This window comes from Aeromonas simiae (genome assembly GCF_014892695.1).
GTDB classification, from domain to species: Bacteria; Pseudomonadota; Gammaproteobacteria; order Enterobacterales; family Aeromonadaceae; genus Aeromonas; species Aeromonas simiae.
In genome coordinates this window covers 3,680,001-3,865,000 of sequence record NZ_CP040449.1, presented here as the reverse complement: position 1 = coordinate 3,865,000, position 185,000 = coordinate 3,680,001, and the positions used below count along the sequence as shown (strand labels likewise).

Genomic DNA, 185,000 nt, shown 5'->3' with positions numbered 1-185,000 from the left:
AGGCGCCAATCAAGACTTTGCTGTACTTACTGAGGTTACATTTGGGCATGGCATGCAGATCCATCGTCACCACCTCATACCCCTGCATCTCTGCGGCCATCACATCGACAATCTTCTTGGTTTGACCGTCACGGGAAGAATAAAGCACCAAAACCTTGTCCATCAGCTACCTCAAGTACGCCAGAATGCAGGGGTAAACAGTACCAAAAGAGTGAAGATTTCCAAACGACCGAACAGCATGGCGGCAACCAGCACCCACTTGGCCGCCGGTGTGGTACCACTGAAGTTGGAGGCCACATCTCCCAGACCCGGCCCCACGTTAGTGAGCGTCGCCGCCACCGCCGAGAAGGCCGTCACCTCGTTCATACCGGTCATCAGCAGGGCCAGCATGAACAGGAAGAACAGGATGATATAGGTAGCAAAGAAGCCCCACACCGCCTCGACGATGCGCTCGGAGATCGCCTTGCGCCCGAGCTTGAGGGTGTAGACCGCGCGTGGGTGCACCAGTCGCTTGAGTTCGCGCATTCCCTGCATGAACAGGATCATCACCCGCATCACCTTCATGCCCCCCCCGGTGCTGCCGGCGCAGCAACCGATGAAGGAGGAGATCATCAGCAACATGGGCAAAAAGGAGGGCCAGTCCGCATAGGAGGTGGTGCTATACCCCGTGGTCGTACCCAGCGACACCGCCTGGAAGACGGCGTGGTTGAGCGCCTCCTTCCAGTTGGCGTAGTGGCCGTGGGAGACCAACACCACAGAGCAGATCAGGATGAGAGAGCCCTGAATGCAGAGGAACACTTTCAACTCGGAGTCACGCAGATAATCTTGCAGCCGAATGGGGTGGTGGGCGAACACCATGAAGTGCAGGGCAAAGTTGATGCTCGCCAGCAGCAAAAACACAACGGTGATGAGATTGATGGCTGGGCTGTCGAAGAAGCCGATGCTGGCGTCATGCGTCGAGAACCCACCGATGGACAGGGTCGAGAAGGAGTGACAGACCGCATCAAACAGGCTCATCCCCGCCAGCCAGTATGCCAGGGCGCACAGTACGGTGAGCAGCAGGTAAATGATCCATAGCGCCTTGGCCGTTTCGGCAATCCGTGGCGTCACCTTGTTGTCCTTGACCGGCCCAGGGATCTCAGCACGATAGAGCTGCATACCACCGATCCCGAGGATCGGCAGCACCGCCACCGCCAGCACGATGATCCCCATGCCTCCCAACCATTGCAGCAGTTGCCGATAAAGAAGAAAGGCCTTGGGCAGGGCATCGAGTCCGGTCAGCACGGTCGCCCCCGTGGTGGTCAGACCGGAGAAGGCCTCAAAGAAGGACTCCGACACCGACATGCGCGGCATCTCGGCCAGCATAAAGGGCAAGGCCCCCACACTGCCGATCACCACCCAGAACAGCACCACGATGAGGAACCCCTCACGGGCGCGCAGCTCCTTCTTATGGCGGCGGTTGGGTAGCCAAAGTGTCGCCCCGATGGCCAGACAGATGAAGAAAGACTCGACAAACTCGGAGCCCCCCCCATCACGGGCAAAGTAGGCCACTGCGGCGGGGATGAGCAGGGTCGAGCTAAACAGCCCGACCAGCAAGCCGACGATGCGAATAAGACTCCGAAACTGCATTCCGGCTTACATCCTCCAGAGAGTTAGGCGTCGGTAGGGCGCAACATGATGCGGCCCTGACTGCGTTCACAGGCAAGGGCCTGTACGGAAGCGAGGTGCTCCTTGGGCCAGCGGATCCGCAGGCCAACCCGGGCGCCATACTCCGCCGCCTCGGTGACGCCCTCATAGAGCCCTTGCAGGTGCTCTATGGTGCCAAGATCCCCATAGTCGCACTCAAGAAAGGTCGAGACCATATAGCGCTTGGTCGCCACTGGCAAGAGCTTGAGCGCCGCGCCAACCCCACCGCCATAGGCCTTGACCAGCCCACCGGTGCCCAGCAGCACGCCACCATAGTAACGCACCACCACGGCGCCAATCTCGCCGATCCCCGACCCCATCAACTGGGCCAGCATCGGCTTGCCGGCGGTGCCGGAGGGCTCGCCATCGTCACTGAAGCCATAGGCCTGGCTGTCATCCGGCGCCCCGGCCACAAAAGCCCAGCAGTGATGGCGCGCCGTCGGATGGGCGGCGCGCACCTCGGCGATCCAGGCCTTGGCCTGTTCGGGAGAGGCGACCTGCCGCAGCAGGGTGATGAAGCGGCTTTTCTTGATCTCCTCGCTCCACTCCACCGCCTCGGCCGGGATGGGATAACCGCTCACAGGCCGGCCTGACGGGTCAGATTCTCCACCCCGTTGGCATGCAGCACCACGTTATCCTCGATGCGGATGCCGCCGCACGAACGCAAGGCATCGACCAGCGCCCAGTTCACCTGCTTGCCATGTTCACCCGCCTGTAGCGTCTGCAACAGGCTGTCGATGAAATAGAGGCCGGGCTCGATAGTGAACACCTGGCGCGGCTCCATGATGCGGGTACAGCGCAGGAAGGGGTGCGCCTCGGGCGCCGCCAGCGGGGTACCGCGTTCATCCTGCATGAAACCGCCGGCATCATGTACCTGCAGCCCCAGCAGATGGCCCAGGCCATGAGGGAAGAAGCTGCCGGTCACCCCGCTCTCCACCATGCCGTCGACCGACATATCGACCAGTCCGAACTGTTGCAGCAGGCGAGCGATTCGCCCATGCATCTGCAAGTGCAGCTCGGTGTAGCGCAGGCCAGCCCGCATCGTCGCGATGATCTCCTGCTGCTGCACCTCAAGGGCGGCGATGAGATCGGCAAACAGACCACGCCGCCATGCCCAGGTACGGGTGATATCGGAGGCATAGCCGTGGAAGTCGACTCCCGCGTCGATGAGGAAGGAGTGGCGATCCACATCGGCGATACGCTGATGGGAGAGGTGGGTGTAGTGCAGCACCGCCGCGTTTTCATTGATGGCCACTATGTTGCCGTAGGGGGCCTGTTCGCTCCCCTGCCCGACCGCCTTCATGTAGGCAAGGTTGATCTCGAACTCACTGGCGCCGGCCAGGAAGGCATCCCGGGCCGCCAGATGGCCCCGTACCCCGATGCGATTGGCCTCGCGCAGGCACTCCAGCTCATAGTCGGTCTTGTAGGCACGGTGATAGTGCAGGTAGTTGAGCACCGCCTCCGGGTTGGGCTGGCTGAAACCGAGCAGCTCGGCCACCTCGAGATGCCCCCCCAGGTAGGCCCACTCACCGCGCTGCGCCGGCAGGTGCTCCGCTACCTGCTCAGGGCGGGTGAGAAAACGGACATCAAACTGCTCGACCCAGAACGCACTCGGCAGATCCGGCACCTTGTGCCAGAAGTCGGTCGGGCGGTAAAACAGCAACACCGGCTTGCGATGACCATCCACCAGCAGCCAGCAATGAGGGTTATCCAACACCGGCAGCCAGGCCTTGAAGTGCGGATTGACCTTGAACGGGTAATCCTGATCGTCGAGGAACACCCGCAAACTCTGGCCGGAGTGGATCGCCAACCCAGCCAGCCCCTGCTGATTCAGGATGTCGCGAGTTCGCTGCTGGAGGGTCTCTATATGTCGGGCAAACAGTTGGCTGTAGCTGCTCATGATCGGGCTCCGGCTGTCACAATGTTCCCAGCATAACATCTTGGTTTCCCCGGCTCGACCATGGCAGAGGCTTTGCGATCGCGCACGCCCACCCAACCAAAGCGTTAACAAACACAAAACAAATCGATAAACTAGCCGCAGACCTGTCGATCAAGGGATCACCATGAACAGCGCCTGCCTGTGGCAACCGAGTCCGGAGTCCCTCCGCCACTCCAACATGTATCACTTCATGCAACAGGTGAACCGCTTCCACGGCCTGCAATTGCAGGACTATTCAGAGCTGTGGCAATGGTCGGTGGAGAAGACCACCCGCTTCTGGCCTCTGGTATGGCAGCACTGCGGCGTGGTCGGGCGCCTCGGCGACATCGTCGCGGAGAACCGCCAGGAGATGGCCCGCACCCGCTGGTTCCCCGACAGCCGGCTCAACTTTGCCGAAAACCTGCTGCGTCGCGACGACGAAGCCCTGGCCATCATCAGCCGCCTCGAGGATGGCTCGCGCCGCACCCTGACCTGGCATCAGCTCACCCGTCAGGTGGCCCACGTCGCCCATTGGTTGCAGAGCGTCGGAGTCGAGCCGGGGGATGTGGTCGCCGGCTATCTGCCCAACGTGCCGGAGGCGGTGATCGCCATGCTGGCCACCACCAGTTTGGGGGCGGTCTGGACCTCCACCAGCCCCGACTTTGGCGCCGCCAGCGTGATCGAGCGTTTCGGCCAGACCCGGCCCGTGGTGCTGTTTGCCTGTGACGGTTATCGCTATGGTGGCAAGGCCATCCCCATTCGCGACAAGGTGGCCGAGGTGGCCGACGCCATCGACAGCGTGCGCCAGGTGGTAGAGATCCCGCAGCTCGGCCTTGCCGGCCCTCCTGCCAGCGGGATCGGCTGGCACAGCCTGCTGCAAGGCGAGGCGCCCCCACTGCGCTTTGTGGAGCGCGCCTTCAACGATCCGCTCTACATCCTCTACTCCTCCGGCACCACGGGGCAGCCCAAGTGCATCGTGCACGGCATCGGCGGCACCCTGTTGCAACACCTCAAGGAGCACCAGCTGCACTGCGACATCAAGCCGGGTGAGCGGGTCTTCTACTTCACCACCTGCGGCTGGATGATGTGGCACTGGCTGGTGAGCGCGCTAGCCTCCGGCGCCACCCTGGTGCTCTACGACGGCTCCCCCTTCCATGGCGATGGCAAGGTGCTGTGGGATCTGGCCCGCGACGAGCAGGTCGCCCTGTTCGGCACCTCGGCCAAATACCTCGATGCCCTGCACAAGCAGGGTTATGCCCCCATCAAGACCCACTCACTGCCCCAGCTGCGCCTCATTTGCAGCACCGGCTCCGTGCTCTCGCCCGAGGGGTTTGACTACGTCTATCAGCAGATCAAGGCCGATGTGCAGCTCGCCTCCATCTCGGGGGGCACCGACATCTGCTCTTGCTTCGTGCTCGGCAACCCCATGAGTCCCGTCTATCGGGGTGAGAGCCAAGGACGCGGGCTCGGCCTCGCGGTGCAGGTGTTCAACGAAGCGGGGCAGCCGGTACAGGGGGAGAAGGGGGAGCTGGTCTGCACCAAGCCCTTCCCGGCCCAGCCCATCGGCTTCTGGGGCGATGAGAGCGGCGAGAAGTACCACGCGGCCTACTTCGAGCGCTTTGACAACGTCTGGTGCCATGGCGACTGGATCGAACTGACCGAGCACGGTGGCATCCGCTTCTACGGCCGCTCCGATGCCACCCTCAACCCGGGCGGCGTGCGCATCGGCACCAGCGAGATCTACCGCTACGTGGAGCAGCTGGATGAGGTGGAAGAGAGCATCGTCATCGGCCAGCAGTGGCAGCAGGACGAGCGGGTGGTGCTGTTCGTGCGCCTGCGCGATGGCCTGACGCTGGATGACCCCCTGCGCGAGCGGATCTGCCAGCAGGTGCGGCACCACTGCACGCCGCGCCACGTGCCGGCGCGCATCGTTCAGGTGAGCGCCATCCCGCGCACCAAGTCCGGCAAGATTGTCGAACTGGCGGTGCGCGAGGTGGTGCACCACCGCCCGGTGAAGAACACCCATGCCCTCGCCAACCCCGAAGTGCTCGAGGAGTTTCGCGATCGGGATGAGCTGGCCAGTTGATCCCGGTCACAACTTTGCAACGGCGCCTTTTGGCGCCGTTTTCATACAGGGCGCGCCACTAGAGCCTTTACACCAATTTGGTGTTAAACGAATGTTTAAAATAGGTGTTGAATTTGTCTCTGGTCGGATCAATATTTGGCACGTCCCCTCAGGGGGAGAACAAGGAGCCACCCCCGCTATCCGCTGGGAACAAGGAGACCCTCATGATCTACCAAGGCGATACCCTGTCAGTCCGCTACCTGGAAGACGGCATTGCCGAGCTCAGGTTCGACGCACCGGGTTCAGTCAACAAGCTTGATCGCGCCACCCTGCTCTCCCTGAGCGAAGCGATCGCCGCATTACAACAAGAACGTGACCTAAAAGGCCTGATCCTCACCTCCGGCAAAGACGCCTTCATCGTCGGCGCCGACATCACCGAATTCCTCGAGCTGTTCGCCCTGCCCGATGCCGAACTGCTCGGCTGGCTGAAAAAGGCCAACGACATCTTCAGCGCCATCGAAGATCTGCCGGTGCCGACCCTGTCCGCCATCAAGGGCCACGCCCTGGGCGGTGGCTGCGAAACCATCCTCGCCACCGACCTGCGTCTGGCCGACAGCAGCGCCAAGATCGGCCTGCCCGAGACCAAACTCGGCATCATGCCGGGCTTTGGTGGCACAGTCCGCCTGCCGCGCCTTATCGGCGCCGACAACGCGCTGGAGTGGATCACCACCGGCAAGGAGTACCGTGCCGCTGACGCCCTCAAGGTGGGCGCCGTGGATGCCGTGGTCGCCCCCGAGGCACTGCATAGTGCCGCCGTGCAGATGATGAAAGACGCCATCGCGGGCAAGCTGGACTGGCCAGGCCGCCGCGCCGCCAAAAAGGGAGCGCTGCGCCTCTCCAAGCTGGAAGCCATGATGAGCTTCACCACCGCCGCCGGCATGGTCGCTGCCGTGGCCGGCAAGCACTATCCGGCCCCGATGACGGCGGTGAAAACCGTCGAGGCCGCCGCCGGTATGGGCCGTGACGAGGCTCTGATCGTCGAGGCTCAGGGCTTTATCAAGCTGGCCAAGACCGACGTGGCCAAGGCGCTGGTCGGCATCTTCCTCAATGATCAGCACATCAAGGCGCTGGCCAAAAAAGCCGCCAAGCAGGCGGGCAAGGCCACCGGCCACGCCGCCGTGCTCGGTGCCGGCATCATGGGGGGCGGCATCGCCTACCAGTCCGCCAGCAAGGGCATCCCGGCGGTGATGAAGGACATCAACGAGAAGGCGCTGGCGCTCGGCATGGGTGAGGCCACCAAGCTGCTCAACGGCCAGCTCGAGAAGGGGCGCATCGACGGCATCAAGATGGGCCAGGTGCTCTCTGCCATCACCCCGACCCTCAGCTACGACAACGTCAAGCATGTGGACGTGGTGGTCGAAGCCGTGGTCGAGAACCCGAAAGTGAAGGCCGCCGTGCTGAGTGAAGTGGAAGGGGTGATCGGCGACGACGCCGTGCTCGCCAGCAACACCTCCACCATCCCCATCTCGCTGCTGGCCAAGAGCCTCAAGCGCCCCGAGAACTTCTGCGGCATGCACTTTTTCAACCCGGTGCACCGCATGCCCCTGGTCGAGATCATCCGCGGCGAACAAACCTCGCAGGACACCATCAACCGCGTGGTGGCCTACGCCGCCGCCATGGGCAAGTCCCCTGTGGTGGTGGGCGACTGCCCAGGCTTCTTCGTCAACCGGGTGCTGTTCCCCTACTTCTTCGGCTTCAACAAGCTGGTCGCCGATGGCGCCGACTTCGCCGCCGTCGACAAGGTGATGGAGAAAGAGTTCGGCTGGCCCATGGGCCCCGCCTACCTGCTGGATGTGGTCGGCATCGACACCGGCCACCATGCCGGTGACGTGATGGCGCAGGGCTTCCCGGCGCGCATGAGCAAAGAGGGGCGTACCGCCATCGACGTGATGTACGAGGCGAGCCGCTTCGGTCAGAAGAACGGCAAGGGCTTCTACGCCTACGAGGCCGACAAGAAGGGCAAGCCGAAGAAGGTGGCCGACGCCGCGTCCTACGAGCTGCTGGCCCCGATCGCCAAGCCGCAGCAGGCGTTCGACAAGGAGACCATCATCGCCCGCATGATGATCCCCATGATCAACGAGGTGGTGCTCTGTCTGGAAGAGGGCATAGTCGCCACCCCGGCCGAGGCAGACATCGCGCTGGTCTATGGTCTGGGCTTCCCTCCCTTCCGCGGCGGCGTGTTCCGCTACCTGGACACCCTAGGCCTGGACCGCTACGTGGCCATGGCCGACCAGTTCGCCGATCTGGGCCCGCTCTATCGCGTCAGCGACACGCTGCGTGAGATGGCGGCCCAGGGCAAGACCTTCTACTGATTGCGGAGACCCATTCATGAAAGACGTAGTCATTGTCGACTGTATCCGGACCCCCATGGGCCGGTCCAAGGGCGGGGCCTTTCGCAACGTGCGTGCCGAGGAGCTCTCGGCCCACCTGATGAGCTCGCTGCTCACGCGCAACCCCAACCTCGACCCGAACGAGATCGAGGACATCTACTGGGGCTGCGTGCAGCAGACCCTGGAGCAGGGCTTCAACATCGCCCGCAACGCTGCCCTGCTGGCCGGCATCCCAAAACAGGTGGGGGCGGTCACCGTCAACCGGTTGTGCGGCTCCTCCATGCAGGCGCTGCACGACGCCTCGCGCGCCATTGCGGTGGGTGACGGCGACATCTTCATCATCGGTGGGGTCGAGCACATGGGGCACGTGCCGATGAGCCACGGGGTCGACTTCCACCCCGGCCTCTCGCGCAACGTGGCCAAGGCCTCCGGCATGATGGGGCTGACCGCCGAGATGCTCGGCAAGCTGCACGGCATCAGCCGTGCCCAGCAGGATGCCTTCGCCGCCCGCTCCCACCAGCGCGCCCATGCCGCCACGCTGGAGGGGCGCTTTGCCAAGGAGATCGTCGGGCTGGAGGGGCACGACGCCAGCGGCGCCCGCTTCTTCTACGACTATGACGAGGTGATCCGCCCCGAGACCACGGTCGACACCTTGGGCCAGCTGCGCCCGGTGTTTGACCCGGTCAACGGCACCGTCACCGCCGGCACCTCCTCGGCGCTCTCCGACGGCGCCGCCGCCATGCTGGTGATGAGCGCGGATCGCGCCAAGGCGCTGGGGTTGACCCCGCGCGCCCGCGTGCGTGCCATGGCCATCGCCGGCTGTGACGCCGCCATCATGGGGTACGGCCCGGTGCCGGCCACCCAGAAGGCGCTCAAGCGCGCCGGCCTGAGCGTGAGTGACATCGATCTGTTCGAGCTCAACGAGGCGTTTGCCGCCCAGTCGCTGCCCTGCGTCAAGGATCTGGGGCTGATGGATCAGGTGGACGAGAAGGTGAACCTCAACGGCGGCGCCATCGCCCTGGGTCACCCGCTCGGCTGCTCTGGCGCGCGCATCTCCACCACCCTCATCCATCTGATGGAGGAGAAGGACGCCACCCTGGGGGTCGCCACCATGTGCATCGGTCTCGGGCAAGGCATCGCCACCGTGTTCGAGCGCCTCTGAGTTCACGCCCCGGGCGCGACACGGCGCACCGGGAATGTGGCAACACGCGGATCCACGCGTCTTCTTGGCCGGCTCATTGAGCCGGCCCTTTTTATTTCCACTCGCGCCACGATATGCGCAAGGAGTGCCCAGCTATTCACACTCACAGCCCGGTTTGCTTGCTTTTTGTGCCCCCGCCGGGTTCAATCTCCACAAAAAATGGATGCACACACCTATGTCACTGAGCAAACAACTGCTGATCGTCGACGACGATCAGGAAATCCGGGAGCTGCTCAACGAGTACCTGACCCGCGCCGGGTTTGAGGTTCTTACCGCCGCCGAAGGCAACGAGATGCACCGGCTGCTGACCCAGCACAGCCCCGATCTCATCATCCTCGACATCATGATGCCGGGGGATGACGGCTTTACCCTGTGCCAGCAGATCCGCCGCGACTCGCAGGTCCCCATCATCATGCTGACCGCCGCCTCCGACGAGACCGACCGAGTGATCGGCCTCGAGCTCGGCGCCGACGACTACATCGCCAAGCCGTTCAGCCCGCGCGAGTTGCAGGCCCGCATCAAGGCGCTGCTGCGCCGGGCCGAGTTCCGCCAGCCGGAGACCAAGGAGAAAGAGCTGCCACGTCGGCTGCGCTTTGCCGAGTGGGTGCTCGACACCCTGAGCCACCAGCTGACCCATGATGACGGCAGCCGGCTCGATCTCTCCGGCAGTGACTTCATGCTGCTCTCGATGTTCTTGCAGCAGCCGGGGGCCGTGCTCGATCGCGACACCATCTCGGATGCCACCCGCGGCCGCGAGAGTCTGCCGATGGAGCGCGGTATCGACGTACAGATCAGCCGCCTGCGCCAGAAGCTCGGCGACAACGGCAAGAGCCCGCGCATCATCAAGACCATTCGCGGCAGCGGCTACATGCTGATCGCCGAAGTGCACGAGGAACCCTGATCCGATGCATGCGAAACGGTGGTGGTCGGCCCTGGTGCCGCGCTCGCTCCTCTCCCGCATGCTGCTCCTGCTGCTGCTGGCGATCCTGCTCTCCCAGACCATCCTCACCGGGATCTGGATGCAGCAGATCCAGAAGCGGGAGCTGGATGGGATGCTCAGCACCACCCGCAATCTGGCCATGTCGGCCGCCTCCACCGTCAGTTTTTTCAAGTCGCTGCCACTGCAATACCGCCACATCGCGCTGGATCAGCTGCGCAACATGGGCGGCAGCCGCTTCTTCGTCTCGCTCAACGAAGAGGAGATCCGCATCAACCCGATCCCCGACAGCGAGCGCAAGACCATGGTGCTGAGCGAGGTGAAGGCCATCCTCGGCAACAAGCTCTCCGACACCATGGCGATCAAGGTCAACTTCTCCCACCCCGAAGATCTGCACGTCTTCAACAACGATACCCTGCTGGCGGATCTCCCCTCCTCGTGGGCCCGTTACACCCTGTCGCTCGAGCCGATCAACCCGCCGGTGCTGGTGATCCAGATCGAGATAAAACGCGGCGAGTGGCTCTATCTGGCGGCCCTGCTGCCCGCCCCCTACATGACCCTGGATGACACCGTGATGCCGGCCAACCAGGTGCGCTTTATCGCCCTGATGACGGTGTTCCTCTGCTTCTTCACCTTCCTGCTGGTGCGCTGGCAGACCCGGCCGCTGCGCCGGCTGGCCAAGGCGGCAGTCAACCTCGGCAAAGACATCGACCAACCCTCGCTCAAAGAGGAAGGGGCCTCGGAGATCGTCGCCGCGACCCGCGCCTTCAACATCATGCAGCACCGCATCCGGCGCTACATCGGGGATCGGGAGCTGCTGTTTAGCTCCATCTCCCACGATCTCAAGACCCCGATCACCCGGCTGCGGCTGCGGGTCGAACTGCTCGATGACGAGACCCAGATCACCAAGTTCAACAAGGATCTCGATGAGCTGGAGCTGATGGTGAAAGGGGCGCTGCAAACGGTCAAAGACACCGATATTCACGAGAACATGGCGCAGATCGATGTCGATGGCATGCTGCACCAGCTGGCCGAGAGCCTGAACCTGCGCGAGGAGCGGCTCACCATAGAGGGGCACTGCAAGCACCCCTACCGGGGCAAACCGCTGGCCCTCAAGCGCTGCATCGCCAATCTGGTCGATAACGGCATCAAGTACGGCAAGAAGGTGCGCATCATCATCCTCGACGATGACGAGATGCTGATCCTGTTCATCATGGATGAGGGCCCTGGCCTGCCCGAGGAGCAGATCGAGCGCATCTTCGAGCCCTATTACCGCTTCGATACCGAAAAACCCGGTAACGGCCTTGGCCTCGGCATCGCCCGTAACATCGCCCATGCCCACGGCGGCGATCTGGTACTGGAAAACCGCCCCACGGGTGGCCTGCAAGCCACCCTCTCACTGCCACGGCAATGATCATGAAAAACACGCTGTACCCCCTGCTCTTAACCCTGCTCGCCATCCCGGCGAGCCATGCCTCCCAGGTGGAGGTGCAGCATTGGTGGACCTCGGGCGGTGAGGCCCGCGCCGTCGAGGTGCTCAAATCCACGTGGAAGGGCGAAGGGCACCAGTGGCAGGATTTCGCCGTCCAGGGCGGCGGCGGCAAGAGCGCCATGACGGTCTTAAAAAGCCGGGCGCTGGCGGCCAATCCTCCCCAGGCCGCCCACCTCAAGGGAGTCGAGCTGCGCGAGTGGGCAGGCCTTGGCTTCCTGCGCGATCTCGGCCCCATGGCCGATCACTTCGGCTGGTATCAGGCCATGCCCCCCGTGGTGCGCCAGACCCTGAGCCCGACCGGATCGCTGGTAGCCGTCCCCACCGGTATCCACAGGGTGAACTGGCTCTGGATCAACCGCCGCCGCCTGGCCGAGACCGGCCTGCCCGCCCCCACCGACTGGGCCAGCTTCATCCAGGTGGCCGAGCGGCTGAAGCAGCAGGGCGTGATCCCCCTCGCTATCGGCAACGAGCCGTGGCAACTGGCGATCTTGTTCGAGGCGGTGGCCCTCGGCGAGGGGGGGCGCGACTTCTATCGCAAGGCGCTGCTCGAGCTCGATCCGGCCGTACTCACCGGCCCCGACATGGTGCGCGTGCTGCAACGCTTCCAGCAGTTGCGCAGCTACGTACCGCTTAGCTTCGTCAGCCTGAAGTGGAACCAGGCGACCACCCTGATCGAAACCGGCGGCGCCGCCATGCAGATCATGGGGGACTGGACCAAGGGCGAGCTGACCGCCGCCGACTACCGGCCCGGCGAAGATATCCTCTGCCTGCCCACCCCCGGCAGCCAGGGCATCTTCAGCTACAACATCGACTCCATCGCCATGTTCAAGGTGCGTGACCCGCTGCAAATGCAGGCCCAGAGCGAACTGGCCGAACTCATCATGCGCCCCGACGTCCAGGCCCGCTTCAATCAGGCTAAGGGGTCGATCCCGGCACTGGCGAAGGTGGACATGAAGGGGTTCGATCGCTGCGCCATCCGCTCTCAGCGCGATTTCACGCAGGCGGAGAAAGAGGGCAACCTGCTGCCGAGCGTGGCCGAAGGCATGGTATTAGCGACCCCGCTCCAGCAGGCGCTGATGGATGTGCTGGCCAACTTCTTCAACGATCCCAATGCCGATGCGGCCACTACCGCCGCCCGGCTCGGCCGGGTGATGCGTTCGGCCAAGGGTTAATAACCGCCTCTTCCCCCGCGCCACCAGCCGGGTATGCTGTGCAGGAGTCCTCCCCCATGGAGATCCCATGCAGCGCATCCTGTTTGTTGAAGACGATCCCGACATCGGCCAGCTGATCGCCGGCTGGCTCTCCCGCCACGAGATGGAGGTGATCATCGAGAGTCGTGGTGATCGCGCCCTGGCACGGGTCGAGGAGGTGCAGCCCGACCTGATCCTGCTCGACATCATGTTGCCCGGTTGCGACGGCCTCACCCTGTGCCGGGATCTGCGCCCGCGCTTCGCCGGCCCCATCGTCATGCTCACCTCGCTCGACAGCGACATGAACCAGATCCTCAGCCTGGAGCTCGGCGCCAACGACTACATCCTCAAGACCACCCCGCCCCCTGTGCTGCTGGCCCGGCTACGGGTGCAGTTTCGCCAGCAGCAAAACGCCATCGCCACGCCGGCCATGGCCGCGCCCCCATCCCAGCGGTTACAGTTCGGCCGTCTCACCATCGACGGGCCGGCCCGCGCCGTGACCCTGGACGGGGAGAACGTGCCGCTCTCCACCAGCGACTTCGATCTCTTGTGGGAGCTGGCCTGCCACGCCGGCCAGATCATGGGGCGTGACGCCCTGTTTCGCAGCCTGCGCGGGCGTGACTACGACGGGCTGGATCGCAGCATGGACGTGGCCATCTCCCGCCTGCGCCGCAAGCTTGGCGACGATCCGGCCGCCCCGACCCGCATCAAGACAGTGCGCCAGCGCGGCTACCTGCTGGTGCCCCAGGCCTGGGAGTAAACCGTGCGCCACCTCTTCATCAAGTTCTACCTGCTGGTGATGGCCTGCTTCATGGTGGCGGTCGTGCTGGTCGGCTGGGTCTACAAAGACACCGCCGAGCGGGCCGGCAACCGCTATCTGGAGCGGATGATGCAGGGCTCGCTCGATCTGCTCACCAGCGAACTGGCCCACAAGCCGCAGACGGCCTGGCCACAGCGGTTGAGCGAGCAGTCACGGCAGCTCAGTCTGCCGCTGCACGTGGGGGCGCTGGCCGATCAGCCGCTCGGCGAGGAGGATCTCGACTTCCTGCGCGGCGGCAACATCGTCATCGTCGAGGAGGATGACACCTTCCGCCAGCTCATCCCCGGCAGCGATCAGGTGCTCATCGTCGGCCCCGTCCCCTACCTCTCCTACCTGCACGAGCTGCACTGGCTCGACATCGGCCTGCTGCTGCTGCTCGGCCTCTCCCTGGCGCTGCCGATCCTGCTCTGGCTGCGCCCCCATTGGCGCGGCCTGCTGACCCTGGAGCAGACGGCACGCCGCCTCGGGCGCGGCGATCTCAGCGCCCGCAGCCGGTTGCCGGCCAGCAGCAGCCTGGCACGCATGGGCCAGACCCTGGATCTGATGGCCGAGCAGCTCGAGGCGCTCATCAACGGCAAGAAGCAACTCACCGATGCCATCGCCCACGAGCTACGCACCCCGCTGGTGCGGCTGCAATACCGCCTGGCCCTGCTCGAGCCGGCACCGGCCGAGGCGGATCGGCAGGCGCTGGAGCGGGATCTGGCTGCGCTCGATACCCTGATCGACGAGATGCTCACCTACGCCAGGCTGGATCGCCCCGAGATGCCGCTGCACCCAACCGATCTCGAACTCGGCGAGTGGGCACGCCGCCACCTGCCGGACTGGCAGGCGCTCTGTCCGGGCAAACCGATCCACCTGTGCGGGCCGAGCGAGCCCCTTCCCTGGCGTGGCGATGAACGGCTGCTGACCCGGGCGGTGGAGAACCTGCTGCGCAACGCACTGCGCCACGCCACCCAGCGGGTCGAGCTGCACCTCGCCGCCGAGCGAGACCATCTGCTCATCGAGGTACAAGACGACGGCAGCGGCATCGCGCCGCAGCATGCCGAGCACATCTTCGAGCCCTTCGTGCGTCTCGACGAGAGCCGCGATCGCCGCACCGGCGGCACCGGGCTGGGCCTTGCCATCGTGCGCAGCATCGCCCGCCATCACGGCGGCGAGGCCAGCCTGGTGGCCAGCCGCAGCGGAGCCCGTTTTCGCCTCTCCCTGCCGCGCCGGTAACTCCGGCGCCCAATAAAAAAGGGCCGCGATGGCGGCCCTTTTTATCGACGCTGTCATCAGCCCAGCATGTAGTCGTCCGGCAGGGCGAGACGGGCCACCCCAGATTCGACGGCTGCCAGTGCCACGGCGCGGGCAACCCGCGGCAGCAGACGGGCATCCATCGGCTTGGGGATCACATAGTCACGGCCAAAGGCCAGCGCATCGACCCCGGCGGCCTGCAGCACAGCCTCCGGCACCGGCTCCTTGACCAGGGCACGGATCGCCTCGACCGCCGCCACCTTCATGGCCTCGTTGATGCGACGGGCACGCACGTCCAGGGCGCCGCGGAAGATGAAGGGGAAGCAGATGACGTTGTTGATCTGGTTCGGGTAGTCGGAACGGCCGGTGCCCATGATGAGGTCATCACGAACCGAGCGGGCCAGCTCGGGGCTGATCTCGGGGTCGGGGTTGGAGCAGGCGAAGATGACCGGATTCGGCGCCATCAGGGCCACTGCATCGGCCGGCAGCACGTTGGGGCCGGAGACACCGACAAACACGTCGGCCCCCGCGATCGCCTCGTGCAGGGTGCGCAGCGGGGTGTCATTGGCAAAACGCGCCTTGTACGGATTGAGATCGCTGCGCCCGGCGTGGATCACCCCTTGACGGTCGAGCATGAAGATCTGCTCGCGTCGGGCACCACAGGCCAGCAGCAGCTCCATGCAGGCGATGGCGGCGGCGCCAGCCCCCATGCAGACGATGCGGCTCTGTTCGATGCGCTTGCCTTGGATCTCGAGGGCATTGAGCAGGCCGGCGGCGGTGACAATGGCGGTGCCGTGCTGATCATCGTGGAATACCGGCACATCGCAGCGCTCGATCAGCGCCTGCTCGATGGCGAAACACTCGGGCGCCTTGATGTCTTCCAGATTGATGCCGCCGAAGGTGTCGGCGATGGCGGCCACCGTGTCGATGAAGGCCTGGTCGGTGTCGTGCTTGACCTCGATGTCGATGGCATCGATGCCGGCGAAGCGCTTGAACAGCAGGGCCTTGCCCTCCATCACCGGCTTGGAGGCGAGCGGCCCCAGATTGCCGAGCCCCAGGATCGCGGTGCCGTTGGAGATGACCGCCACCAGATTACCCTTGGCGGTATAGCGATAGGCGGCCTCGGGATCGGCGGCGATTTCGCGCACCGGCTCGGCCACGCCTGGGCTGTAGGCCAGCGCCAGATCGCGGGCGGTTTCCGCCGGCTTGGTGAGTTCGATGGCGATCTTCCCCGGTACGGGAAGGGCGTGATAGTCGAGAGCCTGTTGGCGCAGATCGGACATGGGGAACCCCGATACGATGGTGAATGTGCACGTCGTTGCTCGCCGCCAGGCGGCGAGAGGGGGGATCATAAGGAAAAGTCGGGGGGGCTGCCCAGCAGATAATATGGGCAATACACCAATCGAGCCCATATAGCCGATATATTAAGCTAACTCATTACACCCATTTAGAGGTATAAACCAACCTCTTCAATCTAAGACCTCGACACCGGCTAGGCGCTCGGCCTGTTTGGCGATCGCCTCGGTCATCCCCTGAAAGATGAAGAGATGAAACGGCAACATCGCCAGCCAGTAGCCGAGCCCCCACGCCCCCTGTGGATGCCAGTGGGCCGTCACGCTGAGCCGGGTCAGCCCCGAGGGCTCGGGGGTGATGATGAACTCCAGCCGCCCCACCCCGGGCGCCTTCATGTTGAACAAGAGATCGAGCCGGCGCCCCTCCTCCACCCCGAGGATCTCCCAGGAGTCGAGCCGATCGCCCTTGCGAAACCGGGTGGGATCGCTGCGCCCGTACTGGCGGGCCGGGCCGCCTATCAGGTGATCCATCCACTCGCGCACCGTCCACAGTTCGTTCATGTAGAAGTAACGCCGCTTCCCGCCGAGCCCTTGCAACACCTGCCACACCTGCTCGGGTGAGGCCAGCGCCAGCGCCGTGCCGCTGGCGGTGCGATCGTAAAAACCGTACTCAGGATGGCGCCAGCGCAGGCCGAGCGGGGTCTCCTCCCCTTGCTGCTCGGCGCCGAGACGCTGCTCCAGGGCCAGCGCCTCACCGAGCGCCTCGTCAAAGCCGAGCAGCCGCTGGGGCAGCAAGGCCTGCAACGCCCCGCCATCGGCTGGAATGTCGTGCTTGAGCCCGCCCACCAGCGCCTTGGCCACCGGCTGCGGCACCGAGGTGGCAAACTGCAACCACCAGGCCGACAGGCGTGGGGTGAGCCAGGGAATGGGAAAGATGGGGCAGCGCTTGCCGATATGGGCGGCAAAACGTTCGAGCTGCTGCTGGTAGCTGAGCAACTCGGGCCCAACCGCATTGAAGATGGTACCATCGACCCCCTCGGCCTCGACCAACCCGCCGAGGTAATGGAGCAGGTTGGAGAGGGCGATCGGCGGCGTGCGCGAGCGCACCCACTTGGGGGTGACCATCATCGGCAGGTTGAACACCAGATCGCGCATCACCTCGAAGGCCGCCGAGCCGGGGCCGATGATGATGCCGGCACGCAGCTCCACCGTCGGCACCCCGGCGGCACGAAACAGCTCGCCACAGATGCGTCGCGAGTTGAGATGGCGGCTCTCACAGCGATCCGGCTGGATTGCCCCGAGATAGACGATGCGGCGCACCCCGGCGGCGCGGGCGGCGGCGGCGAAGTTCTTCACGCCCTGCTGCTCGAGGCGGTGGAAGCCGGGGCCCGCCCCCATGGCGTGCACCAGATAGAAGACGGTATCTATCCCTGCCAGGGCCGGCCCCAGTGTCGCGGGGTTGAGGCTGTCGGCATGACGGAAGCTGACGCCCGCAGGCAGGCGGCAGGGGTGGCGGGCGGCGGCAATGACCTCGTGGCCATGCGCCTGCAAATAGGGCACCAGATGGGAGCCGATGTAGCCGGCGGCGCCCATGACCAGACAGGATTTCATCGTGCTCTCCCTCGCGTGAATGGCACCACCTTAGGGGAAAGCCGGGCACAAAAAAAGCGCCCAGAGGGCGCTTTTTCTACAAGCGGGGTATGGCTTACTTCTTGCCAGCCAGGGAACCGAAACGCTTGTTGAACTTGTCCACGCGGCCGCCGCTGGACACTTCCTTCTGCTTGCCGGTGTAGAAGGGGTGGCACTCGGAGCACACGTCCAGGTTCAGATCCTTGCCAACGGTGGAGCGAGTCTTGATGATGTTACCGCAAGAGCACTTGGCGGTGATTTCTACGTATTCCGGATGGATACCAGCTTTCATGGACAACCTCAATGATTTGGGCCGTGTCGCTATCCGAGCCAAAGGTCGGACACCACACGAATATTGAACACAATTTCAAAGGCAGCGAATAATATAGGAAACGCCTGAGCTCAGGCAAGTGTCTTCGCAGAAAAAATAGGCAACTCTTGGTGAATTCCTCCGATAATCAGGGCCTGGTGCGGGTGGCCGTGCCGGTTCCCTTGCGCCGTCCCTTCGACTATCTCGCCCCGCATCCCCTGCCCCCACCCGGCTGCCGGGTCGAGGTCGCATTTGGCCCGCAGACTCTGGTGGGGCTGGTGGTCGAGCACCCGGCCGAGAGCGCCCTGCCCAGGGAGAAGCTCAAGCCGGTCAAGCGGGTGCTCGACGAGCGGCCGGTGCTCGGCCCCGATATCCTGGCCCTGATGCAGTGGGGCGCCGGCTATTACCAGTACCCGCTCGGCGAAGTGCTGGCAGTGGCCCTGCCGGTGCTGGTGCGCAAGGGGGAGCCGGCCGCCTACCGCGAGCTGGAGTTCTGGTTCACCACCGAAGCGGGGCAGGCCTGCGATCTCAACGAGCTCAAGCGCGCGCCCAAGCAGCAGCAGGCGCTGGCCCTGCTGCGCAAAGGGCCGCAGACCCCCTCATCCTTACGTCAGGAGGAGGTGCAGTCGGCGGCGATGACGGCGCTGGAGAAGAAGGGGCTGGTCGAGAAACGCAGTCTGGAGCCGACCCACCCCACCGACTGGGCCGAGCACCTCTCCTGCGACGGCGCCCTGCAACTCAATACCGAGCAGGCGCTGGCGGTCTCGGCAGTGACCAGCCAGCGTGAGCGCTTCAACGCCTTCCTGCTCGAGGGGATCACCGGCTCGGGCAAGACCGAGGTGTACTTAAGCATCCTCGAGCCCTTGCTGCGCGAGGGGCGGCAGGCGCTGGTGATGGTGCCGGAGATCGGCCTCACCCCGCAGACCATCAACCGCTTCAAGCGCCGCTTCAACGTGCCTGTGGTGGCGATGCACTCAGGGATGAACGACCGGGAGCGGCTCGATGCCTGGCTCGCCTGCCGCGACGGCGGCGCCGCCATCCTGATCGGCACCCGCTCCACCATCTTCACCCCGTTTCGCGATCTCGGCCTCATCATCATCGACGAGGAGCACGACGCCTCGTTCAAGCAGCAGGACGGCTTTCGCTATCACGCCCGCGATCTGGCCGTGATGCGCGCCCACCGCGCCGGCATCCCGGTGCTGCTCGGCTCGGCCACTCCGTCGCTGGAGAGCCTGCACAACGCCCAGAGCGGCAAGTACCACCACCTACGCCTGACCCGGCGTGCCGGCAACGCCAGCACGGCGCACCAGGTGATCCTCGACATCAAGAACACCCGGCTGCAAGCCGGCCTCTCGCCCCAGCTCGAACGGCTGATGGGCGAGCACCTGGCCGCCGGCAACCAGGTGATGCTGTTTCTCAACCGGCGCGGCTACGCCTCGTCGCTCATCTGTCACCAGTGCGGCTGGAGCGCCGCCTGCGAGCGCTGTGATGCCTGGTATACCTGGCACCAGAGCAGCCGGCGCCTGCACTGCCACCACTGTGACAGCATCCGCCCGCTGCCCCACACCTGCCCCGAGTGCGGCAGCGTCGAGCTGATCGGCTCCGGCGTCGGCACCGAGCAGCTCGAGCAGCTGCTGGCCACCCTGTTCCCCCACTACCCGGTGGTGCGCATCGACAGCGACAGCACGGCGCGCAAGGGGGAGCTGGAGCAGCACCTCGAGGGGATCAAGAGCGGCCGTTACAAGATCCTCATCGGCACCCAGATCCTCGCCAAGGGGCACCACTTCCCCGACGTGACCCTGGTCGGCCTCATCGACGTGGACGGCGCCCTCTTCTCGGCCGATTTTCGCGCCGCCGAGCGCCTGGCCCAGCTCTACACCCAGGTGGCCGGCCGGGCCGGCCGCGCCAGCAAGCCGGGGCTGGTGGTGCTGCAAAGCCACCACCCGGAGCACGCCCTGCTACAGGATCTGACCCAAAACGGCTACGACCACTTCGCCGTCACCGCCCTCAAGGAGCGGCGCCTGCTCAACCTGCCCCCCTTCAGCCACCAGGCGCTGTTCAAGGCCGAGGCGACCGGTCAGGCCGAGGTGCACGCCTTTTTGCAGCGTCTGGCGGAGACACTGCGGCTGGCCCGCTTCCCCGGATTGCAGGTGGTGGGCCCCCTCACCGGCATGATGGAGCGCAAGGCGGGCAAGTTCCGCATGCAGTTGATGCTGCAAGCCCCCACTCGCAGCGCCCTCTCGCAGCTGATGCAGTGGGCCATTGGCGAGCTGGACGCCTGGCCCGAGACCCGCAGGGTGCGCTGGGTGGTGGACGTCGACCCCATCGATCTCGGCTGATTGCAGCCGGCACTGGCGGCGATCAGCGGCCGAATGCTACAAAGGGGCCATCTGCCAAGGAGGCCCCATGTACCTGCCCCCCCACTTTGCCGCCGAGCGGGCATCGCTCATCACACTCATCCAGACCCACCCGCTGGGGGCGCTCATCCGCCGCCACGAAGACACCCTCGATGCCGACCACCTGCCGTTTCTGATCGAAGAGCGGGGCGACACCCTGCACCTGCTGGCCCATGTGGCGCGCGCCAATCTGCTGTGGCAGCAGGCGGACGGCAGCCCGGTGCTGGTGATTTTTCGCGGCGCCGAGGGGTATGTCTCTCCCAACTGGTATCCGGGTAAAGCCGAACACCACAGGGCGGTGCCCACCTGGAACTACGCCGTGGCTCACGCCCATGGGCGGCTCAGGGTACATGACGATGCGCGCTTCGTGCAGCGACTGCTGGCACGCCTGACCCGCGAACACGAGGCGGCCATGCCGCGCCCCTGGCGGATGGGCGATGCCCCGCGCGACTACCTCGCACAGATGCTGGCGGCCGTGGTGGGGATCGAGGTTGAAGTCGAGCGGCTCGAGGGTAAATTCAAGCTGAGCCAGAACCGGGATACGGCCGATCGCGCCGGCGTGGTGACAGGGCTTGCCACCCAAAACAACGCCGCCTTGGCCCAAGCCGTGGCGGCGTCAAAAAAACCATGATGGATGAGATCAGCGCTCGCGCGAGCCCTGTTTCTCCTGCTCGGCGCGCTGGCGCGCCAGTTCGTCAACGCGAGCCTGCCATTTCTCTTCCGCCTGTTTCAGGCTGTAAAGTTCCAGCTCGTGACGCATGGTGTCGATCTCGTGGTCAAGCTTGTCCATCACACACTCTCCTTCCCGGTATGGGTGTCAGGTTGGCCGACGGGATTGCGAACCCCTCACCAGTTATGACCCCCATCACGGCGCGATCGTCCACGCAAAAAAGCGATTGAAAAGGCATCTTTCAATCGCTTCAAGACCTTTCTGACAGATAGGCAGGCTCCGCACCTTGGGCTAGATTGCTCTAACTATCCCTCTCATGGCCGGTTGGCAGCCCGACACCTCGGTGTCATGGCGGCCGCATAAACTGGCGTTGCCCCCAGAGCATAAGGAGTCGTGCCCGTGACCTTCGCCCACCCCCTGCACACCGAGAGCGCCGGCCTGCCCGCCCCGACCCGAACCCTACTGCTGCACGGCGACGACCCGGCAGAGAAGCGCCGCGAGCTGCTCGACTACTTCACCCAGACCTTCGAGCTCTACGAGCGCCTGTTCGACTGTCTGGCCGACGAGCGCGCCTGGTTCACCAAGGCGATCCGCCTGCGCCATCCGCTCATCTTCTACTACGGCCACACCGCCGCCTTCTTCATCAACAAGCTGATCGCCGCGCGCCTCATCGACGAGCGCATCGACCCGCGTATCGAAGCCATGGTGGCCATCGGGGTCGACGAGATGAGCTGGGACGATCTCGATGAGCGCCACTACGACTGGCCGAGCGTCGGCGCGTTGCGCCACTACCGCGCCAAGGTGCGCGAGCGGGTGATCCACTTCATCGAGCAGATGCCGCTGACCCTGCCGATAGACTGGCAGAGCCCGGCCTGGGCCATCCTGATGGGCATAGAGCATGAGCGCATCCATCTGGAGACCTCGAGCGTGCTGATCCGCCAGCTGCCGCTGGCCTGGGTACGCCCCCAGCCCCACTGGCCCGCCTGCCCTCAGGCCCGGCGCGATCGCACTAGCGTGCCGGCCAACACCCTGCTGGCGGTGGCCGGCGGCGAGGTGGTGCTCGGCAAGCGGGATGACACCTACGGCTGGGACAACGAGTACGGCGAGCGGCGGATCACTCTGGCCCCCTTCCAGGCGAGCCGGCTGCTGGTGAGCAACGCCGAATTCTTCGCCTTTGTGGAGGCCGGCGGCTATACCGAGCGCCGCTTCTGGGACGACGAGGGGTGGGGCTGGCGTGAATTTGCCGACGCCGCCATGCCCAGCTTCTGGGTCGGCGATCCGGGGGCCCCCGAGGCCCTGCGGCTGCGCCTGATGACAGAGGAGGTTAACATGCCGTGGGACTGGCCGGTCGAGGTCAATCAGCTCGAGGCCGCCGCCTTCTGCCGCTGGAAGAGCGAGGTGACCGGCCTACCGGTGCAGCTGCCAAGCGAAGCCGAGTGGATGCACCTGCGCCAGCGCATCGCGCTGGATCAGCCGACCTGGCCCAGGGCCCCCGGCAATCTCAACCTGGAGTACTGGGCCTCCTCCTGCCCGGTCGATCGGTTCCAGCAAGAGGCGTTTTGCGATCTGGTGGGCAACGTCTGGCAGTGGACCAGTACCCCCATCGATGGCTATGAGGGGTTCAAGGTGCACCCCCTCTACGACGACTTCTCCACCCCCACCTTCGACGGCAAGCACAACCTGATGAAGGGGGGCAGCTGGATCAGCACCGGCAACGAGGCGATCGCCGCCGCGCGCTATGCGTTTCGCCGCCACTTCTTCCAGCACGCCGGCTTTCGCTATCTGGTGTCGCACCACCGGGAGGCCCGCACCATTAACCCCTACGAGACCGACACCCTGGTGGCCCAGTACCTGGACTTTCACTACGGCCCGAGCCACTTCGGGGTGCCCAACTACAGCCAGACCCTGGCTACGTTGGCGGCCGAGCTTACCCCCAACCATCAGCGGGCGCTCGACATCGGCTGCGCCGTGGGCCGCACCAGCTTCGAGCTGGCCCGCCACTTCCAGCACGTGGACGGGGTCGACTACTCGGCCCGCTTCATCGACGTGGCGCTGGCCATGACCCGGCAGGAGGGGTTCCGCTACGCCGTGCCGCTGGAGGGAGATCTGGTGGACTATCGGCAGGCCCGGCTGGCCGACCACGCGCTCGGGGCCGAGCAGGCGGCGCGCATTCATTTTAGCCAGGGGGACGCCTGCAACCTCAAGCCCAAGTACGACCACTACGATCTGGTGCTGGCCTCAAACCTCATCGACCGGCTGCGCGAACCCGCCCGGTTCCTGCAAGAGATAGGCCGGCGCCTGCGCCCGGGCGGCATCCTGCTGCTCACCAGCCCCTATACCTGGCTTGAGGAGTACACCCCCAAGGCCAACTGGCTCGGCGGGGTGCGGGAGAACGGCGAGGCACTGACCACCCATCAGGCCCTGCAACGGCTGCTAGCGGCGGAGTTTGAGGAGGTGGGCACACCGAGCGACGTGCCCTTCGTGATCCGCGAGACGGCCCGCAAGTACCAGCACACACTGGCCCAGCTCACCGTCTGGCGCAGACGGGGTTAACGCCACCAGGGGCCTGCGGGCCCCTTTGGTGAGCATGCCTTGCCACCCGATAAAGCGGCCCGTCATGGGCCGCCCACGGGGGCCGCGACTATGCGATCAGCCAGCCCCTTGATCCAGCTTCCATCGCGCTTTCCAGATTGGTGCGCTTATGGCACTGGGCTATCAACTAGATGCAGCCTGTCATTTTCTGAAAGACCGATACCATCTTGCCCCTGAACAACCGTCTCCCTGCGTCCCCTTGCATCACTCCCCTCACCCGGCGACGCAGCTAATACAATGGTGAGCGTTCCAAAATTCAACTTTTAGGCAACAATATATATTTAAAATAATAATTTTAGTAACCGCGAACCAAATAAAGTAATAAACATACCACACCGACTAAAAGCATCCATAAGATAGCTGGGCCATAGTTTCCTTTTTGCGCTTCCGATGCTAAATATGCATTGAATTCTTTTTTACTCTGATGTCGCCCGTATGCTGAACCAGTATTATGGTGCCCTAGTGGCGTTGAGCCTGTATTAACATATTCCTTCCCTGCTGCTAGAGAAGGTAGTGGTCCAAAATCAGCTTTTCCTTCTGCTGTAACAACATACCAACTTGAGCCATCTTTGATGATGAAACGACCATCACCTACAGCATATTGGCCTGCTTTAATTTTTTTAATAGAAACCATCGGCGACTCCTTCTGCCTAATGTTTGATCAAGAAGCGGGCTTTAGTCCATCCCAGCGAGCGATTTGAACCACTAGTTAGGGGCCACATAACTCGGTTCATAAACGATTTCAAACTCAGGACCAAGCTCTGTTTGAAGCTCCGATAAAAAAGTGAGTACTTCGGTTTCAAATTTTTCGCATTCATCGGGGCCCCAAGGGCCTGGATCGGGCGGGTAGTCCCAATTTAAGGCGGTATCGTGCCACTGAGATAATGCGTTTAACCGTACGAGCATTGCATTGCTCAGAGGTAATTTGTCTTCAATAGGGCCGACATCAAACTCTTTTAATGCTGCGTCATTGCCGCACCACAAGGAACCTCCGCCCCACTCGAACATTAGTCTGATACTAAAAGCGCCGGACATTGATGAGTCTCTAACATTTGGTTAAGGGGCCGGTTTTAGCCGGTCCCGAGTGAGCGAAGCGAACGACTTGAACCAATTGTTATGCTTACGGCTCGTTGGTGTTGGTGGCTGAGCGCTCAATTAGAACCTGCTCCATTGCTCTTTTTATATCAACATCTGATGGGGACTTGAGCGTAAAGTAGAAGCTTATTGCTCCAACTACGAAGCTGATAATCGTTATTATGTATGCTCTGTTTGTCTGTTTCTTTGTTTTTTCTTGCTCTGACTTGAGTTCTGTGTATTTGTTTAGCGTTGATGTTATTGGTAGAAGAATATGTTTATCTGAGTCATCCTGTGATGATTCAATAATTTTAAGCAGTCTGGAGAGAGATGGTTTTACTTCGTCAGGCAGCTCGTCAAAGGGTTCTTCTTTCTCGATTTCAACTACCAATGTCTTTAATGCTGAAAAGGTTGTGGGCTCATCAATTTCAGCATAAAGTCTATAAATTACATCGCGACTATTTTTAGGGGATAGGTCGAAGCTACGACCAATTAATGTAATGTCTTTTGCGGAAAGTGAAACTGATGATAAAAGTTTTTGCTTTATGTTTCCTTTCATGCTTTCCATATTCTTTCTTTTCTGGATTGCCATCCAGAAAACGAAAACTAGAGCGCCAGCCATTACTGCAATGTAAAAGACTGCCATGAATAAGTTGAGTACTTCCTTTGTCACATTGCACTCCTAAGATGCATAACACCTCAATAACCGGCGCAGCTTTGCTGCGTTCGGCGCCGAAGGCGCGTAGTTGATTGACTTGTTAGCTGATACTGCCAAGCACTACGCTAGTGCACATTAATACCTCTACTTTCTAATAGAGGAACAAGCTCATTATTTGCTGCTACGATTTCACCATAGCATTGCTGGATGTATTCAACATCCATTTCATGACGTTCTCTATGTGACTTCTTACGATGAGCTTCCACCATAACCGCAGAATCACCTTCGCGACTTGAAAATATGCCGTGCACTATTTTGTTTCGTTTGGAAATGAATCCGTTTTCCTTAGAGGCGTTATTCTTGAACTTTTGTAAAGTTGACCTTATTTCGTTTTCGATATCATGATGTTCTAGTAAAGAGATAGCCATTTCGATTTTGGGTCGAATATCCATAGCGCCAGTAACTATCATACCAACAGGTTTATCAATTTTCAGGATGTGCCAGATTACATTTGAAACCAAATAGTCAAAATAGGAATACTGAGTACAGATATAGCCAGTGAGTTTTGCACGCAGCTCCATGTTGTGTATATCTTCGCTCATTACTTTCTCTCTATGATGAACAGCTAACGCCCGGCTCTGGGGCTGCATGGAGCGCATGCGTAATACAGTCCCTCACAGCCGCTTGTTAGCTGATTGCCAGACCAGCTCCACAATTGGATGCAAAGCAGTTTTTCATAACATTGCCGTTACCAAACTTTGTTTCTTTCGCATTAAACTCTAATCCTGAATTGGCAACAATATTTGTGACTTCAACGGCAGTAACTGGAAGCTCTATCGGCCATTCTCTGACTCTGGCATCAGGATAACGCTTCTCAGCATCGTCTACATTATTAAGTTCAAAAAATTCAATCTGAACCAGATCGCCGTTTGGATATTTTATTTTTAATTTTTTAGCTGACGGCGGACACTCAATATCCTCTTCCCCTCCTACGTTATACCATTCGTTATTTTTTATATAAGCACGTGGATCATTGCTAGTGGAAAGCATATGAAGATTTAATAGTAAGTAGTTATTTTCGTCTCGTTCAAACCAAATAATTGGCTGTTCTTTAAATTTGAAAATGACGGGGGTTTCATAGTAAAAGTTTCCACCTACCACAGCTAAAAGACGGTTTCTCATCCAATTAAATTTACCGCTCACTTGCCGCCAATTGTCTTTGCCGGATTGCTTTAACTCATGAAGCTGCTCCACAGAAAATGCTCCATGATCTGCTTGTATATGGTGCGTGCGGCATAAAGCAATCATTCCTTCAGGATTATGGTGATTCGTTACATGCCAGGGAGGATCAAAATGATGCCATTCTAAATATGGTAACCCGCAACCCGACACAGGGCATCCAAATCCAATCTCTTCTCTTAGTATTCTCTTCACTTCTGTTGGGGGATTTCGATTCATTCTGATTCTCCCTTATTTCAGCTAACAGTGATTAGATGGAAGGCGGCACTAACACATTAATACCGCCTTCCATCTAACTCCGCTACGAACCACTATATGGTGATAGAAATAACAGATTAAATCAACCACTTACATCCCTATCTCTGAGGCTAAGCGTATTCGCTTAACCTCTTCTTTTTGTACAGCCATGACGACGGTATAGAAAAATAGTGAGGGCGTTGACCATCGCCGGCAAAGCTATCGCCCCTGACTGACCACCTCTGGTTTGCCGCTTTTTACTAACACGGCTCTGGCATGGTGCATCCCGGGCTCCGAGGTGTGGTCTTCAAACGACTATCTTAGCGAGCGCAACGAGGGAAGGAAGGATGACGTGTTTATTTTACGAGCAAGATCAATAAATTAAGCACCGCATCATTGTCTATGCAGCAATGCACAGCGCGGCTTGCCTCCAAGGGCGGATACCCCCTCCGGCAGGCCAAGAGCGCTCTTGGCAACGCAGAGGGAAAAAGAAAGGGGGCCGTGGCCCCCTTTGCTTTATCTCAGGATTTACTGATCCCCACCGCCACCAGCTTGCCCCCTTCTGAGCGGGGGGTGAAGTGCACCTTGTCCCCCACCTTAAGGCCGGTTAGTTCGGCCGGATCGGCGGCCTCGAAGGTCATGGTCATGCCGGGCATGCCGAGCGCCTTGAGGGGACCGTGCTTGAGGGTCACCTTGTTGCCCTCAATCTTGCGCACCTCGCCGCTCGCCGGCTCACTCATGGCGGCGTGATCCATGGCGGGCATGGCCTGGTGGTTCATCGCTTGGTGATTCATGCCGTCCATCTCGGCGGCCTGGGTGTTCAGGGTCAAGGTGGCCGCCAGCAGCGGCCAGAGCAGATTACGAGTCATGACTGTTTCTCCTTCGGGTCAGAGGTTGCGGGCAGCCCACGGCCGCGCCACAGGAAGTAGATGGCCGGCAACACCAGCAGGGTCAGCACCAGGGCGCTCACCATGCCGCCGATCATGGGGGCGGCGATGCGCTGCATCACCTCAGAGCCGCTGCCGTGGCTCCACATGATGGGGAGCAGGCCGACGATGATGGTCACCACCGTCATCATCTTGGGGCGCAGGCGCAGGGCCGCCCCCTCGATGACGGCGTCGTGCAGGCCGCTCCGATCCGGGCGCTGCCGCGCGCACAGGGCCTCCCAGGCGTGGTTGAGGTAAACCAGCATCAAGACGCCGGTCTCCACCGCCACCCCGGCCAGGGCGATGAAGCCCACCCCGACCCCGACCGAGAGGTTGAAGCCGAGCAGCCACACCGCCCAGATCCCCCCCACCACGGCCAGCGGCAGGGAGCCGAGGATGATCAGCACCTCGCTCATGCGGCGAAACGCCAGATAGAGCAGCAGCACGATAATGCCGAGGGTGAGCGGCACCACGTAGGCGAGGCGCGCCTTGGCCCGCTCCATGTATTCGTACTGCCCGGACCAGGTGAGGGCGTAGCCGGGGGCGAGCTTGAGCTCTTGCTCCACCTTGGCGCGCGCCTCGGCCACGAACGAGCCGATGTCGCGCCCGTCGATGTCCACATAGACCCAGCCGTTGAGGCGAGCGTTCTCGCTGCGCAGCATGGGGGCCTCGTCGGAGAGATAGACCCGCGCCACGTCGCCGAGCGCAATGCGTTCCCCCTCCGGCGTCACCAGGGGCAGCAGGGCCAGCGCCTCGGGCGAGTCGCGGTAATCCTGTGGGTAGCGCAGGTTGATGGGGTAACGCTCGCGCCCCTCTATGGTCTGCCCCACCTCCATGCCGCCCACCGCCAGCGCCAGCACCTCTTGCACGTCGGCCACGTTGAGGCCATAGCGGGCGGCGCGGGCGCGATCGATATCCACCTTGACGTAGCGCCCACCGGCCACCCGTTCGGCGTAAACCGACGAGAGCCCCGGCACCGCCTTGAGGATGCGCTCGACCTCGCGGCCAATCTGCTCTATCTGCTTGAGATCGGGGCCGGCGATCTTGATGCCGACCGGGGTCTTAATGCCGGTGGCCAGCATGTCGATGCGAGTCTTGATGGGAGGCACCCAGGCGTTGGTCAGGCCGGGGAAGCGGATCAGCGAGTCGAGCTCCTCACGCAGCTTCTCGGGGGTCATGCCGGGGCGCCATTGGTCGCGCGGCTTGAGTTGCACCGCGGTCTCGAACATCACCAGATCGGCCGGATCGGTGGCGCTCTCGGCGCGCCCCGCTTTACCGAACACGTTCTGCACCTCGGGCACGGTGCGGATCAGCTTGTCGGTCTGTTGCAGCAGCTCGCGCGCCTTGCCCACCGAGAGGTTGGCGTAGGTGGTGGGCATGTACAGCAGATCCCCCTCATCGAGGGTCGGCACGAACTCAGAGCCCAGATGCTGCAAGGGATAGAGGCCGGCAATCGTGACCGCCAGCGCCAGCGCCAAGGTGGTCTTGGGCCAGGCCAGCACGGCGCGCAGCAGCGGCAGGTAGCCGTGGGTCATGGCGCGGTTGAGGGGGTTGGCCTGCTCGGGTAGCACCCGGCCACGGATGAAGTAGCCCATCAGCACCGGCACCAGCGTGATGGAGAGGCCGGCGGCCGCCGCCATGGCGTAGGTCTTGGTGTAGGCGAGCGGGGCAAACATGCGCCCCTCCTGAGCCTCCAGGGTGAACACCGGCAGGAAGCTCATGGTGATGATGAGCAGCGAGAAGAAGATGGCCGGCCCCACTTCGGCGCTGGCCGTCAGGATCACCTGCCAGCGGTTCTGCTCGGTGAGCGTCTCGCGCTCCATGTGCTTGTGCACGTTCTCGATCATCACAATGGCGCCGTCCACCATGGCGCCGATGGCGATGGCGATACCGCCGAGCGACATGATGTTGGCGTTGATCCCTTGCAGGTGCATGACGATGAAGGCGACCAGGATGGCGATCGGCAGGCTCACCACCACCACCACCACCAGCGACGAGCGCAGGTGAAAGAGGAACGCCAAGCACACCAGCACCACCACGGCGAACTCCTCCACCAGCTTGCCGGAGAGGTTGTCGATGGCGCGCGCGATGAGATCGGAGCGGTCATAGACGGTGACCAGCTCCACCCCCTTGGGCAGGCTGGATTTGAGCTCGGCCAGCCGCGCCTTGACCCCGTCTATGGTGCGCTGGGCGTTCTCGCCATAGCGCATGACGATGATGCCGCCGACCACCTCCCCCTCGCCGTTCAGCTCAGCCACGCCGCGCCGCATCTGCGGGCCGGTGGCCACCTCGGCCACGTCGCCCAAGGTGAGCGGCGTGCCGCGCACCCGGGTACCGAGCGGGATCTGGCGCAGATCCTCCACCCCCTTGAGATAACCGCTGGCGCGCACCATGTACTCGGCCTCGGCCATCTCGATGACAGAGGCGCCTGTCTCCTGATTGCCCATCTCGATGGCGCTCTTGATCAGCGACAGCGGCACCCCGTAGGCGCGCAGCTTGTCCGGGTCGACCCGCACCTGATACTGCTTGACCATGCCGCCCACGGTCGCCACCTCGGCCACCCCGGGCACGGTTTGCAGCTCGTATTTCAAAAACCAGTTTTGCAGCGAGGTGAGCTGGGCCAGATCGTGCTGGCCGCTCTTGTCGGTCAGGGCGTACTGATAGACCCAGCCCACCCCGGTGGCGTCGGGGCCAAGCTCGGGCTTGGCCTCGGCCGGCAGGCGCGAGGCCACCTGGCTTAAATACTCCAGCACCCGGGCGCGGGCCCAGTAGAGATCGGTCTTGTCGTCGAACAGCACATAGACGAAGGAGTCACCAAAAAAAGAGTAACCGCGCACCGTGGTGGCCCCCGGCACCGAGAGCAGGGCCGTGGTGAGCGGGTAGGTGACCTGATCCTCGACCACCTGGGGCGCCTGCCCCGGGTAGCTGGTCTTGATGATCACCTGTACGTCTGAGAGATCCGGCAGGGCGTCGACCGGGGTCTGGCGCACCGACCAGATGCCCCAGGCAGTGACCAGCACGGTCACCAGCAACACCAGGAAGCGGTTGCCGAGCGACCAGCGAAGAATGGCGGTGATCATGCTCAGTGCCCCCCGTGGTTGTCGGCAGCCGGGGCGGCGTCATCCATCACATGAATGGCGGTCACCTGATAATCCTCTCCCTGTTGGCGCATCTCGAAGTGCAGGTGGGTGCCCACCTTGAGGGCGCCGGCATCCACCCCCTCACCGAGGCCAAACTCCATCTCCATCGCCGGCCACTGCCACTCGGGCACCGCCTGGTGGGAGAGGGTCACCCGATCGCCATCGAGCGCGGTCACCGTGCCCTCGCTCCATACCGCAACAGGGCGAAATGCGGTCATGCGCTGGAAATCAGAGCTGAGGCTCGATTCGGAATCGATGAGGAACTGGGCCGAGCTGACCACCTTGTCGCCCGCCTCGACCCCCTCGAGGATCGCCTGACGCTCGCCGTCGCGCGCCCCCAAGCGCACCGCCACCGACTTGAAGCGGCCGTCGCCAAGCGCCAGCACCACCCGATCCTGACGGCCGGTGCGGATCACCGCCTCGGCCGGCACCTGCAACACAGGGGGCAGCTCCCGCTCCAGGCTGATCTTGGCGAACATGTTGGGCCTGAGCTGACCATCCGGGTTGGCAAAGCGCAGCCGCACCTTGAGGGTGCGGGTGGCGGCATCCAGGGTCGGGTAGAGGTAGTCAACCCGGCCGGGCCAGTGGCGGCCGGGATCGTAGTCCAGGGTCATGGTGGCGGGCATGCCCACCTGCACGGCGCCGGCCTGACGCTCGAACAGCTCGGCGCTCACCCACACCTCGCCGAGCGAGGCGATGGAGAAGAGCGGATCGGCCGGCTCCACGTACTGCCCTTCACGCACCTTGAGATCGACCAGATAACCGCCGCGCGCGGCCGGAATGCGGATGGTCTGCTGCACTTGGCGGGTACGCTTGAGCTCGTTGATCTGACCGGCTGGGATCGACAGGGCGCGCAGCTTGCCCTCGGCGGCACGCTCGATGGCCGGGTTGCCGCTGCTCAGGGCTAGCAGGAACTCCTTCTGGGCGTTGACCAGATCCGGCGAATAGAGATCGAACAGAGGTTGCCCGGCCTTGACCGGCTGCCCCTCGCTCTTGACGTGCAGGCGGCGGATCCAGCCCCCCATGCGCGGGGTTACCGTCTCGAGGCGCTCCTCGTCATAGCCCACATAACCCACGGTCTCGATGCGCTGCCGCCAAGGAGACAGAGTCACCTCGGCCAGACGCACCCCCATGTTCTGCTGGATCTCGGGGCTGATGGTGACAGTACCGGGGGAGCCCTCCTTTTTCTCCTCATAGACGGGGAGAAAATCCATCCCCATGGAGTCCTTGGCCGGCCCCGGCCGCTTGTCGGAAGGGTCCATCGGATTGACCCAATAGAGGGGCTGTTTCTCGGCCGGCGCCGGGGCGCGGCCACCCGCCAGCCAATAGCCGGCAGCGGCGCTGCCAGCCAGGGCGGCGAGCAGCAGGAGTCCCCTGAGGGGACCAAATGATTGCGATGACATAGAGACTCTCTTGCACAGACACGAAGACATGCCGGCAACTTGCCGGCCGTTAACGGGGCAAGGGAGAACTCAATTGCGCAGGATGCAGAACTCGAGATGGCGCCTGGGCCAGGAGGGAGGGGGGGCCCCGCGGGCCCGGCCGCGGCGCAGCCGCAGCACAGCGCCCCCGAGCAGGGGCGGTGCAAACAGGGAGAGACACAGCAACAAAGGCAACAGCAGCAGCGAGGGCAGGCCACCGGTGAGTTGGCTCAAGGCACCGGAGACCCCGGAGGGCATGGGGCAGTCGCCCTGCATGCCCTGGCCATCTTCATCGGCCATCGCCGCACCGTGGCAGCTGGCCGCCACCGGTTGGGCGGCCTGGATGGTGTAAGCGGCAAGACAGAGGGTCAGATTGCAGGCGAGCATCAGCACCAGCATCAGCCGGGCAATCAGGCTCGTTGGCAACCGTCTCGCTATCATGACACTCCTCCCACTTTGGCCTCACCCTAAACCTTCCCACAGTGGGAAGGTCAAGCGGTCTGCTGCTGGGCCTGTTGTTGATAGCGGCGCGCCAGGGCGGCGCACACCATCAGTTGCAGCTGGTGGAACAGCATCAGTGGCAGCAACATGATGCCGACCGAGGCCGCCGGGAACAGCACGTTGGCCATGGGCACGCCGTTGGCGAGGCTCTTCTTCGAACCGCAGAAGACGATGGTGATCTCGTCTTCACGGGAGAAACCGAGCCGGCGCGCCGCCTGCATGTTGATGACGATGACCAGCGCCAGCAGCACGCAGCTCACCAGCAGGATCGAGAGCAGGTCGTCCCAACCCACCTTGTGCCAGATCCCCTCCACCACCGCCTCGCTGAAGGCGACGTAGACCACCAGCAGGATCGAACTCTGGTCGACCTTACTGATGAGGGGACGGTGCCGGTCGACCCAGCCACCGATGAGGGGGCGCGCAAGGTGGCCAGCCACGAAGGGGAGCATCAGTTGCAGCAAGATCGACTGGATCGCCTGCCAGGTTTCGGTGTCCTCTCCCTGCACATTGATGAGTACCCCGACCAGGATCGGCGAGAGAAAGACACCGAGGATGCTGGAGGCCGAGGCGCTGCACACGGCAGCGGCCACGTTGCCACCGGCCATGGAGGTAAACGCGATAGCCGACTGCACCGTGGCCGGCAGGGCGCACAGATAGAGGAAGCCCAGGTAGATCTCGGGGCTGATCCAGGCCGGCACGAAGGGGCGTAGCAGTAGGCCGAGCAGGGGGAACAGCACAAAGGTGCTGCCCATCACCAGCAGATGCAGGCGCCAGTGGCCCATCCCGGCGAAGATGGCCTGGCGCGAGAGCTTGGCTCCGTGCATGAAAAAGAGCAGGGCGATGGCCGCCTTGGTGAGCTGGGCAAACCCCTCGGCCCAGGCCCCCTCGCAGGGAAAGAGGGAGGCGATCACCACCACGGTGACCAGGATCAGGGTAAACGGATCGAGCCGCATCGAAAGACTCCTGAGGAAGAAAGAGCGTCAGGGTAGTCCAAGATGGAACGCCTGTCTTGCTCCGACCGGCCGGCAACAACGACAAGAGGGAGCCTGGGCTCCCTCTTGGTCATGGATTGTCAGCAGCACTTAACCGCCGACGGAGATACGCTTCATGTCCTTCATGTAGCCGCGCAGCACCTGGCCGATGGCTTCGATCGGGTGGTTGCGGATCGCCTCGTTGGCGCGGATCAGGGCGGCGTTATCGACCGCGTTACCGCTGGTGGCCGGCTGGCCCAGATCGCCCGCCTGCAGGGTCGGCATGAAGTGCTCGCGCAGCAGCGGTACGGCGGCGTTGGCGAACAGGTAGTTACCGTACTCGGCGGTATCGGAGATGACCACGTTCATCTCATACAGGCGCTTACGAGCAACGGTGTTGGCGATCAGCGGCAGCTCGTGCAGCGACTCGTAGTAGGCGGACTCTTCATAGATGCCGGAGGCCACCATGGTTTCGAACGCCAGCTCGACCCCCGCCTTGACCATGGCCACCATGACCAGACCATTGTCGAAGTACTCCTGCTCGGCAATCTTGCCGTCGAACGCCGGGGCATTTTCGAAGGCGGACTTGCCGGTCTCTTCGCGCCAGGTGTGCAGCTTGATGTCGTCCTCAGCCCAGTCAGCCATCATGCCACGGGAGAACTCACCGGCGATGATGTCGTCCATGTGCTTCTCAAACAGCGGGCGCATCAGCACGCGCAGCTGCTCGGAAAGCTCGAAGGCGCGCAGCTTGGCCGGGTTGGAGAGTCGATCCATCATGTTGGTGATACCACCCTGCTTGAGGGCTTCGGTGATGGTCTCCCAACCGAACTGGATCAGCTTGCCGGCGTAACCGGGGTCGGTGCCCTCGGCCACCAGCTTGTCGTAGCAAAGCAGGGAACCGGCCTGCAGCATGCCGCACAGGATGGTCTGCTCACCCATCAGGTCAGACTTCACCTCGGCCACGAAGGAGGACTCCAGCACGCCAGCACGGTCGCCGCCAGTGGCAGAGGCCCACGCCTTGGCAATCGCCATGCCTTCACCCTTGGGATCGTTCTCCGGGTGGACGGCGATCAGGGTTGGCACACCGAACCCACGCTTGTACTCTTCGCGCACCTCGGTGCCGGGGCACTTGGGGGCAACCATGACGACGGTGATGTCGGCACGGATCTGCTGGCCTTCCTCAACCACGTTGAAACCGTGGGAGTAACCCAGGGCGGCACCCTGCTTCATCAGCGGCATGACGGTCTTCACCACGTCGGAGTGCTGCTTGTCCGGAGTCAGGTTCAGCACCAGATCGGCGGTCGGGATCAGCTCTTCATAGGTGCCGACCTTGAAGCCGTTATCGGTGGCCTTCTGCCAGGAGGCACGCTTCTCGGTGATGGCGGCCTGGCGCAGGGCATAGGAGATATCCAGCCCGGAGTCGCGCATGTTCAGACCCTGGTTCAGACCCTGGGCACCACAGCCGACGATCACCACCTTCTTGCCCTTGAGCACTTCGCAGCCGTCGGCGAACTCCTCGCGCTTCATGAAACGGCACTTGCCCAGCTGGGCCAGCTGCTGACGCAGGTTCAGGGTGTTGAAATAGTTGGCCATGGTGATTGCTCCATTCGGTTGATTCCATGCCGCAATGCGGCGCAATGTCGAACCACTATAGCGCGGGACAGGTATTGCCGTAACTGATATATTCGAAACATCACGTTGCGGATAATGAAATATGGATCTACGTCACCTCGAGCTGTTTTTGCACCTCGCCGACAGCCTGCACTTCGGCAAGACTGCCGACGCCATGGCGGTCAGCCCCTCCACCCTGAGCCGGGCCATCCAGCGCCTGGAGCAGGAGACCGGCTGCACCCTGTTCGAGCGGGATAACCGCAGCGTGCGCCTCACCCCGGCCGGCGAGAAGCTGCGCGAATTCGGCGGCACACTGGTGCAGGAGTGGCGCCATCTGCGTCAGGAGCTGCGCCGCAGCGACGAACCGCTGCAAGGACGGCTGCGGGTCTACTGCTCGGTGACCGCCAGCTATTTCCTGCTGCCCGAGTTGCTCGAACGCTTTCGCCGCCGCCATCCTCAGCTCGAGATCAAGCTGGAAACCGGCGACCCGGCGCTGGCGGTCGACCGGCTGCTGGCCGACGAGACCGATCTGGCCATCGCCGCCCGCCCGGATGCCCTGCCGGCCAAGCTGGAGTTCGCCAGCCTGCGCCAGGTACCGCTGGTGTTCATCGCCCCGCGCAGCGGGCCGCAACTGGCCCAGTGGTTCCCTGGCGGCGAACCCAACTGGGAGCGGCTGCCGTTGATCCTTTCGGAGCAGGGGCTGGCGCGAAAACGCTGCGAGCAGTGGCTGCGTAACAAGGGGATCGCCCCCAACCTCTACGCCGAAGTGGCGGGCAACGAGGGGATCGTCGCCATGGTGGCGCTCGGTTGCGGGGTGGGGCTGGTGCCCGAGGCGGTGCTCGACCACAGCCCGATGGGGGACAAGATCCGCATCGTCGAGCCCAAGCCGGCGCTCAAGCCATTTGATGTCGGCATCGCCGTGCTCAAGAAGCGACTGGAAGACCCGCTGGTGCGAGCCTTCTGGGATACCGCCCGCCTTTCACGCTAGGCAGCAGTGAGGGTGGCAACGACCTTGTGAACTGATGAATGTAACAGGCGAGCATGGCGCTGAGCGTCTATGCTTTTTGTCCACGTGCTTCACAAGGAGAATAAGGGTCATGGAACACAGACTCATCGAAATTAAGGGCGAGGTGTTGTTTGAGGAGTATCTGCACAGCCTGGGCGTCACTCCGCGCCACCTAGACCAAGAGCAGGAGATCTACCTGCAAGATCGTCATCTGGCTGCCATCCGCCGGGTCAAGGGAGAGTTACGCTTCTTCCTGCATGCCGCCGAGCTGACCCACGCCTGAGCGACAATGACGAAGGCGGGCACCCGGCCCGCCTTCACGCCATCAATCCTGTTCCTCTTCATCCTCATCATAGTAATCGCTGAGCTCAATCCACAGCCCCAGCCCGATCATCACCATGGCACCAAACCAGGTGCCGGAATTGCCAATCGGGTTGCCAAGCACGATCATGGCCAGCGAGAGAAAACCCATGGCGGCATAGACCTTCAGCCGGTCGTAGGACTGGATCATATTCATACCTCCCTGTTGAATATGGGTCATTTTTTATATTACCCATGGGCCTCCGTCAGGAAAGGCGTTCCCGGCAATTCGGTTTCATCTGCTGGGAAGCGAGTTCATTCTTTGCTTATTTTTTAGTCGGAGCTATTATTGCCAGCCGAATTGGTTAGGGGTTTGAAACGAAATGAGTGATTTGTTCTGCAGTGCTACCCATGAACTGGACGCCGTCGGGCTGCGTTGCCCGGAGCCGGTCATGATGGTGCGTAAGAGGGTGCGCACCATGGCCGAGGGGGAAACCCTGCTGGTGCATGCCGACGATCCGTCGACCACCCGTGACATCCCAAGCTTCTGCCGCTTCATGGACCACACCCTGGTGGCCAGTGAGATTGAAGCCGCCCCCTATCGCTACCTGATCCGCAAGGGTCTGTAATCGCAAGGAAATGTCCATGTCACCGATCACCCGCATCGGCACCACGGCCCGCTGGTCCGACCTTGTCATCCACAACGGCACCCTCTATGTGGTGGAAGTGCCCGCCACGCTGGAAGCCGACCTCCAGACCCAGACCCGCGAGGTGCTGGAGAGCCTGACCCGCCTACTGGAGACGCACGGCTCCGGGGTCGACAAGATCCTGATGGCCACCATCTATCTCAAAGAGATCGGTGACATCGCCGCCTTCAACGAGCTGTGGGATGCCTGGCTGCCAGCCGGCAGCGCCCCGGTACGCTGCTGCGTGCAGGCCCGCCTCGCCCACGACGACTTCAAGGTCGAGATCCAGCTCACCGCCGCCGTCTGATGCGGCCGCAAGGATAAAAAAAGAGCGCCTCGTGGCGCTCTTTTTCATGGGGCCTTAGCCCGCCTTCAGCGGCTGGGCCAGTTGCAGCAGGAAGGCAAACTCGAGGGCGATGTCCTCATAGGCCTTGAAGCGCCCCGACTTGCCGCCGTGGCCCGACTCCATGTCGGTGTGAAGCAGCAGCAGGTTATGATCGATCTTGAGTTCACGCAGCTTGGCGACCCACTTGGCCGGCTCCCAGTATTGCACCTGGGAGTCGTGCAGACCGGTCGTCACCAGCAGGTTCGGGTAGGCCTGCGCCTTGACCTGATCGTAAGGGCTGTAGGACTTCATGTAGTCGTAGTAGGCCTTCTCATTGGGGTTGCCCCACTCGTCGTATTCGCCCGTGGTGAGCGGGATAGACTCGTCGAGCATGGTGGTCACCACATCGACGAAGGGCACCTGGGCCACCACGCCGCGATAGAGATCGGGCGCCTGGTTGATCACCGCCCCCATCAGCAGACCACCGGCACTGCCCCCCATGGCATAGACCTGATCGGGCGCTCCGTATTGCTGCGCCGTCAGCGCGCGGGTCACGTCAATGAAGTCGTTGAAGCTGTTCTGCTTGTGCAGCAGTTTGCCCTGTTCGTACCAATCGCGGCCCAGCTCCTCGCCACCCCGGATGTGGGCGATGGCGTAGACGAAACCGCGATCGAGCAGGCTCAGGCGGGCGCTGCCAAAATCCGGGTCCATGCTGGCACCGTAAGAGCCGTAGCCATAGACCAGCAAGGGGTTACGGCCATCCTGCTTGAACTTGTCCTTGCGCCACACCAGCGAGACCGGCACCTTGACCCCATCACGGGCGGTCACCCAAAGCCGGGCGCTGGCATAATCCTCGCTCTTGAAACCCGCCACCGGCTGCTGCTTGAGCAGGGTGCGCTGGCCGCTGTCGAGGTTGACCTCGTAGGTGGAGCTCGGCGTGGTGAGCGACGAGTAGCCGTAGCGCAGCCGATCGGTGTCGGGCTCCGGGTTGTACCCGAGCCAAGTGACGTAGGTGGGGTCGTCGAAGGCGATCTCCTTCTGCTCGCCATCTTGCCAGCGGATCTGCCGCAACCGGGTCAGCCCGCCCTCACGCTCCTCCACCACCAGCCAGTCGCGCAGCAGCACATAGCTCTCGAGCAGGGTATCAGGGCGCGGCGCCACCACGCTCTTCCAATGCGCCTCAGCCCCCTCCCGGGTCTCGTACAGACCGAAGTTCTTGCCGTCCTTGTTGGAGCGCACATAGAAGTTGCCACGGTAGTGGTCGATGCCGTACTCGTGATTGACCCGGCGCGGCAGGAACACCTTGGGGCTCTGCTCGGGATGGTTGGCATCGATCAGCCGCGCCTCGCCCGTGGTGGTACTGGAGAGGCTGATGACGATGAACTCCTCCGAGGTGGTGGCGTAGAGGCTGACGTAAAAGGTGTCATCCTGCTCCTCGTAGACCAGCTGATCCTTGGCCGGGTCGGTGCCGAGCACATGGCGGTAAACCTGGTAGGGCAGCAGGGTCTGCGGGTGCTTGCGCACATAGAACAGCGTCTTGCTGTCGGTGGCCCAGACGATATTGCCCGAGGTGTTCTCGATACGATCCGGCAGCCACTGACCACTGTCGATATCGAGGAAACGCACATCGTACTGGCGACGGGAGACCACATCCTCGCTCACCGCCAGCAGCCGGTTGTCGCGGCTCACCTCGAGGGCACCGGTGGCGTAATAGTCATGCCCCTCGGCACGCTGGTTGCCATCTAGCAGCAGTTGCGACTTGTCCTTGCCATCGACCGGTTGGCGCAAATAGATGGCGTACTCTTTACCCGGCTCGAAACGAGTCTGATAGCGGTAGCCGTTCTTGACGTAAGGCACGGACTCATCCTGCTGGGGAATGCGCGCCACCATCTCGGCATAGAGCTGGTCACGCAGCGCCTTGGACGGCGCCAGCATGGCCTCGGTATAACGGTTCTCGGCCTTGAGGTAATCGAGCACGGCCGGATCCTGTCGTTTGTCATCCCGCAACCAGTAGTAATTATCGATGCGCTCATCGCCGTGGTTCTTGAGGAGGTGCGGCTGTCGGGTGGCCTGGGGGGGCTGGGTCATGGGGCTCTCACTTGCAGCGTGGGCCACTCCGGCGGCAAGCACCAGCCAGAGCAACCAATGGGGTTTCATTTGCATATCGCATCCTTGGCGATCTTCTCTTCGTGTCGACGTGACCGAAGCCACATCCACTCCTGGCGGCACCAATCTGCCCCCGAATCCCTTCTCGGGCAAGGTTCCCCCCCTGTTTTAAGCAAAAAAACCGCCACCCGGGGGTGGCGGTCTGCCTGCTTGGCGGCCCAGCGTCTGCCAGGTGTGCCTCACATGGGATAGGGAGCCAGCCAGGCAGGCTGCCGGTCAGCCCGGATAGGCCGACCAACGCGTGGTCTTGCCCTCCTGGTCCAGGCTCAGCACCTCATAGGGGTGGCCAGGAATGTCCATACCGGGCGCACTCTGGGGCATACCGGGAATGGTCAAGCCACGGATGGCCGGCTTCTGTTCCAGCAGCAACCGAACATCGGCGGCCGGCACATGCCCTTCGACCACATAGCCATCGATCTCGGCCGTGTGGCACGAGGAAAGCTCGGGGCGAATGCCGTTACGCTCTTTGATGGCGCCAAGCTCCTCGGTTTCCACCACCTTCAGCTCGAAACCGTTGGCTTGCATGTGCTTGATCCAGCCCTCACAACAGCCACAGTATTTCGACTTGTAGACAGTCATGGGGCCGGCCGCCAGGGCCGAGAAGGCAGTAAAGGCGGCAAGCACCGCCAGCAGGCGTGAACCTGGAATCATGGTGTTCTCCTCATGATGGCAAGAATGGGATCACCCCGGTAAGGGGCGGAAAATTCAGACCAGGAGGAGGCGGGGAGGCCGCTCCAGCCGCTCACAAGGGGCAGCGGGGATATGTAGATCCGGCTCGGGAAAATGGGGAACGTCGGCCTCCAGCGGAGCGACGCCAAGCGCCACCTCGGCGATACAGGCCATACCAAGCATGGTGGTGAAGCTACCGCACGGCATCGCCTTCTCGAGCGAGCGCTCGATGCGGCCACAGTGATCGGTGAAGGTGCAGAGATCGGTGGCCGCCCTGGCACCAAACGACATGCACACCAGCAGCAGACACCACATGGGTATCCAGAACCGGGCACGGCGAAGGGCGGCAATCGGCAGCATCGTTTTTCTCTGCATGGGATGAGTGAGCATGCTAACCCTGCCCCCCGGGGTAGGGTCAAGCGGGACTGGACGAGCAGACCCTGCAACCGCGAGAATGAGGCCTCATATCGGCCATCCCCGAGTCACACATGAAACGCATTCTGGTGCTGTTCGCCCATCCGGCGCTGCAAAAGTCGCACGCCAACCGCAGCTTGCTGCACGCCATTCAGGGACTGGAAGGAGTCACCCTGCATGACCTCTATCAAAGCTACCCCGACCAACTCATCGACGTGAAGCGCGAGCAAGCGCTGCTCGCCGAGCATGACATGGTGGTGTTCCAACACCCCTTCTACTGGTACTCCAGCCCCGCCATCCTCAAGGAGTGGCTCGATCTGGTGCTCGAATATGGTTACGCCTATGGCAACGAGGGCGATACGCTGCGCGGCAAGCTGTGGCTGTCGGCCATCACCACGGGCGGCGCACCGGAATCGTACAGCACCGAAGGGGATAACCAGCGCCCCCTCATCGACTTCCTGCTGCCGTTCCAGCAGACCGCCCGTCTGTGTGGCATGCACTGGCTGCCTCCCTTCGTGTTGCATGCCTTCCACAAGATCAGTGACCCGACAGCCCTGCTACGCTGCGGCCAGGAGTATCGCCAACTGCTCGCGGCACTGCGCGACGAGCAACTGACCGTGGAGTCGCTCTCTTCCCACACCTATCTGCGTGACGCCTTGGAGAACCTCTGATGGAATCCGGCATATTGCAAGACGCCCTCATCTATCTCGGCGCCGCCGTCATCGCCGTCCCGCTCGCCAAGCGCTTCGGTCTCGGCTCCGTACTCGGTTATCTGTTGGCCGGCATCATCATCGGCCCCTACCTGCTCGGCATGGTGGGCGATCAGAAAGAGGTGATGCACTTTGCCGAGTTCGGCGTGGTGCTGATGCTGTTTTTGGTCGGCCTCGAACTCCAGCCGACCCTGCTATGGCAGCTCAAGGGGCCCATTCTCGGCACCGGCGGCCTGCAGATGATCCTGACCACCCTGGTGCTGACCGGTATCGGTTGGGCCGCCTCACTGCCTTGGCAGGAGAGCTTGGCCATCGGCCTCATTCTGGCGCTCTCCTCCACCGCGATCGCCCTGCAGAGCTTGCAGGAGCGCCGCCTGATGCAGAACGAAAGCGGCCGCAGCGCCTTTGCCGTGCTGCTGCTGCAAGATATCGCGGTGATCCCGATCCTGGCGCTGCTGCCCCTGCTGGCACTGCAACCCACCACCATAGGTGAGAGCAGCGGCCTGAGTGGCTGGCAACAGGGGGCGCTGGTGGCCGCCGCCATCAGCGGCATCGTGCTGGGGGGGCGCTACCTGATGCGCCCCATCTTCCGCGCCATCGCTGAGGCCCACATGCGCGAGATCTTCGTCGCCGCCGCCCTGCTGCTGGTGGTGGGGATCGCGGTGCTGATGGAGTCGGTCGGCCTCTCCCCCGCGCTCGGCTCCTTCCTAGCCGGCGTCGTACTGGCCGACAGTGAATACCGCCACGAGCTCGAATCGGACATCGAGCCGTTCAAGGGGCTGCTGCTCGGTCTCTTCTTCATGTCGGTCGGTGCCGGCATCGACTTTCGCCTATTTGCCGAGCACCCGCTCTTGATCCCGGCCCTGGTGATCGGGCTGATGGTGGTCAAGTGGCTGGTGTTGATGGGCCTTGGCAAGGTGCTGCGCATGAGCCCGAGCCAGAACTGGACCTTCGCCCTGGCGCTGGCTCAGGGCGGTGAATTTGCCTTCGTGCTGTTCTCGTTCGCCGGTCAAACCCGGGTACTCAGTACCGAGACCACCAGCCTGCTCACCCTGGTGGTCACCCTGTCGATGGCGCTGAGCCCGCTGCTGCTCATCCTCAACGACAAGCTGATCCAGCCGCGCTTTGACTATCAGCCGGACACCATGACGGAACACACCAATCCGGAGTCAGCCAATAACCCGGTGCTGATCGCCGGCTTCGGCCGCTTCGGCCAGATCGTCGGTCGTCTGCTGCACGGCCACGGTATCGGCACCACGGTACTGGAGCAGGACCCCAGCCAGATCGAGATGCTGCGCAAGTTCGGATACCGGGTCTTCTATGGTGACGCCTCCCGTCTCGATCTGCTGCATGCGGCCGGGGCCCATCAGGCCAAGCTGCTGGTGGTCGCGGTCAACGATCCCGCCACCACCCTCAGCATCATAGAGACGGTGCGCAAGCACTTCCCGCACCTCAAGATCCTGACGCGAGCCCAGGATCGCCCGAGTGCCCACGAACTGCTGCGCCAAGGGGTCGAGCACGTGTTCCGGGAAACCCTCGGCTCGGCGGTCGATCTCGGCGTCGAGGTGCTGGTTGAACTCGGGTTTCGCGCCAACCAGGCATGGCGCGCCGGCCAGACCTTCAAGCGCCACGATAACCGGCTACTGCGCGAGCAGACCCAGTATCTCGACGACGAACACACCTACATCAACAAGAGCCTGCAATACCGCGACATCCTGGCCGACTTGCTGCAAGATGACGAGGAAGAACAGGGGCGCATCCAGTCCTACAACTGGGACACCGCGCCTCAGGATGACGCTCTGCCCAAGGATGCACGATGATCGCCTACTACCCCCTGCTCAAACACCTGCACATGTTGCTGGCCCTTATCAGCCTGCTGTTGTTTCTCTATCGCTGGCGTCTCGCGCTGGCACAGAGCCCCAGCTTGCAGCGCAAATGGCTGAAGGTTCTGCCCCACGTCAACGACACCTTGCTGCTGGTGGCCGGGGTATGGCTGGCTCTGCTGCTGCACTTCTCCCCTGGCACACAACCCTGGCTGCTGGCCAAGCTGATCGCCCTGGTCGGCTATGTGGGCTGCGGGGTAATGGCGCTGAAAGGGCGCACGAAGGGCATGCGCCTGCTGTTTGGCGTGATCGCGCTGGCGCTGTTCGCCTACATGGCTGGCGCCGCCGTCACCAAGAGCCCGTTATCCTGGGGTTATTGAGTCCCTTCGCCCCCTGAACAGGGGGGATGAGCAAGTAAATCCACTGCGACAGAAGCTTACACGGCCCCTATTGGGGCCTTTGTTATTGCACAAAACACTGTAATTTCAATACGTTGAGGTTTTTTGTATGTAAATGGCGACACTTGTCGCAGCAAAAAATGCGACAATACCTGTCGCATAAGCTGTCTAGGATATACTCATAGCCAATCCGCAAAGGCATGCATCATGAGTAAGAAGCTGTTAAGACAACTGACCCTGGCACGCTGCATCCCGCACCGCCCCTACAAGCTGACCGCCAGCCAACTGCAGGCCAAGCTTGAGGAAGAGGGAATCCGCGTCAGCCTGCGCACTGTCCAGCGCGATCTGGAAGAGATGTCCGGCATGGGCCTCTTCGATCTGACCTCTGACGAGCGCAGCAAGCCGCACGGCTGGTGCTTCGAACGCAATGGCCTAAGCGACTTTGCCAACATCATGCCGCTCTCCCTGGCGGTAGCACTGAAGACCTGGAGCGACCAAGCCAGCCAGTTGCTCCCGGCCAGCGTATTGACCGAACTGAACCCGCTGGTCGACAAGGCCAGCCAGGTGATCCGCGACAGCCAGAGTGAACCGGCCCGTCGCTGGCTCGAGAGCGTACACCAGTCGCCGCGCCCGTTCGCCGGTAACCCGGACATCCGCCGCAGCACCCTGATCCGTGACGCCCTGTGGCGTGGCCGCAAGTTCAGCGCCGACGTGCAACGGGTGATCAAGGAGCGCACCGTCTGGCTGCGTTACGATCTCATCAACCCGCTCGGCATCCTGAACCAGGAAGAGGGCCCGGTGCTGCTGTGCACCCTCTCCGAGCTGGACCCCAAGGTCTATGGCATCCCGTTCGAGCACATTCGTGAGCTCGAGCTGACCAACCACAGCACCACCCAGCCGAAGGATTTCAACATCCAGAAGATGGTGCGCGAGCACGGTTATCAGGAAGATGGTCAGAGCACCATCCGCTTCGTGGGCCGGATCGACACCAACAGCCGCGCGCTGCAAGAGAGCGAGATCCCGGGCCGTAACCAGCGCATGACCCGCTACGACAAGCGCAGCGTCGTCGTCGAGACCGAGGTGGCCGACACCCCCGAGTTTCTCAGCTGGCTGCACAATATCGATGGCCACATCGAGGTGCTGGCACCGGAATCCCTGAAGAAGGTGTACCCCTCGCGCCTGAGCTGATTGGCTGCGAGAAGATAAAAAACGCCGCTCGAAAGAGCGGCGTTTTCTTTTGTGCGCCTGCGCGACACCGGAAGGCAGAGGCAGAGGCAGAGGCAGAGGCAGAGGCAGAGGCAGAGGCAGAGGCAGAGGCAGAGGCAGAGGCAGAGGCAGAGGCAGAGGCAGAGGCAGGCTAGCACCGCCGAGAATCCTGGCAAGCGCACAATACAAAAAGGCCGCTCATTGAGCGGCCTTTTCCGATTTGGTCGGTGTGAGAGGATTCGAACCTCCGACCCCTTCGTCCCGAACGAAGTGCGCTACCAAGCTGCGCTACACACCGATGTCGACGGGGCGAGAATTTACCTAAACCCCCGTAACATGACAAGGCTTTTTTCACTTTTTTTAGTAAAAAGCCGCCATTTGCTCATCCCGCCGTCACAACGCTGGTTTTTCAGGCAGGAATGCCTTCCGGCCCGAGCAGACGGCGGCGCCAGTCACCCGGTTCGCCCCGCTCCAGCCAGTCACGAGCATGCTGCCGCCAGTTGGGAGAGAGAACCGGCAGCTCCGCCAGCAGGCGCAGATCGGCCTCGACCCGCTCCTGATTGAACAGGATGTCGGCGCAGCGCCGCACGCTCAGGTTGTGGGCGCGATCGATCAGGGTCAGCTCGGCATCCGGCGCCACCCACCCCTCCTCCAGCACCCGCAGCAGCCAGCCACAGCGGCCGCTGGCCTGTAGCAGCACGGCGAAACCGGGATAACCGAAGCAGGCATTGAGCTTGAAGCAGGGGGAGCGCGGCTGACTCACTTGCACCAGCGCCTCGCCAAGGCGGAACACATCGCCGATATGCACCTGCCCCTCACTCATGCCCAGGGTCGACAGATTCTCGCCAAACGCCGCCGGCTGCCATGGGGTGACGGGGTCCGCCAGTCCCAGGCTGCGCTGCCAGCTGCGCCAGAAGGGGTAATGATCGGCTGGGTAGTGGTGCAACGCCCGCTCCGGCCCACCATGGTGGCGCCGTTCGGCCTGTTCGTCCCCCTGCAGCCCAAAGAGGCCGCACCAGAGGGGTTGAGAGGCGGGTTGCTTATCGATGGCAGAGAGGAGCTGGGGAGCCAGTTCACGCGTTGAACCGGCAAAGAGGGAAATCCGCATTCTCATCCTCCTGATTGACGAGAGAATGCGGATTTTATCATCACTGGGCGTCGACCACCGCCTGCATCTGCTGCATCTGGGCGATCTCGCTCTTGCGCCGCCGCTCAGCCTTAGCCATGGAGTACCATGCCACGAAGGTGAACAGGGAGACCGACAGCAGGATCAGACTAGCCACGGCGTTGATCTCGGGTTTCACCCCGAGGCGCACCGCCGAGAAGATCTCCATCGGCAGCGTGGTGGAGCCAGGGCCCGCCACGAAGCTGGCCAGCACCAGATCATCGAGGGAGAGGGCAAACGCCATCATGCCGCCCGCAGCCAGCGAGGGGGCGATCATCGGGATGGTGATGAGAAAGAACACCTTCCACGGGCGCGCACCCAAGTCCATGGCGGCCTCCTCGATGGAGAGATCCAGCTCGCGCAGGCGCGCCGACACCACGATCGCCACATAGGCGGTACAGAAGGTGGTGTGGGCGATCCAGATGGTCAGCATGCCGCGTTCGGCAGGCCACCCCACCAGCTGGGCCATGGCCACGAACAGCAGCAACAGCGACAGACCGGTGATCACCTCGGGCATGACCAGTGGCGCCGTCACCATGCCGCCGAACAGGGTTCGGCCGCGAAAGTGCGGGATGCGGGTCAGCACGAAAGCCGCCAGGGTACCGAGCGCCACCGCGGCGATCGCCGTGTAGAGGGCGATCTCCAGCGAACGCAGCACAGCGTTGATGAGCTGGCTGTTATCGAGCAGGCTGAAGTACCACTTCACCGACCAGCCGCCCCACACCGTCACCAGCTTGGAGGCGTTGAAGGAGTAGATCACCATGATGACCATGGGCAGGTAGATAAAGCCAAGCCCGAGCCACAACATGATGCGCGAGAAGTTGTGCTGTCTCATGCCTTGCCCTCCAGTTCCTTGGCCTGGTTACGGTTGAACAGAATGATGGGGATGAGGAGAACCACCAGCATCACCACCGCCAGCGCCGAGGCCACCGGCCAGTCGCGGTTGTTGAAGAACTCCTGCCACAGCACCCGGCCAATCATCAGGGTCTCGGGGCCGCCGAGCAGCTCAGGGATCACAAACTCCCCAACCACCGGAATGAACACCAGCATGCAGCCGGCGATGATGCCGTTCTTGGAGAGGGGCACAGTGATCTGCCAGAAACGGGTCAAGTTGCGCGCCCCCAGATCCGAGGCCGCCTCAAGCAGGCTCTGATCGTGCTTGGCCAGGTTGGCGTAAAGCGGCAACACCATGAACGGCAGGTAGGAGTAAACGATACCGATATACACCGCCGTGTTGGTGTTGAGGATCTGCAACGGCTGGTCGATGAGACCCACCCCCATCAACAGGCTGTTGAGCAGGCCGTTGTTGCTGAGAATGCCCATCCACGCATAGACCCGGATCAGGATGGCGGTCCAGGTCGGCATCATGATGAGCAGCAGGTAGACGGTCTGCATGTGCTTGTCGGCCTTGGAGATGGCATAGGCCATGGGGTAGCCGATCAGCAGACAGAGCAGGGTGCTGACGCACGCCATCTTGAGCGAGCCGAGATAGGCCGCCAGATAGAGCTCATCCTCATCGAGCAGCAGGTAGTTGCCGAGATTGAGCAGTATGGTGAGCTGGCTGTCAGCCCAGGTCACCACATCCGTGTAGGGCGGGATCGCCACGTCCGCTTCGGCGAAGCTGATCTTCAGCACCATGATGAACGGCAGCAGGAAGAACAGGAACAGCCAGAAGAAGGGGACGGCGATGACGAAGCGCTGCCCGATTGCCAACTTCAACCGACGTTTCATGATTGCAGTACCACGCCGCTGTCATCTTCCCAGTACAGGAACACCTGATCATCCCAGGTGGGCCGCTTGCCGTGGCGTTCGGCGTTGGCGATGAAAGCCTGAACAATCTTGCCCGAGGGCAGTTGGATGTAATAGACAGAGTGGCCGCCCAGGTAGGCGATGTCATAGACCTCACCCTTGGTCCAGTTGAAGTCCGGGTGCTCGATCTCCACCGGCTTTTGCAGGCTCATCAGCAGCTTCTCAGGACGCAGGGCATAGGTCACCTTCTTGTTCTCGGCACGCGAGCTGATGCCGTGACCCACGTAGATGGGCTGCTCCAGATCGGCGCAGGCGATGGTGGCGTGGTCCTGCTCATCCTCCACCAGCATGCCGTCAAACAGGTTGACGTTGCCGATGAACTCGCACACCAGACGGCTGACCGGGGTCTCGTAGATGTCCATCGGGCTACCGATCTGTTCGATGCAGCCTAAGTGCATGATGGCGATGCGCTCGGCCATGGTCATGGCCTCTTCCTGATCGTGGGTCACCATGACGCAGGTCACCCCGACCCGCTCGATGATCTCAACCAGCTCGAGCTGCATCTGGGAGCGCAGCTTCTTATCGAGGGCCCCCATCGGCTCGTCCAGCAGCAGCAGCTTGGGGCGCTTGGCCAGGGAACGGGCCAGGGCCACCCGCTGGCGCTGGCCACCGGAGAGCTGGTGCGGCTTGCGACGGGCATACTGGGTCATCTGCACCAGTTTGAGCATCTCTTCGACCCGGGCGTCGATCTCGGCCTTGGGCAGACTGTCTTGCTTGAGGCCGAAGGCGATGTTCTGAGCCACCGTCATGTGCGGGAACAGGGCGTAAGACTGGAACATCATGTTGATCGGCCGCTCGTAGGGAGGCATGTCGGTAATATCCACCCCGTCGAGGAAGATACGCCCCTCGGTCGGGCGCTCGAACCCGGCCAGCATGCGCAGCAGGGTCGACTTGCCGGAGCCGGAGCCGCCGAGCAGGGCAAAGATCTCGCCCTTGTTGATATTCAAAGAGACGTTGTCCACCGCCAGAGTCTCGTCGAACTGCTTACTCACCCGATCGATCTTGACCAGCACCTCTTTGCGCTGCTGGCTTCCTTCTAGGGCTTTCTTGTAGGCACTGGAGGCTATTGCCATTACCACACTCCTAATAATGCACACCGCCCCTTGCGGCCGTGCCGTTGCATCCAATCTGGACGAACCCAGAGGGCCGCCCGCGGCTTCTTCACTTGCCGGACTTGATCTTGGTCCAGCTACGGGTCAGCAGGCGCTGCACCTGGGCCGTACGCTCCTTCTGGATATACAGCCGGTTCAGCACTGCCTGAGGCGGGTAAACCGACTCGTTGTTGGTCAGCTCGGGGCTCATGAAGGCCCGCGCTGCCGGGTTGGGGTTGGCATAGCCAACGTAGTCGCTCACCTCGGCGATCACCTTGGGGTCGAGCAGGTAGTTGATGAAGGCGTGGGCCTCGTTGACGTTCTTCGCGCCGGCCGGGATGGCCATCATGTCGAACCAGAGGTTGCCCCCCTCCTTCGGGATCACATACGCGATGTCGATCCCCTTGCCCGCCTCCTCGGCCCTGGCAGCCGCCTGCAACACGTCACCGGAAAAACCAGCCGCCACGCAGACGTCGCCATTGGCCAGATCGCCGATGAACTTGGAGGAGTGGAAATAGGTGACATAGGGGCGCAGCACCATGAAGCGCGCCTCCGCCGCCCGAATATCGGCCGGATCGCCACTGTTGGGGTCCTTGCCAAGGTAGTTGAGCATGGCCGGGATCATCTCGTCCGCCGAGTCGAGAAACGCCACGCCGCAGCTATGCAGCTTCTTGAGGTTTTCCGGCTCGAACAGGACACGCCACGAGTCGATACGCTCGACCCCCAGCACCGCCTTCACCTTGTCGATGTTGTAACCGATGCCGTTGGTGCCCCATAGGTAGGGCACGGCATACAGGTTGCCCGGATCGGCCTCCTGCAACTGCTGCATCAGCAGCGGATCGAGGTGGTTCCAGTTCGGCAGCAGACGGCGATCCAGCTTCTGGAACGCCCCCGCCTTGATCTGTTTGGCCAGGAAGTTGTTGGAGGGAACGACCACGTCATAACCGGTGTTACCGGTCAACAACTTGCCCTCAAGAGTCTCGTTGGAGTCAAACACGTCATACACGGGCCGGATACCGGTGGCCTGCTGGAACTGGGCCAGCGTCTGTTCACCGATATAGTCCGACCAGTTGTAGATGTGCACGGTAGGGGCGGCCTGTGCGCACGATGCGCCCATGGCCATCCCCAGAGCAATGCTCAACAGAGTCTTGTTCACAGATCCATCCTCGTATCTTGGGTGGTCCCCATCACGCTCCGGCGAGCCCCCTCCCGAGAGAGGGGGCGATACGGCTTACTTACCAGACTTGATCTTGGTCCAGCTGCGGGTCATGGTCCGCTGCACCTTGGCCGGCAGATCCGGGAAGGTGTAGATCTTCTTGAGGGTATCCGGGGTCGGGTAGATGCCCGGATCGGTGCGGATGGCCTCATCCACCAGCGGGGTGGCGGCCTTGTTGCCGTTCGGGAACTGCACGGCGTTGGTGATCTCGGCCATGATATCGGGCTTCATCAGGAAGTTGAGGAAGGCATAGGCCTCGTCAACGTTCTTGGCATCGGCCGGAATGGCGATCATGTCAAAGAAGCTGCCCGCCCCCTCCTTCGGAATGGAGTAGACGATGTTCACCCCATTCTTCGCCTCGACGGCACGGGACTTGGACTGCTGCAAATCACCGGAGTAGCCGACCGCCACACAGATGTTGCCGTTGGCCAGGTCACCGATGTACTTGGAGGAGTGGAAATAGGTCACGTAGGGGCGGATGGCGAGGAACAGCTCCTCAGCCTTCTTCAGATCAGCCGGCTTCTGGGAGTCGTTCGGCAGACCCAGGTAGTGCAGGGCAGACGGCAGGATCTCGGTCGGAGAGTCGAGGAAGGAGACACCACACTCCTTGAGCTTGGCGATGTTCTCCGGCTTGAACACCAGATCCCAGGAATCGACCGGAGCCTGGTCACCCAGGGCCGCCTTCACCTTATCGACGTTGTAGGCGTAACCTATGGTGCCCCACATGTAGGGGAAGGAGTACTGGTTACCCGGATCGCTCGGCTCCAGCGCCTTGAGCAGATCGGTGTCGAGGTTCTTCCAGTTCGGCAGCTTGGACTTGTCCAGCTTCTGGAAGACGCCCGCCTTGATCTGCTTGGCCAGGAAGGGGTTGGAGGGAACCACGACGTCATAGCCCGATTTACCGGCCAGCAACTTGGCTTCCAGCACTTCGTTGCTGTCGAACACGTCGTAGACGACCTTGATACCGGTCTCTTTCTCGAACTTTTCGATGGTATCCGGCGCAATATAGTCGGACCAGTTGTAGACATGCAGCACCTTGTCGGCCGCCACCGCATTTCCAGCCAGCATGGCGGACGCCACGCAGACGGCAAGTACACCCTTGTTAAAAGACATCATCCTTGTCTCCTTACAGTTGCATAAGGTCACCGATCTAGAGCGTCAAACGAGCAGCCGTTCGGCGGTCAGCTCCAGACTCCGTCTAGCCAGGTCAACCAGGTTATCCACCTCCGTCTCGGTGATCACCAACGGGGGCGATATGATCATCGTATCGCCGACCGCTCGCATCACCAAGCCATTGTCAAAACAGAACTCGCGACAGGTCAGACCGGCATGGGCCGTGGCCGGGAAGCGGGTTTTGCTGTGTTTGTCCTGTACTATCTCCAGTGCGGCCACCATGCCTTTGCCCCGGGTTTCCCCGACGATCGGCAGGGCGGAGAGCTCTGCCCAGCGGCGCTGGAGATAAGGCGCGATTCTATCATGTACTCGCTTAACTATGCTCTCTTTTTGCATAAGGCGAATGTTAGCGATCGCTACGGCGCAAGAGACCGGATGACCTGAATAGGTGAAGCCATGGGCGAACTCGCCGCCACGCTCGATCACCCCCGCTACCCGGTCGCTCACCATGACGGCCCCCAGTGGCACATATCCCGAGGTGATCCCCTTGGCCAGACACATGAAATCGGGGCGAATGCCGAAGGTGTCGCAGCCAAACCATGACCCGGTACGACCGAAGCCACAGATCACCTCATCGGCAATCAACAAAATGCCGTAGTGATCGCAGATGCGCTGCACCTCGGGCCAGTAACTCTCGGGCGGGATGATGACCCCGCCGGCTCCCTGGATCGGCTCACCGATGAAAGCCGCCACCTTGTCCGGCCCCAGCTCAAGGAGCTTCTGCTCGAGCTGGCGCGCCCGCGCCAGTCCGAACTCGTGCGGGCTCATCCCCTGCCCCTCGCCAAAGTGGTAGGGCTGGTCGATGTGAACGATCCCAGGGATCGGCAGCGAGCCCTGCTCGTGCATGCCCCGCATGCCGCCGAGACTGGCCCCCGCCACCGTCGAGCCGTGATAGGCGTTGCGGCGGCTGATGATCACCTGGCGCTCCGGCTTCCCCTGACAGGCCCAGTAATGGCGCACCATACGTAATACCGTATCATTACACTCCGAACCTGAACCGGTGAAAAACACCTGGTTAAATCCTGGCGGAGTCACCTCGGCCAGCAGGCTAGCCAACTCGATGGCCGGCGGGTGGGCAGTCTGGAAGAAGAGATTGTAGTAGGGCAGCTCACGCATCTGCCGTTCGGCCGCTGCGATCAGCTCCTCGCAGCCATAACCCATGTTGACGCACCACAGGCCGGCCATGCCGTCGAGGATGCGCCGCCCCTCCGAGTCGATGAGATAGACCCCCTCACCACGGGTGATGATGCGTGCCCCCTTATCCCGTAGCTGCTGGTGATCGGTAAAGGGGTGCAAATGGTGGCTGGCATCGCGCCGCTGCCACTCACGGGTATCAAGATCCATGTTGTCACTCCTTGCGCGGGCTTCACGGTCGCCCTAGGTTCCCTAAGTGAAGCGGGCCTCGCGGCCCGCCTGTCACACGTTCAGCAGCAGAAACTCTCGTTCCCATGAGCTGATGACACCGAAATAGGTCTCGTACTCCTTGCGCTTGACCGCCACGAAGGCACGCACGAAGCGCTCCCCCAGCATCTCCTTGATGGGCTCGCACTGCTCGAGGTGGGTCAACGCCTCCTCCAGGGTGCGCGGCAGGCTATAGGGCAGGTCATAGGCGCTGCTCTTCATCTCCGGCAGCGGCTCAAGCTGCTCCTTGATGCCGAGATAGCCGCATGCCAGGGTGGCGGCGATGGCCAGATAGGGGTTGGCATCGGCACCGGCAAAACGGTTCTCGACCCGGCGCGCCGCCGTGTCAGCGAAGGGGATGCGCAGACCGCAGGTGCGGTTCTCGATACCCCACTGCACGTTACGCGGGGCACTCTCACCAAAGGTGAGGCGACGGTAGGAGTTGACGTTGGGGGCCAGCAGGGCGGTGACCGCCGGGGTGTACTTCTGCAACCCGGCGATGAAGTGCATGAACATCTGGGTGTTGCCGCCATCGGCGCTGCCAAACAGGTTCACCCCGTTCCCATCCTCCAAGCTCTGGTGGATGTGCATGGCCGACCCCGGTTCGTGGCTCATCGGCTTGGCCATGAAGGTGGCATAGATGCCGTGCTTGTGGGCCGCCTCGCGCATGGTGCGCTTGAACAGGAACACCTGGTCGGCCAGATCGATGGCATCCCCGTGCAGGAAGTTGATCTCCATCTGGGCTGCGCCGGACTCGTGCACCAAGGTGTCGACCTCCAGCTCCTGGGCCTCGCAGTAGTCGTACATGTCCTCGAAGATGGGGTCGAACTCGTTCACCGCATCGATGCTAAATGACTGGCGCGCCGTCTCGGGTCGGCCATTGCGGCCGATCGGCGGCTCCAGCGGGTAGTCGGCATCCTCATTGCGCTTGATGAGGTAGAACTCCAACTCGGGGGCCACCACCGGCTTCCATCCCTCCTGCTGGTAGCACGACAGTACCCGGCGCAGCACCGAGCGCGGGGCAATGTCCACCAGTTGGCCGGTCGCATCGAAGCAGTCGTGGATCACCTGAGCCGTCGGCTCCGCCGCCCATGGCACGAAGCGGATGGTGTTGGGATCCGGGTAGAGCAGCATGTCCCGCTCCAGCGGGTCGACCATGCTGTCATCATCGGGATAGTCGCCAGTGACGGTCTGAATGAAGATGACCTCGGGCAGCCGCAGCCCTCCTTCACGCAGAAACTTGCTGGCCGGGATAATCTTGCCGCGGGCATTGCCGGTAAAATCCGGGATGAGACACTCCACCTCAGTGATACGATTGGCGTCCATCCAGCTCTTGATACGATCCATATATAACCCCGACAGGTTGGGCAATCGGGTGCCATCCTGGCACCTTGTTACCGGAATGTAAGCCCTACCATCTAAGCCACCGCCCAATTTTGGTGTCAAGGCAGGCGTTTAAAAAAATAAATGAACCCGGCCTCATTTAGCCAACTTGGTGCAAAATACTAAACACCCGCCCCCTTATGCCCCCTGCGTCGAGCTGTGCCGTTTCCCAGCAAAAGGCGTCAAAAAGCACTGGTGTTTCCCCATACCGCGCACAATTTGCAGAAACAGCGCTTTGCTATCCGCCGAAGATCTGATACAAGGCCCGCCCTGATTTCGTGCAGCAACACGCAAGTCAGACTGCGGGGATTCGGTCTGGTCACAGACCGCCCATATCCATACTGACAATCGGGTTTGAATACACGGGTAATAGATCACATGTGTGACGTTATGACTGAAGACCAGCTGGCCTTTTACAAAGGCCAAATCCAGGCGCAAATCGACAACATCGAGGAGCGTCTGAACTCCCAGGCCAGCCAGGCGATCGCCACCGACACCAACGAGATGGCCGACGAGATCGATCGCGCCAGTGTCGAAGAGGCTCGCCGCCTCGAGCTGAACCGCATCGAGCATGACAAGCTGCACCTGCGCAAGCTCAAGGCCGCCCTCAAGCGCATCGATGAAGGGGATTTCGGCTACTGCGAATCCTGTGGTGACGAGATCGCCGAGAAGCGCTTGCAGGCTCGCCCCGAGTCACGCTTCTGTGTCGAGTGCCAGAGCACCAAGGAGTTCAACGACAACCACGTCTATCGCCGCGTCGCCTGACATTTCTGCTAGAATCCGGCCCATTCCTGCCCCTTCCGGAGTGTGGCCCGATGAAATGGCTCGGCTGGCTGTGCCTGTTGCTCCCCCTGCTGACGCAGGCACAGCCCCTCAAGATCAAAGTCCCCCAGCTGCCCGTACACCAGCTGGCCGACGAGTACCAGCTGCCGCTGCTCAAACTGGCGCTGGAAAAATCCGGTACCCCCTTCACCATCGAGCTGGTGCCCACCACCCTGACCCAGGACTCGCTGCGTCGCGAGCTGGAAGAGGGTAAGCGCTTCAACCTCTACTGGATGGGCACCTCGAGCGAGCTCGAGTCCCGCCTCACCGCCATCCCCATTCCGCTGTTTCGTGGCATGGAAGGAATGCGGGTGGCCCTTATTCATCAGGATGACCAGGAAAAATTCGCCCAGATCACCGGGCTGGAGCAACTGCGTAAATTTCGCGCAGGTCAAGGGATCGGTTGGAGTGATGGCCGAATCCTCGACGCGGCTGGCATCCCCACCTACGCCGGGCGCGCCGCTAACCTGTTTCGCCTCATCAACCGCCGCGAGGCCATCGACTTCTTTCCGCGCTCTCTGGTCGAGGCCTTCAGCGAGCAGCACGAGCTGGTCGAGCCGTATCCCAATCTGGTGATCGAGCGCCACCTGCTGCTGCGCTACCCCTATGCCCAGTTCTTCTTCGTCAACCATGACCAAAAGAAGCTGGCCAAGGCGCTGCAAACCGGCCTAGAGCGGGCCTATGCCGATGGCAGCTTCCTGCGTTTCTTCAACCAGCACCCCAGGGTGCGCGAGGCGCTGGCTGGCGCCAATCTGGCGGGTCGCACCACCATTACCCTGAGTAACCCCGATGTGACCGATGCCATGCGCAAGGTGCCAGCCCACTACTGGGAGTGGCCACTGCCCTGATTGCCGGCTCAAGGAGGAGCCCATGAAATCCATCGCTGCGTGGTTTGCCGCTTACGCCACCTGTCACCGCCACCCCGGCAACCTCGCCATCCACCAGATGGCGGTACCCGGCATCTGCCTGAGTGTCATCGCTCTGTTGCAGGCACTGCCGGCGCCAGTCTGGGCTGGCTGGGGTGCCCTCGTCGCCATCCCGATATTGCTGTTCTATCTGCGCCTCTCCTTCGGCCTGTGCGTCCGCATGGCTCTGTTCACTGCCGCCGGACTCTGGCTGTGGCAGGGGATGGACGCCGTTTCCCCTCTCTGGCCATGGGTTCTGACGCTGTTTGCTCTACTCTGGCTGGCCCAATTCATCGGCCACCGCGGGGAAGGGCGCCGTCCCGCCTTCTTCACCGACCAGCAGTTTCTGCTGATAGGCCCCCTCTGGGTGCTGGCCGGCCTCTATCGCCGGCTGCGTATCCCCAACTAGACGAGGATATCCATGCGTCACTCTCTCCTGCTTGCCACCCTGCTCTGTGCCGGCGCCGTCCAGGCAACCGATGCCGACCGGGTCGGCGAGGTCAGCACCGCCTTCAAGCTGTTTGGCCCCAACCACAAGATCGTCATCGAGGCCTTTGATGATCCCCGTATCAAAGGCGTGACCTGCTACCTGGCCCGCCCCAAAACCGGCGGCATCAAGGGCGGGCTGGGGCTGGCCGAAGACCCTTCCCATGCCACGCTGTCGTGCCACCAGGTGGGCCCCATCACCCTGCAGACCAAGCTCAAGGAGAGCGAAGAGGTGTTTGACGTAAGCACCTCGCTGGTGTTCAAAGAGCAGCGAGTCGTGCGTTTTTATGACGCCAAGCGCAACGCCTTGGTCTATCTCACCTACAGCACCAAGCTGGTCGACGGCTCTTACAAGAGCGCCGTCAGCGCCGTGCCCATCATGCCGTGGGGTTAACCCACAAGGAGAACAGGATGTACGAGACCATACTGGTTACCGGTGCCACCAGCGGCATCGGTCATGCGTTGGTGCACGATCTGTGCGGTCGCGGCTATCGCGTCTATGCCAGCGGCAGGAACGAGGCGGCGCTGACCGCGCTGATGGCCGCTACCGGCTGCCTCGGCAGCACCGCCGATCTGACCGACCCGCAGCAGGCGCTGGATCTCTACCAGCGGGCCCGCACCGCCCTCGGTCACATCGACGTACTGGTCAACAACGCCGGGGCCAACCACCGCAAGGCACCGATCGCCGAGACCAGCCTGGAGGAGTTCGAGCTGCAATACGCCCTCAACCTGCGCGCCCCCTACCTGCTCGGGCGTGAGGCGCTGCGCGAGATGATCCCGCGCGGCAGCGGCTACCTCATCAATGTGGTGAGCACCTGTGCCCTGCGCCACCCCAGCCCCATGGGGATCTACAGCGCCATGAAAAGTGGCCTGGCTAGCCTGAGCCAGGTGATGATGAAAGAGGCGCAGCCCCACGGCATCAAGGTCTCGACCCTCTACCCAGGCGGCGTCGACACCCCGTTCCGTGCCGAGGCCAAGCCCCACTACATGCAACCGGCCAGCGTTGCCGCCACCCTGGTGACCCTGCTCACCCTGCCAGCCGATGTCGTCGTCCATGAGATGACGTTCCGGCCGCCGGCCGAGCTGGAGTGAACCCTTTTCCCACACGGTGAAGCGGGTGATCGGGATCACGCTTTGTAGTAACGTGGAGCCATCGCCCGCATCGGAGTCAACAAGATGAAAATCGCTGTCTTCAGCAGTAAGAGTTACGACAAGGAGCACTTCCAGAAGGCCAACGCCGCCTACGGCTTTGATCTGGAATTTTTTGACGTGCGCCTCGAAACCAAAACCCTGCGGCTGGCCCACGGCTTCCCCGTGGTCTGCCTGTTCGTCAACGATGATGCCGACCGCGCCATCCTGAGCGAGCTGGCCCAGTTCGGCACCAAGGTGATCGCCCTGCGCTGCGCCGGCTACAACAACGTGGATCTGGTGGCCGCCAAGGAGCTGGGACTGACCGTGGTGCGGGTGCCCGCCTACTCCCCCGAAGCGGTGGCCGAGCACGCGGTAGGGCTGATGATGACCCTCAACCGCCGCATCCATAAGGCCTACCAGCGCACTCGCGACGCCAACTTCTCCCTTGAGGGGCTGGTCGGCTTCAACATGTTCGGCCGCACCGCTGGCGTCATCGGCACCGGCAAGATCGGCCTGGCGACCCTGCGCATCCTCAAGGGGTTCGGCATGCGCCTACTGGTGAGCGACCCTTACCAGAACCCAGCCGCCATCGAACTCGGCGCTGAGTACGTCGATCTCGACACCCTCTACCGCGAGTCCGATGTCATCTCCCTGCACTGCCCCCTGTTCCAGGAGAACTATCACCTGCTCAACGCGGCCGCCTTCGCCAAGATGAAAGACGGGGTGATGATCATCAACACCAGCCGCGGCGGCCTGCTCGACGCCAACGCCGCCATCGAAGCGCTCAAGACCGGGCGCATCGGTGCGCTCGGCCTCGACGTCTACGAGGAGGAGGAGGAGCTGTTCTTCGAGGACAAGTCCAACGAGGTGATCACCGATGACGTATTCCGCCGCCTCTCGGCCTGCCACAACGTGCTGTTCACCGGTCACCAGGCCTTCCTGACCCGCGAGGCGCTGCACGCCATCGCCGACACCACCCTGAGTAACGTCAAGGCGGTGCACGAGGGACGCCACAGCAGTAACGAAGTGGAATAAGCCGCCGCTTGAGCCCCGCTCCGGCTTTGGGGTAGGCTCTCTCTTTTGCCCGGGAGAACCTGCCCCATGTTTGTCGGATTCGATTACGGCACCTCCAACTGCGCCATGGCGGTGCTGGAGCAGGGGGGCCCGCGCCTGCTGCCACTCGGACGCTCCGCCTATCTCCCCTCCACCCTGCACGCCCCGCACCGGGATGCCATCCCCGGCCTGCTCGCCGAAGCCCTGCCTGCGCCACTGCGCGAACGTTACCTAGCCCTGCGCGGCCCGCAGATCCAGCGAGCCCAGAGCCTGCGCCGTACCCTGCGCGAAGAGGGGCTGCCCGACGAGCTGGCCTTTGGCGAAGCGGCACTGGAGGCCTATCTGGAGGAGCCGGACGAGGGCTACTACATCAAGTCGCCCAAATCCTTCCTCGGCGCCTCCGGCCTCAAGGCCCCGCAGATCGCCCTGTTCGAAGACATAGTGCTGGCCATGATGCTACAGGTGAAACAGCGCGCCGAGGCGCTCATCGGCGCCCCGATCACCCAGGCGGTGATCGGCCGGCCGGTCAACTTCCAAGGGCTGGCCGGTGAAGAGAGCAACCGCCAGGCTCTGGCCATCCTGAACGAGGCGGCCAGCCTAGCCGGTTTTGAGCAGGTGGCGTTTCTCTATGAGCCGGTCGCCGCCGGTTTCGAATTCGAGGCCCGCCTCAGCGAGGATTGCACCGTGCTGGTGGTGGACATCGGCGGTGGTACCACCGACTGCTCCATGCTGCGCATGGGGCCGAGTTACCGGGATAGACTCGAGCGCGACGCCCAGATGCTCGGCCACAGCGGCCAGCGCATCGGCGGCAACGACTTCGACATCCGCCTGACGGTGGAGGGGATCATGCCGCTGCTCGGCATGCACGAGCGGCTCAAGACCGGCAAGCCGCTGCCCCATCCCCTGTTCTGGGATGCGGCTGCCATCAACGACGTGGCGGCCCAGAGCCGCTTCTATAGCCTGACCACGGGGCGCGAGCTGCAAGACATGCTGCTCGACTGCCAGCCGGGCAGCCTGCTGTCCCGTCTCATCCGCCTACGCGAGCACAAACTGAGCCACCAACTGGTGTGGCGCGCCGAGCAGGGCAAGATCGCCCTCTCCGAGCAGCCGGTGAGCCGCCAGCCCCTCGGCGAGCTGGAGCGCGACCTCAGCGTCGAGCTGACCCGGTCACAACTGGCCGATGCCGCCGCCCTGCTGCTCGACAAGATCGGTGAGCTGATGGACGAGGCGATCGCCCAAGCCGGGTGCCAGCCGGATCGGGTGTTCGTCACCGGAGGCAGCGCCAAGTCACCGCTGGTTGCCCGCTTCATCAGTGAGCGTCTGCCCGGCGTACCGGTCGAAGGGGGGGACGATCTCGGTTCGGTGGCCGCCGGCTTGGCCCGTCACGCCGCCCGCCTGTTCCGCTGACGCCCCGCGACAGGGGCGGTCGGTTGAGCACCCCGCCCCTCTGTCATCCCCTCCGGCCAGCCTCTATCCTTGCCCTCAACCAAGGAGCCGCCGTGATCAACCGCCCAGCCATCATCCTCACCAGCCTGCTACTCACCGCCTGTAGTACCCCCAGCACCCTCCGCCAGGAGTTGATGCACCATCACTGGGTGCTGGAGAGTGTCGACCAGCGCCCGGTGCAATCCGAGCGCGACCGAGCCCCTGATCTCGAGATCGGCGAACACTTCACCGTTAACGGTATCGCCGGCTGCAACCGCTACTTCGGCAAAGGCAACCTGAAGCAGGGGCGCTTCTGGGTCAGCAGCCTCGGCAGCACCGAGATGGCCTGCGGCGCCACCCTGGACGTGGTGGAGCAAGCGGTGCTCACCACACTGCAGCAAGGCGCGACACTGACCACTGACGCGCAGGGGCTGACGCTACAAGGAGAACAGCACACCCTGCGGTACCGGTTGGAAGAGTGGAAATAACACGCTAACCCCGCCATAGCGCTCACCCCGGCGTGCATTGCGCGCAGGCATGAGTTCCCGGCTGAACATGGGGCCATCGAAAGGAGGCGGCCCGCGCTCCCCTGTGACACAATAAGCACAGTTGGCCACAGGGAACCGCCACACCATGTCGATGGATCGCCTCTTTGACAAGATCAAGCAGTTACCGAGCATTCCCCAGCTACTGCATGAGCTGATGCACAGTTTCGGTGACGAAAACGCCCGCATTGACGACATCGCCGCCAAGATCGCCATGGATCAGGTGATCAGCGTCAAGGTGCTGCGCATGGCCAACTCGGCGGCCTTTCGCCGTGGCAACGAGGTCACCTCCATCGAGCAGGCGGTGATACGCCTTGGCTTCTCTCGCCTGCGCTCGCTGGTGGTGGCCTCCGGCATCATGAGCGGCTTCAAGGCCCCCCCCAGCTTCGACAAGACCCGCTTCTGGACCGAGACCTTCCAGGTCGCCACCATCGCCAAGACCCTGGCCCAGCAGTGCGGCACGGTCGATCCCGACACCGCCTTCACCTGTGCCCTGATCCACAACATCGGCGAACTGCTCATCCAGACCACCCTACCGGAAGAGGCGGAGCTGGTGCACATGGCTATCGAGCGGGGCGCCAGCCGGGTCGATGCCCAGCGCGAGATGCTGGGTTACGACTACGCCCAGCTCGGCGCCGAACTGGCGCGGCGCTGGAACCTGGCCGACACCTTCGTCACCGCCATCGCCGAGCAGCTTGATCCGCTGGAACATGATCCGGTGAGCAAGGAGGCGGTGCTGATCCGGCTGGCGGTCTTTGTCTCGTTCGCCTGGAGTGCCGGCGTGCCGGCTCAGGCCATCGCGGCCCGCTTTCCACGCGCCCTCGCTGAACAACTGGCGCTGGACCCGGCCACCCTCATCCCCCATCTGGAATCACTACATCAACAGGGCAATGCCCTGGCCGACATATTGACGACCCCATGACCCCACCCTTTCTGTTTCACCCCCAGGTGTCGCCCTGGTTTCGCGCGACCCACGATCAACTGCTGCTGACCCTGTTCAGCGATGCCGAGACCGCCTTCGACCAAGTGCTGCTGCGCCTTGAGCCCGATAACGAGGAGGAGCTGCACCCCATGGCGCTCCTTGAACAACGTGGCCGGTTGCAGATATGGCAGATCGCAGTGCCCCTACCACGCGGCCAGGAGCACCACCGCTACTGCTTCAAGTGCCTCACCGACGATGGCCAATGGTGGCTGCACGGCGGTGGCTGTGACCCCGCCATGCCGGCACGCGACACCCATTTTCGTTACAACAGCCGCCACCGGCCACCGGCCTGGGTGCAGGATCAGGTGTTCTACCAGATCTTCCCCGATCGCTTCTGCAACGGCGATCCGAGCCTCGACGTGCAGACCGGCGACTATGACTACCGCAATCGCCCTGTCATTCATAAGGCGTGGGGAGAACCAGTCAGCGCCCAGGGTGAAGGCACCGCCGCCTGCGAATTCTACGGCGGCGATCTGGCCGGCATCGACCAGAAGCTGCACTACCTGCAATCGCTCGGGGTGAGCGCTCTCTACCTCAACCCCATCTTCGCCTCACCGAGCAACCACAAGTACGACACCCAGGACTACTACCGGGTCGATCCCCACTTCGGCAGCAATGCCCAGTTCGCCGAGCTGACCCGCAACCTGCGCCAGCGCGGCATGCGGCTGGTGCTCGATGCGGTGGTCAACCACACCTCCACCGAACACCCCTGGTTTGCCCCTCCCGCAGGGGCCCACCGCAACCCCGCCTCCCCCTGGCGCAGCTTCTACACCTTCGATGCCGAGGGCGACTACGTCAGCTGGAAGGGGATCCGCAGCCTACCCAAGCTCGATTTTGCCAGCGAGCAGGTGCAGGACGCCGTCTATCGCGCCGATGACGCCATTTTGCGCCACTGGATGCGCCCTCCCTACCTGATCGATGGCTGGCGCCTCGACGTCATCCACATGCTGGGAGAAGAGGGCTGCGCCCAGGGCAACCGTCATCATGTGCGGGCCATCCGGACCGCCATCAAGCAGGAGAACCCGGACGCCTACGTGCTCGGCGAGCACTTCTTCGAGGCCAGCCAGTGGTTGCAGGGCGATCAAGAGGACGGCGCCATGAACTACTACGGCTTCGCCCACCCGATCCGGGCCTTCCTGGCCGGCAAGGACATCGCCTATCACCCGATCAAGATCAGCGCCGCCGGGCTCGACCAGTGGCTGCGCCAGGCCCGAGCCCATATCCCGTTTGCCAACCAGCTGGCCCAGTTCAACCTGCTCGACAGCCACGACACCGCCCGCTTCCTGCAACTGCTGGACGGGGATCGCACCCGCATGACCCTGGCCGTCACCCTGCTGATGACCTATATCGGCGTCCCCTGCATCTACTACGGCGACGAGGTGGGCATGCTGGGGGGCAACGATCCTGACTGCCGCCGCTGTTTCCCATGGGAGACCACCCATTGGGATCACGCGTTGCACGAGCGCTACCGCCACCTGATCCGCCTGCGCCGGCAACGGCCGGCCCTGCGCCGTGGCGACTGCCAGACCCTGTATGCCGGCGATCACACCCTGGCCTTCGCCCGCACCCTGGAGAGCGATCAGGTGGTGGTGGCCTGCAACCGTCACCCGACCAACCCGCGCACCCTCACCCTGCCTCTGTGGCAGACCGGCGCCAGTGCCACCCGCTTTCGCGATGCCAGCAGCGGCGAGCGCTTCGAACTGGTGCAGGGCGAGTTACAACTGACCCTGCCCCCCGGCGCGGCCCGCGTACTCATCGCCACCTGATCCACGCCGCCCGGCCTTTGCCCCACGCCGGGCGGAAGATTAGAATGTGCCCCTAACCTGCAAACGGATAACCCTATGTCAGCTCAGCAACCCGTGACCCTGGCGGTCGCCATCACTACCTTCAACAGCATGCGCTGCCTGCCCCAGGTGCTCGACAGCCTGGATGGGCTGGCCGAACGGGTGGTCATCGTCGACTCCGGCTCCACCGACGGGACTCGCGAGTACGCCAGCGAGCGCGGTTGCGTGGTCATCGAGCGCCCCTGGCCGGGCCCGCTCAAGCAGAAGGTCTTCGCCATGGAGCAGTGCGCACCGGCCAAGTGGATCCTGCTGCTCGACTCCGACGAGTCGCTCGAACCGGAACTCAAGGCCGATATCGCCCGGGTGATGCAGGAAGATGACAGCGCGATCGCCGCCTGGGAGTTCCAGCGCAAGATCTGGTTCCTCGGCGGCTGGCTGCACCACATGTACCAGCCGGAGTGGCGCCTGAGGCTGGTTCGCGACGGCCAGTGGCGGATGGAGGGCAAGATGGGCCTCTACCACGACAAGCTGGTGACCGACGGCAAGGTGGGCAAGCTCAAGGGGATCTGTCGCCACGACTCCTATGCCGACATCAAGGATGCGGTGCTGCGCGCCCAGCGCTACGCCGAGCGGGCGGTAGGCCGTGAACTCAAGGGCGGGCGCTGGTATGACTTCGTCTGGTGCGTCATCGACGTGCTGTGGCGCCACGGCATCCGCCAGCGTGCCTTCCTCGACGGCAAGCGCGGGCTCATCATGCTGGGTATCACCATGGCTTCCAAGCTGATCCGCCAGGCCTACCTGTGCGAGCAGCGCCTCAACCCGCGCCCGAAGGACTGGGACAACCCTGTGGTGTAACGGCAATAAAAAAACGGGCTCATAAGAGCCCGTTTTTCATGGGAGATCAAGACCAGAAGCGGGGAGCCCAATCGGCAATCTCGGCCGCCACCACCTTGGGCTCTATCTGGCTCATGTCCTCCGGATGATCGCTATCCTCCGGCGGGCTGAAGGCCAGGTGGCGCCCCTCGCCGTTGAGCGGCCGCCAGCGCAGCGGCGTGGCCGAGCGGCGCATCGGGAAGAAGCCGACCGTCGGCACGTCCATGGCAGCCGCGATGTGCAGCGGCCCTGTGCTGCCCGCCATGAACAGGGCAGCGTTAGCGATCACTTGGCAGAACAGGGGCAACCCCCCTTCCGAGCGGTAGATCCAGCCGTTGCCACCGTGGGCCAGCATCTCGGCAGCCAACTGCTCGGCGATCTTCTCCTCCCCCGGGCCGGCAGTGAGGATGCACTGCAACTCGGGCCGCGCCTGGTTGAGCTTGATGATGATGCGGGCGTACTGCTCGATGGAGAGGTTGTTGGCCGAGCCACCGCTGCCGGCATGCACCAGCAACCAGGGACGCTCGGCATCTACCCGCAACCGCGCCGCCACCTGCTCGCGCACTCGGGCCAGCACCTCGGGCGGGAAGCGCAGGAAGGGGGCCGAGGGTTCGACCGGGCTTGCCCCCTGCTCGCGCACAAAGTGGCGGATCAGATCGAGGTTGTACTCGGATTCGGGCTTCTCGGAGCGGGAACGGCGCTGGGTCAGGCGATGGTTGTAGAGCACCTGGGCCAACTTGGTGGCCGGCGCCAACCGGTAGGGAATGCCCGCCTTCCACACCAACATGGCATTGCGCGAATTGGAGAAGAGGCAGATGGCGGCATCAAACGCCTGCTGCTTGACCCGCGCCAGCAAAGCCAGTTGGGTCTCTTTGTCCGCCCCCTTGCCGGGATCGATTATCACGTCGTCGATCCAGGGGCACAATTGCGCCAGCGGCGCCGTGTAGGCGGGCACCAGGGCGGTCACGTGGCAAGGCAGCGACTGCTTGAGCATGGCAAAGCTCGGCCAGGCCAGCATGAAGTCGCCGATCTTGTCGTTGCGGACCACCAGTATACGTTTCATCACAACCTCGACTTGTGCCCCGTTACTTCGGGTCGGGACATTGGTTTCACACGGTGCGCTATTCTTGCCCGGCACACTCCACATCTCAAGCGGTGGCCGTATAATGCGGGCATTTCGCCTTCAGGAGATCACGCCATGAGCAATCGGGTCATCTATCCGGGGACGTTCGATCCCGTCACCAACGGCCATACCGACCTCATCAACCGCGCCGCCCATCTGTTTGACGAGGTGATTGTCGGTGTCGCCGCCAGCCCGAGCAAGCGCCCCCTGTTCGATCTCGAGGAGCGGGTCGCCCTGCTGCAACAGGTCACAGCAGCGCAGCCCAATGTCACCGTGGTGGGCTTCTCCGGCCTGCTGGTGGAGTTCGCCCGCCAGCATGGCGCCAACGTGCTGATCCGCGGTCTGCGCGCCGTCTCCGACTTCGAGTACGAGTTCCAGCTGGCCAACATGAACCGCCGCCTGATGCCAGAGCTCGAGAGCGTCTTTTTGACCCCGGCACAGGAGAACTCGTTTATCTCCTCCAGCCTGATCAAGGAGGTGGCGCTGCACGGCGGCGACATCGATCAGTTCGTCGACCCGCTGGTGGCAAAGGCCATCAACGCCAAGCTGGCCGCCCGCTCCGCTTAACGCGGGAACTGCTCAGCCATGCGTTGGGCCAGCGCATCCAGCCACTCGTAGCGGCGCCGATACATGGCCCGCTTCTTGGAAGCGATCTCCTCGAGTGGCTTGCGTTCGACCTGGCCCAACTGGACGAAGTTGTCATCCAGCACCGTGGCGCCAAACTCTTCCCACAACTCGTCATAGTCAGCTTGCAAGTTGGCCTTCTGCTTGCTGCTGTAGCGCTTGGCCTGGAATACGTGGGCTTGGGTGCGCACCGCCCGTACCCGGCGGGCACCGAGCCGTTCGGCCAGCATCAGCACCAGCATCACCACCAGTGACTTGGGTCGCAGTCCATGGGCCTGCTTGGTGAGGACGCGTACCCGCCCTTGGGCATCGTCGATCGAAGGCTCCGGCCCCTGCATGGAGCCGATCACCAGCCCGATGCCATCACCGACCCGCTCGAGAGAGAAGGCGCAGCTGTAGAGCCGTTTGTCCTGCTCGTCGAGAATAGAGAAAGAGAGCTCGGCCTCGCGACGGAAGGTGCCGTCATAGCGCAGCACGATGCGCGCCTGCTCTTCGGGCAGGGGGCCAAAATCCAACCCTTGCTCCAGATAGAGCGAGCGGATCAGCTCGGGATAGAGGGAGAGCAGCAGGCGATAGTGCTCCTCGAGCATCTCAACCCGCTGCGCGGCGCTGGAGCCGGCGAAGCGGTAAGGACGCAGCGGCTTGTCGAGCAGCTCGTGGTAGCGCGCCGGCAACTCGCGCAGGCCCGGCTCCTGGAACAGCTGGAAAATACGGGTCAACTCGTTGCGATAGAACAGGCTGCGCAGCCGGAACTTGATGCGATTGAAGGTGACGCGTGACGAGCCGTCGGGGTAGAGATACTGCGCCATGGCGGCAGCATCATAGCGTTGCCGGCTAGCCAATTCAGGCCAGCTCATGCGAGATGGAGTCATGATGTTCTCTCAATTCAATAACTGCACCGGATCCTAGGGAAGCTGACGCGGCAAGGCAACCCGGAGCAATAGGCCGTGACAAGATGGTTCAGTGCTGGCACTCGGGGCAGTAGAAGGTGTTGCGCTGCCCCAGTCGCAGGGAGCGGATCTCGCAGCCGCAGACATAACAGGGCTCGCCAGCCCGACCATAGACCTGCAACTGCTGCACGAAATAACCCGGTTTGCCGTCGGCACTGGTGAAATCCTTCAACGTGGTGCCCCCCTGCTTGATGGCTTCGGTCAGCACCCGCTTTATCTCTGCCACCAGCTCCTCCAGCCGCCCCCGGTCAATCTCACTGGCGGCGCGCTTGGGATGAATGCCGGCGGCAAACAACGCCTCGTTGGCATAGATGTTGCCCACCCCCACCACCACCTGGTTATCCATCAAGAACTGCTTGATGGCGGTGCTGCGCCTCTTGGCGCGCGCTTGCAGGTAATCGGCGTTGAAGGCATCGGTAAGCGGCTCAGGGCCCAGTTTGGCCAGCAGGGCGTGCGCCTCGGCCGGATCGCGGGTCCACAGCAAGGCGCCGAAGCGGCGCGGATCATTGAGCCGCAGCAGTTTGCCATTCTCCAGCTCGATATCCACGTGATCGTGTTTCTCTGCCGGCGTGCCGATCGGTAACACCCGCAGGCTGCCCGACATCCCCAGATGCAGGATGGCGGTACCAAAATCGGTCTCCAGCAGCAGGTACTTGGCGCGCCGGCTGACCCGGCGGATGGTGAGCCCGGCCAGCTCCTGGATCTCTCCCGGCACCGGCCAACGCAGACGACCATCACGCACCACCACGCGGCATACGGCGACACCAGTCAGCCAGGGGGCGATCCCCTGCCGGCTCACCTCGACTTCTGGTAATTCAGGCATTCAACGACTCCGCCTCACTCTTTGACCACCAGCCCAGGGGCCAGCAGCGAACGGTATTGCTGCTCGCTCAGGGCAAGCCAGCGATCCGGCGGCAGCAGGGCGGCATACTGGCCGTTGTCCTGGTACAGACCGATTTCGATCGGCTCATCGCGCCCGGCCACCCACACCTTGAGCACCACGGGCACACCGCGCAGCGCCGTGGCCGCAGGCAATGACCAGCGGCTCCATTCGCGGATGCGCATATCGAGCGCGGCGGCATCCAGCCCCAGATCAGGCCGGCTACGCCAGCCCTGACCAAGCCGCTCAATCTGCCAGCTCGGCCCCTGCCAGGTGAGCACGACCGCATCGGCAGGCAACAGTGGCCGCTCACGATCGCGGCTGTTGATCTCCTGCATCTGATCCATACGGTGCAGCAGCGTGATGGCGGCGAGTACACCGACGATGATGACGTTGTTCCAGCCCTTGCGGGAGAGTCGCAGCATGGGTCCTCCTGGTGCAGCAGGCAGTGTATGTGGATCGCCGATATAAAAAAACCCGGCCGAAGCCGGGTTTTTTGGGAGAGCAGGATCAATTACTTGATCTTGCCTTCCTTGTAGATCACATGCTGGCGAACGACCGGATCAAATTTCTTGATCTCCATCTTTTCGGGCATGGTGCGCTTGTTCTTGGTAGTGGTATAGAAGTGACCAGTACCGGCGCTGGAGTTCAGGCGAATCTTCTCGCGAATACCTTTAGCCATGATTTAGCTCCTTATACCTTCTCGCCGCGGGCGCGCAGTTCGGCCAGAACGACCTCTACGCCACGCTTGTCGATGATACGCATGCCCTTAGCGGATACGCGCAGGCTTACGAAGCGCTTTTCACTCTCAACCCAAAAACGGTGAGTGTGCAGGTTCGGCAGGAAACGACGCTTGGTAGCGTTGTTAGCGTGCGAACGGTTGTTACCAACTGCCGGACGCTTGCCGGTTACTTGGCATACTCTAGACATGTCAGTCTCTCCAAATCTTACTTCTTGCTCGAGCAAATATTTGCCCCGCTGGCCTTCGATTGCGGGGCAAACAGAAGGCGGCATTTTATACAGCATCTGTGATCAAAGATCAACAAAAACGGGGCCCAGCGCCGCCGGCCATTCAGAGCCAACCACGCTCAGCAAAGGAAACCGTGATGCCGTCACCGATCACCAGATGATCCAGGACTCGCACATCGATCAGGGCCAGCGCAGCGAGGATCCGTTCCGTGAGCTGGCGATCGGCCCGGCTGGGCTCGGCCACACCGGACGGGTGATTATGCGCCAGAATCACTGCCGCTGCATTATGTTTGATGACGATCCGCACAATTTCCCGTGGCCAGACGCTGGCTCCAGCCAAGGTTCCCTGAAACAACTCCTCGTCGTGCACCACCCTGTGCTGGCTGTCGAGCAGCAGCAACAGGAACACCTCCCGTTCGCGATCGCGTAATCTGGCCTGCAAATAATCACGGGTCAGCAAGGGGCTGGTGAGGGGGTCGCCACGGCGCAGCGGCTCACCCAGATAACGGCGCGACATCTCCAGCACCGCCTGTAACTGCACGAACTTGGCCTCGCCGAGGCCATGGCTGCGGCAGAACGCTTGGCGATCGGCCCCGAGCAAGGCTCGCAGTGAGCCGTGCTCATTAAGCAACCCCCGAGCCAGCGCCACCGCATCCATGCCACGCACTCCGGTGCGCAAAAAGATGGCCAGCAGCTCCGCATCCGAGAGGGCCTCCGGCCCCTTTTGCAGCAATTTTTCACGCGGCCGCTCAGCGGCCGGCCACTCCTTGATCCCCATCCCACGCTCCTCCCCTGGTCTGCATCAACCATAGCCGGCGCGGCAGCCTCCGTGCGTTTTCGGTTCCTTGACCTCACCCCACTGTGCTCGCCAGCACGGTGTGTTATCTTAGCCGACCAGTATTCAGACAGTCTGGAATTGCCCATGAGATTGGCCGACAAACGCATCCTGCTTGGCATCAGTGGCGGCATCGCCGCCTACAAGAGTGCGGAACTGGTGCGCCGCCTGAAAGATCAGGGGGCCGAAGTGCGCGTGGTGATGACCCGCTCCGCCAAGGAGTTCATCACCCCGCTGACCTTGCAGGCGGTGTCGGGCCATGCGGTGGCCGACAGCCTGCTCGATCCGGCCGCCGAGGCCGGCATGGGCCACATCGAGCTGGCCAAGTGGGCCGATCTGGTGCTGATCGCCCCGGCCAGTGCCAATCTGATGGCGCGCCTGGCCGCCGGCATGGCCGATGAGCTGCTCACCACCCTCTGCTTGGCCACGCCGGCCCCCGTCGCCCTGGCGCCGGCCATGAACCAGCAGATGTACCGTAACGCCGCCACCCAGGCCAATCTGGCCACCCTGGCCAGTCGCGGCCTCCAACTGTGGGGGCCCGACTCCGGCAGCCAGGCCTGCGGCGATGTGGGCCCTGGCCGCATGCTCGATCCGCTCGAGCTAGTCGAACGCTGTGTGGCCGCCCTGGCACCGGCGCAAACGCTGGCCGGTCTGCGCCTGCTGTTGACCGCTGGGCCGACCCGCGAGGCTCTCGACCCGGTGCGCTACATCAGCAACCACAGTTCGGGCAAGATGGGCTTTGCCCTGGCCCGCGCCGCCGCCGAGCTGGGCGCCGAGGTAACCTTGGTGAGCGGCCCTGTGACCCTGACCACCCCGCCCGGCGTCACCCGGGTCGACGTGGAGAGCGCCGAGCAGATGCACGCCGCCGTGATGGAGCGCGTCAGACAACACGATATTTTCATCGGCTGCGCCGCCGTGGCGGACTATCGTCCGGCACAGATCAGTGCACAAAAGATCAAGAAAACCGCCGATAACGACGAGATGGTGCTGCAACTGGTGAAGAACCCTGACATCATCGCTGCGGTAGGCGCTCTCGCCAACAAACCCTTCACGGTCGGATTTGCCGCCGAAACCGTGGATGTGGAACAATACGCCCTCGACAAGCTCCACCGTAAACGCCTCGACATGATCGCCGCTAACGACGTGTCGCGCGCCGGACAGGGCTTCAATGCCGATGACAACGCCCTGACCGTGTACTGGCAAGGCGATCGGCGTGAACTGCCACTGAGCGATAAGTTGTCGCTCGCCCGCCACCTGCTCGATTTGGTGGCGGATCGTTATCGATCCAGCCGGGCCCCCGGCACACAACCATAACCACAAGCCGCATGACGACACAGATTGAAGTAAAGATCCTCGACTCCCGTATCGGCCGCGACTATCCGCTGCCTGCCTACGCCACTCCTGGCTCTGCCGGTATGGATCTGCGTGCCCTGTTGGACGAAGCCATCACCCTGGCTCCCGGCGACACCGTTCTGGTACCGACTGGCCTGGCCATCCACATCAAGGATCCGGGTCTGTGCGCCACCATACTGCCGCGCTCCGGTCTTGGCCATAAACACGGTATCGTGCTTGGCAACCTGGTCGGTCTTATCGACTCCGATTATCAGGGCCAGCTGATGGTCTCGGTCTGGAACCGTGGCCAGGAGAGCTTCACCATGCAGCCTGGCGAGCGTATCGCCCAGTTGGTGATCCTGCCGGTGGTGCAGGCCAGCTTTCAGCTAGTCGAAGAGTTCGATCAGAGCGAGCGGGGTGAGGGCGGCTTCGGCTCCTCTGGCCGCCAATAAAAACCGGACGCTTTGCATTCCGGGATAAGAAAGATAAGCCATTGTTTTTAGGGGAATATATGGCAAGCAGTCAATTGAAACAGAGCCGGCGGGAGCAGATCCTGCAGGCCCTGGCCCACATGCTGGAGACCAGTCCGGGGCAGCGCATCACCACCGCCCGGCTGGCCGCTGAGGTGGGGGTTTCGGAAGCCGCGCTGTACCGCCACTTCCCCAGCAAGGCCAGGATGTTCGAGGGATTGATCGATTTCATCGAGGACTCCCTGCTATCTCGAGTCAACCTTATCCTCAGCGAGGAGAAGGAGACCATGGCGCGTTGCCGACATATCCTGCAACTGCTGCTGGTGTTCGCCGAGCGTAACCCCGGTATCACACGCATCCTCAACGGCGATGCCCTGCTCGGCGAGAACGAGCGGCTGCGCGATCGTATCGGCATGCTGTTTGACAAGCTGGAGACCCAGCTCAAGCAGGTGCTGCGTGAGAAACGACTGCGCGAAGGACAAGGTTTCCAGCTCGATGAAGGCATGCTGGCCAACCTGCTGCTGGCCTATGCCGAAGGGCGCATCAGCCAGTTTGTGCGCTCTGAGTTCAAACACAAGCCGACCGCCGGCTTCGAGGAGCAGTGGACTTTCATCCGCAGCCAGTTGCTGCAAAGTTGAACGCCATCGCTCCCATGCTCCAGAGGGAGGCCTTGGCCTCCCTCTGCTTTTTTATTGTCCACCCAACGACGATGAATGTCGCAATCCCGTGCACTAATGCTGCATTTTGCGCTCATCTTTCATGACCCACAGGAGATTCCATGGAACCTGAGATCCTCAACCAAGCACAGACCTGGCTGGTCCAAAATCAGGGGCTCATCATCGAGTACTGCGTGAATATCGCCGCCGCCCTGCTCACCCTGCTGCTCGGCTACATCGCCGCCAACCTGATCAGCAGCGCCGTGGTGAAAGTGATGAAGGGACGCAAGCTCGACATCACCATCACCGAGTTCGTCGGCAACATCCTCAAGTACGCCATTCTGGTGTTCGTGGTGATCGCGGCACTGGGCCGGGTCGGGGTACAGACCGCCTCCTTCGTGGCCATCATCGGTGCCGCCGGTCTGGCCATCGGTCTGGCGTTGCAAGGCTCGCTCTCCAACTTTGCTGCCGGCTTCCTGCTTATCATCTTCCGTCCGATCAAGGCCGGTGAGTTCATCGAAGTGGCCGGCACCAGCGGTGTAGTGCAGTCGGTACAACTGTTCACCACCACCCTCACTTCGGGCGACAACAAAATGGTGGTGGTGCCCAACTCCTCCATCCTCAACGGCACCATCATCAACTTCTCGCGTATGGAGACCCGCCGCATCGACATGACCTTCGGCATCGGTTATGACTCCGATCTGCGCAAGGCCAAGCAGATCCTTGAGCGGCTGGTCAATGAAGAGCCGCGCATCCTGAAGAACCCGACCGCCACCATCGCCGTCGCTGCGCTGGCCGACTCCTCGGTCGATATCGTGGTACGCCCCTGGGTCAAGACCGGTGATTACTGGGGAGTCTGGTTCGACTTCCACGAGAAGGTGAAGCTGGCCTTCGACGCTGAAGGCATCGATATCCCCTTCCCGCAGCGCGTCGTGCACATGAAGCAAGCATAACTGCGCCCGTCATGAAAAAGGCCGCCCCGTGGGGCGGCCTTTTTATTGGCGTGGTGAGCGTTACTGCTTGAGCAAGGAGGCATCCGTCACCACCACGGCCTGCCCCCCGCTGGCGAAGAAGCTACCAAACTCCTTTTGCAGCTCGCGGGTCACCAGACCGCTCTCATCGTTGCCGTCCGGCGCCAGCAGTGAACCATGACCCCCTTCCACGAAGCGGGCGGCGTGATGGATGGCCCCCAACTGGGTGTCGCCGAGATCGCTCAGCCCGAGCACCTTGAACAGCGGCTCGGTACCGCCCAGCGGTGCACTAGCGATCTGGTTCGGGATCACCCGATCCGAGAGATTGAGCGCACCATCCCCGACGATCTCGGTGGCAAACAGCTTGAAGTCCGGGCTGATGGCGGCCCCCAGGTTGATCGGATCGGCCGAGTCGAGCACCGACTGGGCAGCAAAGCTGTAGCTGGCCAGGGTACTGGCTGCACTGGCCTGAGTGGCCGCACTCTGGCTCGGCAGGAACTCGTTGACGAAGCAGGTCGGCGCCGGCGTCTTGCAATTCGGGGCGTAGGCCGCAAAGGCGTTCTTGAGATCGGCAGAGCCTCCGGTCAGCACCCCGTACTGGAGAGTGGGGCCAAAGGTTGGCGAATTGAGCAGCAGCGGGGCGATGCCGCCGCCCGGCATGGCCAGCGCACCGCTTTCGAACTCAAACAGGGCATCGGCCAGCGGGTTACCCAGTTTCTGGTTGGCAACCGCCAGCAAGTTGGTGCCGGCAATGGCCCCCAGAGAGTGACCGAGGAAGTGCACCTTCAGGCCACCGGGCGTGCCAATCTGGGTGCCCAGCCCCTTGGCATTGGCCAGCCCCACCGCCAGACGCAGGCCGAGCAGGTCAGCCACGCTCTGCTTGAGGTTATCGCGCGCCACGGTCAGGTAGCTCAGGTTCAGATAGGGGGTGGGATTGCTGCTGGTGGTGACGGTGGCTTCGCTGCCGCTCAGGGCGTAGCCACGCTCACCGTGCAGCGGGTGATCGATCACCACCACCGCGATCTGCTTGGCCGTGGGTTGGGCCTGTAGGCCGGCACCGATCTGGCTCAGGGCCAGGGCATAGGCGTTCTCCTTCACCGAGGTGACGCCATGCTGGTAGATGATGACATCGGTCACGGCGGAGAGCGGTGCCGCCGCGAAGATGCGTAGCGGCACCGACTGCACCTCTTCCAACGCTGGCAGCGGGTTGAAGCGACCGATGTTGCGCTGGGCATCGAGGGGCTTGCCCCCCGAGGTGAGGCTCACGCCGATCAGCTTGCTCGCCTCGGCCAGCAGTTCGCTCTGGCGCGTCGGGTCGGCAATCAGCTCGCCCAGCAACTGCGGATCGACGCCGGCCGCAGCCAGACCGCCGATCACCTCCTTGTCACCTGCCTTGAGGGCATTGGCAATGGCATAGAGGCTGTCGATGGCACCCTGCCATGACTGACCCTTGGCCTTATCCCAAGAGCCGGCCAGCGCCGGGGTGGAGAGGAAATAGGGGAGCTTGACGCTGCCGCTGTATACCGCTGTGTTATTGGCCAGCCCCTTGAGCTGCGGATCAGCCTCAATGGCCGCGGCTAGCTGCTCCTTCGATGCCTGCGGCAGGAAGGGCTCGGCCGCCAGGCGGGTCAGAAACGCGCTGCCCGCATCGATATCGCTCAGGGTATAGGTGAGCGGCAGGCTGGTGTTGCCGTGGGCATCCTGCTTCCACAAGGCGGCGGCGTCCAGACTCGGTGACGTGAGCACGCTGGCGGCGGCCCCCTTGACGGCCACCAGCACATCGGCGCCGGACTGGGTGGCGAACCAGTCGGAGAAGATCACCTGCTCCGACTTGATGCCGGTAGCCTGCAAGAACAACTCCTCCTGTAGGGCAATCATGCCGTGCAGGGTCTGCGAGGTGGCACTCTCACCCGCGCTGGCACGGATATCGGCATAGTCATCCCCGGCGCGCAGCGGGTTGCCGGTGCTGTCCTTGAGGGCCGTGGTCGCCACCATCATGTAGTAAGAAGAAGGATTGAGAGGCTTGAGCGGCACCACGGCCAGCTTGCCACCACTGCCGGTCACGATGAAATCACTCCCGTAGACCAACTGCTGCTTGATGCCGGAAGGGCGCAAGGTGCGGCTGTCGAACTCCAACTCAAAGACATAGATCGGAGCCACGGCGGCGCTGAAGGTGGCAGCGGCCGGTGTCGGCACGCTGATGCCCGCCGCGGTGACCGGCACCAGTTGGATCGCCTGAGTCGTGGACCAGCCATCCAGGGTGGAGAGGGCGGAGACCGGGTTGGAGAGATCGCTGGTCTCGGTTGAGAACTTGAGCGTGCCGTCGCTGTCACGGGCAGCCAGGGCGCTGGGGCGCACGCCATTGGCGCCGCTCAGCAGGTAACTCAGGGTGCTGGAGGTGTCGTCCTTGTTGTCACCACCGCAAGCGGCCAACAGGGCACTGGCCACGGCAGCAAAAATCAGCTTCTTTTTCATGTTTTTGTCTCATTATTGTGAACTTGTACCTGACGGGGGCGGGGTAATGGGTTCCAACCCGCCCCAAGACATTAACATGAAGGCAACAAATGAAAAGCCTCTGGTCAGTCATCGGATCTTACTGCCTGAACAAAAATGCGACACGGCCCTCATCCTGAAAACGGGCAGACTAGCATGCCCACTCCGCTCGCCCACTCCGACCCGCGCCGATCCGGATCACAGGCTGCCGCATGCCGCTCGGCAGGATCGGTCAATCCGGGTAGAATGGCGGCAACCAGAAGGAGATTCCGATGATTGACCCGAAGAAACTCGAAGAGATCGCCAAGCAGATCCACAACGCCATGCCGCCCGGCATCAAGAGCATGGGTGAGGAAGTAGAGAAGAAGATTCGCCAGGTGCTGCAAGCCCAGCTCGGCAAGCTGGATCTGGTCAACCGCGAGGAGTTCGATGTGCAGACCAAGGTGCTGCTGCGTACTCGTGAGAAACTGGCAGCCCTCGAAGCCAAGCTGGAGCAGCTCGAAAAGCAGCTCAGCGACAAGGGCGAATAAGCGCCAAATCCGGTAACGGGCCTACACCTGCAACAGATGCCAGGCCCGCTTTCCTTGTTCCTTAGCCTGATACATGGCCCGATCCGCCAGATCCAAGGCAGTCTCGAACGCCAGCTCACCCCGCCACACCGCAATCCCGATACTCATGCCAACCCGCAGCGCTGAGCCCGGCGCCGGCGCGAACGCCTGCACCCGCGCCAGCAGCACCTCGGCCAACGCGGCCAGGGTCGCCGGCTCTGCCACACCAGCCAGATAGACCACAAACTCGTCGCCACCATAACGACCACATACCGCCTGTGGTGCCAGCTCATGTAACCATTCGCCCATGCGCTGCAATACCCGATCGCCGCAAACATGGCCAAATAGATCGTTGATTTCCTTGAAGTCATCCAGATCGATGAACAGCAGGGCTGCCGGCCCCACCAGATGCTCCCCCCCGAGTGACTGGCGCAGCCCCTGCCGGTTGAGCAGGCCGGTCAGCGCATCCCGGCATGCCTGCTCGGCCAGGCGCCGCTCGTACTCCTTGCGCTGGGTAATGTCGATGTGAGCCCCCATGATGCGCAGCGGCCGCCCCTCCTCATCCCACTCGATAACTCGGCCGCGATCCCACAACCAGGTCACTTCCCCCTGCGGGCTGAGGGTTCGGTATTCGGCCTCATAGAAGGGCGTCTTGCCGGCCAGGTGACTGAAATAATTGTATTGGGCCCGCTCGCTGTCGTCCGGGTGCAGCTTGGCACGCCACACATCGAAGTGGGGCGCCATGTCGCCGGCCTGAAAATTTTGCAAGTTGAACACCCGCAGCTCACCGGTCTGTACCAGCCCCTGCCACAGGCAGAGACCGGTGCCATCAAGCGCCGCGTTGAGCTTCTCCTGCAACTGGCGATTTTCCTGTTCAAGGCGCGCCAACTCGGCCCGCAGCCCAGTCAGTTCATCCGCAGCAATCAGCCGGGTACCGTCTGCGGCAACCCCCTCACTGATCGGGCGAAGCTTATATTCGGATGCAGTCATGAGCACCTTCACTCCCTTGTATGGCTGGCTCCATCAGAATGCGACTCTCCGGACAGATTCAGGAGAGGCTGCCATCATGGTGAAATTTACGGCGAAATGCCATGGTCAGATGCAAATCGCCGAGCCGGACTCACAACGAAAGAGCCCCCGCATTGGCGGGGGCCCGAGTCGTCATGCAACCGGCTCAGATGAACTCGTAGGCATCGCCGAAGATGCGCTCCGGTTCAGCCCCGAGCAGCTTGAAATCTTCGCGGGCGGCACCGGCCATCTCGAAGCGGCCCGCCACATAGATGTCGTAGTCGTGCAGACTGACGAAGTCGTCCATGATCGCCTTGTGCACCAGGCCACTGCGACCGTGCCAGCCGGCATCCGGCTCCTGCACCACAGGGACAAAGGTGAGCGGGGCATAGTGCTGCTCAAGGGCGCACATCTCATCAAACTCATAGAGCCAGTGAGCCTGACGTACCCCCCAATAGACGAACACGGGGCGCTCACTGCCGCTGTCGACCAGCTGCTGCAATATGCTGCGCACGTAGGAGAAACCCGTGCCTCCGGCCATCAGGATCAGCGGGCGGGGCGAACTTTCGCGCAAGAAGGCCTTGCCAGCCGCCAGCTCCACCTCGATCTCGCCTTGCTCGCGCATGCGCGCCAGCACCTGACCGGCATAGGCGTTCTCCGCCGTGGCGCCAATTTGCAGCTCCAGCCCGGAGCGGGTGGGGGCGTTGGCAATGGAGAAGGGGCGCTTATCCGAGTCGCTCATCACCACCAGCAGGTACTGACCTGGCTTGAAGGCAACCGCCTCAGCAGGCTCCAGGCCGACTTGCCAGATGGTCTCCACCACTTCGCGCAACTCCGTTACGCGGCACTTGATTCGTTGCATGCGTTTCCTTTCACGGTGGTCTCGGCCACCTCGCTCATGTTCTTCATTGTGATGATCGGTGCCTGCGCACCGATCAGTCGAGAATACCCAGTTCGTCCCAGATAGCGTCAATTTTCTGCGTCACCGCCGGGTCCTGGACGATGGGCTGACCCCATTCGCGGTCAGTCTCGCCCGGCCACTTGTTGGTGGCATCCATCCCCATCTTGGAGCCAAGCCCCGATACCGGTGAGGCGAAATCGAGGTAGTCGATCGGGGTGTGCTCGATCAGGGTAGTGTCGCGCGCCGGGTCCATCCGCGTAGTGATGGCCCAGATCACGTCTTTCCAGTCGCGGGCGTTGATGTCGTCATCACACACTATCACGAACTTGGTGTACATAAACTGACGCAGGAAGGACCAGACCCCCAGCATCACCCGCTTGGCATGGCCGGGGTAACGCTTCTTGATGGTGACGACCGCCATCCGGTAGGAGCACCCCTCCGGCGGCAGGTAGAAATCAACGATCTCGGGGAACTGCTTTTGTAACAGCGGCACGAACACCTCGTTGAGGGCCACCCCGAGCACTGCCGGCTCATCGGGCGGGCGGCCGGTATAGGTGCTGTGATAGATGGCATCCTTACGCAGGGTCATGTGGGTGATGGTGAAGACCGGGAACTCATCCACTTCGTTGTAGTAGCCGGTGTGATCGCCATAGGGGCCCTCGGGAGCCTGCTCACCCGGCTCCAGATAGCCCTCCAGCACGATCTCGGCGCTGGCTGGCACCTCTAGATCGCAACTGATGGCTTTCACCACCTCGGTACGGCTGCCGCGCAGCAAGCCGGCGAAGGCGTACTCAGAGAGGGTGTCAGGCACCGGCGTCACCGCACCGAGAATGGTCGCCGGATCGGCGCCAAGCGCCACCACCACGGGGAAGCGCTCACCCGGGTGGGCCTCCTGCCACTCACGAAAATCGATGGCACCGCCACGGTGATCGAGCCAGCGCATGATGAGCTTGTTCTTGCCGATCTTCTGCTGACGGTAAATGCCGAGATTCTGCCGTTTTTTGTAGGGGCCGCGGGTGATGGTCAGTCCCCAGGTCACCAAGGGGGCCACATCACCCGGCCAGCAGTGCTGGATCGGGATGCGGTCGAGATCCACCTCATCACCAGTCAGTACCTGCTCCTGGCAGGGGGCCGACGAGAGCCGCTTGGTCGGCATGTTGAGCACCTGCTTGAAGATCGGCAGTTTCTCCATCAGCTCCCTGAATCCTTTGGGCGGCTCCGGCTCCTTGAGGTAGGAGAGCCAGGTTCCCACCTGGCGCAGGGCGCCCACATCGGGCTGGCCCATGCCCATGGCCACCCGATCCGGCGTACCGAACAGGTTGGCCAGCACCGGCATCTGATATCCCTTGGGGTTCTCAAACAGCAGGGCAGGACCGCCAGCACGCAGGGTGCGGTCACAGATCTCGGTCATCTCGAGATAGGGATCGATCTCGCGGCTGATCCGCTTGAGCTGACCCTGCGCCTCGAGCTGTGCGATGAAATCTCGTAAATCCTTGTATTTCATAAGGCTACCGCGTTGGGATTCGGGGGGATCACAGTATACCGCCAAGGGCCCTCAGGGGCGACCCGGCTCCAGATTGGCATGACCACCACCTTGCTCGTGTAGTAGCCGATCCGCCAGCAGGATCAGTTGCAGCGATTCGGCGCGCGGCTTGAGCAATTTGGCCAGCGCCACCCCATCCGGCCCGATACCAAGCTCCCGATGCAGATAACTGCGCACCGGATCGGGCAGGGGATGCAATGCCCCGAGCGCCAGCATGGCGGCACTGTTGAGCCCTGGCTCGGCAGCAGCAGACAGCAGCAGCTCACCTGCCGCATTCCCCTCATGGAACCGGGAAACCAGTGCCAAGGCGCGCAGGGAGTCGTCATCCACCGGGCGCCGCCACAAGGTAAAAAACAGCTCGGACAAGCCGGTATAGTCGAGCAGGGTGTAGATCAGGCGGTTATCCGGCAGATAGAGCGGTGTACGGGCCACGGCCTGAGCCAGTTGCAGCCTGACCGGGTTCGGAGCCTGCGCCAGCGCCGCCAGCAGGGCACTCTGCTGGCGCTCCAGATCCGGGTTGTTCCAGCGATAGATAGAGCGCAGGTTCAACTTGCCCGCCGCCAGTTCATAACCATATTGTCCCTGCCAGTCGAGCTGCTGCCAGCTCTGTAGCAGCCGGCGAGCCAAAGCCGGGTAGTCATAGCGGGGCAGGGAGACCAGAAAGCCATCCTGCGTCTGTGAAGTGAGGGTGCTCGGCACCCGCTTGCTCTGCGCTGCCACCCAGGTTCGGGTCGGTGCCGCTGGCCGCTCCGAGCCGGAGAGGCCTTGCAACAACCACCAGCGCAACGGCTCGGACTGAGCGCTGGGGAGGGAGTCGAGGAAGGTATCGAGCGCCGCCAACTGCCCCTGTTGCAGACGTGCCGTCAGATAGGGCAGGTGTTCGCTCGGACGAGCCCTCTGGTAGTCGTCATCGGCCATGGCGGTCAGGCTCAGCACGAGCGTGGCGCAGGCGATCAGCATCCTTCTCATCGTGTTCCCATTCCCTCTGGAGCCCCAGGCCATAGTGCGTAAATACTCGCCCGCCAGCAAATGAAAACCGCGACCCTAAGGCCGCGGTTGTCGCATCGTAATGGATTACTTCTGCTGACGTTTCATCGAGTCAAAAAACTCGTCATTAGTTTTGGTCGCCGCCAGCTTGTCGATGAGGAACTCGATACTGTCGATCTCACCCATGGGGTGAATGATTTTGCGCAGGATCCATATCTTTTGCAGCTCGTCCGGAGCCGTCAGTAGCTCTTCCTTACGGGTACCGGAGCGGGTGATGTCGATGGCCGGATAGACACGCTTCTCGGCGATCTTGCGAGACAGGTGCAGTTCCATGTTACCGGTGCCCTTGAACTCTTCGTAGATCACTTCGTCCATCTTGGAGCCGGTGTCGATCAGCGCGGTCGCGATGATGGTCAGGCTGCCGCCCTCCTCAACATTACGGGCAGCACCGAAGAAGCGCTTCGGACGATGCAGGGCGTTGGCATCCACACCACCGGTCAGTACCTTGCCGGATGACGGGATGACAGTGTTGTAGGCACGCGCCAGACGGGTGATGGAGTCGAGCAGGATGACGACATCCTTCTTGTGCTCGACCAGGCGCTTGGCCTTCTCGATCACCATCTCTGCCACCTGCACGTGACGGGCCGCCGGCTCGTCGAAGGTGGAGGCGATCACTTCCCCCTTAACCATGCGCTGCATCTCGGTCACTTCTTCCGGACGCTCGTCAATGAGCAGCACGATCAGCTCACAGTCGGGGTGGTTGTAAGCGATGCTCTGGGCGATGTTTTGCAGCAGCATGGTCTTACCGGCCTTGGGCGGTGCGACGATGAGGCCACGCTGGCCCTTACCGATCGGGGAGGCGAGATCCAGTACACGCGCAGTGATATCCTCGGTGGAGCCATTGCCACGCTCCATGCGCAGACGCTCGTTGGCGTGCAGCGGGGTGAGGTTTTCAAACAGGATCTTGTTGCGAGCGTTTTCCGGGCGGTCATAGTTGATGTTGTCAACTTTGAGCAGGGCAAAGTAGCGTTCACCCTCTTTCGGCGGGCGGATCTTGCCGGCAATGGTGTCACCGGTGCGCAGGTTGAAACGGCGGATCTGGCTGGGGGAGACATAGATATCGTCCGGGCCTGCCAGATAGGAGCCGTCAGCGCTGCGCAGGAAGCCGAAGCCGTCGGTCAGGATTTCCAGCACACCATCACCGAAGATGTCTTCCCCACCCTTGGCATGGGCTTTCAGGATGGCAAAGATGATGTCTTTCTTGTGCGCCCGCGCCAGATTTTCCAACCCCATAGATTCACCAAGCTTGATCAGCTCAGACACAGGGGTGTTCTTCAATTCAGTCAGGTTCATAGTGGTAAAAATCTGTAAGCAAGGATTGTGAGATGTGGGGGAGTTTGCTGGATTGTTGCTGATTTGCTTGAGGTTGCCCGGTGGCAAAAAGATGAGCAAACGGACAATAAACTAGCACCAATCGGAATGAGCGTCCACTGGCAGAAACTAAAGGAGCGCATTATTGCAATGCGCTCCCCGAATCAATCATTAGATGTTGTTGTCCAGGAACTCTTTAAGTTGAGTCTTGGACAGTGCGCCCACCTTGGTCGCAGCCACTTCGCCGTTTTTGAACAGCAGCAGGGTCGGAATACCGCGGATGCCAAATTTGGGCGGAGTATCAGCGTTGTGATCGATGTTCAACTTAGCAACGGTCACACGGCCTTCATATTCCTGAGCAACTTCATTCAGGATCGGTGCAATCATCTTGCACGGACCACACCATTCGGCCCAGAAATCAACCAGAACGGGACCAGCAGCCTTGAGAACATCTGCCTCGAAGCTGGCATCGCTCAGCTGAACAATCTTGTCACTCATCTCCAACTCCAGTCAGTAAATAAGGCTTTATTGAGAGGCCAATAAAGGCCATAGTTGCCCTATTTGAAATGATCCTGTTTATTAATGCAAGCCTAACCTGATAACCTACCGCCATGAGCAAAACACATTTAACTGACGAAAAATTCGCCCAAATGGGCCTCGAACCTGAAGTGCTTGCAGGTCTGGAAGCCAAAGGATTTCACTACTGTACACCGATCCAGGCACTATCACTGCCACTGCTGGTCGAAGGCCATGACATCGCAGGCCAGGCTCAGACAGGTACAGGTAAAACCATCGCCTTCCTCGCCGCCACCTTCAATTATCTTCTCACCCATCCGCTGACCACTCCCCGCCTCATCAACCAGCCGCGCGCCATCATCATGGCTCCGACCCGTGAGCTGGCGGTGCAGATCCATAAGGACGCCGAAAGCATGGCGGCTAGCACCGGCCTGAAACTGGGGCTGGCTTATGGTGGCGAAGGCTACGACAAGCAGCTTGCCGTACTGGAGCAAGGGGTCGACATCCTGGTCGGCACCACGGGTCGCATCATCGATTACTACAAGTCGAAGGTGATCGATCTGGCCAACATCCAGGTCGTAGTACTGGACGAAGCGGATCGCATGTTCGATCTGGGCTTCATCAAGGACATCCGCTTCCTGTTCCGCCGCATGCCGGCCGCCGGTGATCGACTCAACATGCTGTTCTCTGCCACCCTCTCGCTGCGCGTGCAAGAGCTGGCCTACGAGCACATGACCAACCCGCACCATGTGCAGGTGGAGCCGGAGCAGATGACCGGTGTTCGCATCAAGGAGGAGCTCTTCTACCCCTCCAACGAAGACAAGATGCTGCTGCTGCTCACCCTGATGGAAGAAGAGTGGCCGGACAAGGCGATCGTGTTCGCCAACACCAAGCACTGCTGCGAAGACATCCATGCCTGGCTGGAGGCTGATGGTCACCGCGTCGGCCTGCTGACCGGCGACGTGCCGCAGAAAAAGCGCATGAAGATCCTTGAGGAGTTCACTCAGGGCAAGCTCGATATCCTGGTCGCCACCGATGTGGCCGCCCGTGGCCTGCACATCCCTGACGTCACCCACGTCTTCAACTACGACCTGCCGGATGATGCCGAAGATTACGTGCATCGCATCGGTCGTACCGGCCGTGCCGGTAAGAGCGGCCACTCCATCAGCCTGGCGTGTGAAGACTATGCCTTCAACCTGCCGGCCATCGAGGAGTACATCCGCCATCCGATCCCGGTCAGCAAGTACGACCGCGAGGCACTGCTTACCGATGTCACCCCGCCGCGCCGTGTGCAGCGCAACCGCCCGCCGGTGAATCGCAACATGCGCGATCGCCAGGGTGGTGGCGGTAACCGTCGTCGTCCCCCCAAGCGCACCTGAGGATACCGTTGAGTAGCTCTCCTCTCTATGCCGCTATCGACCTCGGCTCCAACAGCTTTCACATGCTGGTGGTGTGCGAGGTCGCCGGAGCCCTGCGCACAGTGGTCAAGGTCAAACGCAAGGTGCGTCTGGCCGCTGGCCTGGATGCCGATTTTCGCCTGAGCAGGGCCGCCATGGAGCGGGGTTGGGACTGCCTTCGCCTGTTTGCCGAACAGCTGCAAGACATCCCGCCCGAGAACATTCGGGTGGTCGGTACCGCCACCCTGCGCCTGGCCAGCAACGTCGATGATTTCCTGCGTGAAGCGGAGCGTGTGCTCAAGCACAACATCGAAATCATTTCGGGTGAAGAAGAGGCCAAGACCATCTATGAAGGGGTCTCGTGGACATCGGCCGGCGAGGGTAACCGACTGGTCATCGACATCGGCGGCGCCAGCACCGAGCTGGTGATCGGCGAGCAGAACGAGGCCAAACTGCTGAGCAGCCTGCATATGGGCTGTGTCACCTGGCTCAACAACCATTTTGGTGATGGTGAGCTGTCGGCCGAGCGCTTCCAACAGGCTATCTCCGCGGCTAAGAGCGTGCTGGCCAAGGTGGCAGCCGACTATCTGGCGCTTGGCTGGAAGAGTTGTGTTGGGGCCTCCGGCACGGTGCAAGCCCTGCAAGAGATCATGCTGGCTCAAGGCAAGAGCGAACAGGTCACCCTGCCCAAGCTGCGTGAGTTAATGCAGCAGGCCATCGCCTGCGGCCGTCTCGATCGCCTGCAACTGGAAGGGCTCAATGCCGAGCGGTTGACGGTCTTTCCCTCCGGCCTTGCCATCCTCATCGCCCTGTTCGAAGAGCTCGGTATCGAAAGCATGACGCTGGCCGGCGGGGCGCTGCGCGAAGGGCTCATCTATGGCCTGCTCGGCAACAGCCACGACTGTGACGCCCGCGATCGCACCGCCAACAGCCTGATCAACCGCTATCAGCTCGATCGGGAACACGCCGAGCGGGTACGCGATACGGTGGTGGAGGCCTTTGGTCAGGTGCAGGCTGGTTGGCGCCTTTCGCGCCGCTATGGCCGCCCGATCCTGCGCTACGCAGCACTGCTGCACGAAATCGGTCTGTGCATCGAGTACAAGAAGGCTCCGCAGCATGCCGCCTACATCATCGACAACATCGACATGCCGGGTTTCACTCCGGCCCAGAAGAAGTTGTTGTCCGCCTTGCTGCTCAATCAGCGCGACGATTTCCGGCTCGACCCACTGGAGCGTCAGGGGGCCGTGACCGGCCAGCAGGCGATCCAACTGGTTCGACTGCTGCGCCTCTCCATCATTCTGTGCATGCGCCGCACTCGGGGTACGGTGCCAAACTTCACCTTCCATGCCGAAGGGGAGAGCCTGACCCTCACCGTGCCAAAAGGGTGGCTCGACGTGCACTATCTGCGTGCCAGCGAGCTACGCCTTGAGGTAGAACGCCAGCAGAAGATGGGCTGGCCGACTCGCTTACAGGAGCGGGATCAGGAGTAAACGAGGGGCGCCATGGCGCCCCTCTTCATTGGGGGTCAAACGCCCCCGCCTCCGACAATCTGTTTCGCAGATCGGCATCCCCCCAAAAAGCCCTTTCCTATCCATTTCATGCAGTTGTCATCATCCTCCCCTTTGGGGATAAGCATGTGCCGCGACCGGTCTCGACTACAGTGGAGGGGCATAACCCTAACTCACAAGGATGAACCCCATGAAACGACTGTTCCTGTTCGGGCTGACTGCCGCACTGACTGCCTGTGGCGGCGGGGGAGATGACAGCGCTTCCGATGCCAAGATGTCGCTGGCCTTCTCCGATGCGCCGGTTGATGCGGCCAAACGGGTCTGCATTGCGGTGAGCCAGGTCAGCATTCATCCGATCTCGGGCGCAGAGACTGCATGGAGCAGCAAGAGCTTTCTCGATGCTAGCCAGGACGACGGTTGCACCCCGCCGGGCGAGAGCATTCCTCTCAACGCCGACGGCAGCCCCCGGTTTGTCTACATCGATCTGCTCAAGTATCAGGGATCGGCCAGCCGTAACCTGCTCGCAGGCCAGACGGTGAGCGCCGGGGAGTACAGCCAGATGCGCCTGACCGTACTCGACGGGCGCGCGGTGACCAACCAGTTTGACGACGGCACGCCCTACTCCTACGTGCAGCAGGATGACGACACTATCAAACCGCTCGAGGTGCCGAGCAGCCAGCTCAAGCTCGATGCCTTCACCATCACGGCCGGGGGCACCAGCAGCTTCACCACCGAGTTTGACCTGCGCCAGGCACTGGTACTGCCGGGGCATGAGGCCTACTACAAGCTAAAGCCCCGCGGCGTACGGCTGGTCAACAACACTCAGGTCGCCACCCTGAAAGGCAGTGTGGAGGGGAGTCTGTGTGCGGGCGCACTGGCCGATCAGGCTGCGGTTTACCTCTACGCACCACGCAGCGACGACGCCTACCCCGACATGGCGGATACCGACAACGGCTTCTATGCCAGCGCCCCGGTGGTGAACGATGGCGCCGGCGGCTACCGCTACGAGCTCGGTTTCGTCGAGCTGGGCAACTACGACGTGGCGCTGGTGTGCAACGCCACCGAGGATGACCCGGCGGTGTCAGGGGATCCGCTCGATCTGGAACGCACCCTGAAGGCCCAGACAGTGACCGCGCCCACCACCACTCTCAACCTGGAATGAGAAAGCGGGGCCTGACGGCCCCGTTTCATGATGGGGTCAAGCGGGCAAAGGAGACCGGCTTTGGGTCTGCGATACGCCGATAATCCTCGGTAGCGAGGATCAGGGAGCGCTCCAGCAGGCCTGCGTTGAAGGCCAGCTCATCAAAGCGCGAGAACAGCAGCGGATCGGCGACCAGCAGCAGCTCGTCGTGGAAACTGAACGGCGGGATAGCGCCAAACACACAGTCGGTCAGGGTCGCGACCTCCACCGGGCTCGCCAGCGAGGCACGGCTGCCGCCCACCCCCTTGGCCAGCGCCGCCAGATCGGCCTGACAGTCGGCCGGCAACACCGCCAGCACATGGCGCTTGATGCCGTTGCCCTTGACGTGACACACCAGCCCCTTGGCCCCCTGACCATGCACAGTGCCGCGCACCTTGGCCACCTCCTCGGTCTTGCCAGCGCTCGGGTGATCGACCACTCGGTAGCGGGCACCACCGGCATCCAGCAGCGAGATCAGGCGATCGAAGGTGTGCAGTGACATAGGGCAGCCTCTCAGGTAGCAAACAAAACGGGGCGCCGCAGCGCCCCGTCCATCATACCCCAATCAGATGCCGTACTGGGCGCGATAGGCGCGCATGGCGGCCAGCTGCTCGGCCATCTCCGGCTTCTCTTCGAGGTACTTGATAAGGTCTGCCAACTGGATGATGGCGATGACGTGGGCGTTATAGTCGCGCTCCACCTCCTGGATGGCGGACAACTCGCCCTTGCCCTTCTCCTGACGATCCAGCGCAATCAGTACGCCGGCGAGCGAGGCTCCATTGGCCTGGATCAGATCCATCGACTCACGGATCGCGGTGCCGGCGGTGATCACATCGTCCACCAGCATGATGCGTCCCTGGAGCGGGCTGCCCACCAGATTGCCACCCTCGCCGTGATCCTTGGCCTCCTTGCGGTTGAAGCACCATGGGGTGTCCACGTCGTGCTGCTCGGCGAGCTGTACTGCCGTCGCGGACGCGATGGGGATCCCCTTGTAGGCCGGCCCGAACAGGACGTCATACTCGATGCCGGCATCCATCAGTGCGGCGGCATAGAAACGGCCGAGACGGGCCAGATCACGCCCAGTGGAGAAGAGGCCGGCATTGAAGAAATAGGGGCTCTTACGACCGGATTTCAGGGTGAACTCACCGAATTTCAGAACCTGTTTTTCCAGGGCAAACTCGATAAATTGACGCTGATAGGCTTTCATCCTGGCTCCTTGCTTGATTGCTCTATGTGGGGGTAAACAACGGGTAGAAAAAACGCGGCATATGCCGCGTTTTCAACGATCACTCCAGCGAGGCTTTCTGCACCTCGATGATCTGGTCGATGCCATCTTTGGCGAGCGCCAGCATCGCCAGCAGCTCCTCATGGGTGAACGGCTCACCCTCAGCGGTGCCCTGCACCTCGATCAGGCGACCATCTTCGGTCATCACCACGTTCATGTCGGTCTCAGCCGCCGAGTCCTCGACATATTCCAAGTCGCAGATGGCCTGACCGTTGTGAATGCCGACCGACACGGCGGCCACCATCTGCTTAAGCGGGCTCTGCTTGAGCATGCCCTTGCCCACCATCCAGTTGAGGGCATCCACCAGCGCCACACAGGCGCCGGTGATGGAGGCGGTGCGAGTGCCCCCATCGGCTTGCAGCACGTCGCAGTCGACCGTGATGGTGTGCTCACCCAATGCAGTGAGATCGACCGCCGCACGCAAGGAGCGGGCAATCAGACGCTGGATCTCGAGGGTGCGGCCACCCTGCTTGCCAGAGGCGGCCTCACGGTTCATGCGCGAGTGGGTGGAGCGCGGCAGCATGCCGTACTCGGCAGTCACCCAGCCCTGACCCTTACCCTTGAGAAAGCGCGGCACGCAGGTGTCGACGCTGGCGGTACACAGCACCCGGGTATTGCCGAACTCGACCAGCACGGAACCCTCGGCATGCTTGGTGAAGTGGCGGGTAATGGTGACCGGACGGACGGCGGCAGGCGCACGATCGTTGGGACGGGACATGATGACCTCTGGGCTGGCTTGAATTGGCGGAGGAGTATACGTGATCGGGCAACAAATATCAGCCTGACGGCTAGCGCCGGACAAGTCGGCTGACGCACCTGGGTGCGACGGGTATAATCGACGCACTTTTCATCAAATGGGACACACCCATGATCCACAGCATGACCGCCTACGCCCGCAAAGAGATCAAGGGCGACTGGGGTACCGCCGTCTGGGAGATCCGCTCGGTCAACCAGCGCTATCTCGAGACCTACATCCGCATGCCGGAGCAGCTGCGTGGCCTCGAACCCGTCCTGCGCGAGCGCTTTCGCAATGCCTTGCAGCGCGGCAAGGTGGAGTGCAACCTGCGCTTCGAGGCGGCCCAAGCCGGCGCCGGCCAACTGCACATCAACGAGGAGCTGGCCAAACTCATCATCGACAGTGCCAACTGGGTAATGAAGGAGGCCGGCCAGGGCCAGCTCAATCCGGTCGACGTGCTGCGCTGGCCTGGCGTGATGGCCGCCGCCGAGCAGGACATGGATGCCGTCAACAGCGCCCTGATGGCCGGTTTTGACGAAACCCTGACCGACTTCATCGCCTCACGCGCCAGTGAGGGGAATAACCTCAAGGCCCTGATCGAGCAGCGCCTCGACGGGATCAGCAGCGAAGTGGTCAAGGTGCGCGGTCAGATGCCGCACATCCTCGAGTGGCAGCGCCAGAAATTGAGCGATCGCCTGGCCGAGGCCAAGGTGGAGCTGGACCCGGCCCGCCTCGAGCAAGAGATGGTGCTGCTGGCCCAGAAGATCGACGTGGCCGAGGAGCTAGACCGCCTCGAGATGCACATCGGTGAGACCCGCAAGATCATGAAGAAAGGGGGCGCCTGTGGCCGCCGCCTCGACTTCATGATGCAGGAGTTCAACCGCGAGTCGAACACCCTCGGCTCGAAATCCATCAACGCCGAGGTGACCCAGTCCGCCGTCGAGTTGAAAGTGCTCATCGAGCAGATGCGCGAACAGATCCAGAATATTGAATAGTTTTCTCTTACTTTCCAATTCTTTCCGTTTATTGTCAACGCCCTGTTTTTAAAGGGCTTTTTCTTTTCACCCTGTCCTACCTCGTTTCATCTTGTTTCATCCATGCGGTGAGTTAACTGGTGAGTAATGGATCTGTATACTCACTTCAAATGGTGAGTAATAGGAGGATCTATGGCCATGACAGCAAAGCAAGTCGCCGCACTTGCAAAGGCCGGGGAGCCAATACGGAAGTCAGACGGTAAAGGGCTGTACTTCGTCGTCCCGGACTCGGGAAGCCCGTACTGGGCGCTAAGGTACAGCGTGGATGGCAAACGCAAGCAGATGACACTGGGCCAGTATGCCGACATGTCACTGGCAGATGCTCGGACAGAAGCGGAAGTCTTCAAGCGCGAACTCCGCCAGGGAGTCGACCCGCTGATTGCCAAACAACGCCAGAAATGGATCGGGATCAGCAGCGTCGATGACTTGTTCCAGGATTGGTACACGAATGACCTGCTCCCCAGACTGAAGCACCCCAATATTCCGGCCAGGATTTTCAACAAAGACATCAAACCCGTCATCGGTGAGCTCAAGATTCATGATGTAACGGCACTTGATGTTCGAGAAGTCATCCATCGAGTCAGAGACAGCGGGCGTCCAACCGTTGCGAACGACACCCTGGGTTACATGAAGCAGCTCTTCAACCACGCAGTAAAGCTTGAGCTGACCGCAAACAATCCTGCATCACCTTTCACCATCAACGATGCCGGGGGACTCGAAGAATCCCGAGCCAGAGCGCTGAAGCTGGACGAAGTAGAACAGGTATTCAAAGTTTTCAGGAAGCATCTGAACAGCTTTGGCAGAGACAACTACCTGTCATGCTGCCTGTTCCTGGTGCTCGGGAACCGGAAAAGCGAGTTGTGCGAGGCCCCCTGGTCAGAATTTGATCTGGGGCAGTATGTTTGGCACATACCTCAGGAGCGGGTAAAGACCGGAATCCCAATCTCTATACCTCTACCAGGCCAAGCCATGGAGTGGCTGAATGAGCTCAAAGTAAGATCACTGGGTTCTGAGTACGTTTTCCCAGCCAGGCGCCGCAGCAAACTGCCCCATATGGGGCCTGACACCCTGAATCGTGCGATCTCCAAGCTGTTTGGACGAGAAGCAGGACGGAAGATCCAGCCACCCAACGTAATGGGCGACATCAAGCACTTCACCGTCCATGATCTCAGGCGAACCTTCAGAAGCCTAGCCTCCTCAGTTGGGACGCCGCGTCACATTGCGCGTCTCTGCACCAACCATCGGCAGGGAGGAGTAGATGGTATCTATGATAGGCATGAGTACTTCGAGGAGCGGAAAGCGGCTCACCAGAAGGTAGCCGATCTGGTCTCGCCATACCTATAGGCGGCTTGTCCGTGCAACCATCCCATATACCAACGATTGGAGTAACCATCCGGGACACTCCAGTCGGAATCAAGCCAGTTGACGCACAATGATGTTGTGCATATCATGAAGTAAAGAGAATCGCACGATATGGCTGTCGAGTTTAGAGACACGTGGCTGGAAGCGTTTTACGAGGATGACCAAAGCCACAGGAGGATACCTAGTACCATCGAAGGTGCATTGTTCAGGAAGCTGGAGATCTTGGACGCAGCGACCCAGGAGTCAGACTTGAGAATCCCTCCGGGTAACCGCTTCGAGCACCTTGAAGGCAATATGGCCGGGTGGTGTTCCATCCGGGTAAACAAGCAATACCGGCTGATCTTCAGATGGATCGATGGCGTTGCCCAAGATACTTATCTGGATCCTCATGTTTACAGGGGCTAGTGGAGGATAAGGTTATGAGAAACACAAAACGTCGCCCAGTTACGGTCGGTCAGATGCTGGTAACCGAGTTCCTGGAGCCTATGAACATCGAGATCAACGAACTGGCTGAAGCCATGGGTGTGCACAGAAACACCCTGAGTCGGATCGTTCACGACAAGGGGGCATTGACCGCACCCATGTCAATCAAACTGGCAGCGGCCTTGGGTAACACGCCGGAGTTCTGGCTCAATATTCAGCACTCAGTAGAGTTGTGGGATGTTCGGCATAGAGCCTTTGAGCAGGAAGCAAAGAATGTTAAACGAGTAACGCCTCACTTGAAGAACAGGGAAGCAGTTATTTAGCAGATAAGACCATAACGCTATGATCATACGGTCTAAGGTGGTCGCAACATAGAAGGATTATTACAACAAATGCCTTGGACTTCGGAGCATGTTAACTGGCTCATTGATACAGGTGAACGACTGAAAACTGCCAATGGCAAGGAGGTAGAAGTTTGGGCGTTCCGTCATGAGAAAGACGAAGCTGTACTCTCCGCTTGGGCAAAACACTTTCGCAACCACTACTGCTTGGACACCGATATAGATTTCCTCAGAGGTCAACAATCTCGTAAAGACTATCTCAATACACTTAAATTCCCTTGTAGCTCTACAAAGCTTGGCCCTGGAATCCGAGCAGGTGATTTTGGTGAAATTCTCGTTGCCGACTATCTTCAATGGCGTCTCGGCTTCTGGGTTCCCAGAGTACGGTGGTCGTCGAAGGTTGTCCGAGATGAGTCACCCAAGGGCAGCGACGTTATTGGTTTTCGCTTCCGCAATCAGGATTACTCGACGTCTCCAGAAGACCTTCTGATTGTATTCGAAGCCAAGACTCAGTTCTCAGGATCTGGGAAAAACAGGTTACAAGATGCTATTAATGATTCAGCAAAAGATCACCTTAGAATAGGTGAATCGCTCCACTTCATTAAGCAAAAGCTATTCGAGAAAGGAAGCAGAGAGCAAGCTCAGCTAATTGATCGATTTCAAAATCCAGTTGACATTCCATATAAAGAGTCCTTTGGTGCTGCGGCAATCATCTCAGATGAACACTTTGATGCGAATGTCATAGGGTCTTCGAATTGCGAGACAATCCCGAAGTCTCCAAAATCAAAGGAACATATCTCTCATCCAAACGGTGAAAATCTGGTCCTCTTGGTTATAAAGGGACCCGACATGATGGCTTTGGTCCACGAGCTCTACAGGAGGGCTGCGGATGAAGCCTGAACAGAAATCCCAACTACTGCTTGGCGTCACACGGTCAAAGGCCAAGATGATCGAGTATAATGTTCCGGAAGAACATCACATCAAAATCATACAAGATCCAGCCAAGCTTTTCCCTATTTCGATCGGGCTACTGGGTGACCTTGCCACCACAATGAACCGAGACAATCCGGACCCTGAGTTACTCTCGGAACTGAGGAGAAGCCTACTCTTCTCTGCCCATTTTTTTGATTCGTATGTCCAGTCAAAGTTGAATGAAAGTCTAGATCCGTATCTCTTACTAGTTGGAGCTTCGTCGTACTATCTTTGTGATTTACCTGGAAGCGCCTCGGTACTAGCCCGGAAAGTAGATGCTGATTTCCCAGATCTAGATGCCTACGGCCTGGAAAATCTAATTTTTTGGATGTTGCGAGGAGATATATCTACATATTTTGGTGGTGCAGAGGGAAAACTCGGAAATTATATTGATGCCGTTTTCGAGGCGCTAGTCCAGTTTGTACAAAATGGCACTGGTGAAAAAGAAGTCCTCGACCAGCTTAGAAAGCTAAGGGGTGCTGTTTATGAATTAGGTTCTCCTAGGCAGCTTCTTCTCGGTGATATTGCTACCGCCCTAATCAGAAAAAAAATTCAGAACTCCTGTTGGATTGCTCTCCCTTTCTATTCAGGGCTTTCAAGAGATAAATGGCAACCCTCTATTCAGAAGAAGTCTTTCATCAAAGAGTTGTGGCCAGCACAACACCTTTTGGGAAGAGCAGATGTTCTCAAAGGTAAATCTGCTATCGTTCAAATGCCTACCAGTGCGGGAAAAACAAAAGCAACCGAGCTTATTCTTCGTAGCGCGTTTCTGGCAGATCGCGTGGCACTGGCCATTATCATCGCTCCGTTTCGGGCACTATGCCATGAGATAAAAAACAGTCTCATTGAGGCGTTCCACAACGAACCCACTAAGGTGGATGAATTATCCGATGCCCTACAGACCGACTTCGAGATTGCCGAGCTCTTGGGGCACCAACAGATCCTTGTTGTTACTCCCGAGAAGCTGCTTTACGTCCTTAGGCATGCTCCAGAGCTGGCTGATCACATTGGGCTATTAGTTTTTGACGAAGGCCACCAGTTTGACAGCGGCACCAGAGGCATAACATACGAACTACTCCTGACATCGTTGCGCTCAATGATCCCTGAAAGAACTCAGAAGGTGTTAATCTCGGCTGTTATCAGCAACGCCAAGTCTGTCGGAGAGTGGCTGAACGGGGAACCCAATGTTGTTGAAGGCACGACTCTGATTCCGACCTTCAGGTCAGTCGGGTTCGCGAGCTGGCTTGATCAATTGGGAAGGATCGAATACGTCGACAGCCGTGATGCCGAACAAGGCGAGTTTTTCGTTCCGAGGGTAATCGAAAGATTCACTCTTGGACGGAAACCAAGGGAAACAACTGAACGTTTTTTTCCAGAACAAGCGATGAAACCTAATGGCAAGCCAAATCCTGATTTTGGGAAAACAGTAGCACTTTACCTAGGGTTGAGATTGGCCCCGAATGGCAGTATCGCTATCTTTTGTGGGAGAAAATCAACAGCAGCAAGCATCTGCGATAAAATCGTCGATATTATCGAACGAGGCGCCCCCTTGGCCTTGCCGTCAGATTTCTCTGACACCCAGGAAGTTGAGCGGTTGAGACATCTGCATGTCGAAAATCTCGGCGCTGACGCCCCGGCGTCACAAAGCGCGGCTCACGGCATTTTCTCCCATCATGGCAATACGCCGCACGGTATCCGTCTGGCGGTGGAGCATGCCATGCGCAACGACCTTGTGCGATTCGTTGTTTGCACATCCACATTGGCACAGGGCGTAAATCTTCCGATTCGATATCTCATCGTGACCAGTGTTTATCAAGGTATGGAGCGCATCAAAGTTCGCGATTTCCACAACCTCATTGGCCGAGCGGGTCGCGCCGGGATGCATACTGAAGGCAGTATTCTGTTTGCAGATCCGGTAATCTATGATAAGCGAAAGGTCCGTAGGGACAAATGGCGCTGGGAGCAAGTGAAAGAACTCCTTGAGCCTTCTAATTCAGAGCCATGTATTAGTAACCTCTTATCGATCTTCGACGCCATCAAGAGTGATGACGAGAAATTCATCATCACAATGGAGGCTCTGGATTTTGCCAAGGCCTATATCAACGATCCCGATGAAGTTACCCAGTATGCTGCTAGGATAGCCGCACAACATGGGAACAAAGGATTCTCACGAGATGGTGTCGAGCGGCAGGTCGCTTGGAGAATCAGCCTCATCTGTGCCATCGAGAGCTTCCTGTTATCCCATTGGGATGAATCCGAGGATGGTCTTTCGGAAGCTGATGTGACCCGTCTGGCCGAAGGGACTCTGGCTTTCTTCCTGGCCGATGATCAGAAAAAGGAGCATATCCGCGAGTTGTTTCAGCTTCTCGCTGGGAACATATCGGCAAATATCACAGATCCGGCTCGCCGCAAAATCTACGGCAGGACGCTTTACGGAATTCGGGATGCCCAAGCCATTGAGGGATGGGTTCAAGCCAACGTTGACAGCCTGCTTTCGATTGATGATGAAACAGAAGCGCTCGATCTTGTCTGGCCATTGCTTACCCAGCATATCAACGGGGGAGTGTTCACAAAGTTCGATAAACCGGAGGTTCTTAAAGAAATCGCGCATGGATGGATCAGTGGAAGGCCCTTTAACGATCTCCTCAAAATCATTCGTGAGCGAAAATGTAAGATGATTTGGGGCACCCGACGGCGAGAGTTCAAGGTCGACCATGTTGTCGATGTTTGCGAAGGTACGCTTGCCTACGAAGGAGCCCTCTTAGTAGGCGCATTATGTGAATTCGTGGGGGCATCAGACCAAAAAGAGGCTGGAGAGCTTATAAGTAAGCTACAACTTTTCCAAAAGCGTCTCAAATATGGATTGCCTACAGAAACTGCCATCTCCCTTTATGAACTCGGATTTTCTGATCGTGTGGTTTCCCAAGGCATTGCAAAAGAAATGGGTCTTATTGAAACACAAAAGGATGATTTGATTAATACCTTTAAACAAAAGCGAGACGCGGCTTCTGCTACGATAGAAAAATATCCAAGTTATTTCCATGAGAGGATGAATGAGTTTATTTTCTGATAAACAACGCCCCTCTGAAATCAACTGGACGAGCTAACCTCGTCCTTCTTTCCTGAATGATCAGACCATTGTCAGAGGTGTGCTCTGATTTCCTTTGATGAGATGACTCTTCCACAAGCCCTCAAACTGAGTATTTGGGCTACGTATAGCCATTTCTAGCTAGGCCCGGTTAAACATCTAAACAGCATCCAAAAGTCGCTTTTGGATACTTTACTTTAAAGATTGAACTGAGAGCTACTGTGCCACTATCGAAAACCAATCAAAAAGCGACTTCTTGATTTGTGGATGCTTCTTCTCAGAGCTTAGAAGATACTGAAAAGCCACCGAAAAGCGACTTTACGATGGGCTTGACGGCTCTATCAGCTTGATTAATATATAAGTTGTAAACGGTAGCTGGCCCAAAACAGCATTTTTCCAAATCCAAGGCGTTTGCCTTCACTTCGTTAACCCTCAGGGGGACTGTCCCCTAGGGGCACTCCTCCGTCTAAAACCTATCTCCCCGGAGGAAAAAGAGATGTTTATCATCACTGTGCTTGCAGCGTTCTGCTGCTGCCTGCGTTTGTGCATTCCGCAAGCGACCAGGCTTCCATATCGCGATCTGGCTGACAGCTATGTCGCGTTCCTGGCGCTCAATTCCGAGCGGCCAAACATAAGAGGGCCTCCCTCATCCGTCAGAACGAGTGCTGGATTTCCGGCTTACTCGATGCTCCACCCCGTCTCTGTCGCCGTAGGCGTAAACAGAGACGGGGGTATAACCCCCGTCGGAAGCCTTGTGCCTCAACGGCTCAAGGCTTTCGCCCCGCGCACGAATGTGCGCGAACAATACCGCCTTCGGCGGTTGGCGCGCTTCGCGCTTCCTTTCCAGAGAATGACACGACAGTACCAGCCGGATCTGCTGGCAGTTTGTTCCGTCGGAACAGACCAGCCAGTGGAATGAGTAGTTCGCTCCATAGCAGTACCGCTCGTATGAAACGACCGTGGGCATCGGTTTATCTGCCCTGTGCCTGGGCGAGATCCCCAGCGTTGGCCTTAGCATGCAGAGCTAATTAAAAACTGCGTTTCACTTACCACCGAGTACGGACGGGCCAGCAACACGTTGATTAACAAGATCATAAGGAGCACACGATGCGCTCAGAGCGGACTAATCCGGATTCCCGGAATTTTGGTCTCCGAAGTCGCGATATGGGCAAGGCAGGCCTGAATGCACTGAAGGAAGGTATGAAGAGTTTCCAGTCCATAGCCACGATCCACGACCGATGGAGCGTGTTTAGCGACTGGATTAAGTCCGAACAGGGCATTAAGGACATGCGTGATATAGAAAAGGCTCATTTGATCGCTTATGCGGCGCACCTTAATGATCGCTACGAGCGGGGAGAAATCGCGCCATCCACGGCGCAGAACTACCTGAGCGCAGTGAATCGGGTGTTGGAGATTGCGCGAGGCGACCGGCAGGTACGTGTAGACCCCGTCTCCGAGGGTGGACTTCCAAAGCGCTCAGGCATCGCCACTGGCGACCGGAGTGTTTCGGAGGTGGCCCATTATGCCGCAATGGGGGCGGCCTCCGAGCGCCTTGGGGCTTTGCTGGAACTACAGCGTAATTTTGGTCTGCGGTTCGAGGAATCGGCCAAGCTGGATGCTGCCAGGGCACTAAGAGAGGCCGAGAAAACCGGCTCCGTGAGCATAAAGGATGGCACCAAGGGGGGCCGGGCGCGCACTGTTCCGATCACCAGTGAGGCTCAAATTACGGCGCTCCAGCGGGCCGCCGCCATACAGGATGGCCGCAGCATGATTCCTACTGAGCAGAATTATCGCGAGTTCCGGCAAGAAGCCTACCGGGAGATTGGCCGCCATCCGGTGAACTTCCATGGTGAGCGGCACCACTACGCTCAAACCCGCTACCGGGACCTGCTGGGCGCGGAATGCCCGGTAAAAGCAGGAATAAAGCATGGCCGCGCCCATCATGAATACCTTGCCAAGGAACTTGGAGTATCTGTCGCCCACGCCAGGATGCTGGACCAGGAGATCCGGTCGGAGGTTGCGCGAGAGCTGGGCCACGGTCGTATCGACGTAACAAACTCCTATCTGGGGTAAGTAATATCAGGAGGAACCAATGGAAAAATGGGTTAGAGAAAGATCACATGTCTATGTCCGCCATGGCGGAAAGACCGCAAGGCGGGCGATGGTGAAACGTCTGATAGCGGCCCTGGAGGACATTGCGGCCAATGAGAAAGGCGTCAAATCCCCGTCCCAGGTCGGAAGAGCCCATATCCACAGATACTATGCCAGGCACCAGAGGCTGAGCGCGACGACATTGCGCGATCACTTCTATGCGTTCCGACTCCTGTGGGAATTGCTTGGTCGCGCTGGCGATCCTCCCCGGCCAAAAGATGGTGGAGCGCCGGGTTAGTCCTCACTCATGCCGATGTGACACCTCTGGTCATAGTCATAGGAGTCCTGGAATCCTCCATCCCCCATCGGTCCAATACCTAAACCACCTGTCGAACGAGAGTCGAGATAAAGGTGGAGATCATCTTTTTTCCGACGATGTTTCCGTCCTCGTACACCCTCTTGGCGTACAACTTTAACCATTTGCACCGCGAGAAAACTAAGCAGGACAACAAGAGCGGCTTGCCAACTGAAATAGGCCACACCCGCCCAGAACACTATTGATGCCCAGATACTCCGATGAACCAGTAACAGGAATCTTCCGCCCCAAACGACAAAGGGAGCTAACGCAACACCAAGCCCCCAAGGCGTATCAGTCATCATAGCTATCCCGAGAAGTACCACTCCCAGCAGAAGAACATTGGCCACATGTTTCATACCAACCCCCTTGCTCTTTACCGCCAGTTTACCATGGCATCAAAAAATGCAACTGTGAAATCGAGAACTGCTCTCATTACTGCCCGCTAAGGCGTTCTTCCGAAGCCGAGCCAGGCGAAAGATACCCAAGATCACCAACAACACGAGTGCCATACCAAGCTTATAGGCAGCGACAGCCAGACCTAGGATAAGCAGAATCAGAAGCCCTATATTCGCCAGATGCCGCATCAACTTCTCCCTTCAACAAAGTTCCTTCATCTCAATTATTGACCTATGCGCCCAAAAAGGGCAGTTCCAGCGAGTATCCCCCGACGCCTTGGCTGTTACAGTGTTCACAACTTCAGCCTCAGGCTGAGTGAGCGCGATAGCTGGTCGCCAAAAACAAACAGCAAACTTAAATCCTTCCCTTAACCGAGGGTTCTCCGGTTAAGGGAGAACCCTCAAAGAAATTTGAGGTGTTGTATGTCAAAAATCGAAGTTAACGGTCTGATTCTGCCACTAAATGATGCGCATGTTCATCAACGGCGTGGGGTAACAGCCGCTAGAACTGAATCTGGCGAACCACTTCATATCACCGTATTGCGGTGTCTTGATGGTCGTCATACGAAAACTTACTGCGGATTGGCGAGAGCTGATAACTCAGAAGACTTCGTGAAAATCATGGAATGGGGTGACAAATTTGAACCAATCGCAGATTGGTTCAATACCGTCCAATAATTCCTTTCCTATCCCGTAACCGGGGTTCACCGGTTACGCGGTGTAGCCCCTTCAATTCCAAATTAATTGGAGGTGTTTATGTACTTTTCCACTTTCGTTTTGATCATGATTGTTACCGTTGGCGTCATTGCTTTCGGAGCTTCCATCGTTGCCAAGCTATTAAACGCGGCGTCGATGGCGGTATATCGGTCCTTGAGAAAAACGCGGCCCGTAGGGGTCGTCAGTCCGCTGGCTACTGTCAGCAGTTCATTGAACGGAGAATGGTTGAGAGCTACCTCCGGTAGCAATCAATCCGGCGTTTTCGATGCTATTGAATGCGCGCCGCTTGAAGGGGAACTGGTTGCTGAGCGAGCTGCAATTGCTTCCAACAAGAAGTTCTTGTCGGCCAAGGTGTGAATGACCTTTCAGAACGATAGCCCTTTTTATCTTAAATCACCCTGCCGGGTACTTTGCCCGGTTGGGCTAAGTCCCGGCGTTTAAACTCTTGGAGAATGAAAATGCTGGGACAAACTCAAAAAGAAATCCATCAATTCGACGTATGTGGCCGCGTGTATTACCGCGAGGTCAATTACACCGGGCAAGAAGGCGAGTTGGTGGCTGAAACGGTGGAGGCCTTATCTCATGACGAGGCGGAAACCGTGTTTCGAAACAATCTGGTTGAACATGCTCGTGAGTTCAACCTGACCGTGGACCGCGTCGAAATTACGTTCACTATCGATTTGACGATTGCTGAAAGTGATAGCGATGAACCGTTCTTGGTCCATTAATCGCAAAACCCTCAGGGGAAGCCCTGGGGGCTTCCCCTCCTGCTATTTATGGAGGAAAAATGGAAGAGACAACCACAATCACCACTGAGTTATCTGATCGCCATGCCTGGGCTTTGGCTCAACTTGTCAAGCGCATCGGCTGGAACGAAGTTCGGATCAATGCGGTGGATGACGACGATGCGTATCTGATGAGAGAGGCTTTATCTGCATTGCAGAAGAGTCTTGCTGAATCGGGATATGCGCCTCGGTAAAAACTCTACCAGAACGCTGGGATTGTCCAAAATGGGCAGATCCAGCGTCTTTGCAGAGCCACTTAGATTGGTAATATTGAAAAACCTTTCAAAGGAGTATTTAAACATGACATATCACTTACACCTTAACTTTGAAAATAGAGAGTACTTTTTATCAGATGGAGCTTGGTCAACTGAAGAGACCATTCAAGGCCTTCTTCTTCCTATCGCAGCGCATCGTGCTGCTGATGAAAAGGACGCATGGAGCGCGATTGATGAAGTTAAATCCTTGATAGATGAAGTGCTAATCAAAGTTGATGTTGAGTGGAACGACAGGATGACCCAAAAGCCGACAATTATTTATCAGGACGGCGTTAAGTCTCTGATTTCTAAATTGCAGAAGGAGTTTTTTATCAACTCATTCTGGGCTTATTTTAACGGTAAGAAACGTACCGCTCAGGCAGAACTGAACCTTGAGGAGGCATTTTCTACTGAACTGAAGCAGCTTGAACATGAGGGCACCTTTATTTTTAAAGGTGTAGATAATTAAACGGCTTTGTGCCCCTGAGGCCATAAGTTAAACGGGTGCTAGAGATTACGATGCAGCGCATGTTGTAATAGTTTCTTTAGTTCGACCGGAATAATCAAAGGGCCAGCTTGTCTGGTCCTTTGCTACTTCTAGGGATAGGAATCTACTGAATCGGTTTCATTATCCAGCTTGGCCGTTGCTTGCTCATCCAAGAGGCGGAGCATCTCTGATGCCTTGCGTTTGGCCTCGGCCACAACTTCGGGTTTCTCCTGCTCCAGGAGTTGCTCTAGTGTTCTTGACACTGGAATACCTCGCTAGTTTGGTTAAAATCTGATTATAGAACGTTTGGATAGAGAGGATGAGTATCATGGATGCATTCACAATTGCCATGCTGAGTTTGCTTGCATTTTTTACCGTGGTGACCTTTGGAAGTTTGTATCTCTATAACAAATCCCGGAAAAACGGTTCTGAGCGTTGAAGCACTTGCGTGACATGTAGCGCACCCACATTGCATCATCTATGAACTTTCACATGTGAAAGTTTTCCGTCGGTCATGGCCTCGACCGCCTCTTCATCCAGATCGATACCTGCCATGGACTGCCCCCTGTAGGTGAATCTGGACCACCCGGCAAGCTGGAACACCCCATGAGGCACCTCGTCATCATCTCCCAACCAGGTACGTAGCCGGAGATCGATAACCCAATCACCATCGCCCTCCAGTTTTACCCAGCAGTGCGGCACTACTAGGTCGCCATGTTTCTCGTCTTTTACGTAGCCTATGTAGCTCCGGTGGGGAATGCCGCCTTTCCGAAGCAGGTGGCTGATCACATACGTCATGCCATCACAGTAGAGGCCGGTCTCCTCCAAAGGAAGCAGACCGATCTCCAGGGCATCATGCCACACGCTCATCCTTGATCCGGTGTGATGAATAGTTCGGCCTTCCCTGTTGTCAGGATCACTGGTGCCGTGTAGCCGTCAGTATTCAGCTTTTGCGATGCAACAAAGATGAATGCCCAGGCTGGAAGCTCATGGCTGATGCCTGCAAGCAACTGGTTCTTGTCCAAGTTGGAACCTTTGGGGATGTTCACCTTTATGCGGGAGTAATCCGCTTCATCATTTGCGTAGAAGCCATAGCCATTTTGCCCGGCCATCAGGAAATCAGGCACTTTTCGTGGCTCTTCCGTGGGGGCATACACGGTCGTGGCCACATAACAGGATTGGTCATAGTCTCGATTGGCACTTTCCCAGTCAGGGCAACCATGTTCGGGATCGACAATTCGCACCGAGGAAAAAATGTACTCCGACACCAGGGGAAGGTCCTGGTGTAGATTCCTGTTATCGACAATGTATTTGACATTCGCCTGCTGTAAGGACTTCTCAATGCCATCGAGCAGGGTGTTCGACATCAGTTCCCAGGCTTCTCCGGCATCACCTGCTTGTGTTTCCGGAATCCAGCCAAATACGCTGTCTCGCTCCATAACGCCCTTTGGTGCAAAGGCACTGGTTAACAGACCCAAGCCCAGTGACTTGCCCCAGTCCAATCCAAGCCCATGTCCGGAATTGAAAAGCAGTGCGTCACCCGTGACATCCCATCCCTTGCTCATAACGCCGTCTCGTTGGTCCCTGGGGATGTCGTAATCCCTGGCGTCGTAGAGGCCTCCGGCCTGGGCCAAGTTGTAGGCGCGGCTATGGTCTCCCTTGTATTGGTAGCTGCTTGTCGTCGTTGCGCAGCCTGAAGCCAGTCCGGCTGCAAGAATTATTACGGTTAGTTTCTTCGTCATTGAGGTTTCTCCTATAGCAATGGAATCAGGTTGCCATAGGTCTTCAAAAACGCAATAACATGCAGGCATCTTATTGAAAAAAATGGAAATATGTTCTGAACGGACAAAGTTGGGATAATTGGGTAAAACGCCAAAATTGGGCAGTTACAGAGTCGTGGTAAAGAGGATTGAGCGAATAGGCTATCTCCAAATTTCGGGAGAATACGCCTATGTTTACAATTCACTCCATCGGGGACTCGGCATTCTTGGAGCAAATCCTGATTGCGGTGTCCATGATCACTGGTACCGGGGACTTCGAGAAAATGGTCAGCATTGGCTTGCTGCTCGGCGTGCTCATCATCTGTATCCAGTCAGTTTTTCAGGGAGCAAAACAAATCAACTTCCAGCAGGTCTTGCTGGGCTGGGTCATTTATGCCTGCTCCTTTGGGCCGACCACGACGGTTGCCATTGAAGACGCCTATACTGGCGAGGTTCGTGTTGTTGCCAACGTCCCGCTATTGGTTGGCTTTGCGGGCGGGATGATCTCCAATGTGGGATACACCATTACCAACCTCTTCGAGACCGGATACGGGGTCATCGTACCGAACGTTACGGAAAGCCACTTCTCGGAGACTTTAAAGCTGCTGAATGACGTTCGCAGAAGAGCTTATGATACCGGAGTCTTCACCGCTCTCAATGCGGCTAATGGCGGTGGATACGTCGATGTGCGCCTGTCCTGGAACAACTACATCCGTGAATGCACACTGACCAAGGTTGACCTTAAACTGATGTCTCTGGATGAACTTATGAATCGTCCTACCGAGACAGCACTTCGGTTTAACTCCCAGCTCTATGGAACTCGCCTTTACCTTTCTGCGGGTAATCCTGATGGGGCTGATTACACCTGCACTGACGGGTGGGTCGCCATCAGTAACGCCACTGCAAATTTGAATAGCCCTGTGGTGGTTGACGCCTTGAACAACTTGCTGGGAATTGATACCAGTGCCGGCGATGACGCGATCACCAAAATCGGCGATTCACTGCAAGCTATGGGAGCTTCGACAACATCATCCATCGATTATTTGAAGGCAGCCGTGCTGGAGCCCCTTTACTACGAGGCTGCAGCTGGTCGCTATCAGGACTTGCAGGACTATGGCTCCGCGCTGATGATTAACCAGGCCATTCAGCAGAGGAATACCCAGTGGGCGGCGGAACAGTCCATGTTCATGACGGTGGTTCGCCCAATGTTGACCTTCTTCGAAGGGTTCATCTACGCCATCACTCCGATCATTGCCTTTATCATCGTAATGGGGAGTTTTGGTCTCCAACTGGCGGGCAAATATGTACAGACCATCCTTTGGATTCAGCTTTGGATGCCAGTTCTGTCCATTATCAACTTGTTTGTTCACACGGCGGCATCCAAGGAGATGTCTAGCCTGAGTAGCTCCGGGCTGGACTCTATGTATGCGCTGTCATCGACAGGTGACGTGCTGCAACACTGGATCGCAACGGGTGGGATGCTGGCTGCGGCTACGCCGATCATTTCCTTGTTCATCGTCACTGGTAGCACCTATGCCTTTACCAGCCTAGCCTCGCGCATCAACGGCGGCGACCACGTAAACGAGAAAATGCAAACGCCTGATCTTCTGCAGCAAGATCCGGTAATGAAAGGCCAACCGGCGTTCTCGTATAACCAGTTCAGTGGTGCCATGGCCTCAGGAGCTGAGTCGCTTGTCGATAAGGTGAACATCGGACAAACCCTGAGTTCAGTGGTTAGCAGCAGCCAGGCCGCATCTGCCCAAGCTACGCGGAATTTCTCCGAACAGCTATCAAACTCGGTTTTCTCCGGGGCATCGGCTGAACAGAGCTACGCCAGGTTGCAGGGGTTGGGCCAAACTCTTAGGGCATCCGATTCGAGTCAGGCCAAGGCAATTTACGGTCAGGCTCAGGATTACGCACGACAGTACGGTTTGTCCGAAACACATACTGATGCCATAGCTGGTGCCATAGCTATGAAGGCTTCAGGATCAGTTGATGCAGGTAAGCTTGCTGCGGTGATTGGTGGGCCAATAGGTCGAATCGCTGCGAAGTCAGGAGCAGTTGGCAAAGACGCACCATTGAAAGTACAGGGAGATGTTTCGGGATCTGCTGAGTCCAGAACGATGGATCAGCGTCAGCAACTGACCACGGATCTGGATAAACTGGCAAAGAATTTGGGCTTTTCCAAGGATGATTCCGCAACGTTGACCCAAGATCTGGCGCGACAAACCAACACCGAGTCAGGCCAGCGGTTCACCAATTCATTGGGTGAGGAACAACGCGAGCAACTTTCCCAATCCGCGACACAAGCCGTTAGCGCTCAAAATACGTATCAGCGCCTTTCCTCCGCTCAAAGTTCAATTGGCACGGCTAGTCAAATGGATATGCGGGCATTGGCGGCCTCTACCGTCGGTAGTCCAGCCGCAAGCACCATGTTACAGAATGGAATGCGTATGGCGTCGCCAGAGACTCGTCAGACCGCTGCCGAAAAAGCACGGTTTTATCAGGCACTGGGAATGGACTCCGCGCAGGCGTTAGCCGGTGGACAAATATACGCGCTTTTGAATTCAGGCAAGGGAGTCGAGCAGGCTGTTGCGGCTGAGGCTATCTCGGCGGCTACTGGTGGTGTCGTCACACAGGGTGTGGGGCGGTTTAACGAGAACCAGTTGCTTGTCCAGCAAGCTCCGGCAATCACCGGCCTTTCCAACACCCAGCAACTCCAAGATCCCAGTCGTATGAACGAGAGGCAGCGTACCCAAGCCTATGGCAGTGTGCCTAGCGAAAAGGCGGTTTTCCAGCAGCATGACAAGAATATGAGCCGAGTACAGGACGTTCATGCCAATCAAAAGGAGTCGTTCCAGGATGAGCGATTGGGGTCACTGAGAACGCAGATAATGAACTCCAATGTAGAACCATCCACCGCATCCAATATCTTTGCTTCGTCTGAAGGGGCTGGTCGATTCTTCGACAAGATCGTTGGCGGCTCAGGGGCGGCCATGGATGGATTCTCAAATGACTTTGCCAACTCGATGAACCAACTGGCACGGATGACGCCCGAGCAGCGTGATCAGTTTATTGCCGACGCACATAAGGGAGATCAGTACATCAAAGATCAGTACGGCCTTCCAGGATTCTTGGCTACTGGTGCGGCCAACCTGGGTAGGGACATTATCGGAGCAGGCGTATCCGGTTTCTATGCAGCCAAGGAATGGCTCACTGGAAAATCGGATCTATCCGAGGCGGCCAAGGGCATGTCGGTTCGCGAGCGTGGAATGTTCTTCGCGGCAGCGCTTGCTAGCGCGAGCGAAGCAGGTGCAGAGCATGCAGAGGCCTTTGTGCAGCAGTACGGAGATGAGTTTCGTAATTTGGCCATGCAAACCGCGATACAAGAGCATGGTCTCCATTCGGATGCGGGTGCACAGTTGTTTGCATCGTCCATACTGGGCGCAAGTGATGGAAAGGAGCAGGAATATCGGGCTCAACTCCGGCGTGAAATGGGGGATGACGCCTTGGCAAACAAAACAGCGGATATCATTGAGTCAGCTGCTGGAGCCGGACGAGAGCAGGCCGGGGGGTATCTGGCACCAGTTTCGCGCTATTTTGCAGTTAAGCAAGGAGGTGGTTCGTGAATACGGCACTGGTCCAACTGAAACTTCGGGAACGCCAGCTTCAGGACGAACTGGAACAGGTATGGGCAAGCATGGATAGCCTGCTGGAAGCTCATGAAGTGTGCGGTCCTATTACTCCGACCTTGGTCATCAATACACTGAAACTGATGATGCTGGAAGGATACGGGGATTGGCTTGTAACTCCAGTGGAGCGAACTGGTGATGTCTTGGTGACCAGCGCTGAAGCCTTAAAGGTCGCCAGTATGGAAACCGGTATTTGTCAGCATTTATTGAGGGGAATGCTTAGTCGGGCCCAGCACCTCCCTGTACTCGCTTGCAGGAATGGCAAACTAATCCTTCGAGTTGAAGGTTAATCACATTACCAGCGGGGAAGTTTGGGAGAGGTCAGTATCATACTAAAATGGCCGTGTTCACATCGGGGACGCGGTTATTTCTAACATGCATATTCATCAAAATCAGCCAAACATAACTTACCACTTTCTTGCGTTCATACTTGACCTATTTCTGCTAATCGCAGACTATGAGTCTTAGTTTAAAATTTAAGGTGTGCTTAGTGAATTATAATTGTTTAGGCTTTATTTTATTATAAGAATTAAAAGGCAACTTCTTGAAATAACACTATTAAACATTTAATTGGAGTTTAGATGTTAACTAAGTTGAAAACAATTGATGATTTACATTCAAAAAATATCTTAAAAAACCCATTGGAACACTTAAATATCAATTGCTTTAGACAGTTTCGTGAAAACTTAAGTATCAATTTCGATCATCCATTGACTATTTTGGTTGGGAAAAATGGTTCAGGAAAGTCAACATTATTGAAGCTCATTATGTCTATGGCTAAAGGGAGAACACCGCATGACTACTTCTTTGAGACTGAATGGGACCAATTTAATGACCAAGGTCTATCAGAGTTTAGTTATAAACTAGATGGCAATAATTGTAAGGAAATTAAAACTAGATACTCTGGTTGGGTTTTCTCCGAAGCCGAACAGACCTTTAGCACGGACAAGGAAATAAAAATTCACTTAGAAAAAAACACTAATGGGAAATCATTTTCCAAAATCATTGATATACAATTTAAGTCATTGGTAGGCTCATTTGAAAAGAATACTTTTTTTGACAATCAAACGTCGACATCGGATTTAAAATCAAAAGTCGATTATGCAAAGAGAGTTACAAAAAAAGTCCAACAGTCAATAGACACAAAGAATAATAATGGCAGAAAGGCCAAGTTAACTATTGTTAGTAGAAAAAATATTGAAATAATTAACAATATTTTGGGCAAAAGCTACACTGAAATAAAAATAATTGAACATCGTTTCTTCAGTGGCACTTGGGGTACTAGCATTATATTTAAGTCAGATAGCATATATTCTGAAGCAAACTCTGGAAGTGGTGAATTTATTGTCGCCAATATAGTTAATAAGTTATCATCAATTCAGTCTGGTTCAATACTTTTATTAGATGAGCCAGAGCTATCTCTACATTCAAGTGCTCAAAAAAGGCTTCTCTCATATTTCCTTGATTTAATAATCAAGAAGAAAATTCAAATTATTATCTCTACACACTCTCAAGTTTTTGTAGAACACATACCAAGCAAATGTATTAAAAACTTCATTCCTGATAAATTAGGGAAAACATTTATTGAGCAAGGTGTAAACTATCTCAATGCTTTTGATAACTTAGGCATAATGTTTGACTGCGTTACAATTATTGTAGAAGATGATTTAGCGAAAAAGATATTAGATAAAGTAGCATTGAACGAAAATTTGAGCAGGCAGTTTAATATAAGATATTTTTCTGGAGGTGCATCCAGCATAAAAACCTCATTAATTACAACATTTTCCAAGGTTGATGATGCTGAAAAATTCATAGTTTTTGATGGTGATATGTTCAAATGTAATGTGGTTGATTTATCATCAATCCCCGAAATAGATAAAACAGAAGATTACCTTAAAGAGCAGATAAAACTAATTACTGGCATTAACATTGAAAATTTTCCATTTCATGTTGATGGAGGAGAACAAGGATCAAATAAAGAGCAGAAGGTTGATTTGTATAAGCGGTATATTAAATTCTTCAAAGAAAGAGTTAAGTTTTTGCCAAAGCAAATACCTGAAGATATAATTTTTGATCGTGATTATGTCTTATGCGCATTTTCATTTTCAGATATTAATCGGTTAGATTCAATAAAAAATAGCAAAGGAAAATTTAAAGAACTCTCAGAACAAACCAGCATTCCTGTTGATTCACTCTATGATTTATTTATCGGTTATTTTATATCACAAAAGACTAACAGCTCAGAATATTTAACTATTTCTGAGTTACTTCATTCAATATTGTCATTGAGTAAAGGCATAAAGTAAAAATCTTTCCTAATCTGACAGAGAAATTTAGTATTGTATGCTTTCAAAAAGAGGAATTAAGTATGACACTTTATTCCTCCCCTACCTGCACGTCGTATAACAGCGGTGCCTTCAATAAGGTATACCCTGCCAGTCAGATCCTGTATCCGAAGCATCAGGAATGGGAAGACTAACGTCTTCCTGGTCATCAAAGTTAACCGATTCCTGAAAATTGACACCTTGTGAACCCGCGTCTCTGGGATGTCTATTCGCAAAAATGGTGATAAGAATAGTTAATGGAATTAAGGACAAAATAAGCCCCCCGCTTCCCGCAACTTTGTATGCAACGAACAAAGTTGCCAGCACTATGCCCCATCCAAATATACGTTTCATATTGAATACCTCCGGTCATTCTATGACCAATATTTCATTATTACCTGAAACTGCAAGTCTTCAAAGTATCAAAAAATGATACTGTAAAAAAACACAGTATTTGGCGTTGCATATCTGAACTTTCGTGATAGAAAGGAATTGAAACTCTAATTTCATCGTAGGAGATATGTGATGAAGAACACCAAGAAAAACAAACTAGTCTGGTTCGTTGCCGCCCTCTTTTCCTTGTCTGTCGCGTCGCTGATTACGCTTGACGGGGTGGAGCGAAGCAATTGGCTTTACGCGGCAGCTCTTCCAGCAGTAATAGCAGCGTTGTGGATGCAATACCGAAATTTGTTCGCCAATAGCAAGGAAGCCTAACAATGGAGAAAAGCACGGATTATAAATCAGGGTGGCTAGGCCGATGGATAGCCGCACGCCACATGGCCCTGGCTGGCTACATCACCAAGATCATCATGATCGAGACGGGTCTGACGTACAAACAGGTACGCAGGTTATATCAGGACATCGAAAACGATGGATACGAGCTGGAACGCAGATCACGTACATTCCGTGGTGGAGCCACGCTTATCCACAGTCACACCTCCAAGATTCAGGCGTCACTGCTGATGCAGCTTTACCGCAATATTGGTGGCGAGGACGTGATCAGATCGATTGATATCAAGGCACTGAACAAGGCGTTTCGTATGTATCACGCGATTCGCAAGGAAGTTCCTGGAATGAAAGGGGCTCGATGGGCTCCCTTCGATATCACTGATGCCTGGTGTTTGGCTTCCGAGCTTAGATGTGGTGATGCCATGCTTGAGCAGTGCGGTAATTGTGAATGCACATACTTTACCTCGGTTAACCAAAGAACTTGTGTGGAATGTCCATTTTGCGTTGCTGATAAGAGTAAAGCCGCGTGATTTTCCGTAATTGGGCAGTTTGGCGTAGGAGGTTTATTACTTCAGGCGAATAGCATGGTGCTCAAGATTTTATTGAGAGCCATGCTATGAGAAACCAAACACTCTTCATGAGAACGGTGGCCTCGCTGCTGACGGTCACAATGTCGTTACTGCCGACCAATGCATACGCCACCGGCGGCCAGAATCCGGACATCTCCTCCGTTGGGAAAGAAGCCCAGGCCTTTGGTCAAGACCTCGCCAACTCGTTCAGAGCCAACTCTGGTTCGGTCCAAAACGGCACGATCTCGATGCCGACGCTGAAAGACGGTCAATTCCAGATGAATGGCGGAAGCCAGATCAATGTGAATGACCTGTTTCCAGGAACCAGCGGCGGTGACGGCCAACCCGAGAGCTACTATTTCCCGGATGCCAACAAACCCGATGTTGACATGCTCCAGGGTATTTATGATTCCGGCGACGACATGGACGACGTGGGCAACAGCGCCAAGGGGGCTCTTTGGTCCGACGCGAATAGCGCCGATCCATCAATCTCAGGCGCTGCCTACAAAGTACTCCTCGATGCAGCTAACCGCTCACGTCCAGATTTCAGTAAGGACCCGATACTAAACCTGAGCAAAAAGACCTACGAGGACATGGACCTCATTGCTGATGGGTTTGGAGATTGCTCTGCCGAAACAACCATCAACCAGAACGCTATCAATGCTCATGTTCCTGAGTATGAGCGATGCCAGCGCGTTGTTGACCAAAGCGCTCATTGCGAAGTGGTTCATGATTACGATGCCTCTGTAGTAAAGCACTATGACGGTCCATACAACCTCAAGTCTTGTGGCGAAGGATGTACAGAGCTCTGGATTGGTAAAGTCGGTGACGACTATTGGGCAGGTAACTGCAAAATCTATGAGGAATACACCCGTGTCCAGGTAAGCAACCCGGACGCCATCGTTTCCGCGACGCTTGAATATGTGAAGTGGGACGACTACATGCAGGTTTGGGTCGGTAAATCCGGCCAAGAGGCTAAGGTGTGGTCCGGCCCGAATGGAAACTTCCCTCCTGAAACTGCTGGTAAATGTGAGCTTTCCACGAGCTGGGAGCGGAACCCAAATGTTGATGTCACACCCTATTTCAAGAATGTGAAAGATGGTGATGTCGTTACCTTCAAGATCCGGGTTTCAGTAACCGGGGAAGGTGAAGGCTATGGCCGCATCAAAATCCATTATGACCCATCCAAAGCCATTACCAAGGATGAATGGTCTCCGCAGAGCTGTATGGACTCAGCCAAAGGCGTAGCTGACGGATTCGCTCAAGGGGAAATTACCTGTATTGATGACCCGACCGATACTACCGGCTGCACTGTTATCAATGGCATCAAGGTTTGTGAATCACAACTCAAGCCGTCACCCCTGCCAGGCATTCCAAAGCTCTGCAAAAAGGTGCGGGTCAAAGCTGACTACGACTTCTACAAAGGGCAAATGGACTGCTGGACCGATCCCCAGGGGGAAACCCATTGCCCGGTCAACTCGGGCGGTAATCTCAATAGCTGTACTGAATTCGAGAATAACCCGCAGTGCGGTTTTATCAGCTCTAAGTGCGTGGATGGGGCCGAGGGCGCATCCGGCACCTGCTATGTGCATGAAGATACTTACGATTGCGGCTCCGATGTGGCTGTGCCAACGCTTGAAAAGGAGACCGAGTACCAGTGTGGAGGACCTATTCGCTGCATGGGTGATGATTGTCTCGATGTGTCAAAGACCCAAAGCACTGACTTTGCCCGTGCCACAGCTCTTCTCAATGCGGCTCAGTTTATGACCCAGGATATGAGCTGTACTGGGCAAGATGGGGACAAGAACCCAACTGGCGATGAGAACGTTGTGTGTTCTGCGTTCGCGGGGGAAGCCGGTGAATGCAAGATCGCTGTAGGCGGGGTATCTGATTGCTGCGAGAAGCCATCTAACATTTCGCTAGCCGACTACCTTAACCTGATCATGGCAGTACCAAAGCTGGACGGTGCAGTAATGGGCCTGCAGAACGGTAATTCAATCAAAGGCGCTTACCAGATCCTCCGGGAACCGGTATTGGAAGGCTGGACCGAAATAACCAAACCTTTCACCAGCTATATCGAGAATATCTCCGGCGCAGTTGATTCTTTCTATCAACCGGTAGAGCAGGTTATTGATGAATTGATGGACCAACTGACCGAGCAGGTTAAAGAGGTCATGGCGGACATCATGAAAGGACTTGGGCAGGATGCGGCGACTCAGGAGGCGGCTGCCGGAGGTGCGGGCAAGATGGCTCAGGAAGGAATGATGGAAAGCGCCGCCACTTGGCTGAGCACGGCAATGACAATATATACGGCCTATGTTGTGGCGATGGTCATGATTCAGATGGTTTACAAATGCGAGGAGGATGAGTTCACCATGAACGCCAAGAGGGCGCTCAAGAATTGCTCCTATGTCGGCTCGTACTGTAAGTCCAAAGTGCTTGGTGCTTGTATCGAGAAGCGAGAGGCTTACTGCTGCTTCAACTCCCCGTTGTCTCGTATCATCCAAGAGCAAGTTCGGCCTCAACTGGGTCAGTCCTTTGGTGATCCGAAGAACCCTCAGTGTGGTGGCATCCCGTTGGACAAAATCGCTGAGATTGACTGGAGCAAGGTCAACCTGGACGAGTGGCTTGGGATTCTGCAACAGAACGGCAAGTTTCCGGACCCGAGTTCGCTAAACCTCGACAGCCTTACCGGCGCCGGTAGCGACTTCAACATTGACGGTAGTCGCAAGAATGCCCAGGAGAGAACATTGGAACGCTTGAATGGCATCGACGTCGATAAGGCAAGGCGCGACTTGACGTCTGAGATCTTCCCAGACTGGGACGGCTCGAATTGAGATCCACCCCGTTAAAGCCAGCATCATGCTGGCTTTAATCATTGATGAAAACTTTCACATGTGAAAGTTCTCTCGTGATTCTCGTTCTTTGCGCCCGAAAAGGGCACTTCCAGAGGTGAGGTTTTTAGACGCCACCCAGCAAAATTACCCCTGTGATCAAATTCATCAGGGGAACCTATGCAGCAGACAATCCAAATCGAAAGTGACACTAGTCACAGGTATCTACAGCTTCTGTCAGTGCACGAAGTAACTGCTCTACTGAAGATTTCCGCGCCAACGCTTCAACGAATCCGGGCCAACGATCCAACTTTTCCTCGGCCCTATCGTCTGGCTGGAGAGCGGACACTGCGCTATCGGGTCGACCAACTTGAATCCTGGCTGGCGTCTCGTCTGGTTGAGTCTGATGAAGCCTGCTAGTAGATATATGGAGGGCAATAAAAAGCGCCGCAAGCCAGCCGCCGAAGTGCTGGCTGCGAGAGTGGATGAAGCGAAGCAGGCGGCTCTACTTCAACACACGAAGCAGGAGATAAAAGACCTGCAACTCTCGCTATTCGACATTGCTCCCTGGTCCGACAATATGCGGGTCATGCCGAACGACTACGCTCGATCGGCGCTGTTCACTGTGCGCAACAAGCGCACTCCCCGTGCGGCCTTGCAGAACCACCCCATTTACCATGTCAACAAAGACGTGAATATAACCTATACAGGTGTTGAGCTGCGCGCTCAGGACGACGAACTAGTTTGGCAGCAGGTACTGGAATATTCCAAACGGTCGCCATTGGGCGAGCCAATTACTTTCACGTTCTACAGACTTTGCCAGGATTTGGGTTGGTCGATCAACAAAGCCTATTACACCAAGGCCGAAGAATGCTTGTCTCGTCTCCAGGCGTCCGCAATGGCCTTTTCCTCCGCGCGGATCGGCCGCCTCGAATCACTGTCGCTTATCCATCGATTCCGCGTCTTGGATCGAGGCAAGAAAACATCTCTATGCCAGGTTGAAATCGACGAAGAGATCGTCGTGCTCTTCGCTGGCGATCACTATTCGAAATTCGTCTGGGAAAAGTACCGCAAGCTGTCGCCCACAGCCCGGCGGATGTTCGACTACTTCGCATCCCACAAAGAGCCCTATCCGCTTAAGCTGGAGACCTTTCGGTTGATGTGCGGCTCAGAATCAACCAGAGCAAAGAAGTGGCGCGAACAGGTCGGCGCGGCCTGTGACGAGCTGTGCGAGAACGACATGGTGGCAAGTGCCTGGGTTCATAATGACTTGGTGCACTGCAAACGGTGACTCTGGATTTAAACACCATCTCTATCCCTTCTGATTTCCAACACCTTTCCCTCCAATCATTACTTCTGCGCACACCACAAAACGCCCTGGACGACCGACCAGCCTGTGCATAAGTCCTGAATTATATCTGGGGAATGCGGCCAATACTGATAAGTGGGGGGCTTTCATTGACACTTGAGGGGCAACCCCCTCGGCAAGCTACTGACAAATGAGGGGCGCGTTGCTATTTTGGCTGTTTCCGAGCCGCGACAGCGCGGTAAAACGCCAGCGCAACCGCGAGTTATCCACTATTGCTGTGGGCAACCCTGTTGGAAACCCAGCCGGATTACTGACATTTGAGGGGCAACGTTATTGATATTTGAGGGGCGCTATCATTGACATTTGAGGGGCCAACTATTGACATTTGACGGGCTCCTTATTGACATAAGAGGGGCAGGATATTTGATTTTTATTTTTCAAAATCAAATTCTTACATGGGATATCCACACCCATATAACCTTATCTTTAACCTCTTATTTAACCTTTTCTATAAACCAATATTTATTTTAACCCGCCTGCTCAAGAAACAATCAAGCGTTATCTGTGAAGTCTACATCGTTAGATGTCTGATCATCAGGTACCCCATGAACCTCGTCAGAAAGCCACAGAACTCAAGGCGGTGACCCTGCATGTGAAATCAGAGAGTAGCAATACCGCTCAAATTGTCCGAAAAGGGCAATTCCAGAGGTCGGCCTCGAAGGGTGATCAAGAGAAAATAACAGCAACTCCTGACCACCCAAGGGAAAGATTATGACTGAGAATCAACTGGTATCTGTGCTAGAACAGCTCCAATCACTGGCCATTCCTGCCAAAGAAATCATGACCATTAATGACTGTGCCATCTATACGGGCCTGTCCACCTCGTACCTGTACAAGTTGACGTCCAAGAAAGAGATCCCGTTTTTCAAACCGATGGGCAAAAGGGTCTACTTCAAGCGCTCCGAAATCGACCAGTGGTTGCTGCGTAACAAGCAAGGGGAAGCCTCATGACACAGGCGAACCGATTCTCTCCGCCGCCAGCGGAGACTCGGGGAGAGATCCTCCGAGCTTACAATGAGTCCGAACGGTTGATCAAAGAGGCCGAGCGCGAACGCATCACCGCCATCAGCAGGACAACCTGGTGGCGGCTGGAGAGGTCTGGTGAAGTCCCACGGCGTAAAAGAGTCGGGGGAAGCACAGTATGGCTGCTGTCGGACCTATTAGCCTGGATGCAGAAGTAGCCTCCTCTCTCGGCCCTTGGATGGGATGTGGTACCCTACGTCTACGGCTGAACTTCAATATAGCTTTGGCCAACTGGTGAGTAAAGTGGTTAGTGGCCTCCTTGAAGAACGCCAAAATTCATGCATAACACATTGATTTTAAATAAATACAACCTAACACTCCACAAGCAGATCCAGAACATTGAGTGATGTTTCACTCCGCGCACCAAGCGAAACGAGCCCTTGATGATCAAGGGCTTTTTTACATAACAGTTATAGATATCTGTTGTTTTTCAATTTCATGAGCCGGTGAGTACTGTCCCCATTGCCAAGCAATGTTAGTGGTATGTCCTTTCTGTGTGTGTAACCAGCAGGAATACCACTCATGGCAATCCTCAATCCCACCAAAATCGCAGCTTTGGACAACGCCCCCCACTTTTGGACACTTTGCTGACGGATTAGGACTCTACTTTATAAGGCCAAAGTTACTGGGCATACCGTTACACGACCCACGGACGACGTCGCCAGATGACTTGGGAGCAATTGACCAATGCCAGAGCAGAGAGCGTGATAAAAAAAGAAGGTATTAATCGCCACCAGTGATCAACACAGTGGCTCCAAGCAGGTCGCCATGGCAAGATAACCCTCTGTTTTTTTCTCGTCTTGGTAGCCCAATGAATCAATCAAACTTCCCCTTACAAGTGCTCGATTTTTGGCACAATGTAGAGTTTTTTGAGTCCGCCGATATTCAGGAGCTACGTAAACAGGGCGAGGGAGTAATCCAATATCAGCTATCCGAGCTGAACGCTGATCCGATCTGCCTGCCTTGGATGAACCACCAGCAGATCCGGCGAGCATCTCCCCACCACTCGCCGAACAAACCCTACCGTTACATCCTCTATTTGGGCATCTTCGATCGCAGTGAAATTTTTAAGGCCGCCCGCCTTGCCTTTCCCCACTGGGAGGGAAACAACGACGAGCAGATAGACAACGAGGGACTTACATGCACCCTTAAGCTCTCCTTGGATCAGAATGGTCGGCTCGACCCAGACAGCTTGGAATGCTCCACCGTCACTTGGGCCTTGGGGCAATTGCAAATCCACAATCTGGAAGCAATCAGATTAGAAGATTACGAGACAGCCAGTCAGCAGTTGCAGCAGCGACTGCTGGAGATAGTCACCGTCGCCGACAACCTCAAGCAAGAACACCAGCTACCTCCAGCCCTTACCACCTTTGAGGTTCTAGAGTTTCTCAAAGTCATGGGAGAATGGAGCACCTTCTCCCCCCAGAATCTCGAAAAACACCCAGCACTGTTAGTTCAGCTCACCGAACTGGACATGAAGAAAGTTAAGTGCGCGCCAGCAATTACACAGGCTCACCAATGGCTCCCCCTTAGCCAACTACCCAGCAAACTGGGTATGACCCAAGCTCAGGTTGATGACAAGCATCAATCCTCAGGGCCCAAACCCTTTTCAACCAATGCGCCAGAGGAAATTACTATCCTCAACAGCTTTTACTTACGTGATCTTGAACGGGTCAAGGCAGACATAGCGGCAAATGGATTGTCTCAAGAGAGTCCGCTTAGCCGCTACCTGAGTGACAGCGTGCCACGCCGGCCGGATTTGCTTACAACCAAAGGCGAGACTGTACTACGGGAGGGACTGCGCTTGGCACGGTTGCCCTTGGGACGCTGGCCCGGCGAAGACTCCCACTCCATGAGCCTGATGCAACAGTTCGCCATCAATACCATCACCCACGATCTGCTTAACACAGGTCTTTATTCGGTCAATGGCCCGCCTGGCACTGGCAAGACAACCATGCTGCGGGACTTAGTGGCCCATAATTTGGTATCACGCGCGGCGGTGTTAGCAGACTTAGCCGAACCTGGCTGTGCCTTTGGCCCCGACCTCACGCTCAACCTAGACGGTAAAGCCAAAACTATTAAGACGCTGATCCCTGGACTGACTGGTTTTGAGATGGTGGTGGCCTCAAGCAATAATGCTGCGGTAGAGAACATCTCCAAGGAGCTGCCTCAGCTCAAGAGCCTGGGACAGGCCTATCGGCAGAGCGCCTATCTCAAACCCGTGGCCCAGAAGCTGGCAGCCAAACACCACTACCCTAAAAACAAGCGCAGTTATGTGGAACCGCTAACCGAGCGGGACGATTGCTGGGGGTTAATTGCAACAACCTTGGGTAAGTCGGAAAACCGTAAGCGCTTTGGTAACCAAGTGTTCTTTGAAACCATCGATTATTTGGATGCCCAAGGCGAAGCGCACCATTACCGCACTCTAGTCCCAGCCCTCAAACAGCTGGCCACTGGCCAAAACCTAAAGAAAGACTTCTCCCATGCCCAAATTGCTTTTTGCTCAGCACGTGAACAGGTAGAGAACATTCAAAAGGAGTTATCCCGCCTCGAAGCGCTCAATAACTTGCATACAGAGTGTCAAGCACAGCAATGGAGTCTTGATAGCAAGGCGCGGAGACTAGCCCACCTGGATGCCAGGTTAGCCCTACGGCGCAGCAGGCTCCCAGCGTGGTGGAAAGGGCAATTGGTACGTCATTGCCGTGGTAAGACCATCTTACGTGGACTGGGGCTACGCCGCGATCTGCTGACCAAGCAACTAACAGTGGCACAAATAAAGCTCACCGACTTACAAGGCAGACTGGCGGCCGAACGACTGACCTGCACGCCATTATTGGCTCGTTATCCGGACGCCAACTTTGCTGGCCCAGAGACCGATTTCGAAACTGCGAGTGTACAACGTCAAGCATTCGGTCAATGCCTAGCATTGAATCAGGCCCGCGCCCAATTGACCGTTGCAGCACTGGAGCTACATCAAGCCTGGTTGGTAGCCGCCTATAGTGATGGAAAAAATAACCTGTACGATTCGATCTATCACCTGATAACCACCGTCAATGGAAAGGTGGCAGATAAAGCCGTCGCCAAGGCACTGTGGCAGTTGCTGTTTATGGTAGTTCCTCTGGTTTCCTCTACCTTTGCCTCGGTAGCCAGGCAATTTTCCGCCTTGGGCTCTGGTGACATAGGCTGGCTGTTTATTGACGAAGCAGGCCAAGCCAGCCCACAACAAGCAGTGGGAGCCTTGTGGCGTGCCAAACGCGCCGTAGTGGTCGGCGATCCATTGCAGATTGAACCGGTGTTCACCATACCGCCAGCCTTTGTCGAAGCAATGGCCAAGCAAAGACTGGGAAAACAGTGGCTGTACTGGTCACCAGGTATGACCTCAATTCAGCAACTGGCCGACAGAAGCAATCCATATGGTACTCAGCAGATTAATCAAAACCTCTGGCTGGGTAGCCCGTTGCGAGTTCACCGCCGTTGTGACGATCCTATGTTCTCCATCGCCAACCAAATCGCATACAACAACAAAATGATCCACGGTTCAGATCATCCTCATGATGCGACAGAGTTTCTCTGGGGACCAAGCTGCTGGTTCGACATCCGCGGCCAGGTAGAAGGCAAGCATTTCGTGCCGCAACAGGCACAACATGTATCGAACATGCTAGAGGCCTATCTGCACCAGTATCAGGCTTTACCGGATGTCTACATCATCACCCCTTTCAAGCGGATCAAAAAGGAGCTTCAGCGCTATCTGAGCAGAGCCCTAACCCCCAAGGTGTCGCACAATACCAAGCTAGTAAAACAGTTACAGGAATTAGTAACCCGCAGAATTGGTACAGTGCACACCTTCCAAGGCCAGGAGGAGAAAAACGTCATCTTGGTGCTCGGACTCTCCAAGGAAAGTCCAGGTGCGGCCGACTGGGCAAGCAGTAAACCTAACCTGCTTAACGTGGCGGTGACTCGCGCCCAAAAGCGCGTTTATATAGTTGGTTGTGCGGAAACTTGGGGCTGCCTTCCCTTTTTCTCTGATGCCTATGCAGCCTTGCGAACAGCCTCCCCGAGGCAGCAAGAAGCCCATGTACAGCCAGCAGAGGCATATCCCTCATAACTGTTTCGTCTCAAAAATTTCATGATATCGGATTCCATCTATAGGCCCGATCATCGAAGGAATGAAGATTTCCCACATGACAACTGTGATGTATGGGAAATCTTCATTCATGAATTTTTGACCGCCTATCTGTTGCTCAATACGAGGAGTCTTCGTGATTCTCACCACAGGCGAAGGTATCGGTAAAACCGGGGCCACCACCGTTGGTGGCGCTAACTATCGCTAAAAATAATATCAACAGGTCGAGTGATATCATTTTTATTGATATAAGACATCAGCAATCACATTTGGATTTATATCCCCCCCTCTTGGCATCATGCTCCCCTTTTCTATCCGCAGGAGAGTCCATGTCAGCCCTGTTCACCCCCTTCACCCTCAAGCGCGTCACCCTGCGCAACCGCATCGCCATCCCTCCCATGTGCCAGTACAGCGCCCAGAATGGGATGGCCAATGCCTGGCACCTCTCCCACTACGCCAGCCTGGCACGGGGCGGCGCCGGCCTGGTGATCGTCGAGGCCACCGCCGTCTCCCCCGAGGGGCGCATCACCCCGGCCTGCCTTGGCCTGTGGAATGATGAGCAGGCCGCCGAGCTGGCCCACATTGCCGCCGCCATCAAGGCCGCGGGCGCCGTGCCAGGCATTCAGATTGCACACGCAGGGCGCAAGGCCAACGCCAACAAGCCGTGGGAGGGGGATGATCATATTGCCGCCGACGATCCCCGCTACTGGGAGACCCTCTCTCCCTCCGCCATCCCGTTCGGTCAGCATCTGGATCGCGAACCACGCGCCATGAGCCACGCCGACATCCAGCGGTTACAGGCCGACTTCGCGGCTGCCGCCCGGCGTGCCCGTGATGCCGGCTTCGAGTGGCTGGAGCTGCACTTCGCCCACGGCTATCTGGCCCAGAGCTTCTTCTCGGTGCACGCCAACCAGCGTGAGGATGAGTACGGCGGCAGCGCCGCAGGACGCGGCCGCTTCCTGCTCGAGACCCTGGCGGCAGTGCGCCAGGAGTGGCCTGCCGATCTGCCGCTCACCGCCCGCTTCGGTGTGATCGAATATGACGGCAACGACGAGCAGACCCAGCAAGAGGCGATCGCCCTGACCCAGTCCATGAAGGAGCAAGGGCTCGACATGCTGAGTGTCAGCGTGGGCTTCTCCACCCCACAAGCCAACATTCCTTGGGGGCCGGCTTTCCTCGCCCCCGTGGCAGGTAGGGTGCGCCGCGAGGCTCAGATCCCGGTGGCCACCGCATGGGGGCTCGAAAACCCTCATCATGCCGAGGCGGCACTGGCCGAGGGGCATATCGATCTGGCCATGATCGGCCGGGTACACCTAGCCAACCCGAACTGGCCCTATCAGGCGGCGCAGGCACTGGGAGTGGAGCGACCCTCCTGGGTGCTGCCGGCGCCCTATGCCCACTGGCTGGAACGCTACCGCCCGAATTAAGACCAGAAACGGCGCCGTCAGGCGCCGTTTTTCATCTCGTCCGTCCCACAGGTCTCAAGCAACAGCTCCCGCAACCAGCGCTGCGCCGGATTGCTATGGGTGCGCTCGTGCCACGCCATCACCTTGGTAAAACCGGGCACCCATAGCGGAGCGGGCACCACGCAGACCCCGCTCACCCCGTCCACCAGCCGGCGCGGCATCATGGCCAGCAGATCGCTGCCGCGCAGTACCTCGAGCAACACTAGAAAACTCGGTACCGAGAGCGCCACCCTCCGGCGCAGCCCCAACTCGGCCAGGGCGCGATCCGTGGAGCCACTCAAGCCACCCCCACTGTAGGAAACCAGCGCATGATCCAGGGCGCAGAAGCGCTCCAGCGTCAAGCCCTCGGCCAGCACGGGGTGATCGGTGCGCAGCACGCAGACGTACTCTTCGTCATAAAGAGGGCGCTGGTGCAACTCGGCCGGTGTCACCTCGGGGGTCGTCAGCACCAGATCCAGCGCACCGCGCTCCAGTTGGCGCAACACGGCCCCATCATCGATGGGGTGCACCATCACCCGGATACCAGGAGCCAGCCGGCGCAGCCGGGCCAAAAAGGGAACCACCACCGCCTGTAGCGAATAATCGGTGCCAGCAACCGACCAGCTGAACTCGGCGCAGGCAGGATCGAAGTGTGCCGGTTGCAGCATGGTCTCGACATCGGCGAGCACCCGCTTGAGGGTAGGGGCCAGCTCCAGCGCCCGCTGGGTCGGCACCACACCGCGCGCGGTGCGCACAAAGAGGGGATCGTCAAAACTCTCGCGCAGCCGGGTCAGCATGCCGCTGACCGCGGGTTGAGTGAGGGAGAGGCGGGCCGCCGCCTGAGTGACGCTGCGCTCGTCGAGCAGGGCGGAGAAGACCTTGAGCAGATTGAGATCCAGCTTGCGAATATCGGTCATGGCTACCGCTATGATGGGAGGGTCATCCCCCTATCTTGCGTCAATCCCTGGGCGGGATACAGCCGCTCGTGACGGTACTCGCTCGGCTGAGACACAGATTGGCACAGCACAGCGGGCAGCGGCTCCTCCTTCCGTTGTCCCTCGGGGAAGATGGCTTGGCAGTGCATCATTTGTTGCTATGCTGCCCCCCTCCACTCGCACGAGGAACCAAGATGACCCCCATTCTGCTGCGTGGCCTATTGGCCGCCGGTCTGCTTTTCGCCCTGCCAGCGGCCGCCAACGATGGCTGCTTCCTGTTTGCCGATGGCAGTGGCAAGACGCTCTCCCGTGAGGGCGCGTGCAGCATGCGTCTCCCACCGGCATCGACCTTCAAGATCCCGCTGGCCCTGATGGGCTATGACAGCGGCTATCTGGTTGATGAACAGCGGCCCGCGCTCCCCTTCAAGCCCGGTTATAACGGCTGGCTGCCCGCCTGGCACGAGACCACCACCCCGAGCCGCTGGATGACCTACTCGGTGGTGTGGTTCTCCCAGTTGATGACCGAGTGGCTCGGCATGCCGCGCCTTCAGCATTACGTCGACCAATTCGACTACGGCAACCGGGATCTCAGCGGCCATCCGGGCAAACAGGATGGCCTGACCCAGGCCTGGCTCAGCAGCAGCCTGCAAATCAGCCCCGAAGAGCAGGCCCGCTTCCTCGGCCGCATGCTGGAAGGCAAGTTGCCGGTGGCGGCGAGCACCCTGCAACATACCGCCAATCTCCTCAAGGTGAGCGAGATCGACGGCTGGCAGATCCATGGCAAGACCGGCATGGGCTATCCCAAGAAACTCGATGGCAGCCTCAACCGGCAACGACAGATCGGCTGGTTTGTCGGCTGGGCCAGCAAGGGCAGCGAACGACGCATCTTCGTGCATACCGTGATCCAGCCGCCCGGCAAGCAGTTCGCCTCGCTCAAAGCCAAGGAGGAGGTGCTGGCCGCCCTACCGGCCAAGCTGGCTGAGCAAGCTAACTAAAACAACACGGCGCCCGCAGGCGCCGTTGTTCATTGCACTATCGCATCACTTCTTCTTCACCGGGCGCGCCCAGTTCTGAATGTGGCGCTGAGGCACCCGGGTAATCACCAGCTCGTTCTCGGCTACGTTCTTGGTGATGGTGGAGCCAGCCCCCAGTGTGGCGCCCTTGCCGATGCGCACCGGTGCCACCAGCTGGGTATCGGAGCCGACGAAGACGTCATCCTCGATGATGGTCTGGAACTTGTTCACCCCGTCGTAATTGCAGGTGATGGTGCCAGCACCGATGTTCACCTTGGCGCCGATCTCAGCGTCGCCCAGATAGGTGAGGTGACCGCACTTGGAGCCCACCCCAAGGCGCGCCTTTTTCATCTCGACGAAGTTGCCGACGTGGGCATCCTGCTCCAGCACCGCGCCGGGGCGCAGCCGGGCAAACGGCCCGACCGAGCACTGATCCGCCACCTTGGCCCCCTCAATCACCGAGTAGGGTTTTACCTCTGTGTCATCGCCTATGGTGCAATCCTTGAGGATGGCGCCGGCGCCGATCACTACCCGGTGACCCAGGGTCACCTTGCCCTCGATGATGACGTTGACGTCGATCACCACCTCTTCCCCCACGCTCAGCTCGCCACGCAGATCGAAGCGGGCCGGGTCCATCATGCTCACCCCGGCGATCATCAGGCGCTCGGCCTGCATCTGCTGGTAGCTGCGCTCGAGCGCCGCCAGCTGAACCCGGTTGTTGGCCCCCTCCACCTCGGCCGCGCGTTCCGGGTGTACCGCGGCAATTGGGCAACCATCGGCGTGGGCCATGGCGATGACGTCGGTCAGATAAAACTCACCCTGGGCATTTTTGTTATCCAGACGCGACAACCAACTGCGCAGTTGGCCACCGTTGGCCACCAGCACCCCGGTGTTGACCTCGCGGATGGTGAGTTGCTCGGAGTTGGCATCCTTCTGCTCGACGATACCGACCACCTGACCCTGCTCGCGCACAATGCGGCCATAGCCGGTCGGGTTGTCCAGCACTACGGTCAGCAGCGCCATGCCGGCGGCCGGCTTGGCGGCCAACAGCCGTTGCAGGGTCTCGGGCTGGATCAGCGGGGTATCGCCGTACAGCACCAGTACGTCGTCGTCATCGCTCCAGAACGAAACGGCCTGAGCCACCGCGTGACCGGTGCCCAGCTGCTGCGCCTGCAACACCCAGTTGAGATCCGGGGCGGCGATCCGCTCCTTGAGCAGTTCACCGCCGTGACCGTAAACCAGGTGCAACTGTTCGGCGCCGATCTGGCGGGCGGTGTCGATGACGTGGGAGACCATGGCCTTGCCTGCGACCGGATGCAGCACTTTCGGCAGGGGGGAGCGCATGCGGGTGCCTTTGCCCGCGGCCAGAATGACGACGTTGAGAGACATGACTTCGACCTTGAATCCGAGTGGAAATACCCGGCGGAGTCTATCGGAGGGTCAAAAAAAAAGCGACCCGCAGGTCGCTTTTTGCCTCACCGCGTTTAGCGGTAATTCTTTTTGACGATATCGATGACCCGCAGCTGGGCCATCGCCTTGGCGAGCTCGGCGGACGCCTGGGCGTAGTCGATATCACCATGGGAGCTGTGGATCCGCTCCTCGGCCGAACGCTTGGCTTCGAGGGCTTTCGCCTCATCCAGCTCGTCGGCGCGAATCGCAGTGTCCGCCAGCACGGTCACGGTTTCCGGTTGTACTTCCAGCATGCCGCCGGAGATGTACAGCACCTCTTCACCACCGCCCTGTTTCACCAAGCGGACCAGGCCCGGCTTGATGGAGGTCAGCAGGGGAGCGTGACCGTGGTGGATACCCAGCTCACCTTCGGAGCCTGATACCTGGACAGTCTGGACGCGACCGCAGAACAGCTTGCCTTCGGCGCTTACCACATCCAGGTGAAAGGATATCTCAGCCATGGGCCCTCCTATCGAGGCTTACAGTTTCTTGGCTTTCTCGACGACTTCGTCGATGCCGCCAACCATGTAGAACGCCTGCTCCGGCAGATCGTCATACTCACCCTTCAGGATGCCCTGGAAGCCACGGATGGTCTCCTTCAGGGAGACGTACTTGCCCGGAGAACCGGTGAACACTTCGGCCACGAAGAAGGGCTGGGACAGGAAGCGCTCGATCTTACGGGCACGGGCTACGGCCAGCTTGTCGTCTTCCGACAGCTCGTCCATCCCCAGGATCGCGATGATGTCCTTCAGTTCCTTGTAACGTTGCAGAACGGTCTGCACGCCACGGGCGGTCTCGTAGTGTTCCTTACCTACCACCAGCGGATCGAGCTGACGGGAGGTGGAGTCCAGCGGGTCAACGGCCGGGTAGATACCCAGGGCAGCGATCTGACGGGACAGAACCACGGTCGCGTCCAAGTGGGCGAAGGTGGTGGCCGGAGACGGGTCGGTCAAGTCATCCGCCGGCACGTAAACGGCCTGTACGGAGGTGATGGAACCAGTCTTGGTGGAGGTGATACGTTCCTGCAGAACACCCATCTCCTCGGCCAGGGTCGGCTGGTAACCTACTGCGGAGGGCATACGACCCAGCAGTGCGGATACCTCGGTACCGGCCAGGGTGTAACGATAGATGTTATCGACGAACAGCAGTACGTCCTTACCCTCGTCACGGAACTTCTCGGCCATGGTCAGACCGGTCAGCGCCACGCGCAGACGGTTTCCAGGCGGTTCGTTCATCTGACCGTACACCAGGGAAACCTTGTCCAGTACGTTGGACTCCTTCATCTCGTGGTAGAAGTCGTTACCCTCACGGGTACGCTCGCCCACACCGGTAAATACCGAGTAGCCGGAGTGCTCGATCGCGATGTTACGGATCAGCTCCATCATGTTGACGGTCTTGCCTACACCGGCACCACCGAACAGACCGACCTTACCACCCTTGGCAAACGGGCATACCAGGTCGATAACCTTGATGCCGGTTTCCAGCAGTTCGGTAGAGCCGGACTGCTCTTCGTAGCTCGGCGCTTCGCGGTGGATGCCCCAGCGCTCGTCTTCGCCGATCGGGCCCGCTTCGTCAACCGGCTCACCCAGCACGTTCATGATGCGACCCAGGGTCGCTTTGCCAACCGGTACCTGAATCGGCTTACCGGTATTGGCCACTTCCATCCCACGACGCAGACCGTCGGAGGAGCCCATGGCGATACAGCGAACAACGCCGCCACCGATCTGTTGCTGAACTTCCAGCACCAGACCATGGCCTTCGCTGATGACCTTCAGTGCATCGTACACTTGGGGCACGGCATTCTGCGGGAACTCGATGTCCACCACAGCGCCGATGATTTGGACGATGAAACCGTTACTCATGTCAAATCCTCTAAACCTTTAGGTAACCCTTGCCTTACACCGCAGCGGCACCAGACACGATCTCAGTAAGCTCCTGGGTGATACTGGCCTGACGGGCCTTGTTGTACACCAGTTGCAGATCGTTAATCAGGTTGCCGGCGTTGTCAGTCGCGGCTTTCATGGCAACCATTCGGGCTGCCTGTTCACTTGCCAGGTTTTCTACCACGCCCTGGTACACCTGGGATTCGACATAGCGAACCAGCAGGGTGTTCAGCAGCTTCTTGGGATCCGGCTCATAGAGGTAATCCCAGTGGTTCTTCTTGGCGAGCTTGCTGTCTTCTGTAATCGGCAAAGGCAGCAGTTGATCGACCTTGGGCTGTTGCACCATGGTGTTTACAAACTTGTTGTACACCAGATACAGACGGTCAATCTCACCGTTGTCGTAGGCCTTCAGCATGACCTTCACGGAACCGATCAGGTCATTGACACTCGGGGAGTCCCCGAGGCCGGACACTTGAGCAACGACCTTGGCACCGTACTTCTGGAAGAAGCCGGAGGCCTTGCTGCCAATCAGGGCCAGGTCAACCTGGGCGCCCTTCTGGCTCCATTGCTGCATGTCGTTGAGGGCAGACTTGAACAGGTTAATGTTCAGGCCGCCACACAGGCCACGGTCGGTGGAGATGACGATATAGCCCACTCGCTTGACCTCACGTTCGATGAGGTAGGGGTGCTTGTATTCCAAGTTCCCCTGGGCGAGGTGGCCGATCACCTTGCGCATGGTTTCAGCGTAGGGACGGCTGGCAGACATGCGATCCTGCGCACGGCGCATCTTGCTTGCCGCAACCATCTCCATAGCGCTGGTGATCTTCTGAGTGTTCTTCACACTCCCGATCTTGGTACGTATCTCTTTTGCGCCGGCCATCTCTTCTCTCCATCAGGTGGCAGCTTGCGCTGCCACACACGCTTACCAGGTCTGGGTTGCCTTGAAGGTATCGAGCAACGCAGTCAGCTTGCCAACGATCTCGTCGTTGTAGTCGGCCTTGGCATTGATTTCAGCCATCAGCTCGCCATGCTGGGTATTGGCGTAAGAGGTCAGAGCGGCTTCGAAATCAACAATCTTGCTGAGTTCGACGTCGTTGAGGTAACCCTTCTCGGCAGCAAACAGCACCAGAGCCTGGTGAGCAACGCTCATCGGGGCATACTGCTTCTGCTTCATCAGCTCGGTTACCTTCTGGCCGTGATCCAGTTGCTTGCGAGTTGCGTCATCCAGGTCGGAAGAGAACTGGGCGAACGCAGCCAGCTCGCGGTACTGGGCCAGCGCGGTACGGATACCACCGGACAGCTTCTTGATGATCTTGGTCTGCGCCGCACCACCTACACGGGATACGGAGATACCCGGGTCAACCGCCGGACGAATACCGGAGTTGAACAGCTGGGTGGTCAGGAAGATCTGGCCGTCGGTGATGGAGATCACGTTGGTCGGAACGAACGCGGAAACGTCACCAGCCTGGGTTTCGATGATCGGCAGGGCGGTCAGCGAACCGGTCTGGCCCTTGACGGCGCCGTTGGTGAACTTCTCGACATAGTCGGCGTTCACGCGAGCAGCACGCTCAAGCAGACGGGAGTGCAGATAGAAGACGTCACCCGGGTAGGCTTCGCGTCCAGGCGGACGACGCAGCAGCAGGGAGATCTGACGATAAGCAACGGCCTGCTTGGAGAGGTCGTCGTAAATGATCAGCGCGTCTTCACCACGGTCACGGAAGTATTCGCCCATGGAGCAACCGGAGTACGGTGCCAGGTATTGCAGGGCAGCCGCTTCGGAAGCAGAAGCCACCACCACGATGGTGTTGGCCAGAGCACCGTGCTCTTCCAGCTTGCGTACCACGTTAGCGATGGTAGAGGCCTTCTGGCCAATCGCAACGTAGACACACTTAATGCCGGACTCTTTCTGGTTGATGATGGTGTCGATGGCGATGGCAGTCTTACCTACCTGACGGTCACCGATGATCAGCTCACGCTGGCCACGACCGATAGGGATCATGGCGTCGATGGCTTTCAGACCGGTCTGGACAGGCTGGTCAACAGACTTACGCTCGATAACGCCCGGGGCGATGACTTCTACCGGAGAGAAGCCGTCGTGATCCAGCGGCCCCTTACCGTCGATCGGTTGACCCAGGGTGTTGACCACCCGGCCCAGCAGACCGCGACCGACCGGCACTTCCAGAATACGGCCGGTACCCTTGACCTTCATCCCTTCAGCCAGATCGGCGTAGGGACCCATGACGACCGCACCAACGGAGTCACGCTCGAGGTTCAGAGCCAGAGCGTAGCGGTTGCCCGGCAGCTCGATCATCTCCCCTTGCATGGCGTTGGCCAGGCCGTGGATACGAATGATACCGTCGCTAACAGAGACGATAGTACCTTCGTTGTGCGCCTCGCTCTTGATGTCAAACTGCGCAATGCGCTGCTTGATCAGCTCGGCGATTTCAGTGGAATTCAGTTGCATGCTCTAATACCCCAATCAAGATTGCAGCGCGTCAGCCATCCGATCCAACTTACCGCGGAGGGAACCGTCGATAACCAGATCGCCGGCCTTGATGAGCACTCCGGCCATCAAAGACGCATCGATGCTGCAATTCAGCTTCACGTTGCGCGCGAGACGTTTCTCCAGAGAAGCCTGAATGTTGGCTTTCTGCTGATCGGTCAGCTCAGTTGCCGATACCACCTCAGCCTGAACAGTTTTTTCCTGTTCGGCCTTGAGCAGATGGAATTCGGCAACCACCGCCGGCAATACACCCAAGCGACCATTCTCGGCCATCACCCGGATCAGGTTCTGGCCGTGCTCGTTGAGCTGCTCACCGCAGACACCGACAAACACGTTTGTCAGCTGGTCGGCAGCCATGGCGCTGCTGATCAGGGAGGCGATGGTGTCGTTTCTGCTCACTTCGGCAGCAAACTCCAGCATCCCCAGCCACTGATCCACCGCCTTGTGCTCAACGGCAAACTCGAAAGCAGCCTTGGCGTAGGGGCGAGCAATGGTAGTCAGTTCAGACATGGCCCCATTCCCGTTACAGTTCAGCTACCAGCTTGTCGACGATGTCGTTGTTGGCAGCCTGGTCGATGTGACGCTCCAGGATCTTCTCCGCGCCGGCAATGGCGAGGGCAGCAACCTGCTTGCGCAGATCTTCTCTGGCACGATGGCTTTCGGCTTCGATCTCGGCACGGCCTTGAGCCAGGATTTTCTCCCGCTCGGCCTGTGCAGCCACGGTGGCTTCATCGATGATCTGGGCCTTGCGCTTATTGGCCTGGTCAATGATTTCAGCTGCCTGCAGCTTGGCTTCCTTCAAACGATCGGAAACGTTGGCGTGAGCCAGTTCCAGATCTTTCTTGGCACGCTCGGCAGAAGAGAGACCGTCAGCAATGACTTTTTGACGGGCTTCGATGGCAGCCATCAGCGGCGGCCATACGTACTTCATGCAAAACACGACGAAGAGGAAGAAAGCGATTGCTTGGCCGAGGAGGGTGGCGTTGATATTCACAGCCTGAGTCCTCTTAAGTTAGTTAATGGGTTGTGCGTCGGGTAGAAGCGGAACTTAACCGGCCACCGCGAACATCACATACAGACCCAGACCAACAGCAATCATCGGAATCGCGTCAACCAGACCCATGACGATGAAGAACTGGGTACGCAGAACAGGGATCAGATCCGGCTGACGGGCAGCACCTTCCAGGAACTTACCACCCAGGATACCGATGCCGATGGAGGCGCCAATGGCAGCCAGGCCCATCATGAAAGCAGCAGCGATGTACAGCAGGTCCATGTTCAAGTTTTCCATGAGGATCTCCAAAATTATTTTAACTATTAATGGTTTAACGGGGTAAAACAGGTTGCGTCATCAATGATCCTGTTGCGCCATCGACAGATAGACGATGGTCAGCACCATGAAGATGAACGCCTGCAGCGTAATGATCAGGATGTGGAAGATGGCCCAGGGCACAGACAGAATCCACTGTGACCACCAGGGCAACAAACCTGCAATCAGGATGAAGATCAATTCGCCAGCATACATGTTGCCGAAAAGACGCAGACCCAGAGATACAGGCTTGGATATCAGCGTGACGGTTTCCAGGATGAAGTTAACGGGGATAAAGGCCGGATGGTTGAAGGGCTGCATAGTCAGCTCCTTCACAAAACCGCCCACACCCTTGACCTTGATGCTGTAGTACAGGATCAAGAAGAACACGCCCAAGGCCATGGACATGGTGATGTTAACGTCAGCAGAGGGAACCACGCGCAGATAAGGAACACCCATCATCACGGCAGCGTGAGGGATAAAGTCGACAGGAATCAGATCCATGAAGTTCATCAGGAAAATCCAGACGAACACGGTCAGCGCCAGCGGTGCGATCACCGGGTTACGACCATGGAAGATATCCTTGACACTACCATTCACGAACTCGACCAGCATCTCGACGAAGCACTGCAGCTTACCGGGTACACCGCTGGTAGCCTTGACGGCGACCCTGCGGAACAACCAGATAAACAAAACGCCGAGAGCGACGGAAAATATCATGGAGTCGATATTGACCGTCCAGAACCCAGAGCCCACTTGCAGGTGATGCAGGTGGTGGGAGATATATTCCTGAGTGGTCAGGACTTCTCCGGTTGCAGCCATGAGGTTTCCTAGTAGTGGTTGTTAAGAGTGAATGAAGCCATCCACTGTACAACAAGAGCGAGGAAGTAAGCGCAGAAGAAGGGAGCGAAACTGATTTCCATTCCACTGCCAAACATCAGGGCAAAGAGTCCTGTTGTTGTTATGAGCTTAATCCCTGCCCCACCATAAAAGTCCCACAGCACCAGTCCCGCGCTGTGCTTATCCACCTTGCGGCGCATGACCCAGACACTGAAAAGGCATTGAGGGACCCAGAATGCCCCGCCTCCTAAGAGGGCAGAGCGTCCCGCCACCTCACCATCTAGCAGAAACCAGACAGTAGCGATGGCGAGGATCAGGACCAACTGACAAACCATCAGAGCCAAGGCCAGTGCCAGACCACCCGTGACTCGACTATGCTTCACCAGAAGACTCCCGAAGATTACAGAACTGTAAAAAATTGGGATCCGAAGACCCCGAGATTACAGCCATTAAAGCCGGTCAAATTATACCCTTGCAATAAGCTATTGCAACACGGCGCAAATCCTTATTTTTTGCGGCCTTTGACCCGTTATTCAGGATCCTTTCAGATGCAAAGTAATGCATGTTTTATTACTACAAAAAGCGTAAAAATCACGATTCAGACAGGCCAAAATGGCTCAATATCTTGTCCAATTCCGCCAAGTCACTGTAACTAATTACTAACTTACCGCTATCCTTCTTACCCGGCTGAATTAACACCTGATTGCCAACCACTTCGGCCAGCCGGCGCTCCAAAAAGCCCAGTTGCGGGTCACGTTCCGCCTCAGGCTTGGGTTTGGCCGGCTCCTGGCTCTTCTGTACCAGTCGCTCGGTTTCACGCACCGTGAGCCCTTTTTGCACCACGGCACGGGCCAGCTCGGATTGAGCCTCGCCACTGAGAGCCAGCAGGGCACGGGCATGACCCATGTCGAGATCCCCATGCTCCACCAGGCGCTTCACGTCATCGTTAAGTTGATTCAAGCGCAGCAGGTTGGTCACCGTGGTGCGCGACTTGCCGACCGCGTCGGCCACCTGCTGGTGGGTCAGCTCAAATTCCGTCATCAGCCGCTGCAGTGCCACCGACTCCTCGATGGCATTGAGATCCTCGCGCTGAATGTTCTCAATCAGGGCGATAGCGACCGCAGCATCGTCGGCCACCTCTTTGACTAGGCAGGGCACCACCTCGAGACGAGCCAACTGGGCCGCACGCCAGCGCCGCTCACCGGCAATGATCTCAAAACTCTGCTCCCCCAGCGTACGCACGACGATGGGCTGGATCACGCCCTGGGCACGGATCGAGCTAGCCAGCTCCTCAAGGGCCTCTTGGGACATGTCCTTACGCGGCTGATACTTGCCGGAACGCAGCCACTCAACAGGCAGCTTGCGCAGCTCCCCCTGGGGGGTGGGCAGCATCGCCTGTTCGGTACGCAGCTCGCTCTGAACCTGTTTCTGACGGGCAGCCGTGCTGGTGCTGAGCAGGGCGTCGAGGCCCTTGCCGAGGCCGCGTTTCTTCGGGGTCATAGGGATTCTCTTTCTGTGATGGCGGCCTGGCGCTCCTGCTCACGGCGGCGCAGCATCTCACCTGCCAACGCCAGGTAAGCCTTGGCCCCCACCGAACTCTTGTCGTAGTGCATGGCGGGGGCGCCGAAGCTGGGCGCCTCGGCCAACCGCACGTTGCGCGGGATGATGGTGCGATAGACCTTGTCGCCAAAATGCTGTTTCAGCTGATCGGACACATCATTGGCGAGGCGGTTGCGGTGATCGTACATGGTACGCAGCACCCCCTCGATGTGCAGGGCAGGATTAACCACGGCCGCCAGCTTGCTGATGGTATCGACCAGGGCAGTGAGCCCTTCCAGGGCATAGTACTCGCACTGCATGGGCACCAGCACCGAATCGGCGGCCGCCATGGCGTTGACCGTCAGCATGTTGAGTGAGGGAGGGCAGTCGATGAAGATGTAGTCGTACTTGTCACGCACCGGAGCCAGTGCGTTGCGCAGGCGGATCTCGCGGGCGAAGAACTCCATCAGGCGGATCTCGGCGGCGGTCACGTCAGCATTGGCGGCAATCAGGTGATAACCGCCGGAGGTTTCGGTGATGATCACCTCGCCGATCGGGGTTTCTTCAACCAGCAGTTCATAGGCAGTGCGCTCGACATCGTACTTGTCGACACCACTGCCCATGGTGGCGTTGCCCTGTGGATCCAGATCGATCACCAGCACCTTGCGCTTGGTGGCCGCCATGGAGGCGGCCAGATTGACACAGGTGGTGGTCTTTCCAACTCCACCCTTCTGGTTGGCAATGGCGATGACTTTTCCCACGCTTTCCCCTAACTCGATTCTGTGCCCGCTAGTCGGGCCGGGTGATATTCAACTCCAGTAGATGGCGCTCTCCCTCCAGCTCCGGCACCACCAGGGTATGGGAAGCAAGCAGAGAGATGCCTTCCGGCAAATGGGCCAGCTCCTCGGCGGGATAGATCCCCTTTAACGCGAGAAAACGGCCGTCGGCGGCGGGCAGGTGACGACACCAGGTCAGCATGTCCTCCAGAGAGGCAAATGCCCGGCTCAGCACCCCATCAAAACCTTGTTCGGGTCGAAAATCCTCAACCCGGGACTGTACCGGCGTCACATTGGTCAACCCCAACTCCAGGATCACCTGGCGGATGAAACGGATCCGCTTGCCCAAGCTATCGAGCAGAACGAACTGTCTGTCGGGATTGATGATGGCAAGTGGCAGACCAGGCAGGCCAGGTCCGGTGCCTACATCGATGAAACGCTCACCGTGCAGGTGCTGACTGACCACCAAGCTGTCCATGATGTGCTTGACCAACATCTCCTGCGGTTCACGCACCGAGGTGAGATTGTAAGCTTTGTTCCACTTGTGCAGCAACTCAACCAACTGAACCAGTTGGGTCTTCTGCTGATCGGTAATAACAATACCGGCCTGCGCAAGCAGGCCGTTCAGTCTTTCCAGCATGGGATTCCTCAAGCGGTCTTGCGCAGCAGACCGTGTTTTTTCAGATGAACCAGCAGGATCGAAATGGCCGCCGGGGTAACCCCGGAGATGCGTGAAGCCTGACCAATAGTCTGCGGCTTGGCATCGTTCAGCTTGGCGATCACTTCGTTGGAGAGGCTGTTGACGTCGCGGTAGTCGAGATCCAGCGGCAGCAAGGTGTGCTCATTGCGCAGCTGCTTCTCGACCTCATCCTGCTGACGTTCGATGTAGCCGGCGTACTTGATCTGGATCTCCACCTGTTCGGCCGCCTGAGCATGCTCCAGCGCCGGGCCCACCCCTTCGATCGCCATCAGGCTGCTGTAGGTCACCTCCGGACGGCGGATCAGCTCCTCAAGGGAGTGCTCGCGAGTCAGCGGCGTATTGACCAGTGCATTGATGGCCTCCAGCGAGGCGTGCTGCGGATTGACCCAGGTGCTGCGCAAGCGCTGACGCTCCTGCTCGATCAATTCCAGCTTCTGGTTGAACTTGACCCAACGATCATCATCAACCAAGCCAAGTTCGCGGCCGGCCGGCGTCAGACGCAGATCGGCGTTGTCTTCACGCAGCAGCAGACGATATTCAGCACGGCTGGTGAACATGCGATAGGGCTCACGGGTACCCAGTGTGGAGAGATCGTCCATCATCACCCCCATGTAGGCCTGATCCCTGCGCGGATGCCAGGGATCCTTGTCCTGGGCACGCAGTGCGGCATTGAGGCCCGCCAGCAACCCTTGGGCTCCGGCCTCTTCGTAGCCAGTGGTGCCGTTGATCTGACCGGCAAAGAACAGGTTCGGCACGAACTTGCTCTCCATGTTGGCCTTGAGATCCCGAGGATCGAAGAAGTCGTACTCGATGGCGTAGCCAGGGCGGGTGATGTGGGCATTCTCGAAGCCACGGATCGAACGAACGATCTGCACCTGCACATCGAACGGCAGGCTGGTGGAGATGCCGTTCGGATAGAGTTCGTGGGTCGTCAGCCCTTCGGGCTCGACGAAGATCTGGTGTGACGTCTTGTCAGCAAAGCGAGTGATCTTGTCCTCGATCGAAGGACAGTAACGCGGGCCAATCCCCTCGATTACCCCGGCGTACATGGGGCTGCGATCCAGGTTATTGCGGATCACCTCGTGGGTCTGTTCGTTGGTGTGTGTCACGAAACAGGGGATCTGGCGCGGATGCTGGCTGGCATCGCCGATGAAAGAGAAAACCGGGGTTGGCGTATCGCCCGGCTGTGGCTGCATCACCGAGAAGTCGACGCTGCGGGCATCGATACGCGGTGGTGTACCCGTTTTCAGACGGTTGATACGCAGCGGCAATTCACGCAGGCGCTGAGCCAGGGCGATCGAGGGAGGATCCCCGGCTCGACCACCGCGGTAGTTCTCCATTCCCACGTGGATCAGGCCGTTGAGGAAGGTCCCCACGGTTAGCACCACCGCCTTGGCGGTGAAGCGAAGCCCGGTCTGGGTAATCACCCCTACGACGGCATCACCGTCCATGATGAGATCGTCACAGGCCTGCTGGAAGATCTTCAGGTTTGGCTGGTTCTCCAGCATCTGGCGTACCGCCGCCTTGTAGAGCAGGCGATCGGCTTGGGCACGAGTGGCTCGTACCGCAGGCCCTTTAGAAGAGTTGAGCGTACGGAACTGGATCCCGCCCAGATCGATGGCTTGCGCCATGATCCCGCCCAGAGCGTCAATTTCCTTGACCAGGTGTCCTTTGCCGATTCCACCGATCGCCGGGTTGCACGACATGTGTCCCAGGGTATCGATGTTATGGGTCAGCAACAGGGTATTCATGCCCATGCGGGCTGCTGCTGTGGCCGCTTCAGTACCGGCATGACCGCCGCCGACGACGATCACATCAAATTGTTCGTGGTATTGCATCTGGATCACCTTGATCTGCACGCCAGAAGATCGCTGTTTGCCTGCTTAAAAAGGCGGGACATTCTATCTGTTTACGGTCGGGAGGGGAACGTCTACTTAACGTCCAATATAGATCCAGGATCCGCTTAGTAGATCTTAAGGATCTTTAGATCGATCTTTTATTGGATCTTTTATTAGATCCGACGAGATCTGTTGATAAGCACTTTTTGATCAGAAAGATCATTATCTTAAGCACGATCATCAACTGTGGAAAAGCTTGGATCCTAGGGGTGGATGGCAGGGGACAACTCGGGTGTTTATGCACAAGCCTCCACCAAGCTAAAAGTAGTACATTGGATAACTATAGGTTTTAAAGAGGATCTAAGTGTAGTTATTCACAGTTGTGGGTGTCGTTGTGGGTAAGATTAGGGAAACTGATCCAAAGCGGATCTGTTGATAACTAGGTGGACAGTCATTTTGCGCAAAGGAAAGACGGGAACGCCGGAAAGGGGCGATCCCGTACTACTGATCATCCGATCAGGGGTATCCAGTCGCGGATCCAGATCTCGGCGGCGTCTTCCGGGATCTCGTAACGAGTCACATCGATCTCCAGACGCGTTCCGATCCGGCTGGCTCCGCATGCGGTCAGTTGCTGATCCAGCGCCTTGCCGGCAGCGCAGAAGGTGTCGTAATTACTGTCACCGAGCGCGATAACTCCATAGCGGCGACCGCTAAGATCCGGTTTTTTCGCACAAAGATCCTGATAGAAGGGTTGCAGGTTGTCGGGCACGTCACCGGCGCCGTGGGTCGATGTCACCACCAGCAAGATAGCGTCAGGGTCGTCCAGCACTTCGTCGAGGCGCGCCGGATTGTGTTCAGTGGCCCGATGATCGGCCTGCTCCAGCAGGGCGGCCACATGCTCCGCCACGTACTCGGCGGCACCCAGCATGGAGCCGATCACGATATGAATGTGTGCCATTGCAAAGATCCTGGTTGAACAAGCAAGTGGCCGATTCTACCCCCAACTCATGTGGATAAATATGGATAAAGGGTGGGGACAAGATCCGTGAAGTGATCCATGGCCGGATCGGGTGGGGAAGATAACATTTTTGTTTTCCATCAATCTAAATGCAAATGATTGGCAATTAAATAATCGATTCGAGCCTTGTGCTGTTGTAGCATTTACCCGCTTGATTGCGGGCGTCTGATCGCCTTGCACACCATAACAACAGCAACCGAGATGCTCGTATGAACGTTACTCCTTCCCCCGTCTGCCGGGCCGTGCTGTGGGGGCTCTCCCTGACGGCGGCCGCTCCCTTGGTTCTGGCTAGTGAATCTCCAGCACCCCAGCTCGAGCCGGCTGAGACCATGATCGTGACCGGCACTGCCATGAAGGTCGAGGTGCCCATGGCCGAGACCGCCCGTTCGGTGTCGGTGGTCAACCGTGAAGAGCTGGATCAGCACGCGGTACAAAAGCTCGATGAGGCGCTGCGTTACCGCTCCGGCGTACTCTCCCAGGCCTATGGCTCGGACAATGACACTGACTGGTTCAAGGTGCGCGGCTTCGATGCGGCCAACTATCTCGATGGTAATCGCCTGTTCAGCACCGGCTACTATGTGTGGACGCTGGAGCCGTTCGGCCTCGAGAGTGTCGAACTGCTCAAGGGGCCGGCCTCGATCCTCTATGGTGAGGCGCCCCCGGGTGGGGTGATCAATGCCATCACCAAGCGCCCCACCGCCAAGCCTAGGGGTGAGCTGGATCTGCAACTGGGCAACCGGGATCACCGCCAGATCGGGGTGGATGTCTCCGATGCGCTGACCGACCAGAGCCGCTACCGCATGGTGGCGCTCTACAGCAAGCGTGATGGGGTGCTGGATGGCAGCGAGAATGAGCGCCTCTACCTGGCGCCGAGCGTCACGCTGGATCTCTCTGATCGCAGCGCCTTGACCCTGCTGGCCAGCATCAAACACGACGAGGGAGTGCCGACCAATGGCTTCTTCCCTGTCTATGGCACCATCAACAAGGCGCCGGGCGAGATTGATCCCAGCACCAATCTGGGTCAGCCGGATTACGATCGCAACCGCAACACTCAGATCTCGGCCGGTTATGAGTTCAGCCACCAGCTCAACGACACCTGGGAGTTCAAGCAGAACGCCCGCTTCAACTACAACGATCTGCTGCTGCGCAGCACCTATATCTTCCCGGCTTATGACAGCACGACGGCTTACCGCGGCCTTATCTATCGTGACGGCAAGACCAAGAGCGTGCTGCTCGACAACCAGATGATCGGTTACTGGAATGGCGAGCGTACCGAGCAGACCTTGCTGCTCGGGGTCGATTTGCAGAGCCATGGCAACGACGGCGTTGAAGCCGACAGTTTCGGCATGGGGGCCATCGATACCCAGCAGCCGGACTACTCCGGTTTCCCCGGCTTCGATCCTGCCACTGCCACCTATCAGAAGAGCCGCAAGGAGCAAAGTGGCCTCTATGCACAGCATCAGATCCGGTGGGATGAGCGCTGGTTGCTGACGGCGGGGGGGCGCTACGACTATGTGGAGACCCACAACCGCAGCGAGAAGCTGGCCAAGAACGAGAAGCAGTATGATGACGAGCTTTCTCTTTCCGGCAGCATCATGTATGTGGCCGATAACGGTCTGTCGCCCTACCTGACCTACGCCGAGTCGTTCGAGGTGCTGGCGGGGATGGACCCCAACACCAAGAACGCCTACAAGCCGCTCAAGGGCAAGCTCTACGAGACCGGCATCAAGTACACACCGCGTTTCATGGATGGCTACGTCAACCTGGCCCTGTTCGATCTTGAGCAGACCAACTCGCTGGTGGCCACCGGCTCCGGTCAACAGACTCAGGCCGGCAAGGTTACCTCGCGCGGCGTCGAGCTGGAGGGCAGTGTACAGGCCACCGAGGGGCTGCGCCTGACGGCGGCCTACACCTACACCGATGCCAAGACCAACGACAGCGGGGAGGGGGAGCGCAGGGCCAGCATGATCCCGCGCCACCAGGCCTCTTTCTGGGGGAACTACAAGGTGCAGGCGGGCCCGGCTTCCGGTCTTGAGGTGGGATCTGGGGTGCGTTACACCGGATCGAGCGTCGGCATTGGCGCTGTGGATGCGGCCTACAACCCCATCTATGGGTCGGCCAAGGTGCCGGCCAACACCGTCTGGGATGCGATGATCGGGTATGACATCGACAAGCACTGGCGGGCCCAGATCAACGTGACCAACCTGCTGGGTGAGACCTATATCGCTAGCTGCGACTACTACTGCTACTACGGCGAGGAGCGCAGCGTCATCGGCTCCATCAACTATCGCTGGTAAGCCAAAGAGGCCGCCTGCGGGCGGCCTTCTCCCCTGTTATACGTGACACACATGAAACTGCTTGCTCTGGTCTATCGCCACTATCGCTGGCCCTTTCTGGCCATCACCCTGCTCAGCCTGCTGAGTGCCCTGCTCGGCATCGGGGTGATCGCCTTCATCAACCAACGCCTCATCACGCCGGTGGGGGAGCCACTGTGGATGCTGGCCCAGCTACTTGGCCTCATCGTTTTGCTGCTGGTGCTGACTCTGGGCAGCCAGCTGGCCCTGACCACCCTGGGCCATCACTTCGTTTATGCCCTGCGTGGCCGCTTGCTTAAACAGTTGCTCGACACCGATGTGCAGCAACTGCGGACGATCGGCAGCGCACCTCTGCTCGCTTCGCTCTCCAGCGATATTCGCAGCATCACCCTAGCCTTCGTGCGCCTACCCGAGCTGGTACAGGGATCGGTGCTGACCCTAGGGGCCTGCGCCTATCTGGCCTGGCTTTCGCCCGGCATGCTGCTGGTGACGGCTCTGTGGGTCACTCTGACCATGGTCGTCGGCTGGCTGCTGGTGCAGCGGGTCTATGCCCACCTGCACCGGATGCGCGGCGCCGAGGATCGTCTCTATCAGGACTATCAGGCGATGATCGAGGGGAGCCGTGAGCTGATGCTCAACCGCCAGCGGGCCCAATGCCTCTATGCGGAGCAGTACCAGCCCAACGCACTCGATTACCGCCACCACGTGATCCGTGCCGACACCTATCACCTGAGCGCCATCAACTGGTCGAATATCATGATGTTGGGGGCCATCGGCCTCTCGTTCTTCCTTGCCAATGGCCTCGGCTGGGCCGATGGCACGGTGGCCTCCACTTTTGCGCTGACCCTGCTGTTTTTGCGAACTCCTTTATTACAGGCGATCGGCGCCCTGCCGACTCTGGTGGCGGCTCAGGTTGCTTTTGACAAGCTGGCCGCGCTGGCGCTGGCCGAGCACAGCGAGCACTTTGCCGGGCAGGCGCCCCGTCCCTGGCAGCACCTGACGCTGGAGGGGGTGAGCTTCGGCTATCAGGGGGGATTCACGGTAGGGCCGGTCGATTTCACCGTGCGCCGTGGCGAGCTTATCTTCCTCATCGGGGGCAACGGCTCGGGCAAATCGACCCTGGCCATGCTGCTCACCGGTCTGCATCGTCCGAGCGCAGGCCGCCTGCTGCTCGATGATCAGGTGGTCGATGACTGGCACGCCTATCGCGGCCTCTTCTCCGCCATCTTCACCGACTTTCACCTGTTCGACCGCTTGCTCGGGCCACAAGGGGTCGACCCGGCCCTGCTCGATGAGTGGGTGGCGCGGCTCGAGATGGGCCACAAGTTGCAACTGGAGGGGGAGCGCATCACCGACATCCAGCTCTCTCAGGGGCAGCGCAAGCGGGTGGCTCTGCTGCTGGCCATCGCCGAGCAGCGCGACATCTTGCTGTTTGACGAGTGGGCCGCGGATCAGGATCCCCAGTTCCGCCGCATCTTCTACCAAGTGCTGCTGCCGCGCCTCAAAGAGATGGGCAAGACAGTGATCGCCATCAGCCACGACGATCACTACTTCCATCTGGCCGATCGGCTGCTTGAGATGCGATCCGGCCAGTTGCATGAATTGGATGCACAGGAGCGGGCCAGCGCCAGCCATGACGTGGTGGCCCGCCTCGATCTACGCCACAGCGGGGGAAGCCATGTTTGAGATGAACGGCGCCGGGTTTGCCATCGATGGCAAACCTCTGCTGCAACCGACCACCCTTCGCTTCGATGAAGGGCGGGTCTATGGCCTCATCGGCCACAACGGCTCGGGCAAGTCGACCCTGCTCAAGCTGCTGGCCCGCCAGCAGCCTTTCAGCAGTGGCGACATTCTGCTCGACGGCCGTTCGCTGCGCGAGTGGGAGGAGCGCCCCTTCGCCCGCCGGGTGGCCTATCTGCCCCAGCACTTGCCACCTGCCGACAACCTGCTTGGCCGCGAGCTGATTGGGTTTGGCCGCTTCCCATGGCGTGGCCTGTTCGGCCGCACCCGCAACGAAGACAAGGCGCAGGTGGCGCGCGCCATTGCCCTGACCCACACCGAGGCATTCGCCGATCGGCTGGTCGATACCCTCTCCGGCGGTGAGCGTCAGCGGGTCTGGCTGGCCATGCTGCTGGCCCAGGAGAGCCGCTTCATCCTGCTTGACGAACCGCTGGCCGCCCTCGATGTGGCCCATCAGGTCGAGGTGATGAGCCTGGTGCACGATCTCAGTCGTCAACTTGGGCTTGGCGTCATCGTGGTGATCCACGACATCAACATGGCTGCCCGCTACTGCGACGAGCTGGTGGCCCTGCATGGCGGCCGGGTGCTGACCCAGGGCACGCCGGGCGAGTTGATGCACGAAGAGACCCTGAAGGCCATCTATGGCCTGCCGATGCGGGTGATCCCCCATCCGCAGTCCGCTCACCCGATCGCCATCGTATGAGGGGAGCCATGAAGCAAATTGCCCGACTCTGGCTGCTGGCCGCCCTGTTGCCGCTGTCCACTGTGGCGGCCCCGCGCATCGCCACGGTTGACTGGACCATAGGGGAGACCCTGCTGGCGCTCGGCACCCCACCGCTGGCGATGGGGGATCTGGTCTCCTATCGCTCCTGGGTCGAGCAGCCGGTGATGCCCTCCTCTGTGGTCGACATCGGCCTGCGTGCCCAACCCAACCGCGAGCTGCTGGCCGAGCTGGCCCCCGATCTCATCCTCATCTCACCGCTGGCGGCGCCCCTTGAGCCGACGCTTTCGCGCATTGCGCCGGTGCGCTCCATCCCTATCTATGACCCGCAAGGGGATTACTGGGCGCAGCTGCGTCAGGCGACCCTGACCATCGCCACCCTGGTCGGGCGGCGCCCTCAGGGGGAGGCCCTGCTTGCTGAGCTAGAGCAGCACCTGACTACGCTGGCGGGCAGAGTGCCGGCCACGACACCGCCATTGCTGCTGGTGCAGTTTATCGACGAGCGCCATGTGCGGGTGTTCGGCCAGCACAGCCTGTACCAGTCGCTGCTCGGCAAGTTGGGTTTGCGCAATGCCTGGCAGGGAGAGGTTAACTACTGGGGCTTTGCCGCTATCGGCATCGACCAGTTGGCTCCCCTGCGGGAGGCGCAGTTGGTGGTCATCGAGCCGGTGCCGCTCGGGGTGAAAGAGCGGCTGGCGGCGTCGGCGCTGTGGCAGACACTGCCGCTGCTGCGCGACCATGCGCCGCTGCACCTGCCCCCTGTGTGGAGTTTTGGCGGTGTGCTATCGGCCAGGCGCTTTGCCGACCAGTTGCTGTTGACGCTGACCGGGGAGGGGGCATGAGCGTGCATCGTTATCCTGCTGCACCCCTGTGTGCAGGCCTCTTCGGCCTGACTCTGCTGCTGGCGTTGTGCACTCTTGGCCAGCAGTTGCCGATGAACCTCTGGTGGCAGGGGATGCTGGCCCCGGCCCCGGATCAACCGGGCCAGTTGGTGCTGCATTTTTCCTGGCTGCCACGGCTGGCGCTCTGCTTGCTGGCAGGGGCGGCCCTCGGCCTTGCCGGTCTCTTGTTGCAGCAGGTGCTGCGCAATCCGCTCGCTTCGCCGACCACGCTCGGGGTGAGTGCAGGCGCCCAGTTGGCGCTATTGCTGGCGACCTTGTATGCCCCCGCCCTGCTGGTTGTTCGCGAAGGGGTGGCCTTGGCCGGCGGCGGCGCTGCCATGGGGCTGGTGTACCTGCTCACCTGGCGACGCACCCTGACCCCGCTGGTGATCGTCTTCGCCGGTCTGGTGGTGAGCCTCTATGTGGGGGCCATCAGCTCGGCCCTGATGCTGTTTCATCAGGAGGAGCTCAAGGGCTTGCTGGTGTGGGGTAGCGGCACCCTGACTCAGGATGGTTGGGGGGGGGTGACCCGGCTGCTGTGCTATCTGCTGCCGGCGCTGGGGATGGTGCTGTTGCTGCTGCGTCCGCTGGCCCTGCTCGATCTGGACGAAGCCAGCGCCCGCAGCCTGGGGCTGCCACTGCGTCCGCTGCGTCTGGCAGCCATCGCACTGGGGGTGTTTCTCACCGCCAGCGTGGTCAGCGTAGCCGGGGTGATCGGCTTTATCGGGCTGGCCGCGCCAGCGCTGGTGCGCCTGCTCGGTGTGCGTAGCTTCACCCAGCGCTTGCTCTGGTCGGGCCTACTCGGCAGTTTGCTGCTGAGCGCCACCGATCAATTGCTGCAACTGCTGGCCGGTTTGACCAGCATGTTGCTGCCGACTGGCGCCATGACGGGGCTGCTCGGCGCCCCCATGTTGCTTTGGCTGATCCCGCGACTGGTGCTGCGCAAACCGCCCTCGAGCAAGGTTGCCAGCGCCCCGGCTCGCCGTCATCCGATGCCTGCACGCCTGTTGTGGCAGTTGCTGCTGGCTCTGCTGCTGGTCGTGCCGCTGGCCCTGGCATGGGGGCAGGGGGCCATGGGGTGGCGCTGGTTGCCGGGTGAACTGTGGTTCAGCCAGTTGGAGTGGCGGCTGCCACGGTTGTTGGCGGCGGCCGCCGTTGGATTGCTGCTGGCCCTGTGCGGTACCCTGCTACAGCGTATCAGCCGCAACCCCATGGCCAGCCCTGAGCTGCTCGGGGTGAGTGGTGGCACCGTCATGGGGCTGCTGCTGGCGGCGTTGCTGTTGCCGATGCTGCCGTTGCCGCTGTGGCTGCTGTGTGGGGTGGTGGGTGCTCTGCTGACCCTGCTGCTGCTGGTCGGTATCAACCGGCGCAGCGGTTTTCAGCCGGAGCGGGTGCTGCTCTCAGGGCTGGCCATCACCGCCATGCTGGAGCCACTACAGAGTGTGGTGATGGCCAATGGGGATCCGCGGGTGCAGCAGTTGCTGAACTGGATCGCCGGCTCCACCTACTACGTGACGGCGCCGGTGGCGGCGGGGCTGGCGCTGGTGGCCCTGTTGCTGCTGGCTCTTGCCTTGTTGCTGGTGCGTTGGCTCGATCTGCTGCCGCTCGGCCAGGCGGCTGCGGCGGCCCTCGGGGTCAATTTGCGCCGGGCCCAGCTCTGCTTGCTGTTGCTGGTGGCGGTAGGAACGGCGCTGGCCACCCTGGTGATCGGCCCTGTCTCCTTTGTCGGCTTGCTGGCGCCACACCTGGCTCGCATGTTGGGGCTGGTGCGGGCCCGTGATCAGCTGCTCGGGGCTGGATTGGGCGGCGCCCTGCTGATGGTGCTGGCCGACTGGGCCGGCCAGCAGTGGCTCTTTCCCATGGAGCTGCCGGCCGGGTTGGTGGCCACCCTGATCGGTGGCGCCTACTTCATGGGGTGCCTGCGCCGGATTTAGCGGGAGCCAAATAAAAAAAGCCCGGGAATATCCCGGGCTTTTTGGTCTCTGGTGCTCACTTGCCGATGCAGAATGTAAATAATCTATTATCTTCAATATTTTAGTTACTTTTCGGGGGCCGCTTGGGGTAAAAGTAACTAAAACAGCATATTGAGAGGCCGCTCACGGGTTTCTGATATCGTGCAGCGTTCCCACATAGTCCATTCTCAATCGTGCAGCCTCCCCATACAATCAATGCGAGGCCCCCACACGCAGTCAAAGCCGCCTTTTAGGTGAGTTTTGAACATATTTTGAACCGACTATAGCACCGTCCGGTGCCTGGAAAGCCGCTTTTACTCTTCGAACCGTGCAAGCTTCCCATAGCTAGTTTGGCTAACCGTGCAATCATCCCACATACCGCCAATTTAATCCCAGCCCTTTAGCAGCCTGGCTGAGCGGGCTTTTAGGCCCTCTAGAATGGTGCTGCTGATGGCATCGGGGAAGTCTGCTGGCAATTGCTGGGTAATGCGCTCAATAACATCATCAACGGAGTTGGCCAGTTCTGTCAGGATCTCTTCCATAGCAGAACGCTCAAATCCCACAGCTTTTGCCGTTTGGAAAAAATGGCGCGGGAATATCTGCTCAATGGCGTACTTCTTTCCCTTGATGCTTGCTAGGCCCATAGCGAGCTTGGCGTCCCTTCGGTTGAGGCCTCGGCCGCCAAACACTGGATAGACAGATAGGATGTCGTAAAAAGGGGTCAGGCGAAAACGTCCTTCCGGTTCAATAAAGACTGAGAAGTTCTTTGCATGGCCATCGGTGGCCGCAAGCAGCCAGAACAGGACCTGAGATTTCATGAACAGGTAGCGATCCTGTTCTGGTGTCGCAGAGCCCAGCAAGGTTTTCATGATGTCAGTGATCCCTGGTCCTCCATGGCTCTCGTATTTCCGTGCTGACGGAACATTCAATACCTGACAGAAATCTTCTTGGGGAAGGCGCATGATCCAACTGCTATCGGCAGCGTAACGTCTGTCGAAGCGTTCCACAGCCAGTGCTTTGACCTGGCCAACCTGCATCATGAAGCAGTGAGGTACGGGTAGACCAAACTCCTTGGCAATCAGAGTGCAGAGATATTCGTTTTCTACGCTCTGGGAGAGGTCTATCGAGTAGGAGTGGCTTTCAATCTTGCCGATAGGGAGTTTGATAATGTGGGTTGTCGGCGTTGTGTTGAGTGGCAAGTACCAACGGCCATCGAGATAGAGCAGGGCAGTCTTTTCTTGCGCCCCGGCGATAGAGATCCGGAACTCCTCTTGTTCCCTGACCATCCCCAAAGGGATTCCTGATTTGTAGCTGGTCAGGATCTGCTCGAGCTCGTCATCGGAAAGTGCCTTGTAGTCGATTCGCCTGACATCTGGAACATCGTGCCCTTCGGTAACCAGCTGTAATGCCCCTACGCTATCCTGGCCAATGCAACTGAGCAGATCGAAGGGCTGAGTTGATGCCGCTTGATAGCGTGCTACAACCCTGTTCCTCACCTCCATATTATCTGGCAGCAGGTTATCGAAGAAGTTATAGGCTTCATCGCCCCGGTAGGGCTGATGGCGCAATGGCATGGAGAGTGAAATCGGACGGCTGCCCGGTTGTGCTAGCCATGACTCATGGTACTGAAATTGATGGGCGCCGCTGGTAGCTTTGGTGAATGTGCCTACCCGATAGCCGTTCATGTAGACAGCCAGATTGGCCATTACCACTCCTCCTTCCAGCCCGATGTCGGACTATCGGATGACTCATTGCGGGGTTTGATGTCCAGTGACAATTCGAGTGCCGCGAGGATCTTGAACAGGGTCTCTAGCTTGGTGGACTCAGGGTTGAGTTCGAAGCTGGAGACTGTGTCTTGCCTAATCCCTACTTTTTCGGCCACTTTGCCTTGAGAGAGCTTTTGAGAAAGCCTGGCATCCTTGATACAGGCGCTCAGCTGCTTGGCGCTGGTTACTTTCATGATTCGACAACCTGGTAGCGTGCCTTCTTCCAATTTACACGCTATGGCAGGTATATCAATGTTTACCTGTTATAGGAGGTAAATATAACTTACACGCTATAGGCGGTATTTAACATTTATCCCCTATAGCGGGTAAGAGAACGGTAAACGGAGATATGACGTCGAAGTTTCAATTAATATGGGCAGCCAACCAGTCGAGACCTTGCTCTGCAAACGTAAACAGTTGGTCGCTATAGCCTTGAGCAATGACGCTACGGATGATCTCGGGATCAATATTCAGATAGTCGTGCACCAGCGCATTGCGAAGGCCAATGATCTTGCGCCAGCCGATTAAGGTGTCGGGGGAGAGCTCACCACGCTGGGCCAGGATTTCGAATGCCTGATAGGCATCCTGTGGGGTATGACTTGCCAATGCTTTAGCCCAGTGCTTTGCCACGCCAATACACGCTTCGATAGACACTTGCAGAGTTCGCTCAGCTGCGCGGTACTCCAGATTGGAAAGCGCACGCAGCGCCAGAATAGCCCGTATCTCTGACAACTCGGCCTTATAGCGCGACAGGCTGATGCGTAAAGCTCCTATATAGGCGTTATCACTCATCTTTACTCCACTCCTCAGAATGATGTTTGCTGATATAGGCTTGGCGATGGGGATAACCAAGTTCCATCTGCGACATTATCCGCGCCTCCTCTTGCAAACGCCGCCCCTCATCACGGCTATAGAGAGGACGATTTGCATCTACTACCGCAAAAGCCAACGGAATCGGGGCCTGATTGATATCGACGACCGAAAGTTTACCCTCTGCCAACCCCAGGGCACGTTGCCACTCCAGCGCGAGCAGTTCAGGGCGCAAGCGGTTTTCCAGTGCAGTACCCAGTGGTCCACTCTGTTTGATTGGATCAAAGGCCACCGCAAGATCCCAGTCGCTGGCAGGACCTGCAGTCCCCTTGGCACGGGAGCCGTAAAGCCAAAGCACCTGCACATGGGGGTTGCTGTTGGCTAGGGTAATCAGCTGGTGAATAACATCGCTGTTGGGTTTCATATTGGTACGGCCATTTGGTCGCTTGAGACAGAGTTCTAGTTAGTATGGTGCCACATGGTTGGGCTTTTGTACGTAACTTCCAGTAGCCTGCCGCGCTGCGCTTGGCTGCTGGCTTGTTCGGTGAGTCGAAAAGATGACTCACCTCAAAGCCCAGCTTCTGTAGATTTCCTCCTTTGGCATCCCATTCAGCAGATCAGGAATAGTGAGCAACGTCGCTTAAATACTCAAATACAACTCAAAAGCGACTTTGTGATGACGGATCACACTTAAAGTTTGTGCTGTCAGATCAAAAGGCTATCGAAAGGTTGTGTTTCGATCGTTATGTGGTGGTTCTAAAAAGGTATACCCCATAAAAACCACTTAATACCCTCTCGAAAATCATATTGAAACCATTTATATTGAACCAATAATTGGGAACCACTTTAAACAGACCGATGGGGTTTCAATGTTCATACGGGCGTATTTACGTGCATCGACAGTGGAACAGGATGCTGAGCGGGCACGAGAGCTGCTGATTGGTTTTGCTGCTGAGCATGGCCATCAGATTGCCAGTTTCTATGTGGAGAATGAGTCTGGAGCGACGCTGGACAGGCCTGAGCTTATGAGGCTGATCCGCGACGCTGCAGATCGTGACATTGTGCTGGTAGAGCAGATTGATCGTCTGGCCCGTCTCAATCAGACGGATTGGCAAACACTGAAGCAGCTTTTGGCACAGAAACAGCTCTCCATCGTTTCTCCTGAGCTTCCGACTTCCTGGGTGGCATTACAGGGGGGCAGCCGCTCCGAGTTCACCAGCGCCATCTTGCAGGCTGTAAATGGCATGCTGTTGGATATGCTCGCAGCCGTCGCTCGTAAAGACTATGAAGATCGCCGTCGCAGGCAGCAGCATGGTATTGCCAAGGCCAGGGATGAAGGGAAATACCGTGGTAGGCAGAAGGATGAGAAGAAGCGTCAGCACATCGCTAGGCTGTTGGTGACAGGCCACAGTTATTCCGCGATTCAGGAGATGCTTGGTTGCTCAAGGTACCTTATCGCCAGTGTGGCCAAGGAGACACGCAGTTAGCTCCAGAAGTAGTAATTTTTGATGACCGGCCCACCCTTGCGCTGTGGGCGAGGGGTTGTCTTGAGGTTTTTCGCTGTCCAGATAAGTGCGATGCTCAGTGCCGTGAACAGCCCGGCGGGCCAGTGCCAGCAGGTGAGTGCGGCAAGAGCCATTAACTGCAACCTGGCCGTGATGGGGCGCTTGGTGGCCCAGGCCAGTATTGGCCAGCACCAGTAAACCGGTGGCAGGCAGATCAGCAGCCATGCAAACAGCGTGTCGCCAAGTGCCATCAAGCCCAGCGCAACCACCGCCATGAGGGCGATATCAGCGATCGGTTTCATGGTGTCGCTCTTTTGCATGCGCCTTATAGCTATACAGACTCCACACGAAGACAAGCGTGAAGAAGGCCAGCAAGCCTACCATTCCCCAACTGAACGCATCCATCGTGTTACTCCACCAATGAACATGATTTCAGCATGGCACTGAAGGCTTTGGTGTTCAATCAACTTATTGAAAATATTGACTTTGTTCGTTCGTGACAAAGTTGGAGTACTGGAATCCAGTGGCTTATTGACCAGTGGAATCAGCGCCCTCATTCCCGGCCAATCTCTGTCCAATTCCTTTCCACATAACTATCTATCTGGAATCTTGGTGAGGATATTCCAGATAGTGGAATTTCGCTTCAGAACGAGCACCTGGAATATTGATAGGAGCCTTCCCATCTATCTGGAATGTTCGTGCTGTATTTTGCTCTGGAATGTTGGTCGTCTTATTTGAAGGGATGATGGACCTTGGTGTGCTGGAATTGATGGGGGCTGATTCCTATCTATCTGGAATTTTGCCCCTCATATTTCAGGATGTCAGCAGTCGGTGGGCCATCCCGTCGAGCAGCTGTTTGGTCTTCTCCCAGGTCGGCATCACCTGACCGAGCAAACGCCAGAATCGCTCGCTGTGGTTGTGCTCGGCAAGGTGGCAAAGCTCGTGGAGGATGACGTAATCAATGCACTCTCTGGGGGCTTTTACCAGATGAGGATTAAGTGTGATCCGGCCATTGGGCGAGCAGCTTCCCCATTGGGTTTGCATATTCAGCAGGCGTAGCGGAGGGCGATCAACAACCCACAAGGCTTGTTCCAGCATGGCATCGAGACGTTTGGCGAAAAGCTCTCTGGCGCGGGTTCTATACCACTGGGTCAGTTGAGCCTTCACTGTCTCGGATCCTGGCTGCCTGACTGATACTTCCAGCTTGCCTCGCAGCAGTTTGACCCCTTGCACACTGCTTGGTGCAACGATGACCTTGAGTAGGTATTGCTTGCCGAGATAAAGGTGACTCTCGCCACTGACATAACGGCGTGGCGTAACATGTTCCAACTGCTGACGAAAGTCACGCAACTGCTCGTAGATCCAGCGGGCACGTTTTTTTACCGCCGCAAGCACCTCTTCATCTGGCGTTTGCGGTGGGGCCATCACCTCAACCCGGCAGTCAGGATGCACCTTGATCAGCAGTTTGCCGGCCTTGGGTCTGGTAAGCCGTTCGAACCGGATGAGCTCGCCGCCATAGGAAAAGTGCTGGAGCCTATTGGTCATGTTGCCGGAGGTACTCATCTGCAGTTACATCCCACTGTGACCAACTCGGGTAATCTGCACGACCATTTCCACCATACGTTTGGCTTGATCCATGCCACAGCCGATGGCCTTGCACTCGGTGAACAGCAATGGCAGCAGCTTCTTGCGAATATCGGCCTCAATATTTTGCGGGTTGATAGAGTGTTCGGCGACCGAGGCATCAACCAACCGGTCGATCTCGAAGGCGAGTTTGACCCACTTTTCTTCAACCTGAGCATCCTGGCTGTCAAATAGTTGTGGCAGGTTCTTTTTGAAGACACCGAAGTAGGCCTGAGCATGGCGGTTAGTGCCAAACGCATCAGGCATATCGTTCAGGCGGCGTTCCTGTACCTGCTCTTCAAACTCGCGGAACAGCATGTACTGCTTGAGAGGGTGATCAAACAGTTTTTCCGCCTCTTCAATGGCGAGGCGCAACAAGGTTGAGAAAGACTCCTGAGCATAAGGGTCATCCCTGAGATCCTGCTCAATCATGCGCGTGACGCGAGTCTTTATGATGTCAGTCTCGTTGCGGGTCTTCTCTTTGCTCCACTCTTCCGGCGGTTTTTGCAGTCCCATCTTACCGACTTCATACACACCACCGGGCTCTTTGACCTCGACGCCAACCACATGTTTGTCGAGCAGCTTTTTCACCTGCTGGGCGTACTCGTCGTAGTCGACTCGTTCACCTGCATCCTGTTGCACTGTCTGCCGCAGGCTGGAGAACTGCTGCAGCGTCTCTTTGTAATGACGGCGATCCGTTTCGGTAAAGGCGGTGTCCTCGAAGAACGAGGCCGACTGTAGAGCTACTTTCAGGCAACTGGCAAAGCGGGAGAGTGCCTCATAGAAGTCTTCACGCACCTTGAGATGCACATCTACCAGCTCTCCCTCAACCTCTTCCATTCGGGGTACCAGCACCTGGCGCAGTTGCTCTATGTCCTGCTTGTTCTTTACCCCGGCAAAGATGTTCCACAGGTCCTTGTAGAGCTGTGGCAGGCGCTTGTATTCAGAGCTCATCTGGTTGTAGAGGCCGGCGATGTCGTCAAGGTCGTAGCCGCCCTGAGTGCGTGAGGCGAGATCCTGATACTTGGCGATAGTGGTATCTAGCTCCGAGAGAATGCCGCGGTAGTCGATGAGCAAGCCAAACTCTTTGTCCGGGTGCAGCCGGTTGACCCGGGCGATGGCCTGGATCAGGTTGTGCTCCTTCAAGGGTTTATCGATGTAAAGCACCGTATTCTTGGGCTCATCGAAACCGGTCAGTAACTTGTCTACCACGATCAAGAGCTTGAGCGGATCATCCTTGTCGGCGAAGCGTTCGATAATCTGCTTGGTGTAGAGCTGCTCATCCTGGCTACCCACGTTATCTTTCCACCACTGCACGACCAGAGGGAGGGTAGATTCATCGACATCGGTATTGCCCTCCCGGCTATCGGGGGAGCTGATAACAATGGCGGATTCGAACAATCCAACCTCATCGAGATATTGCTTGTACTTGATGGCGGAAGACTTACTGTCGCAGGCGAGCTGACCTTTCAGCCCTTCCGGAATGTTCTTGTCGAAGTGTTCGGCTATGTCGCGAGCGATAAGCTGGAGCCGGTCATCGGCTTTGTAGAGCTCGCCTTTGCGCGTGTATTTGCGCTTCAGGTCAGCCTTTTGCTCCTCGGTCAGGTTGGTGGCGATGCGGTTAAAACCGGCATCAATCGCCCTGTCGTTCACATCGAGATCCGGGATGCGTTCTTCATAGAGTAGGGGGGTGACCGCTTTGTCCTCAACGGCTCGCTGCATGGTGTAAGCGTGCAGGATGGGGCCAAACTTGTTGGTCGTCTTGTCGTTTTTCAGTAGAGGGGTGCCGGTAAAGGCCACAAAGGCGGCATTGGGCAGGGCCAGTTGCATGCGAATGTTGTTTTCGCCCCCTTGGCTACGGTGCCCCTCATCAATCAGCACGATGAGGTCCGAGCTCTTGTTGACGCACTCAGGCAATTTGGTGGCAGTGTTGAACTTCTGGATCAGCGAGAAAATGATGCGCTCGGTACCCTTGCCAATTTGCTCGGCCAGTCGCTTGCCGGAGGTGGCCATCGCCGCGTCCTTGTCCTTCTTGCCAGCCAGTTCACCACTGGATGAGAAGGTCTTGCTGAGCTGGCTTTCCAGATCCACCCGGTCGGTCACGACAATGATGCGGCAGGCTTTCAGCGCATCATGCAAGATCATCGCCTTGCTCAGGAAGACCATGGTGAACGACTTGCCTGATCCTGTGGTGTGCCAGATCACCCCGCCTTGGCGGCCGCCATCAGGGCGCTTGTGGCAGATCCGCTCGATCAGTCGCTTGATGCCAAATACTTGCTGATAGCGGGCCACTATCTTGCCGGCTTTCTTGTCAAACAGGGTAAACAGACGGGTCATCTCCAGCAGCCGATCAGGTGACAGCAGGCTGATAAGCAGTCGATCCTGGTCCGTCACCGCCAACTCGCCGGCGGCCAATAGGGTCTGGTACCAATCCTGCGTGGCCGGTGGGCGATGATCAAACAGTGTCGAGAGGGTATCTTGGGGAATCGGCCGATTCTTGATCTCGGCCATCTGCGCGTCGCTTATGTCCTCTTCACGCCAGGCTGCCCAGAATTTTTCCGGTGTGCCGCAGGTGCCATAGCGTCCTTCGATTCCGCTGATGGAAAGCAGCAACTGGCTATAGGCGAACAACTGCGGGATCTCACCGTGTAGCTGGTTGCGGATAGTCTGGGAGATCCCTTCTTTGACGGTTGGCCCCTTCTTGGCGTTGCTATCCGGGCGTTTCGCCTCGATCACCGCCAATGGCAGGCCATTGACGAAGCAGACTATATCGGGGCGACGAGACTCTATGCCACTGGCTCGGGTGACATGAAACTCTTCGGTAAAGGTGAAGCGGTTATTGTGCGGGTTATGCCAGTCGATCAAGGCAATGGTCGGGCTCACCTTCTTGCCGTCAATGAATTCGGTGACCGACATGCCATAGAGCAAATGGTTATAGATCCGTTCATTGGCGGTCATCAGCCCTTCGTTAAGCGCTGGAGTACACAGCTCACTTACCAGATTGTCGACTGACTTGGCGGACAGCGGATACCTCTTGCCAGCATACACAAAGACGCGCTTGCTCAGCTCCTCGCGCAGAATCTGGCTCAGTACGACCTGGTCATATTTATTGTTACGGGCTGCCAGTGCCTGCTTGGGGGGCAGAAAAGTCCAGCCCAGCTGGGTCAGCAGGGTCAGGGCCGGGATCTTGGCGCTGAACTCTTCTTGAAACTTGGGTGCGTGGTGATGATCAGTCATTGAGTTCAATTCCCCGTGCAGCGAGCCATTGACGCCCTTTCTCTGTGGTTTGGTAAGCCTGTTCCGGATGATTGGGCACTTCCGGGTAGGCATAGCCAATCAAGCCCTCTTGTTCCCGCATAATGTTCAAATGGGACGCCTTTAGTGCGTTTTCCCGCCGGTTCAGCGTTTTGGCCAGTTGCTCAGTCTTGTAAGGACGCATGGCACAGAGCCACAGAATCACTGGCCACAGGTTATTTCTGCGTGCTTTGGGGGTGAGCTGGTCTATACGAGCGAGCAGATCTGACGGGAGGTCACCCGTATTTGCGTCGAGGTCACCCGTATTTGCGTCGAGGTCACCCGTATTTGCGTCGAGGTCACCCGTATTTGCCACGGGGTCACCCGCATTTGAGCGGGGGCCTTCATCAGAGGCTGCAGCAAACAGTGGGAGTTCGTGAGGCGCTGACAGCTCGTAGTAAGTGGAGGGGCCTGCCCCCCCTTTGACCAGCAACTGGTACTGATGATGCAATCTTCCCAGTACCTGGCTGGCAGCGAGCGTATCAAGGCCGGTAATGGCGCGAAGGCCTGCGTTATCCACCGCTCCCGTCTCTTTGGCCAGGATCAGTGCTTTGGCCTCATCGTTGTTCAAGGTGAAATGAGCGAACTGTTTGAGCCAGGCCAACTGCTCTTCGCCCATCAGTTGATGCAATAGATAGGTTGCCAGAAACTGGTTCTGGATGACCTGACTCATGAAAACAGGTGCGGTCAGACCCACCTGGTCCAGCAGACGCCGCATGGTGCGGATGCCGGAGCCTTTGGTCTCGGCAAAGCTGACGTCGTAGAGCACAGAAGCTAGCACCGGATTGCGCAGGATAGAGCCCATCTCCCCCAGCATCGCCTCGGGCTTGAGAGAGTAGCCGGCGTTGCGTATCTCGAGACGGTTGCTAAAGCGCACCACTATGATGGGCTGATTAACCTGATAATCACGGTGCATGACGGCGTTGACCACCGCTTCGCGAATCACCTTCTGTGGCAGCAAGGGCTGGTCGTCTCGTTGGGTTTTGCCCTCTTCCAGACGAAAATGCTTTGGCAAGTCATCCAGAATGGTGGCTTCCAGTTTGGGGATCAGCGTCAGCAGGGGTTCACGCAGATCCAGCGTGATGTCGAAGCGCTGTTGAGGGTCTTCCACCCACTGAGTGCCGGCGACGCGCACATAGTCCACGCGCATGGCGGGTAACAGTCTTCGCAGCGCCAGCGGTTTGCCAAGGAGCAACAAGCCGGCGATATTGGGTACCCATTCACCCTGGCGCTTTTTCACCAGATTGAGGCATTGGAGCATCTCACTGTCACTGGCCTGCAACTCTTCAGCATGAGGGCGAACCTTGCTGCGCAGCGTGCGATAGAGCTCGATGGCGTGGGGATCGAGATCATCCCAGTGGGCATCAGGCAGCAGAACCTGCTCGAACCCCAGGCCATTTTTGGCGAGCAGCAAGGGCTCCAGCTCCAGCTGGGAGCATTCGTAATCACCGTTCAATCCCCGTCGCCAGACGCCGCTCTTGCGCTTGTTCTTGCTGTCGAACTTCCCCTTAAAGGTGCAAGGCTTGGCTGCCGGCTCCAGTTCGGGGACAAAGACAACCAGCACACGCTTGCCCTCCAGCTGATGGGCTTGCGCCTGTACCGGGATAGGCTGTTCAAACTGGTCACGGCAGTTGGTCTGCAGCGTGTTGAGGAGCTGGTCACTGTGGTTGACACCGCATACCGAAAAGGTGTCGTGTGTTTCATCTGGCTCGTTAACCCCGAGCAGCAGATAGCCACCACCAAGGCCAGGCTCATTGGCAAAGGCACAGATCGACTGCATGACGGATGAACCGATGTCGCTGCCCCGCTTGGCCTCGATACGGGGACACTCATCCAGCTCGCGCAACTGAGCCAGCAACTGCTCCGGGGTAAATTCGATCATGCCTTTGAACGCTCCTTCAACTGTGTGCTACCGATGGCGTCTGTTCGGGGTCTTGCCATCTCAACTCAGTGCAAACAGCACTGTTTGAACTTCTTGCCGCTGCCACAGGGGCAGGGGTCATTGCGCCCGATCTTGGGGGCCACTCTAACCGGCAGGGTTACTGGTGTGAGGGCTGGTGCGGCTATCGGCGCTGTGCTTGGCCCCCGTTGGGCCAGAAAATGGGCGTGCAGTCGCAAGGCGGCGGTGCCCACCTCGGCCACGCTCTGTTGATGCTCCGGTAGCGACAGGCTGGCAAGCTGTGGCAGCCGGTCATCGCTGCCATGCAGGCGGATCACCTCAAGCGAGCTATCCAGCTCCTCTGGCAAGGCTGGCCAGTTTCCCAGTGCCATGCCACGCAGATAGCCAAAGCACCAATCTTCGGCGTTGCAGATCTCCTGCCCTTCGACATAGTTGGCCATCAGCACCGGGATAAAGTGCTTGGGCTGATAACAGAGGGTATGGGCCAGAATATTCATATGGCCGAGGATCAAATCCAGCGCCCGTTTCATCTCCCGCTCGGACGACCACTCAGGGGGCGTGCCACCCCAGAGTACCGGCCACCACTGGCTGGGTGGCACCAGCTCGGGGCCGGAGAGCACGGCGGTCAGAAAGCCGTCGAGTGCCGACAGACTCAGCATCGAGTCGTCGTTGCCATGGTCCATCAGCCGTTTCTCCAGCCATTCCACTTCGGCTTCGGTCATGGGGTGGATGGTCGCTTTTTTCATGCGGCCTCCTCCACCTTGACCCGCCGTTTGCCGGTCAACAGTTGTTGCATCAGCGCCTTTTTCTCCTGCTTTAAGACGTCGAGTTTTTGTTGCAGAGCTGAGATTTCCTGATCGGCGGTGGAAAGTACTGCTGCGATTTTTTGTTGCTCCTCTAAGCTTGGGTATGGCAACTTTAAGAATGAAAAGTCTTCATAGCTGATCTGCTTTCCATCCCGGATACCGATTACCGCAACAGCCAGATGACCAATAAAGTCATAAGACTTGTAATATTGCTTATAGAACTCATCATCAATCAACCGAATTGGTTCTAATACGGTGTATGCAGGGCTAACCAAGCCTCGATAACTTGAGTATTCCAAACCGCCTTGGAATGAGCGAAGGCTAATAATGAAATTACCCGGAACAACAAGTTTGTAACCTTGGGTAGAGCCGTCAGGCATTACTACTCGACGTTCGAGCATTGAGCGTGGCAATACGCCTTGGTCTTGCGTAACCGCCAATAACTCTTCAGTTTCAGAGTTATTTTTCCGGGAAATTGTTTTGAACAATTCACTGGCCTTTAGCCACCTCCACTCCCCACTAAACCTCACCCCATTTTTATCGAGCACACGTTTTTTGCCGGTCAGCAGTTGCTGCATCAGCGCCTTTTTCTGCTGCTGGCTGTTGGCGAGCAGTTGTTCGGTGGTAATGATGGCCTTATCCCAGGTGGAGAGGATTTGGGCGATTTTATTTTGTTCGGGGAGTGGGGGAAGTTTAATTTTTAGCACTTGATATGCGCCAACATTCAAATGCTTCTGTGCCATACCCCCTTGTAGATCCAAGACTTGGCTCTTCCCCATGTGGCTGTTTGTATATGCACAAAGATACTCAGATATGATCTGCTCCCTATCTGGTCGTGCGATTACAATGTCTATTGCATTTGAGCCTTCAAATTCAGGAGTCACCACACAGGCGGTACCAGGATATCCTGTACGTACTATTAGAATATCTCCGGCTTTAAGCTGGCTTTTTTTATTTGCAGCGTGTCCTTCATGGGAGAAATATACCCAGTCATTATCATTGATAAAGCCTTCTCTGACATTGGCTGACCTGAAGGTTTTAACCCCTTCACTTTCTTCAACATAATATTGAGTAGGCTTGATGACTACGCCAACAGAAATGGATTCACATACATCCTTAGCTTCAACAAGCTTCCATCCATTAGGCACCATAACCAAGCTCCTCCAGATACTTGGCCATCTCGGTTTCCAGATCGGTCAGTTGGGTTTTTAGCAACTCCCGCTCGGCACGTACCGCCAGCAGATCGATCTCCTCTTCCTCCTCGAAGGTATCCACGTAGCGGGGGATATTGAGGTTGTAGTCGTTCTCCTTGATCTCTTTGAGTGAGGCCAGATAGGCATATTTATCGACATTGCCGCCGTTGCGGTAGGTGGCGACGATCTTGGCGATATTCTCCGGGCTCAGTACATTCTGGTTCTTGCCGGCCTTGAATTCGCGGCTGGCGTCGATAAACAGCACATTGTCGTCCACCTTCTCTTTTTTAAAGATCAGGATGGCGGCGGGGATGCCGGTGCCAAAGAACAGTTTCTCCGGCAGGCCGATCACCGCATCGAGCAGGTTCTCGTCAATCAATTGTTGGCGAATTTTTCCTTCGCTCGAACCCCGGAACAGCACGCCATGAGGCACCACGACACCCATGCGACCGCTCTTGGGTTTCAGGGTCTCGATCATATGGAGGATAAAGGCGTAATCTCCCTTGGTCTTGGGTGGAATGCCGCGCTTGAAGCGGCCATATTTATCAATCCCAGCCTCGTCATGACCCCACTTGTCCAGTGAGAACGGCGGGTTGGCGGTCACGATATCGAAGTGCATCAGATCGCCGTTTTTATCCAGCAGTTTGGGGTTGCGGATGGTATCGCCCCACTCGATTTTGTGGTTGTCTTCCCCGTGCAGGAACATGTTCATTTTGGCCAGTGACCAGGTGGAGCCGATGGCTTCCTGCCCGTAGAGGGCGTAACGTTTCTGGCCGTGATTTTTTTGTGCCACTTTGCGGCCACACTTCATCAAGAGCGACCCGGAACCACAGGCGGGATCGCAGATGGTATCGCCGAGCTGCGGATCCAGCAGTTCTGCCATCAGATCGGAGACCTCGGGCGGGGTGTAGTACTCGCCAGCCTTCTGGCCGCTGTTGGCGGCAAACTTGCCGATCAGGTACTCGTAGGCGTTGCCAATCACGTCGAGGTTGCCGACCCGGCTTGGTTTCAGGTTGAGCTCCGGTTTGGCAAATTCCTCCAGCAGATAGCGCAGTATGGTGTTCTTCTGCTTCTCTTCGCCGAGGCGATCGCTGTTGAAGCTGATGTCCTGAAACACGCTCTTGTTGCCATCTTTGAGCTTGGTGCCGTTGGCTTCTTCCAGTGCGTGCAGAGCCTGATCGATCCGCTCGCCGTTTCCTGGCTCGTGACGTCGTTCATAGAGGGTGTAGAAGCTGGATTGTTTGGGCAGCACAAAGCGCTCGCTCTTCATCATCTCTTCGATAAGCTCTGGTGCGTCGCCGTACTGCTTCTTGTAGCCGTCGTAGTGATCCTGCCAGACATCGGAGATGTACTTCAGGAACAGCATGGTGAGGATGAAATCCTTGTAGGTATCGGCGCTGATAGTGCCGCGGAAGACATCGCAAGCACCCCAAACGGTGTTGTTGATAACGTCCTGATTGATCTGTTCGGTCATAAAGGGTGTTTCCTTGGCGTAATAACGGGTATGCGAGCCTCAAGAGGCATCTGTATCGGATTGTTCAAGTAGGCGAGTCGCGATGGCATGCATCATCTGCTCGCCATTGTGCTGGAGGAGCTGCATCAATTGGCGCTCCTCCTGCAGCGTGCGAGCCATTGCCAAAATGGTTTGTTGTTCTGCCAGTGATGGAAGCCCAATCAAGGCCTCTTCCAACACCTGGCGGCGAATACTCTTGGTCAGGGTGCCTTCGGCATGCAGTTCGAAGTAACGCTGGCAGGGCTGCTGATTGAGCTGCCAGGCGAGGAACTCCGGGATCAGTGCATCAGATTGTGGCCGTACCACATAAAAGTGGGGGGCCGCCACAGCTGGCAGTGGGGCATGCCGAGTATCAACCAGCACGGCATAGTTTTGGTTGCCCCGTGCTGCCACCAGAATATCTCCAGTTTGCAGCCAGTCCGGTGCTTTTTTGCCAGTTGCCTCACTGCGCAAGCAGCTCATCCAGTCGACACCGAACTCTGACGAGGTGTCTTTCATCTGCACAACGGCCAGATTCCCCTCTGGATACTCGGGGATCTTGCCGCGAAACGGATAACCAGCGCTGATAGTGGCGATTTGGTTCAGGTGTAATTTCACAAAAAATCTCGTCATCGCTAATGATGCTGATGCTTAGTGTCTCTGATGAGACTTTGTTCCGTCAAGACAATGTTCGATCTTTTTTTGCATCAATGGCGATGAATCTTGTTGTTTGGCTCTCACATGTGAAAGTTTTCCCTCCGTAAAAATCGCTCTTGGTGCCCAAATTGGACAACTACAGCAACGAGGTTTTCGCCTAGCCCCCAGTACGCTCTTGCATGCTGATGTTTGTAACTAGGAGACAATCTGCATGCGCGAACAAAATTCGTCAGTTTTCAGTGATCCGAATGGGGCAATCCTGAAAGAGCTTTATGAGCTTAAGCAGTTGGTAATCCAGCAAGGACAGGCGCAAAAAGAGGTGCTTTCTGCCGAGGAGTGCGCTGAGTTGCTGGGGGTTTCTGTCTGCTATGTGTACCGGCTGACCAGTGAAAAGCGTCTGCCGCATTACAAGCCACAAGGCAAAAAGATCTACTTCAAGCGCGTTGAGCTGCTGGACTGGCTGCTCTCCCACCGCATTTCACCAGACGCCGAACTCACTGAGCATGTAACCAAGCGTGTGCGGCAAGCTAGCCATGGGCGGTTGTGAGGTGGGTATGACACAGGATCTGATTACATCTCTCTGCCCCCAGGATCTCCGGTCGGCTTTTATTGAACCTCCGAAACCCCTCGATTTTGTCCTCCCGGGGCTGCCTGTTGGCTGCGTTGGTGCGTTGGTGTCACCGGGAGGGGTGGGCAAATCGATGTTGGCATTGCAACTGGCAATGCAGATCGCCGGTGGGCCGGATTGGATTGGACTTGGCAAGCTGGGCAGGGGAACCGTGCTCTACCTGCCTGCTGAGGACCCTTGGCCTGTACTGCACCAGCGCTTGTTTGCCTTGGGCGGAGGTCTTGATGCTGAACTTCGTGCCAACGTTGAACGATACCTTCGTCTTATACCGCTGCAGGGATCCAGTCCGAATGTGTTGGATAGCCACTGGTGGGAAGCGATTGCCATTTGGGCTGAGGGGGTCAGGTTGGTGGTTATCGATACACTGAGACGATTTCACGATGCTGACGAGAATGCAGCCTGTGCTATGACACTGGTGCTGGGTCAGTTGGAGCGGCTGGCCATGAGACTGGGATGCGCTGTGTTGTTTGTACACCACACCAGCAAATCCGCAGTATTCCAAGAAGCTGGCGATCTACAGCAGGCAAGCCGTGGTTCGTCGGTGCTGGTAGACAATGTGCGCTGGCAGGGCTACCTCGCCACTATGACCAAGAAAGAGGCGCAGCAGCTGGGTGTATCGGCAGAGAAGAGCAAGCTTCACGTGCGGTTTGGGGTAAGCAAAAGTAATTATGGGCCGCCACTACCGGAGCGCTGGTTGGTGCGGGGGGAAGGTGGCGTGCTGTATCCCGCTCCCGCTAGGTTGGGCGTAACACGCCGAGCGGGAGGCAAACGTGTCTTGCTTTGAATTGACCCATGCTAGGCATGACCATATGCACTGTCTTGCACCCGGGTTGTTTAGGGCGATCTCGCATGGCCAACGCCGCCGTGACAAGCTGGAGGTGATTTACCGTTTCGGTGGTGGCAATCAGATCGAGTTCTCCGGGCCTGAGCCGCTGGGTGCAGATGACCTCCGTGTGCTTCAGGGGTTGGTTGCCCTGGCTGGACTTGAGTCACAAAGTAACGAGATTGAGCCAGTTGCGGTGAGCGAAACTGGGGCGATATTGCGAGATCTTCTGGATCTTCGTTGGGCTGCCAACCAGCAAAGGGTATTGGTGGTCAGAAGCAGCCTGCGCAAACTGGCCAAGGAGGTTGGATACGCCAATCCTCGGGATACCAATACTGTACGTTGCTGTATCGAGCGATTGTGGAAGGTGTCGGTGATCGCAAAGGTGGCTGGCCAGCGTAGCGGCTTTCGCTTATTGGCGAACTATGTCAGTGACACTCAGACTGATGGACTTTTTTTGGCGCTTAATCCCTTGCTGACCTACGCCATTATGGGTAATGGTCGCCATGTTCGTATCGACATGACAGAAGTTCGGCACTTGAATGGCAGCATCGCTCGGTTGTTGCATCAGCGGCTATGTGCCTGGGTGGATTGTGGTCAGAAAAGGGCAGTGCAGTTAGACACCTTGGTCGCTTATGCCTTTCCCGATGAGGTCAGCACGGCCACCCATCGCAAGCGGCAATCACGAGTTCGTAAGGCATTGGATGAGCTGACTGCTTTGGGCTGGTCTATCTGCGAACATGCCAAGGGGCGGTTTACCATCGGCCGGCCTGCACTATCACGATAACGGTCACAAACTATCACGAAAGTGGTCACAAAGTTCACGATAACGGTCACAAGCCAATTCAGTGAAACCCAGTTACCGCTTGGGCTGCAGGGCGATCCTGAAATCCGATCTATATTATCTAAGATAATCTAGGCCAGCGCATGGCTGCGCTGGCCTATTTGTTGGCTCTTCCTGGCCATGATCTCGTCGAGGGTGCTTCTATCACCCCAAGACATTGGGGAAATCGAGCATGGCATCTCGGCGCCGCGATTCAAGAATGTCGGCGTAGATTTCGGTGGTTCTCAGCTCACTGTGCCCCAGCAAGCGGGAAAGGGCATAGATATCGACGCCGCGGTTAAGCTGGATGACGGCGAAGGTATGACGCGCGCTGTGGAAGGTTACCTTCTTGGTTATACCCGCCTGCAACGCCCACCGGGTGAGCTCCATGTTGTGCCAAGCCGAGTACTTGAGGCCCTTGAAGATCCGCTCTGTTGCCTTGCCTGGGCGCCCCATCAGCTGCATCGCCATGTCATTCAAATCCAGGTATTGCAGGCCGCTGGTCTTTTTCTGGGTGAATACGATACGGTAATGGCCATAGAAGGGCTCCAGCTCTGCCCAGGTCAGCTTGTGAATGTCGGACCAGCGCAAGCCAGTGCAACAAGAGAACAGAAAGGCGCGCTTAAGAACGTCGTACCGGCACTCGGCCTGGGCCAGGGCTCGTACCTCGTCTTCGGTCAGGTAAACCCGTTTGTTCTTCTCCCCCTGGATAGCTTTGACACGTCGTACCGGATTATCCGGTAGCAGCCGTTCCTGCTCAGCCTGGTTCAGGGCCGCCCTTAACTTGTTGAAATAGGCACTTTGGGTGTTGCGGCTCAGTGGTGTGCCGCTTTTGGTGCGGGCCTTGTGCATCAGGTAATGCCGAAACCCCTCCAGGAACAGCTGATCTACTTCCTCGAAAGTCAGCTCCGGCAGCTTATGGTACTGGCGTAAATGCTTGAGGGCTGATATCCAGATGGAGTGGTTGCTCTTGCTACCTGCCGCTTTTTGGTCTGTAACATCTTGGAAGTACTCGAAGAAGCTGGCCTTGTAGGCGTTCGAGAAATCCAGATGGTGTTTACCAGTCTCGTACTCGAAGAGTCGCTTGGCGCGGATGGCTTCGGCTGCTCGCTGGGTTTCTTTGTTGTGGAGCCGCTGTGCTGGGGTACGCGGCTTGTCGTACAGGAAGAGATCCAGGGTCTCTCTGCTGCGTTTGTGCTTGCGGATGCCCGTGGTTTGGTCAAGGTAGGAGCCGGCGTAGTAGGTTAAGCGCAGAGCGCGCTTGCCTTCGGCGTCCGGTGCGCGGTATTCGATGCTGATCTTCATAAGTGTCCCCCAAAAGTACCCCAAGAGGTTACTTTGGGGTACTCTCGGGGTAAATTCTCACGAAACAAGATCAGGCAAGAATAGCCAGTAAAAAACAAAGTCCAATATTTACAATGTGTTATGTTCTCACTGGCTGCTTTTTATTGCTGATTTTTCACCACATTACTTGCCGATGCAAAAACTCGAGAAGATGCGGCTGAGTAGGTCATCGGAGCTGAACTCGCCGGTGATCTCGGAGAGGGACTCTTGCGCCAGGCGCAGCTCCTCGGCCACCAGCTCGCCAGCCACGAACACCTCGAGCTGCTCCTTGGCCACCAGCAGGCGCTCGGCGGCGCGCTCCAGGGCGTCGAGGTGGCGGCGACGGGCCATAAAGCCGCCTTCAGTGTTGCTCTGAAAGCCCATGATGGCTTTGAGGTGCTCGCGCAGGGCGGGCAGCCCCAGCTCGGTCTTGGCCGAGATGCGGTAGACGGCGTGGCCATGCTCCTGGCTGGGGGCGAGATCCTCGCCGGTCAGATCGGCCTTGTTGCGCACCACGGTGAGGCCAATATGGGCCGGCAGGCGATCGATAAAGTCGGGCCAGATGGCGCGCGGGTCGACGGCGTCTGTGGTGGTGCCATCGACCATGAACAGCACCCGGTCGGCTTGTTCGATCTCGGCCCAGGCGCGCTCGATGCCGATCCGCTCCACTTGATCCTCGGTGTCGCGCAGGCCGGCGGTATCGATGATGTGCAGCGGCATGCCGTCGATGTGGATGTGTTCGCGCAGCACGTCACGGGTGGTGCCGGCAATCTCGGTGACGATGGCCGACTCCCGCCCGGCCAGGGCGTTGAGCAGACTCGACTTGCCGGCGTTAGGGCGGCCGGCGATCACCACCTTCATCCCCTCGCGCAGCAGGGCGCCCTGCTTGGCTTGTGATCGCACACTCTCAAGGTCGTCCATGATGGCGTAGAGATCGCCCGCCACCTTGCCATCGGAGAGAAAGTCGATCTCCTCGTCCGGGAAGTCGATGGCGGCTTCCACATAGATGCGCAGGCGGATCAGGCTCTCTACCAGTGTCTGGATGCGGCTGGAGAACTGTCCCTGCAACGAGTGCATGGCACTGCGGGCCGCCTGTTCGCTGGAGGCCTCGATGAGATCGGCGATCGCCTCGGCCTGAGCCAGATCCAGCTTGTCGTTAAGGAAGGCGCGTTCGCTGAACTCGCCGGGACGGGCCGGACGCACCCCTTCAATCGCCAGGATGCGGCGCATCAGCATGTCGAGGATGACTGGGCCGCCGTGGCCTTGCAGCTCCAGCACGTCTTCGCCAGTGAAGCTGTTGGGGGCCTTGAACAGCAGGGCGATGCCTTGGTCGAGCACCGCGCCACTGGTATCCATGAAGGGCAGGTATTCGGCGTAGCGCACCCGTGGCTGCTTGCCGAGTACCAGCTCGGCGACCCGTTCGGCGAGCGGGCCGGAGACGCGCAGTATGCCCACGCCGCCGCGGCCGGGAGGGGTGGCCTGGGCCACGATAGTGTCTGTATTCATGAATCTTCTCTCCGTCCTGATGCGGCACATTGTAATAAAAAAGGCGGCCAGAAGGCCGCCTTTTATCGTCAGGTTCAGGGTCAGCTGCGGGTGTGCAGGCCCTTCTTCTCCAGCTGACGGTAGATGATGGTCTGCTGGGTGATGGAGATGATGTTACTCACCAGCCAGTAGAGGGTCAGACCCGCCGGGAACCAGAGGAACATGAAGGTGAAGATGATCGGCATGAAGTTCATCACCTTCTGCTGCATCGGATCGGTCACCGTGGTCGGGCTCATCTTCTGCAGGAACCACATGGAGGCCCCCATCAGCAGCGGCAGCACGAAGTAGGGGTCCTTGACCGACAGGTCATGGATCCACAGGGCGAACGGGGCGTGACGCAGCTCGACGGATTCCATCAGGGTCCAGTAGAGGGCGATGAAGATGGGCATCTGGATCAGGATCGGGAAGCAGCCGCCGAGCGGGTTGACCTTCTCCTTCTTGTAGAGCTCCATCATGCCCTGGGACATCTTCTGGCGATCGTCACCGAAGCGCTCGCGCAGGGCTGCCAGCTTGGGCTGCAGCATGCGCATCTTGGCCATGGAGGTGTACTGGGCCTTGGTCAGCGGGTACATCAGGCCGCGCACCACCAGGGTCACCATGATGATGGCCACACCCCAGTTACCGACAAACTTCTGCAAGAAGGTCAGCAACCAGTGCAGCGGCTGGGCGATGAACCAGAGCCAGCCGTAGTCGACGGTCAGATCCAGATGGCTGGCTACGACAGCCATCTTATCTTGCAGCTTGGGACCAACCCACAGCTTGCCGTCCACTTCACCTTGGGCACCGGCGGCGATATCCACCATGGGGGCCTTGTAACCGATGATGGCTTGCTGGCTGTTGTCGACCACACGGGTGTAGAAGGTGTTGGTCTGGTCAGCTTGCGGAGCCCAAGCGGCCACGAAGTAGTGTTGCAGCATGCCGACCCAGCCACCCTTGGTGGTCTTGTCCAGGTTGGCTTCCTTCATCTCATCGAAGGTGTACTTCTTGTAGCGGGTGTCTTCGGTGGAGAAGGCACCACCACGATAGGCACTGGCCACCATGGCGTGACCCTGCTGGCCTTCCGGCGTGGCAATGGTCTGCTTCAGTTGGCCGTAGAACTGCACCTGAACCGGTTGCTGGCTCTTGTTGTCGACCTTGTAGTCGATGCCGACGGCGTAGTCACCACGCTTGAGTACGAACTCCTTGGTGAAGGTCACACCCTGGGCGTTAGTCCAGCTCATCGGTACCACCACGCTCTCCTGACCATCAGCCAGGGTATAGCTGGTCTGCTCGGCACTGTAGGTCGGGCGGCCCTCGGGGCGGGAATCCGGACCGTCACGGCCAATCAGGCCGCTCTGGGCGGTATAGAGGTGCTTGCCATTCTCCAGCAGGACGAACGGCTGATCCTTGCCCTGTTCCAGGGTATGGGCCAGCAGCTCAGCCTTGACGATGTCACCGCCCTGGGTGTCCAGGGTCAGCTTGAGTACGTCGGTGGTGACGGTGATCAGCTTGCGTGCGGCATTGGCCTGCTCGGCAATCTGGGGGACGTCAGCGGACTGACCGGCAGGGACAAAATGCTCGGTCTGTGCGGCGACAGTCGGGGCCGGTTTCGGCGCCTTGTCAGCCTCCCACTGTTGCCAGAGCAGAAAGCTCACGAACAGCAGACCGATCAGGAGTAGATTGCGTTGAGATTCCATAGTCGTCAGTTTCTTCGCTTGGGTTGCGGAACCGGGTCATAACCACCCTCGGATAAGGGGTGGCATTTTAATAGACGTTTACTGCCTAACCAAATGCCTTTTATGAAACCGTGAAGTCGGATGGCTTCCATCGCATATTGCGAACAAGTCGGGGTAAAGCGACAACGGGGTCCCAGCAGGGGGCTGATGATCAGTTGATACAGACGTATCAGCTTGATGGCTACCCATTGCAACGGCGTGACAGAGTGCGCCATAGCTTTTCCAGTAACTTGAACAGCTCCTCGTTCGTCATTTCACGCACACCACCTTTGGCGATCACGACGATGTCGATGGCCGGCAGTTGATGTTGCTTGAGACGGAAACTCTCTCTCACCACCCGTTTGAGACGGTTGCGCCAGACGGCACGCTTGAGGGCCTTTTTGGGCACGGCAAGACCGAGTCGGGGATGATCGAGCTGGTTGGGAACGGCAAGGAGGGTTAATTGCGGGGAAGCGGCCCGGACAGGCTCTGCGAAAACACGCTTGAAATGATCGGGAGTTAGCAGACGTAACTCCCGGGGGAAGGTGTGCGTTGGCATTAAACTACCAGGCGGGCACGACCCTTGGCACGACGAGCGGCCAGAACTTTACGACCGTTGGCGGTGGCCATACGAGCGCGGAAACCGTGAGAGCGCTTGCGCTTCAGGTTGGAGGGTTGGAAAGTACGTTTCATGTTTTTCTACCGTCTTAACTGTACAGTTTTGATTGTCACACTTTAGCCGACGCGCCAGCTAACAGCGTGTGACGACTAGCAAAAGAGGCCGAATTCTAAACAGAGTTCGGCTTTTAGTCAATCCGCCGGGGATTGTCGACTCAACCTTACGGCCTTGCCGAGGCACGATCCCGGTGGATCGCGGGCATCGGATTATACTGGCTACCCGCGCAGGCACAAGGATCCTCTGCGAAAAAAGGCGGCTTTCGCCGCCAAACACAGAGTCTACTTGATGACTTTTCGCAGAAAGGCGCGGGTGCGCGGATCCTTGGGGTCTACCAGGATCTCGCTGGGTGGCCCCTGTTCCACGATGCGTCCCCCCTCCATGAAGATCACCCGATCGGCGACGTCGCGGGCAAACTCCATCTCGTGGGTCACCACCACCATAGTCTGGTGACGGCGCGCGAGTTGTTTCATCAATCCGAGTACTTCATCCACCCACTCGGGATCGAGCGCCGAGGTGGGTTCGTCAAACAGGATGACCTTGGAGTGGGCCGCCATGGCGCGCCCTATACCCACCCGCTGCTGTTGCCCTCCGGAGAGGGAGGCGGGGTAGGCATCCTTCTTATCTTCGAGCCCGATGTCACGCAGGATGCCGAGAGCCGTGGCGCTGGCCTCCGCCTTGGGCTGTTTCCACACGGTAACCAGCCCCTCGGCAATGTTTTGCTGCGCCGTCTTGTTGGCAAACAGGGCGTAGTTTTGGAACACGAACGAGGCGCGCTTACGCAGCTCGATGGCCTGATGCTCGCTGGTGTTGGCCAGATCCAAAGTCAGGTCATCGATGGCGAGGGTGCCCGCATCCGGGGTCTCGAGCAGGTTGAGGCAACGCAACAGGGTGGACTTACCGGTTCCCGAGGGGCCGATGATGACCACGATCTCGCCCTTGCTCACCTCCAGATCGATGCCGTCGAGTACCGTCTTGCCGTCATAGGCCTTGTGCAGGCCAGTCAGTTTAATCATGGCGGCCTCCTCAGTAAGCCCGGTTCAGGCGCAGCTCGAGCAGGTGCTGCAGCCGGGTAAAGATGATCACCACCACCCAGTAGACCAGGGCCACCGCCATGAAGCTCTCGAAGAAGCGGAAGGAGGAAGAGGCCTCCATCTGCGCCTTGCCCATCATCTCGGCCACACCAAAGGTGAAGGCGAGCGAGGTGCTCTTGATCATGTCGATGAAGTAGTTCATCAGGGACGGCGACGCAATACGGGCCGCCTGGGGCAGTATGATGCGCTGCATCGCCTGCAACCGGCTCATGCCGATGCTGAGGGCGGCCTCCATCTGGCTCTTGTGGATACCGAGAATGGCAGCGCGGATCGACTCGGCCATGTAGGCGGCGAAGTGCAGGGTGAGGCCCACCACGGCGGCGCTGAAGGCGTCCATTCCGACGAAGATCGGAAACACCTGCGGCAGGCCGTAGTAGAGCAGGAACAGCTGGACCAGCAGTGGCGTCCCCCGAAAGAAGGAGATGTAGAGCATGGCCAGCCAGTGGATCACGGGAACGCGAAACACCCGCACTATCGCTAGAACGAGCGACAGGACGAGTGCCAGCGCGAACCCCCACAGGGCCATTTCCATCGTGGTGCCCAAGTATTTGAGCAGGATAGGAAACAGCCCCAGGGTGTAGTCGAGGTCGAACTCCATCATTTATTTACTGGTGATGTCGGCGGCGAACCATTTTTCGGAGATCTGACGCAGGGTGCCGTCGGCACGCATGGCGCTCAGGGCGTCATCGACCTTCTTCAGCAGCGCCTCTTTCTCCGGCTTTTTCAGGAAGGGCAGAGCGTTTTCCAGGGTCTCAAACGGCTTGCCGGCCTGTTGCAGCGGTAGTTTGGACTCTTTGATGAGTTGGGCGGTGGAGACGCGATCCATCACGAAGGCGTCGATACGGCCCAGGGCGACATCCTGCTCGAAGGCGGAGTCATAGGTGCGGATATCGATCTTCTTCTCGGGATCGTTCTTGCGCAGCAGCTCTTCAAAGTTGGAGCCGAGGTTGACGGCGACCTTCTTGCCGGCCAGATCGGAGAGAGAGTGGATGGTGTCATTGCCTTTGCGCACCACGATCTGGGCACCGTCATAGACATAAGGCTGGGAGAAGTTGTACTTGGCCTTGCGCTCGTCGGTGATGGTGATCTGGTTGGAGATAGTGTCGATCTTGCCGGTTTCCAGCATGCCAAACAGGCCGGAGAAGCTGGCGGTCACGAACTCGACCTGATCGCCTGTGCGCTTGCCGATCTCGTTCCACATGTCCACTTCGAAGCCTTGCAGCTTGTCCTGCTTGACGAAGGTAAACGGAAAATACTTGCCGGACATTCCGACCTTGATGGTTTCTGCCTGGATATTGGCGGACAGGGCGGCCAGCAGAATAGCGGCGCCAGACATCAGCTTGATGGACATGAACATACCTCTCTGTGTGATGTGTTTTTGTTTATAGTTTTTGGTTTGCTTCTGGACATGTTATTGGAATAAATGTTCTTAAATAAAGACATCTTGGTTATAAGAAATAACCTCATTGCCGGGAGTATGGCAGATGATCCTGCTGTGGGTAACTTTGGGGATGAATTGGGATCCCCTAGTTCGGATCCTTGAAAGTCAAGGATCTTATTTGCCGGATCCGGGCGGGGATCAGCTGGAGATCCCCCACCCAAAAACGTACAATAGCCGGTCTTTGGTCGAACTGTTTTACGGGAGTGTAGAGTGACTGCTTCGCTATGGCAGCAGTGCCTTAACCGGCTGCAAGATGAATTGCCCTCGGCAGAATTCAGCATGTGGATCCGGCCGCTACAAGCGGAGTTGAGTGAAGATACTCTGACCCTGTATGCACCGAACCGTTTCGTTCTGGACTGGGTACGCGACAAGTATCTGATCCGGGTTAACGGCATCATCAAGGAGCTGTGCGGCGTCGATGGCCCCGCGCTGCGCTTCGACATTGGCAGCCGTGCTCAACCGGTGATCCATCGGCCGCCCGTGCGTGGCACGGCGCCTGTGCATAACCCTCAGAAGAGCTGGGATAACAAGCCGGACACCAAGCCCGAACCGAATCACAAGAGCAACACCAACGTGAATTACACCTTCGACAATTTCGTCGAGGGTAAGTCGAACCAGCTGGCCCGCGCTGCGGCTCGCCAGGTGGCCGACAATCCGGGTGGTGCCTATAACCCGCTGTTTCTTTATGGCGGTACCGGCCTCGGTAAGACCCACCTGCTGCACGCGGTGGGCAATGCGATCAAGGATCGCAAGCAGGATGCCAAGGTCATCTACATGCATTCCGAGCGTTTCGTACAGGACATGGTGAAGGCGTTGCAGAACAATGCCATCGAGGAGTTCAAGCGCTACTACCGTAGCGTGGATGCGCTGCTCATCGATGATATCCAGTTCTTCGCCAATAAGGAGCGCTCCCAGGAGGAGTTCTTCCATACCTTTAATGCCCTGCTCGAAGGCAACCAGCAGATCATCCTCACCTCTGATCGTTATCCCAAGGAGATCGATGGGGTGGAGGACAGGCTCAAGTCTCGTTTCGGCTGGGGTCTGACCGTGGCGATCGAGCCGCCGGAGCTGGAGACCCGTGTCGCCATCCTGATGCGCAAGGCCGAAGAGAACAAGATGCACCTGCCCGATGAGGTGGCCTTCTTTATCGCCAAGCGGCTGCGTTCTAACGTGCGCGAGCTGGAAGGGGCACTCAACCGGGTCATTGCCAACGCCAACTTCACTGGCCGCGCCATCAATATCGACTTCGTGCGCGAGGCGCTGCGCGACCTGCTGGCGTTGCAGGAGAAGCTGGTCACTATCGACAATATCCAGAAGACGGTGGCCGAGTATTACAAAATCAAGGTGGCGGATCTGCTCTCCAAGCGTCGCTCCCGCTCAGTGGCTCGGCCGCGCCAGCTCGCCATGGCGCTCGCCAAGGAGCTGACCAATCACAGCCTGCCTGAGATCGGTGACGCTTTCGGTGGTCGTGACCACACCACTGTCCTGCACGCCTGCCGCAAGATAGAGCAGCTGCGTGAGGAGAGTCACGACATCAAGGAAGATTATTCCAACCTGATCCGCACCCTCTCTTCCTGACAACGGAGAACACAGATGCAGCTCGAAATCAGCCGCGAGGCCCTGTTACGTCCCCTGCAACTGGTGTCCGGCGCCCTCGGTGGCCGACCGACCCTGCCGATCCTCGGTAATGTGCTGCTCAATGTGAGCGATGGCTTACTCTCGCTGACTGGCACGGATTTAGAGGTTGAGATGATTGGTCAGGTGCCACTTATTGGCGCGAGTCAAGATGGCCGCACCACGGTGCCGGCGCGCAAGCTGCTGGATATCTGCCGCGGCTTGCCGGAAGGGGCCGACATTAACCTCACCACCGAGGGGGAGCGCCTGATCATCCGCTCCGGCCGCTCTCGCTTCAATCTCTCCACCCTGCCGGCCAATGAATACCCGAACATCGAGGATTGGGAGTCTGTGCTCGAGTTCGACATCAGCCAGATGGAACTCAAGCGCCTCATTGAGGCGACCCAGTTCTCCATGGCCAGCCAGGATGTGCGTTACTACCTCAACGGCATGCTGTTCGAAACCGAGGGGCAGGGGTTGCGTACCGTGGCCACTGACGGCCATCGTCTCGCTACCTGCCGCCGTGAAGTGGTTGAGAATCCGCTGCCCGATCATCAGGTTATTTTGCCGCGTAAAGGGGTGCTTGAGCTGGTGCGTCTGCTTGAGGCGGAAGACAAGCCGGTTCGTCTGCAAGTCGGTCGCAGCAACCTGCGCGCCGTGCTCGATGGGTTCATCTACACCTCCAAGCTGGTGGATGGCCGTTTCCCAGATTGGCGCCGCGTCATCCCGCGTGGCGGCGACAAGGCGCTCATCTCCGGCCGTGAGGATTTGCGCCAAGCATTTGCCCGTGCCGCCATCCTTTCCAACGAGAAGTTTCGTGGTGTGCGTCTGAACCTGCAGGAGAACCTGCTGCGTATCACCGCCAATAACCCGGAGCAGGAAGAGGCGGAAGAGCTGCTCGATGTTCAGTACGATGCCTCCGAGCTGGAAATTGGTTTCAACGTCTCGTATGTGCTCGACGTGTTGAATACGTTAAAATGCGAGCAGATCCGGATCAGCCTGAGCGACTCCGTCAGCAGTGCCATCATTGAGGACCTGGAGAGCCAGGACGCCCAATACGTGGTCATGCCGATGCGGATCTAGCCGTGACCCTGCTCCGACTGCAGCTCAGCCAGTTTCGTAATATCGAGCAGGCGAGCCTGGAGCTGTCGCCCGGCCTCAATGTGTTGGTCGGGCGCAACGGCAGTGGCAAGACCAGCGTGCTGGAGGCCATTCATTATCTGGGGTTGGGCCGCTCGTTTCGTACCCATCTCACCGGGCGGGTGATCCGCCAGGGTGAGAAGGCCTTTACCCTGTTTGCTCGCATGGAGCAGGAGGGGCGAGCCGTGCCGGTGGGCCTCGCTAAGGAGAAGAGTGGCGAGACCCAGCTCCGCATCAATGGGGCGCCGGCCAAGGCGCTGGCCGAACTGGCCGAGCTGATGCCGGTACAGTTGATCCACCCCGATGGCTTCAACCTGCTGACTGGCGGGCCTCAGCCACGGCGGGCTTGGCTCGATTGGGGGCTGTTCCACAGTGAACCGGGGTTTCTGGCGCTGTGGGGAAGGGTGAAACGGTTGCTGAAACAGCGTAACGCCCTGCTGCGCACCGTAACCCAGTATCGCCAATTGGCGTTCTGGGATCAGGAGCTGACCCGACTCGGTAATGAATTGGCCCAGTTGCGCGCCAATTACTGTCAGGCCATTTCTCCTCTTATCAAGGAGATGACGGCCGATTTCTTGCCCGAATTTGAGATCAGTCTCGGTTTCTACCGGGGCTGGGAGAAGGATACGCCGCTGGACGAGTTACTGGTGGCGGGATTTGAGCGGGACAAATCGCTGGGTTACACCGGCGTCGGTCCCCAGAAGGCGGATGTTCGCCTCAAGGCCAACGGTGTGCCTGCCCAGGATATTCTCTCCCGGGGTCAGCTCAAGCTGCTGGTATGTGCTATGCGGCTGGCCCAGGGACTGTTTCTGCGCGAGCATGGCGGTCGTGGTTGCATTTTTTTAATTGACGATTTTGCCTCGGAGCTGGATGTCGAGAAGCGTCGCCTACTGGCGGCCCGGCTGAGGGAGTGTGCCTCCCAGGTGTTCATCACCGCCATCGATATTGAGCAGCTGGTGGACATGATGGACGCCGGCGAGTGCAAGTTGTTCCACGTGGAACAAGGCAAGATCTCCGAACCCAAGAAGGCAGAGACAAGCTATGAGTGAGAACAGTTACGACTCCTCGAGTATCAAGGTACTGAAGGGCCTGGATGCGGTCCGTAAGCGCCCGGGGATGTATATCGGCGACACGGACGACGGCTCGGGCCTGCACCACATGGTGTTCGAAGTAGTCGACAACTCCATCGATGAAGCACTGGCTGGCTACTGCAGTGAGATTCAGGTCAAGATCCACTCCGACGGCTCGGTCTCGGTGCGCGACAACGGTCGTGGCATTCCGGTCGATATTCACCCGGAAGAGGGGCGTTCCGCCGCTGAAGTCATCATGACGGTGCTGCATGCCGGCGGTAAGTTCGACGATAACTCCTACAAGGTCTCCGGTGGTCTGCACGGTGTAGGTGTCTCCGTGGTGAACGCGCTTTCCGATACCCTCAAGCTGACCATTCGTCGTCAGGGTCATGTCTACGAGCAGACCTACAAGCTGGGTGAGCCGCAGGCGCCGCTCAAGCAGATCGGCGATGCCACCACCACGGGTACTGAAGTGCGCTTCTGGCCGAGCCCGACCATCTTCAGCGACACCTTGTTTCACTACGAGACCCTGGCCAAGCGCCTGCGCGAGCTCTCCTTCCTCAACTCTGGCGTCTCCATCGTGCTCAGTGATGAGCGTGATGGCCGCGAGGTTAATTTCTGCTACGAAGGGGGCATCAAGGCCTTCGTCGAGTATCTGAACCAGAGCAAGACCCCGATCCATCCCAAGGTGTTCCATTTCTCCACCGAACAGGATGGCATCGGTGTTGAAGTCGCCATGCAGTGGAACGATGGCTATCAGGAAGGGGTGTACTGCTTTACCAACAACATCCCACAGCGGGATGGTGGTACCCACCTGGTGGGGTTCCGTACCGCTCTGACTCGTACCCTCAACACCTACATGGACAAAGAGGACTACAGCAAGAAGGCCAAGATGTCCGCCGCCAGCGGTGATGACGTGCGTGAAGGCCTGATTGCGGTGATCTCGGTCAAGGTGCCGGATCCCAAGTTCTCCTCCCAGACCAAGGACAAGCTGGTCTCCTCCGAGGTGAAGACCGCCGTAGAGCAGGCGATGGGCGAGAAGATGGCCGAGTTCCTGCTGGAGAACCCGAGCGACGCCAAAATCGTGGTCAACAAGATCATCGATGCGGCCCGTGCTCGTGAGGCGGCCCGTAAGGCTCGCGAAATGACCCGCCGCAAGGGGGCTCTCGACATCGCAGGGCTGCCCGGCAAGCTGGCCGACTGCCAGGAGAAAGACCCGGCGCTCTCTGAACTCTACATAGTGGAGGGTGACTCTGCGGGCGGTTCCGCCAAGCAGGGCCGCAACCGTAAGAACCAGGCTATTTTGCCGCTCAAAGGCAAGATCCTGAACGTAGAGAAAGCGCGTTTTGACAAGATGATCTCCTCTCAGGAGGTCGGTACCCTGATCACCGCGCTGGGTTGTGGCATCGGCCGGGACGAGTACAACCCGGACAAGATGCGTTATCACAATGTCATCATCATGACCGATGCGGACGTCGACGGTGCCCATATTCGTACTCTGCTGCTCACCTTCTTCTATCGTCAGATGCCGGAAATCATCGAGCGCGGTTATGTCTACATCGCCCAGCCGCCGCTCTACAAGGTGAAGAAGGGGAAACAGGAGCAATACCTCAAAGATGAGGATGCGCTGCTGCAATACCAGACTGCCATGGCGCTGGAAGATGCCAGCCTGCACGTCAACGAGTCAGCTCCGGCCATCGCCGGTGCGGCACTCGAGCGTCTGGTGAATCAGTATCGCAGTGTCATCAGCCTGATTGGCCGTATGTCCCGCCGGGCTCCTGAGTTGGTGCTGAACCAACTGATCTACCATCCGGCGCTGGTCGATGAGCTGCTGGCCGACGAGTCTGCGCTCAAGGCTTGGTGTGATGGGGTCAATGCCGTGCTCAACGAGGGCACCAGCGGTATACAGTACAACCTGATCCCGCGGCGTGATGAGGAGCGTAGCCTCTTTATTCCGGTTGCTCAGGTTCGTCAGCACGGTATCGAGCGTGAATACCCGCTCAGCCATGACTTCCTGCAATCCCCCGAGTACCAGCAACTGGTGGCCTTGGGGGGTGAGATTGCTAACCTCATCGAGGAAGGCGGTTTCGTGAAGCGTGGTGAGAAGGTTAAGCCGGTAGACAGCTTCGTTGAAGGGGTTGAGTGGCTGATGAATGAAGGCAAGCGTGGCATCTACATCCAGCGTTATAAGGGGCTGGGTGAGATGAATCCGGAGCAATTGTGGGAGACCACCATGGATCCGGACACTCGTCGTATGCTGCGCGTTACCATTGAGGATGCGGTTGGTGCAGACCAGCTCTTCTCTACCCTGATGGGCGATGCGGTTGAGCCGCGTCGTGACTTCATCGAGACCAACGCCCTGCGCGTGGCCAACCTCGACGTCTGATCGCTCTGTCGACATGAAAAAGCCGCTCCTTGTGAGCGGCTTTTTGTTTTGTGGCGCGCAGATTGCTCCACGTGGAACACATTACCCTGGCCCCATCATGGGGGCGCGACAGAAGGCCATCGTCACTCGCTAGGCGGGCAATAGGCCCAGGCAGAGACAACCCCGTTGGATACCCCTGTCATCGTGGCCATGGCCTGAATATCCGCATTATTGGGCCGCCCCCTTGAAAGGAGAATTTGAGCCCCTATATAGGTAACAAGGCCGAAATGCTCAACAGAGGTTTCGACCACAGGGCCCGTCGATTATGAGGGCAAACATTCGTTATCGCTCACAAGAGGGTAATTTAATGCGTAACTTCGATTTTTCTCCGCTCTATCGCTCTGCCATCGGTTTTGACCGTCTCGCCAATCTGATCGAATCGGCTGCTAACAACGGTAACGGTGGGTATCCCCCCTACAACATCGAGCAACTCGGTGAGCATGATTATCGCATCACCATGGCGGTGGCAGGCTTCACTCAAGAAGAGCTCGAGATCGGTTTTCAAGAAAACCTGCTGACCGTGAAGGGGAGCAAGCAGGCTGATCCAGAGCGCAACTACCTCTATCAAGGGATCGCCGAGCGTGGTTTCGAGCGTCGTTTCCAACTGGCTGACTACGTGCGCGTTCAGGGGGCTGATCTCAAGAATGGCCTGCTGCACATCGAGCTGATACGCGAGCTGCCTGAGGCGATGAAGCCGCGCCGTATTGAAATCAACGGCTGAGCCCTTTTTCCCAACGAAACGTGACCGGGTGCTTCGGGCCCGACAACTTATCTATTGCTTGAATGAGGATAGAGACATGCGAATCGACTTTTCTTCTTTGTATCCCAATGTGGTGGGTTTCGAGCGGATGGCCCGCGAGCTGGAGGGGCTGTTCGAGCAGAAGAGCGCCGGCTGGCCACCTTACAACATCGAGAAGCTGGAGCAGGATCGTTACCTGATCACCCTAGCGGTGGCCGGTTTTGAGCGTGATGAACTGATCCTGGAGACTGAGTTGGGCACCCTGAAGATCAAGGGACAGAAACATCCGCAGGAAGGGGAACGCACCTTCCTCCATCAGGGAATTGCCGAGCGGGACTTCGAGCTCTCGTTCAAGTTGAGCCAGCATGTCGAGGTGCAGGGGGCAAGACTCGAGCACGGCCTGTTGCAGATAGAGCTGGCCCGTGAGTTGCCTGAGCCACTGAAGCCGCGCCAGATTGCCATTGGCAACCCTGAAACCTTGGCACTGCCATCAGCCGAATAACCAGTCGGCACGAAGAGAAAAAGGCCTGCGATTGCAGGCCTTTTGCGTATTTAGCTGGCGTAGAGGTGGTTGATCTCTTCGGCCAGAATGGCGATGCCGCGGCGCACCAGATCTTCGCTCTGGGCATAGTTGAGACGGATGCACTCCTGACTGTGACGCCAATTGGGATCGTCGATGCCGGGGAAGAAGTAGTGGCCGGGGACGATCAGCAAGTTTTTGTCCTTGAGGCGCTGATAGAGGTCGGCACAATGGATGGGCAATCCCTCAAACCAGAGCCAGAGGAACAGCGCGCCTTCCGGCTTGTGGATGTGAAAGCGTGGGTCGGGAATGGCCTCACGCAGCAGGCGTACTGCCAGCTCGGCCCGCTCCCGATAGAAGGGCTTCACTACCTCTTCGCTCAGGCGAATGATTTCACCGCTTTCAATCATAGGAATGGTCATGGCTGGCCCCAGTCCGCCCGGAGCAAGATTGATGATGCCACTCAGGTTGGTGATGGCCTCAATGATCGGCTCCTGGGCGATGACGATACCGCAGCGGGTGCCTGGCAGCCCTAACTTGGAGAGGCTCATGCACAGAATGGTGTTCTCGTTCCAGAACGGTTTCACCTCGCTGAAGATGATTCCGGGAAAGGGGACGCCATAGGCGTTATCGATGAGCAGTGGGATACCCTTGGCGCGAGCGATCTGATCGAGGTGCTCGATCTCCTCATCAGTCAGTACATTGCCAGTCGGGTTGGTCGGACGGGAAACACAGATGACGCCAATATCATCGTTCACCTCGAGCTGCTCGAAATCGACGTGGTACTTAAATTGGCCATCCGGCAGTTTCTCGATCGTTGGCTTGTAGGCCACAAAGTGATCATCGCTGAGGGCCGAGTCGGCGTAGCCGATATATTCCGGGGCCAGTGGGAACAGCACCTTCTTTTTGCGGCCGTCCGGGAATTCACCGGCCAACAGGTTAAAGAGATAGAAGAAGGCATTCTGACTGCCGTTGGTCAGGGCTATGTTGCGAGCACTGATATCCCATCCCAGTTCACGATGCAACAGGTCGGCCAATGCCTGAATGAAGCGATCCTTACCCTGAGGGCCATCATAGTTGGCCATGGCCTTGACCAGTTCGCCGTTGTCGAGCAGGGTCTGTGCCTGCTGCTGGAACTGCTCCAGCATGGCGGGGATCGGGGCCGGGTTTCCGCCACCCAGCATGATGGCGTTAGGGTTGGTTAATCCCTGGTTGAGATCATCCATCAGTTGGGTAATACCGGCGTGGCGAGTGAATTTTTCGCCGAAAATTGAGAAGTCCATGTGGTGCTCTGTCCTGTGTTCCACTGCAATCGTTTGTTATAGACAGTCCACCTTAACGCACCGCTAAAGGTGGTGTCGACGGGAAAAATGCGACGTTCCACGTGGAACAGGGTGAGTCATCCCGCTTCTAGGTAAGAAATGCCATGCAGTGGTTAAAAATACACCTATATTATCGTATTATTTCCTGACTTCATTAAATATCCAATTAAAATCAACTGGTTATCTATTGGCACAAGAATTGGATAGGTAGTAGAGGAGAAACTCATTCCACTGGAGAGCGCTATATGAAAAGCCTGTTTCCCGCCCTGCTGCTGTGCCTGTCCACCCTTGCTGTTGCCCATCAGGAACAGGAGCGTCCTGCGCTGGATCTCGCCCGCTTGCAGCAGGAAGTGACACAAGAGGTTGGCGATGCCAGTGCTGCGGTTGTGGCCGATGCACTGGAGCACCTGCGTCAGCCTGATATCAGCATCACGGTGACGCAGAGCCGTGCCGAAGTCGATCCCCGAGGTTGAAGAGCGTTTCTCACCTGTTTGCAGTCACGAGGGAGTCATCGTGTTCCACGTGAAACGTTACTGGCCGATGAAGCGATAACCGATACCCGTTTCTGTCTCGATGAGGTGGGGAGCCTGGGGGTTGTCCCCCAGTTTTTTACGTAGGCTGGCTACCACGATACGCAGATAGTGGGTGTCTTCTTTGTGGCTCGGGCCCCAGATATCGTTGAGCAGTTGGGTTTGCAGCACCAGTTTGCCGGGGTGGCAGACTAGCGCTTGCAACAGTGCGAACTCCTTGCGCGAGAGCGTGACATCCTCCCCGTGCAGGGTCACCTTGTGATTTGTGGCGTCGATGCTGAGCCCACATCCGGCAAAGGCGCGGCAGTCGCTCTGGGTTGTGCCAACCCGCTGGCGCAGCAGCACTCGGATGCGCGCCATCATCTCCTGAATACCGAACGGTTTGCTCATATAGTCGTTGGCCCCGGCGTCCAGCAGGCGCACCTTCTCCCGCTCTGAGTCCCGCGCCGAGAGTACCAACACCGGCAGTTGATGATGTTCACGAATCCGCTCGAGCACCTGGATGCCGTCGCCGTCCGGCAGGCCGAGATCGAGGATCACCAGATCGGGGTGAAGGTGGCGGTATTGGGTCATCCCTTCATCGACGCTGACCGCTTCGCTCACCTGATGGCCTTCGGCGGTCAGGCTGATACGCAGAAAGCGGCGGATGGGGAGTTCATCATCGATGATCAGGATATGGGCCATCATGTCTCCGGTGAGTTGAGCGCCAGGGGTAGGGTGATGCGCATGCAGGTGCCGATGCGGTTCGGCCCGGGGAAGGCCCAGATCCGTCCGCCGTGGGCCTCAATCATAGCGCGGGAAATGGCGAGGCCAAGCCCGGTTCCACGGCTACCACAGTCGCCGACCGGTTGGGTGTAGAAGAGATTGAAGATCTTGTCCCGGTCTGACTCGGCGATGCCGACTCCGATATCGATGATGTCGATGATGAGGTCGGGCGAGGCCAGTATCACCTTGAGTTCGATAGGTGTGCCCACCGGTGAGTAGCGGGAGGCGTTGTCGAGGATGTTGACCAGCACTTGCTCGAGCAGGGCGCCGTGCACATAGAGCTGGGGAACGTGCTGATCGATGTGTATCAGCAGCTTGTGCTGGCGCCATGAGGCCTCGAGCCGGTGGCGAGCGCTCTCGACCAGATCCTCGATGGCCACCCAGTCCCGCTTGAGCTGGAAGTCGGGCGAGCCGATGCGGGTCATGTCGAGCAGGTTCTGCACATAACCGTGCAGGCGGCTGGCCTCTTCTTGTACCGATTGCAACAGTTCGGTTCGCTCCTCAGGCGTAATTCTTTCTCCGTATTCCAGCAGTGTGCTGCCGGCCCCCATGATGGTGGAGAGCGGGGTTTTGAGATCATGAGAAACCGAGGAGAGCAGGGCGGCGCGCATCCGATCTGTTTCGGCCTGCAACTGGCTGTCGGCGAGGCGCTCATCGAGATCGATCCGCGCCAGCGCCGCGCGCATATCAGCCAGCAGGGCTTGTAGCTGGCGCTCGGCCCCTGCCGAGAGGGGCTTACTCAGATGGATGCCCAGCACCAGTTCATCGGTGAGGGGATGGTACTGGGATTCAGCCGCATTAAGGGTGGCGGTGTGGGCGCCGGCGTTCTGCTTTTGGGCCAGGCACCAGTCGATGGCTGCCTTGTCGGTCTGCCCCGGTGGTGCAAGGGCGCTACCACTGTGCTCCTGATACTCCTGATCGAGCACCCTTATTTTGGCTCCGAGCGCTCTGGCGATAGCCTTGCTGCCCTGACGCAGCACCTCTTCACGGTTATTGGCCTTGGTGAGTGCTTGGCTCAGTGAAAGTAGGGCATTACCCAGATGCTGGCTCTCGCGCAGGCTGATGAGTTGTTGGCGCTGGCGTGAGGCGAGGCGGCCTGCCGTCATGCCGACGATGAGCAGCACCAGCAGGGTCAGCAGATCACTGTGGTTGTCCACCGTGAGGGAGAAGAGTGGATGGACAAACAGCAGGTTGTGGGCGGTAAAGCCGAGCAGGGCTGCCATGATAGCGGGCAGCAGGCTGGTGCTGAGGGCTGTGGTCATCACTCCCAGCACGAAGATCAGTGGCATCGAGCTGGGGGGGAGCCACTCAGAGAGCAACCAGGCGCCGGCCGAGGTGATGCCCATGATGCCGAGGGAGAGCAGGTACTCGTGTGGCTTGCCTGGCTGGGTGTCAAATCGGTGGGTGGAGGGGCGGTGATGCTCGAGATCGACCAGTGTCACCTCCAGCCCTTGGGCGGCGCGGATCAGGTGCTGTACCAGAGAGGGGCGCCACGGGATCTTGTGGGGCTTGCCGAGCAACAGTTGCGACACCTGTTGCTGCTCGGCCGTCTCGAGCAGGGCATCGGCGACCGATGGGCTGGAGAGGGTGAGCACCTTGGCGCCAAGCTGGGAGGCCAGTGTCAGCGCCTGCTCGGTCTCGGTCGATGTCTCACCCCGGGTATCGACGTGGACGACTAGCCAGGGTAGCTGGCGACGCTGGGCGAAGCGGTGCCCATGGCGCACCAGCGCGGCGCCCTGCTCATCACCGAGACAGACCATCAGCTTGCCGCGCAGGGGCAGGGTGGTCTTGCCGGCCGCCTGCCATTGCAGTTGTAAGTCGCCCTCCACGTGGCTGGCGGCGGTCTGCATCGCCAGCTCGCGTAGGGCGGTCAGGTTATTGAGTGAGAAGAAGGATTGCAGTGCGGCCCGCGCCTGATGGGGCACATAGACCTTCCCCTCGCGCAGCCGCTCGAGCAGCTCCTTGGGGGGCAGGTCAATCAGCACTAGGCTGTCGGCATCGAGCAGTACTTGGTCGGGCAGGGTCTCGCGCACCCGAACACCGGTCAGTTGCCACACCAGATCGTTGAGGCTCTCCAGGTGCTGCACATTGAGGGTGGTATAGACATCGATGCCAGCCGCCAGCAGCTCCTGCACATCCTGCCAGCGCTTTTCGTGGCGGCAGCCGGGGGCATTGGAGTGAGCCAGCTCATCCACCACCGCCAGTGCCGGTTTACGAGCCAGCAGGCCATCGAGGTCCATCTCCTCAAGACGCTGGCCGCGATGATAGACCGGCATGCGTGGCTGCATCGGCAGTTTGTCGAGCAGGGCCAGCGTCTCGCGCCGGCCGTGGGTCTCGACTACCCCGATGAGCAGGTCGACCTCTTCCCTAGCCTGTTCCCGCACTGCTTGCAGCATGGCGTAGGTCTTGCCTACGCCGGGGGCCGCCCCGAGAAAGATCTTCAGCTTACCCTTCTGTTCATTCTCCAGGCTCGCCAGCAGGGCATCGGCCCGCACATCATCACGCATGGTGGTCCTTGTCGAGGAGCAGGTTCAGCTCCAGCACATTGATGACAGACGGCCCCAGAATACCAGCTTCCTGCCGCGATCGAACCCATGCTGCCAGTTGATCCGGCTGCATGCCGCGGGCCTTGGCTACTCGCTCGACCTGCTCCAGCACCGCGGCTAGCGGCAGGTGCGGATCGAGCCCGGAAGCGGAGCGGGTCAGCAGGGTGGCGTCGTGGAAGCCGGCGTTAGCCTGGCGCTCGGCAAAGGCGCGCCGCTCGGGGGCGCTCATGCCTAGGTTGCTGGCGCTGCCGCCGAGGGTGGCAAAGTCGCTGGCCGAGGGGCGTGAGGTGAAGTATTTCGCCTCATGGAAGGGCTGGGCCAGCAGGGTGCTGCCGATCAGTTGCCCCTCGGCGTTGTGTAGCTGGCTGCCGTTGGCTTGCCAGGGAAAGAGCCACTGGGCCAGGCCCGTCACGGCGAGGGGATAACCGACTCCGAGCAGCAGAGTCAGGGTTAGCAGGGTGCGAATGGCGATCATGGTCTCTCTTCCTTATACCAGCCCAAGGCCGGTCACTATCACATCGAGAAGCTTGATCCCGACGAAGGGGACGATGAGCCCCCCCACGCCGTAGATGAGCAGGTTGCGGCGCAGCAGCTCGGCGGCGGAGCCCTTGAGGCTGACTCCGCGCAGGGCCAGCGGTACTAGCGCGACGATCACCAGGGCGTTGAAGATGATGGCTGACAGGATGGCACTCTCGGGGCTGTGCAATTGCATCAGGTTCAGCGCACCGAGCTGCGGGTAGGCGGCCACAAACAGGGCTGGCAGGATGGCAAAATACTTGGCCAGATCGTTGGCGATCGAGAAGGTGGTGAGGGCACCACGGGTCACCAGCAGCTGTTTGCCCACTTGCACCACATCCAGCAGCTTGGTTGGGTTAGAGTCGAGATCGACCAGGTTACCCGCCTCCTTGGCGGCCTGAGTGCCCTCGTTCATGGCCAGCCCGACGTCGGCCTGGGCCAGGGCTGGGGCGTCATTGGCTCCGTCGCCACACATGGCGACCAGCCGGCCATCGCCCTGCTCCTGACGGATATAGGCCAGCTTCTTCTCCGGGGTGGCTTCGGCGATGAAGTCATCGACCCCGGCCTCGGCCGCAATGGCGGCGGCAGTGAGGGGGTTGTCGCCGGTGATCATCACGGTGCGGATGCCGAGATGGCGCAGCATCTGAAAGCGCGCCTTGATGCCGGGCTTGATGATGTCCTTGAGATAGACGGCGCCGAGTAGCTTATCCTGGCTACAGACCAGCAGCGGTGTCCCCCCTTGGCGGGCAATGTGCTCGACGGCGTGGCGCAGGGGCTCGGGCATCTGCTCACGGCGGATGGCGAGAAAGGCCAGCACAGCGTCGACGGCGCCCTTGCGGTAGCTGTGGCCATCGCGATCCAGGCCGCTTAGACGGGTCTCGGCGCTAAAGGGGATCACCTTGTCATGCGCTTGCAGCTCAGGGGCGGGCTGGCTCTTGGCGCCCAGCGTCAGGATAGATTTCCCTTCCGGCGTGCTATCGCCGAGTGAGGCCAACATGGCGGCCTGTCCCAGCAGGGCGGCATTCACACCGGGAGCCGGGATCAGCTCGTCAGCCATGCGGTTGCCGAAGGTGATGGTGCCAGTCTTGTCGAGCAGTAGGGTGCGTACGTCCCCCGCCGCTTCCACCGCCCGGCCGGATTTCGCGATGACGTTGAGCTTGACCAGCCGCTCCATCCCGGCGATACCGATGGCCGAGAGCAAACCGCCGATGGTGGTCGGGATCAGGGTGATGAAGAGGGCAATGAGGTAGAGGCGCGGTACCTGAGTCTGGTTGTAGCCGAGAAACAGGGGCAAAGTGGCTACCACCAGTAGGAAGATCAGGGTCAGACCGACCAGCAGGGCGGTGAGTGCCTGCTCGTTCGGCGTTTTCTGCCGCTTGGCGCCCTCGACTAAGGCAATCATCCGATCCAGGGTGCTCTCACCGGGATTGGTGCTGACGCAGACCCAGATCTGATCCGAGATCACTTGGGTATTACCGGTTACCCCGCTCTTGTCGGTACCGGACTCCCGGATCACCGGGGCGGATTCACCTGTGATAGCCGCTTCGTTAACTGAGGCGATGCCTTGTATCACCTCACCATCGGCGGGGATCGTCTCACCGGCACACACCAGCACTAGGTCACCCTTACGCAGCTCGGTGGCTGCCACCCACTCGCCGATACGGTCATCGAGTGCCGCCACCCGACGTGCCTGCAACTGGTTCATCCCTGCCTTGAGGCTGTCGGCTCGCGCCTTGCCACGCCCCTCGGCCAGCGTCTCGGCAACGTTGGCAAACCACAGCGTCAGCCAGAGCCAGGCGGTCAGTTGCCAGGCCAGGCTCGGTGCCACGCCAGACAAGGTTCGGCCGAGAAGGGATTCAAGCGTTGCCATGACGGCACACAGCCACAGGGTGAAGAGGATCGGGCTGCCCCATAGCGCACGTGGATTGAAGCGACGCACGGCCTCGATGGCAGCGGTCAGTAACAGGGGGTTGCGGCGACTTGGTTGGCCTTTCTTGTGGCCGCAGGTCGAGGTTATCGATGTACTCATGATCAGAATGCTCCCAGCATCAGGTGTTCGGCGATAGGTCCTAGTGCCAGTACCGGTAGGAAGGAGAGGCCACCGATCAGCAGGATGGTGATGATCAGCAGGGTAATGAAGAGCGGGCCACTGAGCGGGAAGTCACTGTCGCTGACCTCCTGTCTGGGAGGTCGCGCCAGCTGTCCGGCAATGGCCAGCACCGGCACGATATAGCCGAAGCGGCCGAGCAACATGGCCAGCCCGATAACGAGGCACTGCCCGTTGTCGGCGGCGGCGAAACC

173 protein-coding genes, 1 tRNA gene and 1 pseudogene (2 of these 175 cut by a window edge) are annotated in these 185,000 nt (G+C 58.9%); 79 read left to right on the top strand and 96 right to left on the bottom strand.

From position 1 onward, the window contains the following. The 4 genes in view from hemG to pepQ are tightly spaced (at most 23 nt apart) and all read right to left on the bottom strand, a layout consistent with a single transcriptional unit that may run on beyond the window. A protein-coding gene (gene hemG, locus FE240_RS18420) for a menaquinone-dependent protoporphyrinogen IX dehydrogenase (RefSeq protein ID WP_042045863.1) crosses the window boundary here: on the bottom strand, positions 1–163 show its start. The gene continues 362 nt to the left of window position 1, outside the view; the window shows 163 of its 525 coding nt (coding positions 1–163); its start codon is at positions 161–163; its stop codon lies off the left edge, out of view. Positions 164–171: 8 nt separating this feature from the next. Further along, positions 172–1,629 (bottom strand): TrkH family potassium uptake protein, encoded by a 1,458-nt coding sequence (locus FE240_RS18415; RefSeq protein WP_042045861.1) that lies wholly within the window; start codon positions 1,627–1,629, stop codon positions 172–174. A 23-nt stretch (positions 1,630–1,652) separates the two neighbouring features. Then, positions 1,653–2,267 carry a YigZ family protein gene (locus tag FE240_RS18410; protein ID WP_042045860.1) on the bottom strand — a complete coding sequence of 205 codons (615 nt, stop codon included), beginning with the start codon at positions 2,265–2,267 and terminating at the stop codon, positions 1,653–1,655. Further along, complete coding sequence (pepQ, locus tag FE240_RS18405; RefSeq protein WP_042045859.1) at positions 2,264–3,586, bottom strand: Xaa-Pro dipeptidase; 1,323 nt, start codon at positions 3,584–3,586, stop codon at positions 2,264–2,266. Before pepQ ends, FE240_RS18410 begins: the two co-directional genes overlap by 4 nt. A 163-nt stretch (positions 3,587–3,749) precedes the next feature. Here pepQ and FE240_RS18400 point away from each other — a divergent pair, with 163 nt between their 5' ends. From FE240_RS18400 to rstB, 8 genes are all read left to right on the top strand, one after another. Continuing rightward, entirely contained in the window at positions 3,750–5,690 is a 1,941-nt protein-coding gene (locus FE240_RS18400) for an acetoacetate--CoA ligase (protein WP_042045858.1), read from the top strand. A gap of 203 nt (positions 5,691–5,893) precedes the next feature. Beyond that, positions 5,894–8,041, top strand: a complete 2,148-nt coding sequence (fadB, locus tag FE240_RS18395; RefSeq protein WP_042045857.1) for a fatty acid oxidation complex subunit alpha FadB — start codon at positions 5,894–5,896, stop codon at positions 8,039–8,041. A gap of 16 nt (positions 8,042–8,057) precedes the next feature. Then, the gene (gene fadA / locus FE240_RS18390) at positions 8,058–9,221 is read left to right on the top strand and encodes an acetyl-CoA C-acyltransferase FadA (RefSeq protein WP_042045855.1); all 1,164 of its coding nucleotides are present in this window, start codon (positions 8,058–8,060) and stop codon (positions 9,219–9,221) included. A 214-nt stretch (positions 9,222–9,435) separates the two neighbouring features. Beyond that, positions 9,436–10,161 (top strand): response regulator, encoded by a 726-nt coding sequence (locus tag FE240_RS18385; RefSeq protein WP_042045854.1) that lies wholly within the window; start codon positions 9,436–9,438, stop codon positions 10,159–10,161. A gap of 4 nt (positions 10,162–10,165) precedes the next feature. Then, positions 10,166–11,611: an ATP-binding protein gene (locus FE240_RS18380; protein ID WP_042045853.1), complete on the top strand. Its 1,446-nt coding sequence runs from the start codon at positions 10,166–10,168 to the stop codon at positions 11,609–11,611. A gap of 2 nt (positions 11,612–11,613) precedes the next feature. Then, a complete protein-coding gene (locus FE240_RS18375; RefSeq protein WP_042045852.1) occupies positions 11,614–12,861 on the top strand; it encodes an ABC transporter substrate-binding protein in 1,248 nt (415 codons plus the stop codon). A gap of 67 nt (positions 12,862–12,928) precedes the next feature. Then, positions 12,929–13,639, top strand: coding sequence for a two-component system response regulator RstA (gene rstA, locus FE240_RS18370; protein WP_042045851.1), 711 nt, complete (start codon positions 12,929–12,931; stop codon positions 13,637–13,639). Positions 13,640–13,642: 3 nt separating this feature from the next. After that, positions 13,643–14,917 (top strand): two-component system sensor histidine kinase RstB, encoded by a 1,275-nt coding sequence (rstB, locus tag FE240_RS18365; protein WP_193002860.1) that lies wholly within the window; start codon positions 13,643–13,645, stop codon positions 14,915–14,917. Positions 14,918–14,973: 56 nt separating this feature from the next. Here the strand turns inward: rstB and FE240_RS18360 are convergent, their stop codons facing one another. The 3 genes from FE240_RS18360 to rpmE form a co-directional block, all read right to left on the bottom strand. Next, on the bottom strand, positions 14,974–16,218 hold the full coding sequence (locus FE240_RS18360) for a malic enzyme-like NAD(P)-binding protein (RefSeq protein ID WP_042045849.1): 1,245 nt from the start codon (positions 16,216–16,218) through the stop codon (positions 14,974–14,976). A gap of 186 nt (positions 16,219–16,404) precedes the next feature. Then, positions 16,405–17,838 carry a DUF2867 domain-containing protein gene (locus FE240_RS18355; protein WP_042045848.1) on the bottom strand — a complete coding sequence of 478 codons (1,434 nt, stop codon included), beginning with the start codon at positions 17,836–17,838 and terminating at the stop codon, positions 16,405–16,407. A gap of 94 nt (positions 17,839–17,932) precedes the next feature. Continuing rightward, positions 17,933–18,148: a 50S ribosomal protein L31 gene (rpmE, locus tag FE240_RS18350; protein WP_042045846.1), complete on the bottom strand. Its 216-nt coding sequence runs from the start codon at positions 18,146–18,148 to the stop codon at positions 17,933–17,935. A gap of 149 nt (positions 18,149–18,297) precedes the next feature. On the opposite strand from rpmE, the gene priA reads away from it, so the two are divergent. Together priA and FE240_RS18340 are read left to right on the top strand one after the other, a co-directional pair. Further along, positions 18,298–20,505, top strand: a complete 2,208-nt coding sequence (priA, locus tag FE240_RS18345; RefSeq protein WP_042045845.1) for a primosomal protein N' — start codon at positions 18,298–18,300, stop codon at positions 20,503–20,505. A gap of 67 nt (positions 20,506–20,572) precedes the next feature. After that, entirely contained in the window at positions 20,573–21,193 is a 621-nt protein-coding gene (locus FE240_RS18340; RefSeq protein WP_042045844.1) for an FMN-binding negative transcriptional regulator, read from the top strand. Between the two features lie 9 nt (positions 21,194–21,202). Here the strand turns inward: FE240_RS18340 and FE240_RS18335 are convergent, their stop codons facing one another. Then, positions 21,203–21,352, bottom strand: a complete 150-nt coding sequence (locus FE240_RS18335; protein WP_193002859.1) for a hypothetical protein — start codon at positions 21,350–21,352, stop codon at positions 21,203–21,205. A 279-nt stretch (positions 21,353–21,631) separates the two neighbouring features. Between FE240_RS18335 and ovoA the strand changes: the two genes are divergently transcribed. Next, positions 21,632–23,785 carry a 5-histidylcysteine sulfoxide synthase gene (gene ovoA / locus FE240_RS18330; RefSeq protein ID WP_193002858.1) on the top strand — a complete coding sequence of 718 codons (2,154 nt, stop codon included), beginning with the start codon at positions 21,632–21,634 and terminating at the stop codon, positions 23,783–23,785. A 334-nt stretch (positions 23,786–24,119) separates the two neighbouring features. Here the strand turns inward: ovoA and FE240_RS18325 are convergent, their stop codons facing one another. The 11 genes from FE240_RS18325 to ilvC all read right to left on the bottom strand — a co-directional run bounded on the left by FE240_RS18325 (position 24,120) and on the right by ilvC (position 35,584). Beyond that, the gene (locus FE240_RS18325) at positions 24,120–24,458 is read right to left on the bottom strand and encodes a hypothetical protein (RefSeq protein WP_084214681.1); all 339 of its coding nucleotides are present in this window, start codon (positions 24,456–24,458) and stop codon (positions 24,120–24,122) included. Between the two features lie 71 nt (positions 24,459–24,529). Further along, entirely contained in the window at positions 24,530–24,808 is a 279-nt protein-coding gene (locus FE240_RS18320; RefSeq protein WP_198133131.1) for a hypothetical protein, read from the bottom strand. Between the two features lie 136 nt (positions 24,809–24,944). Further along, positions 24,945–25,571, bottom strand: coding sequence for a hypothetical protein (locus FE240_RS18315; RefSeq protein ID WP_052449465.1), 627 nt, complete (start codon positions 25,569–25,571; stop codon positions 24,945–24,947). 110 nt (positions 25,572–25,681) lie between these two features. After that, a complete protein-coding gene (locus tag FE240_RS18310; RefSeq protein ID WP_042047023.1) occupies positions 25,682–26,158 on the bottom strand; it encodes a hypothetical protein in 477 nt (158 codons plus the stop codon). A gap of 85 nt (positions 26,159–26,243) precedes the next feature. Next, positions 26,244–27,014: an HNH endonuclease family protein gene (locus tag FE240_RS18305; RefSeq protein WP_156991734.1), complete on the bottom strand. Its 771-nt coding sequence runs from the start codon at positions 27,012–27,014 to the stop codon at positions 26,244–26,246. A gap of 539 nt (positions 27,015–27,553) precedes the next feature. Further along, positions 27,554–27,901 (bottom strand): copper-binding protein, encoded by a 348-nt coding sequence (locus FE240_RS18300; RefSeq protein ID WP_198133165.1) that lies wholly within the window; start codon positions 27,899–27,901, stop codon positions 27,554–27,556. Then, positions 27,898–31,038 carry an efflux RND transporter permease subunit gene (locus tag FE240_RS18295; protein WP_193002857.1) on the bottom strand — a complete coding sequence of 1,047 codons (3,141 nt, stop codon included), beginning with the start codon at positions 31,036–31,038 and terminating at the stop codon, positions 27,898–27,900. The genes FE240_RS18300 and FE240_RS18295 overlap by 4 nt, the downstream gene beginning before the upstream one ends. Before the next feature lie 2 nt (positions 31,039–31,040). Next, on the bottom strand, positions 31,041–32,501 hold the full coding sequence (locus FE240_RS18290) for an efflux RND transporter periplasmic adaptor subunit (RefSeq protein ID WP_042047578.1): 1,461 nt from the start codon (positions 32,499–32,501) through the stop codon (positions 31,041–31,043). Between the two features lie 69 nt (positions 32,502–32,570). Next, on the bottom strand, positions 32,571–32,960 hold the full coding sequence (locus FE240_RS18285; RefSeq protein ID WP_042047580.1) for a hypothetical protein: 390 nt from the start codon (positions 32,958–32,960) through the stop codon (positions 32,571–32,573). 50 nt (positions 32,961–33,010) lie between these two features. Further along, positions 33,011–33,973: a bile acid:sodium symporter family protein gene (locus tag FE240_RS18280; protein ID WP_193002856.1), complete on the bottom strand. Its 963-nt coding sequence runs from the start codon at positions 33,971–33,973 to the stop codon at positions 33,011–33,013. 129 nt (positions 33,974–34,102) lie between these two features. Next, a complete protein-coding gene (gene ilvC / locus FE240_RS18275) occupies positions 34,103–35,584 on the bottom strand; it encodes a ketol-acid reductoisomerase (RefSeq protein WP_042047582.1) in 1,482 nt (493 codons plus the stop codon). A 121-nt stretch (positions 35,585–35,705) separates the two neighbouring features. On the opposite strand from ilvC, the gene ilvY reads away from it, so the two are divergent. Then, complete coding sequence (gene ilvY, locus FE240_RS18270; RefSeq protein WP_042047583.1) at positions 35,706–36,590, top strand: HTH-type transcriptional activator IlvY; 885 nt, start codon at positions 35,706–35,708, stop codon at positions 36,588–36,590. Between the two features lie 109 nt (positions 36,591–36,699). After that, entirely contained in the window at positions 36,700–36,891 is a 192-nt protein-coding gene (locus tag FE240_RS18265; protein WP_042047584.1) for a hypothetical protein, read from the top strand. Positions 36,892–36,933: 42 nt separating this feature from the next. Here FE240_RS18265 and FE240_RS18260 read toward each other — a convergent pair whose 3' ends face one another. Next, entirely contained in the window at positions 36,934–37,119 is a 186-nt protein-coding gene (locus FE240_RS18260; RefSeq protein WP_042047586.1) for a hypothetical protein, read from the bottom strand. 172 nt (positions 37,120–37,291) lie between these two features. Here FE240_RS18260 and tusA point away from each other — a divergent pair, with 172 nt between their 5' ends. Together tusA and FE240_RS18250 are read left to right on the top strand one after the other, a co-directional pair. After that, a complete protein-coding gene (gene tusA, locus FE240_RS18255) occupies positions 37,292–37,537 on the top strand; it encodes a sulfurtransferase TusA (RefSeq protein WP_042047587.1) in 246 nt (81 codons plus the stop codon). Between the two features lie 16 nt (positions 37,538–37,553). Further along, positions 37,554–37,901, top strand: coding sequence for a RidA family protein (locus FE240_RS18250; protein WP_042047588.1), 348 nt, complete (start codon positions 37,554–37,556; stop codon positions 37,899–37,901). Positions 37,902–37,955: 54 nt separating this feature from the next. On the opposite strand, the gene FE240_RS18245 is transcribed toward FE240_RS18250, so the two are convergent. The 3 genes from FE240_RS18245 to FE240_RS18235 all read right to left on the bottom strand — a co-directional run bounded on the left by FE240_RS18245 (position 37,956) and on the right by FE240_RS18235 (position 41,069). Next, entirely contained in the window at positions 37,956–40,082 is a 2,127-nt protein-coding gene (locus FE240_RS18245; protein WP_193002855.1) for a S9 family peptidase, read from the bottom strand. Between the two features lie 219 nt (positions 40,083–40,301). Continuing rightward, positions 40,302–40,736 carry a DUF411 domain-containing protein gene (locus tag FE240_RS18240; RefSeq protein WP_042047589.1) on the bottom strand — a complete coding sequence of 145 codons (435 nt, stop codon included), beginning with the start codon at positions 40,734–40,736 and terminating at the stop codon, positions 40,302–40,304. A gap of 54 nt (positions 40,737–40,790) precedes the next feature. Beyond that, complete coding sequence (locus tag FE240_RS18235; protein WP_226798903.1) at positions 40,791–41,069, bottom strand: hypothetical protein; 279 nt, start codon at positions 41,067–41,069, stop codon at positions 40,791–40,793. Between the two features lie 173 nt (positions 41,070–41,242). On the opposite strand from FE240_RS18235, the gene kefF reads away from it, so the two are divergent. The 4 genes from kefF (at position 41,243) to FE240_RS18215 (ending at position 45,287) form a co-directional block, all read left to right on the top strand. Further along, positions 41,243–41,839, top strand: coding sequence for a glutathione-regulated potassium-efflux system oxidoreductase KefF (gene kefF / locus FE240_RS18230; RefSeq protein WP_042047590.1), 597 nt, complete (start codon positions 41,243–41,245; stop codon positions 41,837–41,839). Continuing rightward, complete coding sequence (gene kefC, locus FE240_RS18225; protein ID WP_042047592.1) at positions 41,839–43,698, top strand: glutathione-regulated potassium-efflux system protein KefC; 1,860 nt, start codon at positions 41,839–41,841, stop codon at positions 43,696–43,698. The genes kefF and kefC overlap by 1 nt, the downstream gene beginning before the upstream one ends. Next, positions 43,695–44,081, top strand: a complete 387-nt coding sequence (locus FE240_RS18220; protein WP_042047594.1) for a SirB2 family protein — start codon at positions 43,695–43,697, stop codon at positions 44,079–44,081. Before kefC ends, FE240_RS18220 begins: the two co-directional genes overlap by 4 nt. A 225-nt stretch (positions 44,082–44,306) precedes the next feature. Beyond that, positions 44,307–45,287, top strand: a complete 981-nt coding sequence (locus FE240_RS18215; protein ID WP_042047595.1) for a helix-turn-helix transcriptional regulator — start codon at positions 44,307–44,309, stop codon at positions 45,285–45,287. A gap of 239 nt (positions 45,288–45,526) precedes the next feature. Here FE240_RS18215 and FE240_RS18210 read toward each other — a convergent pair. From FE240_RS18210 to FE240_RS18170, 9 genes are all read right to left on the bottom strand, one after another. After that, positions 45,527–45,603 (bottom strand) — tRNA-Pro (locus FE240_RS18210). A 111-nt stretch (positions 45,604–45,714) separates the two neighbouring features. After that, positions 45,715–46,413: an MOSC domain-containing protein gene (locus tag FE240_RS18205; protein ID WP_042047596.1), complete on the bottom strand. Its 699-nt coding sequence runs from the start codon at positions 46,411–46,413 to the stop codon at positions 45,715–45,717. Between the two features lie 40 nt (positions 46,414–46,453). Beyond that, positions 46,454–47,305, bottom strand: a complete 852-nt coding sequence (locus FE240_RS18200; protein WP_042047597.1) for an ABC transporter permease subunit — start codon at positions 47,303–47,305, stop codon at positions 46,454–46,456. Further along, positions 47,302–48,201: an ABC transporter permease subunit gene (locus FE240_RS18195; RefSeq protein ID WP_042047598.1), complete on the bottom strand. Its 900-nt coding sequence runs from the start codon at positions 48,199–48,201 to the stop codon at positions 47,302–47,304. The genes FE240_RS18200 and FE240_RS18195 overlap by 4 nt, the downstream gene beginning before the upstream one ends. Next, entirely contained in the window at positions 48,198–49,352 is a 1,155-nt protein-coding gene (gene potA / locus FE240_RS18190) for a polyamine ABC transporter ATP-binding protein (protein WP_042047599.1), read from the bottom strand. Before potA ends, FE240_RS18195 begins: the two co-directional genes overlap by 4 nt. 88 nt (positions 49,353–49,440) lie before the next feature. After that, positions 49,441–50,493 carry a polyamine ABC transporter substrate-binding protein gene (locus FE240_RS18185; protein WP_042047724.1) on the bottom strand — a complete coding sequence of 351 codons (1,053 nt, stop codon included), beginning with the start codon at positions 50,491–50,493 and terminating at the stop codon, positions 49,441–49,443. Between the two features lie 108 nt (positions 50,494–50,601). Beyond that, positions 50,602–51,699 carry an extracellular solute-binding protein gene (locus FE240_RS18180; protein ID WP_193004600.1) on the bottom strand — a complete coding sequence of 366 codons (1,098 nt, stop codon included), beginning with the start codon at positions 51,697–51,699 and terminating at the stop codon, positions 50,602–50,604. A gap of 45 nt (positions 51,700–51,744) precedes the next feature. Next, on the bottom strand, positions 51,745–53,103 hold the full coding sequence (locus FE240_RS18175) for an aspartate aminotransferase family protein (RefSeq protein ID WP_193002854.1): 1,359 nt from the start codon (positions 53,101–53,103) through the stop codon (positions 51,745–51,747). A gap of 72 nt (positions 53,104–53,175) precedes the next feature. Beyond that, on the bottom strand, positions 53,176–54,507 hold the full coding sequence (locus FE240_RS18170) for a glutamine synthetase family protein (RefSeq protein WP_193002853.1): 1,332 nt from the start codon (positions 54,505–54,507) through the stop codon (positions 53,176–53,178). Between the two features lie 414 nt (positions 54,508–54,921). On the opposite strand from FE240_RS18170, the gene FE240_RS18165 reads away from it, so the two are divergent. The 11 genes from FE240_RS18165 to FE240_RS18115 all read left to right on the top strand — a co-directional run bounded on the left by FE240_RS18165 (position 54,922) and on the right by FE240_RS18115 (position 64,531). Next, the gene (locus tag FE240_RS18165; RefSeq protein WP_042047606.1) at positions 54,922–55,308 is read left to right on the top strand and encodes a TraR/DksA family transcriptional regulator; all 387 of its coding nucleotides are present in this window, start codon (positions 54,922–54,924) and stop codon (positions 55,306–55,308) included. 50 nt (positions 55,309–55,358) lie between these two features. After that, a complete protein-coding gene (locus tag FE240_RS18160) occupies positions 55,359–56,213 on the top strand; it encodes a hypothetical protein (RefSeq protein WP_193002852.1) in 855 nt (284 codons plus the stop codon). 22 nt (positions 56,214–56,235) lie between these two features. Then, positions 56,236–56,679 carry an Mpo1 family 2-hydroxy fatty acid dioxygenase gene (locus FE240_RS18155; protein WP_193002851.1) on the top strand — a complete coding sequence of 148 codons (444 nt, stop codon included), beginning with the start codon at positions 56,236–56,238 and terminating at the stop codon, positions 56,677–56,679. 12 nt (positions 56,680–56,691) lie between these two features. Continuing rightward, on the top strand, positions 56,692–57,150 hold the full coding sequence (locus tag FE240_RS18150; protein ID WP_193002850.1) for a CreA family protein: 459 nt from the start codon (positions 56,692–56,694) through the stop codon (positions 57,148–57,150). Between the two features lie 17 nt (positions 57,151–57,167). Continuing rightward, positions 57,168–57,848, top strand: coding sequence for an SDR family oxidoreductase (locus tag FE240_RS18145; protein ID WP_193002849.1), 681 nt, complete (start codon positions 57,168–57,170; stop codon positions 57,846–57,848). A gap of 84 nt (positions 57,849–57,932) precedes the next feature. Continuing rightward, on the top strand, positions 57,933–58,922 hold the full coding sequence (locus tag FE240_RS18140; protein ID WP_193002848.1) for a 2-hydroxyacid dehydrogenase: 990 nt from the start codon (positions 57,933–57,935) through the stop codon (positions 58,920–58,922). Positions 58,923–58,988: 66 nt separating this feature from the next. Continuing rightward, positions 58,989–60,347 (top strand): molecular chaperone, encoded by a 1,359-nt coding sequence (yegD, locus tag FE240_RS18135; RefSeq protein WP_193002847.1) that lies wholly within the window; start codon positions 58,989–58,991, stop codon positions 60,345–60,347. 95 nt (positions 60,348–60,442) lie between these two features. Further along, positions 60,443–60,853, top strand: a complete 411-nt coding sequence (locus FE240_RS18130) for an META domain-containing protein (protein WP_404800086.1) — start codon at positions 60,443–60,445, stop codon at positions 60,851–60,853. 145 nt (positions 60,854–60,998) lie between these two features. Beyond that, positions 60,999–61,832: an HDOD domain-containing protein gene (locus tag FE240_RS18125; protein ID WP_193002846.1), complete on the top strand. Its 834-nt coding sequence runs from the start codon at positions 60,999–61,001 to the stop codon at positions 61,830–61,832. Then, a complete protein-coding gene (gene malZ / locus FE240_RS18120; RefSeq protein ID WP_193002845.1) occupies positions 61,829–63,658 on the top strand; it encodes a maltodextrin glucosidase in 1,830 nt (609 codons plus the stop codon). Before FE240_RS18125 ends, malZ begins: the two co-directional genes overlap by 4 nt. A 75-nt stretch (positions 63,659–63,733) precedes the next feature. Beyond that, positions 63,734–64,531: a glycosyltransferase family 2 protein gene (locus FE240_RS18115; RefSeq protein WP_193002844.1), complete on the top strand. Its 798-nt coding sequence runs from the start codon at positions 63,734–63,736 to the stop codon at positions 64,529–64,531. Positions 64,532–64,577: 46 nt separating this feature from the next. On the opposite strand, the gene FE240_RS18110 is transcribed toward FE240_RS18115, so the two are convergent. Further along, on the bottom strand, positions 64,578–65,612 hold the full coding sequence (locus tag FE240_RS18110; protein WP_193002843.1) for a glycosyltransferase family 9 protein: 1,035 nt from the start codon (positions 65,610–65,612) through the stop codon (positions 64,578–64,580). Positions 65,613–65,747: 135 nt separating this feature from the next. On the opposite strand from FE240_RS18110, the gene coaD reads away from it, so the two are divergent. Continuing rightward, entirely contained in the window at positions 65,748–66,239 is a 492-nt protein-coding gene (gene coaD, locus FE240_RS18105) for a pantetheine-phosphate adenylyltransferase (protein ID WP_042047622.1), read from the top strand. On the opposite strand, the gene FE240_RS18100 is transcribed toward coaD, so the two are convergent. The 6 genes from FE240_RS18100 to radC all read right to left on the bottom strand — a co-directional run bounded on the left by FE240_RS18100 (position 66,236) and on the right by radC (position 69,873). Next, positions 66,236–67,105 carry a VirK/YbjX family protein gene (locus FE240_RS18100; RefSeq protein ID WP_193004598.1) on the bottom strand — a complete coding sequence of 290 codons (870 nt, stop codon included), beginning with the start codon at positions 67,103–67,105 and terminating at the stop codon, positions 66,236–66,238. The two genes, coaD and FE240_RS18100, sit on opposite strands and share 4 nt — an antisense overlap. 151 nt (positions 67,106–67,256) lie before the next feature. Next, positions 67,257–68,069, bottom strand: coding sequence for a bifunctional DNA-formamidopyrimidine glycosylase/DNA-(apurinic or apyrimidinic site) lyase (gene mutM / locus FE240_RS18095; protein ID WP_193002842.1), 813 nt, complete (start codon positions 68,067–68,069; stop codon positions 67,257–67,259). A 14-nt stretch (positions 68,070–68,083) separates the two neighbouring features. Further along, positions 68,084–68,551: a hypothetical protein gene (locus tag FE240_RS18090; RefSeq protein ID WP_193002841.1), complete on the bottom strand. Its 468-nt coding sequence runs from the start codon at positions 68,549–68,551 to the stop codon at positions 68,084–68,086. Positions 68,552–68,640: 89 nt separating this feature from the next. Next, positions 68,641–68,808, bottom strand: a complete 168-nt coding sequence (rpmG, locus tag FE240_RS18085) for a 50S ribosomal protein L33 (protein WP_005307500.1) — start codon at positions 68,806–68,808, stop codon at positions 68,641–68,643. 11 nt (positions 68,809–68,819) lie between these two features. Further along, on the bottom strand, positions 68,820–69,056 hold the full coding sequence (gene rpmB / locus FE240_RS18080; RefSeq protein ID WP_005349438.1) for a 50S ribosomal protein L28: 237 nt from the start codon (positions 69,054–69,056) through the stop codon (positions 68,820–68,822). Between the two features lie 142 nt (positions 69,057–69,198). Then, positions 69,199–69,873, bottom strand: a complete 675-nt coding sequence (radC, locus tag FE240_RS18075; RefSeq protein ID WP_193002840.1) for a RadC family protein — start codon at positions 69,871–69,873, stop codon at positions 69,199–69,201. 144 nt (positions 69,874–70,017) lie between these two features. Between radC and coaBC the strand changes: the two genes are divergently transcribed. The 4 genes from coaBC (at position 70,018) to FE240_RS18055 (ending at position 73,341) form a co-directional block, all read left to right on the top strand. Next, positions 70,018–71,244 carry a bifunctional phosphopantothenoylcysteine decarboxylase/phosphopantothenate--cysteine ligase CoaBC gene (gene coaBC / locus FE240_RS18070; RefSeq protein WP_193002839.1) on the top strand — a complete coding sequence of 409 codons (1,227 nt, stop codon included), beginning with the start codon at positions 70,018–70,020 and terminating at the stop codon, positions 71,242–71,244. 11 nt (positions 71,245–71,255) lie between these two features. After that, positions 71,256–71,714, top strand: a complete 459-nt coding sequence (gene dut / locus FE240_RS18065) for a dUTP diphosphatase (RefSeq protein WP_193002838.1) — start codon at positions 71,256–71,258, stop codon at positions 71,712–71,714. A gap of 59 nt (positions 71,715–71,773) precedes the next feature. After that, positions 71,774–72,370: a nucleoid occlusion factor SlmA gene (gene slmA, locus FE240_RS18060; RefSeq protein ID WP_193002837.1), complete on the top strand. Its 597-nt coding sequence runs from the start codon at positions 71,774–71,776 to the stop codon at positions 72,368–72,370. 140 nt (positions 72,371–72,510) lie between these two features. Then, on the top strand, positions 72,511–73,341 hold the full coding sequence (locus FE240_RS18055; protein ID WP_193002836.1) for a mechanosensitive ion channel domain-containing protein: 831 nt from the start codon (positions 72,511–72,513) through the stop codon (positions 73,339–73,341). A gap of 60 nt (positions 73,342–73,401) precedes the next feature. Here FE240_RS18055 and FE240_RS18050 read toward each other — a convergent pair whose 3' ends face one another. After that, positions 73,402–75,834 (bottom strand): VolA/Pla-1 family phospholipase, encoded by a 2,433-nt coding sequence (locus tag FE240_RS18050; protein ID WP_193002835.1) that lies wholly within the window; start codon positions 75,832–75,834, stop codon positions 73,402–73,404. Positions 75,835–76,124: 290 nt separating this feature from the next. Between FE240_RS18050 and ubiK the strand changes: the two genes are divergently transcribed. Next, positions 76,125–76,382 carry a ubiquinone biosynthesis accessory factor UbiK gene (ubiK, locus tag FE240_RS18045; protein WP_042047637.1) on the top strand — a complete coding sequence of 86 codons (258 nt, stop codon included), beginning with the start codon at positions 76,125–76,127 and terminating at the stop codon, positions 76,380–76,382. 21 nt (positions 76,383–76,403) lie between these two features. Here the strand turns inward: ubiK and FE240_RS18040 are convergent, their stop codons facing one another. The 6 genes from FE240_RS18040 to trxA form a co-directional block, all read right to left on the bottom strand. Then, a complete protein-coding gene (locus FE240_RS18040) occupies positions 76,404–77,390 on the bottom strand; it encodes a GGDEF domain-containing protein (protein ID WP_193002834.1) in 987 nt (328 codons plus the stop codon). Between the two features lie 184 nt (positions 77,391–77,574). Further along, positions 77,575–78,270, bottom strand: a complete 696-nt coding sequence (fre, locus tag FE240_RS18035; RefSeq protein WP_193002833.1) for an NAD(P)H-flavin reductase — start codon at positions 78,268–78,270, stop codon at positions 77,575–77,577. A gap of 73 nt (positions 78,271–78,343) precedes the next feature. Beyond that, positions 78,344–79,813 (bottom strand): 4-hydroxy-3-polyprenylbenzoate decarboxylase, encoded by a 1,470-nt coding sequence (gene ubiD / locus FE240_RS18030; RefSeq protein ID WP_193002832.1) that lies wholly within the window; start codon positions 79,811–79,813, stop codon positions 78,344–78,346. 51 nt (positions 79,814–79,864) lie between these two features. Continuing rightward, entirely contained in the window at positions 79,865–80,821 is a 957-nt protein-coding gene (locus tag FE240_RS18025; RefSeq protein ID WP_193002831.1) for a hypothetical protein, read from the bottom strand. Between the two features lie 105 nt (positions 80,822–80,926). After that, positions 80,927–82,192: a transcription termination factor Rho gene (rho, locus tag FE240_RS18020; RefSeq protein WP_193002830.1), complete on the bottom strand. Its 1,266-nt coding sequence runs from the start codon at positions 82,190–82,192 to the stop codon at positions 80,927–80,929. Positions 82,193–82,381: 189 nt separating this feature from the next. Continuing rightward, the gene (gene trxA / locus FE240_RS18015; protein ID WP_042047643.1) at positions 82,382–82,708 is read right to left on the bottom strand and encodes a thioredoxin TrxA; all 327 of its coding nucleotides are present in this window, start codon (positions 82,706–82,708) and stop codon (positions 82,382–82,384) included. Positions 82,709–82,821: 113 nt separating this feature from the next. Here trxA and rhlB point away from each other — a divergent pair, with 113 nt between their 5' ends. From rhlB to FE240_RS18000, 3 genes are all read left to right on the top strand, one after another. Further along, positions 82,822–84,105 (top strand): ATP-dependent RNA helicase RhlB, encoded by a 1,284-nt coding sequence (rhlB, locus tag FE240_RS18010; RefSeq protein ID WP_193002829.1) that lies wholly within the window; start codon positions 82,822–82,824, stop codon positions 84,103–84,105. Between the two features lie 8 nt (positions 84,106–84,113). After that, positions 84,114–85,613 (top strand): guanosine-5'-triphosphate,3'-diphosphate diphosphatase, encoded by a 1,500-nt coding sequence (gppA, locus tag FE240_RS18005; RefSeq protein WP_193002828.1) that lies wholly within the window; start codon positions 84,114–84,116, stop codon positions 85,611–85,613. 208 nt (positions 85,614–85,821) lie between these two features. After that, positions 85,822–86,793: a DUF4382 domain-containing protein gene (locus tag FE240_RS18000; RefSeq protein ID WP_193002827.1), complete on the top strand. Its 972-nt coding sequence runs from the start codon at positions 85,822–85,824 to the stop codon at positions 86,791–86,793. Between the two features lie 25 nt (positions 86,794–86,818). On the opposite strand, the gene FE240_RS17995 is transcribed toward FE240_RS18000, so the two are convergent. From FE240_RS17995 to rph, 3 genes are all read right to left on the bottom strand, one after another. Beyond that, entirely contained in the window at positions 86,819–87,313 is a 495-nt protein-coding gene (locus tag FE240_RS17995) for a YbaK/prolyl-tRNA synthetase associated domain-containing protein (RefSeq protein ID WP_193002826.1), read from the bottom strand. Positions 87,314–87,376: 63 nt separating this feature from the next. Then, entirely contained in the window at positions 87,377–88,018 is a 642-nt protein-coding gene (gene pyrE, locus FE240_RS17990; RefSeq protein ID WP_193002825.1) for an orotate phosphoribosyltransferase, read from the bottom strand. A gap of 79 nt (positions 88,019–88,097) precedes the next feature. Continuing rightward, complete coding sequence (rph, locus tag FE240_RS17985) at positions 88,098–88,814, bottom strand: ribonuclease PH (protein ID WP_193002824.1); 717 nt, start codon at positions 88,812–88,814, stop codon at positions 88,098–88,100. A 149-nt stretch (positions 88,815–88,963) separates the two neighbouring features. Between rph and FE240_RS17980 the strand changes: the two genes are divergently transcribed. The 7 genes from FE240_RS17980 (at position 88,964) to FE240_RS17950 (ending at position 98,125) form a co-directional block, all read left to right on the top strand. Beyond that, the gene (locus FE240_RS17980) at positions 88,964–89,827 is read left to right on the top strand and encodes a YicC/YloC family endoribonuclease (protein ID WP_042047653.1); all 864 of its coding nucleotides are present in this window, start codon (positions 88,964–88,966) and stop codon (positions 89,825–89,827) included. A 171-nt stretch (positions 89,828–89,998) separates the two neighbouring features. After that, entirely contained in the window at positions 89,999–91,210 is a 1,212-nt protein-coding gene (locus tag FE240_RS17975; protein ID WP_069140142.1) for a tyrosine-type recombinase/integrase, read from the top strand. Between the two features lie 129 nt (positions 91,211–91,339). Beyond that, positions 91,340–91,633, top strand: coding sequence for a type II toxin-antitoxin system RelE/ParE family toxin (locus tag FE240_RS19080; RefSeq protein WP_069140143.1), 294 nt, complete (start codon positions 91,340–91,342; stop codon positions 91,631–91,633). 80 nt (positions 91,634–91,713) lie between these two features. Continuing rightward, positions 91,714–91,974: a HigA family addiction module antitoxin gene (locus FE240_RS17965; RefSeq protein ID WP_264293147.1), complete on the top strand. Its 261-nt coding sequence runs from the start codon at positions 91,714–91,716 to the stop codon at positions 91,972–91,974. Positions 91,975–92,043: 69 nt separating this feature from the next. Then, a complete protein-coding gene (locus FE240_RS17960; RefSeq protein WP_057108201.1) occupies positions 92,044–92,892 on the top strand; it encodes a Hachiman antiphage defense system protein HamA in 849 nt (282 codons plus the stop codon). After that, on the top strand, positions 92,882–96,034 hold the full coding sequence (locus FE240_RS17955; RefSeq protein WP_193002823.1) for a DEAD/DEAH box helicase: 3,153 nt from the start codon (positions 92,882–92,884) through the stop codon (positions 96,032–96,034). The genes FE240_RS17960 and FE240_RS17955 overlap by 11 nt, the downstream gene beginning before the upstream one ends. A 1,125-nt stretch (positions 96,035–97,159) precedes the next feature. Beyond that, positions 97,160–98,125 carry an integrase domain-containing protein gene (locus tag FE240_RS17950; RefSeq protein ID WP_170827681.1) on the top strand — a complete coding sequence of 322 codons (966 nt, stop codon included), beginning with the start codon at positions 97,160–97,162 and terminating at the stop codon, positions 98,123–98,125. Positions 98,126–98,437: 312 nt separating this feature from the next. Here FE240_RS17950 and FE240_RS17945 read toward each other — a convergent pair whose 3' ends face one another. After that, positions 98,438–98,857, bottom strand: coding sequence for a permease (locus tag FE240_RS17945; RefSeq protein ID WP_074561536.1), 420 nt, complete (start codon positions 98,855–98,857; stop codon positions 98,438–98,440). A 462-nt stretch (positions 98,858–99,319) separates the two neighbouring features. Between FE240_RS17945 and FE240_RS17940 the strand changes: the two genes are divergently transcribed. The 5 genes from FE240_RS17940 to FE240_RS17920 all read left to right on the top strand — a co-directional run bounded on the left by FE240_RS17940 (position 99,320) and on the right by FE240_RS17920 (position 101,121). Then, complete coding sequence (locus FE240_RS17940) at positions 99,320–99,574, top strand: hypothetical protein (protein ID WP_074448774.1); 255 nt, start codon at positions 99,320–99,322, stop codon at positions 99,572–99,574. 78 nt (positions 99,575–99,652) lie between these two features. Next, on the top strand, positions 99,653–99,970 hold the full coding sequence (locus FE240_RS17935; RefSeq protein ID WP_069140149.1) for a hypothetical protein: 318 nt from the start codon (positions 99,653–99,655) through the stop codon (positions 99,968–99,970). Positions 99,971–100,071: 101 nt separating this feature from the next. Beyond that, a complete protein-coding gene (locus FE240_RS17930; RefSeq protein ID WP_069140165.1) occupies positions 100,072–100,341 on the top strand; it encodes a hypothetical protein in 270 nt (89 codons plus the stop codon). 59 nt (positions 100,342–100,400) lie between these two features. Beyond that, complete coding sequence (locus FE240_RS17925; RefSeq protein ID WP_069140150.1) at positions 100,401–100,592, top strand: DUF7706 family protein; 192 nt, start codon at positions 100,401–100,403, stop codon at positions 100,590–100,592. Positions 100,593–100,698: 106 nt separating this feature from the next. Then, complete coding sequence (locus FE240_RS17920) at positions 100,699–101,121, top strand: hypothetical protein (RefSeq protein ID WP_069140151.1); 423 nt, start codon at positions 100,699–100,701, stop codon at positions 101,119–101,121. A 492-nt stretch (positions 101,122–101,613) separates the two neighbouring features. Here FE240_RS17920 and FE240_RS17915 read toward each other — a convergent pair whose 3' ends face one another. Next, entirely contained in the window at positions 101,614–102,009 is a 396-nt protein-coding gene (locus FE240_RS17915; RefSeq protein WP_069140152.1) for a hypothetical protein, read from the bottom strand. Further along, positions 102,006–102,881, bottom strand: coding sequence for a hypothetical protein (locus tag FE240_RS17910; RefSeq protein ID WP_069140153.1), 876 nt, complete (start codon positions 102,879–102,881; stop codon positions 102,006–102,008). Before FE240_RS17910 ends, FE240_RS17915 begins: the two co-directional genes overlap by 4 nt. A 209-nt stretch (positions 102,882–103,090) precedes the next feature. On the opposite strand from FE240_RS17910, the gene FE240_RS17905 reads away from it, so the two are divergent. From FE240_RS17905 to FE240_RS17895, 3 genes are all read left to right on the top strand, one after another. After that, positions 103,091–106,528, top strand: coding sequence for a conjugal transfer protein TraG N-terminal domain-containing protein (locus tag FE240_RS17905; protein ID WP_069140154.1), 3,438 nt, complete (start codon positions 103,091–103,093; stop codon positions 106,526–106,528). After that, positions 106,525–106,881: a hypothetical protein gene (locus tag FE240_RS17900; protein WP_069140155.1), complete on the top strand. Its 357-nt coding sequence runs from the start codon at positions 106,525–106,527 to the stop codon at positions 106,879–106,881. The genes FE240_RS17905 and FE240_RS17900 overlap by 4 nt, the downstream gene beginning before the upstream one ends. Positions 106,882–107,172: 291 nt before the next feature. Further along, on the top strand, positions 107,173–108,897 hold the full coding sequence (locus FE240_RS17895; RefSeq protein ID WP_074448775.1) for an AAA family ATPase: 1,725 nt from the start codon (positions 107,173–107,175) through the stop codon (positions 108,895–108,897). 111 nt (positions 108,898–109,008) lie between these two features. Here FE240_RS17895 and FE240_RS17890 read toward each other — a convergent pair whose 3' ends face one another. Next, positions 109,009–109,269 carry a hypothetical protein gene (locus tag FE240_RS17890; RefSeq protein ID WP_069140157.1) on the bottom strand — a complete coding sequence of 87 codons (261 nt, stop codon included), beginning with the start codon at positions 109,267–109,269 and terminating at the stop codon, positions 109,009–109,011. Between the two features lie 171 nt (positions 109,270–109,440). Here FE240_RS17890 and FE240_RS17885 point away from each other — a divergent pair, with 171 nt between their 5' ends. The 8 genes from FE240_RS17885 (at position 109,441) to FE240_RS17850 (ending at position 120,989) form a co-directional block, all read left to right on the top strand. Beyond that, positions 109,441–109,629 carry a hypothetical protein gene (locus FE240_RS17885; protein ID WP_069140158.1) on the top strand — a complete coding sequence of 63 codons (189 nt, stop codon included), beginning with the start codon at positions 109,441–109,443 and terminating at the stop codon, positions 109,627–109,629. A 2-nt stretch (positions 109,630–109,631) separates the two neighbouring features. Then, complete coding sequence (locus tag FE240_RS17880; RefSeq protein ID WP_069140159.1) at positions 109,632–110,174, top strand: FlhC family transcriptional regulator; 543 nt, start codon at positions 109,632–109,634, stop codon at positions 110,172–110,174. An 86-nt stretch (positions 110,175–110,260) separates the two neighbouring features. After that, positions 110,261–113,050, top strand: a complete 2,790-nt coding sequence (traN, locus tag FE240_RS17875) for a conjugal transfer mating pair stabilization protein TraN (RefSeq protein WP_069140160.1) — start codon at positions 110,261–110,263, stop codon at positions 113,048–113,050. Positions 113,051–113,453: 403 nt separating this feature from the next. Continuing rightward, on the top strand, positions 113,454–114,338 hold the full coding sequence (gene trfA, locus FE240_RS17870; protein WP_223376073.1) for a plasmid replication initiator TrfA: 885 nt from the start codon (positions 113,454–113,456) through the stop codon (positions 114,336–114,338). A 789-nt stretch (positions 114,339–115,127) separates the two neighbouring features. After that, a complete protein-coding gene (locus tag FE240_RS17865; RefSeq protein WP_069140161.1) occupies positions 115,128–115,367 on the top strand; it encodes a helix-turn-helix transcriptional regulator in 240 nt (79 codons plus the stop codon). Further along, positions 115,364–115,597 carry a helix-turn-helix transcriptional regulator gene (locus FE240_RS19075; protein ID WP_069140162.1) on the top strand — a complete coding sequence of 78 codons (234 nt, stop codon included), beginning with the start codon at positions 115,364–115,366 and terminating at the stop codon, positions 115,595–115,597. The genes FE240_RS17865 and FE240_RS19075 overlap by 4 nt, the downstream gene beginning before the upstream one ends. A gap of 653 nt (positions 115,598–116,250) precedes the next feature. Then, positions 116,251–119,544: a DEAD/DEAH box helicase gene (locus FE240_RS17855; RefSeq protein WP_193002822.1), complete on the top strand. Its 3,294-nt coding sequence runs from the start codon at positions 116,251–116,253 to the stop codon at positions 119,542–119,544. A 347-nt stretch (positions 119,545–119,891) separates the two neighbouring features. Beyond that, complete coding sequence (locus FE240_RS17850) at positions 119,892–120,989, top strand: NADH:flavin oxidoreductase/NADH oxidase (RefSeq protein ID WP_193002821.1); 1,098 nt, start codon at positions 119,892–119,894, stop codon at positions 120,987–120,989. A gap of 17 nt (positions 120,990–121,006) precedes the next feature. Here FE240_RS17850 and FE240_RS17845 read toward each other — a convergent pair whose 3' ends face one another. Then, positions 121,007–121,924 carry a LysR family transcriptional regulator gene (locus FE240_RS17845; protein ID WP_193002820.1) on the bottom strand — a complete coding sequence of 306 codons (918 nt, stop codon included), beginning with the start codon at positions 121,922–121,924 and terminating at the stop codon, positions 121,007–121,009. Between the two features lie 212 nt (positions 121,925–122,136). Here FE240_RS17845 and FE240_RS17840 point away from each other — a divergent pair, with 212 nt between their 5' ends. After that, positions 122,137–122,937 (top strand): extended-spectrum class D beta-lactamase OXA-830, encoded by an 801-nt coding sequence (locus FE240_RS17840; protein ID WP_152315468.1) that lies wholly within the window; start codon positions 122,137–122,139, stop codon positions 122,935–122,937. Between the two features lie 45 nt (positions 122,938–122,982). Here the strand turns inward: FE240_RS17840 and glmU are convergent, their stop codons facing one another. The 15 genes from glmU to mioC all read right to left on the bottom strand — a co-directional run bounded on the left by glmU (position 122,983) and on the right by mioC (position 136,750). Further along, positions 122,983–124,344 carry a bifunctional UDP-N-acetylglucosamine diphosphorylase/glucosamine-1-phosphate N-acetyltransferase GlmU gene (glmU, locus tag FE240_RS17835; protein WP_193002819.1) on the bottom strand — a complete coding sequence of 454 codons (1,362 nt, stop codon included), beginning with the start codon at positions 124,342–124,344 and terminating at the stop codon, positions 122,983–122,985. Between the two features lie 95 nt (positions 124,345–124,439). Continuing rightward, complete coding sequence (locus tag FE240_RS17830) at positions 124,440–124,865, bottom strand: F0F1 ATP synthase subunit epsilon (protein WP_193002818.1); 426 nt, start codon at positions 124,863–124,865, stop codon at positions 124,440–124,442. An 18-nt stretch (positions 124,866–124,883) separates the two neighbouring features. Then, positions 124,884–126,266 carry a F0F1 ATP synthase subunit beta gene (gene atpD, locus FE240_RS17825; protein ID WP_042047666.1) on the bottom strand — a complete coding sequence of 461 codons (1,383 nt, stop codon included), beginning with the start codon at positions 126,264–126,266 and terminating at the stop codon, positions 124,884–124,886. Between the two features lie 34 nt (positions 126,267–126,300). Continuing rightward, on the bottom strand, positions 126,301–127,167 hold the full coding sequence (atpG, locus tag FE240_RS17820) for a F0F1 ATP synthase subunit gamma (protein ID WP_042047667.1): 867 nt from the start codon (positions 127,165–127,167) through the stop codon (positions 126,301–126,303). 42 nt (positions 127,168–127,209) lie between these two features. Next, entirely contained in the window at positions 127,210–128,751 is a 1,542-nt protein-coding gene (atpA, locus tag FE240_RS17815) for a F0F1 ATP synthase subunit alpha (protein WP_042047668.1), read from the bottom strand. Positions 128,752–128,766: 15 nt separating this feature from the next. Continuing rightward, on the bottom strand, positions 128,767–129,300 hold the full coding sequence (gene atpH / locus FE240_RS17810; RefSeq protein ID WP_042047669.1) for a F0F1 ATP synthase subunit delta: 534 nt from the start codon (positions 129,298–129,300) through the stop codon (positions 128,767–128,769). Between the two features lie 13 nt (positions 129,301–129,313). Further along, a complete protein-coding gene (gene atpF / locus FE240_RS17805) occupies positions 129,314–129,784 on the bottom strand; it encodes a F0F1 ATP synthase subunit B (protein WP_042047670.1) in 471 nt (156 codons plus the stop codon). Between the two features lie 54 nt (positions 129,785–129,838). Next, positions 129,839–130,081, bottom strand: a complete 243-nt coding sequence (atpE, locus tag FE240_RS17800; protein ID WP_042047671.1) for a F0F1 ATP synthase subunit C — start codon at positions 130,079–130,081, stop codon at positions 129,839–129,841. Between the two features lie 60 nt (positions 130,082–130,141). Continuing rightward, a complete protein-coding gene (gene atpB / locus FE240_RS17795; protein WP_042047672.1) occupies positions 130,142–130,921 on the bottom strand; it encodes a F0F1 ATP synthase subunit A in 780 nt (259 codons plus the stop codon). Positions 130,922–130,929: 8 nt separating this feature from the next. After that, a complete protein-coding gene (locus FE240_RS17790) occupies positions 130,930–131,340 on the bottom strand; it encodes an ATP synthase subunit I (RefSeq protein WP_042047673.1) in 411 nt (136 codons plus the stop codon). A gap of 190 nt (positions 131,341–131,530) precedes the next feature. Continuing rightward, on the bottom strand, positions 131,531–132,439 hold the full coding sequence (locus FE240_RS17785) for a ParB/RepB/Spo0J family partition protein (RefSeq protein WP_193002817.1): 909 nt from the start codon (positions 132,437–132,439) through the stop codon (positions 131,531–131,533). Then, entirely contained in the window at positions 132,436–133,239 is an 804-nt protein-coding gene (locus FE240_RS17780; protein ID WP_193002816.1) for a ParA family protein, read from the bottom strand. Before FE240_RS17780 ends, FE240_RS17785 begins: the two co-directional genes overlap by 4 nt. A gap of 28 nt (positions 133,240–133,267) precedes the next feature. Then, positions 133,268–133,894 carry a 16S rRNA (guanine(527)-N(7))-methyltransferase RsmG gene (gene rsmG / locus FE240_RS17775; protein ID WP_193002815.1) on the bottom strand — a complete coding sequence of 209 codons (627 nt, stop codon included), beginning with the start codon at positions 133,892–133,894 and terminating at the stop codon, positions 133,268–133,270. Positions 133,895–133,902: 8 nt separating this feature from the next. Then, positions 133,903–135,792 (bottom strand): tRNA uridine-5-carboxymethylaminomethyl(34) synthesis enzyme MnmG, encoded by a 1,890-nt coding sequence (gene mnmG, locus FE240_RS17770; RefSeq protein WP_193002814.1) that lies wholly within the window; start codon positions 135,790–135,792, stop codon positions 133,903–133,905. Between the two features lie 508 nt (positions 135,793–136,300). After that, positions 136,301–136,750 (bottom strand): FMN-binding protein MioC, encoded by a 450-nt coding sequence (gene mioC / locus FE240_RS17765; protein ID WP_193002813.1) that lies wholly within the window; start codon positions 136,748–136,750, stop codon positions 136,301–136,303. 269 nt (positions 136,751–137,019) lie between these two features. Here mioC and FE240_RS17760 point away from each other — a divergent pair, with 269 nt between their 5' ends. Genes FE240_RS17760 through fhuB form a run of 5 tightly spaced genes read left to right on the top strand, consistent with a single transcriptional unit; the run spans position 137,020 to position 144,401 of the window. After that, positions 137,020–139,107 carry a TonB-dependent siderophore receptor gene (locus FE240_RS17760; RefSeq protein ID WP_193002812.1) on the top strand — a complete coding sequence of 696 codons (2,088 nt, stop codon included), beginning with the start codon at positions 137,020–137,022 and terminating at the stop codon, positions 139,105–139,107. 51 nt (positions 139,108–139,158) lie between these two features. Further along, complete coding sequence (locus FE240_RS17755; RefSeq protein WP_193002811.1) at positions 139,159–140,811, top strand: multidrug ABC transporter permease/ATP-binding protein; 1,653 nt, start codon at positions 139,159–139,161, stop codon at positions 140,809–140,811. Next, positions 140,804–141,568 (top strand): ATP-binding cassette domain-containing protein, encoded by a 765-nt coding sequence (locus tag FE240_RS17750; protein ID WP_193002810.1) that lies wholly within the window; start codon positions 140,804–140,806, stop codon positions 141,566–141,568. The genes FE240_RS17755 and FE240_RS17750 overlap by 8 nt, the downstream gene beginning before the upstream one ends. Before the next feature lie 8 nt (positions 141,569–141,576). Next, the gene (locus FE240_RS17745) at positions 141,577–142,428 is read left to right on the top strand and encodes an ABC transporter substrate-binding protein (protein WP_226798897.1); all 852 of its coding nucleotides are present in this window, start codon (positions 141,577–141,579) and stop codon (positions 142,426–142,428) included. Next, positions 142,425–144,401 (top strand): Fe(3+)-hydroxamate ABC transporter permease FhuB, encoded by a 1,977-nt coding sequence (gene fhuB / locus FE240_RS17740; protein WP_193002808.1) that lies wholly within the window; start codon positions 142,425–142,427, stop codon positions 144,399–144,401. The genes FE240_RS17745 and fhuB overlap by 4 nt, the downstream gene beginning before the upstream one ends. Positions 144,402–144,805: 404 nt before the next feature. Here fhuB and FE240_RS17735 read toward each other — a convergent pair whose 3' ends face one another. The 4 genes from FE240_RS17735 to mntA form a co-directional block, all read right to left on the bottom strand. Beyond that, positions 144,806–146,125, bottom strand: coding sequence for a type II toxin-antitoxin system HipA family toxin (locus FE240_RS17735; protein WP_193002807.1), 1,320 nt, complete (start codon positions 146,123–146,125; stop codon positions 144,806–144,808). Continuing rightward, a complete protein-coding gene (locus tag FE240_RS17730) occupies positions 146,125–146,379 on the bottom strand; it encodes a helix-turn-helix domain-containing protein (RefSeq protein WP_101323164.1) in 255 nt (84 codons plus the stop codon). Before FE240_RS17730 ends, FE240_RS17735 begins: the two co-directional genes overlap by 1 nt. 169 nt (positions 146,380–146,548) lie before the next feature. Continuing rightward, a complete protein-coding gene (hepT, locus tag FE240_RS17725; protein WP_118882200.1) occupies positions 146,549–146,977 on the bottom strand; it encodes a type VII toxin-antitoxin system HepT family RNase toxin in 429 nt (142 codons plus the stop codon). Further along, positions 146,970–147,419, bottom strand: coding sequence for a type VII toxin-antitoxin system MntA family adenylyltransferase antitoxin (gene mntA, locus FE240_RS17720; RefSeq protein ID WP_193002806.1), 450 nt, complete (start codon positions 147,417–147,419; stop codon positions 146,970–146,972). Before mntA ends, hepT begins: the two co-directional genes overlap by 8 nt. A gap of 445 nt (positions 147,420–147,864) precedes the next feature. Between mntA and FE240_RS17715 the strand changes: the two genes are divergently transcribed. Continuing rightward, a complete protein-coding gene (locus FE240_RS17715) occupies positions 147,865–148,482 on the top strand; it encodes a recombinase family protein (protein WP_193002805.1) in 618 nt (205 codons plus the stop codon). Here the strand turns inward: FE240_RS17715 and FE240_RS17710 are convergent. From FE240_RS17710 to FE240_RS17675, 8 genes are all read right to left on the bottom strand, one after another. Next, on the bottom strand, positions 148,479–148,802 hold the full coding sequence (locus tag FE240_RS17710; RefSeq protein ID WP_193002804.1) for a hypothetical protein: 324 nt from the start codon (positions 148,800–148,802) through the stop codon (positions 148,479–148,481). The two genes, FE240_RS17715 and FE240_RS17710, sit on opposite strands and share 4 nt — an antisense overlap. A gap of 511 nt (positions 148,803–149,313) precedes the next feature. Then, positions 149,314–150,063, bottom strand: a complete 750-nt coding sequence (locus FE240_RS17705; RefSeq protein ID WP_226798895.1) for a M48 family metallopeptidase — start codon at positions 150,061–150,063, stop codon at positions 149,314–149,316. 6 nt (positions 150,064–150,069) lie between these two features. Further along, entirely contained in the window at positions 150,070–153,360 is a 3,291-nt protein-coding gene (locus tag FE240_RS17700; protein ID WP_193002803.1) for a type I restriction endonuclease subunit R, read from the bottom strand. Beyond that, positions 153,353–155,299 carry an RNA-binding domain-containing protein gene (locus tag FE240_RS17695; protein ID WP_019841151.1) on the bottom strand — a complete coding sequence of 649 codons (1,947 nt, stop codon included), beginning with the start codon at positions 155,297–155,299 and terminating at the stop codon, positions 153,353–153,355. The genes FE240_RS17700 and FE240_RS17695 overlap by 8 nt, the downstream gene beginning before the upstream one ends. A 65-nt stretch (positions 155,300–155,364) precedes the next feature. Then, complete coding sequence (locus FE240_RS17690) at positions 155,365–156,063, bottom strand: UPF0149 family protein (protein ID WP_193002802.1); 699 nt, start codon at positions 156,061–156,063, stop codon at positions 155,365–155,367. Beyond that, positions 156,060–157,274 carry a restriction endonuclease subunit S gene (locus tag FE240_RS17685; protein ID WP_193002801.1) on the bottom strand — a complete coding sequence of 405 codons (1,215 nt, stop codon included), beginning with the start codon at positions 157,272–157,274 and terminating at the stop codon, positions 156,060–156,062. Before FE240_RS17685 ends, FE240_RS17690 begins: the two co-directional genes overlap by 4 nt. Continuing rightward, entirely contained in the window at positions 157,264–158,790 is a 1,527-nt protein-coding gene (locus FE240_RS17680) for a type I restriction-modification system subunit M (RefSeq protein ID WP_193002800.1), read from the bottom strand. Before FE240_RS17680 ends, FE240_RS17685 begins: the two co-directional genes overlap by 11 nt. A 39-nt stretch (positions 158,791–158,829) precedes the next feature. Further along, positions 158,830–159,426 (bottom strand): restriction endonuclease subunit S, encoded by a 597-nt coding sequence (locus FE240_RS17675; protein WP_226798893.1) that lies wholly within the window; start codon positions 159,424–159,426, stop codon positions 158,830–158,832. Positions 159,427–159,676: 250 nt separating this feature from the next. Here FE240_RS17675 and FE240_RS17670 point away from each other — a divergent pair, with 250 nt between their 5' ends. From FE240_RS17670 to repC, 3 genes are read left to right on the top strand one after another with little or no spacing between them, the layout of a single operon-like run. Continuing rightward, positions 159,677–160,012 (top strand): helix-turn-helix domain-containing protein, encoded by a 336-nt coding sequence (locus FE240_RS17670; protein WP_015848536.1) that lies wholly within the window; start codon positions 159,677–159,679, stop codon positions 160,010–160,012. Further along, positions 159,999–160,877, top strand: coding sequence for a helicase RepA family protein (locus FE240_RS17665; RefSeq protein ID WP_319016743.1), 879 nt, complete (start codon positions 159,999–160,001; stop codon positions 160,875–160,877). The genes FE240_RS17670 and FE240_RS17665 overlap by 14 nt, the downstream gene beginning before the upstream one ends. Then, positions 160,864–161,703 (top strand): replication protein C, IncQ-type, encoded by an 840-nt coding sequence (gene repC, locus FE240_RS17660; protein ID WP_047439884.1) that lies wholly within the window; start codon positions 160,864–160,866, stop codon positions 161,701–161,703. Before FE240_RS17665 ends, repC begins: the two co-directional genes overlap by 14 nt. A 201-nt stretch (positions 161,704–161,904) precedes the next feature. Here repC and FE240_RS17655 read toward each other — a convergent pair whose 3' ends face one another. The 9 genes from FE240_RS17655 to FE240_RS17615 form a co-directional block, all read right to left on the bottom strand. After that, positions 161,905–163,044 (bottom strand): site-specific integrase, encoded by a 1,140-nt coding sequence (locus tag FE240_RS17655; RefSeq protein ID WP_058056545.1) that lies wholly within the window; start codon positions 163,042–163,044, stop codon positions 161,905–161,907. A gap of 162 nt (positions 163,045–163,206) precedes the next feature. Next, on the bottom strand, positions 163,207–164,568 hold the full coding sequence (mnmE, locus tag FE240_RS17650; RefSeq protein ID WP_193002797.1) for a tRNA uridine-5-carboxymethylaminomethyl(34) synthesis GTPase MnmE: 1,362 nt from the start codon (positions 164,566–164,568) through the stop codon (positions 163,207–163,209). Between the two features lie 80 nt (positions 164,569–164,648). Then, positions 164,649–166,283 (bottom strand): membrane protein insertase YidC, encoded by a 1,635-nt coding sequence (gene yidC, locus FE240_RS17645; protein ID WP_193002796.1) that lies wholly within the window; start codon positions 166,281–166,283, stop codon positions 164,649–164,651. Between the two features lie 5 nt (positions 166,284–166,288). Further along, positions 166,289–166,537 carry a membrane protein insertion efficiency factor YidD gene (gene yidD / locus FE240_RS17640; protein WP_084214801.1) on the bottom strand — a complete coding sequence of 83 codons (249 nt, stop codon included), beginning with the start codon at positions 166,535–166,537 and terminating at the stop codon, positions 166,289–166,291. After that, positions 166,504–166,860 carry a ribonuclease P protein component gene (rnpA, locus tag FE240_RS17635; RefSeq protein ID WP_042047699.1) on the bottom strand — a complete coding sequence of 119 codons (357 nt, stop codon included), beginning with the start codon at positions 166,858–166,860 and terminating at the stop codon, positions 166,504–166,506. The genes yidD and rnpA overlap by 34 nt, the downstream gene beginning before the upstream one ends. Next, entirely contained in the window at positions 166,860–166,994 is a 135-nt protein-coding gene (gene rpmH / locus FE240_RS17630; protein WP_005307156.1) for a 50S ribosomal protein L34, read from the bottom strand. The genes rnpA and rpmH overlap by 1 nt, the downstream gene beginning before the upstream one ends. A 264-nt stretch (positions 166,995–167,258) precedes the next feature. Further along, complete coding sequence (locus tag FE240_RS17625; protein WP_193002795.1) at positions 167,259–167,993, bottom strand: amino acid ABC transporter ATP-binding protein; 735 nt, start codon at positions 167,991–167,993, stop codon at positions 167,259–167,261. Between the two features lie 10 nt (positions 167,994–168,003). After that, positions 168,004–168,672, bottom strand: a complete 669-nt coding sequence (locus tag FE240_RS17620; protein ID WP_156991769.1) for an amino acid ABC transporter permease — start codon at positions 168,670–168,672, stop codon at positions 168,004–168,006. Beyond that, positions 168,673–169,428, bottom strand: coding sequence for an amino acid ABC transporter substrate-binding protein (locus FE240_RS17615; RefSeq protein WP_193002794.1), 756 nt, complete (start codon positions 169,426–169,428; stop codon positions 168,673–168,675). 294 nt (positions 169,429–169,722) lie between these two features. Between FE240_RS17615 and dnaA the strand changes: the two genes are divergently transcribed. The 6 genes from dnaA to FE240_RS17585 all read left to right on the top strand — a co-directional run bounded on the left by dnaA (position 169,723) and on the right by FE240_RS17585 (position 177,002). Beyond that, entirely contained in the window at positions 169,723–171,090 is a 1,368-nt protein-coding gene (gene dnaA / locus FE240_RS17610; protein ID WP_193002793.1) for a chromosomal replication initiator protein DnaA, read from the top strand. Between the two features lie 15 nt (positions 171,091–171,105). Further along, a complete protein-coding gene (gene dnaN / locus FE240_RS17605) occupies positions 171,106–172,209 on the top strand; it encodes a DNA polymerase III subunit beta (RefSeq protein WP_193002792.1) in 1,104 nt (367 codons plus the stop codon). 2 nt (positions 172,210–172,211) lie between these two features. After that, on the top strand, positions 172,212–173,315 hold the full coding sequence (recF, locus tag FE240_RS17600) for a DNA replication/repair protein RecF (protein ID WP_193002791.1): 1,104 nt from the start codon (positions 172,212–172,214) through the stop codon (positions 173,313–173,315). Beyond that, positions 173,308–175,722: a DNA topoisomerase (ATP-hydrolyzing) subunit B gene (gene gyrB / locus FE240_RS17595; protein WP_193002790.1), complete on the top strand. Its 2,415-nt coding sequence runs from the start codon at positions 173,308–173,310 to the stop codon at positions 175,720–175,722. Before recF ends, gyrB begins: the two co-directional genes overlap by 8 nt. Positions 175,723–176,068: 346 nt before the next feature. Beyond that, positions 176,069–176,482, top strand: a complete 414-nt coding sequence (locus FE240_RS17590; RefSeq protein WP_193002789.1) for an Hsp20 family protein — start codon at positions 176,069–176,071, stop codon at positions 176,480–176,482. 76 nt (positions 176,483–176,558) lie between these two features. Continuing rightward, the gene (locus FE240_RS17585; protein ID WP_193002788.1) at positions 176,559–177,002 is read left to right on the top strand and encodes an Hsp20 family protein; all 444 of its coding nucleotides are present in this window, start codon (positions 176,559–176,561) and stop codon (positions 177,000–177,002) included. A 50-nt stretch (positions 177,003–177,052) separates the two neighbouring features. On the opposite strand, the gene FE240_RS17580 is transcribed toward FE240_RS17585, so the two are convergent. Further along, the gene (locus FE240_RS17580; RefSeq protein WP_193002787.1) at positions 177,053–178,303 is read right to left on the bottom strand and encodes a valine--pyruvate transaminase; all 1,251 of its coding nucleotides are present in this window, start codon (positions 178,301–178,303) and stop codon (positions 177,053–177,055) included. Positions 178,304–178,587: 284 nt separating this feature from the next. Here FE240_RS17580 and FE240_RS17575 point away from each other — a divergent pair, with 284 nt between their 5' ends. Beyond that, on the top strand, positions 178,588–178,815 hold the full coding sequence (locus FE240_RS17575; RefSeq protein WP_193002786.1) for a hypothetical protein: 228 nt from the start codon (positions 178,588–178,590) through the stop codon (positions 178,813–178,815). Between the two features lie 57 nt (positions 178,816–178,872). Here the strand turns inward: FE240_RS17575 and FE240_RS17570 are convergent, their stop codons facing one another. The 5 genes and pseudogenes from FE240_RS17570 to kdpA form a co-directional block, all read right to left on the bottom strand. Next, complete coding sequence (locus FE240_RS17570) at positions 178,873–179,556, bottom strand: response regulator (RefSeq protein ID WP_042047715.1); 684 nt, start codon at positions 179,554–179,556, stop codon at positions 178,873–178,875. Next, the gene (locus FE240_RS17565; protein WP_193002785.1) at positions 179,556–182,144 is read right to left on the bottom strand and encodes a sensor histidine kinase; all 2,589 of its coding nucleotides are present in this window, start codon (positions 182,142–182,144) and stop codon (positions 179,556–179,558) included. Before FE240_RS17565 ends, FE240_RS17570 begins: the two co-directional genes overlap by 1 nt. After that, positions 182,137–182,658: a potassium-transporting ATPase subunit C gene (locus FE240_RS17560; RefSeq protein ID WP_193002784.1), complete on the bottom strand. Its 522-nt coding sequence runs from the start codon at positions 182,656–182,658 to the stop codon at positions 182,137–182,139. Before FE240_RS17560 ends, FE240_RS17565 begins: the two co-directional genes overlap by 8 nt. Positions 182,659–182,670: 12 nt before the next feature. Then, positions 182,671–184,728: a potassium-transporting ATPase subunit KdpB gene (kdpB, locus tag FE240_RS17555; protein ID WP_226798891.1), complete on the bottom strand. Its 2,058-nt coding sequence runs from the start codon at positions 184,726–184,728 to the stop codon at positions 182,671–182,673. Between the two features lie 2 nt (positions 184,729–184,730). Then, a pseudogene (kdpA, locus tag FE240_RS17550) lies at positions 184,731–185,000 on the bottom strand (potassium-transporting ATPase subunit KdpA); it runs 1,406 nt beyond the window's last position.

Bases quoted from the DNA above. Each gene is read 5' to 3' on its own strand.
- FE240_RS18415 (WP_042045861.1), bottom strand. From the start codon at position 1,629: ATGCAGTTTCGGAGTCTTATTCGCATCGTCGGCTTGCTGGTCGGGCTG.
- pepQ (WP_042045859.1), bottom strand. From the start codon at position 3,586: ATGAGCAGCTACAGCCAACTGTTTGCCCGACATATAGAGACCCTCCAG.
- FE240_RS18400 (WP_042045858.1), top strand. From the start codon at position 3,750: ATGAACAGCGCCTGCCTGTGGCAACCGAGTCCGGAGTCCCTCCGCCAC.
- fadB (WP_042045857.1), top strand. From the start codon at position 5,894: ATGATCTACCAAGGCGATACCCTGTCAGTCCGCTACCTGGAAGACGGC.
- fadA (WP_042045855.1), top strand. From the start codon at position 8,058: ATGAAAGACGTAGTCATTGTCGACTGTATCCGGACCCCCATGGGCCGG.
- FE240_RS18385 (WP_042045854.1), top strand. From the start codon at position 9,436: ATGTCACTGAGCAAACAACTGCTGATCGTCGACGACGATCAGGAAATC.
- FE240_RS18380 (WP_042045853.1), top strand. From the start codon at position 10,166: ATGCATGCGAAACGGTGGTGGTCGGCCCTGGTGCCGCGCTCGCTCCTC.
- FE240_RS18375 (WP_042045852.1), top strand. From the start codon at position 11,614: ATGAAAAACACGCTGTACCCCCTGCTCTTAACCCTGCTCGCCATCCCG.
- rstA (WP_042045851.1), top strand. From the start codon at position 12,929: ATGCAGCGCATCCTGTTTGTTGAAGACGATCCCGACATCGGCCAGCTG.
- FE240_RS18360 (WP_042045849.1), bottom strand. From the start codon at position 16,218: ATGTCCGATCTGCGCCAACAGGCTCTCGACTATCACGCCCTTCCCGTA.
- FE240_RS18355 (WP_042045848.1), bottom strand. From the start codon at position 17,838: ATGAAATCCTGTCTGGTCATGGGCGCCGCCGGCTACATCGGCTCCCAT.
- rpmE (WP_042045846.1), bottom strand. From the start codon at position 18,148: ATGAAAGCTGGTATCCATCCGGAATACGTAGAAATCACCGCCAAGTGC.
- FE240_RS18340 (WP_042045844.1), top strand. From the start codon at position 20,573: ATGTACCTGCCCCCCCACTTTGCCGCCGAGCGGGCATCGCTCATCACA.
- FE240_RS18335 (WP_193002859.1), bottom strand. From the start codon at position 21,352: ATGGACAAGCTTGACCACGAGATCGACACCATGCGTCACGAGCTGGAA.
- FE240_RS18325 (WP_084214681.1), bottom strand. From the start codon at position 24,458: ATGGTTTCTATTAAAAAAATTAAAGCAGGCCAATATGCTGTAGGTGAT.
- FE240_RS18310 (WP_042047023.1), bottom strand. From the start codon at position 26,158: ATGAGCGAAGATATACACAACATGGAGCTGCGTGCAAAACTCACTGGC.
- FE240_RS18305 (WP_156991734.1), bottom strand. From the start codon at position 27,014: ATGAATCGAAATCCCCCAACAGAAGTGAAGAGAATACTAAGAGAAGAG.
- FE240_RS18300 (WP_198133165.1), bottom strand. From the start codon at position 27,901: ATGACTCGTAATCTGCTCTGGCCGCTGCTGGCGGCCACCTTGACCCTG.
- FE240_RS18295 (WP_193002857.1), bottom strand. From the start codon at position 31,038: ATGATCACCGCCATTCTTCGCTGGTCGCTCGGCAACCGCTTCCTGGTG.
- FE240_RS18290 (WP_042047578.1), bottom strand. From the start codon at position 32,501: ATGTCATCGCAATCATTTGGTCCCCTCAGGGGACTCCTGCTGCTCGCC.
- FE240_RS18285 (WP_042047580.1), bottom strand. From the start codon at position 32,960: ATGATAGCGAGACGGTTGCCAACGAGCCTGATTGCCCGGCTGATGCTG.
- FE240_RS18280 (WP_193002856.1), bottom strand. From the start codon at position 33,973: ATGCGGCTCGATCCGTTTACCCTGATCCTGGTCACCGTGGTGGTGATC.
- ilvC (WP_042047582.1), bottom strand. From the start codon at position 35,584: ATGGCCAACTATTTCAACACCCTGAACCTGCGTCAGCAGCTGGCCCAG.
- ilvY (WP_042047583.1), top strand. From the start codon at position 35,706: ATGGATCTACGTCACCTCGAGCTGTTTTTGCACCTCGCCGACAGCCTG.
- FE240_RS18265 (WP_042047584.1), top strand. From the start codon at position 36,700: ATGGAACACAGACTCATCGAAATTAAGGGCGAGGTGTTGTTTGAGGAG.
- FE240_RS18260 (WP_042047586.1), bottom strand. From the start codon at position 37,119: ATGATCCAGTCCTACGACCGGCTGAAGGTCTATGCCGCCATGGGTTTT.
- tusA (WP_042047587.1), top strand. From the start codon at position 37,292: ATGAGTGATTTGTTCTGCAGTGCTACCCATGAACTGGACGCCGTCGGG.
- FE240_RS18250 (WP_042047588.1), top strand. From the start codon at position 37,554: ATGTCACCGATCACCCGCATCGGCACCACGGCCCGCTGGTCCGACCTT.
- FE240_RS18245 (WP_193002855.1), bottom strand. From the start codon at position 40,082: ATGCAAATGAAACCCCATTGGTTGCTCTGGCTGGTGCTTGCCGCCGGA.
- FE240_RS18240 (WP_042047589.1), bottom strand. From the start codon at position 40,736: ATGATTCCAGGTTCACGCCTGCTGGCGGTGCTTGCCGCCTTTACTGCC.
- FE240_RS18235 (WP_226798903.1), bottom strand. From the start codon at position 41,069: ATGTGGTGTCTGCTGCTGGTGTGCATGTCGTTTGGTGCCAGGGCGGCC.
- kefF (WP_042047590.1), top strand. From the start codon at position 41,243: ATGAAACGCATTCTGGTGCTGTTCGCCCATCCGGCGCTGCAAAAGTCG.
- kefC (WP_042047592.1), top strand. From the start codon at position 41,839: ATGGAATCCGGCATATTGCAAGACGCCCTCATCTATCTCGGCGCCGCC.
- FE240_RS18220 (WP_042047594.1), top strand. From the start codon at position 43,695: ATGATCGCCTACTACCCCCTGCTCAAACACCTGCACATGTTGCTGGCC.
- FE240_RS18215 (WP_042047595.1), top strand. From the start codon at position 44,307: ATGAGTAAGAAGCTGTTAAGACAACTGACCCTGGCACGCTGCATCCCG.
- FE240_RS18205 (WP_042047596.1), bottom strand. From the start codon at position 46,413: ATGCGGATTTCCCTCTTTGCCGGTTCAACGCGTGAACTGGCTCCCCAG.
- FE240_RS18200 (WP_042047597.1), bottom strand. From the start codon at position 47,305: ATGAGACAGCACAACTTCTCGCGCATCATGTTGTGGCTCGGGCTTGGC.
- FE240_RS18195 (WP_042047598.1), bottom strand. From the start codon at position 48,201: ATGAAACGTCGGTTGAAGTTGGCAATCGGGCAGCGCTTCGTCATCGCC.
- potA (WP_042047599.1), bottom strand. From the start codon at position 49,352: ATGGCAATAGCCTCCAGTGCCTACAAGAAAGCCCTAGAAGGAAGCCAG.
- FE240_RS18185 (WP_042047724.1), bottom strand. From the start codon at position 50,493: ATGGCCATGGGCGCATCGTGCGCACAGGCCGCCCCTACCGTGCACATC.
- FE240_RS18180 (WP_193004600.1), bottom strand. From the start codon at position 51,699: ATGTCTTTTAACAAGGGTGTACTTGCCGTCTGCGTGGCGTCCGCCATG.
- FE240_RS18175 (WP_193002854.1), bottom strand. From the start codon at position 53,103: ATGGATCTTGATACCCGTGAGTGGCAGCGGCGCGATGCCAGCCACCAT.
- FE240_RS18170 (WP_193002853.1), bottom strand. From the start codon at position 54,507: ATGGATCGTATCAAGAGCTGGATGGACGCCAATCGTATCACTGAGGTG.
- FE240_RS18165 (WP_042047606.1), top strand. From the start codon at position 54,922: ATGTGTGACGTTATGACTGAAGACCAGCTGGCCTTTTACAAAGGCCAA.
- FE240_RS18160 (WP_193002852.1), top strand. From the start codon at position 55,359: ATGAAATGGCTCGGCTGGCTGTGCCTGTTGCTCCCCCTGCTGACGCAG.
- FE240_RS18155 (WP_193002851.1), top strand. From the start codon at position 56,236: ATGAAATCCATCGCTGCGTGGTTTGCCGCTTACGCCACCTGTCACCGC.
- FE240_RS18150 (WP_193002850.1), top strand. From the start codon at position 56,692: ATGCGTCACTCTCTCCTGCTTGCCACCCTGCTCTGTGCCGGCGCCGTC.
- FE240_RS18145 (WP_193002849.1), top strand. From the start codon at position 57,168: ATGTACGAGACCATACTGGTTACCGGTGCCACCAGCGGCATCGGTCAT.
- FE240_RS18140 (WP_193002848.1), top strand. From the start codon at position 57,933: ATGAAAATCGCTGTCTTCAGCAGTAAGAGTTACGACAAGGAGCACTTC.
- yegD (WP_193002847.1), top strand. From the start codon at position 58,989: ATGTTTGTCGGATTCGATTACGGCACCTCCAACTGCGCCATGGCGGTG.
- FE240_RS18125 (WP_193002846.1), top strand. From the start codon at position 60,999: ATGTCGATGGATCGCCTCTTTGACAAGATCAAGCAGTTACCGAGCATT.
- malZ (WP_193002845.1), top strand. From the start codon at position 61,829: ATGACCCCACCCTTTCTGTTTCACCCCCAGGTGTCGCCCTGGTTTCGC.
- FE240_RS18115 (WP_193002844.1), top strand. From the start codon at position 63,734: ATGTCAGCTCAGCAACCCGTGACCCTGGCGGTCGCCATCACTACCTTC.
- FE240_RS18110 (WP_193002843.1), bottom strand. From the start codon at position 65,612: ATGAAACGTATACTGGTGGTCCGCAACGACAAGATCGGCGACTTCATG.
- coaD (WP_042047622.1), top strand. From the start codon at position 65,748: ATGAGCAATCGGGTCATCTATCCGGGGACGTTCGATCCCGTCACCAAC.
- FE240_RS18100 (WP_193004598.1), bottom strand. From the start codon at position 67,105: ATGGCGCAGTATCTCTACCCCGACGGCTCGTCACGCGTCACCTTCAAT.
- mutM (WP_193002842.1), bottom strand. From the start codon at position 68,069: ATGCCTGAATTACCAGAAGTCGAGGTGAGCCGGCAGGGGATCGCCCCC.
- FE240_RS18090 (WP_193002841.1), bottom strand. From the start codon at position 68,551: ATGCTGCGACTCTCCCGCAAGGGCTGGAACAACGTCATCATCGTCGGT.
- rpmG (WP_005307500.1), bottom strand. From the start codon at position 68,808: ATGGCTAAAGGTATTCGCGAGAAGATTCGCCTGAACTCCAGCGCCGGT.
- rpmB (WP_005349438.1), bottom strand. From the start codon at position 69,056: ATGTCTAGAGTATGCCAAGTAACCGGCAAGCGTCCGGCAGTTGGTAAC.
- radC (WP_193002840.1), bottom strand. From the start codon at position 69,873: ATGGGGATCAAGGAGTGGCCGGCCGCTGAGCGGCCGCGTGAAAAATTG.
- coaBC (WP_193002839.1), top strand. From the start codon at position 70,018: ATGAGATTGGCCGACAAACGCATCCTGCTTGGCATCAGTGGCGGCATC.
- dut (WP_193002838.1), top strand. From the start codon at position 71,256: ATGACGACACAGATTGAAGTAAAGATCCTCGACTCCCGTATCGGCCGC.
- slmA (WP_193002837.1), top strand. From the start codon at position 71,774: ATGGCAAGCAGTCAATTGAAACAGAGCCGGCGGGAGCAGATCCTGCAG.
- FE240_RS18055 (WP_193002836.1), top strand. From the start codon at position 72,511: ATGGAACCTGAGATCCTCAACCAAGCACAGACCTGGCTGGTCCAAAAT.
- FE240_RS18050 (WP_193002835.1), bottom strand. From the start codon at position 75,834: ATGAAAAAGAAGCTGATTTTTGCTGCCGTGGCCAGTGCCCTGTTGGCC.
- ubiK (WP_042047637.1), top strand. From the start codon at position 76,125: ATGATTGACCCGAAGAAACTCGAAGAGATCGCCAAGCAGATCCACAAC.
- FE240_RS18040 (WP_193002834.1), bottom strand. From the start codon at position 77,390: ATGACTGCATCCGAATATAAGCTTCGCCCGATCAGTGAGGGGGTTGCC.
- fre (WP_193002833.1), bottom strand. From the start codon at position 78,270: ATGCAACGAATCAAGTGCCGCGTAACGGAGTTGCGCGAAGTGGTGGAG.
- ubiD (WP_193002832.1), bottom strand. From the start codon at position 79,813: ATGAAATACAAGGATTTACGAGATTTCATCGCACAGCTCGAGGCGCAG.
- FE240_RS18025 (WP_193002831.1), bottom strand. From the start codon at position 80,821: ATGAGAAGGATGCTGATCGCCTGCGCCACGCTCGTGCTGAGCCTGACC.
- rho (WP_193002830.1), bottom strand. From the start codon at position 82,192: ATGAACCTGACTGAATTGAAGAACACCCCTGTGTCTGAGCTGATCAAG.
- trxA (WP_042047643.1), bottom strand. From the start codon at position 82,708: ATGAGTGACAAGATTGTTCAGCTGAGCGATGCCAGCTTCGAGGCAGAT.
- rhlB (WP_193002829.1), top strand. From the start codon at position 82,822: ATGAGCAAAACACATTTAACTGACGAAAAATTCGCCCAAATGGGCCTC.
- FE240_RS18000 (WP_193002827.1), top strand. From the start codon at position 85,822: ATGAAACGACTGTTCCTGTTCGGGCTGACTGCCGCACTGACTGCCTGT.
- FE240_RS17995 (WP_193002826.1), bottom strand. From the start codon at position 87,313: ATGTCACTGCACACCTTCGATCGCCTGATCTCGCTGCTGGATGCCGGT.
- pyrE (WP_193002825.1), bottom strand. From the start codon at position 88,018: ATGAAAGCCTATCAGCGTCAATTTATCGAGTTTGCCCTGGAAAAACAG.
- rph (WP_193002824.1), bottom strand. From the start codon at position 88,814: ATGTCCCGTCCCAACGATCGTGCGCCTGCCGCCGTCCGTCCGGTCACC.
- FE240_RS17980 (WP_042047653.1), top strand. From the start codon at position 88,964: ATGATCCACAGCATGACCGCCTACGCCCGCAAAGAGATCAAGGGCGAC.
- FE240_RS17975 (WP_069140142.1), top strand. From the start codon at position 89,999: ATGGCCATGACAGCAAAGCAAGTCGCCGCACTTGCAAAGGCCGGGGAG.
- FE240_RS19080 (WP_069140143.1), top strand. From the start codon at position 91,340: ATGGCTGTCGAGTTTAGAGACACGTGGCTGGAAGCGTTTTACGAGGAT.
- FE240_RS17965 (WP_264293147.1), top strand. From the start codon at position 91,714: ATGAACATCGAGATCAACGAACTGGCTGAAGCCATGGGTGTGCACAGA.
- FE240_RS17960 (WP_057108201.1), top strand. From the start codon at position 92,044: ATGCCTTGGACTTCGGAGCATGTTAACTGGCTCATTGATACAGGTGAA.
- FE240_RS17955 (WP_193002823.1), top strand. From the start codon at position 92,882: ATGAAGCCTGAACAGAAATCCCAACTACTGCTTGGCGTCACACGGTCA.
- FE240_RS17950 (WP_170827681.1), top strand. From the start codon at position 97,160: ATGCGCTCAGAGCGGACTAATCCGGATTCCCGGAATTTTGGTCTCCGA.
- FE240_RS17945 (WP_074561536.1), bottom strand. From the start codon at position 98,857: ATGAAACATGTGGCCAATGTTCTTCTGCTGGGAGTGGTACTTCTCGGG.
- FE240_RS17940 (WP_074448774.1), top strand. From the start codon at position 99,320: ATGTCAAAAATCGAAGTTAACGGTCTGATTCTGCCACTAAATGATGCG.
- FE240_RS17935 (WP_069140149.1), top strand. From the start codon at position 99,653: ATGTACTTTTCCACTTTCGTTTTGATCATGATTGTTACCGTTGGCGTC.
- FE240_RS17930 (WP_069140165.1), top strand. From the start codon at position 100,072: ATGCTGGGACAAACTCAAAAAGAAATCCATCAATTCGACGTATGTGGC.
- FE240_RS17925 (WP_069140150.1), top strand. From the start codon at position 100,401: ATGGAAGAGACAACCACAATCACCACTGAGTTATCTGATCGCCATGCC.
- FE240_RS17920 (WP_069140151.1), top strand. From the start codon at position 100,699: ATGACATATCACTTACACCTTAACTTTGAAAATAGAGAGTACTTTTTA.
- FE240_RS17915 (WP_069140152.1), bottom strand. From the start codon at position 102,009: ATGAGCGTGTGGCATGATGCCCTGGAGATCGGTCTGCTTCCTTTGGAG.
- FE240_RS17910 (WP_069140153.1), bottom strand. From the start codon at position 102,881: ATGACGAAGAAACTAACCGTAATAATTCTTGCAGCCGGACTGGCTTCA.
- FE240_RS17905 (WP_069140154.1), top strand. From the start codon at position 103,091: ATGTTTACAATTCACTCCATCGGGGACTCGGCATTCTTGGAGCAAATC.
- FE240_RS17895 (WP_074448775.1), top strand. From the start codon at position 107,173: ATGTTAACTAAGTTGAAAACAATTGATGATTTACATTCAAAAAATATC.
- FE240_RS17890 (WP_069140157.1), bottom strand. From the start codon at position 109,269: ATGAAACGTATATTTGGATGGGGCATAGTGCTGGCAACTTTGTTCGTT.
- FE240_RS17885 (WP_069140158.1), top strand. From the start codon at position 109,441: ATGAAGAACACCAAGAAAAACAAACTAGTCTGGTTCGTTGCCGCCCTC.
- FE240_RS17880 (WP_069140159.1), top strand. From the start codon at position 109,632: ATGGAGAAAAGCACGGATTATAAATCAGGGTGGCTAGGCCGATGGATA.
- traN (WP_069140160.1), top strand. From the start codon at position 110,261: ATGAGAAACCAAACACTCTTCATGAGAACGGTGGCCTCGCTGCTGACG.
- trfA (WP_223376073.1), top strand. From the start codon at position 113,454: ATGAAGCCTGCTAGTAGATATATGGAGGGCAATAAAAAGCGCCGCAAG.
- FE240_RS17865 (WP_069140161.1), top strand. From the start codon at position 115,128: ATGACTGAGAATCAACTGGTATCTGTGCTAGAACAGCTCCAATCACTG.
- FE240_RS19075 (WP_069140162.1), top strand. From the start codon at position 115,364: ATGACACAGGCGAACCGATTCTCTCCGCCGCCAGCGGAGACTCGGGGA.
- FE240_RS17855 (WP_193002822.1), top strand. From the start codon at position 116,251: ATGAATCAATCAAACTTCCCCTTACAAGTGCTCGATTTTTGGCACAAT.
- FE240_RS17850 (WP_193002821.1), top strand. From the start codon at position 119,892: ATGTCAGCCCTGTTCACCCCCTTCACCCTCAAGCGCGTCACCCTGCGC.
- FE240_RS17845 (WP_193002820.1), bottom strand. From the start codon at position 121,924: ATGACCGATATTCGCAAGCTGGATCTCAATCTGCTCAAGGTCTTCTCC.
- FE240_RS17840 (WP_152315468.1), top strand. From the start codon at position 122,137: ATGACCCCCATTCTGCTGCGTGGCCTATTGGCCGCCGGTCTGCTTTTC.
- glmU (WP_193002819.1), bottom strand. From the start codon at position 124,344: ATGTCTCTCAACGTCGTCATTCTGGCCGCGGGCAAAGGCACCCGCATG.
- FE240_RS17830 (WP_193002818.1), bottom strand. From the start codon at position 124,865: ATGGCTGAGATATCCTTTCACCTGGATGTGGTAAGCGCCGAAGGCAAG.
- atpD (WP_042047666.1), bottom strand. From the start codon at position 126,266: ATGAGTAACGGTTTCATCGTCCAAATCATCGGCGCTGTGGTGGACATC.
- atpG (WP_042047667.1), bottom strand. From the start codon at position 127,167: ATGGCCGGCGCAAAAGAGATACGTACCAAGATCGGGAGTGTGAAGAAC.
- atpA (WP_042047668.1), bottom strand. From the start codon at position 128,751: ATGCAACTGAATTCCACTGAAATCGCCGAGCTGATCAAGCAGCGCATT.
- atpH (WP_042047669.1), bottom strand. From the start codon at position 129,300: ATGTCTGAACTGACTACCATTGCTCGCCCCTACGCCAAGGCTGCTTTC.
- atpE (WP_042047671.1), bottom strand. From the start codon at position 130,081: ATGGAAAACTTGAACATGGACCTGCTGTACATCGCTGCTGCTTTCATG.
- atpB (WP_042047672.1), bottom strand. From the start codon at position 130,921: ATGGCTGCAACCGGAGAAGTCCTGACCACTCAGGAATATATCTCCCAC.
- FE240_RS17785 (WP_193002817.1), bottom strand. From the start codon at position 132,439: ATGACCCCGAAGAAACGCGGCCTCGGCAAGGGCCTCGACGCCCTGCTC.
- rsmG (WP_193002815.1), bottom strand. From the start codon at position 133,894: ATGCTGGAAAGACTGAACGGCCTGCTTGCGCAGGCCGGTATTGTTATT.
- mnmG (WP_193002814.1), bottom strand. From the start codon at position 135,792: ATGCAATACCACGAACAATTTGATGTGATCGTCGTCGGCGGCGGTCAT.
- mioC (WP_193002813.1), bottom strand. From the start codon at position 136,750: ATGGCACACATTCATATCGTGATCGGCTCCATGCTGGGTGCCGCCGAG.
- FE240_RS17760 (WP_193002812.1), top strand. From the start codon at position 137,020: ATGAACGTTACTCCTTCCCCCGTCTGCCGGGCCGTGCTGTGGGGGCTC.
- FE240_RS17755 (WP_193002811.1), top strand. From the start codon at position 139,159: ATGAAACTGCTTGCTCTGGTCTATCGCCACTATCGCTGGCCCTTTCTG.
- FE240_RS17750 (WP_193002810.1), top strand. From the start codon at position 140,804: ATGTTTGAGATGAACGGCGCCGGGTTTGCCATCGATGGCAAACCTCTG.
- FE240_RS17745 (WP_226798897.1), top strand. From the start codon at position 141,577: ATGAAGCAAATTGCCCGACTCTGGCTGCTGGCCGCCCTGTTGCCGCTG.
- fhuB (WP_193002808.1), top strand. From the start codon at position 142,425: ATGAGCGTGCATCGTTATCCTGCTGCACCCCTGTGTGCAGGCCTCTTC.
- FE240_RS17735 (WP_193002807.1), bottom strand. From the start codon at position 146,125: ATGGCCAATCTGGCTGTCTACATGAACGGCTATCGGGTAGGCACATTC.
- FE240_RS17730 (WP_101323164.1), bottom strand. From the start codon at position 146,379: ATGAAAGTAACCAGCGCCAAGCAGCTGAGCGCCTGTATCAAGGATGCC.
- hepT (WP_118882200.1), bottom strand. From the start codon at position 146,977: ATGAGTGATAACGCCTATATAGGAGCTTTACGCATCAGCCTGTCGCGC.
- mntA (WP_193002806.1), bottom strand. From the start codon at position 147,419: ATGAAACCCAACAGCGATGTTATTCACCAGCTGATTACCCTAGCCAAC.
- FE240_RS17715 (WP_193002805.1), top strand. From the start codon at position 147,865: ATGTTCATACGGGCGTATTTACGTGCATCGACAGTGGAACAGGATGCT.
- FE240_RS17710 (WP_193002804.1), bottom strand. From the start codon at position 148,802: ATGAAACCGATCGCTGATATCGCCCTCATGGCGGTGGTTGCGCTGGGC.
- FE240_RS17705 (WP_226798895.1), bottom strand. From the start codon at position 150,063: ATGAGTACCTCCGGCAACATGACCAATAGGCTCCAGCACTTTTCCTAT.
- FE240_RS17700 (WP_193002803.1), bottom strand. From the start codon at position 153,360: ATGACTGATCATCACCACGCACCCAAGTTTCAAGAAGAGTTCAGCGCC.
- FE240_RS17695 (WP_019841151.1), bottom strand. From the start codon at position 155,299: ATGATCGAATTTACCCCGGAGCAGTTGCTGGCTCAGTTGCGCGAGCTG.
- FE240_RS17690 (WP_193002802.1), bottom strand. From the start codon at position 156,063: ATGAAAAAAGCGACCATCCACCCCATGACCGAAGCCGAAGTGGAATGG.
- FE240_RS17685 (WP_193002801.1), bottom strand. From the start codon at position 157,274: ATGGTGCCTAATGGATGGAAGCTTGTTGAAGCTAAGGATGTATGTGAA.
- FE240_RS17680 (WP_193002800.1), bottom strand. From the start codon at position 158,790: ATGACCGAACAGATCAATCAGGACGTTATCAACAACACCGTTTGGGGT.
- FE240_RS17670 (WP_015848536.1), top strand. From the start codon at position 159,677: ATGCGCGAACAAAATTCGTCAGTTTTCAGTGATCCGAATGGGGCAATC.
- FE240_RS17665 (WP_319016743.1), top strand. From the start codon at position 159,999: ATGGGCGGTTGTGAGGTGGGTATGACACAGGATCTGATTACATCTCTC.
- FE240_RS17655 (WP_058056545.1), bottom strand. From the start codon at position 163,044: ATGAAGATCAGCATCGAATACCGCGCACCGGACGCCGAAGGCAAGCGC.
- mnmE (WP_193002797.1), bottom strand. From the start codon at position 164,568: ATGAATACAGACACTATCGTGGCCCAGGCCACCCCTCCCGGCCGCGGC.
- yidC (WP_193002796.1), bottom strand. From the start codon at position 166,283: ATGGAATCTCAACGCAATCTACTCCTGATCGGTCTGCTGTTCGTGAGC.
- yidD (WP_084214801.1), bottom strand. From the start codon at position 166,537: ATGGCGCACTCTGTCACGCCGTTGCAATGGGTAGCCATCAAGCTGATA.
- rnpA (WP_042047699.1), bottom strand. From the start codon at position 166,860: ATGCCAACGCACACCTTCCCCCGGGAGTTACGTCTGCTAACTCCCGAT.
- rpmH (WP_005307156.1), bottom strand. From the start codon at position 166,994: ATGAAACGTACTTTCCAACCCTCCAACCTGAAGCGCAAGCGCTCTCAC.
- FE240_RS17625 (WP_193002795.1), bottom strand. From the start codon at position 167,993: ATGATTAAACTGACTGGCCTGCACAAGGCCTATGACGGCAAGACGGTA.
- FE240_RS17620 (WP_156991769.1), bottom strand. From the start codon at position 168,672: ATGATGGAGTTCGACCTCGACTACACCCTGGGGCTGTTTCCTATCCTG.
- FE240_RS17615 (WP_193002794.1), bottom strand. From the start codon at position 169,428: ATGTTCATGTCCATCAAGCTGATGTCTGGCGCCGCTATTCTGCTGGCC.
- dnaN (WP_193002792.1), top strand. From the start codon at position 171,106: ATGCAGCTCGAAATCAGCCGCGAGGCCCTGTTACGTCCCCTGCAACTG.
- gyrB (WP_193002790.1), top strand. From the start codon at position 173,308: ATGAGTGAGAACAGTTACGACTCCTCGAGTATCAAGGTACTGAAGGGC.
- FE240_RS17590 (WP_193002789.1), top strand. From the start codon at position 176,069: ATGCGTAACTTCGATTTTTCTCCGCTCTATCGCTCTGCCATCGGTTTT.
- FE240_RS17585 (WP_193002788.1), top strand. From the start codon at position 176,559: ATGCGAATCGACTTTTCTTCTTTGTATCCCAATGTGGTGGGTTTCGAG.
- FE240_RS17580 (WP_193002787.1), bottom strand. From the start codon at position 178,303: ATGGACTTCTCAATTTTCGGCGAAAAATTCACTCGCCACGCCGGTATT.
- FE240_RS17575 (WP_193002786.1), top strand. From the start codon at position 178,588: ATGAAAAGCCTGTTTCCCGCCCTGCTGCTGTGCCTGTCCACCCTTGCT.
- FE240_RS17570 (WP_042047715.1), bottom strand. From the start codon at position 179,556: ATGGCCCATATCCTGATCATCGATGATGAACTCCCCATCCGCCGCTTT.
- FE240_RS17565 (WP_193002785.1), bottom strand. From the start codon at position 182,144: ATGCGTGATGATGTGCGGGCCGATGCCCTGCTGGCGAGCCTGGAGAAT.
- FE240_RS17560 (WP_193002784.1), bottom strand. From the start codon at position 182,658: ATGATCGCCATTCGCACCCTGCTAACCCTGACTCTGCTGCTCGGAGTC.
- kdpB (WP_226798891.1), bottom strand. From the start codon at position 184,728: ATGAGTACATCGATAACCTCGACCTGCGGCCACAAGAAAGGCCAACCA.